At 61.2% G+C, this 228177-nt stretch carries 213 protein-coding genes, 2 tRNA genes and 1 pseudogene (1 of these 216 only partly in view); 93 read left to right on the top strand and 123 right to left on the bottom strand.

Going from position 1 to position 228177, the window contains the following annotated elements:
• The 4 genes from cysW to miaB form a co-directional block, all read right to left on the bottom strand.
• Positions 1–566 carry the 5' portion of a sulfate ABC transporter permease subunit CysW gene (gene cysW / locus K8B33_RS06025; RefSeq protein ID WP_223424416.1) on the bottom strand. It extends 298 nt beyond the left edge of the window, so only the first 566 of its 864 coding nucleotides appear in the window; it begins with the start codon at positions 564–566; the stop codon falls past the left edge of the window.
• 3 nt (positions 567–569) lie between these two features.
• Positions 570–1418 (bottom strand): sulfate ABC transporter permease subunit CysT, encoded by an 849-nt coding sequence (gene cysT / locus K8B33_RS06020; protein ID WP_396020964.1) that lies wholly within the window; start codon positions 1416–1418, stop codon positions 570–572.
• 55 nt (positions 1419–1473) lie between these two features.
• Complete coding sequence (cysP, locus tag K8B33_RS06015; RefSeq protein ID WP_263284575.1) at positions 1474–2463, bottom strand: thiosulfate ABC transporter substrate-binding protein CysP; 990 nt, start codon at positions 2461–2463, stop codon at positions 1474–1476.
• Between the two features lie 166 nt (positions 2464–2629).
• Positions 2630–3982, bottom strand: coding sequence for a tRNA (N6-isopentenyl adenosine(37)-C2)-methylthiotransferase MiaB (gene miaB, locus K8B33_RS06010; protein WP_223424410.1), 1353 nt, complete (start codon positions 3980–3982; stop codon positions 2630–2632).
• Between the two features lie 248 nt (positions 3983–4230).
• Here miaB and K8B33_RS06005 point away from each other — a divergent pair, with 248 nt between their 5' ends.
• Genes K8B33_RS06005 through K8B33_RS05995 form a run of 3 tightly spaced genes read left to right on the top strand, consistent with a single transcriptional unit; the run spans position 4231 to position 6348 of the window.
• The gene (locus K8B33_RS06005) at positions 4231–4821 is read left to right on the top strand and encodes an SCO family protein (protein ID WP_223424408.1); all 591 of its coding nucleotides are present in this window, start codon (positions 4231–4233) and stop codon (positions 4819–4821) included.
• Positions 4799–5275, top strand: a complete 477-nt coding sequence (locus K8B33_RS06000; protein WP_223424406.1) for a copper chaperone PCu(A)C — start codon at positions 4799–4801, stop codon at positions 5273–5275. Before K8B33_RS06005 ends, K8B33_RS06000 begins: the two co-directional genes overlap by 23 nt.
• Before the next feature lie 56 nt (positions 5276–5331).
• Positions 5332–6348 carry an endonuclease/exonuclease/phosphatase family protein gene (locus tag K8B33_RS05995; RefSeq protein WP_223424404.1) on the top strand — a complete coding sequence of 339 codons (1017 nt, stop codon included), beginning with the start codon at positions 5332–5334 and terminating at the stop codon, positions 6346–6348.
• A gap of 134 nt (positions 6349–6482) precedes the next feature.
• Here K8B33_RS05995 and K8B33_RS05990 read toward each other — a convergent pair whose 3' ends face one another.
• From K8B33_RS05990 to K8B33_RS05980, 3 genes are all read right to left on the bottom strand, one after another.
• The gene (locus K8B33_RS05990; protein WP_223424401.1) at positions 6483–7151 is read right to left on the bottom strand and encodes a TorF family putative porin; all 669 of its coding nucleotides are present in this window, start codon (positions 7149–7151) and stop codon (positions 6483–6485) included.
• Between the two features lie 267 nt (positions 7152–7418).
• Positions 7419–7898, bottom strand: a complete 480-nt coding sequence (locus tag K8B33_RS05985; RefSeq protein ID WP_223424399.1) for a hypothetical protein — start codon at positions 7896–7898, stop codon at positions 7419–7421.
• A 108-nt stretch (positions 7899–8006) separates the two neighbouring features.
• Positions 8007–9050 (bottom strand): M14 family zinc carboxypeptidase, encoded by a 1044-nt coding sequence (locus tag K8B33_RS05980; RefSeq protein ID WP_223424397.1) that lies wholly within the window; start codon positions 9048–9050, stop codon positions 8007–8009.
• 176 nt (positions 9051–9226) lie between these two features.
• Between K8B33_RS05980 and K8B33_RS05975 the strand changes: the two genes are divergently transcribed.
• On the top strand, positions 9227–9979 hold the full coding sequence (locus K8B33_RS05975; protein WP_223424395.1) for a YiiX/YebB-like N1pC/P60 family cysteine hydrolase: 753 nt from the start codon (positions 9227–9229) through the stop codon (positions 9977–9979).
• Here the strand turns inward: K8B33_RS05975 and K8B33_RS05970 are convergent.
• Positions 9894–10370, bottom strand: coding sequence for a methyltransferase family protein (locus K8B33_RS05970; RefSeq protein ID WP_223424393.1), 477 nt, complete (start codon positions 10368–10370; stop codon positions 9894–9896). The two genes, K8B33_RS05975 and K8B33_RS05970, sit on opposite strands and share 86 nt — an antisense overlap.
• Before the next feature lie 284 nt (positions 10371–10654).
• Here K8B33_RS05970 and K8B33_RS05965 point away from each other — a divergent pair, with 284 nt between their 5' ends.
• Positions 10655–12148, top strand: a complete 1494-nt coding sequence (locus K8B33_RS05965) for a PhoH family protein (RefSeq protein ID WP_223424390.1) — start codon at positions 10655–10657, stop codon at positions 12146–12148.
• A gap of 71 nt (positions 12149–12219) precedes the next feature.
• Here K8B33_RS05965 and rhlB read toward each other — a convergent pair whose 3' ends face one another.
• The 5 genes from rhlB to K8B33_RS05940 form a co-directional block, all read right to left on the bottom strand.
• Positions 12220–13539 (bottom strand): ATP-dependent RNA helicase RhlB, encoded by a 1320-nt coding sequence (gene rhlB / locus K8B33_RS05960; protein WP_223424388.1) that lies wholly within the window; start codon positions 13537–13539, stop codon positions 12220–12222.
• Between the two features lie 64 nt (positions 13540–13603).
• The gene (locus tag K8B33_RS05955; RefSeq protein WP_223424386.1) at positions 13604–14206 is read right to left on the bottom strand and encodes a DUF938 domain-containing protein; all 603 of its coding nucleotides are present in this window, start codon (positions 14204–14206) and stop codon (positions 13604–13606) included.
• Entirely contained in the window at positions 14203–15045 is an 843-nt protein-coding gene (locus tag K8B33_RS05950; protein ID WP_223424384.1) for an SDR family NAD(P)-dependent oxidoreductase, read from the bottom strand. The genes K8B33_RS05955 and K8B33_RS05950 overlap by 4 nt, the downstream gene beginning before the upstream one ends.
• A 251-nt stretch (positions 15046–15296) precedes the next feature.
• Entirely contained in the window at positions 15297–16049 is a 753-nt protein-coding gene (locus K8B33_RS05945) for an START domain-containing protein (RefSeq protein ID WP_223424381.1), read from the bottom strand.
• Positions 16050–16137: 88 nt separating this feature from the next.
• Complete coding sequence (locus K8B33_RS05940) at positions 16138–17910, bottom strand: putative bifunctional diguanylate cyclase/phosphodiesterase (protein ID WP_223424379.1); 1773 nt, start codon at positions 17908–17910, stop codon at positions 16138–16140.
• A gap of 217 nt (positions 17911–18127) precedes the next feature.
• Here K8B33_RS05940 and K8B33_RS05935 point away from each other — a divergent pair, with 217 nt between their 5' ends.
• On the top strand, positions 18128–19303 hold the full coding sequence (locus K8B33_RS05935; protein WP_223424377.1) for a sialidase family protein: 1176 nt from the start codon (positions 18128–18130) through the stop codon (positions 19301–19303).
• The gene (locus K8B33_RS05930; RefSeq protein ID WP_223424373.1) at positions 19300–19962 is read left to right on the top strand and encodes a hypothetical protein; all 663 of its coding nucleotides are present in this window, start codon (positions 19300–19302) and stop codon (positions 19960–19962) included. The genes K8B33_RS05935 and K8B33_RS05930 overlap by 4 nt, the downstream gene beginning before the upstream one ends.
• 11 nt (positions 19963–19973) lie before the next feature.
• On the opposite strand, the gene K8B33_RS16200 is transcribed toward K8B33_RS05930, so the two are convergent.
• The gene (locus K8B33_RS16200; RefSeq protein WP_317846196.1) at positions 19974–20645 is read right to left on the bottom strand and encodes a cold-shock protein; all 672 of its coding nucleotides are present in this window, start codon (positions 20643–20645) and stop codon (positions 19974–19976) included.
• Positions 20646–20745: 100 nt separating this feature from the next.
• Here K8B33_RS16200 and K8B33_RS05920 point away from each other — a divergent pair.
• The 3 genes and pseudogenes from K8B33_RS05920 to K8B33_RS05910 form a co-directional block, all read left to right on the top strand.
• A pseudogene (locus K8B33_RS05920) lies at positions 20746–21828 on the top strand (GNAT family N-acetyltransferase); the annotation flags it as partial.
• A gap of 733 nt (positions 21829–22561) precedes the next feature.
• On the top strand, positions 22562–23848 hold the full coding sequence (locus K8B33_RS05915; RefSeq protein ID WP_223424369.1) for an SAM-dependent methyltransferase: 1287 nt from the start codon (positions 22562–22564) through the stop codon (positions 23846–23848).
• Between the two features lie 22 nt (positions 23849–23870).
• A complete protein-coding gene (locus K8B33_RS05910; protein WP_223424367.1) occupies positions 23871–25022 on the top strand; it encodes an NAD(P)/FAD-dependent oxidoreductase in 1152 nt (383 codons plus the stop codon).
• A 27-nt stretch (positions 25023–25049) separates the two neighbouring features.
• Here K8B33_RS05910 and K8B33_RS05905 read toward each other — a convergent pair whose 3' ends face one another.
• From K8B33_RS05905 to K8B33_RS05870, 7 genes are all read right to left on the bottom strand, one after another.
• The gene (locus tag K8B33_RS05905; protein WP_223424365.1) at positions 25050–25421 is read right to left on the bottom strand and encodes a hypothetical protein; all 372 of its coding nucleotides are present in this window, start codon (positions 25419–25421) and stop codon (positions 25050–25052) included.
• Positions 25422–25540: 119 nt separating this feature from the next.
• Positions 25541–27520, bottom strand: coding sequence for a M48 family metallopeptidase (locus K8B33_RS05900; protein ID WP_223424363.1), 1980 nt, complete (start codon positions 27518–27520; stop codon positions 25541–25543).
• A gap of 6 nt (positions 27521–27526) precedes the next feature.
• Positions 27527–28117: a LemA family protein gene (locus K8B33_RS05895; RefSeq protein WP_223424361.1), complete on the bottom strand. Its 591-nt coding sequence runs from the start codon at positions 28115–28117 to the stop codon at positions 27527–27529.
• 149 nt (positions 28118–28266) lie between these two features.
• Positions 28267–29163, bottom strand: coding sequence for a heme o synthase (gene cyoE, locus K8B33_RS05890; protein WP_223424359.1), 897 nt, complete (start codon positions 29161–29163; stop codon positions 28267–28269).
• Positions 29156–30199, bottom strand: coding sequence for a COX15/CtaA family protein (locus K8B33_RS05880; RefSeq protein WP_263284496.1), 1044 nt, complete (start codon positions 30197–30199; stop codon positions 29156–29158). The genes cyoE and K8B33_RS05880 overlap by 8 nt, the downstream gene beginning before the upstream one ends.
• A 5-nt stretch (positions 30200–30204) precedes the next feature.
• A complete protein-coding gene (locus K8B33_RS05875; RefSeq protein WP_223424357.1) occupies positions 30205–30819 on the bottom strand; it encodes an SCO family protein in 615 nt (204 codons plus the stop codon).
• 31 nt (positions 30820–30850) lie between these two features.
• Positions 30851–31594, bottom strand: coding sequence for an SURF1 family protein (locus K8B33_RS05870; protein ID WP_223424355.1), 744 nt, complete (start codon positions 31592–31594; stop codon positions 30851–30853).
• 49 nt (positions 31595–31643) lie between these two features.
• Here K8B33_RS05870 and K8B33_RS05865 point away from each other — a divergent pair, with 49 nt between their 5' ends.
• Entirely contained in the window at positions 31644–31907 is a 264-nt protein-coding gene (locus K8B33_RS05865; RefSeq protein WP_223424353.1) for a twin transmembrane helix small protein, read from the top strand.
• Positions 31908–32135: 228 nt separating this feature from the next.
• Here the strand turns inward: K8B33_RS05865 and K8B33_RS05860 are convergent, their stop codons facing one another.
• The 4 genes from K8B33_RS05860 to coxB form a co-directional block, all read right to left on the bottom strand.
• Positions 32136–33023: a cytochrome c oxidase subunit 3 gene (locus K8B33_RS05860; protein ID WP_223424351.1), complete on the bottom strand. Its 888-nt coding sequence runs from the start codon at positions 33021–33023 to the stop codon at positions 32136–32138.
• 24 nt (positions 33024–33047) lie between these two features.
• Complete coding sequence (locus K8B33_RS05855; RefSeq protein WP_223424349.1) at positions 33048–33626, bottom strand: cytochrome c oxidase assembly protein; 579 nt, start codon at positions 33624–33626, stop codon at positions 33048–33050.
• Positions 33627–33717: 91 nt separating this feature from the next.
• Positions 33718–35304 carry a cytochrome c oxidase subunit I gene (gene ctaD, locus K8B33_RS05850; RefSeq protein ID WP_223424348.1) on the bottom strand — a complete coding sequence of 529 codons (1587 nt, stop codon included), beginning with the start codon at positions 35302–35304 and terminating at the stop codon, positions 33718–33720.
• 14 nt (positions 35305–35318) lie between these two features.
• On the bottom strand, positions 35319–36533 hold the full coding sequence (gene coxB, locus K8B33_RS05845; RefSeq protein WP_223424346.1) for a cytochrome c oxidase subunit II: 1215 nt from the start codon (positions 36531–36533) through the stop codon (positions 35319–35321).
• Between the two features lie 436 nt (positions 36534–36969).
• Between coxB and K8B33_RS05840 the strand changes: the two genes are divergently transcribed.
• Positions 36970–37323, top strand: coding sequence for a DUF1820 family protein (locus K8B33_RS05840; protein ID WP_223424344.1), 354 nt, complete (start codon positions 36970–36972; stop codon positions 37321–37323).
• Here K8B33_RS05840 and K8B33_RS05835 read toward each other — a convergent pair whose 3' ends face one another.
• The 3 genes from K8B33_RS05835 to K8B33_RS05825 form a co-directional block, all read right to left on the bottom strand.
• Entirely contained in the window at positions 37324–37743 is a 420-nt protein-coding gene (locus tag K8B33_RS05835; protein ID WP_223424342.1) for a hypothetical protein, read from the bottom strand. It lies immediately after the preceding gene.
• A gap of 143 nt (positions 37744–37886) precedes the next feature.
• Positions 37887–38342, bottom strand: a complete 456-nt coding sequence (locus K8B33_RS05830) for a hypothetical protein (protein ID WP_223424340.1) — start codon at positions 38340–38342, stop codon at positions 37887–37889.
• A 121-nt stretch (positions 38343–38463) separates the two neighbouring features.
• Complete coding sequence (locus tag K8B33_RS05825) at positions 38464–39108, bottom strand: TetR/AcrR family transcriptional regulator (protein ID WP_223424338.1); 645 nt, start codon at positions 39106–39108, stop codon at positions 38464–38466.
• Positions 39109–39292: 184 nt separating this feature from the next.
• On the opposite strand from K8B33_RS05825, the gene K8B33_RS05820 reads away from it, so the two are divergent.
• Together K8B33_RS05820 and K8B33_RS05815 are read left to right on the top strand one after the other, a co-directional pair.
• Positions 39293–40171, top strand: coding sequence for an SDR family oxidoreductase (locus K8B33_RS05820; RefSeq protein ID WP_223424336.1), 879 nt, complete (start codon positions 39293–39295; stop codon positions 40169–40171).
• Positions 40171–41052, top strand: coding sequence for a fatty acid desaturase (locus tag K8B33_RS05815; RefSeq protein WP_223424334.1), 882 nt, complete (start codon positions 40171–40173; stop codon positions 41050–41052). Before K8B33_RS05820 ends, K8B33_RS05815 begins: the two co-directional genes overlap by 1 nt.
• 69 nt (positions 41053–41121) lie before the next feature.
• On the opposite strand, the gene K8B33_RS05810 is transcribed toward K8B33_RS05815, so the two are convergent.
• Positions 41122–41198 (bottom strand) — tRNA-Met (locus K8B33_RS05810).
• A gap of 99 nt (positions 41199–41297) precedes the next feature.
• On the bottom strand, positions 41298–42389 hold the full coding sequence (ychF, locus tag K8B33_RS05805; protein ID WP_223424332.1) for a redox-regulated ATPase YchF: 1092 nt from the start codon (positions 42387–42389) through the stop codon (positions 41298–41300).
• A 226-nt stretch (positions 42390–42615) separates the two neighbouring features.
• Between ychF and K8B33_RS05800 the strand changes: the two genes are divergently transcribed.
• Entirely contained in the window at positions 42616–43374 is a 759-nt protein-coding gene (locus tag K8B33_RS05800; protein ID WP_223424330.1) for a glutathione S-transferase family protein, read from the top strand.
• Here the strand turns inward: K8B33_RS05800 and pth are convergent.
• The 7 genes from pth to K8B33_RS05765 all read right to left on the bottom strand — a co-directional run bounded on the left by pth (position 43361) and on the right by K8B33_RS05765 (position 49130).
• Entirely contained in the window at positions 43361–43951 is a 591-nt protein-coding gene (gene pth / locus K8B33_RS05795) for an aminoacyl-tRNA hydrolase (protein ID WP_223424328.1), read from the bottom strand. The two genes, K8B33_RS05800 and pth, sit on opposite strands and share 14 nt — an antisense overlap.
• Before the next feature lie 11 nt (positions 43952–43962).
• The gene (locus K8B33_RS05790; protein WP_223424326.1) at positions 43963–44601 is read right to left on the bottom strand and encodes a 50S ribosomal protein L25/general stress protein Ctc; all 639 of its coding nucleotides are present in this window, start codon (positions 44599–44601) and stop codon (positions 43963–43965) included.
• A gap of 139 nt (positions 44602–44740) precedes the next feature.
• Positions 44741–45700, bottom strand: coding sequence for a ribose-phosphate pyrophosphokinase (locus K8B33_RS05785; protein WP_223424324.1), 960 nt, complete (start codon positions 45698–45700; stop codon positions 44741–44743).
• Positions 45701–45831: 131 nt separating this feature from the next.
• Positions 45832–45907: transfer RNA gene (locus K8B33_RS05780), tRNA-Gln, on the bottom strand.
• Between the two features lie 39 nt (positions 45908–45946).
• Positions 45947–46816, bottom strand: coding sequence for a 4-(cytidine 5'-diphospho)-2-C-methyl-D-erythritol kinase (gene ispE / locus K8B33_RS05775; RefSeq protein WP_223424322.1), 870 nt, complete (start codon positions 46814–46816; stop codon positions 45947–45949).
• The gene (lolB, locus tag K8B33_RS05770) at positions 46813–47388 is read right to left on the bottom strand and encodes a lipoprotein insertase outer membrane protein LolB (RefSeq protein ID WP_223424319.1); all 576 of its coding nucleotides are present in this window, start codon (positions 47386–47388) and stop codon (positions 46813–46815) included. The genes ispE and lolB overlap by 4 nt, the downstream gene beginning before the upstream one ends.
• Positions 47385–49130, bottom strand: a complete 1746-nt coding sequence (locus K8B33_RS05765) for a tetratricopeptide repeat protein (protein WP_223424317.1) — start codon at positions 49128–49130, stop codon at positions 47385–47387. Before K8B33_RS05765 ends, lolB begins: the two co-directional genes overlap by 4 nt.
• A gap of 164 nt (positions 49131–49294) precedes the next feature.
• Between K8B33_RS05765 and hemA the strand changes: the two genes are divergently transcribed.
• Genes hemA through K8B33_RS05745 form a run of 4 tightly spaced genes read left to right on the top strand, consistent with a single transcriptional unit; the run spans position 49295 to position 53244 of the window.
• Positions 49295–50575: a glutamyl-tRNA reductase gene (hemA, locus tag K8B33_RS05760; protein WP_223424507.1), complete on the top strand. Its 1281-nt coding sequence runs from the start codon at positions 49295–49297 to the stop codon at positions 50573–50575.
• Entirely contained in the window at positions 50572–51660 is a 1089-nt protein-coding gene (gene prfA / locus K8B33_RS05755) for a peptide chain release factor 1 (RefSeq protein WP_223424315.1), read from the top strand. The genes hemA and prfA overlap by 4 nt, the downstream gene beginning before the upstream one ends.
• Positions 51660–52514, top strand: a complete 855-nt coding sequence (gene prmC / locus K8B33_RS05750; RefSeq protein WP_223424313.1) for a peptide chain release factor N(5)-glutamine methyltransferase — start codon at positions 51660–51662, stop codon at positions 52512–52514. Before prfA ends, prmC begins: the two co-directional genes overlap by 1 nt.
• Positions 52504–53244, top strand: coding sequence for a HesA/MoeB/ThiF family protein (locus K8B33_RS05745; protein WP_223424310.1), 741 nt, complete (start codon positions 52504–52506; stop codon positions 53242–53244). The genes prmC and K8B33_RS05745 overlap by 11 nt, the downstream gene beginning before the upstream one ends.
• A 23-nt stretch (positions 53245–53267) precedes the next feature.
• Here the strand turns inward: K8B33_RS05745 and K8B33_RS05740 are convergent, their stop codons facing one another.
• The gene (locus tag K8B33_RS05740; protein ID WP_223424308.1) at positions 53268–54203 is read right to left on the bottom strand and encodes an RpnC/YadD family protein; all 936 of its coding nucleotides are present in this window, start codon (positions 54201–54203) and stop codon (positions 53268–53270) included.
• Positions 54204–54390: 187 nt separating this feature from the next.
• Between K8B33_RS05740 and K8B33_RS05735 the strand changes: the two genes are divergently transcribed.
• Positions 54391–54717, top strand: coding sequence for a hypothetical protein (locus K8B33_RS05735; RefSeq protein ID WP_223424305.1), 327 nt, complete (start codon positions 54391–54393; stop codon positions 54715–54717).
• Positions 54718–54725: 8 nt separating this feature from the next.
• Here the strand turns inward: K8B33_RS05735 and K8B33_RS05730 are convergent, their stop codons facing one another.
• Positions 54726–56345, bottom strand: coding sequence for an ABC-F family ATP-binding cassette domain-containing protein (locus K8B33_RS05730; RefSeq protein ID WP_223424303.1), 1620 nt, complete (start codon positions 56343–56345; stop codon positions 54726–54728).
• A gap of 256 nt (positions 56346–56601) precedes the next feature.
• Between K8B33_RS05730 and K8B33_RS05725 the strand changes: the two genes are divergently transcribed.
• Entirely contained in the window at positions 56602–57042 is a 441-nt protein-coding gene (locus K8B33_RS05725; RefSeq protein WP_223424301.1) for a VOC family protein, read from the top strand.
• 61 nt (positions 57043–57103) lie between these two features.
• Here K8B33_RS05725 and K8B33_RS05720 read toward each other — a convergent pair whose 3' ends face one another.
• Positions 57104–57985 carry a MaoC/PaaZ C-terminal domain-containing protein gene (locus K8B33_RS05720; protein WP_223424299.1) on the bottom strand — a complete coding sequence of 294 codons (882 nt, stop codon included), beginning with the start codon at positions 57983–57985 and terminating at the stop codon, positions 57104–57106.
• Between the two features lie 72 nt (positions 57986–58057).
• Between K8B33_RS05720 and K8B33_RS05715 the strand changes: the two genes are divergently transcribed.
• Positions 58058–58948, top strand: coding sequence for a hypothetical protein (locus K8B33_RS05715; protein WP_223424297.1), 891 nt, complete (start codon positions 58058–58060; stop codon positions 58946–58948).
• On the top strand, positions 58945–60087 hold the full coding sequence (locus tag K8B33_RS05710) for a hypothetical protein (RefSeq protein WP_223424295.1): 1143 nt from the start codon (positions 58945–58947) through the stop codon (positions 60085–60087). The genes K8B33_RS05715 and K8B33_RS05710 overlap by 4 nt, the downstream gene beginning before the upstream one ends.
• Positions 60088–60099: 12 nt before the next feature.
• On the opposite strand, the gene K8B33_RS05705 is transcribed toward K8B33_RS05710, so the two are convergent.
• Complete coding sequence (locus K8B33_RS05705) at positions 60100–60747, bottom strand: TetR family transcriptional regulator (protein ID WP_223424293.1); 648 nt, start codon at positions 60745–60747, stop codon at positions 60100–60102.
• Between the two features lie 198 nt (positions 60748–60945).
• Here K8B33_RS05705 and K8B33_RS05700 point away from each other — a divergent pair, with 198 nt between their 5' ends.
• From K8B33_RS05700 to K8B33_RS05690, 3 genes are all read left to right on the top strand, one after another.
• Complete coding sequence (locus tag K8B33_RS05700; RefSeq protein WP_223424291.1) at positions 60946–62022, top strand: ferredoxin reductase; 1077 nt, start codon at positions 60946–60948, stop codon at positions 62020–62022.
• A 29-nt stretch (positions 62023–62051) separates the two neighbouring features.
• A complete protein-coding gene (locus tag K8B33_RS05695) occupies positions 62052–63170 on the top strand; it encodes a fatty acid desaturase family protein (protein WP_223424290.1) in 1119 nt (372 codons plus the stop codon).
• 182 nt (positions 63171–63352) lie between these two features.
• Positions 63353–64354: an AraC family transcriptional regulator gene (locus K8B33_RS05690; protein ID WP_223424288.1), complete on the top strand. Its 1002-nt coding sequence runs from the start codon at positions 63353–63355 to the stop codon at positions 64352–64354.
• Between the two features lie 62 nt (positions 64355–64416).
• Here the strand turns inward: K8B33_RS05690 and K8B33_RS05685 are convergent, their stop codons facing one another.
• Positions 64417–65835 (bottom strand): 3-oxoacyl-ACP reductase, encoded by a 1419-nt coding sequence (locus K8B33_RS05685; RefSeq protein ID WP_223424287.1) that lies wholly within the window; start codon positions 65833–65835, stop codon positions 64417–64419.
• Between the two features lie 312 nt (positions 65836–66147).
• On the opposite strand from K8B33_RS05685, the gene K8B33_RS05680 reads away from it, so the two are divergent.
• The gene (locus K8B33_RS05680; RefSeq protein WP_223424285.1) at positions 66148–67434 is read left to right on the top strand and encodes an acetyl-CoA C-acetyltransferase; all 1287 of its coding nucleotides are present in this window, start codon (positions 66148–66150) and stop codon (positions 67432–67434) included.
• 112 nt (positions 67435–67546) lie between these two features.
• Here K8B33_RS05680 and K8B33_RS05675 read toward each other — a convergent pair whose 3' ends face one another.
• Entirely contained in the window at positions 67547–69151 is a 1605-nt protein-coding gene (locus tag K8B33_RS05675; protein WP_223424283.1) for an SLC13 family permease, read from the bottom strand.
• A 13-nt stretch (positions 69152–69164) separates the two neighbouring features.
• Positions 69165–69824 (bottom strand): hypothetical protein, encoded by a 660-nt coding sequence (locus K8B33_RS05670; protein ID WP_223424281.1) that lies wholly within the window; start codon positions 69822–69824, stop codon positions 69165–69167.
• A 235-nt stretch (positions 69825–70059) separates the two neighbouring features.
• On the opposite strand from K8B33_RS05670, the gene K8B33_RS05665 reads away from it, so the two are divergent.
• Positions 70060–71550: an OprO/OprP family phosphate-selective porin gene (locus K8B33_RS05665; protein ID WP_223424279.1), complete on the top strand. Its 1491-nt coding sequence runs from the start codon at positions 70060–70062 to the stop codon at positions 71548–71550.
• A 121-nt stretch (positions 71551–71671) separates the two neighbouring features.
• Here the strand turns inward: K8B33_RS05665 and K8B33_RS05660 are convergent, their stop codons facing one another.
• Complete coding sequence (locus K8B33_RS05660) at positions 71672–72283, bottom strand: TetR/AcrR family transcriptional regulator (protein WP_223424277.1); 612 nt, start codon at positions 72281–72283, stop codon at positions 71672–71674.
• 124 nt (positions 72284–72407) lie between these two features.
• On the opposite strand from K8B33_RS05660, the gene K8B33_RS05655 reads away from it, so the two are divergent.
• Entirely contained in the window at positions 72408–74441 is a 2034-nt protein-coding gene (locus K8B33_RS05655) for an NADPH-dependent 2,4-dienoyl-CoA reductase (RefSeq protein WP_223424275.1), read from the top strand.
• A gap of 69 nt (positions 74442–74510) precedes the next feature.
• Here the strand turns inward: K8B33_RS05655 and K8B33_RS05650 are convergent, their stop codons facing one another.
• The 10 genes from K8B33_RS05650 to K8B33_RS05605 all read right to left on the bottom strand — a co-directional run bounded on the left by K8B33_RS05650 (position 74511) and on the right by K8B33_RS05605 (position 84980).
• The gene (locus K8B33_RS05650) at positions 74511–74828 is read right to left on the bottom strand and encodes a hypothetical protein (protein WP_223424273.1); all 318 of its coding nucleotides are present in this window, start codon (positions 74826–74828) and stop codon (positions 74511–74513) included.
• 182 nt (positions 74829–75010) lie between these two features.
• Entirely contained in the window at positions 75011–75421 is a 411-nt protein-coding gene (locus K8B33_RS05645; RefSeq protein WP_223424271.1) for an MliC family protein, read from the bottom strand.
• A gap of 178 nt (positions 75422–75599) precedes the next feature.
• The gene (locus tag K8B33_RS05640) at positions 75600–76808 is read right to left on the bottom strand and encodes an acyl-CoA dehydrogenase family protein (RefSeq protein WP_223424269.1); all 1209 of its coding nucleotides are present in this window, start codon (positions 76806–76808) and stop codon (positions 75600–75602) included.
• A 19-nt stretch (positions 76809–76827) separates the two neighbouring features.
• The gene (locus K8B33_RS05635; protein WP_223424267.1) at positions 76828–78135 is read right to left on the bottom strand and encodes an acyl-CoA dehydrogenase family protein; all 1308 of its coding nucleotides are present in this window, start codon (positions 78133–78135) and stop codon (positions 76828–76830) included.
• Positions 78136–78337: 202 nt separating this feature from the next.
• Complete coding sequence (locus K8B33_RS05630; protein WP_223424265.1) at positions 78338–79909, bottom strand: Ig-like domain-containing protein; 1572 nt, start codon at positions 79907–79909, stop codon at positions 78338–78340.
• A 26-nt stretch (positions 79910–79935) separates the two neighbouring features.
• A complete protein-coding gene (locus K8B33_RS05625; RefSeq protein ID WP_223424263.1) occupies positions 79936–81006 on the bottom strand; it encodes an OmpA family protein in 1071 nt (356 codons plus the stop codon).
• A 571-nt stretch (positions 81007–81577) separates the two neighbouring features.
• Positions 81578–82747 (bottom strand): OmpA family protein, encoded by a 1170-nt coding sequence (locus K8B33_RS05620; RefSeq protein ID WP_223424261.1) that lies wholly within the window; start codon positions 82745–82747, stop codon positions 81578–81580.
• Between the two features lie 181 nt (positions 82748–82928).
• Positions 82929–83726, bottom strand: coding sequence for a GGDEF domain-containing protein (locus K8B33_RS05615; RefSeq protein ID WP_223424259.1), 798 nt, complete (start codon positions 83724–83726; stop codon positions 82929–82931).
• 94 nt (positions 83727–83820) lie between these two features.
• A complete protein-coding gene (locus K8B33_RS05610) occupies positions 83821–84405 on the bottom strand; it encodes a chalcone isomerase family protein (RefSeq protein ID WP_223424256.1) in 585 nt (194 codons plus the stop codon).
• Positions 84402–84980 (bottom strand): nuclear transport factor 2 family protein, encoded by a 579-nt coding sequence (locus tag K8B33_RS05605; RefSeq protein WP_223424254.1) that lies wholly within the window; start codon positions 84978–84980, stop codon positions 84402–84404. The genes K8B33_RS05610 and K8B33_RS05605 overlap by 4 nt, the downstream gene beginning before the upstream one ends.
• A gap of 155 nt (positions 84981–85135) precedes the next feature.
• On the opposite strand from K8B33_RS05605, the gene K8B33_RS05600 reads away from it, so the two are divergent.
• The 4 genes from K8B33_RS05600 to K8B33_RS05585 all read left to right on the top strand — a co-directional run bounded on the left by K8B33_RS05600 (position 85136) and on the right by K8B33_RS05585 (position 88916).
• Entirely contained in the window at positions 85136–85720 is a 585-nt protein-coding gene (locus K8B33_RS05600; protein WP_223424252.1) for a DUF2878 domain-containing protein, read from the top strand.
• Complete coding sequence (locus K8B33_RS05595; protein WP_223424249.1) at positions 85698–86534, top strand: DUF1295 domain-containing protein; 837 nt, start codon at positions 85698–85700, stop codon at positions 86532–86534. Before K8B33_RS05600 ends, K8B33_RS05595 begins: the two co-directional genes overlap by 23 nt.
• A complete protein-coding gene (locus tag K8B33_RS05590) occupies positions 86515–87546 on the top strand; it encodes an SAM-dependent methyltransferase (RefSeq protein ID WP_223424247.1) in 1032 nt (343 codons plus the stop codon). Before K8B33_RS05595 ends, K8B33_RS05590 begins: the two co-directional genes overlap by 20 nt.
• A 71-nt stretch (positions 87547–87617) precedes the next feature.
• Complete coding sequence (locus K8B33_RS05585) at positions 87618–88916, top strand: sensor histidine kinase (protein WP_223424245.1); 1299 nt, start codon at positions 87618–87620, stop codon at positions 88914–88916.
• 88 nt (positions 88917–89004) lie between these two features.
• Here K8B33_RS05585 and K8B33_RS05580 read toward each other — a convergent pair whose 3' ends face one another.
• Positions 89005–89703 carry a response regulator transcription factor gene (locus K8B33_RS05580; protein WP_223424243.1) on the bottom strand — a complete coding sequence of 233 codons (699 nt, stop codon included), beginning with the start codon at positions 89701–89703 and terminating at the stop codon, positions 89005–89007.
• 226 nt (positions 89704–89929) lie between these two features.
• Here K8B33_RS05580 and K8B33_RS05575 point away from each other — a divergent pair, with 226 nt between their 5' ends.
• The 8 genes from K8B33_RS05575 to K8B33_RS05540 all read left to right on the top strand — a co-directional run bounded on the left by K8B33_RS05575 (position 89930) and on the right by K8B33_RS05540 (position 100878).
• A complete protein-coding gene (locus K8B33_RS05575) occupies positions 89930–92080 on the top strand; it encodes a TonB-dependent receptor family protein (RefSeq protein WP_223424240.1) in 2151 nt (716 codons plus the stop codon).
• An 18-nt stretch (positions 92081–92098) separates the two neighbouring features.
• Positions 92099–93592, top strand: coding sequence for a PepSY domain-containing protein (locus K8B33_RS05570; RefSeq protein ID WP_223424238.1), 1494 nt, complete (start codon positions 92099–92101; stop codon positions 93590–93592).
• A 94-nt stretch (positions 93593–93686) separates the two neighbouring features.
• Positions 93687–95702, top strand: a complete 2016-nt coding sequence (locus K8B33_RS05565) for a TonB-dependent receptor plug domain-containing protein (RefSeq protein ID WP_223424235.1) — start codon at positions 93687–93689, stop codon at positions 95700–95702.
• 39 nt (positions 95703–95741) lie between these two features.
• Positions 95742–96959 carry an HmuY family protein gene (locus K8B33_RS05560; protein WP_223424233.1) on the top strand — a complete coding sequence of 406 codons (1218 nt, stop codon included), beginning with the start codon at positions 95742–95744 and terminating at the stop codon, positions 96957–96959.
• 4 nt (positions 96960–96963) lie between these two features.
• Positions 96964–98058: a hemin-degrading factor gene (locus tag K8B33_RS05555; RefSeq protein WP_223424231.1), complete on the top strand. Its 1095-nt coding sequence runs from the start codon at positions 96964–96966 to the stop codon at positions 98056–98058.
• Positions 98059–98069: 11 nt separating this feature from the next.
• On the top strand, positions 98070–99002 hold the full coding sequence (locus tag K8B33_RS05550; protein WP_223424229.1) for a heme/hemin ABC transporter substrate-binding protein: 933 nt from the start codon (positions 98070–98072) through the stop codon (positions 99000–99002).
• Positions 98990–100015 (top strand): FecCD family ABC transporter permease, encoded by a 1026-nt coding sequence (locus K8B33_RS05545; protein WP_223424226.1) that lies wholly within the window; start codon positions 98990–98992, stop codon positions 100013–100015. Before K8B33_RS05550 ends, K8B33_RS05545 begins: the two co-directional genes overlap by 13 nt.
• 14 nt (positions 100016–100029) lie before the next feature.
• The gene (locus K8B33_RS05540) at positions 100030–100878 is read left to right on the top strand and encodes a heme ABC transporter ATP-binding protein (RefSeq protein ID WP_223424223.1); all 849 of its coding nucleotides are present in this window, start codon (positions 100030–100032) and stop codon (positions 100876–100878) included.
• 21 nt (positions 100879–100899) lie between these two features.
• On the opposite strand, the gene K8B33_RS05535 is transcribed toward K8B33_RS05540, so the two are convergent.
• Entirely contained in the window at positions 100900–102363 is a 1464-nt protein-coding gene (locus K8B33_RS05535) for an alanine/glycine:cation symporter family protein (RefSeq protein WP_223424221.1), read from the bottom strand.
• A 72-nt stretch (positions 102364–102435) separates the two neighbouring features.
• Complete coding sequence (locus K8B33_RS05530; RefSeq protein WP_223424219.1) at positions 102436–102885, bottom strand: YaiI/YqxD family protein; 450 nt, start codon at positions 102883–102885, stop codon at positions 102436–102438.
• 330 nt (positions 102886–103215) lie between these two features.
• On the opposite strand from K8B33_RS05530, the gene K8B33_RS05525 reads away from it, so the two are divergent.
• A complete protein-coding gene (locus tag K8B33_RS05525; protein WP_223424217.1) occupies positions 103216–104982 on the top strand; it encodes a DEAD/DEAH box helicase in 1767 nt (588 codons plus the stop codon).
• A 103-nt stretch (positions 104983–105085) separates the two neighbouring features.
• Here the strand turns inward: K8B33_RS05525 and K8B33_RS05520 are convergent, their stop codons facing one another.
• From K8B33_RS05520 to K8B33_RS05500, 5 genes are all read right to left on the bottom strand, one after another.
• Positions 105086–107491, bottom strand: coding sequence for a fatty acid cis/trans isomerase (locus K8B33_RS05520; protein ID WP_223424214.1), 2406 nt, complete (start codon positions 107489–107491; stop codon positions 105086–105088).
• A gap of 144 nt (positions 107492–107635) precedes the next feature.
• Positions 107636–108061, bottom strand: coding sequence for a DUF3429 domain-containing protein (locus tag K8B33_RS05515; protein ID WP_223424212.1), 426 nt, complete (start codon positions 108059–108061; stop codon positions 107636–107638).
• Positions 108058–108633, bottom strand: coding sequence for a BLUF domain-containing protein (locus K8B33_RS05510; protein ID WP_223424210.1), 576 nt, complete (start codon positions 108631–108633; stop codon positions 108058–108060). The genes K8B33_RS05515 and K8B33_RS05510 overlap by 4 nt, the downstream gene beginning before the upstream one ends.
• 87 nt (positions 108634–108720) lie before the next feature.
• Positions 108721–109326, bottom strand: coding sequence for a hypothetical protein (locus K8B33_RS05505; protein ID WP_223424208.1), 606 nt, complete (start codon positions 109324–109326; stop codon positions 108721–108723).
• A 292-nt stretch (positions 109327–109618) separates the two neighbouring features.
• The gene (locus tag K8B33_RS05500) at positions 109619–110107 is read right to left on the bottom strand and encodes a DUF1643 domain-containing protein (RefSeq protein WP_223424205.1); all 489 of its coding nucleotides are present in this window, start codon (positions 110105–110107) and stop codon (positions 109619–109621) included.
• 171 nt (positions 110108–110278) lie between these two features.
• On the opposite strand from K8B33_RS05500, the gene K8B33_RS05495 reads away from it, so the two are divergent.
• Positions 110279–110995, top strand: a complete 717-nt coding sequence (locus K8B33_RS05495; protein WP_223424203.1) for a nitroreductase — start codon at positions 110279–110281, stop codon at positions 110993–110995.
• Between the two features lie 108 nt (positions 110996–111103).
• A complete protein-coding gene (locus tag K8B33_RS05490) occupies positions 111104–111319 on the top strand; it encodes a dodecin (protein ID WP_223424201.1) in 216 nt (71 codons plus the stop codon).
• A gap of 1 nt (position 111320) precedes the next feature.
• On the opposite strand, the gene K8B33_RS05485 is transcribed toward K8B33_RS05490, so the two are convergent.
• The 3 genes from K8B33_RS05485 to K8B33_RS05475 form a co-directional block, all read right to left on the bottom strand.
• Positions 111321–113054, bottom strand: coding sequence for an ABC1 kinase family protein (locus tag K8B33_RS05485; RefSeq protein ID WP_223424199.1), 1734 nt, complete (start codon positions 113052–113054; stop codon positions 111321–111323).
• A gap of 128 nt (positions 113055–113182) precedes the next feature.
• Entirely contained in the window at positions 113183–113710 is a 528-nt protein-coding gene (locus K8B33_RS05480; protein ID WP_223424197.1) for a hypothetical protein, read from the bottom strand.
• Between the two features lie 63 nt (positions 113711–113773).
• Positions 113774–114058: a DUF427 domain-containing protein gene (locus tag K8B33_RS05475; RefSeq protein WP_223424194.1), complete on the bottom strand. Its 285-nt coding sequence runs from the start codon at positions 114056–114058 to the stop codon at positions 113774–113776.
• A 218-nt stretch (positions 114059–114276) separates the two neighbouring features.
• Here K8B33_RS05475 and K8B33_RS05470 point away from each other — a divergent pair, with 218 nt between their 5' ends.
• Positions 114277–114678: an acyl-CoA thioesterase gene (locus tag K8B33_RS05470; RefSeq protein WP_223424192.1), complete on the top strand. Its 402-nt coding sequence runs from the start codon at positions 114277–114279 to the stop codon at positions 114676–114678.
• Between the two features lie 112 nt (positions 114679–114790).
• Positions 114791–115399, top strand: coding sequence for a chalcone isomerase family protein (locus K8B33_RS05465; RefSeq protein WP_223424190.1), 609 nt, complete (start codon positions 114791–114793; stop codon positions 115397–115399).
• A gap of 40 nt (positions 115400–115439) precedes the next feature.
• On the opposite strand, the gene K8B33_RS05460 is transcribed toward K8B33_RS05465, so the two are convergent.
• The 3 genes from K8B33_RS05460 to K8B33_RS05450 all read right to left on the bottom strand — a co-directional run bounded on the left by K8B33_RS05460 (position 115440) and on the right by K8B33_RS05450 (position 117444).
• The gene (locus K8B33_RS05460; protein ID WP_223424188.1) at positions 115440–116051 is read right to left on the bottom strand and encodes a hypothetical protein; all 612 of its coding nucleotides are present in this window, start codon (positions 116049–116051) and stop codon (positions 115440–115442) included.
• Between the two features lie 141 nt (positions 116052–116192).
• On the bottom strand, positions 116193–116510 hold the full coding sequence (locus K8B33_RS05455) for a DUF3301 domain-containing protein (RefSeq protein ID WP_223424186.1): 318 nt from the start codon (positions 116508–116510) through the stop codon (positions 116193–116195).
• Between the two features lie 19 nt (positions 116511–116529).
• Positions 116530–117444 carry a LysR family transcriptional regulator gene (locus tag K8B33_RS05450; protein ID WP_223424183.1) on the bottom strand — a complete coding sequence of 305 codons (915 nt, stop codon included), beginning with the start codon at positions 117442–117444 and terminating at the stop codon, positions 116530–116532.
• A gap of 479 nt (positions 117445–117923) precedes the next feature.
• Here K8B33_RS05450 and K8B33_RS05445 point away from each other — a divergent pair, with 479 nt between their 5' ends.
• Together K8B33_RS05445 and K8B33_RS05440 are read left to right on the top strand one after the other, a co-directional pair.
• Positions 117924–119231 carry an OmpP1/FadL family transporter gene (locus K8B33_RS05445; protein WP_223424181.1) on the top strand — a complete coding sequence of 436 codons (1308 nt, stop codon included), beginning with the start codon at positions 117924–117926 and terminating at the stop codon, positions 119229–119231.
• A gap of 22 nt (positions 119232–119253) precedes the next feature.
• A complete protein-coding gene (locus K8B33_RS05440) occupies positions 119254–122883 on the top strand; it encodes an Ig-like domain-containing protein (protein ID WP_223424179.1) in 3630 nt (1209 codons plus the stop codon).
• Positions 122884–124329: 1446 nt separating this feature from the next.
• Here the strand turns inward: K8B33_RS05440 and K8B33_RS05435 are convergent.
• The 3 genes from K8B33_RS05435 to K8B33_RS05425 form a co-directional block, all read right to left on the bottom strand.
• Positions 124330–125025: a hypothetical protein gene (locus K8B33_RS05435; protein ID WP_223424177.1), complete on the bottom strand. Its 696-nt coding sequence runs from the start codon at positions 125023–125025 to the stop codon at positions 124330–124332.
• A gap of 314 nt (positions 125026–125339) precedes the next feature.
• Complete coding sequence (locus K8B33_RS05430) at positions 125340–126089, bottom strand: DsbC family protein (protein ID WP_223424175.1); 750 nt, start codon at positions 126087–126089, stop codon at positions 125340–125342.
• Positions 126090–126116: 27 nt separating this feature from the next.
• Positions 126117–126827 carry an FKBP-type peptidyl-prolyl cis-trans isomerase N-terminal domain-containing protein gene (locus K8B33_RS05425; RefSeq protein ID WP_223424173.1) on the bottom strand — a complete coding sequence of 237 codons (711 nt, stop codon included), beginning with the start codon at positions 126825–126827 and terminating at the stop codon, positions 126117–126119.
• A gap of 223 nt (positions 126828–127050) precedes the next feature.
• Between K8B33_RS05425 and K8B33_RS05420 the strand changes: the two genes are divergently transcribed.
• A complete protein-coding gene (locus K8B33_RS05420; RefSeq protein ID WP_223424171.1) occupies positions 127051–127935 on the top strand; it encodes a type II secretion system protein N in 885 nt (294 codons plus the stop codon).
• A 19-nt stretch (positions 127936–127954) separates the two neighbouring features.
• Here the strand turns inward: K8B33_RS05420 and K8B33_RS05415 are convergent, their stop codons facing one another.
• The gene (locus tag K8B33_RS05415) at positions 127955–128614 is read right to left on the bottom strand and encodes a transposase (RefSeq protein WP_223424169.1); all 660 of its coding nucleotides are present in this window, start codon (positions 128612–128614) and stop codon (positions 127955–127957) included.
• A 770-nt stretch (positions 128615–129384) separates the two neighbouring features.
• On the opposite strand from K8B33_RS05415, the gene K8B33_RS05410 reads away from it, so the two are divergent.
• Both K8B33_RS05410 and K8B33_RS05405 read left to right on the top strand, forming a co-directional pair.
• Positions 129385–129645 carry a type II toxin-antitoxin system RelE family toxin gene (locus K8B33_RS05410; protein WP_223424166.1) on the top strand — a complete coding sequence of 87 codons (261 nt, stop codon included), beginning with the start codon at positions 129385–129387 and terminating at the stop codon, positions 129643–129645.
• Positions 129629–129988 carry a helix-turn-helix domain-containing protein gene (locus K8B33_RS05405; protein ID WP_223424164.1) on the top strand — a complete coding sequence of 120 codons (360 nt, stop codon included), beginning with the start codon at positions 129629–129631 and terminating at the stop codon, positions 129986–129988. The genes K8B33_RS05410 and K8B33_RS05405 overlap by 17 nt, the downstream gene beginning before the upstream one ends.
• A 398-nt stretch (positions 129989–130386) precedes the next feature.
• Here K8B33_RS05405 and K8B33_RS05400 read toward each other — a convergent pair whose 3' ends face one another.
• The 5 genes from K8B33_RS05400 to K8B33_RS05380 form a co-directional block, all read right to left on the bottom strand.
• The gene (locus K8B33_RS05400; protein WP_223424162.1) at positions 130387–130881 is read right to left on the bottom strand and encodes a hypothetical protein; all 495 of its coding nucleotides are present in this window, start codon (positions 130879–130881) and stop codon (positions 130387–130389) included.
• A gap of 250 nt (positions 130882–131131) precedes the next feature.
• Positions 131132–131476, bottom strand: a complete 345-nt coding sequence (locus tag K8B33_RS05395; RefSeq protein WP_223424160.1) for a helix-turn-helix domain-containing protein — start codon at positions 131474–131476, stop codon at positions 131132–131134.
• 150 nt (positions 131477–131626) lie between these two features.
• Positions 131627–131974 carry a hypothetical protein gene (locus K8B33_RS05390; RefSeq protein ID WP_223424158.1) on the bottom strand — a complete coding sequence of 116 codons (348 nt, stop codon included), beginning with the start codon at positions 131972–131974 and terminating at the stop codon, positions 131627–131629.
• A gap of 12 nt (positions 131975–131986) precedes the next feature.
• Entirely contained in the window at positions 131987–132925 is a 939-nt protein-coding gene (locus K8B33_RS05385) for a hypothetical protein (protein WP_223424155.1), read from the bottom strand.
• A gap of 128 nt (positions 132926–133053) precedes the next feature.
• On the bottom strand, positions 133054–134310 hold the full coding sequence (locus K8B33_RS05380) for an NADH:flavin oxidoreductase/NADH oxidase family protein (protein WP_223424153.1): 1257 nt from the start codon (positions 134308–134310) through the stop codon (positions 133054–133056).
• A 185-nt stretch (positions 134311–134495) separates the two neighbouring features.
• On the opposite strand from K8B33_RS05380, the gene K8B33_RS05375 reads away from it, so the two are divergent.
• Positions 134496–134825 (top strand): ArsR/SmtB family transcription factor, encoded by a 330-nt coding sequence (locus K8B33_RS05375; RefSeq protein WP_223424150.1) that lies wholly within the window; start codon positions 134496–134498, stop codon positions 134823–134825.
• A gap of 9 nt (positions 134826–134834) precedes the next feature.
• On the opposite strand, the gene K8B33_RS05370 is transcribed toward K8B33_RS05375, so the two are convergent.
• Positions 134835–135557 carry a hypothetical protein gene (locus K8B33_RS05370; protein WP_223424148.1) on the bottom strand — a complete coding sequence of 241 codons (723 nt, stop codon included), beginning with the start codon at positions 135555–135557 and terminating at the stop codon, positions 134835–134837.
• A gap of 403 nt (positions 135558–135960) precedes the next feature.
• Here K8B33_RS05370 and K8B33_RS05365 point away from each other — a divergent pair, with 403 nt between their 5' ends.
• From K8B33_RS05365 to K8B33_RS05355, 3 genes are all read left to right on the top strand, one after another.
• Positions 135961–136860: a LysR substrate-binding domain-containing protein gene (locus tag K8B33_RS05365; RefSeq protein ID WP_223424146.1), complete on the top strand. Its 900-nt coding sequence runs from the start codon at positions 135961–135963 to the stop codon at positions 136858–136860.
• A gap of 97 nt (positions 136861–136957) precedes the next feature.
• Positions 136958–138100, top strand: a complete 1143-nt coding sequence (locus K8B33_RS05360; protein WP_223424143.1) for an efflux RND transporter periplasmic adaptor subunit — start codon at positions 136958–136960, stop codon at positions 138098–138100.
• Positions 138100–141174, top strand: a complete 3075-nt coding sequence (locus tag K8B33_RS05355; protein ID WP_223424141.1) for an efflux RND transporter permease subunit — start codon at positions 138100–138102, stop codon at positions 141172–141174. The genes K8B33_RS05360 and K8B33_RS05355 overlap by 1 nt, the downstream gene beginning before the upstream one ends.
• Before the next feature lie 151 nt (positions 141175–141325).
• Here K8B33_RS05355 and K8B33_RS05350 read toward each other — a convergent pair whose 3' ends face one another.
• Positions 141326–142828, bottom strand: a complete 1503-nt coding sequence (locus K8B33_RS05350) for a purple acid phosphatase family protein (protein WP_223424138.1) — start codon at positions 142826–142828, stop codon at positions 141326–141328.
• 358 nt (positions 142829–143186) lie between these two features.
• Between K8B33_RS05350 and K8B33_RS05345 the strand changes: the two genes are divergently transcribed.
• A complete protein-coding gene (locus K8B33_RS05345) occupies positions 143187–144737 on the top strand; it encodes an MFS transporter (RefSeq protein ID WP_223424136.1) in 1551 nt (516 codons plus the stop codon).
• A 175-nt stretch (positions 144738–144912) separates the two neighbouring features.
• Here K8B33_RS05345 and K8B33_RS05340 read toward each other — a convergent pair whose 3' ends face one another.
• The 3 genes from K8B33_RS05340 to K8B33_RS05330 are packed head-to-tail and all read right to left on the bottom strand — an operon-like array spanning position 144913 to position 146812.
• Positions 144913–145545 (bottom strand): YdcF family protein, encoded by a 633-nt coding sequence (locus K8B33_RS05340; protein WP_223424134.1) that lies wholly within the window; start codon positions 145543–145545, stop codon positions 144913–144915.
• Between the two features lie 33 nt (positions 145546–145578).
• A complete protein-coding gene (locus K8B33_RS05335) occupies positions 145579–146019 on the bottom strand; it encodes a hypothetical protein (RefSeq protein ID WP_223424132.1) in 441 nt (146 codons plus the stop codon).
• Complete coding sequence (locus K8B33_RS05330) at positions 146006–146812, bottom strand: SDR family NAD(P)-dependent oxidoreductase (protein WP_223424130.1); 807 nt, start codon at positions 146810–146812, stop codon at positions 146006–146008. The genes K8B33_RS05335 and K8B33_RS05330 overlap by 14 nt, the downstream gene beginning before the upstream one ends.
• 185 nt (positions 146813–146997) lie before the next feature.
• Here K8B33_RS05330 and K8B33_RS05325 point away from each other — a divergent pair, with 185 nt between their 5' ends.
• A complete protein-coding gene (locus tag K8B33_RS05325; protein ID WP_223424127.1) occupies positions 146998–147915 on the top strand; it encodes a glutathione S-transferase family protein in 918 nt (305 codons plus the stop codon).
• Here K8B33_RS05325 and K8B33_RS05320 read toward each other — a convergent pair.
• The gene (locus tag K8B33_RS05320) at positions 147909–148256 is read right to left on the bottom strand and encodes a hypothetical protein (RefSeq protein WP_223424125.1); all 348 of its coding nucleotides are present in this window, start codon (positions 148254–148256) and stop codon (positions 147909–147911) included. The genes K8B33_RS05325 and K8B33_RS05320 overlap by 7 nt on opposite strands.
• Before the next feature lie 246 nt (positions 148257–148502).
• On the opposite strand from K8B33_RS05320, the gene K8B33_RS05315 reads away from it, so the two are divergent.
• Positions 148503–148967 carry an ion channel gene (locus tag K8B33_RS05315; RefSeq protein ID WP_223424123.1) on the top strand — a complete coding sequence of 155 codons (465 nt, stop codon included), beginning with the start codon at positions 148503–148505 and terminating at the stop codon, positions 148965–148967.
• Positions 148968–148993: 26 nt separating this feature from the next.
• Here K8B33_RS05315 and K8B33_RS05310 read toward each other — a convergent pair whose 3' ends face one another.
• A complete protein-coding gene (locus tag K8B33_RS05310; protein ID WP_223424121.1) occupies positions 148994–149590 on the bottom strand; it encodes a DUF1415 domain-containing protein in 597 nt (198 codons plus the stop codon).
• Positions 149591–149604: 14 nt separating this feature from the next.
• Complete coding sequence (locus tag K8B33_RS05305; protein WP_223424118.1) at positions 149605–150081, bottom strand: MOSC domain-containing protein; 477 nt, start codon at positions 150079–150081, stop codon at positions 149605–149607.
• Positions 150082–150237: 156 nt separating this feature from the next.
• On the opposite strand from K8B33_RS05305, the gene dbpA reads away from it, so the two are divergent.
• The 15 genes from dbpA to K8B33_RS05230 all read left to right on the top strand — a co-directional run bounded on the left by dbpA (position 150238) and on the right by K8B33_RS05230 (position 166003).
• On the top strand, positions 150238–151620 hold the full coding sequence (gene dbpA, locus K8B33_RS05300) for an ATP-dependent RNA helicase DbpA (RefSeq protein ID WP_223424116.1): 1383 nt from the start codon (positions 150238–150240) through the stop codon (positions 151618–151620).
• A gap of 74 nt (positions 151621–151694) precedes the next feature.
• Positions 151695–152402, top strand: a complete 708-nt coding sequence (locus tag K8B33_RS05295; protein WP_223424115.1) for a class I SAM-dependent methyltransferase — start codon at positions 151695–151697, stop codon at positions 152400–152402.
• A 5-nt stretch (positions 152403–152407) separates the two neighbouring features.
• Positions 152408–152872, top strand: a complete 465-nt coding sequence (locus tag K8B33_RS05290) for an AAC(3)-I family aminoglycoside N-acetyltransferase (RefSeq protein ID WP_223424113.1) — start codon at positions 152408–152410, stop codon at positions 152870–152872.
• A gap of 150 nt (positions 152873–153022) precedes the next feature.
• Positions 153023–154144 carry a hypothetical protein gene (locus K8B33_RS05285; protein ID WP_223424111.1) on the top strand — a complete coding sequence of 374 codons (1122 nt, stop codon included), beginning with the start codon at positions 153023–153025 and terminating at the stop codon, positions 154142–154144.
• A gap of 61 nt (positions 154145–154205) precedes the next feature.
• Complete coding sequence (locus K8B33_RS05280; RefSeq protein WP_223424109.1) at positions 154206–155234, top strand: AraC family transcriptional regulator; 1029 nt, start codon at positions 154206–154208, stop codon at positions 155232–155234.
• A 96-nt stretch (positions 155235–155330) separates the two neighbouring features.
• The gene (locus tag K8B33_RS05275) at positions 155331–156599 is read left to right on the top strand and encodes a fibronectin type III domain-containing protein (protein WP_223424107.1); all 1269 of its coding nucleotides are present in this window, start codon (positions 155331–155333) and stop codon (positions 156597–156599) included.
• Positions 156600–156736: 137 nt separating this feature from the next.
• Positions 156737–157045 (top strand): helix-turn-helix domain-containing protein, encoded by a 309-nt coding sequence (locus K8B33_RS05270; RefSeq protein WP_223424105.1) that lies wholly within the window; start codon positions 156737–156739, stop codon positions 157043–157045.
• Positions 157042–158307, top strand: coding sequence for a type II toxin-antitoxin system HipA family toxin (locus tag K8B33_RS05265; RefSeq protein WP_223424102.1), 1266 nt, complete (start codon positions 157042–157044; stop codon positions 158305–158307). Before K8B33_RS05270 ends, K8B33_RS05265 begins: the two co-directional genes overlap by 4 nt.
• A gap of 194 nt (positions 158308–158501) precedes the next feature.
• Positions 158502–160235 carry a DUF1566 domain-containing protein gene (locus K8B33_RS05260; RefSeq protein ID WP_223424100.1) on the top strand — a complete coding sequence of 578 codons (1734 nt, stop codon included), beginning with the start codon at positions 158502–158504 and terminating at the stop codon, positions 160233–160235.
• Positions 160236–160329: 94 nt separating this feature from the next.
• A complete protein-coding gene (locus K8B33_RS05255) occupies positions 160330–161481 on the top strand; it encodes an alkane 1-monooxygenase (protein ID WP_223424098.1) in 1152 nt (383 codons plus the stop codon).
• Positions 161482–161919: 438 nt separating this feature from the next.
• On the top strand, positions 161920–162228 hold the full coding sequence (locus K8B33_RS05250) for a hypothetical protein (protein WP_223424096.1): 309 nt from the start codon (positions 161920–161922) through the stop codon (positions 162226–162228).
• A gap of 120 nt (positions 162229–162348) precedes the next feature.
• Positions 162349–163233 carry an SMODS domain-containing nucleotidyltransferase gene (locus K8B33_RS05245; RefSeq protein ID WP_223424094.1) on the top strand — a complete coding sequence of 295 codons (885 nt, stop codon included), beginning with the start codon at positions 162349–162351 and terminating at the stop codon, positions 163231–163233.
• Positions 163226–163996 (top strand): hypothetical protein, encoded by a 771-nt coding sequence (locus tag K8B33_RS05240; protein ID WP_223424092.1) that lies wholly within the window; start codon positions 163226–163228, stop codon positions 163994–163996. Before K8B33_RS05245 ends, K8B33_RS05240 begins: the two co-directional genes overlap by 8 nt.
• 119 nt (positions 163997–164115) lie before the next feature.
• Positions 164116–165489, top strand: coding sequence for a Fic family protein (locus tag K8B33_RS05235; RefSeq protein WP_223424090.1), 1374 nt, complete (start codon positions 164116–164118; stop codon positions 165487–165489).
• A 127-nt stretch (positions 165490–165616) separates the two neighbouring features.
• Positions 165617–166003 carry a hypothetical protein gene (locus K8B33_RS05230; RefSeq protein WP_223424088.1) on the top strand — a complete coding sequence of 129 codons (387 nt, stop codon included), beginning with the start codon at positions 165617–165619 and terminating at the stop codon, positions 166001–166003.
• A 408-nt stretch (positions 166004–166411) separates the two neighbouring features.
• On the opposite strand, the gene fadA is transcribed toward K8B33_RS05230, so the two are convergent.
• The 3 genes from fadA to K8B33_RS05215 form a co-directional block, all read right to left on the bottom strand.
• Positions 166412–167587 (bottom strand): acetyl-CoA C-acyltransferase FadA, encoded by a 1176-nt coding sequence (gene fadA / locus K8B33_RS05225; protein WP_223424086.1) that lies wholly within the window; start codon positions 167585–167587, stop codon positions 166412–166414.
• Between the two features lie 23 nt (positions 167588–167610).
• On the bottom strand, positions 167611–169761 hold the full coding sequence (gene fadB / locus K8B33_RS05220) for a fatty acid oxidation complex subunit alpha FadB (protein WP_223424083.1): 2151 nt from the start codon (positions 169759–169761) through the stop codon (positions 167611–167613).
• 272 nt (positions 169762–170033) lie between these two features.
• Positions 170034–170981: an alpha/beta hydrolase gene (locus tag K8B33_RS05215; RefSeq protein ID WP_223424081.1), complete on the bottom strand. Its 948-nt coding sequence runs from the start codon at positions 170979–170981 to the stop codon at positions 170034–170036.
• 92 nt (positions 170982–171073) lie between these two features.
• On the opposite strand from K8B33_RS05215, the gene K8B33_RS05210 reads away from it, so the two are divergent.
• The gene (locus K8B33_RS05210) at positions 171074–171697 is read left to right on the top strand and encodes a TetR/AcrR family transcriptional regulator (RefSeq protein WP_223424078.1); all 624 of its coding nucleotides are present in this window, start codon (positions 171074–171076) and stop codon (positions 171695–171697) included.
• Between the two features lie 266 nt (positions 171698–171963).
• Here K8B33_RS05210 and K8B33_RS05205 read toward each other — a convergent pair whose 3' ends face one another.
• Genes K8B33_RS05205 through K8B33_RS05195 form a run of 3 tightly spaced genes read right to left on the bottom strand, consistent with a single transcriptional unit; the run spans position 171964 to position 177084 of the window.
• Complete coding sequence (locus tag K8B33_RS05205; protein ID WP_223424076.1) at positions 171964–174159, bottom strand: hypothetical protein; 2196 nt, start codon at positions 174157–174159, stop codon at positions 171964–171966.
• Positions 174156–175559, bottom strand: a complete 1404-nt coding sequence (locus K8B33_RS05200) for a hypothetical protein (protein ID WP_223424074.1) — start codon at positions 175557–175559, stop codon at positions 174156–174158. The genes K8B33_RS05205 and K8B33_RS05200 overlap by 4 nt, the downstream gene beginning before the upstream one ends.
• A gap of 55 nt (positions 175560–175614) precedes the next feature.
• Positions 175615–177084, bottom strand: a complete 1470-nt coding sequence (locus K8B33_RS05195; RefSeq protein ID WP_223424072.1) for a hypothetical protein — start codon at positions 177082–177084, stop codon at positions 175615–175617.
• Between the two features lie 200 nt (positions 177085–177284).
• On the opposite strand from K8B33_RS05195, the gene K8B33_RS05190 reads away from it, so the two are divergent.
• The 4 genes from K8B33_RS05190 (at position 177285) to recJ (ending at position 182658) form a co-directional block, all read left to right on the top strand.
• Positions 177285–178025, top strand: a complete 741-nt coding sequence (locus K8B33_RS05190) for a helix-turn-helix transcriptional regulator (protein WP_223424069.1) — start codon at positions 177285–177287, stop codon at positions 178023–178025.
• A 154-nt stretch (positions 178026–178179) separates the two neighbouring features.
• Positions 178180–178857, top strand: a complete 678-nt coding sequence (locus tag K8B33_RS05185; protein ID WP_223424067.1) for a response regulator transcription factor — start codon at positions 178180–178182, stop codon at positions 178855–178857.
• Positions 178857–180848 carry a sensor histidine kinase gene (locus K8B33_RS05180; RefSeq protein WP_223424064.1) on the top strand — a complete coding sequence of 664 codons (1992 nt, stop codon included), beginning with the start codon at positions 178857–178859 and terminating at the stop codon, positions 180846–180848. The genes K8B33_RS05185 and K8B33_RS05180 overlap by 1 nt, the downstream gene beginning before the upstream one ends.
• Before the next feature lie 91 nt (positions 180849–180939).
• Positions 180940–182658 carry a single-stranded-DNA-specific exonuclease RecJ gene (gene recJ / locus K8B33_RS05175; RefSeq protein ID WP_223424062.1) on the top strand — a complete coding sequence of 573 codons (1719 nt, stop codon included), beginning with the start codon at positions 180940–180942 and terminating at the stop codon, positions 182656–182658.
• A 16-nt stretch (positions 182659–182674) separates the two neighbouring features.
• Here the strand turns inward: recJ and K8B33_RS05170 are convergent, their stop codons facing one another.
• From K8B33_RS05170 to K8B33_RS05115, 12 genes are read right to left on the bottom strand one after another with little or no spacing between them, the layout of a single operon-like run.
• Positions 182675–184468, bottom strand: coding sequence for a complex I subunit 5 family protein (locus tag K8B33_RS05170; protein ID WP_223424060.1), 1794 nt, complete (start codon positions 184466–184468; stop codon positions 182675–182677).
• On the bottom strand, positions 184465–185967 hold the full coding sequence (locus K8B33_RS05165; protein WP_223424057.1) for a complex I subunit 5 family protein: 1503 nt from the start codon (positions 185965–185967) through the stop codon (positions 184465–184467). Before K8B33_RS05165 ends, K8B33_RS05170 begins: the two co-directional genes overlap by 4 nt.
• Positions 185964–187490, bottom strand: a complete 1527-nt coding sequence (locus K8B33_RS05160; protein WP_223424055.1) for a complex I subunit 5 family protein — start codon at positions 187488–187490, stop codon at positions 185964–185966. The genes K8B33_RS05165 and K8B33_RS05160 overlap by 4 nt, the downstream gene beginning before the upstream one ends.
• Positions 187487–187798, bottom strand: a complete 312-nt coding sequence (locus K8B33_RS05155; protein ID WP_223424053.1) for a hypothetical protein — start codon at positions 187796–187798, stop codon at positions 187487–187489. Before K8B33_RS05155 ends, K8B33_RS05160 begins: the two co-directional genes overlap by 4 nt.
• Positions 187795–188055, bottom strand: a complete 261-nt coding sequence (locus K8B33_RS05150; protein WP_223424051.1) for a hypothetical protein — start codon at positions 188053–188055, stop codon at positions 187795–187797. Before K8B33_RS05150 ends, K8B33_RS05155 begins: the two co-directional genes overlap by 4 nt.
• A gap of 39 nt (positions 188056–188094) precedes the next feature.
• Entirely contained in the window at positions 188095–188550 is a 456-nt protein-coding gene (mnhG, locus tag K8B33_RS05145; RefSeq protein ID WP_223424049.1) for a monovalent cation/H(+) antiporter subunit G, read from the bottom strand.
• Positions 188540–188815, bottom strand: coding sequence for a monovalent cation/H+ antiporter complex subunit F (locus K8B33_RS05140; protein WP_223424047.1), 276 nt, complete (start codon positions 188813–188815; stop codon positions 188540–188542). Before K8B33_RS05140 ends, mnhG begins: the two co-directional genes overlap by 11 nt.
• Positions 188812–189285, bottom strand: coding sequence for a Na+/H+ antiporter subunit E (locus K8B33_RS05135; protein WP_223424045.1), 474 nt, complete (start codon positions 189283–189285; stop codon positions 188812–188814). Before K8B33_RS05135 ends, K8B33_RS05140 begins: the two co-directional genes overlap by 4 nt.
• Positions 189282–190790 carry a Na+/H+ antiporter subunit D gene (locus K8B33_RS05130; RefSeq protein ID WP_223424043.1) on the bottom strand — a complete coding sequence of 503 codons (1509 nt, stop codon included), beginning with the start codon at positions 190788–190790 and terminating at the stop codon, positions 189282–189284. The genes K8B33_RS05135 and K8B33_RS05130 overlap by 4 nt, the downstream gene beginning before the upstream one ends.
• Positions 190790–191137: a Na+/H+ antiporter subunit C gene (locus K8B33_RS05125; RefSeq protein ID WP_223424041.1), complete on the bottom strand. Its 348-nt coding sequence runs from the start codon at positions 191135–191137 to the stop codon at positions 190790–190792. The genes K8B33_RS05130 and K8B33_RS05125 overlap by 1 nt, the downstream gene beginning before the upstream one ends.
• 25 nt (positions 191138–191162) lie before the next feature.
• Positions 191163–191582 (bottom strand): Na+/H+ antiporter subunit B, encoded by a 420-nt coding sequence (locus K8B33_RS05120; RefSeq protein WP_223424506.1) that lies wholly within the window; start codon positions 191580–191582, stop codon positions 191163–191165.
• Positions 191583–191587: 5 nt separating this feature from the next.
• Positions 191588–193909, bottom strand: a complete 2322-nt coding sequence (locus K8B33_RS05115; protein WP_223424039.1) for a putative monovalent cation/H+ antiporter subunit A — start codon at positions 193907–193909, stop codon at positions 191588–191590.
• A gap of 426 nt (positions 193910–194335) precedes the next feature.
• Here K8B33_RS05115 and K8B33_RS05110 point away from each other — a divergent pair, with 426 nt between their 5' ends.
• From K8B33_RS05110 to K8B33_RS05080, 7 genes are all read left to right on the top strand, one after another.
• Positions 194336–197125 (top strand): monovalent cation/H+ antiporter subunit A, encoded by a 2790-nt coding sequence (locus K8B33_RS05110; RefSeq protein ID WP_223424037.1) that lies wholly within the window; start codon positions 194336–194338, stop codon positions 197123–197125.
• Positions 197125–197547, top strand: a complete 423-nt coding sequence (locus K8B33_RS05105; RefSeq protein WP_317846193.1) for a Na+/H+ antiporter subunit C — start codon at positions 197125–197127, stop codon at positions 197545–197547. Before K8B33_RS05110 ends, K8B33_RS05105 begins: the two co-directional genes overlap by 1 nt.
• Positions 197544–199058: a monovalent cation/H+ antiporter subunit D gene (locus K8B33_RS05100; RefSeq protein WP_223424035.1), complete on the top strand. Its 1515-nt coding sequence runs from the start codon at positions 197544–197546 to the stop codon at positions 199056–199058. Before K8B33_RS05105 ends, K8B33_RS05100 begins: the two co-directional genes overlap by 4 nt.
• Positions 199058–199549, top strand: coding sequence for a Na+/H+ antiporter subunit E (locus K8B33_RS05095; protein WP_223424033.1), 492 nt, complete (start codon positions 199058–199060; stop codon positions 199547–199549). Before K8B33_RS05100 ends, K8B33_RS05095 begins: the two co-directional genes overlap by 1 nt.
• Complete coding sequence (locus tag K8B33_RS05090) at positions 199546–199815, top strand: K+/H+ antiporter subunit F (protein ID WP_223424031.1); 270 nt, start codon at positions 199546–199548, stop codon at positions 199813–199815. The genes K8B33_RS05095 and K8B33_RS05090 overlap by 4 nt, the downstream gene beginning before the upstream one ends.
• Positions 199812–200144: a Na+/H+ antiporter subunit G gene (locus tag K8B33_RS05085; RefSeq protein ID WP_223424029.1), complete on the top strand. Its 333-nt coding sequence runs from the start codon at positions 199812–199814 to the stop codon at positions 200142–200144. The genes K8B33_RS05090 and K8B33_RS05085 overlap by 4 nt, the downstream gene beginning before the upstream one ends.
• A 143-nt stretch (positions 200145–200287) precedes the next feature.
• Positions 200288–200896 carry an outer membrane beta-barrel protein gene (locus K8B33_RS05080; protein WP_223424027.1) on the top strand — a complete coding sequence of 203 codons (609 nt, stop codon included), beginning with the start codon at positions 200288–200290 and terminating at the stop codon, positions 200894–200896.
• Between the two features lie 409 nt (positions 200897–201305).
• On the opposite strand, the gene K8B33_RS05075 is transcribed toward K8B33_RS05080, so the two are convergent.
• From K8B33_RS05075 to arsC, 9 genes are read right to left on the bottom strand one after another with little or no spacing between them, the layout of a single operon-like run.
• A complete protein-coding gene (locus K8B33_RS05075; protein WP_223424025.1) occupies positions 201306–202655 on the bottom strand; it encodes a DUF58 domain-containing protein in 1350 nt (449 codons plus the stop codon).
• Positions 202652–203737, bottom strand: a complete 1086-nt coding sequence (locus K8B33_RS05070; RefSeq protein ID WP_223424023.1) for an AAA family ATPase — start codon at positions 203735–203737, stop codon at positions 202652–202654. The genes K8B33_RS05075 and K8B33_RS05070 overlap by 4 nt, the downstream gene beginning before the upstream one ends.
• Positions 203734–205149, bottom strand: coding sequence for a DUF4350 domain-containing protein (locus K8B33_RS05065; protein ID WP_223424020.1), 1416 nt, complete (start codon positions 205147–205149; stop codon positions 203734–203736). The genes K8B33_RS05070 and K8B33_RS05065 overlap by 4 nt, the downstream gene beginning before the upstream one ends.
• Entirely contained in the window at positions 205146–206708 is a 1563-nt protein-coding gene (locus K8B33_RS05060) for a DUF4129 domain-containing protein (protein WP_223424019.1), read from the bottom strand. Before K8B33_RS05060 ends, K8B33_RS05065 begins: the two co-directional genes overlap by 4 nt.
• Complete coding sequence (locus K8B33_RS05055; RefSeq protein WP_223424016.1) at positions 206695–207774, bottom strand: stage II sporulation protein M; 1080 nt, start codon at positions 207772–207774, stop codon at positions 206695–206697. Before K8B33_RS05055 ends, K8B33_RS05060 begins: the two co-directional genes overlap by 14 nt.
• The gene (locus K8B33_RS05050) at positions 207771–208460 is read right to left on the bottom strand and encodes an RDD family protein (RefSeq protein ID WP_223424014.1); all 690 of its coding nucleotides are present in this window, start codon (positions 208458–208460) and stop codon (positions 207771–207773) included. Before K8B33_RS05050 ends, K8B33_RS05055 begins: the two co-directional genes overlap by 4 nt.
• Positions 208461–208517: 57 nt before the next feature.
• On the bottom strand, positions 208518–208871 hold the full coding sequence (locus K8B33_RS05045) for a DUF2069 domain-containing protein (RefSeq protein ID WP_223424012.1): 354 nt from the start codon (positions 208869–208871) through the stop codon (positions 208518–208520).
• On the bottom strand, positions 208868–209500 hold the full coding sequence (gene wrbA / locus K8B33_RS05040; RefSeq protein WP_223424010.1) for an NAD(P)H:quinone oxidoreductase: 633 nt from the start codon (positions 209498–209500) through the stop codon (positions 208868–208870). The genes K8B33_RS05045 and wrbA overlap by 4 nt, the downstream gene beginning before the upstream one ends.
• Positions 209501–209506: 6 nt before the next feature.
• Positions 209507–209860: an arsenate reductase (glutaredoxin) gene (arsC, locus tag K8B33_RS05035; RefSeq protein WP_223424008.1), complete on the bottom strand. Its 354-nt coding sequence runs from the start codon at positions 209858–209860 to the stop codon at positions 209507–209509.
• 98 nt (positions 209861–209958) lie between these two features.
• On the opposite strand from arsC, the gene K8B33_RS05030 reads away from it, so the two are divergent.
• Together K8B33_RS05030 and K8B33_RS05025 are read left to right on the top strand one after the other, a co-directional pair.
• The gene (locus tag K8B33_RS05030) at positions 209959–211302 is read left to right on the top strand and encodes a YihY family inner membrane protein (RefSeq protein ID WP_223424006.1); all 1344 of its coding nucleotides are present in this window, start codon (positions 209959–209961) and stop codon (positions 211300–211302) included.
• 43 nt (positions 211303–211345) lie between these two features.
• Positions 211346–212230: an alpha/beta fold hydrolase gene (locus K8B33_RS05025; protein ID WP_317846192.1), complete on the top strand. Its 885-nt coding sequence runs from the start codon at positions 211346–211348 to the stop codon at positions 212228–212230.
• Positions 212231–212274: 44 nt separating this feature from the next.
• On the opposite strand, the gene K8B33_RS05020 is transcribed toward K8B33_RS05025, so the two are convergent.
• The gene (locus K8B33_RS05020; RefSeq protein ID WP_223424004.1) at positions 212275–212556 is read right to left on the bottom strand and encodes a peptidylprolyl isomerase; all 282 of its coding nucleotides are present in this window, start codon (positions 212554–212556) and stop codon (positions 212275–212277) included.
• Between the two features lie 143 nt (positions 212557–212699).
• On the opposite strand from K8B33_RS05020, the gene K8B33_RS05015 reads away from it, so the two are divergent.
• From K8B33_RS05015 to K8B33_RS05005, 3 genes are all read left to right on the top strand, one after another.
• Positions 212700–212984, top strand: a complete 285-nt coding sequence (locus K8B33_RS05015) for an acylphosphatase (protein WP_223424001.1) — start codon at positions 212700–212702, stop codon at positions 212982–212984.
• A gap of 107 nt (positions 212985–213091) precedes the next feature.
• Positions 213092–214612 carry a fumarate hydratase gene (locus K8B33_RS05010; RefSeq protein WP_223423999.1) on the top strand — a complete coding sequence of 507 codons (1521 nt, stop codon included), beginning with the start codon at positions 213092–213094 and terminating at the stop codon, positions 214610–214612.
• Positions 214613–214703: 91 nt separating this feature from the next.
• Entirely contained in the window at positions 214704–215552 is an 849-nt protein-coding gene (locus K8B33_RS05005) for a hypothetical protein (RefSeq protein ID WP_223423997.1), read from the top strand.
• Positions 215553–215575: 23 nt separating this feature from the next.
• On the opposite strand, the gene K8B33_RS05000 is transcribed toward K8B33_RS05005, so the two are convergent.
• The 5 genes from K8B33_RS05000 to K8B33_RS04980 all read right to left on the bottom strand — a co-directional run bounded on the left by K8B33_RS05000 (position 215576) and on the right by K8B33_RS04980 (position 220963).
• Positions 215576–216301 (bottom strand): gamma-glutamyl-gamma-aminobutyrate hydrolase family protein, encoded by a 726-nt coding sequence (locus tag K8B33_RS05000; RefSeq protein ID WP_223423995.1) that lies wholly within the window; start codon positions 216299–216301, stop codon positions 215576–215578.
• A complete protein-coding gene (locus tag K8B33_RS04995) occupies positions 216274–217278 on the bottom strand; it encodes an amidoligase family protein (protein WP_223423993.1) in 1005 nt (334 codons plus the stop codon). The genes K8B33_RS05000 and K8B33_RS04995 overlap by 28 nt, the downstream gene beginning before the upstream one ends.
• 122 nt (positions 217279–217400) lie before the next feature.
• The gene (recQ, locus tag K8B33_RS04990; RefSeq protein WP_223423991.1) at positions 217401–219236 is read right to left on the bottom strand and encodes a DNA helicase RecQ; all 1836 of its coding nucleotides are present in this window, start codon (positions 219234–219236) and stop codon (positions 217401–217403) included.
• Positions 219237–219340: 104 nt separating this feature from the next.
• Positions 219341–220063 carry a hypothetical protein gene (locus K8B33_RS04985; RefSeq protein WP_223423989.1) on the bottom strand — a complete coding sequence of 241 codons (723 nt, stop codon included), beginning with the start codon at positions 220061–220063 and terminating at the stop codon, positions 219341–219343.
• An 18-nt stretch (positions 220064–220081) separates the two neighbouring features.
• Positions 220082–220963: a metal-dependent hydrolase gene (locus tag K8B33_RS04980; RefSeq protein ID WP_223423987.1), complete on the bottom strand. Its 882-nt coding sequence runs from the start codon at positions 220961–220963 to the stop codon at positions 220082–220084.
• Between the two features lie 150 nt (positions 220964–221113).
• On the opposite strand from K8B33_RS04980, the gene K8B33_RS04975 reads away from it, so the two are divergent.
• Complete coding sequence (locus K8B33_RS04975; protein WP_223423985.1) at positions 221114–222148, top strand: AraC family transcriptional regulator; 1035 nt, start codon at positions 221114–221116, stop codon at positions 222146–222148.
• 74 nt (positions 222149–222222) lie between these two features.
• Here the strand turns inward: K8B33_RS04975 and K8B33_RS04970 are convergent, their stop codons facing one another.
• From K8B33_RS04970 to K8B33_RS04960, 3 genes are all read right to left on the bottom strand, one after another.
• A complete protein-coding gene (locus K8B33_RS04970) occupies positions 222223–222888 on the bottom strand; it encodes a hypothetical protein (protein ID WP_223423982.1) in 666 nt (221 codons plus the stop codon).
• A gap of 80 nt (positions 222889–222968) precedes the next feature.
• A complete protein-coding gene (locus tag K8B33_RS04965) occupies positions 222969–223658 on the bottom strand; it encodes a hypothetical protein (RefSeq protein WP_223423980.1) in 690 nt (229 codons plus the stop codon).
• Positions 223659–223776: 118 nt separating this feature from the next.
• Complete coding sequence (locus tag K8B33_RS04960) at positions 223777–225813, bottom strand: hypothetical protein (protein WP_223423978.1); 2037 nt, start codon at positions 225811–225813, stop codon at positions 223777–223779.
• Between the two features lie 211 nt (positions 225814–226024).
• On the opposite strand from K8B33_RS04960, the gene K8B33_RS04955 reads away from it, so the two are divergent.
• Positions 226025–226198 carry a DUF6435 family protein gene (locus tag K8B33_RS04955; protein WP_111656105.1) on the top strand — a complete coding sequence of 58 codons (174 nt, stop codon included), beginning with the start codon at positions 226025–226027 and terminating at the stop codon, positions 226196–226198.
• A 105-nt stretch (positions 226199–226303) separates the two neighbouring features.
• Positions 226304–226678: a DUF6746 family protein gene (locus K8B33_RS04950; protein WP_211315738.1), complete on the top strand. Its 375-nt coding sequence runs from the start codon at positions 226304–226306 to the stop codon at positions 226676–226678.
• A 74-nt stretch (positions 226679–226752) separates the two neighbouring features.
• On the opposite strand, the gene mltF is transcribed toward K8B33_RS04950, so the two are convergent.
• Entirely contained in the window at positions 226753–228132 is a 1380-nt protein-coding gene (mltF, locus tag K8B33_RS04945) for a membrane-bound lytic murein transglycosylase MltF (protein ID WP_223423976.1), read from the bottom strand.
• Between the last annotated feature and the right edge of the window lie 45 nt (positions 228133–228177).

The following is a 228177-nucleotide window of genomic DNA, read 5'->3' as shown; positions in this document are numbered from 1 at the left end:
ATGTTCGGCAGTGTGACGTACAGGAAGGTTTTGAAGCCGCTGGCGCCCAGCAGCAGGGCGGCCTCTTCTTCGTCGCTGCCCTGGCTTTCCATCAGGGGAATCAGCACGCGCGCCACATAAGGACAGGTCACGAAGATGGTCACCATGACAATGCCCGGCCAGGCAAACATCAATTGAATGTCATGATCATACAGCCAACCGCCCAGGCGGCTTTCGATGCCATAGATCACCAGATAGCAGAGGCCGGCGACCACGGGCGACATGGCAAAGGGGATATCGATCAGCGTGGTCAGAAATTTGCGGCCACGGAATTCATAGCGGGTGACACACCAGGCCAACAGCACCCCGAACACCAGATTGACGGGGACGGTGATCAGCGCGGCCAGCACGGTCAGCCAGATGGCATGGCGCATGTCGCTGTCGGCCAGATTCAGCGCGACCATCTCCCAGCCTGCGCCCAGCGCCTTGCTGAAAATCAGCACCAGCGGCAGCACCAGCAGCAACACGGTCAGGGCGAGGGCCAGCAGTACCAGGGACCACTGCAACAGGGAACGGGGTGTCTGCATGGTTCAGCCTCCCCGCAGTCGTTTCAGGTAACGCCCCTGCAGCAGTTGCACAGCAAACAGCAACAGCAGGGAGGTCAACAGGACAACGGACGCAATGGCGGTGGCGGCCGGGAAATCATATTCCTGAATGCGCACGAAGATCATCAGTGAGGTGACTTCGGTTTCAAACGGAATATTGCCGGCAATAAAGATGACCGCACCGAACTCGCCGAGACTGCGAATGAAGGCCAGAGTAGTGCCGGTGATCAGCGCCGGTCGCAGTTGCGGCAGCACCACATACCAGAACGCCTTGGGGGTGCTGGCGCCAAGCGTGTGGGCCGCTTCTTCATATTCCGGGCCGATGTCTTCCAGCACCGGCTGCAATGCACGCACCACAAACGGCAGGCTGGTAAAACTCATGGCAATGACAATGCCGGGGAAGGCGTAGGCGATCTGGATACCGGCCATGTCGAACCAGCGGCCCAGCCAGCCGTTGCTGGCAAACAGGGTGGTCAGGGTGATGCCGGCCACGGCGGTGGGCAGGGCAAACGGCAGATCCACCAGGGCGTCCATCAGGCGTCGCCCGGGGAAGCGGTAACGCACCAGCACCCAGGCCAGCAACAGGCCGAGAAACCCATTGATGAGGGAGGCCCAGAAGGCGGCGGCCAGAGTGATCTTGTAGGTAGCGACGACCCGTGAGTTGGTGATGATGCTCCAGTACTCGGCACCGGACATGTCGCTGGTGTACAGCAACAGGCCGGAGAGCGGCAGCAGTATCACCAGCGACACAAACAAGACGCTCAGCCCGAAGCTGAGCGTAAAGCCCGGCAGCACCGGGTGGCGGGTGAAGAAAATCCGTGCTGCCAAACTCAGACTCCAGGGGCTGGGGCTTTCGGCTTCAGGCTTCAGGTACAAACAGTGGCGTCAATCAGCGACCGCGTGCCTGCAACTGATCAAGAATACCGTTGCGGCCAAAGTGCGCTTCCTGCACCTGATCCCAGGGGCCGATGATATCTTCCACGCGCAGCAGATCAACGGGGGGGAACAGGTCAGCTGTCGCGGCGACAACCTCTTCATGGTGTACGCGGTAGTTGAACTCGGCCAGCAGCGTCTGGATCGGCTTGCTGTAGAGATAATCCAGATACGCGTTGGCGAGTGTGGCAGTGCCCTGGGCGTTGGCCACACGATCCACCACCGCCACCGGGAATTCCGCCATGATGCTCACTGGCGGCACCACCACTTCGTAGTCGCCATCGCCGTATTCCTTGCGGATGTTGTTCACTTCCGATTCGAAACTGATCAGCACATCGCCGATGTTTCGTTCGGCAAAGGTCACGGTAGCGCCACGGCCGCCGGTATCGAAAACCGCGACGTTGCTGAGGAAGGTGCTGACGAACTCGCGCACCTTGTCTTCATCACCGTCGAAGGTCTGGTGGGCAAACAGCCAGGCGGCCAGATAGGTGTAGCGGCCGTTGCCGGAGGTCTTGGGGTTGGGGAACACGATACGCACGTCTTTGCGCACCAGGTCATCCCAGCTGGTGATGTTTTTCGGGTTCCCCTTGCGCACCAGGAAGGCGGTGGTGCTGTAGTAGGGGGAACTGTTGTTGGGGAAGCGCGCTTGCCAGTCCTCAGCCACAAAGCCGCGTTGCTGCAGGGCGTTGATGTCGGTCACCTGATTGAAGGTCACCAGATCCGCCCGCAGACCCTGCATGATGGCTTGCGCCTGACGCGAGGTGCCGGCATGGGACTGGTTGATGGTGATCTGTTCGCCGGTTTCTTCCTGCCAGTGGGCCTGGAATTTCGGGTTGATGGCGGCAAACAGTTCCCGGGCTATGTCGTAGGACACATTCAACAGGGATTGCTGCGCCTGGGCCGCGCCGCTCAATGACAGTGCAGTAGCCGCTGTGGCGACGGTCATGAGCTTGAGCAAGGGTTTGAACACGGTGGTACTCCTGTCAGGTGCTGCCGGGTTGCCGAATGCGGGCCACATTAACAACCGGGGGTCAGAACCTGAAATACTGAAAAGCTGTTTTCATATGCTTTTCAGGCATAACAGGCATAACATAAGAAGTGCCGTTTTCAGTTCAGCCCGGCACCCTGATGTCATCGGCCACGACATCCGTGCCCAGCAACGAGTTGGCATAGGCCTGGGCAATATGCACCGTCGCGAACTGGCCAATCAGATCCAGATCATCGCTGCGGAAATTGACGATGCGGTTGTTCTCGGTGCGGCCTTTCAACTGACCCGGGTCCTTCTTGGAGAACCCGTCCACCAGAATGCGTTGGCGACTGCCCACCATGCGCCGGCTGATGGCATCCGCCTGCTGTTGAATACGATGCTGCAGCAAGGCCAGGCGCTGCTTCTTCACGGCCATGTCCACATCATCCGGCAGGTCCGCCGCCGGCGTGCCGGGGCGGGCGCTGTAGATAAAGCTGTAACTGGCGTCGAAACCGACATCCTGGATCAGCTTCATGGTGGCATCGAAGTCCGCATCGGTTTCCCCGGGGAAGCCGATAATGAAGTCCGACGACAGGGAAATATCCGGGCGAATACGCCGTAACCGGCGAATCTTCGACTTGTATTCCAGCGCCGTGTGATTGCGCTTCATCATGGCCAGAATGCGATCCGAGCCGGACTGCACCGGCAGGTGGAGATGGCTGACCAGCTCCGGCACCTCGGCATAGATGTCGATCAGGCTGTCGGAGAATTCCACCGGGTGACTGGTGGTGTAACGAATCCGGTCGATGCCGTCGATATCCCGCACCAGCAGGATCAGGTCCGCCAGATCCAGGGTTTCACCGTTGCTGCCTGCGCCACGGTAGGCGTTGACGTTCTGGCCCAGCAGATTGACCTCGCGCACGCCCTGTTCTGCCAGATGACGAATTTCGTTCAGCACCGGCGCGACCGGGCGGCTGACTTCCTCGCCCCGGGTATAGGGCACCACACAGAAAGTGCAGTATTTGGAGCAGCCTTCCATGATCGACACGAAGGCGCTGGGGCCGTCCACGCTGGGTTCCGGCAAGCGGTCGAACTTCTCGATCTCCGGGAAGCTGACGTCCATGGCCAGGCCCTTGCTCTGACCGGCCTGGGTGATCAGCGCGGGCAAGCGGTGCAGGGTCTGGGGACCGAAGATCACATCGACATAGGGCGCACGCTCGCGAATGGCATCGCCTTCCTGGCTGGCGACACAACCGCCCACCGCGATCACCATGTCCGGCTTCTTGTCTTTCAGACGCTTCCAGCGGCCGAGCTGGTGGAACACCTTGTCCTGCGCTTTTTCGCGGATGGAGCAGGTGTTGAGCAGCAACACATCTGCCTCGTCGGCATTGTCGGTGCGGACCAGCCCGTGGCTTTGCTCAAGCAGATCCACCATGCGCGAGGAATCATACTCGTTCATCTGACAGCCGTGGGTCTGTATAAACAGCTTGCGTGACATGGCGTTCCGGTCGTTGTGTGTAGGGTGAGTGGCGCGAGTGGTGCGAAAGGCCAGCAATTATACCCCTCAGCCGCCATCAGATGCCATGCGGGTCGATGCCCGGGGCGGCGCCTGCGACAATATGCCCCATTGGCGCCCGGCGGCGCTGGCGGTATGGTAGGCGCCGACAGCGAGCGGCGCTGAACGGCGCCCCTGTCCGGTGCGCTGCCCCCGGTTCCCCGAATGGAGAGCCCACAGGAGAGACAGATATGAAAAAGCTCGTGCTTATGGCGGTTGCTGTGATGCTGATACTGGCGGCGGTCGTGGCCTGGGAAACGACCCGTGAGCCTGCCCGTGAGCCGCTGCCGGTGAATACCCGTATGGGCGGTGATTTCACCATGACCGACCAGCAGGGTGACGCCTTCCACAGTGATGCGCTCAAGGGACAGGTGGTGCTGCTGTTCTTCGGCTTCACCCATTGCCCGGACATCTGCCCGGCGACGATGGCGCGCATGGCCCAGTTGTACAAGAACCTGGAAGAAGCCGGTCATGCGGACGACGTGCAGATGGTGTTCATCACCTTCGATCCGGAGCGCGATACGCCGGAGCATCTGAGCCAGTACCTGACCTGGTTCCATGAAGACATCATCGGCCTGACCGGCAGTGAAGAGCAGGTGGAGCAGGTGGCGAAGCAGTTCGGCGTGGTCTACATGCCGGTGGGCGAGGACAGCCAGGGCGGTGTGGAATTTGCCCACAGTGATTTTGTCTATCTGCTGGACCGGGAAAGCCGGGTGCGCAAGCTCTACCCGGTGGATGCCGACCTGAAGGAGATGCAGGATGATCTGCGCACCTTGCTTTGATCGCTTGCGGGCGCTGGGCCCGTTACTGCTCATGGGCCTGGCGATGCTGGCGATGCTGGCGCCGCTGAGCCATGCCGGCGAGATTGACGAGCCCGAGCTGTTTATCGATGACATGTGGCTGCGTGCCGTGCCGCCGGTGAGCAGCAACACGGCGGGCTATTTCAGCGTTACCAACACCAGCGACGAGCCAGTCACCCTGCTGGGTTTCAGCACCGATATTGCGGCCGCCGGTGAGCTGCATACCATGGCACCGCAGGATGACGGCACCCGGCGCATGCAGCGCCTGCGTGATGTGCCGGTGCCCGCCGGGGAAACCGTACACTTCGCGCCGGGTGGCCATCACCTGATGCTGTTCCGCCTGGTACGTCCCCTGGAAGAAGGGGAGCAGGTCGAGTTGTGCCTCGAGTTCGACGTCACGGCACCATACTGCTTGCCCTTCGAAGTGCGGCGCTGACACAGCGCCGCGTCCGGGGTAGATTCGTGGGGCACTGACTGCCGCGAGCTGCCCCCATGTCTGATCCACATTCCGCCGCACCGCCTCTTAGTTGTCGCTCGCCATCTTATCGCTCGTCATTTGCCCGATACCTGCTGGCGCTCTGGCTGCTGCTGGCTGCCCAGAGTCTGTTCGCGTCCTGCCCGGTGGTGGACACCGTGCGCGCACTGCCGGCGCCGGCGCAGGGCGAGTTGCTGGTGGCCAGTCAGAACCTCTGGAACCTGATGGCACCGGGCCCGCAGGGGCGCAATCGACCGACCCCCGAGGGGCTGTCCGCGCGGCTGGATGCGTTGGCCGCCTACGTACTGGACGTGCTGTCGGCGCCACACATCCTGGCCGTGCAGGAAGTGGAATCCCTCGCGCTGCTGGAAGCGCTTGCTGAGCGAATCAGTGCGTCGGGCGGTCCGCAATATCAGGCCTGGTTGCTATCGGGCCATGACCCCTCCGGTATCGATGTCGGCATGCTGGCCCGTGCCCCGGTTTCGGGTGTGACGGTGCGGCAGGTGTTTCAGGGCGAGCGTAACCTGGGGCACTGGTTGTTCCATCGCCCGCCACTGCATGTGACGGTGGAGGCGCCCTTTGCCCTGGAACTGCTGATCGTACATAACCGCAGCGGCCACGGGCTGGACGACGCCCGTCGCAGTCGCCAGGTCAAGGCGCGCCGTCTGGCGCAGGCCAAAGCCCTGCGCGGCTGGGCGCTGGCGCGCATCAGTGAAGGCGTGCCGTTGATGCTGATCGGTGATTTCAACACGGCGCCAGACGCTGGCGACTACGGCGAACCTTTCGAATACCTGAATCGTCCGCCGCTGCACAGCCACTGGTCAGCGGTGCCGCAACCGGATCGCTTTACTTACATACACCGTTGCCAACGTCAGGCGATTGATCATGCGTTTCTATCCCCACGCCTGCAGGCTCGCCTGCAACGTGCTGCCGTCACACGCGGCAATGCCGGACGTTTCCGTACGCTGCATGACCAAGGCGGTACACAGGTAGTGTCGGATCACGACGGGATCGGGGTTTATCTCAAGCGATAGAACGCGGAAGGAAGAGACAAGAATCGGCCCCGCAGGACGAGCTGCTTGCAGGTAACAGCGAGGACCAGGGAGATGTCCTGCGGGGCCGAAAGAGTGGGCTCTCGAGAGAGAGCCCGGTCTGACATGGTGCTTGATCAGAAGGTGAAGCTGTAGCCGACAACGAACTGGGTTTCTTTGCTGTAGGTGTCGGAAGTGTCTTCATCTACGATCTGGGACAGCGTGAATACCAGGCCGTCATACACTTCGTAGCTCAGGTCTACGTGGGTGTAGTTGGCTTCGCTTTCATCAAAATCGGCATAACCTACCAGCACGCCGAACTTGTCGTAGCTGTAGCTCAGTGTGAAGTAGTTGTTTTTGTTTTTGTCACCGCTGTTGTTGCCGGTGTCGCCAACGCCGATGTAAGCCTCGAAGCCGAAGTCCATGTAGCCCAGACCCAGGTAAGCTTCGGTGAAGTTGGCGCGAGATGCGCGATCTGCGGGCGCCTGGCGTTCTGTGCCGCCGTCGCTGTAGCGGTAGTCGATCACGCCGATATCGTAGGAGAAATCACCGGCCTCGCCAGCGAAACCGGCGTACAGGTCGTATTCGATACCGAAGCTTTCAGAGCTGGTCCACACACCAGCATAGAGGCCGGAGTCATGTTCGTAATCCAGGGAGCCTGAAACAGTGCCGCCGGAGAACAGTTGCTGACCGCGCCACAGGTATTGACTGGCAATGTCCAGAGTTGCACTGACTTCTGCTACAGCAGCCGTCGGTGCGGCGAAGCCGGCGCCTGCTACAGCGGCGGCGATCAAAGTCTTTTTCATTACGCTTTTGGTTTTCATCCGATACAACCCTCTTGGTCCGTTGTCTGTTCATAGCTGAGCGCCGACGGCATGTCCGCCGACAGCTGCACGAAGTAAAGCACAGACCGTGCCAGTATTTAAATTTTATGAAAAACAGAAGGTTAGTGAGGTGCGAACAGAGTGATATCAGAAGGGGTTGCACCGATTTGGCGCAATGCCCCATGTTGGGGCATGGTGCCTGCCGGGGCCCGAAAACCGGGCGTCCGGGCAGATTTCATGCCTTTATCGTCAGCAATTCCAGGGCACGGCAATCGCGCCCTCAACAGGCGCACCGGCGCCATCGGTGATATCGAGGCCGCATTGGTTGCCCTGCAGCGTGAAGTGCACCGTATAGGTGCTTCCTGCCACGGGCTCGAACTGTGCTGCCTGTCGGCAACTGAAATCCGTGGTGCCCCGGCTGCGCTGCGAATGTCTGACGCCGACACGCACCGGGCGGTTGGCGGGCACCGCTGTGACGACGCTTTCTGCCTTGCGCAGTGTCTTGTTTATCTCGTCGAACATTTCACTGTCGAATGGCTTCTGTGACAGCGCCATGCGGGTGGATTGGAATCGGCCTGCTTCATTACAGACCATGGGCTGTCCTGAAACGTTATTGCTGGTGAAGGTGATCGTGGCTGTGTCTGCCTCACCGGCGGCCTGATAGTGGCTGCAGGCAGCAAGGAGTAGCGCGCTGCATAGCGCGCCAGTGAGACCGAAGATTCTGTGCATGCCGGGGACTCCGCAGTGAGTAGTGCACACGTGGTGTGCGCGTCATGAACGGAGTCTAGCAATCAGGACGGCGCGAGGCACCTTCTCTCGCATGCTCTCGCAGTTGTATTAATCCTGCAGGAACCAGCTGTCGATGGCCTGCTGCATCAGTGCGGGGCGGTGTCGCGGCAGGGGCATCCAGTTCTGCCAGCAATCCACGGCGCTCAACAGAAAATCGAACAAGGGCAGATGCTGACGCAGTACCCGGTGATGCCGGTGGGCGATGACCGGATTGAAGTAACCGAAAAAATCCAGCATCTGCTTCGGGTTCTTGCGCACCCACAACCAGGAGCCCATTTCCAGCGTGAACGGCAGAAACGTATTGTCGGGATACGTGTCTTGGGCTTCGTCGTAGAGAAAATCCCACAGGTCCCCGTGGGTGGTGTAGTTCACCGATTGCGGTTCGATGATGTAGGGATGGTGGTAGGGGTAGGTGTTCTCATACAGCTGCTTTAATGCATACACCTCGGCGATATGCCGGATCGGTTTGTGGCTGCGTGCATAGCAGCACCAGAGCCGGTCGCGGCGGCCAAAGCCGCTGTGGCAATCCACGCTCAGGGCAAAAGGCGCCTTGAGCATGCGCTCGCGGACAGCACGCACCACGGCCTGTGCTTCCGGCTCCATGGGGGCGCCACGTTTGCCGCGATACCAGGGCAGGTGTCGGCTGATGCGGTGGCCGCCGACCAGAAACGGCACCTTGCCCATGGCATCGATGGGCGCATTGCGCATCAGGTCGACGCCATTGGGGTTGCAGCGTGTGTGATTCCAGATGCCGCCGGGATTGATCATGGGCATGATGACGATGCGCACCCGCTCGAGCCGCCGTGCCAGCTGATCGTCCCAGTCGAGGCGGTGCACCAGGGTGTGCAGCCAGGACAACAGCACCTGGCTGCCGATGCGCTCCACGCCATGCACGCCACCAAAGAAGCCGATTACCGGCACCTTGTCTGAACGGCTGCCGATCTCGATCACGCGCACCGGCAACAGGGTGCCGTGCATGTCCACTTTCAGCACCGTTTCATGACGCAACCAGCGCGCACCCTGATCCAGAAGCCGTTCCAGTTCGACCTCTTCTGGCAGGTGACGTTGCAGTTGAAACAGACGGTCTTCCATGGCGGGCACATCAGGGGAAAGATGGCCAGTATGCGGCAGCAGGGTGACAGGCAGGTGACAAGCGGGTAATAGCCGCGGTCGGTGAGGATTCACGTTGCGGTGACCAAAGTGTCACGGCAGCGTCACGGCGGCTTTCTAACCTCACCTGCATGATGCCCAGCAGAGCGAGCTTGCCTGTGATCAGGTTGCTGCCGCAACGCCCGCCCCTCTCCCGCGCCCGGTTGACTGACCTGGCCGACCAGTTCCGTACCGGCGACCTGCTGTTGTTCTCCGGCCGCAGTCTGCCCAGCGATACCATTCGTCTGTTTACGCGCAGTCACTGGAGCCATGTGGCGCTGGTGGTGTGCCTGCCGGAATACGATGAGCCGCTGGTGCTGGAGGCCACTGCAATGGGGGAGGGGCTGGATGTACGCACCGGTGAGCGCGTGCCCGGGGTGGCGCTGGTGCCGTTGCGCGACAAGATCGAAAGCTACCGGGGTGATGTTGCCTGGCGCCAGCGTCGCGGGGCGCCGCTCAGTGAGGCACGGCAGCGTATGGTGGCAAGGCTGGTGCGGGAATTGAGCCACCGGCCCTACAAGAACTATGTGCTGACACTGGCCCGGGATCTGTGCACCGGGTTTCAGCTGCGGCCGGACTTTTCCGGTGTCTTCTGCAGTGAACTGGTGGCGGAAATCTATCGTCGGCTGGGCTGGTTGCCCCGGCGCGAGCGGCCCAGCCGTTTCGTGCCGGGGCATTTCGGTTCTGCCCAGCTGACGCTGCTGGAAGGCGAGATGGCGGCGCCGGTGCTGCTGCGCGCGGCTGACGGTGCGCTGGTCGCTGACGGCGCGCCGGGCGTATCGCCCGCTACAGCCAGCGCCTTACCTTGTCCCGGTAGGCCTGCCATGCCGGGCCGAACTGGCGCGCATGGAACGCTTCCTCTGCTGCAATGACATGGCGGTCCATGACAAACACGACAATGCCCAGCGCCACCAGCATCCCCGGGCTGGAAAGGCTCAGTGCCGTCGCCGCATGCAGCAATGCAAAGCTGAGGTAGATCGGGTTGCGGGTGAAGCGAAACGGACCGCTGGTAATAAGATGGCTGGCCGCCCGATGCGGCATGACGGTGGTGCGATGACGCATGAACAACAGCAATGTCCAGACCAGCAGGATCAGCGCCGGTACCGTCAATACCAGTGCGGCGGGCCCGAACAGGTGGCCGTATTCCCGCGTCAGGGGCAGCTGCCAGCCAAACACCTGGTCGACAGAGTAGCCGATGAGCAGACCGCCAAGATGCAGCAGCGGCGGTGGCGTCATGACCTGGGGGTGATCGTTGGCGGGCACGGCGTTGTCCTGTTTTATGAGTCGGTTGTGGGGTGGCGATGCCGCCTACCTTAAACCAAATTGTTTTTTGCGCAATGCCGTTTTATTCCGGTCCGCAAGTGTTGTGTGCAACCGATAACCGGGGTATGTTTGGGGCAACTCCTGCCTTTGTGGGGGTGATCGCGATCAAGCAATACCAATTCCGATCCGCCGAAAATGCACTCAGAATCCGGCGGTAGGGGGTCGCGTCACTCCAGCTTCCGTCTGCCGCTGTTTATCACTCGCCTGGTCCCAGGGGGATACACATGGAAGAGCGTGCGGCAGCAGTACATTCCGTCAAGATTGCCAGCAGCAAGAAACACCCGCCACATCTGTCGTCCAGCCTTCAGGACGATCATTCACAAAGTGCCTCGGGCACCCAGGAAAAGGTCTACGTTCTCGATACCAATGTGTTGATTCATGATCCGAATTCGCTGTTGAGTTTTGAAGAGCATCGGGTGGTTGTGCCGATGACGGTGCTGGAAGAACTGGACCGTCTGAAATCCGGCAAGTCGCATATTGCAGCAGATTGCCGCGCTGCCATTCGTCTGATCGACAAGGTGCTGGGCCCGGCGTCGCCGGACCAGGTGGATGCCGGTGTGCCGATTCCCCGTGGGCCAGACAGCCATGAGGGCGTGCTGTCGGTGCTGATGCCGCGCCCCCGGGGTGAGGAGACCGGTTATCTGCCGGAGCATCTCAACGACAATCGCATCATCAATGATATTGCCGCCATGAAGTCCCGCGATCCGGCACGGCGTTACGTGCTGGTGACCAAGGACATCAACATGCGTCTGAAGTCACGGGCCTGCGGTATCGATTCCGAGGATTATCACAACGACCAACTGGTGTCGGATATCCGTCAGTTGACTCGCGGTTATTTCGAACTGGAAGGTTCTTTCTGGGACCGCATTACCCAGGTGGAAACAGAGCAGCATGGCGCAGAAACCCTGCACCGGATTTCCCATGGTTTGCTGGTCAGTGAAGTGCTTGGCGAAGAGGTGTATCCGAACCAGTTCATTATTGATGAGCAAGGTTTCGTCGGCCGGGTATTGCGTGTGGAGCAGGGCGTGGTGACATTGCGCCATATGCCGCAGGAGCAATTGATGGATCAGCAGGCCTGGGGGCTTCAGCCGATCAATATCCACCAGGCCATCGCGCTGAACCTGCTGCTGGACCCGGATGTGCATCTGGTGACGCTGACCGGCGCGGCGGGTTCCGGCAAGACCATTCTTGCGCTGGCGGCGGCGATTGAAATGACCATCGAGCACCGCCGTTACAACAAGATCATTGCCACGCGCTCCACGCCACCACTGGCGGAAGAGCACGGTTTCCTGCCGGGTACCGAGGAAGAAAAGATGGACCCCTGGCTGGGTGCGATCAATGACAATATCGAAGCGCTGCACCTGAACGATGAAAACCCCGGTGGCAGCATCAATTATGTGAAGGAGCGTGCCAACATCCAGTTCAAGGCGCTGAATTACATCCGTGGTCGCAGCTTCCAGAAGTCTCTGATCCTGATCGATGAAAGCCAGAATCTGACGCCGCATCAGATGAAGGCCATCGTGACGCGGGCGGGGGAGGGCAGCAAAGTGGTGTGCCTGGGTAACCTGTCGCAGATCGACACGCCCTACCTGAGCCCGACCAGTTCCGGCCTGACGTATATGACGGAGCGCTTCAAGGGGTTTGCCTACGGGGGGTCGATCCAGCTCAACGGTGTGCCGCGTTCGGTGCTGGCGGAATACGCCGAAACCCATCTCTGATTAAAAGGAATGGATTAAAAGCAATGGATTGAAGGCCATGCGCCGGGGCGAGACGCCCCGGCGCATCAGGATCAGGAATCCTGACCGGATGCCTGCTGCGCTGCACGCTGGTCGCGCTCGGTCTGTTCATCGCGCTGGCGTTGCTGGTCCTTGAGCTCCCGTTCCGGTGCCGGCCGTTCCTTGAGCAGCTCCTCGGGCGGGTATTCACATTCCAGTTTCATGCCGATGGCTTTTTCCAGCTCGGGCAGCAGAAAGGCATCGTCCTCGCAGGCAAAGCTGACCGAGGTGCCGGTGGCGCCAGCGCGGCCGGTGCGGCCAATGCGGTGCACGTAGTCTTCCGGGTCTTCCGGCAGGTTGTAGTTCACCACATGGGAAATACCGTCGATATGGATGCCCCGGCCCGCCACATCGGTGGCGATCAGGACGCGCACCTTGCCATTGCGGAAGCGCTCCAGGGTTTTCATGCGCTGGGTCTGCGGCACATCGCCGGAGATCATGGCGGCATTCATGCCTTTTTTCTGCAGTCGCTCGCACAGGCGCCGGGTAATGTCGCGGCGGTTGGCGAACACCATCACCTTGTCCAGATCCTGTTGCGAAATCAGGTTGTACAGCAGGGCAAATTTCTGCGAGGTCTCGGTGATATAGACTTTCTGGTCGACGGTATCCGTGGTGACCTGGGTCGGTTCGATTTCCACCACTTCGGGGGTCTCGGTCCAGCGCTGTGCGAGGGCCATGACGTCCTGATTGAAGGTGGCGGAGAACAACAGCGTCTGCCGATATTGCGAGGTAGGCGTATGCCGCACAATGCGTTTGACGTCGGGGATGAAGCCCATGTCCAGCATACGGTCCGCTTCATCCAGCACCAGCACTTCCACGCGATCAAGCCACAGGTCGCGGCGGGTGCAGAAGTCCAGCAGCCGGCCGGGCGTGGCCACCAGAATATCGATCAATGAGCTTTGCAGGCGTTCCTGCTGGCGATTGAAATTCATGCCGCCGACGACGCTCATGACGCGCAGATCGGTGTGCTTGCACAGACCACGGGCATCCTTTTCGATCTGCATGGCGAGTTCGCGCGTGGGCGCCACGATCAGCGCGCGAGGTTCGCCCGCGTAGCGTTTTACCTCGATCGGGTGCTTGAGCAAGTCGTTGATGATGGTGATCAGAAAGGCGGCGGTCTTGCCGGTGCCGGTCTGGGCGCGGCCAATGGCATCGGCGCCGGCCAGCGTGTGCGTTAGCACCTGAGCCTGAATCGGCGTGGCGTACTGAAAACCCTGATCGGCAATGCCGCGCATCAGTGCCGGCGCGAGATCAAAATCGTGGAAGCGGGTTTCGCCATCTTTGGGTTCGACCTGGAACTGATCCAGGCTCCAGCTCTTATCGCTGTTCGACATAATGCTCTACTGTCCTGTTCTGAAGGCCGTCATTGTAGAAAAAATGCACAGGCAAGGGGAACCTTTATTGTTCTGCTGTACGCCGAAAGACCAATGTCCGGTTGTTGGCGGGCATGGCCTGATCGTCTGCGAGTGTCATGCCGGCGGCGTTCATGGCCGCACAGACCCATTCGATATCGCGGATAGCAGAGGCCGGATGCTGGTGTCGCAGCCAGTCATTGAACCGGGCATTGCTCTCTGACGTGAAGCGCCCATCGTAGTTGAAGGGGCCATACACCACAAACAGACCGCCCGTTGGCAGGCGCTTGCCCGCGTGCTGTATGGCGCGGGCGACGTCGTCCTGCGCAAGGATGTGGAAGGTATTGACGGTGAGCAGGTAATCGCAGGCCAGTGCAGGCCAGGGCTGTGCCATGTCCAGCACCAGCGGGTCTGCCACATTGACGGGGCGATTGTCGGCCAGCCAGGCATGAATGCCGGGCAAGCGCTCCGGCAGATCAGAAGGCTGCCAGTGAATATGGGGCAGGAAGTGCGGCATCCACGCCGCGTGCTGGCCGGTACCGCTGCCGAGTTCCAGCAGTGTACCGGGGGCCTTGAGATGCTGTTGCAGCACCTCGAGGATCGGCCCCCGGTTATTGTCGCAGGCCTGGGAAAAAGGCTTGTCGATCATCCCTGGCGTTTGCGCATCATTTTCTGGCCGCCGATGACCAGCTTCTGGTACATGGTCGGCATGGAGCGCTGCATGGTGTCGATGGCGTAGGCATCGCTGCCGATCAGCACACGGCGTTTGTTGTTGCGCACGCCGTTGATGATGGTGCGCGCTGCCGCTTCCGGTGTGGTGCGGAACAGCTTCTCGAACTCCTTGCGGGCGGTTTCCGAATCGGCGCCGGTGATGTGCGAGACGTCATTCATGCGCGCGTTACGGGCGATGTTGGTCTTGATGCCGCCGGGATGCACCGTGGTGCAGGAGACATTGCCGCCGTCGAGTTCCAGCTCCATGCGCAGGGATTCAGTGAAGCCCTTTACGGCGAACTTGGCGGCGTTGTAGGCCGATTGCGTCGGAATGCCGATCAGGCCGAATACGCTGGAAATGTTGACGATATGCCCCTGGTCCGCCTGTTTGAGATACGGCAGGAAAGCCTTGGTGCCATGCACGACGCCCCAGAAGTTGATCCCCATCAGCCAGTCGAAATCTTCGTAGCTCATGTCTTCCACCGTGGCACCCAGCGCCACACCGGCATTGTTGATGACCAGGTTGACGCTGCCGAAGTGGGCGAATACCTGATCCGCATAGGCGTGAAACGCGGCGCGGTCGGCAACGTCCAGGACCTGGCTGTGCACGTCATGGCCTGCGGCGCGCAGGGCGTCAGCCACCTGCTCCAGCCCTTCGGCGTTGACGTCGGAAATGGCCAGCTTGCAGCCTGCGGCGGCCAGTTGTTCGGCCAGGCACTTGCCGATGCCAGATGCGGCGCCGGTAATCACGGCGACCCGGTTATCCAATACCTTCATGCAACGTCTCCTGAGGGGCGATTTATTCGGTTATCAAACTTATGCGGATATCAAACAATGTCCGGGCGCAGTGTAGCCGGGCATTGCGAGCAAAGTGGGCCAATTCTGACATGGATCGGTGTCAGAGTTGACCGATCAGGTTGGCTGCGCTGCCCCGCGCTGCCGCCGCCGGGCAAATCCGCCTGTATCCGGGAGCGCAATGCGCCCGTCATGACGGCGTGCGCACGGGGGATCGAAGGGGCTAGGCCGTGTCAGGGCGTGTCGTCCTCCTCAGCGGGCCTGCCGGGGCCGGAGAGATCCAGATAGTCGTAGTATTTGCCGTGATACTCCGGGCGCAGCACCATGCGGCGCAGCCGATCCAGCGTGAAATACGGCGCATCTCGCAACAGGATGTTGGCCAGCCAGGCGGGAATATAGCCGCCGGGGTCCAGAATCAGCTGGTAGGTGAATTCCACCTGATCATTGTCCAGAAAGCGTGCCGCGAGAATGCCGGACATCTCCGGGAAGCGCACATAGCGATCGTTCTCCGGTAGCAGTTCCGGCCGTCCTTGCAGGTAGACGGTCACACCGTGTTGGGGGAACGCGGGGTCCTGTACCACATCGGCCTGCAATACCGCTTCCCGGTTGGCCAGTGGCCAGGGCAGGTGTGTGGTGAAGCGCAGATAACGCAGCAGCGGGGAGTCGCGGGCAAACTCTTCCGCGCCGTCCACGAAATGCAGCCAGCGGGGGTAGTTGCCGTAGTCCTCCAGCACGGCGGCCAGGGCGTACTGGTCTTTCAGAGTGATATGGGTGACACCGCGGAAGGTTTTCAGTCGTGAGTCATCCCGGTGTCGCATGTAGACCCGGATGTCGTTGCGATCACTGACCAGGCGCCAGGTGTCGTCCAGCTCTTCCATGGGATCTGCAGCGGTAGCCGGCCCCCAGTACAGCAACAGAAGCAATAGCCCCCACAGCGGCGGAGCGGGTGCCCGGCCGCGCAAGCCAGGGGGTGATCGGTATGCCATGTCAAACTCCTTGAAAGGCTTTCTTGCCAACAACGCCGGGGCTGATGCGTGCTCGCCAGGCGATGTCGGGCCTCCTTGGGCGCATCCTTCATCGCGCCCTGCGGAGAGATAACTGGACATCACCGGGGACGGGACCTCCCGCTGGCGCGGCCGGTTTGCCTATATGGTAGCCCTGAGCGTAGTCCACTCCCAGACCGTTGAGCAGTGCAAGCACCCGGTCGTTCTCGACAAATTCGGCCACAGTCTGCAAACGAAAGGCGCGGGCCACATCGACGAGGGCCCGGATGAGCACGCGGTGCTCATCGCTTTCATCCAGCTGACGGATGAAGGAGCCGTCGATCTTGACGAAATCCACCGGCAGTTTCTTCAGGTAATACAGGGAAGAGAAGCCGACACCGAAATCATCCAGGGCAAAACGGCAGCCCAGCGCGCGCAGATCCTGCATCACGTCGATGGTGGTATGGACATCCGCCAGTGCAGCGGTCTCGGTAATCTCGAAAATCAGTTCCCCGGGGGCGATGCCACAGGTCTGCATGACATGCCGCACATGCGGGACCAGGCGCGGGTTGTGGCAGGACAGCCCGGAGAGGTTGATGGCCAGCGGCGGCCGTTCACCCGGCGGGCCCTGTTTCGCCAGCAACTCGCAGCCCCGGGCGATGATACGCTCGTCAAGCCGTTGAATCATGCCGCCCTGCTCAGCGGTGCTGATCAGTTCCTGGGTGTCCAGCCAGCCCCCGTCATCGTCGGCGACCCGCAGCAGCGCTTCGTTGTGACTGATGCGCTGACTCTGAATATGCATGATCGGCTGGAAGTGCAGCGTGATGCTGTCGCCTGCAAGCAGTGCCCGGACCCGTTTCTCCCAGAGCATACGTTCCTGAATTCTTGCCCGGTGCAGCTCGTCACCATCAAACACATGCCAGGCGTTGCGGCCAATGGCCTTGGCCTGATACATGGCGATATCCGCATTGGCGAGCAGGGTTTCCATGCTGCGCCCGTGTTGCGGATAGTGGCTGATGCCGATGCTGGTGGTGACTGGCAGATGGGAGCTGCCGTCTTTCATGGCCTGCTCGTTGAGGGTGTTGCAGCAGCGTTTCGCGGTTGCCAGGACAAACTCGGCGTCATTGCTGGCCAGCAGGATGGCGAACTCATCACCGCCCAGGCGGGCAATGACATCCGTTGGTCTCAGGCAGGCGCTCAACAGCAGGGAAACGCGTTGCAGCAAGCGATCCCCCTGCTGATGACCGTTGAGGTCGTTGACGTCGCGAAACTGATCGAGATCGAGCAATAACAAGCTGAACCCGGGCGACTCGCCGGACTCGGCCGCGTCCAGCCAGCGCCGGCCTTCCTCGATGAAGCGCCGTCGGTTGAACAGGCCGGTCAGGGGATCATGGCTGGCCAGCCAGCCGATGTGCGCTTCCGCAATACGCTGGTCGGAGACGTCCAGACCGATGGAGACGATGCGTTGTTTGCGTCCGGCGCCGGACTGCCAGAGTGTGTGCCACCAGGACATCAACAGTGCATCGCCATCGGGACGTGCCAGGGGGCTTTCGTGACGGAGTGAGTGCACGCGTCCGGCGGCCACATCTTCGAGTTGCCGGGCCAGTGTCGCAGGCGGGTCATCCAGCAGGCTGGCGAAGGTGCGCCGCCGAAGCTGGCGGGCGGGTTGGCCCCACAGCCAGCGGCCGTAACGATTGACAGACAACAACCGGCCTTTGGCGTCCTGCGTCAGCACGACGATGTCGGCGGTGTCCTGCAGTGCCCGGCTCAGGCCTTCCTGGTCGGCAAGGCGCCGCGCAATACGCAAAAGCTGGTGATCGCCGCCCGGCGCGGTGCCGGCGGCCAATTTCAGATTGGCAGACACGTGTAATACCCCGCAGTGTTTTTATGTGTTATGAAGCGGGCCTGCGCCGCCGTGTGGCGGGCAATTTGTTGAACCAGTTCAAACTATCAGTGAGAGGTGCATTGCACAAGAGCCCGTTTTACTGATCCGCCACGACAACCCGATCACGTACCAGACGTCACTGTACGCAGGCCATGAGGTGTACCATGGCACGCTGCAAGTAATACAGGATCACATCATGCAAGAGCCTCAAGTGCCTGATTCTGCCAACGGGATCGGGCAGTCTGTCCGCCACTTTTTTCAGCGAAAGGGCTTGCACCTCGGGATCGGCGCGCTGCTGGTGCTGGGTTATTACGCCAGTCTGCCCGGCCACCTGTGGCAAGCGTCCCCCGCGTATCAGATCGCACCGGTGCCGCAGCGGGCTGCCTCGGCGGCGCCAACTGACGGCGCCGTCGCCGTACCATTGCCCTTGTCCGTACGAGACGGGCACTCGCCATCCTGGGTGAACCTGACGGCAGGGCGCTTGCAGGCGTTCTGGCAGGACCAGGGTGCGCTGCACACCGCCGTTTACACCCCGGCAGGAGGCGAGCAAGAGCACGGGCACTGGAGCGACGTGGAAACGCTGCCCGCGCATGTCCACGGTGGCAGCGAGGGGCTGGCCCGCGGGGTAGTGCTGGTGAGCGACGGGAACGATCAACTCAATATCTATTCTGTGCAGGGCGGGGCGACAGCCGCGCTGACACTGGCGGTGCAGGACGGCACGCAGTGGCACATGCACACCGGGCCGCTGTTGAGTCCGCTGCCCGGTCAGAGGGTCAGCCTGGCAGGCCCGGTGGCCCGGAAAACCGATGGCAGCCTGGCCATGCTGGCGCGGCGCGGTGAGCGGTTGGTCTGGCTGCGCGTGTCGGCGGAGCAGGGCAGACCTTACATTGCTGGCCAGCAGCGCCTGCCCGATGAGCAGAATGCCGGCACAGCGATACTGCTGGCCAACAGCGGCGACAGCGCGCTGCAATGGCTGACCCCGGCGGCGCAGCCCGGCCCTCTGCTCTGGTCCGGCACGGCGGACCGGGGCGAGCGCTGGTCTGTGCCACAGCCACTGACAGCGGCCGGCGCCGTGGCCCCGGGCAACAGTCTCGCGACGCTGCGTCTTGCGGCAGGAGACTGGGGTCTGGCAGTCGTCAGTGAGGGCGGCGCCGTGCAGTGGTATCGGGGGCAGGATGCGGGCCAGCGCTGGAGTACGCCGGTGACGCTGTCAGATCGTGGCGGCCAGTGCCGCCGACCTGATGGCGAGCCCACCGGGGCGCCGGCGCTGACGCTGGCCGCTGATGGCATGGTGCATCTGCTGTATGCCGATGCGGGTTGCCGGTTACGACACCAGATATTCAGCGCGGCCTGGACGGGAGAGTCATCATGATGACGTTGCATCTGTGGGTCAGCCTGGTGCTGGCAACCCTCGTTTATGCGGCACTGGCGAGCGCCTTGCTCGCTGTCCTGTTTCCAGCACAGACGCCGGCCTCGCGATGGTCGGTGGTGGCTGTTGTCGCAGCAGTTGTGGCGGCCTTGATGGCCTTGCCGGGGCAGACCGCAGCTCTGGCGGCCTGGGCAGGATTCGGGCGTTTCAGCATGACCAGTGGTCTGCTGGCGTTGTTGTACCTGCTGCACCCGCTGTTCCTGTCCCGGCCGGGCTGGCGACACATGGCGCTGCCTGACGGGCAGCGGCGCATGCTGATCTTCGGTGTGATCGTGGCGGGTCTGGTGTTGTATCCCGCCGCCCTGGGGATGGCCTTGCCGGGTACGGCGACGATGGATATCCAGGGCAGTGGCTTTGGCGATTTTCGGCTCGCCACCATCTTGCTTTGTCTGGGGCTGGCGCTGTGGGTGCTGCGCGCCTATCACCTTTGCCTGCTGCTTGTTGCCGCCCAATGCGCGTTCGCCCTGCAGCTGTTACCGTCAGGCAATCTCTGGGATTACCTGATTGATCCCTGGTTGTGGCTGGGAGGCATGCTGACAGTGGTTGTTGCCCTGGTCAGGCCGGGCAAGGCTGCCGGGCCTGTTCCGTCTTCCCGGGCGTGAGCCCTTCGCCATCAATCTTCGACGTAGACATCCCGGGCCTGTTCGCCCCGGTCTGTATCGTGGACCTCGAAGCTGACCCGGGCTCCCTGGCGCAGGGTGCGGCGGCCGCCGTTCTGCAGTGCGCGAAAATGCACAAAGATCTCGCGGCCGTCATCGCTCTGGATAAAGCCGAAGCCCTTGTTCGGATTGAACCACTTGATTTCACCCTGCAGGCTGCCCTGGACTGCCTTCGGCGCTTTATTCTTCGGCGCTTTATCGCTATGCCGGGTCGCCTTGACCGCAGGCAAGCGGCCGGGGCCAGACAGTTGGCGCTTCAGCGCACCGGCGCCGGTGATCAGCAGCGGCAGGGCAAACACGGCGACGGGCAGCAGCATCCAGCACGCCGGGCCGGCCAGCAGTGTGGCGCCATGGCTGGCAGCGAAGCCGATCAGGAACAGCAACACCAGGCTGTGGAGCACGGCGCGCAGTGGGCTGGCGCGCAGGCAAACTGCGGTAATGGCAGCGGCCAGCAGCAGCCCTGCACCCGCCTGGCGCGCCAGAACCGGGACCATCGCGTTGCTGTCTTGCTGCGGGTGCCAGAGGCTGAAAAGGCTGCCGGGAAAAAATGCCAGAGCGAGACCACACAGGCCGAACAGCACGGCAAAGAACAGATAAAAAGGAGTCAGAAATCGCACATCTTGCATAACAGTTGACGTCACCTTGCTAGTGATTACATATAGTCGAAGTCGCGCATTGTAACCAAGCCGGACAAGATTTGAACGCCGGCATCAATATTCATGGGAATTCATGGCCCTTTACCCCTTTCTACGCACTGCCTATCTGGACGCTCTGGCGGATACCGGTGCCACCGGGCGGGCCGCTGGCTGGCACGACCTCTCTCCCGGCAATGCCGCAGATGGCTGGATGCCGCTGTATGCCAAGGACAATCCCTGGGGTGAGTATGTGTTTGACCACCAATGGGCCCATGCCTACCAGCGTTACGGGCTCGCCTATTATCCCAAACTGGTTACCGCCATACCTTATACGCCCGTGCCTGGCCCACGCTGGTCCCTGCCGGCTGGCGTGGACCCGGCGGACTGGTTGTGGCCGCGGATTCAGGCGCAGTTGCAGGAGACGGGCGCGTCCGGTTGGCATCTGTTGTTTCCCGATACAGCAGCCCGTGAGGCGCTGAGTGAGTTGCCGCTGATCTCCCGGCAGGCCTGTCATTTCCGCTGGTTCAATCGCAACTATGCGAATTTTGATGCGTTTCTTGATGCGCTGGTATCACGCAAACGAAAGGGCTTGCGCCGCGAGCGTCGCCGCATCAGCGAGCAACACCTGCGCACGGCGCGTGCCTGCGGCAGCGCTATTCCGGAGCCCTGGTGGGATGCGTTCTACGCCTGTTATGCCAGTACCTACCTCAAGCGTGGTCAGGCGCCTTATCTGAGCCAGCAGTTTTTTCGTCTGCTGGCGGCACGTATGCCCGAGCAGTTGATGATGAGTGTCGCGTTTGATGAGCGCGACCCGGCGACGGCGGGCACCGATATCCCCGTTGCAGCGGCGCTCTATCTGTTCGATGACCGTCGCCTCTACGGGCGTTACTGGGGCGCTTTGCGGGACTATGACGCCCTGCATTTTGAGCTCTGTTATTACCAGGGCATCGAATTCAGCATCGAGCAGGGTCTAGATGAGTTCGACCCCGGCGTCCAGGGCGAGCACAAGCTGCTGCGCGGTTTCGAGCCCGTCATCACCTGGTCTCTCCACCATCTGGTGGACCCGCGATTCCAGGACGCCATCGGTGATTTCTGCCACCGCGAGGCGGCTGCCGTCGCCGCCTATCGCGAAGAAGCCCTGACCCTGCTGCCCTTCCGTGCCGGCCATCTGTGACGTTCAGTGCGTTTCCATTCTTTGTTGGTTGGGTGGTTGTGGCCCTCGGGGGGCGGGAAAGGTTTTCAGGACACGCCGTGGACCCCCTCCGGGTCCGGCCCGCCATCACAGATGCCGTGCGTTCGACTGCGCGCGACGCATGCGTCGCAACACGCTTGTCTCACCCCTGGGGGCTTGGTTTCGGCATCCTGCCTCAAACAGTCCTGAAAACCTTTCCCGCCCCCCGAGGGCCGTCACGCCCAGCCCGGTTAACTGGCTGGAAGCCAACTAGCGGTTTTGTTCCTCCAGAAAGTTGGTATAGACACCGAGCTCGGAATTTCCTGCCAGCGTTGAGCCGGGGCACTCCCTGAAGGGACCTCTTTGGCCATGGATGGCCAAAGCGCGAGCGCCCAGGGACGGCTTGAGCGGTCCCGGAAGGGAGTGCCCCGGCTCAACGCGTACTTGATGGAGGGTGACCCACCTGCTGGAAACCAGCCTGTTTTCAGGTTCGTCAATTCGTGAGGAGACCTTCCAGAGCCCGACCTGCGCCAAACAGGGCCGGTGTTTTCTCGTTGCGGGTTTCCGCTATACTCGGGTGACGCATCCGGGCAGTGGCCGTCCCGGACGGCCGTGGTGCGTGGTGAAACTTTCGACATGGAATTGTGGGAGGTGAACTGTGCCGCGCGACACTGCAAGTATAGCGCCCCGTCGTCAATCCCGGGCAGCTGCAAGCCCGGAGTCCCGTCCGCCCGCGTTGACATCAACGCCGGCCTGGCCCCCTGAACGGCGCCTGCTCGCCTGGCTGCACCGCATGGCCGGTGCTCCCGCCATACGGCTGCAACTCTGGGATGGATCAGTTACCGGGCCCGACCAGGCGCCGTACACCGTGACCATCGCGGATCGCGGTGCGCTGTATCAACTCCTGCGCAGCCCCAATATCGCTTTTGGTGACCTGTATGCCAGTGGCCGCATTACGGTCAGTGGGGCACTGGACGCGTTTCTGATACAGCTGTATCCCGCCTTGGCAAAGGGCGCGGCATCACGACCTGGCTGGCTCGCCAGATTGTGGCGAGACCCTGATCGGCAGGGTGCCAGTGAGCAGGATGCCCGGCTCAATATTCATCATCACTACGATCTCGGTAACGACTTTTATCGCCTGTGGCTGGACAGCGCCGCCATGCAATATACCTGTGCCTACTACGAGGAGACGGATTACTCCCTGGAGCAGGCACAGCTTTCCAAACTGGAGCATGTCTGCCGCAAGCTCTGTCTCAAGCCGGGGCAGACGGTGATCGAGGCCGGCTGTGGTTGGGGCGGGCTGGCCCGTTATATGGCGCGCCATTACGGTGTGCGAGTGAAGGCATTCAATATTTCGCCGGAACAGATTCGCTGGGCGCGGGAGCGGGCTCAGGAGGAGGGGTTGGCGGACCGGGTGGAGTATATCGAGGACGACTATCGGAATATCGGCCGTAACATCGGGCACAGTACCAGCATGAGCACTCGCGCCATGACGCGCTGTGATGCCTTCGTGTCGGTGGGCATGCTCGAGCATGTGGGGCCAGCCAATTATGCCTCTCTGGGGCAGGCCATCAACCGCGTGCTCAAGCCGGAAGGCATCGGGCTGATTCATACCATCGGCCGCAATCGCGCGGCACCGGTCAACGGCTGGATTGAGAAGCGCATATTCCCTGGCTGCCATGTGCCGGGGCCGGTAGAACTGATGCAATTGTTCGAGGAGAGCGATCTTTCGGTGCTGGATATGGAGAACCTGCGCCTGCATTACGCACGCACGCTGCGTCACTGGCGAGAGCGTTTTCTGTCGCACCGGCAGCAGGTGAGCGCCGAGTACGACGAGACGTTTGTGCGCGCCTGGGATCTGTATCTGGCCGGGTCAGTGGCCGGTTTTACCACGGGCACCATGCAGCTGTTCCAGGTGGTGTTTGCCCCGGCGGCATCCAACCGGATACCGCAAAACCGCCGCCATATGTACCGTCACAGTGCGCTCGCCAGTGGCGCTAACGCCGTCGAGGCAAAGCCATGATGCGGGGGGGGGGGTAGAGTCCATGTCTGATGCGACGACGGATCCGGTGCACTATGACCTGATCATTGTAGGGGGCGGTCCGGCGGGCAGCACGTTGGCTACAGTGCTGGCGGAGCGTGGCTGGCGGGTGCTGATTCTCGACAAGGCGGCGTTTCCCCGTGACAAGACCTGCGCCGGTTGGGTTACCCCGGAAGTACTGACCACTCTGGGTATTACATCCGAAGCGTACGCCCGTGACGGTCGTGTGCTGCAGCCGATCCACCGCTTCAGTATCGGCCTGATGGGGCAGGCGCCCTGCGTCAACGATCATGGCGGCGCACCGGTCAGTTACGGTATCCGCCGGTGCGAGTTCGATCATTACCTGCTGGCGCGGGCTTCCGTGGAGAAGGTGCTCGGCGAGAGCGTGAATGATCTGACACACGAGCACGGCGAGTGGTGTGTGAACGGCCGCTATCAGGCGCCCTGGCTGGTAGGGGCTGGTGGGCACTTTTGTCCGGTGGCGCGGCTGCTTGGCGATGGGCCGGGCAAGCACGAACTGGCGGTGACGGCAAAAGAGGTGGAGTTTCGCCTGCAGCCCGAGCAGGTGGCTGCTTGCGCGGTGGCGGGAGATTGCCCTGAGTTATGGTTCTGCCGGGATCTCAAGGGCTATGCCTGGGTGTTCCGCAAAGGGGACTACCTGAATATCGGGCTGGGCCGGGAGGACAATCATCGGCTGACAGAGCACCTCGGCGAGTTCGTGGCCATGATGCAGCGTACCGGGCGTCTTCCTGAATCCTTGCCCGAGCGCTACAAGGGGCACGCCTATCTGCTCTACGGGCACGCCCGGCGGCCGTTGGTGGCGCCGGGCGTTTGCCTGATCGGTGATGCGGCGGGGCTGGCCTATACCCAGAGTGGCGAGGGTATCCGGCCCGCCGTGGAGTCAGCGCTGCTGGCGGCCAGTGCGCTGGAGGAGGCGTCGCCAGGCACGACACTGTACGGCTATGAAGCGGCGGTGCGGAAACGCTTTGGTGTACGCGGTGACGAGAAGCGTGCACCGGTGCCCTTGCCGGATTGGGTCAGGGACACGCTGGTCGGGCCGCTCATGCGTAGCCACTGGTTTACCCGCAAGGTGGTGACGGAGCGCTGGTTTCTGCACCGTCAGGTGCCGGCGATGCAGCGCGAGAAAGCGGGGTGATGAGGGCAGGGCGGTAAGCCGCCCGTCTCAGGCGGCCTGACCGCGCTGATTGTCGAAGTAGACCAGCGCCATGGTAATCAGATCACGGACATCGCTGTTCGGGTGAGCAGGGTCTTTGGGGCCGAGCTGATCGGTCACGTCTTCGAAATCACCGGATGCGCGATCACTCAGGTCAACAAAGTACTCGTAGACGCGGCGATTCTGAGAGACCAGTGTGCCGGAAAAGACGTCATTGTCGAATAACCCGATACACGGGAATACTGCCTGACTGATGTCCACGCCCTGTTCTTGCAGCCACTCCAGCAGGTCAGCGTGTGCTGTCTCATTGCGGCGTACTGCGTGTGTGGCCTCGGCTACCGCATCCCATGCGTTCTGCTCGCTGGCTTTGTGAAATTCCATTGGTGTCGCTCCCTTTTCCGACCGTACTCAGTTTGACAGCTTCAACAATAAGCGAAATAAGACAATTGCCACAAAAAATGTAAGCCTGGGCTTACATGTCGGTGAACGATCGTTCTCTTCTATGCTTCGGGTGCCGGGGTGAAGAGCGGTGGCATCGGGCAATCCAGAAGGGTGCACACGGCCCGTAGCAGTTCTGCTTCAGCGACCTGGACCCTGTTGTCGGCCAGCACGGCGTCTGCGCAGGCATCCACCAGCCCGGCTTTCAGCAAGGGCGTCAGCCCGGCCAGTTCTGTCAGTGCCGGCGTCAGTCGGTCCAGTGTGCAAGCCTCAATGGCCAGCAGTGGCGTGCCTGGCGGCAGCAGCACGCCGGTAATGCGGCGGAACAGGGCTTGCGCCGCCTCGCCACGCTGGCCGCCGACATAGATCATCATCGACAAGAGTACCTGCATGGCCGGTGCCACAGCGCGGTAGCTGCGATGGCGAACGGGCTGGTTGCGACCGGCCTTCGCGCCGAGATGATCGCGCAGCAGGTGTAGCAGAACGAACTCGAACAGGGTCATACGCCGGTCGGCATGGATCAGTGTGGTCAGCCGCTGCAGCATGGCATCGCGGGTCGCCTGATCACCTTGCTTGAGGGTCGGGATGGCCAGATCGATCAACGGCAATCGCAGTCGCGTGCCCAGTGACTGCACGACGGGCACCAGTGCGGCCACCGCGTCGCGCGCTTGCGGTGTCAGATCCAGCGCGGGCAGCAGGTCTTCCGGGGTGCTCTGGCTGACGCTGATGGCCAGCGCATACATCAGTTGTTCGGCGCCGGGCCTGTCATGGAGTTGGTCTCGCAGCCCCAGTGGCACCGACTCGAGGATACGGCTGGCGTAACCCATGTGGGCGGGGGTGACGGTGCCGACCTGCTGTGATGCGCCGTGCTGTGATTGCGGTGCCCGCCCTGCGTGCAGCGCAGTGCCGGCGAGCGCTGTGGCGCCGCCGAACAGTGCCGCGCCGCTGGCGGCCGCCAGCCCTTCGGTAGCGCCGGGTTGCGTGGCAGCGGCGGTGTCGCTGGCGAGCTGTTGCCGGGCTCTGTTGCGTGCCCGCGCCACCCACTCCGGGCCGATGGCACTCAGCCGCTCGTCCATCTCCGGGTGCGTGGCCAGCAAGCGCCGCATATTGAAGGACACCGTGTCGGCGAAGCACATGTGGCTCATGTCTTCTGCCTGAGTGCTGGTCAGCAGTGAGCCCTGGCCATTGCGTATCTTGATCAGCGCACCGGCAATACCTGCCGGGTTGCGGGTGAACTGCACTGACGACGCATCCGCCAGCAGTTCGCGCTGACGGGAGATGGCCGCTTTGATCAGCCGCCCGAAAAACAGGCCGATGTAACCGATGGCGACCAGTGCCATACCCAGTCCTATGGCGGCGGCAATGCCGCCAGCGGCGTTGCGGCTGTTGTTGGTGCGCACCATCACGCCACGCCGGTGGGTGCTGCGCAGCATCAGCTCGCCGACCTTGCCGACGGCAAGAATACCCGCCAGTACCGCCATCAGGCGCAGGTTGAGGCGCATGTCGGCGTTGAAGATATGGCTGAATTCGTGGGCGATGACGCCTTGCAACTCGTCCCGGTTGAGCTGTTCCAACGCCCCCTGGGTCACCATGATGGTGCTTTCGGTGGGGCGGAAGCCGGCGGCAAAGGCATTGATGGTGGTTTCCTCGCCGAGCACAAAAAGCTGCGGCACGGGGATGCCTGACGCGATGGCCATTTCTTCCACCACATTGATCAGCCGCCGCTCGTGAACATCCTTGCTGGCGGGATCAATCCGGCGGGCGCCCAGCATGTCAGCCAGCGCCGGGCCGCCGCCGCGCAGACGCCAGAATTTGATCAGGCTGCCGCCGAGGATAATGCCGAGTGTGAGCAGAGCGGCCCAGATGGCGCCGGGTGAGAGCAGCCATTCCCCCAGGGGATAGGTGCCGTCAGTCAGCCAGAACAGACCCAGATACAGGACCAGGTTCACTGCCAGGGCTGTGGCCAGCACTGCCGCGACGAAATAGACAGTCAGCAGGCTGGTACGTCGCCGGGCCCGCGCCTGCTGCGCAAAGAAATTCATCGGCTATCAAAAGCTGACGCTGGGCGCCCGCCGGGCCTCCGGTGTTTCTATCTGCAGCAGCTCTGCGTATTTGAAGCTGCCAAACAGGCCGGCGATGAAGTTGTTCGGGAACTGCTCGCGGTAGGTGTTGTATTCCATCACGGCGTCATTGAACGCCTGGCGGGCAAAACCGATGCGGTTCTCGGTGGAGGTCAGCTCTTCCATCAGCTGACTCATGGTCTGGTTGGCTTTCAGATCAGGGTAGTTTTCCGACAGGGCGAAGAAGTTGGCAAGGGAGCCGGAGAGCATGCTCTCTGCCTTGCCGAGCGCGCCCATGGCGCTCGCATTGTCCGGGTTGGCCTTGGCGGCCTGGCGGGCATTGACGGCCTGGTTGCGGGCCTCGGTGACCTGGGTCAGCGTCTCGCGCTCATGGGTCATATAGGCCCGCGCGGTTTCCACCAGATTGGGGACCAGATCATGGCGGCGCTGCAGCTGCACATCAATCTGGGCGAAGCCGTTCTTGAAGCGGTTCTTGAGTGCTATCAAACGGTTATAGATAGCAATGATGAAGACCACCAGTGCTGCCAGGATGACAAGAAAGATCAGTGTGCCACTCATGATTCGCCCCCGTATCTGCTATGCGTTCCCGAATGCCTGTTGTTATAAGCGTCAGTGTTATGTGAGCAAGATTAACGCAAGCAGGGGCAGGTGCACAGTGGCGTGTGTAGCAAAAACGGGGACCCGGAACCCGGGGTCGTCACCGGCAATCAGCTGCCGGTGACCACGCCCAGCGGGAAATAATGATCCACCAGCAGCGCACCGAAGAGTACGAACAGATAGGTGATCGAGTAACCGAAGGTTTTCATCGGGGTGCGCGGGTCATCGCCAAAGCGCAATTGCATGGCATGAAACAGGAACACCGCACCGAGCACCACGGCGGTGACCAGATAGATCAGGCCACTCATGCCGGTCAGGTAGGGCAGCAGCGAGGTGATCACCAGCAAGACCGTGTAGTAGAGCACGCTGCTGCGCGTAAACGGGATGCCGTGGGTGACCGGCAGCATCGGGATTTCTGCCTTGGCGTACTCATCCCGGCGGTGAATGGCCAGCGCCCAGAAGTGCGGCGGCGTCCAGACAAAAATGATCAGCACCAGCAGCCAGGCATAGGGGTGCAACTCGCCAGCAACGGCGGTCCAGCCCAGCAACGGCGGTATCGCACCGGCGAGCCCGCCGATCACAATGTTCTGCGGCGTGGCTCGCTTCAGATAGAGCGTATAGATAAAGGCATAGCCCACAAATCCGAACAGCGTCAGCAGGGCGGTCAGACGGTTGACCAGCTGATCCAGCACCAGCATCGAAATCAGTGCCAGGACGACGGCAAACGCGATCGCCGAGCGGGTATTGATGCGCCCGGTGACAATCGGGCGCTTGTCGGTCCGCGCCATCATGGCATCGATTTTCTGATCCATGATCTGGTTGATGGCGGCTGACGCCATCATCGCCAGCGTCAGTCCGATGAAGGCAGGGATCAACACCCCCAGCGGCACCATGCCGGGCGGGTCAGTGGCCAGGAACATGCCGGCGATGGCCGTTACCATCAGCAACAGCACTACGCCGGGTTTGGTCAGGGCCAGGTAATCACGCCAGCCCGCCGCTTCAGGCATCTGTTTGTCTCCGTTCCGGTTGTATATTCAATGCCCGCAGGAACAATACCAGCGTGACCAGGAGCACGACCGCGCCAAAGTTATGCGCTACCGCCACCTTCAACGGTACGTGGAAAATGATGTTACTGACACCCAGCGCAAATTGCGCCAGCAAAACACCGCCGATGGTCAGGCCAAAGCGGCGGAAGAGCGTGCAGCGGGCGCGTGCCAGTATCTTGATGGCCAGCAGGCCCACCACCAGCAGTGTAGCGATGGCGCCGAAGCGGTGCATCACATGGATGGTGGTGCGGGCATCACTGGCGAGCACCCCAAACTCGTAGTCCTCGCCATCATGTTCGTGGCCGAAGAATGTGAAGGCATCACCGAAATTCAGGTGCGTGGTCCAGCCACTCTCGCAAATCGGCAGTTCGGTGCAGACCACGGCGGCGTAGTTGGCGGTGGTCCAGCCCCCCAGCGCGCTTTGCAGCATGACCACGCCCAGTGCGGCAATGGCCAGTGGTTTCAGCGTCCGCACATCGCAATCATTGCGAAAACTTGGCCAGTTGTAGAGTCGTGCCGTATGCCAGCACAACAGGATCATGGTGGAAAAACCGCCCATCAGATGCAGCATGACGATGGTGGGCTGTAGCCCCATGGTCACGGTCCATTTGCCCAGAATGCCCTGGCAGATCACCAGCACCAGCAAGGCCGTGGGCAGCAGCACGCCTTGCCCCGTTTTTTTGCGGTTGAGCCAGGCCATGGTGGTGAGCGCCAGAATCATGATGCCCAGGAAGCCTGCGAAGTAGCGATGCACCATCTCCGGCACTGTCTTGAAGGCGTCACGGTAGGTGCCGGGTTGATGCACATTGGTTTCGCTCACATAGGAATGCGCCTTGCGCACATCCATGTGGCCATAACAGCCTGGCCAGTCCGGACAGCCGAGCCCGGCGTCCGTCAGGCGCGTCCAGGCGCCCAGAATGATGACACCCGCGACCAGTATTACCGAAGCCACGGCGAGACGGCGTTGCCAGATCAACGAACGATTCACAGTCGACATGAAGGTTACCCTATCAGTGAGCCTTTCAGGGTGCGCTTGAGATCATCACGAATATTGTCGGCCTCGAGCAGCGTGGCATCCGGATCCGCATGGGTGGGGTACCACATGAAAATCATGCCGTCGGGGCTGATCAGAAAAATGTGATGACTGGCGCTGTCAGTACTGCTTTCCATCGCGGGGAGTAGCAGGGTGTCGGCCAGGTCGCGATCGACGCTGACTTCCACCATGCCAGGCACATTCTCGTCCAGGAATGTGCGTAAAGTGTTATCCGGTTCGGCCGTATGCATGATCACGCGTCTGACGCGGGAGGCATCCCGGTCGAGAGATCGCTGCAACTGACGAATCAGATAGAACAAACCATTCTTGCAGGCCGCATCGCAGGTGCCGTCGGCCATGTATGCCAGTGTCCATTTGCCGGCCATGTCGTCACTGCGGTACGGCGTGCCATCTGCCTGGGTGAAGCCGAGATCGTCCACGCTGACGTGGGGGACGATCAGTGTCCCTTTATTCAGGCGCGGCATCTCGTCAGGGTTGATCAGAAAGCGGCCCGCCAGAAAAAAAGCGATGAACACACCGATGATCAGCCCGAGGATCAGAAAATTCTTGCTGCGTTCCTGCATGGGTCAACTCAATTCTGGTCTGCAAAAAAGCTCAATCTGCCTCGCGTCGGCGCAGGCTGATAGCGATGAAGAACACCACGACGGCGCCGGCCAGGGCAAACCACTGCACGGCATAGGCGTGGTGCCGCTCCGGACCCATGACAGGGTCATGCCAGATGCGGGGTAGCTGCTCCCCGGTCTCCAGCGCAAAGCCCGGGTCCACCCGGATTTCGAAGGGCGCCAATTCTACCCCAAGAAGCGCGGAAAGTGCGTCCATTTCGACTTTTTGCACGCGCAACGGCCAAGTCACGGCAGACAGGTCGTCATCAGCGAGAACAAAGGTGCGCGGGCTATAGATATAGCTTCGCCCATTAACCGTCACCATCCCGTCGTCGTTGTCGGCGGGGAGGGGCGGGATATCGGGTAAAACCGCGCGGTCACGACCTCTGGGCAGCCAGCCACGATTGACCAGGAGCCACTGGCCGTTCTCGCTGCGCAACGGCGTGAGCAGGTGATAGCCGGCAATGCCTTCCAGAGTGCGGTTATCCAGCAGTATGTGGCGGCTGTTATCGGGCACGCCGCGCAGGGTGACGGGGTAGTTGCCTGCTTCGTCCTTCACCAGCAGTTCGGGCAGGTTCAGGTACCCTGCGTCGGCGCGTGTCTCGAAGTCGCGTGCCAGCGTGCGTTTCTCATCCGCGCGGGACAACTGCCAGACTGCGGCTTGCAGGCACACTGCCGCCACGACCAGGGTGGCCAGAAAACCCATCCAACTGGGGCGAAACTCACGTGCAGGCATAACGTCCGGGCCTTAGAATAGGGCGCTCATTGTACACAAGGTGCGCGTTATGTGGTGGTTAAAGCTCCTGATCCTGTTGTTGTTCGCGGCGGCGGTGGTTTCTCTGTTCCGTGGACTGGGTGCGCTGATGCGCAGTGATGCCCGGGGCAAGGACAGTGGTACGGCGCGGGCGCTGACCTGGCGGGTGATTTTCTCTGTGGCGGTCTTCGGCTTGATGATGCTGTCAGCCTGGATGGGGTGGCTGGAGCCCCACGACGTCAACCCGACCCTCCGCGATGGCGTGCCCATCGAGCAATCTACCCCTGCGCCTTGATGGGTGTTTTCCATTCTTTGCTGGTTTGGTGGTTATGGCCCTCGGGGGGCGGGAAAGGTTTTCAGGACACGCCGTAAACCCATCCCTGGGGGCTTGTGTTCGACATCCTTGTCTCACACAGTCCTGAAAATACATCCCCGCCCCCCCCCGCTAATACGCATGGACCATAAACAAAAAAGGCGCCTCCGAAGGGCGCCTTTCTCGATGGTGCTGTGTGTGGCTTGCGTCTTACAGCCAGTACACCGTGATGAACAGGAATAGCCAGACCACGTCCACGAAGTGCCAGTACCAGGCCGCAGCTTCCCAGGCGAAGTTGTTGCCATCCATGTGGTGGCGCTTCAATACCCGGAAGAACGTCACGATCAGGAACAGACTGCCGATGACAACGTGGATACCGTGGAACCCGGTCATCAGGAAGAACAGGGAACCGTAGATACCGGATTCCAGTGTCAGACCCAGATCCCGGTAAGCGTGCACATACTCATAAGCCTGAACGCCGGTGAAGATCAGCGCCAGGATGATGGTGGCGCCCTGTGCCCACAGCACCTTGGCGCGGTCGCCGGCGATCAGCGCGTGGTGCGCGATGGACAGTGTCACCGAACTGGTCAGCAGGATCGCCGTGTTGATCATCGGCAGGCCCCACGCGCCCATGGCCTGGGTCGTGCGGCCGTCAGGGGCGGTGGTGACCGGCCACATGGCCTGGAAGTCTGGCCACAGCAGCTCGTGGGTCATGGCACCGATGCCTTCACCGCCCAGCCAGGGGACGATCAGCCAGCGGGCATAGAACATGGCGCCGAAGAAGGCGCCGAAGAACATCACCTCGGAGAAGATGAACCACAGCATGCCCTGGCGGTAGGAACGGTCCATCTGGTCACTGTGCAGACCGCCGATGGATTCCTTGATGGTGTCACGCCACCACATGAACATGACGCCGATCATCCACAGCACGCCGATAGCGAGGATGATACCGCCCATGGAGCCATCATTGGCCACTTTGCTGGTGCTCTGCTGGATGTAGTTCCCGCCGCCGATAGCGATCAGGAAAAGACCCACTGAGCCCAGCAGCGGCCAGGGGCTGCTGTCGGGCACATAGTAGCTGGTTGTTTTCTCTGACATGCCTGAGTCTCCTGAAACCTGTTTTTAGCGCGTCTGGCGAGCGGCAACTCCGCCGACACTCGTCCTTTCTGTAATGTCATAAAGCGTGTAGGACAGGGTGATGGTATTGACGCTTTTCGGTATCGCCGGATCCAGATAGAAGATCATCGGCATGACTTCTTCGCCATTGGCCATCAGTGGCTGCTGGTCAAAACAGAAGCACTGCGTCTTCTTGAAATGACTGGCGGCCTGGCCAGGCACCAGTGACGGGATTGCCTGGCCCACCATGTCCTCGCCGGTACGGTTGCGCACACGGAAGTTGACTGCCTTGATCTCACCGGGGTGGACGCGCACGCTGCGCTCCATCGGTTCGAAATCCCAGGGCATGTCTTTTGCTGCGCGGGTCACGAACTGCACCAGCACGGTCCGGTCCTCGTCTTTGGTCATGTCCTCGGGCACATCCACAATGGCAACACTGTTGGTGCGGCCGTTGATGCCCAGGGCTTCGCAAATGACGTCGTAGAGGGGAACCAGTGCGTAGGCAAAGCCAAACATGCACACGCAGACTACCAGCAGCTTTGCTACGGAAAGTCGGGTGCGTCGTTTGAGCGGTTCATCAGCCATGCTGCCCTCCTGAAAAACGGCGGCGCTGTTGCGCCGGTCCGACCCGGACTGCCGAGGCAGTCCGGGTCGTCGCTAGTACGTGTGCTTCAGCTTATTTCACAACCGGCGGTGTGTCGAAGGTGTGGAAGGGTGCCGGGGACGGAACAGTCCACTCCAGGCCTTCCGCGCCTTCCCATACTTCGTCGGTGGCCTTCTCGCCTTTCTTCAGGAAGCAGGCCTTGATCAGTACCCACAGCAGGAACAGCTGGGAGATACCGAACCAGAAGGCGCCGATGCTGATCCACCAGTTGTAGTCGGCGAATTGCAGGGCGTAATCAGAATAACGCCGTGGCATGCCCGCCAGACCGACGAAGTGCATCGGGAAGAACAGCAGGTTCACGGAGATCAGCGAGCTCCAGAAGTGTACTTCACCCCAGAACTTGTCATACATCACGCCGCTCCACTTCGGCAGCCAGTAGTAGACGGCAGCAAACATGGAGAAGATCGCGCCGGATACCAGTACATAGTGGAAATGTGCCACAACGAAGTAGGAGTCGTGGTACTGGAAGTCAGCCGGGGTGATCGACAGCATCAGACCGGACAGGCCGCCAATCGTGAACAGGATGACGAAGGCCAGGGCCCACTTCATCGGCAGTTCGAAGGTCAGCGAGCCGCGCCACATGGTGGCAACCCAGTTGAAGACTTTTACGCCTGTGGGTACGGAAATCAGCATGGTCATGTACATGAAGAACAGCATCCCCGCCAGCGGCATGCCCACCGTGAACATGTGGTGCGCCCACACGACGAAGGACAGCAGTGCGATAGACGCTGTTGCATAGACCATGGAGGCGTAACCGAACAGCGGCTTGCGGGCGAAGGTCGGGATGATCGCGGAGACCACGCCGAACGCCGGCAGGATCATGATGTACACCTCGGGGTGCCCGAAGAACCAGAAAATATGCTGGAACAGGACCGGGTCACCGCCACCGGCGGCATCAAAGAAGCTGGTGCCGAAGTGGCGATCGGTCAGCATCATGGTGACTGCACCAGCCAGTACGGGCATGACGGCAATCAGCAGGAAAGCAGTGATCAGCCAGGTCCAGACGAACAGCGGCATCTTCATCATGGTCATGCCGGGCGCGCGCATGTTCATGACCGTCACGATGACGTTGATCGCGCCCATGATGGAGGAGATACCCATCAGGTGGACGGAAAGAATGAAGAAGTCTGTAGAAGCCGGGCCGTAGGTGGTGGACAGTGGTGCATAGAAGGTCCAGCCGAAGTTCGGTGCTGGCGGGTTACCGGGGCCGAAGGCGCTCATCAGCACGGAGCCGATCAGGATCGAGAAGGCCGCGGGCAGGATCCAGAAGGACCAGTTGTTCATCCGCGGCAGCGCCATGTCCGGCGCGCCGATCATCAGCGGGATCATCCAGTTGGCCAGGCCCACAAAGGCGGGCATCACGGCACCGAATACCATGATCAGGCCGTGTGTGGTGGTCATCTGGTTGAAGAAGTCCGGATCCACAACCTGCATGCCGGGGTACATCAGCTCGGCGCGGATAACCATGGCCAGCAGGCCGCCAACCAGGAACATGGCAAAGCTGAACCAGAGGTACAGGCTGCCGATGTCCTTGTGGTTGGTACTCAGTAGCCAGCGGCGCCAGCCGGTCGGGGCGTGATGTTCGTGATGGTCTGCCATTATGCTCCCCTCCGTCACTTCTGCACGTCGTCAGGTTGAATGAGATCGCCAGTTTCATTACCGAAAGCGTTACGCTGGTAGGTAATGACGGCGGCTATTTCTTTCGGTGACAACTGCGCACGGAAGGCGGGCATGGCGCCGCGACCCTGAAGCAGGATGTCGATGTTGTCTTGCAGGCGATCCGGATTGGTCATGTAATCCGTGCCCTGGAAGCTCAGGCCGATACCGCCCTGGCCCTGGGCGCCGTGACACATGGCGCAAGCGCGGTCATAGATGGGCTTGCCTTGCTCCATGGCGTCGTCAAGGCTGGCGAACGGTGTCATGTCCGGGCCTTCCGCTGCAGCTTCCTGTTCTTCAGCCAGCCAGGCCGCAAAGTCTTCCTGCGATTTGACCACTACCTCGATGGGCATGAAGGCGTGCAGGCGACCACACAGCTCCGCGCATTGGCCGCGCAGCGTCATGCCGATGGCTGACTCGGGGATCTCGGTCCAGGACTCGTTGACGAAACCGGGGATAGCATCTTTCTTGAAGCCGAAGTCCGGCACCCAGAAGGAGTGGATGACGTCGTCAGCGGTGATCAGGAAGCGGATTTTCTGCCCGGCGGGGAGGACCAGGGGCTTGTCCACTTCGATCATGTAGTTGAAGGCGTTCTCTGGCGTCAGGGGCTCACGCTCGACACCCACCTGCTCCTGGGCTGTGCCCACCGGGAACAGACCGCCGGAGAGAATCGGGCGCTGCCAGACTTCCGGGGGGGTGGCCAGATCACTGAAGAAGCCGACATTGATATTGTTGTCGCCTTCGTAATCCAGGTACTCGTAGTGCCAGCGCCACTGGGAGCCGGTGACCTTGACGGTCAGCGCTGAGTCGGAGGTGTCCTCCATATTGATCAGCACACGGGTAGCCGGGATCGCCATGCCGATCAGGATAAAGAAGGGGATGACGGTCCATACCACTTCCAGTACCACGTTTTCATGGAATTTGGCCGGTACCGGATTCTTTTCCTTACGGTGGGCAAATACTGACCACATGATCAGTGCGAACACGATGACGCCTATAAGGGTCACGATGCCGAGAATGATCATATGCAGGTGGTAGACGTCCTGGCTGACTGCCGTGACCCCCGGGCGCATATTGAGATCAGATCGTTCGGTCCAGTCAGCTGCTGCTACACCACTGATCATCAGTGTTGTGAGCAGGGCGGCTGCACGATGGAACAGTGTAGACTGCATTGCGTAGGCTCCCTGTTTTCCCCAGCGACTGCCTGGGCGGGCAGACGCGTGTTATCGCCGTAGGTGCGGCACCTGGAAAGCGTTTCAGGATGATGCGCGTGAAGACGTTGCCGGGCTCTTGCAAGGAAGCCCTTACCCGTCGGCGCCATTATGATCAGGGGATGATCATTTTTGCGCCAATTTACGAAAAGTTTCGCCAGATCAAGCGGCTAGCGCGTCGCTGAACAGACCGAAACACTTCGGGGTGCGGCAAATTGCCCCACGGTGCATTGTGGGCGCTAACTCTAGTCATTCAGATAGGCAAAGTCCAGCCAAAGTGCAGGGTTTTCAGCCATTTGTCCCGCGTGTGAAGGGCCGCACGCGGCGCGGTGAAGCCGTCGGCGAATATGCTATCCTTGGCGCCCCCCGGCATACCGTCCCGAGCAGGCCACAGCAGATGTCTACCCCACGCCAGATCTATAAAGTCATCTTCCACAACCTGGGCCAGATCTATGAGGTCTACGCCACCAACATCTATCAGAGCGATCTTCACGGCTTTATCGAGGTGGAGGAATTCCTGTTTGGTGAGCGCTCACAGATGGTGGTGGACCCCTCGGAAGAGCGCCTGAAGAATGAATTTGCCGGCGTGCAGCGGTCGTTCATCCCCATGCATGCGGTGATCCGTATCGACGAAGTGGAAAAGGAGGGGGTGGGCAAGATCATGGAAGCGGGGCAGAGTGGCAATATTCACGCGTTTCCCCTGCCCTCGGTGCCACCGGGGATGCCGCCGGGGCCGAAGACGGGGCGCTGATCAGGCGATTGGCCGCCAGCGCTCCGGTGTCAGCACGTCCACCAGTACCCAGCTGTCCACCACCAGCCGCATGACACAGCCATCCAGATACACATCCCGGGTGCCCTGTGGCGGTGTGCTCAGCGCCGCGGCAAGGCGCAGGGGCACATGGCGCGCCTGCTGCAGCAGGGAGGCGGGGACCGGCTGACGGCAGCGCACCTGCTGAAGCCAGGTCGGGAGCTGGAAGGGCGTGGCCAGATAAATCCGCAAGGCGCTGGCGTCCGCCGCACTGAACGCCATCAACCGGAAACCCTCGGCCAGTACGGCCTCACGCAGTGCCGCCGGAGGAACAGTGCTTTCCGATGCGCCCTGCTCCGCTATGGTGTCGGAAATAGTGCCGGAAATGGCGCTTCCGGGGGCTCTGTGATGGGTCCTGTCCATGTCCCTGTGCCTTTTGCGGGTGTTGAGCCCATTATGAACCAGCACCCGCTCTCAGGTTCCCCGTGTCACGGGCCAAATGCCGGAAATGAGCACTCTGTCGTGAAAGTGGTGAGGGCGAGTTGGCGTTATCCGGCAAGGCCGGATCAGACCTGCAGTGTCACAGTGTCGATGACCACCCGCGTGTCCCGTGTCAGCCGCACCGCCTGATGGCCGATCAGCAGATCCTGTGTGTCCGTCGCCGGGGCGGCCAGTCTGTTGCGAATGTCAGCGGGCAGAGTGCGAGCATTGCGGAGCGCGTCAAAGTCGAGCGTGTCGCCGGCACTCAGCGCGGCAGCGTCGGCGAGTGTGTTGCCCAAGGCAGTGCTGCTCAAGGCAGTGCTACCGGCATCCGTCGCGCCGGCCTGACGAAAATGACTGCGCAACAGGGCGCGATCGCTGGCGCTGTACCCCCGAGAGGGTTGGCGCTCTCCCTCGCTGCTTTGCTGCATGTGGATCTGGGTGCTGCCGCCGTCACCGCGTTTGGTGTCGGCCACGACAGGCTGGCCGAGCCAGGCCATGGCCGTGATGGCAAGGAGACTGTTGCGTGCCAGCTTTTTCATGGGGATGTCCGTTTGCCAGTTCAGTGATGGGTGCCCGGTTCAGTGAGTGATGCGGGGGGCAGGCATAACGCTGGGACCCCTGCGGCGCCGGCAAGGTTCCCGGGTGCGAGTGATGTCGCCCTCAAAGCGCGCTGTCGTCTCGCTGCAGGGGCTCCGTTTTCAAGACAGCCCCGGATTCAAAGAAAGGCGCATAAAGCAGCACCATATTGTCGACCAACTCCGCGTCGCTGATCATCGAATGTGGCTCTGAGAGATGGCGGGCAATCAGGGTAAAGGCGCTCTTGCTGACGATATACAGCCGTGTCTGAAGGTTTTCCATGGGGTAGCTGCGGAAGTGGTGCATGAAATAGGTTGTGGCAACCGTCTGCAGATGGTTTTCCAGCTGCACGATGCCCTGACTGCTGAAGAAGAACTTGGGATGTTGTGCCAGCTCCAGCAGTACCGGATTGGTGCGCGCCAGCCCCAGCCCCAGAGACAGGGCGCCGCGCAGCAGGGCGCTGGGGCTGGCTTCGAACATGTTGATGCTTTTGAAATAGTCCGTTGCCATCGCGACCATCTGGCTGGCGTGGTGCCGCAGTAGCTCCTCCACCAGGTCTTCCTTGTTCTCGAAATACTGGTACAGGGACGCGATATCCACGCCCGCAGACTCGGCGATATGGTTGGTGGTGGCAAATTCCAGCCCGCGTGCTTCTATGACCCGCCCGGTGGCCTCGACCAGGCTTTGGACCAGTGCCCTTGAGCGCTGCTGGCGTGGTTGTTTTCTCATAGGTCTCTCTTGGGTAGGTCTCTTTTGGGGCGCTTTCATGGCGTGGCGGCCGTGGCGTGCCAGCCGGGCTAATGCCAGTTGAATATCAGTATATACTGACAATATGGTGAAACCAAGCGCGTGCTTGGTAGGTCTGTCCCTGTGGGTCTGTCGGCTCGCGCTCCGACTTATGAGGAGACTGCCCATGGCGCCGCAAACCCGCGATGCAAAAACCGTAATGATCACCGGCTGTTCGTCCGGCATCGGGTTGGCCACCGCCCGATACTTTCAACAGCAGGGCTGGAACGTCATTGCCACATTCCGCAATCCGGAAAAGCGAAACGACCTTCACATACTGCCGCGCGTGCTGTGCCTCCGCCTGGATGTGACCGATCACGACTCGATTCATGCAGCGGTGGCGCAAGGCATCGCACACTTTGGCGCGATCGACGTCATGATCAATAATGCGGGTTATGCACTGATGGGCGCGTTTGAAACGCTGGATGTTGAACAGATCCAGCGCCAGTTCGCCACCAACGTCCATGGGCTGATGGAAGGTTGTCGGGCCATTCTGCCCCACTTCCGTGCTCGGGGGGCGGGTCATATCGTCAATATCGCCAGCATGGTCGGGCGTATTCCGCTGCCGCTCTATAGCGTCTACAACGCCAGCAAACACGCCGTGGAAGGCTTTACCGAAGGGCTGACCTATGAACTCGAGCCACTGAATATTCGCGTCAAGCTGGTGGAGCCGGGCGCCGTTAACACCGATTTTTTTGGTCGCTCTTCCGATCGTGAGAACCGCACCGGCGTGACTGCCTACGAAGACTATTCTGTCGAGCAGCTTGCTGTCATGGACCGCACCGGCCCCGGTGGTTCCCGCAGCGAGGATGCTGCCCGGGTCATTTTTCGCGCCGCCAATGATCAGGGTCGCCGCCTGCGTTTTCAGGTCGGTCTTGATGCGAAAATGTTGTTCCTTTCCCGCGCACTGATGCCAAACAGTCTGTTCAGATGGGTGATTCGCCTTTCGCTCACCAAAGCCGCGATGAACAGTGTTGGCCGTCTGCTTTACAGGGAGGCTCGCTGATGCACGCCAAGCAGGAGATGGACGGCCTTCGGGCACTTTCGGCGCTGCGTCTGACGCCCGTCGTGGCCTGGCCCACCGTGGCCATCCTGATCATTGCCTACGCATTGATTTTTGCCTCGTGGGCGCTGGTATTGACGGATGTCTGGCCGGTATGGCTTGGCGCAATCGTGAATGCGGTGACCGGCTATACCCTGTTTACTCCGGCCCACGAAGCAATCCATCGATGCGCCGCCCGCAATGGCAAACTCAATGACTTTATTCTGGCGGCCGCCACCTTTCTGGCGTTGCCCTTTGGCAAAGGCAAACTGTTTCGTTTGCTGCACATGCAGCATCACCGCTTTACCAACGAAGAGCGCGACCCGGACCTGTGGATGGCCGGCAGCCTGAAAACCATGCCGCTGTGGGGATTCTGGCCGTTTATCTATCTGGCCCGCTATCTGCGTAACCCGGATCTCTTGCCCAGCGTGTCCAGGCGTGAAATCTATCGCGAAATCGCTATTGGCGTGCTGGTGTTTGCGGCGCTGATTTACTGGCAGCCTTACTACATGTTGATGCTGTGGCTGATCCCGACCTACTTTGCCTTTTCCCTGATGTGTCTGGTGTTCATGGTGCTGCCTCATTATCCGCACACCGGGCGGCAGGACACCGACCCGAATACGACGGCATTGATGCGGATGGGGCAGGAGTGGTGGCTCACGCCGGTGCTGATGTGCCAGAACTATCATCTGGTGCATCACCTTTATCCCACCATTCCGTTTTATCGCTACGGCAAGGCCTGGCGTGCACGCCTGGATTACCACATGGTGCATTCGGGCAGCGTTATTGTCGGGCCCTTTGGCCTGGGACCAGAAGAGGGCCGTGCCGAGTCAGGCGGATCCTGACGCAATAGCGCATTGGCCTGGCGCAGTACGCGCCTGGATACATCAAGGGGTTGGCAAGGGAGGAGAAGATGGTGGCTACGGGTGGACTTGAACCACCGACCCCAGCATTATGAGTGCTGTGCTCTAACCAGCTGAGCTACGTAGCCTTTTTGAAGAGCGCGAATTTTCCGGCAGGGGCTGCGTGGTGTCAATAGCTGAAGCCCCTGAATCCCCGACAATTCCTGCCTGTGCCGCAAATAGCGGCCTCAGACGTTGAAGCGGAAGTGCACCACGTCGCCGTCTTTCAGAATGTAATCCTTGCCTTCCAGGCGCCATTTTCCGGCATCCTTGGCGCCGGCTTCGCCGTTGCAGGCGATGAAATCGTCATAGCTGATGACCTCGGCGCGGATAAAGCCTTTCTCGAAATCGGTGTGGATCACACCAGCGCCCTTGGGGGCGGTGGCGCCGCGGGGGATGGTCCAGGCGCGGACCTCCTTGACCCCGGCGGTGAAGTAGGTGTGCAGCCCGAGCAGGTTGTAGCCTGAGCGAATGACGCGGTTCAGGCCCGGCTCTTCCATGCCCATGTCGGCCATGAACTCGGCCTTCTCGTCCTCATCCAGCTCGGCAATCTCGGATTCGATCTTGGCGCAGATAGCAACGATGCTGGCGTTCTCGCTGGCAGCCAGTTCGCTGACCGCATCCAGCAAGGGATTATCGCTGAAGCCGTCTTCGGTGACGTTGGCGATATACATGGTCGGTTTGAGCGTGAGCAGGTTGTAGGAGCGGATGCGCTTGTGCTCATCGTCGGTCAGTTCGACGCTGCGGGCCGGCAGGCCCTCGCTCAGGGCTGGCAGCAGCTTGTCCAGCACCTTGACCAGTTCGGCGGCGTCCTTGTCCTGGCCCTTGGCGGCCTTGCTGGCACGCAGCAGCGCCTTTTCCACGGCGTCCAGATCGGCCAGCGCCAGTTCGGTGTTGATCACCGAGATATCGTCCAGGGGAGACACTTTACCGGCGACATGCACGATGTTGTCGTCATCGAAGCAGCGCACCACGTGGGCGATGGCGTCGGTTTCACGGATATTGGCGAGGAACTTGTTGCCCAGGCCCTCACCTTGCGAGGCGCCGGCGACCAGCCCGGCGATGTCCACGAACTCCATGGAGGTCGGGACGACGCGTTCAGGTTTGACGATGGCTGCCAGGGCGTCCTGGCGCGGGTCCGGCACCGGCACGACGCCAGTGTTGGGCTCGATGGTGCAGAAGGGGAAGTTCTGGGCCTCAATGCCGGCTTTGGTCAGTGCATTGAACAGCGTGGACTTGCCGACATTCGGCAGACCGACGATACCGCATTTGAAACCCATGAGATTCTGCTCCCGTTTGCAAGGGGCGCCATGCTACTGAAAGTCGCCGGGAATCGCCACTTGATTGATGGTCGGTGGTGGGCGGGATTTGCCGGGCTGTCCGGGGCAGGTTCCGGGCAAGTCCCGGACAAGTTGGCTTTTGTGACAATTGGCCGTGGCGCCCACGCCGTGGCGTGGCCCATGCGGGCTTTTAGACTGTCGTCATCGAATCAGGAGACAGCCAGTCATGGCAGAGCATCGTGTGCTGTATCAGTTCCCCATTTCCCACTATTGCGAGAAAGCCCGCTGGATGCTGGATCGCAAGGGGCTGGCCTATCGTGAGCACAATCTGCTGCCGGGGCCGCACCGGTTGTTTACCCGCCCCCGCTCAGGCGTGAATACGGTGCCGGTGTTGCGTGACGGCAAACGGCTGGTGGGAGATTCCACGCGGATTGCCTACTACCTGGAAAAATACTACCCGGATGCGCCGCTGCTGCCGGATGCGCCGGAGGCGCGCCAGCAGGTGATTGAGCTGGAGCAGCAGTTCGACCGTTACGGCGCCCACGTGCGGCGCTGGCTATACGGGCAATTGCTCGGCCGCAGCGACGTGATGAAGGTTTTCTACGCGCCGTATCGACTGCCTGCCCTGGTGCAGCGGGCGCTTGGGGCCGTGACGGAGAAGGGGATTGCGCGGATGTACCGGATCAGCCCGGAGCCCGTGGCCTATTCCTGGCAGCGGCTGCAGGAAGGGCTGGCGCTGATCGAGTCACGCATCAAGGGCGACCCGGACAGGTATCTTGTCGGGGAACGGCTGACGCTGGCGGACATCGCTGCAGCATCGCTTTACGCGCCGTTGCTGGTGCCAGGAGGGACGCCCTGGGAGGCGCTGAGCGAGGACAGGATGCCGGCGCTGCTGCGCGAGCAGATGACGTCGTTACGTGCTCGCCCTGCGGGGCAGTGGGTAATGCGTCGTTATACCAAAGACAGGGGGCTCAGGGCGCCTTGAAGCCATTGAGGCTGTTCATCGCCTGATCAATCTCACCGCGCACCAGTTCTCCGGTGTAGCGCAGCGCTTCGTCGATGGCGCGCTCAATGCGTTCGCGGTCGGCAGAAGAGGGCTTGCCCAGGACATGGGGTGTTACCAGGTCGGCGCTGCCGGGGTGGCTGATGCCAACGCGCAGCCGCACAAAATCCCGTTGATTGCCGTGTTTGCTGATGATGTCCCGCAGGCCGTTATGGCCGCCGTGGCCGCCGCCTTTTTTCAGGCGAATGACGCCGGGGGGCAGGTCCAGCTCGTCATGGGCAACCAGCATCTGGGTCACGGGAATACGGAAGAAGTTCGCCAGCGCCGCTGTTGCCTGGCCGCTGCGATTCATGAAGGTGGTGGGGATCAGCAGGCGCACGGTGTCGCCTTGCCAGGTAAAGCTGCCGGTGAGGCCGAAATACTTCTTGTCCTCGGAAAGCGAAACGCCCTGGCTACGAGCCAGGGCGTCCACATACCAGGCGCCGGCATTGTGGCGGGTGTCCGCATACTGGTTGCCTGGATTGCCCAGGCCAATGATCAGTCTGATCGGGTCCGCCACAATACTGCCTGTCAGTCTTCTTTCGGTTCTTCTTCGGCGTCGTCTTCAGCTTCATCTGCCGTCGTGCCTTTCGGCATGTGCACGGAGGCGACCGGCAGGTTGTGCTCTTCGCCGTGGGTCAGCGCCAGCAGTTCAACGCCTTTCGGCAGCGCCAGATCGGACAGGTGAACAACCTGGTCCAGTGCCACGTTGGTCATGTCGACCTCGATGAACTCCGGCAGGTTCTGCGGCAGACAGCTGACTTCCACTTCGGAAGCGCTGTGGGTGATCTTGCCGCCCTGCTGCTTGACGCCGGCGCACTTGTCTTCATTGGTGAAGTGCAAGGGAACCTGCATGGTGATCTTGTGGGTTTTGTCGACGCGCAGGAAATCACAATGCATCGGCGTGCCTTTGGCCGGGTGGCGCTGCAGGTCACGCAGTACCGCCTGTTGCTTCTTGCCGTCAACACTGAGGGTCAGGATGTGGCTGTAAAACGCTTCGTTTTCCAGTGCCTTGACCAGTTCGCGCAGTTCCACAGTAATCATCTGCGGGGCAGATTTGCCACCGTAAATGATACCCGGGATGCGGGCCTCCAGACGACGCAGGCGGCGGCTCGCACCTTTCCCTACATCGCTGCGGTCCTCTGCGTTAAGCAGAAACTCATTGCTCATGAGTGTATCTCCGTTATGTCCCGGGCGGGTCCTGCGACCAGACCACGCCGGGAGGTTCAGTAAAATGGGCGCGCATTATGTAACGCCGGCGCGGGAAAAGCCAGTGCCCGGCATGCCGGGCACTGCAGGGGAGAGGCGATCAGACCAGGCCGAGACGGTCGAACATGGCCGACAGGGATTCCTCGTTATTCACCCGGCGGATGGTTTCCGCCAGCATCGGGGCCAGTGACAGCACCCGGATGCGGCCGCAATCGCGGGCCGCGGCAGACAGCGGGATGGTGTCGGTAACGATCAACTGATCCAGCTCGGAATCCTTGATGTTGGCAATAGCAGCGCCAGACAGCACCGGGTGGGTACAGTAGGCCACCACCTGGGTCGCGCCGTGCTCTTTCAGGGCCTTGGCCGCTTTGCACAGCGTCCCTGCGGTATCCACCATGTCATCCACCAGCACACAGCTGCGGCCTTCCACTTCACCGATGATGTGCATGACCTGGGATTCGTTGGCCTTCGGGCGGCGCTTGTCGATGATGGCCAGGTCGGCATCGTTGAGCTGCTTGGCCAATGCCCGGGCACGCACCACGCCACCGACGTCCGGGGACACGACCATCATGTCCTCGTAGTTCTGGCGTTCGATGTCGGCCACGATCAGCGGTGTGGCGTAGACGTTGTCCACCGGAATATCGAAGAAGCCCTGAATCTGGTCGGCGTGCAGGTCCACGGTCACCACGCGATCCACGCCGACGGCGGTGATCATGTCGGCCACTACCTTGGCGGTGATCGGCACGCGGGCGGAGCGCACCCGGCGATCCTGGCGGGCGTAACCGAAGTAGGGGATGACAGCGGTGATCCGGCCTGCGGAAGAGCGCCGCAGGGCGTCCGCCATGACCAGGATTTCCATCAGGTTGTTGTTGGTGGGGTTGCAAGTGGACTGGACGATGAAAACGTCCTTGCCGCGCACGTTCTCATGGATGTCGATGGCGACTTCGCCGTCACTGAAAGTGCCGACATCGGCAGCGCCCAGCGGAATATTCAGCTGGCGCACCATGGCCTGGGCGAGTTCGGGATTGGCGTTTCCGGTAAAGACGACGAGTTTGGACACTGGCGCTCCCCGAGGATCGTGTCAGTTGAAACGAAGACAACGCAGGGAGTGACGCTGATGCAGGTAGCGGCGGGCCGGCGCTGTCGTGTCCTGAAGATGCCCGCTGTGGTGCCGGACATCCTCAATGAAAGTGGCTGGGGTACCAGGACTCGAACCTGGGAATGACGGGATCAAAACCCGCTGCCTTACCAACTTGGCTATACCCCAACGCAAACTTTTGTCATGGCGAAGCAGGGTTTGCCTTGCTCAGTGTGCCGGGAGGTGTACTCCCAATGCCTGATGCAGAGGCGAAACAGCGCAGCTTCGCGCGACGAAACCTGTCCAGCGCGGTGGCAATCCCGCAAGCAATGTTGCGGCGGACTGCCGGTCGGTAACCGGGGCGAAAACACAGGCGCCGGTTCCGGTCAGATGGCTTTCGCCAACTTCCTTCTCAAGCCATGTCATTGCCTGGTCGACAGCCGAAAAAAGCTGACGCACAACCGGTTCGCAATCGTTGTGAAAAGCGCGGCGGGTGGCTGGCTCGAGAAAGGCCGCTACTGTACTGACGGGGGTATTCCTTGTCAATTCCCGGTGATTGAAAATTTGTGCGGTGGCGACAGGCACGCCGGGATGCACAACCAGGTAATCCTGCGGCGGCAGTGCCACGGCGGTGAGCTGCTCTCCGATGCCTTCAGCAAAGGCGCTGTGGCCGCGCACAAACACCGGCACATCGGCACCCAGCTGCACACCCAGTTGCGCCAGCTCATCCAGTGAACAGCCCAGCGCCCAGAGATGGTTCAGGCCCAGCAGGGTTGTGGCCGCATCGCTGGAGCCGCCGCCGACACCGCCGCCGGCGGGCAGGTGTTTGTGCAGCCGGATATGCGCCCCCTGACGGCAACCGGTGTGCTGCTGCAACAGCGAGGCGGCACGCCAGACCAGATTGTCCTGCTGTGGCCCCGGCACGTCGGGGGCTGCCAGCGTCAGCGTGTCAGCCGGGCTGAACTCGAGCACGTCACCGGCATCCAGCAGGGTGAACAGGGTTTGCAGTGTGTGGTAGCCGTCCGGCCTGCGTCCGGTGATATGCAGGAACAGATTGAGCTTGGCCGGTGCGGGCAGGGTCAGTGGTGCCGACGTCACGGCTTCGGCGTCCAGCGCTGGATGATCAGGGTAAAGCTGTCGCCGTTGAGATTGGCGCGCACGCGATGCGGCAAGGCCAGCCCGGCAACCTCCTGATGGCGGTCGAAGCGCAGTGACCAGCCCAGCTGCTCCAGGGTGGCCATGCGCCCGGCCTCATCGAAGCCCGGTTCGGCGGCGGCCCAGGGCCAGGGCAGGCCGCGCACCCAGTAATACAGGGCGTCCACCGGGATCAGCAGGCCGGTCAGGTGCCAGGCCAGCTCCGCCGGCGAGCCTGCGCTCATCTGTTCGCGGCCGGTATCCAGCGTGGCCAGTTGGTCATCCCAGACCAGTTCCGCGCTGCCGAATCCCAGTGGGCCAGAGAAGTGAATGCGTCCGCCTTCCTGGCGCTGACGCCAGTCCAGGCTGGCATTACCGCCATCAGCGGCGGTGCGGTAGCCGAGCCGGCCGCTGATATCCCAGTGCTTCAGGTCTTCGGCCCGGTCGAAATCGTCCATATCCAGCACCTGGCGTGTCTGGCAGGCACTGAGTAGCAGTGTGATGATCAGCAGGGCCGCTGCGTTGCGCAGGCTCATGCATCATTCTCCAGCAGCCGCTCCATCACGCGGGGCACGTGCCGCCCCTCGGGCTCGCGTTGCAGCGAGTCGGCCCAGATTCTGCGTGCTTCAGCTTCGTAGCCCAGGCTCCAGAGCACTTCACCCAGGTGCGCGGCAATTTCGTCATCCGGGTACAGGGTGTAGGCCTGCTCCAGGTAGATCAGGGCCTCTTCCGGCCGGCCCAGGTTGAAAAGCACCCAGCCCATGCTGTCCATGATGGCGGGATTGTCCGGGCGCTGTTCCAGGGCCCGCTCGATATAGCCCAGGGCTTCTTCGTGGCGTTCAGTGCGGTCGGTGAGGGTGTACCCCAGGGCGTTGAGCGCATCGGGATCATCCGGGCGCAGCGTCAGGATGCGGCGCAGATCGGCTTCAGTGCGGTCCAGTTTGTCCAGGCGCTCGCTGGCCAGCGCCCTGGCGTAGAGCAGTTCAATGCTGTCTGGCAGTTCGTGGAGACCTTCATCCAGCAGTTGCAGCGCGGCCTCGGGGTTTTCCTCTGTGAGCATTTCTGCTTCGGCAGCGTAAAGCAGCGGCAACTGTGCCGGGTAATGATCACGCAGGTCTGCCATCAGGGCTTGCCGGTTGGCGGTGTCACCCGTCTTTTGATACAGGCGCGCCGCCTGCACCCGTGCGCGCAGGGCCATGTCCGGGGCGCGGATGGCCAGATAGTGGCCGATGGCGATCTCGGTCTCGCCGTCGGTTTCTGCGGCCTGTGCCAGATAGCCGTGGATTTCGTCCTCCCGGTAACCTTCCTCTACCAGTTGCTGCAGCACGCCGATGGCGCGTGCGCGGGCACCGTGTTCCATGCCATACAGCGCCAGTGACAGGCGCAGATCCTGGTCATCCGGGTGTTGCTGCGAGAGGGTTTCAAGCTGGCGAAAGGCTTCCTCCTCATCGCCGGCCTCCAGGAGCAGGCGGACATAGAGCACGCGCACACGGCGCGTCTCGGGATATTGTCGCACCAGCCGGCGCATATGCCGCCGGGCCTCGTCAGGGCGGCCCAACTCGGCCAGCAGGCGGCCTTTCAACAATAATGCGTCCTCATGCCGGGGCTGCCGGCGCAGGGCTTCGTCGTTGGCGTCGAGAGCGGCTTCCAGCTGCTCCTCCAGTTTCAGGTGCAGGGCGCGGGCGTACCACAGTGCGGCCTGGTCCGGATAGCGCTCTGTGAGCTGGGCCAGCGCGGCCAGCAGCTGGGTATTGCCGGCCTGATCCAGATTGCGGGCCTGCGTAACAAGCCGGACCAGTGCCGCTTCCGGGTTGGTGGCCAGAAGCTTGTCGATATAACCGGCTGCGGCATCGGCATTGCCGAGGCTGACGTGGGACAGCGCGGCAATTTCCATGGCGGTGGTGTCATCCGGTGCCATGGTCAGCCAGTGCTCTGACATTTCCAGTGCCAGCGCGGGATCTTCCATATAGGCTGCCAGTCGCGCCGCCTGGCCGGCGACCTCCGGGCTGCGGGTGCGCCGGGCGGTTTGCGTGTAGTAGGCCAGGCTGACGTCCAGCTGACGCCGCTGTGCGGCCAGCTCAGCCAGCATGAGATCCGCAATGACGGTCGTGTCATAGGGTGCCGTTGCGCGGGGCGCAGCGGGGGGCTTCGTCACCTCGGCGGGCGGCGGGGCGGGCGTCCGGCTGGCACAGCCGCCCAGCAGCGCGGCGAGCAGCAGCACGGGCAGGGCTGCGGTAATCAGGCGATTGGTGCAGAGTGTGAAGCGCATCTTGGGCATTGCGGTATCGTGTCCGCTGGCGAATTGAGGGCCAATCATGGCACACAGGGCCTTTACTGCCCACTGTGCCGGTTGGCGTTATAGTGGCTATGACATTGTTTCAAGGGGATAAATCCCGCAAAATGCGCGACCCAGACAGCGGCAGCACTGCGGGCATACCGGGCATGAAGCTATTCGCCACAGGCGTCAACCATACTACCGCGGAGCTGGGCCTGCGTGAGCGGCTCACCTTTCCCGAGGCGCAGATACCTGCTGCCCTGGACGATCTGCGGCGCCTTCCCGGTGTGCGGGAGGTGGCGCTGTTGTCCACCTGCAACCGTACCGAGATCTACTGCCTCGCTGAGGAATCCGGTGACGCAACCTCACCGGACCTGGCGCATTGGCTGTCACGTTGGCACGGGCTGGATGAAAAGCGTCTGCGCGATGTGCTTTATCTGCACCAGGATGATCAGGCGTTGCGGCACATGATGCGCGTGGCTGGCGGGCTGGATTCACTGGTGTTGGGCGAGCCGCAGATTCTGGGCCAGATGCGTGACGCCTATGCCCGCGCCCACGAGAACGGCGCACTCAACGCCAGCCTGGCGCGTACCTTCCAGCAAGTCTTCAGCGTGGCCAAACGCATTCGCACCGACACGGGCATCGGTGCGCACCCGGTCTCTGTGGCCTATGCCGCCGTCTCGTTTGCCCGGCATATCTTTGCGGACCTGCGCACCAGCCGTGCCCTGTTGATTGGCGCGGGCGAAATGATTGAACTGGTGGCGCGTCACTTGCGTGATCAGCAGGTGGCGGAAATCACGATTGCCAATCGCACGCTGCAGCGGGCCGGTGAGCTGGCCCGGGAGGTCGGCGGTCGCGCCGTGACGCTGGAAGAATTGCCCGTGGTGCTGGAAAAAACGGATATCGTGATTTCCTGCACCGCCAGCCCGGTGCCGGTCATGGGCAAGGGCATGGTAGAGCGGGCGCTGAAAAAGCGCCGCCACAAACCGATTTTCATGGTCGATATCGCGGTGCCCCGGGACATTGAACCCGAGGTGGGCACACTGCAGGATATCTATCTCTATACCGTTGATGATCTGCACGAAGCCATCGAGGAAAACGTGCGGCAGCGCCAGGACGCGGCCCGCGATGCAGAGCAGATCATTGATCAGGCCATCGCCCGTTACGCCCGTGAGCAGCGCGAGCTGACCGCCGTGGATACGCTGCGCGGCTATCGGCAACAGGTGATCAGCCTGGGGGAAGAGGAGTTGATCAAGGCATTGTCACAACTGGAAGCAGGGGGGGACCCGGCGGATGTGATGCGTCGTTTCCAGCATGCGCTGTTGAACAAGGTGATGCATCAACCCAGCGTGCAATTGCGTCGCTTTGCGGCGGAAAACCGGACAGAATCTCTGGCCATTGCGCGGGAACTGCTGCTCAGGGATGACATGTCCGGGGACGACCGATGAAAGACAGCCTGAAAACAAAACTGCAACGTCTGTGCGAGCGCCACGAAGAGCTCTCCGGATTGCTATCGGATGCCGACATCATCGCGCAGCAAAACCGCTTTCGTGAATTGTCTCGTGAATATTCAGAGCTCGAAGATGTCGTGCGGTGCTTCGGCGAATACCGCGATACCCTCGAGACCCTGGCTGAAGCACAGGCAATGCAACAGGACAGCGACCGGGACATGCGTGAGATGGGCGCCGAAGAGGCCCGCGCCGCGCAGCAACGTTGCGAGGCGCTTGAAGCCGAGTTGCAGCGTCTCATGCTGCCCCGTGATCCCCGCGACAGCTGCAATGTGTTTCTGGAAATCCGGGCGGGTACCGGCGGTGATGAAGCGGCACTGTTTTCCGGCGATCTGTTGCGCATGTACAGCCGCTACGCCGACAGCCAGCGCTGGCGGGTGGAGCAGGTCAGCGCCCACGAGGGCGAGCAGGGCGGCTACAAGGAAGTGATCTGCCGGGTCAGCGGTGAAGGCGTTTACTCGCAGCTGAAATTCGAATCCGGCGCCCACCGCGTGCAACGTGTACCGGCAACAGAGTCCCAGGGGCGTATTCATACCTCGGCCTGCACGGTTGCGGTCATGGCGGAAGCCGAGCAGATGGCTGAAGTCGTCATCCGTAACGAGGATCTGCGCGTGGATACCTACCGCTCCTCCGGCGCGGGCGGCCAGCACGTCAATACCACGGATTCCGCCGTGCGCCTGACGCACCTGCCCACCGGCATCGTGGTGGAATGCCAGGACGAGCGCAGCCAGCACAAGAACAAGGCGAAAGCCATGTCACTGCTGCAAGCCCGTATCTACGACGGCATGCAGCAGAAGCGCGATCAGGAAATGGCCGCGACGCGGAAATCCCTGGTGGGTTCCGGCGACCGTTCCGAGCGCATCCGTACCTATAACTTTCCCCAGGGTCGTATTACCGACCATCGTATCAATCTGACCCTCTACAAGCTGGCAGAGGTGATGGCGGGTGACCTCGGCGAATTGATCGGCGCACTGCGGGCCGAGCATCAGGCCGAACAACTGGCGGCCCTGGCAGAGCAAAGCTGATGGCCAGCATCAGCGAGCTGTTGCGCGCCGCCCGCCAGCGCCTGGAGGGCTACTCGCCTACGGCGGATGTGGATGCGCGGGTGTTGATGGCGCATTGTCTGAACAAGCCCTCCAGTTTTCTGTTTACCTGGCCGGAACATCAGCCCACCGAGGCAGAGGCGCGCCAGTTTCAGCAATGGATTGCGCGCCGTGTGGACGGCGAGCCGGTGGCCTACCTGATTGGTCGTCGCGAGTTTTACGGGCATGAATTTCTGGTGTCGCCGGACACACTGATCCCCCGCCCGGACACGGAGTTGCTGGTGGATATGGTGCTCAGTCACCTGGATGGCAACGCGCCACTGCGCATTGCCGACCTGGGCACCGGCACCGGTGCCGTGGCCGTCAGCCTGGCGCTTGCCCGGCCCGACTGGACATTGCTGGCCGTGGATATGGATGCGGCCATCATGGATCTGGCGGAGCGCAACTGCCACCGCCTGGGCGCTCACAATGTGCAACTGCTGCAGTCCAACTGGTGCGAGCAACTCAGCGGCCACTTCGATGCCATTGTCAGCAACCCTCCCTATGTTGCAGAGGATGATCCGCACCTGGAGCAGGGCGATGTGCGATTCGAACCCACAACCGCGCTGGCGTCCGGGCCGGACGGGCTGGAAGATATTCGTCTGATCATCACCCAGGCCGTGCCACGGCTGGTCCCGGGTGGTCTGCTGGCGTTTGAGCACGGCTATGACCAGGGCGAGGCCGTGCGTGCATTGCTGGAGGCGGGGGGGCTGACAGCCGTGGCCAGCCACCGGGATATGGCCGGTCACGAGCGAGTGACACTCGGTTTCAGGCCAGGAGCGGATCATGCTCACTGACGATCAGCTCCTGCGTTACAGCCGCCAGATCCTGCTGCCTGAATTTGACGTGGCAGGGCAGGCGGCGGCAGCGGCGGCCCGCGTGCTGGTGATCGGTGCCGGCGGGCTGGGCTGCCCGGCCGCGCTGTATCTGGCGGGCGCCGGGGTGGGTGAATTGATCCTGGTCGACCCGGACATGGTGGACAGCAGCAATCTGCATCGGCAGATCGCTTACCGTGAGGCGGATGTGGGGCAGCCCAAGGCGCGCGCGTTGGCGGCCACGCTGCGGGCGCTCAACAGCGACGTGCGCGTCCATGAGCATGTGCTGGCGGCGGATGGCAACTGGCTGGCGTCGCAGGTGCCGGGCGTGACCCTGGTGCTGGATTGCAGCGATAACTTTGCCACGCGGGAATCCGTCAACCGGGCCTGCCATGCTGCTGGTGTGCCGCTGATCTCCGGCGCAGCAATTCGGCAGGAAGGTCAGCTGGCGGTATTCGATTTCCGTCAACCGGATAGCCCGTGTTACGGCTGTCTTTATGGTGACGGAGAGGGGCCGGATACACTGTGCAGTGAGTCCGGCATTCTGGGCCCGGTGGTTGGCACTGTGGGCACGCTTCAGGCCCATCTCGCATTACGTTTGCTGAGTGGTGCCGATGTGGGCGGCGTACTGCATCTCTTCGATGGCGCGACAATGAGCTGGCGCCAACTCCGCTTGCGTCGCGATCCTGGGTGCCGGGTGTGTGGCGGCTGATATGCGGCAGTGTGTTTGATTGCTCAATAGCGCTTTGCGTCTTCCTCACGCAGCGCCTGAATTTCCGCTTCGGATAGCCCTGTGAGATCAGCGATGGTGGCGTCATCCATCGGGGTCTTGCGGACCAGATTCAGAGCGGTGGCCAGCCGGGCCTCTCGCTGGCCTTGCTCCAGGCCCTTTTCCAAGCCCTTTTCCATGCCCTGTTCCAGGCCTTCCTGAAGGCCCTTTTCTTTTCCGATAGCCTCGTAACGTTCCACGAATCCTGTCATGGTCGCCGCCTCCTTCTGATAAATTTGCTCAAAAAGCATACGCTCATTATTGTCAATCCTGGCGTAGATGTCGATGAACCCCAGATACTTGGCCTGCTTGTCCGGGTTGCCCTCCAGGCTCTCCAGCCCTCGCACAGCGCTGGCGTAGATGGCCAGTTTCAGCTCCGGCGGCCAGCGCATATTGGGCAAGTTCAACCTGGCCACCAGATTGGGACTTTCCATGTGGTGCTCACCGGGCAGCTCAGGTAGCACGCAGCGAATATACCGGAATTGCAAATAGCTGAAGAACTCGTTGCCGAGCACGATCCTGTCCGGCACTTTGCGTGGCCGCTTGAGAAAGATCACCACGGGTACTACTCGATCAGTGTGGAACAGCTCTGCCAGAGACAGGCTGTAGCGGGCCAGTTTGTGAACCGAGAAGCTGCTCGGATCTGTGTGATGTTCAACCACGAACAACAATGCCTCGCGGTGCCCATCGGGCCACTCCAGCAGCAACGGAATATCGAGCTCGAGAAAACGATCACTCAGCCGATCCTTGAGCTGTTCTTCCCGAATCGGCGTGAAGGTCACTTCCTCGCCCAAGTGGGCGGCTTCGTCCGGTGCAAAGAGTTCCAGTGCCTGGCGGGGATAATCAAGAATCAGATTCTTGAAATTCTGGTCATGGCTGTCGGGCATCGCATTATCATCCATGATTCTTGCGAGGCGATGAGGATGCCTGTTGAGCCATGCCTCTGTCTGTCAGCGAATGCCGCCGGATGCTGTAGGAAAACACCGCACCTTCCCGAGAGCCTGGCGTTGGTGCCGCCCTGACGCCGGGTTATGCTGTGCGGAACAGATGTTTTGCTGAACCACAGCGCTTCAAGCGGGGAAATTTGCCATGCCAGCCTGGATTCCGATCCTCAAGGTATCACTGCCTTACATTACCCAGATCGTGTCGACGGCGATTCCCGCCTTCACCTACCGCAGTGCGAGCGGCAAAGTGGATCCGGTTGTCGCGCAGCAGATCGAAGAACTGCAGACGGCGGCGACCACCAACGCAGAATCTGTGCATGTGCTGGCCGAAAAACTCCAGCTCACCATCGAGGGCGTCGATGAGGCCGCCCAGCGCCTGCAAAAGGAACTGGTCAGAATGAAGCTGCTGCTGGCCGGCGCGACGACGGTCGCCGTGTTGGCACTGGTCGTGGCGGCAATCAGTCTGATGTAGTGTTGCTGTCATAGCGGTTCCAGATGCCAGCCTTGAGGGGTTGCCAGCAAACGGTCTGTCAGCGCCAGGTTGTCCAGAAACCTGTCATCGTGAGATACCACCACCAGCGTGCCCGGGTAGCGCTGCAACATGGCTTCCAGCGCCTCTACCGAGGGCAGATCAAGGTGGTTGTTCGGTTCATCCAGCAACAGCAGTTGCGGGGGAGAATCGGCGTAGAGTATGCAGGCCAGTGCGCCCTTCAAACGTTCACCACCACTGAGTAATCCGCTGGGCGTCGCTATCTTCTGCGCGTCCAGCCCCAGTTGCGCCAGCCGCATGCGCAGATCCCCTTCGGTTGCCGTGCGGCGGGCCAGTTGCAGTTGTTCCAGTACCGTTTTTTCCGGGTCAAGGTTGCCCAGGCGCTGGTCAAGGCCGGCACGTTCGGCGGTCACCTTGCAGGTGCCGGACAAAGGGGAGATCCGGCCAGCCAGCACCCGCAGCAGGGTAGACTTGCCACAACCGTTCGGGCCGACCACGCCGATACGTTGCCGCCCGCTCAGGGCCAGGGTGATATGACGGGTGGCACCGGGCACAAACGGTAGCGTTACCCGATCCAGGTCTACCGTGCGGCGCTTATCCATTGCGTTGTGCCTGGCGGGTATGTCATGCAGGGTGATGCCCGGCGCTTGTTCAACGTGTTCTGCTGCTGCTTGCACGCGCTGATCCTGTTGCGCGCGACGGGCGGCCTGTTTCTGGCGCAGTGCGCCCGCGGATGACTCGCTGCGTTCTTTCTGGCGATCCAGCAGCACTTTGGCCTGATTGGCTTTCTTGCCATGCCGGTGGCCGCGTGCCTGTCGCCGCGCCTGGCGTTCATCCTGTTTGCGCAGCGCCTGTTCCTCGCGTTGGCGCTCTAGCTTGCGTTGACTGAGTTGCTCAAGGGCGCTTTGCCTTTCATGCGCCCTGGCGCGGGCATAAAAGGTGTAGTTGCCGCCGTAGCTGCGCAGCCCCTGTGAGGACAGTGCCACGATGCGCTCCATGGCATGCAGCAGTTGCCGGTCATGACTGACCACAATCAGCCCGTGCGGCCAGCGCTGCAGTTGCTCGATCAGCGCCTGCCGATTCGGGCGGTCGAGGTGGTTGCTGGGCTCATCAAGAATCAGAAAATCTGCACCGGAGAGCAGGGCGCCAGTCAATGCGACACGCATGGCCTCACCGCCGCTTAATGTGCGCGCCGGTGTGCCTGCTTCGAGATGGCCCAGATCATTGCGCTCGAGCGCCTGGTGAAGTCGTTGGTGCATGTCCCAACGGCCGTCCACGGCGTCGAAATCCGCCGCCGCGGTGCTGCCGGCATCAATGCGTGCCAATGCATCCAGTGTGTGTTTCACGCCCGCCAGACCAGCGACAGTGGCGCCATCGTCATACGCCACTTGCTGGGCGAGGTAATGCACGCTGCCGGAGCACAGGCATTGCCCGGTGGTGGGCGGCAACAGCCCGGCCAGAATGCGAGCCAACACGGTCTTGCCCGCGCCATTGCGTCCAACCAGCCCCGTGGGGCGCATATCGAACTGTTCGTGGAGGTCAGAGAAAAGCGCCGTGCCGTCCGGCAGAACGTGAGACACACCCTTTAGTGTGAGGTAAGTATTCGTCATGCTTTTTTCCAGAGATGCCAGGGGCGCCCCCTGAGGGTGGGAGCCGGTGGAAACTGGCCGTTTTGACAACAACGGCGGCATCAATGGCGCATTGGACGAATACCTCTTTATGAGAAAGCCTGTTACGAGAAAGCCTGTGTAAATAGTGTACAAGTGCCTCTGCGGATCGACAATCCCTCGCACTATTGCTTACACCATGCATGTCGATCCAGCGCCCGCCGGGACGACCAGGGGGACACTGACACAGGAGCTCCCCATGAAAAGCGTCAACCCGTACCTCAATTTCCGCGGTAATACCCTCGAGGCCTTTACCTTCTACGCATCGGTATTTGGCACTGAAATTCAGGACAAAGTGCATTACCGGGACTTTCCCGACAACGCCATGGGCGTTGATGAAGCAGATCTGGACAAGCTGGCCCATATCGCCCTGCCGCTGGGCTCAGGCACCTTGCTGATGGCGACAGATGTGGTGGGGGCTTATGCCGAGGATTTCACGGTGGGCAACAATGTCTTCATCACGCTGGAGACTGACAGCGCCAGCGAAGCAACACAGCTGTTCGATGCGCTGGTCCAAGCGGGGACGCCGGCCATGCCGTTGCAACGTACGGATTGGGCGGAGTCATACGGCATCTGTATTGATCAGTTTGGTGTGCAGTGGATGATCATGTACACCGGTGACGTGGTCGCAGGCTGCTGAGCATTCCGGTCACCCGCCACGCCAGCGTTGCGGCGGGTGACCGATCTGCCAGTTTGGTGTGTCAGATCTCGCGAATTTCACCATTGAGGTGGGGTTTGATGCCGTCCGCTGCCAGCAGGCGGAAATCCAGACCCTGACCCTCCGCCGCGCTTTGCACGAACTTCACTTTTGCCGGAATGAACATCGGCAGTTTGAACTGGACATCCACCGTGAACGGGCCTTGCGGCAGCTGCGCATTGACCTCTGCCAGGCAGCGTGCCTTTGACCACATGCCATGGACGATCTGGCGTTTGAAGCCAAACAGCTTGGCGGTCAGCGGATAAAGGTGGATGGGGTTACGGTCACCGGACACGGCGCCGTATTTGCGGCCGGTATCACCGGGCACCTTCCATTCGGTGAAATCGGTGGCTGCTGTGGCCTCGGCATTCTTGCGCGCCTTGTCGTTGCCTGCGTCTTTACCGGTGCCGCCACCACGGCGGAACATGATGGATTCACTCTCCCAGACCAGCTCCCCGGCTGTGCTGATGTGGGTCAGGATGGAAAACTCATAGCCTTTTTCCACCTGACGCAACTCACCGAAACGGCACTCCACATCCAGTTGCTCGCGTTCGTTGATGCGGCGGTATTGGGTGATGCGATTGCGCACATGCACCAGCCCCATGGCGGCAAACGGGAACTGTTTGTCCAGAATCAGGCTCATGAACAGCGGGTGCGCATGCAGGTGCGGGTAGGTGACCGGTAGGTAACCGTCCGCGCTGAAGCCGCAGACTTTGCGATAGGTGGCCAGATGTTTCGGGTCCAGCACGATATCGTTGAGGCGTACACCGATGGCGGGCAACTGCGGGGTTTTACCCGGCTTGACGCCCGCACGGATGACGGCCTTGGCAAAAAGGGGCAGCATGGCAGGTGCGTTGCGCAGTTCACGGATGTCGGTGGCGCTCATTGTTGCGTCCTTCAAATGCAGAAAGTGAATTCACAGGCAGGCAAGTATAGGCAGCGAAGCGGGGGCGGTGGATTGGCCGAAGTGACGAAAGACCAGACAACAGCGGTGACGACGGGGGTGACGACAGGTGTGGCGACAGGCCGCCCTGCTGATCACCATGCCTGGCTCAACAGCCTGCTGTGGCTGCTGCCCGTCATGGCCCTGCTGCTGGGATTGAATATCGCCGGGCGCGACGCGACGTTGCCCTGGCTGCTGCTGTGCTGGTTGCTGATCAGCCTGGTGATGCTGGCAGGCCTCTGGCGGCGTGCCCTGAGCCGCCGCAGAGCCTTTCTGAGCGCCTATCTGCACCCCGGCAGCCGCTGGCGCTGGCGCCTGCGTGGCGGTCCGGTGATGGCCCTGCGGTTATGGCTGCAGTCCGCCGTGCTGGCGCTGGTGCTGCTGGTGGCGGTGGTCCGCCTGCAACAGGACCTGTTGTGGTGGCTGCTCGGCGCCAGCCTGCTGGTGCTGGTGGGCCTGCACCGCCTGCTGCAGCGGGGCCTGCGCCCGCATATCGCACCGCTGTATCTGCCCGAACTGAGCTGGCGGCTGACACTGGCCGCTCAGTTCATGCTGATGTTTGCAGCGCTGGCATGGCTGGCCCTGTTCGGGGATTACCCGGATTTTTCCGACGCCTCGCTGTCGCAGGCGCTGTGGCACGAAATGGCGCGCGAGCGCGCCGCCAGCCCCTGGCTTGAGGCGCTGTTGCAAGTGGCGGCGGGCAAGGATGCGCTGGTGTGGTGGCTGGGCCAGCAGCTGTTGCCTGGCGTGGGCAGCCCGCTGCTACGGCTGGGCGCCTGGTTACTGCTGCTTGCGGCAGAGGGCCTGTTTGTCTGGGCCTGGCTGGTGTTTGCCGCCGGCGCCGCTTCCTTGTCCAGCGCGCCGTTGCCGGCCTTTCCTCGTGATGTTGCAGGATGGACTCCATGATGCCTGACGCGGCAGTCCCCTCGGTGCAAAGGTCCTCAGCGCAAAGACCCTCGGCGCACCGTTTTCCGGTGCTGCGGCTGTTGTGCCTGCTGATCGGCATTGCCGCGCTGTGCGTGGCCCTGCTGCACCGCGCGCAGTGGCAGAGCAGTGGCGGAACCCGGGACGTGGTGGTGAGAGTAGGGGATGCGCACTATCAGATCAGTGAAAGCCAGGCGCAGACACTGGCACTGTTGTCGGCGTTGCGTTTCAGTGAGGGGGAAGAGCAGGCGCGGGAGATCGTCAATGCGCATATCGAGCAGGGCCTGGCGCGGCTGTTCGAGGATCTTCAGCGGCGTCTGCCCGCGTTTGCTGACTGGTACTACTCCCTGGGTGGTGAATACGCGCGGCTGTCGATGCTGGTGCTGGAGAAAGCCAGCCTGGCTGACGAGGGCTATGTGGCGCGCAAGGCAGAGGAACTGATCTTTGATGCGGCCGATTTTTCCGGGCGCCTGGATATCCTGCGTCATCAAGCCGATGCCCGCCTCTTGCGCCAGGCGCGCAGCACACGGGATAGCTGGCTGACCGAAATGCTGGCGCTGCTGGAGCAAGACCGTATGCCGGTGGCGCCCCTGCCCCAAAGCCAGCCGCTGGCGCTGGATGCGTTGCTGGATCAGTTGACCGGCTACGGCAGCCCCGAGTTTGTGGCGCGCTTGTCGGTGAGCAGTGCGGCGGCCGTGGGTGTCGCGGTGGGGCCGATGGTCTGGCGCGCCGCCAGCCGCCGGGCAGCGGCAACCTCAGGGCGCGCCGTGGCAGCGCGTGGCGCGGGGCGGGGCGCGGCCCGAGCGGGCACTGCAGCAGCGGGCGGCGCGACCCTGTGTGCGCCCAGCGGCCCCGGGGCGCTGGCCTGTGCTCTGGTTGCCGGGGCAGCGGGTTGGCTGGCCACCGATTGGGCGCTGCTGCGTCTGGACGAGGCGCTTAACCGGGAGCAATTGCTGGCAGCCCTGCAACAGAGCCTGGATGAGATGGAGGAAGAAATGACTCGCAGCCTGCTGGCGGCTTATGACCGGGTGCTCACTGAACAGTACGGCGCCATGCAGACTGACATCCAGCGTACGTTCAGCCCGCTGCAGGCAAGCCGTCCGCCGCAGGGGGCACGCTGATTCTCCGTACGACTACTTGCTGCGCCAGCTGGCGGCGCCGAGAAAAATCAGGCGCAGCTGTTTTTCCGCCATGCGCGCCAGAAACAACTCTTCCGCCACATCTTCCGCCGGGATATCCAGCACCTGCTCGGTCAGGGACGTCATATTGTTGACCATCAGCGAGGCCATCATCTGCAAATCCTCGGCGCTGGTCTTGGCCAGCAGCGGGATGCGCGACAGATCGGTGGCCAGTTCGCTTGTGAACAGTCGTATTTCCTGGCGAATGGCATTGCGGATCGACTGACTGCCGCTGAAGCGCTCCTTGGCGACGAACTGAAAATGCCGGGTATTGGTGCGTACATAGCGGATATAGGTCTGCACCGAGCTGTTGATGGCCTGCTTGTGCGGCACACCGGCAGCACGCACGTCCCGCATCAACTGACGCAGGGTGCGGAAGGATTCATCCACCAGCGCCAGCCCCAGCGCATCCATATCCGGGAAGTGACGATAGAAGGCGGTGGGGACAACACCGGCTTTCCGGGCGACCAGTCGTAGCGACAACGCTGTGAAATTATCTTTCTTTTCAACAAGTTCCAGCGCTGCGTCCAGCAGTGCTCGGCGCGTGCGTCCGCGTCGCGGGTCGCGGCGGGTCTCTGCCGTCTGCTCCACTTTCCGGTCCATGTAGTGTCCGTTTTCAGCCTCATTGTGTGCACGGCATTGTCTCCTGTACGCGTGCGGATGGAAAGCGTATCGCGGTGTTCACTTTCCAAGATGTTGATAAATATGATAATTACATTATTTTGTGTACAGGTGTTGACATGATGGGGGTGTCCAAAATAAAGTGCACGCATGTTCACATATGAACCCGGAGACACTCCTATGAGCAGCGTGACCTGGAAACTGCTGAATAACCCTATTACCCGCGCCCTGGCGTCGCCGTTGTCGGTGGACGACTACCTGAGCCAGTTCAACCCGCTCTGGTCCGTCGGGGAAGTGCGTGGTCGCATTGAGCGGGTCGAGCGCGAAACGGCTGACGCGGTCACCCTGCATATCAGCCCTAACAGCCACTGGGCAGGCCACGTTGCCGGCCAGCACCTGGTGCTCGGCGTGGAAATCGAAGGCGTGCGCCACAGCCGCTGCTTCTCCATTTCTTCTGCGCCCGGCGATACCGGCATCACGGTAACCGTGAAGCGCAACGGCGATGGCCTGGTCAGCAACTATCTGGTGGACCGCGCCCAGGTGGGTGAGGTGCTGTTTCTGAGCCAGGCGCGCGGCGAGTTCCTGCTGCCTGACGGCAACGCGCCGTTGCTGATGATCAGCGGCGGCAGCGGTATCACGCCGTTGATGGCGATGCTGCGCGAGCTGGTGCACCAGGGCCGCGAAGCGGATGTTGTCTTCCTGCACTACAGCAACAGCTATGCCGACACGATTTTCCATGGCGAGCTGCGGGCGCTGGCTGACCGGTTTGACTGGCTGAACCTGAAACTGGTGATCAGCAACGGCGCCGCAGTAGAAGGCGACCATCAGGGTCTGTTCAGTGCAGAACAGTTGCTTGAGCTGGTACCCGATGTGGCCGAGCGCGTGGCACTGCTGTGTGGGCCGCCGCCATTGATGGACCGCGTCAATGACGCCTTTATTGCCCAGGGCCGCGACAAGCCTGCCCAGGAGCAGTTCCAGGTGCGCCTCACGGCCGCCGCTGGCGAAGGCCGGGTGAGCTTTTCCCGCAGTGGCCTGGAGGCCGCCGGCGATGCCGCGCCCAACCTGCTGGAACTGGCCGAACAACAGGGTCTGAATCCACCCCACGGATGCCGTATGGGCATCTGTCAGGGTTGTAAATGCCGCATCACCCAGGGCCAGGTGCGCGATTTGCGCAACGGCGAAGTGCGTGATGTCCAGGACGAAGAAATTCAGCTGTGCGTGCACACCGCCGCCGGCGCCGTCAGCGTTGAACTCTGACACACACCGACTACTCAAGGAGACGACTCATGAATGCAGCCGTTCAGAACCTTACCGCAAACACGACGCCCAGCCGCGGCTGGCGCCACCTCAGTGCCGAGCAGGTAGAAGCCTTCGGCGCCGAGCTTGAAGCCATTCGCGAAGAAGTGATGAACTCGCTGGGCGAGCGCGACGTCAAATACATCCGTCGCATCCTCAAGACCCAGCGATACTCCGAGATCGCCGGTCGTACCCTGTTGTTTGCCGGCTTTTTGCCGCCGGCCTGGATTGCCGGTACTGCGCTGCTGTCACTCTCCAAGATCCTCGAGAACATGGAGATCGGCCACAACGTCATGCACGGGCAGTGGGACTGGCTGAAAGATCCGGCGCTGAACTCCAGCACCTATGACTGGGACAATACCTGCCCGGCGGAACAGTGGAAGCACTCGCACAACTATATGCACCACACCTTTACCAACATTGTGGGCAAAGACCGCGATGTGGGCTACGGCATCATGCGCATGTCTGACGACCAGCCCTGGAAGCCCCAATATCTGTTCCAGCCGTTCTACAACTGGATTCTGGCCAGCTTCTTTCAATGGGGTGTAGCCCTGCACGATGTGGAATTCGAACGCATCGGTCGTGGCAAGAGCCTGGCGGAAGCGACGACGCAGCTGAAGCAGATCTGGAAAAAGGCGCGCAAGCAGGTGTTCAAGGACTACCTGTTGTTCCCGGCGCTTGCCGGCCCCGGTTTCCTGTTCACGCTGGCGGGTAATGCGACGGCCAATCTGGTGCGCAACCTCTGGTCCTACATGGTGATCTTCTGCGGCCACTTTACCGAGGGCGTCGAGATGTTCTCCGAGGAAGAGGTCAAGGACGAGACCCGGTCCCAGTGGTACCTGCGCCAGTTGCTGGGTTCCAGCAACCTGGAAGGCGGCCGGGCGTTTCATATTCTGACCGGCCACCTCAGCCATCAGATCGAGCATCACCTGTTCCCGGATATGCCCGCGCACCGGTATGCCGAAATTGGCCCGCGCGTGCAGGCGATCTGTGAACGCTACAACCTGCCTTACAACACCGGGACCCTGCCGCGCCAGTTCGCGACGGTGCTCAAGCGCATCAACCGTCTGGCCCTGCCGGGGCGTCGTCGTCAGGCTGCTGCAGCCTGATGCTGACCAACGCCGGTGCCACACGGGGTTGCACCAGGCGCCACATGTCGCCCCTGGCGTCAGTAGCGCACACGGAGTAGGGCAGCCACAAAGCCGGAACCGGGCGTCTGCCCGGTTCCGGGGTCCGGCCTTGCTGTGCTAACCTGCCTACTGTTGATGCATTGCGTGGATAACAAAGCAGGATGGCAGAACTTACCGATTCAGGCGTATTACTGCGCATGGCATACAAGGGCATGCAGGCTGCGGGCATTGATGCTGATGCGGTGCTACAGAAAGTGGGCCTGAATGCCGCCGTGATGCGTCAGCCCGACCTGCGTACCCCCCATGACGCCCAGGAGTGGTTCTGGCAGGCCGCCGAAGAAGTGTCCGGCGACCCCCATGTCGGTCTGCATCTCGGTGCGCACATTCCCATCTTCAAGGGTCAGGTGCTCGAGTATCTCTTCCTCAGCAGCCCGACGTTCGGCGAAGGGCTCAAGCGCGCGCTCAATTACCAGCGTCTGTTATCGGATGCCGCCAAGGGCGAGCTCGAAGAGGATGACGACACCGTACTGCTCAAGCAGATGTTCTGGAGCCGTCGCCTGCACCATTTCAATGAATGCGGCATGGTCGGCGTGATCAAGTTCTTCCGCTTTGTCACCGACGGTGCCTTCGAGCCCTTGCAGATCAGTTTCAAACATTCGGCGCATGCGGACGAGCAGGAGTACCAGCGCGTTTTCGGTTGCCCGATACTGTTTGATCAGCCCTACACCGGATTACGATTTGCCCGGGAAGTAATGACGTTGCCGTCGGCGCACCATGAGCCTGAGTTGTTGCGCTTGCACGAACAGCTGGCTATCGAGCAGGTGGCGCGTCTGGAAAAGCAGGATCTGGTGGCACAGGTCAATCGTCTGATCGCCGAATTGCTGGAATCGGGTCACGCGAATCTGGAAGATGTGGCGGCCCGTCTCGGGATCAAACCGCGTCAACTGCGCACTCGGCTGGCAGATGCGGGCACCAACTTCAATCAGCTGGTGGCGGATTACCGGTGTCGGCTGGCCAAGCGATTGCTGGGGGGCACCGAAGAGTCCATCGACGAAATCGTTTATCTCACCGGCTTCTCTGAGCCAAGCACCTTCTACCGTGCATTCAAGCGTTGGGTCGGCATGACACCGATCGAATACCGCAAAGCCAAAAGCGACGATTGATCCGCGCTGACGCAAAAAAAAACGGGCCGAAGCCCGTTTTTTTGTGCCTGAAAAATGCGTAATCAGGCGCCGATCAGACTCTGGCCGCAGACGCGCACCACGTTGCCGCTGATGCCCTGTGAAGCGGGGCTGGAGAAGAACGAGATCGTCTCTGCCACGTCCACCGGCTGACCGCCCTGGTTCATGGAGTTCATGCGGCGGCCCGCTTCGCGAATCGCGAAAGGAATGGCGGCGGTCATCTGTGTTTCGATAAAGCCCGGCGCCACCGCGTTGATGGTGATGTTGCGCTCGGCCAGTTGCGGCACCATGCCCTGCACCATGCCGATGACGGCCGCTTTGGAGGTGGCGTAGTTGGTCTGGCCCATGTTGCCGGCGATGCCGGAAATAGAGCTGACACAGACGATACGGCCGCCGTCATTGAGGGTCTTGTCATCCAGCAGTTGCTGGTTGATGCGCTCTTCCGAGCCGATGTTGATGTCGATCACCATGTCCCAGAACTTGTCCGGCATGCCAGCCAGGGTCTTGTCCCGGGTCACACCGGCGTTGTGGACGATGATGTCCAGCCCGCCCTGGGCTTTTGCTGCATCACTGATCTGTTTGGGGGCATCTGCCGCGGTGATATCTGCCTCCAGGGCGATACCGCCGATACGGTCTGCTACCTGCTTCAGGTCTTCCGCCATGGGCGGGATGTCCAGCACGATAACCTTGGCGCCGTCACGCGCCAGGACGTTGGCGATGGCGGCGCCGATGCCGCGTGCCGCGCCGGTGACCAGCGCGGTCTTGCCCGCCAGTGGCTGCTGCCAGTTGAAGCTGGCGGCCTGGAAATCGCCGCTGCCGACGTGAACCTGCTGCCCGGACACATACGCTGCCTTCGGCGAGAGGAAGAACTGCAGCGGGCTGGCCAGTTGGCTCTCCGCGCCGTCATCCACATACACCAGGTTGGCGATGGCGCCTTTCTTCACTTCCTTGCCGAGGCTCTTCACCAGACCGACCAGGCCGCGCTGGGCAATGCGTTGCGCCAGATCGGCTTTCTGCGGGGTGCGACCGATCACAACGATACGGCCACACTTGTCCAGTTTGCGAATCACCGGGTTGAAGAAGTCCCAGATGGCGCGCAGTTCTGCAGTGTTGCGAATGCCGGTAGCATCGAACACCAGCGCCTTGAATTTTTCGCCGTCTTCGCGATCCGGCGTGTAACCGGTGACAGTCTCACCGGCGGCTGCGGCTGCCGCATTGATTTCGGCTTCCGCTGCGGCACCGCTGAGCGTTACCACGCTGGCCTGAGGGGCGGTTTTCAGGGTCGCCAGCACGGCGGCGGCTGCCTGGCTGCCGGCGGCGGCACCCACCAGGACCTTGCCTTTGACGAAGGACACTTCGCCCGGCTCGTGGCGCTCGAGCGTCACCGGAATCGGCAGATTCATCGCACTGAAGACTTTTTTGCCCACTGCGGAGTTGGCAATGGCCTGATAGACGTCGCTCATGATTCTCACCTTATATATGTCAGTGACGGTAAACAGTATGTCGATGCGGGGCATGGGGCACTGTACGGCGCCATAACACGCGCTGATGCCGCGCAAGATAGCACAGACGGGGATGTCTGAGGGGCGCTAATCCTCGCCCGCAGCAGCCGTCCGGGCCGCGAAAGGCGCTATTGAATCACCCCCGGGGGCTGCGGGTATTGACCGGTGACGGTGGCGTGATCGGCGATGCAGCCAATGAGCGCTGGCGCCATGCCGCTAGACTGCCGCTCACGTTTTGTTTAGCTTGACGCTTTGATTATCGGAGACAACACGATGCTGGCAGGAAAAAGTGTACGCAAGGTGGCCATTATTGGCGGCAACCGGATTCCCTTTGCGCGGAGCAATACCGCCTATTTCGGTGCGTCCAATCAGGAAATGCTCACCGCCGCCCTGCAGGGGCTGGTGCAGCGCTTCAACCTGAAAGGCGAGCGCCTGGGTGAAGTGGCTGCCGGCGCGGTCATGAAGCACTCCCGCGATTTCAATCTGGTGCGGGAATCCGTACTGGATTCCGGCCTGTCGCCGGAAACCCCGGCCTATGACCTCCAGCAAGCCTGCGGCACCGGTCTGGAAGCCGCCATCCTGGTGGCCAACAAGATCGCCCTGGGTCAGATCGACGCCGGCATCGCCGGTGGCGTGGATACCACCTCTGACGCACCACTGGGCGTCAACGATGAGAAGCGCAAGGTGTTCATGGCCCTGAACAAGGCCAAGACCACGGGCGAAAAAGCCAAGCTGGCCGTGAAGCTGCTGAACCCGAAATGGTTCCTGCCAGACATCCCCAAGAACGCAGAGCCGCGTACTGGCCTGTCCATGGGCGATCATGCTGCAGTGACCGCCAAAGAGTGGAACATTCCCCGGGAAGAGCAGGACCGTCTGGCGCTGGCTTCACACCAGAATCTGTCCCGCTCCTACGACGAAGGTTGGCAGAAAGACCTGATCACGCCGTTCAAGGGGCTGGAACAGGACAACAACATGCGCGGCAACTCGACCTTTGAGAAGCTGTCCACCCTGAAGCCGGTCTTCGGTGGTGCTGAAGGCACCATGACAGCCGCCAACTCCACCCCACTGACGGACGGCGCTTCTGCCGTGCTGCTCGCGTCTGAAGAGTGGGCGCAGGAGCGTGGTCTGCCGGTGTTGGCTTACCTGACGCTGGGTGAAGCAGCGTCTGTGGACTTCGTGCAGAAGAAAGAAGGCCTGTTGATGGCGCCGGCCTACGCCGTACCGCGCATGCTCGACAAGGTGGGCCTGACTCTGCAGGACTTCGATTTCTACGAAATCCATGAAGCCTTTGCCTCCCAGGTACTGTCCACACTGGCGGCGTGGGAAGATCCCACGTTCTGCAAAGAGCGCCTGGGCCGCGACAAGCCCCTGGGTGCCATTGACCGCAGCAAGCTGAACGTCAAGGGCAGCTCACTGGCCGCAGGCCACCCGTTCGCTGCCACCGGCGGTCGTATCGTGGCCAACGCTGCCAAGCTGCTGAACGAGAAAGGCAGTGGCCGTTGCCTGATCTCCGTCTGCGCCGCAGGCGGTCAGGGCGTGGTGGCCATCCTCGAAAAGTAAGCCGGCAGTCCGGTCGGTGCGCTTCGCCGTGCTCAGCACACCCTACACCGCCCCGTAGGGTGTGCTGAGCGCAGCGAATCGGACTGGCGCACCAGCGCACCGCCGCCGCCCCCTAAAACAACCCGAACACCCCATCCGGCGTAATGCCCAGAAACCGGAACCAGGTCTCCCCCAGCACCACAATAGATACCCAGCCCGCCAGCATCATGATGATCCCGTAACGGAAGCCGTCGCCCAGACTGTAGTGGTCCGTCTCATACAGCAGTGCCGCCGGCTTGCTGTTGAATGGCAGCACATAAACATGCTCGATCAGAAAGGCCACCGGCAGCGCCAGACTGATGACGCTGTAGCCCAGTGTCTCGGCAGCGCCAATGGCAATGGGCACGAACAGCATGGCACGCATGGTTTTGGCCTGGGACACCAGCGCGCTGAGCGCCATGATTGCGGTCAGCAGCAGATAGACCGCCCAGAAGGGCGTATTGCTGTCGATCCCGGCGTAGCCAAAAAAAGCACCAACGCTGATTTCCGGTAACCCGGTCTGGGCAAACCCGGCACCCAGGCAATAGGCACCTGCGGAAAACAGCATCAGGTGCCAGGGGATATCCACATCATTCCACTCGACAATGCCGATGCGCGGCAGTAGCGCCACAATACCGCCCAGCAGGGCGACGGCTGTTGCGCTGATGCCGTGCCAGCGGTCGGTGATCCAGAGCACCAGAATGGCCAGAAACAACACTGCGGCCCGTACCTCGGTCCACGACAATTTCCCCATCTTCTCGTACTCGGCCTGTAATCGTTCCAGCCCTCCGGCGACCTGGGGAATGCGCTCCTCGGGCGCCAGCGGGAAGAACACACGGGAGCCGAGGATGTAGCCCAGCAGCATCAGACCGACCATGGTCGGCAACATGGCAATCATCCAGTCACTAAAATAGACACTGCCGGATATCGCACCACTGATCAGTGCCACGGCCAGCAGGTTCGCCCCGGAGCCGGTCATGAAGGCGCCCGCGCCGAGGTTGATGCAAAGCAGGTTCTGCAGAACGATATTGCGGCCGAAGTTGTTCTTGCCATCGCCCGGTCGGGCGCCGTACATCGCAGCGATGACCATGAACACGGGTAACAGAATGGCGGCTTTGGCCGTGGTGGCCGATATGAAGGCGGACATGACCGTATTGATGACGATAAAGCTCAGAAACACCCCGGATGCCCGGTGCCCGAACCGCAGCACCAGCCAGACCGCAAAGCGCCGCGCCAGTCCGGTCTTGACCAGCATGCTGGCGAGAATAAAAGACATGATGTTGAGCCACATCACCGGGTGGCCCAGCTGCGCGTAGGCTTCGCGCTCGCTTAGAATGCCGGTCGCGATCAGCCCGAAAATGACAATCAGGGAGACCAGATAATTGGGCAACGCCGCAGTGGTCCAGAGAATCATGGCGGCGGCGAAGACCGCCAGCATCAACTGATTATTGCGGATCAGGTCGGTGAGCCCGATTTCAGCAAGACGTGCTGCGGCGGCGCCCGATACGGTGGTCGGGTCCAGATTGAGCAGAAAGCCCGGCATCCAGACATAGCCGAGCACGACGAAGGCCAGCACAGCCAGCGGGATACCCAGCCGGGCGAGCCACAGCTCAATGCCAGAGCGCGCACGTCGCGGCAGACGGTCGATGCGATAATGGTCCATTTCCAGTGGATCAAAATCAGGGCGCTGTGTACTCATTCGGGTTGAATACTCATCTGAGCAGCGGTGCTTGCGGCACCAGCCCCATGGTTTCGCGCAATGCCGTGACGTAGCTGCGATTGCGCCAGGCATCCAGACCGATGAGCGCGGCGGCTTCTTTCACCTGATCCGGATGTACGGACTCAATGCAAAGGGATTGCAGGCTGGCGCCATTGATCTCCAGCTCTACCAGTTCCCCCATGCACTTGTTCTGGTTATCAGTCTGGTCCTCGCCGGGTCGCTCGCCCAGCGCATAACGCATGCGCTTTTTTTGCAATGCCACAGCGATCATGTCCGGAAAACGATAAAAAAAACGGGTGTTGAGGTCATGCTCGTCAAGCAATGCCGGCCCGGTTTCCATCGTCAGGCCGGCGGTGGCAATGCGGAGAGGCACAAGCACCTGTGCCTGAAACGTGTCGGCAGATACCGGCAGAGTGGCTGAGCCCGCAGGTGCCCACTGTTCAAGTTCGCCGAGTGTCTGCACAAGCGCCTTGGTCTGCAGTTTGCCCGCGCGGATCTTGATGTTCAGATTCGTATTGTGACGGGAAATCAGATACCACTCCTGGCTCACTTTCATATCCATGAAGCGCCCGTACTCGAGCAGGCGGTATTCGAGCGCGCCAAAGTGTTTTGCAAACGCCCGCCATTCGAAGCGGTTCCCGGTGTCTGCCATGATGTTGTCCCCGCCCAGCTGACTGCCCACTCTGTCCATGGCCCATTGTCTACGCCGACGAGAAGGCCGCGCTTGATCTGCATCAAAGAACAGGGAGTGCTGTTTGTTGATCTGCATCAATAGTTGCCGGTGCGGTGCCCGCCTTTATTGATCTGGCTCAAGCTGGGAGAGGGGAGACGTATGCGCTAATGGAGACCGCGTTTCGTGCGCACCGCATACCGGAGGAGGGTTTCCCATGAAAATAAGGACAAGGTTGATATCAGGTTTGCTGCTGATGGCGTCGGCAATACCGGTTACTGCACTTGCAGATACCACCGATGATCTGATCAGAACGCTGCTGGAAAAAGGCATTCTCAGTGACGCTGAGGCCGCGTCGTTGCGCGCCGAGCCGCCGGTGGTGGATCGCCATCCCGGCATGAATTACGAACCGACCACGCGCATTGAAGACGAACTTACACGGACGCGCGTGAACAAATTCCGGGTAGAAAGCGCAGATGGCGCACATCGCTTCGGCGTACGCGGCCGGGTGATGTTCGATCACGCGCGCTTGCAGGACCCGTACAAAACCACGGATGACGACCGTCTTGATCGCGGTGATCTTGGCCGATCCGGCACTATCATCCGCCGCGCGCGGCTGGCCTTGCTGGGCCTCGCCTATGATCGATGGGAGTGGCAGATGGAGGTGGATTTTCGTGACCCGGATACCTACGGTATTGAAGAGGGTGACGATATAGAAGGCATTCGGTTCGCCAACACCTATGTCGCCTACCTGTTTGATGAGGGGCGCCTGGCCTTCGGTTACTTCAAGGAGCCGTTCAGTCTGGAGAGTTCCACCAGCTCCCGCCGTATCTCGTTCATTGAGCGCGCCTCGCCTGTCGATGCCTATCGTCCTGACAGGCAGCTCGGCGTGATGTATGAAACCTTGCGGCCTGAATGGTATGCGGCCCTCGGCCTGTTTGGGACAGATGTGTCCCGACGCCGGGACGTCAATGAGGGCTGGTCGGTGGCGGGTCGCAGTTCCTTTGCGCCCTATGTTGATGTCAACAGAGGCATCTGGAGTCACCTCGGCGTGTCAGCGAACTACCGCAGTAATTCCTATGTGCATGAGAAGAGTCGTGGTCGTGACAGGGACTATGACAGCGTCCGCATGCGCAGCCGGTTGGGTACGCGTGCCATTGATGGGCGGGTTATCGGGCGGCGTGATTTCGAGGATGTGAAGTACTTTACGACCTATGCACTCGAAGCGGCTTACGGCGTGGGGGCACTGTCTTTCCAGGGTGAATATCTGGTGCAGGATCTGCGCCGGGACGCCAACGCGCACGGCTTCACCGGTGACCCGGCCACTGATCCCCTGTCGTTGTCCAACGGTGGCTACTATGTGCAGAGCAGCTACTTTCTGACTGGTGAGCGGCGTAACTATCGGGCGTTCAGCGGTGATTTCGGCCAGACCCGTGTGTTGCAGCCGGTCAATCAGGGCGGCTTTGGTGCGCTGGAGTTGTTGGCCCGCTATGCCTATGCCGACCATACGGATCACCATGATGCGCGTGGTGCCCAGGAACTGGATCATTACACCCTGGGTGTGAACTGGTATCCCGTGGACGACATCGTGGTGAAGTTCAACGCCATGTATGTTGATGCCTCCACGTCCAGCCGCGACCTGCCGGTGGGCGAGACCAAAGACTGGACCAGCATGGTGTACGCATTGCGCATCCAGTTCGAATTCTGAGCTGGTGCCCCGGTGCGCCAGTCCGATTCGCTGCGCTCAGCACACCCTGCATCGCTCCCGTAGGGTGTGCTTCGCAAAGCGAAGCGCACCACACCCGCAGATACCGCGCGCGCCCTTATCCCTAACGCAACACCGCCAACATCAACCGCACCGCTTCCTCACTGACTTCTTCCATATCCTGACGATCCACATAGATGCCGTCGTTGAGCAATTTGCACAGCCCGTGCAGCGTTGCCCAACTGGCCTGCGCCAGCCGTAACGGTTTGCTGCCTTCCGGTAGCGTCCCGTTCTGAAACAGCCCTGCAATCCGGTCGGCATAGTGTCGAAAGGCGGCGAACGCTGTGTCGCGCAGGGCGTCGGTGGGCTCGCCGCTTTTCCACAGGGGGCGCCCGAACATGAGTTCGTAACGCTCCGGGTGATCGGTGGCAAAGCGCAGATAATCCCGGACAAAATCACGTAGCCCCTCAGCGGGATCGTTGCCGGTGCCAAGGCGCGCGTTGTCAATCATGGCTTTCAGATCGCGGAAGCCTTCCTCCGCCAGGGCGCTGAGCAGGGCATTCTTGTCGCGGAAGTGGTGATAGGGCGCCATGCGGGAGACGCCGGTGCGCTCCGCCAGTTTGCGCAGGCTCATGCCGCCGATGCCGTCTTCACGCAGCAGCTGGTCTGCCTCGCGCAGCAGCGCGGCGCGCAGATCGCCGTGGTGGTAGCCAGGCTTGTCCTGGTGGGTGGCCATAGTGCATCCCTTTGAGTCTTGACACCGTCAAGATAGCCTCTTATCTTGACGATGTCCAGATGGTCGGCGCAGGCCGATTGATCTATTACCGAACCGATGTACTGCTGAACCGATGAGGTCCGCCATGAGCGCTGCCGCCAATACCGTAAGTTCCCCCTATCCGCATATGCTGGCCCCCCTGGATCTGGGTTTTACCACCCTGAAGAACCGGGTGGTGATGGGCTCCATGCACACCGGGCTGGAAGATCGCATCTGGCATCGGCGCAAGCTGGCGGAATACTTTGCAGAGCGGGCGCGGGGGGGCGTCGGCCTGATCATCACAGGCGGCTTCAACCCCAATCGCAAGGGCTGGTTCTACCCGTTCTCCGGCGCCATGCTCAATAATGCGGATGCGCTGACCCATCGTGTGGTCACCCGCGAAGTGCACAAGGCGGGCGGCAAGATCTGCCTGCAGCTTCTGCATGCCGGGCGTTACAGCTATCACCCTCTGTCCCGGTCAGCCTCTGCGATCAAGTCACCGATCAACCCCTTCAAACCCAAAGCCATGTCCACCCGTGAAGTGAGACAGACGGTGAAAGATTTTGCCCGGGCCGCCAGGCTGGCAAAACGCGCCGGCTACGATGGCGTCGAGATCATGGGCAGCGAAGGCTACCTGATCAATCAGTTCACCGCGCCGCGCACCAACAAGCGCACGGATGAGTACGGTGGCAGTGCAGAAAATCGCCGCCGTTTTCCGGTGGAAATCGTTGAGGCAACCCGCAAGGCCTGTGGCGATGATTTCATTATCGTGTTTCGTATGTCGGTGATGGAGCTGGTGCCGGACGGGGCGACACAGGACGAGATTCTGGCGTTGGCGCGCGCACTGGAGCAGGCCGGTGTGACCCTGATCAACAGCGGCGTTGGCTGGCATGAGGCACGCGTGCCCACGATTGTCACCTCGGTGCCGCGTGCTGCCTTTGCTGAAGCAACACGCCGGGTCAAGGAGGTGGTCAGTATCCCGGTGATTGCCTCCAACCGCATCAACACGCCGGACGTCGCCGAGCAGATCATCGCCGGCGGCCAGGCGGATATGGTGTCCATGGCGCGACCGATGCTGGCGGATGCGCATTTCGTCAACAAGGCCGCGGAAAATCGCGCCGACGAAATCAACACCTGCATCGCCTGCAACCAGGCGTGTCTGGACCACACGTTTGAATTGAAACGCGCCTCCTGCCTGGTCAATCCGCAGGCCTGTTACGAGACCGAGCTGGTGTATCTCAAAACGCGCAACCCGAAGAAGGTTGCGGTGGTCGGGGCCGGCCCGGCGGGCTTGTCGGCCGCGACGGTGGCAGCGGAGCGTGGCCATGATGTCACGCTGTTTGATGCGTCGGATCGCATTGGCGGCCAGTTCAATATGGCTGCACGAATTCCGGGCAAGGAAGAGTTCTGGGAAACGATTCGTTATTTCGGCAAGCGTATCGAGCAGACGGGCGTAAAGCTGAAACTGGGTCACCGGGTTGCACCGGGAGAACTGGAAGCTGCAGGTTTTGATGAAGTGATCGTGGCGACCGGCGTGACGCCGCGGCGTCCTGCCATTGAGGGCATCGACCATCCGATGGTGCTCTCATACGTCGATGTGCTACTGGGCAAGGTCACGGTGGGGGCGCGGGTGGCGCTGATCGGCGCAGGGGGCATCGGTTTTGATGTGGGCGAGTTTCTGGCGCACGACCATGGCGCACCGCAGCCGCAACCTCTGGACGAATGGGCGCGAGAATGGGGTGTGGATTTTCTCAGCGACGCGCCGGGCAATCTGGCGCAAGCCCAGCCGGTGCCGTCTGCCCGCAAGATATATCTGTTGCAACGCAAGGCCAGCGCGCTGGGCAAAAACCTCGGCAAGACCTCTGGCTGGGTTCACCGCGCCACCCTGAAGATGAAAGGTGTGGAGATGATCGGCGGTGCCACCTATGAGCGCATTGATGACAAGGGGCTTTACATCAGCATCGGCGGTGAAGAGCAATTGCTGGAAGTGGATAACGTGGTTATCTGCGCCGGGCAGGAATCACTGCGCGAACTGCGTGAGCGCGACAGCTACCACCTGATCGGCGGTGCCAGTCTTGCGGCGGAGCTGGATGCGAAGCGGGCCATTCGTGAAGGTGCCGAGGTGGCTGCGAAGCTGTAGCAAACGGATCACAGGGCCAGGGATGGCCCGGTTAATTCATTTCAGTACCTGATTAGTGCCGGCACCTGATTAATTACAGTACTGGCCGTAACGCCCCAGCGCACGGTGCGAAGAACGGTCGATCATATCAACCCAGACGGTGATTTCCTGCTGGTCGCGACGGTTGGTGAAATCGGCAAATTCGCGCACTTGCAGAGCGCTCTCGCTGTCGACCCGGTCACCCGGGCGAGGCGCCTCGCCACGAATCAGTTTCAGCAGTGCCTGGCTGCCGCCACCGAGATTGACCATGATATAGCCGCACTCTTGCTGGCTGAGAATCACGGTGCCGCCGCTGGCAGCCTGTGCTGCACCGGTCAGCATCATCAGCCCTGTCAGAGCGCTTGTCATGCCTGTGATCACCGCTCTCATGAGAACCCCCCTCACCCTGTCGTCCTTTTTTTGGCTGGGCGTAAGCATACACAAGCAGGCGCCGCCACGGGTGGTCATTTGTGACCATTTTGTGGCGAATTGGCGCATCTTCACAGGCGCGTCGGCCAATCGTTGAGGTCAGGCGGGCGGCGGTGCCCGCGTTATCGTGCCAGTTGCAGGCAGATCCGGGCATCGTCGCCAGCGCTGAGCATGGCTTCCTGCTCTCTGGCATGCCACGACACATCCTTGTTGCTGTACCGTGCCCCCGAGCCGGAGGGTTCCTGCATCAACACGTGCGATTCATTCGCCAGGGTCAGCGTGGCGCTGTCGCCGCCATATTCGACGGTCACAACCAGATCATTCGTGCAGTGATAGCGGATTCGGTTCAGTGGATCGGTGGTCGTATTCTGTCTCAGTGTCGGTGTTTCGGCCGGCGGCAGTATCACGGGCGTCGACACAGCCGGTGCTTGCCGTGCACTGCTGTCATCGCAGCCGCTGGCCATGAATAGCGAGGCGGAGAGCAGGGCGGACAGACTCAATAGTCGTATGCAGGGGGCAGGCATCTTGCGCATGGGGGAGTCTCCGGCTGTCCTTGTCAGAGACTGATTATGCGTCGATTGGTGTGCGTTGTGCCAGATGAGCGCCCTGAAGTCAGGCGATAGTATCAGAGCCGGGCAGCAACAGGATGCGCGGCCCGTGAAGGCCGGGCACTCTGTTGCGCGGGCACCTTGTTGTGTCAGCGCTGCACCGTTATTTCAGTTCGCGGGAGCTGAGCCCCAGCAGGCGGCGAGCGATGATCAGCAGCTGGATCTGTTGCGTGCCTTCAAAGATATCGAGAATTTTCGAATCCCGCGCCCATTTCTCCAGCAACTCGTGCTCGGTGTAACCCAGGGTGCCGCACAACTCCACACAGCGCAGGGTGATGTAGTTGCCGACGCGCCCCGCCTTGGCTTTCGAGATGGACGCTTCGACCGAGTTGGCAATGCGGTTGTCGGCCATCCAGGCGGCTTTCACCGTCAGCAGATAGGCGGCCTCCCATTCGGCTTCCATGGTGTACAGCTCGGCTTCTACCGCGCTCACGTTGCCAATGGGCTTTTCGTAATCCAGGTTGACGTGCCCGGCCAGCAGTTCGCGGGTGCGGTCCAGTGCCGCCTTGGCGCAACCCAGTGCGAAACAGGCCACCAGCGGTCGCGTATTGTCGAAAGTTTCCATCACTCCGGCAAAGCCCTTGGCGACATCGACTTCCGGGTTGCCGAGCAGGTTTTCCTTCGGCACGCGACAATCATTGAAATTGATCGCTGCCGTATCGGACGCGCGAATGCCGAGCTTCTTCTCCAGGCGCGCCAGCTCCATGCCCGGTGTGCCCCATTCCACGACGAAGGACTTGATCGCTGCGCGGCCCAGGGCCGGATCGAGTGAGGCCCAGACGACCACACAGTCCGCCCGCTCGCCGGAGGTTACATAGATCTTTTCGCCGTTAAGCACATAGTGGTCGCCATCTTCCTTCGCGGTGGTGCGAATCGCGGCAGAGTCAGAGCCGGCGCCGGGCTCGGTGATGGCCATCGCGGCCCACTTGCCCTTGAAGCGCTGCAATTGCTCGTCGTTGGCGACAGCCGCAATGGCGGCATTGCCAAGACCTTGCCGGGGCATGGACAGCAACAGGCCCACATCGCCGTAGCACAGCTCCAGTGCGCCCAGGCAGGTGGTCATGTTGGCGCCATTCTTGACGCCGGTGGCGGTGTCCTTGCTGCGTCCCTTGCCGGTCTGGCTGGCGCCGGCGCTGGAGGCAGGATCACCGTCGTTCATACCGTCGAGTACCGAGGCGAGCATATCCAGCTCTTTCGGGTATTCATGCTCGGCACGGTCATACTTGCGTGAGATGGGCCGGAATACACTCAGGGCAACCTGATGCGCATTGTTAACCAGCGGTCTGATTTTTTTCGGCAGATCGAAATTCATTGTCGTGCTCCTCCGCTGATCAAAGATGCAGGCCGCTGAACATGACACCCACGGCCCGGAGGTCGCGGTACCAGCGTTCAACAGGGTATTCATGGGTGAAGCCGTGGCCGCCGAGCAGCTGCACGCCATCGGTGCCGATCTTCATGGCCTTTTCCTTGCACAGCGTGCGCGCGATATGCGCTTCGCGTTTGAAGTCCTTGCCCTGTTCGGCGCGGCTTACCGCACGCCAGACCAGCATGCGCATGGCATCCACTTCGATCGCCATGTCAGCAATCAGGAATGCCACAGCCTGGCGATAGCTGATGGGTTCGCCAAATGCCTTGCGCTCGTTGCAGTAGGGCACAACGTAATCCAGCACCGCCTGGCAGTTGCCTACCGCCAGGGCGCACCAGGCGAGGGTGCCCAGATCAATGAAGGCACGATAATCAAAGTCATCGGCGCCGAGACGTTGTGCAGCGGATACCGTGACATTTTCCAGAATCAGCGGCCGCTGGCCGCTGGCACGCACGCCCATGGCGGGGTCTTCACCCGCGCTGAGTCCCTCGGTGCCGCCTTCCACGATGAATACGGCGGGGCCGTCTTCGGTCTGGGCGGCTACCAGAAACAGTTCGGCCTCGGCCGCCAGCGGCACCATGGCCTTGGTGCCGTTGAGCACATAGTTGTCACCGTTGCGCACGGCTGTGGTGCTCAGGTTCATGGGATCGAACATCAGCTGCGCTTCGGTGACGGCGATGGCGGCCTTGGGGGGCGCTTCGCCCGCAAAAGCCGGCAGGTAACGCGCTTGCTGGTCCGCTGAGCCCCATTGGGTCAGCGCATTGGCCACGCCCATGGGCGATAGAATGGCTACAGCCTGACCCATGTCTCCCCAGCCGAGATCCTCGGCGACAAGCATGGTGGTGACCGGCGATCTTTCACTGGCGGCGCCGCCCAGCGATTCCGGTACGGCAAAGAAATTCAGGCCCAGCTCCAGCGCTGCGGCCAGCGTCTCATCGCTGGTGCGCTGCGCCGCATCGGCCTCTTCGCCGCGGGGGCGTAGTACTTCCTGCGCAAAGCCCTTGACTGAATCACGGATCATCTGCTGTTCGTCCGTGATGTTCAGGTCAAACAGATCGGTAGTGTGTCCCGGCGCGGTCAGGCGCTCTGGCTTATCCAGCTTTTTGCTGTTGCCGAATGTGCGTGCAGACGTAGTGATGACACGAAACCCGGTGCGCGTGAGTGAATAGGCGACGCGCTCGATCAATCGACGCAGTCCGAGGCGGTCGAGCAGGTTGGAACTGGCCATTTTGTTCAGCCCGGTCAGGGCGTAGCCAACGGCATCTTTGGCCATATCGGAATCCCTCGTTATGCGGAAGAAGTGGGGATTGATTATGCGCTGGCGTTAACAGCTCACAATGACTTCCTCGCCGGACGAGGCTGGCCGTAAGGCAACTGCGACACAAAAAAAAGGCGCCTCTGAGGGAAGAGGCGCCTGGAAGCCGCATAATGTATGCGGGAGTCAAACTCAGTTATTCATACTTTCACATCTGCGATCAGTTGCTGCACAGCAAGCGGATGGCGCAGAGAATTTCAGACAAGGGGTCCAGGACCGGATCCAGTGCGTCCACGAGGCCGCCGCTGAGATCAATCAGGTTGCCGGTTGACAGATCCAGGATGTTGACAGCCAGCAGGTTGCCGACATCAGCATCCAGTAGCGCACCGTTGAGCAAGCTGGCCTGGACCAGCGCCTCGACACCAAAGTTGGCGAACAGCTCGTTGAGCACGGGCACCTGATCCAGGCCGCCTTGCAACTCACCCAGCACCATGTTCAGTGCGTCTTCCAGTGGGCCAGGCAGCACGCCCAGGCCGTTGGGCTCAAGGATGTCCAGGTTGATACCCAGGAAGCCGCCCTCGCCAATCAGTGCTTCTGCCAGCAGGCCCGGGATCTGCTCCGGGTCGCCGCCGGTGAAGGCATCTGCCAGCTCCTGCAGTGCCAGCGGATCCAGTGCGATATCCAGCGCCAGGGTGCAGTTTTCACCCGGCGTGGAGGGATCACAGATAGCGATCAATGTGTCTTCGAACTGCACACCGTCGAAGCCATCCAGGCCGCCTTCCGGAATGCCGGGCACCAGGGGCAGTTTGATGATCAGCAGGTTGTCGAGGCTGCCAGTGCCGCCTTCACCGTCGCTGAGCTCCAGGTTGCCGAGCAGGGTGTCACCGATAGTGTTCAGCAGGTCGCCCAGCCCCGGGATCTGGCTGATCAGTTCGTCGTTCAGCAGGACAACCACACCGCCGGTGCGGAACTCGCTGTTGAACGGTGCTTCCAGGGAGTTGCCGGCCAGGTCGCGGATGTTGGTCGTGATGGCCACATCATAGTTTTCCTGCATGACCAGAGGCGCGTCTGGCTGGAAGGTCGCGACTTCAGCGTTCACATCAAAGGTACCGGTGATCACCTGACCATTGTCGCGACGGGTGACGGTAACGGTGCTGTCGTTGACCGTGGCGGGCAGTACCGGCTCGTTGAAGGTGATAATGATGGACGCGCTGGTGGACACGAGCGTTGCGCCGTCAGCCGGGTTGATGGCCTCCACGCGTGGCTGCTCATTGTCAACTTCACCGCCGGTGGCGAAGGTACGGTCGCCGGCTTCGCCTTCCGCAAGGAACTTCGTCGGCAGCGGATCCACACACTCTGCAGCACGGAGTTCCGGACCGATGGTCAGCGTGTGCAGCGTGTTTGCCGCCAGGTTCATCTCCGGCGTCAACGTTACGGTGCGCCCGTTAATGGTGTAGGTGACCGGTACCGGTGCGCCGTTGGCGGTGATGAACAGCGTAGTTTCGTTGACCGAGTCTGCCGCGACCGGCTCATTGAAACGTACCACCGGGGAAATGTTCTGGGGTACGCCGGTGGCGCCGTCTGCGGGCACGATGCCATCCAGTTCAAACAACTGTGTCGGATCTTCGCAGAAGGTTTCGTCGCGCGGATCTTCACCGTTGTTGCCACCACTCCCGTCCGGCAGATCAATGCGCGGATCGCCGGGACGGTTGCTGCCGCCGCAGGCGGCGAGACTGGTGGCTACCAGGCCTACCATGACCAGTTGAAGCCATTTTGCATGTTTCGTTTTCATGATCGTTCTCCAATAAATTCCGGTAATCAGCGACGCTTCATTTCTTCACGAGTGGCCTGTACGACGGCTTCAACACGACGGTTGCGAGCGCGGCCTTCCTCGGTGCTGTTGTCGGCGATTGGTTGTGTCAGGCCCATGCCTGAGGTGCGGATGCGACTGGAATCAATGTTGAACTCTGAAATCAGCACGCGCATGACAGCGTCAGCCCGGCTCAGAGACAGATTCTGGTTATACGAGGCGCTGCCGGTGCTGTCGGTATGACCTTCCAGCAGGACTTCGCTGTCCGGGTATTGCACCAGGACCTCGGCAAGCTGGCCGATCTCCTCGAAGAACGCAGGTTTCACGGTGGTGCTGTCCAGATCAAACTCGACGTACAGCGTGATGTTGACGCTCTCGGTCAGCATGATCGGGCAGCCGACATCGTCCACCAGGGCGCCGGCCGGCGTGTCCGGGCACTGATCCAGATGGTCGGGTACGCCATCACCGTCGCTATCCATCCAGATTTCTGAACGGGGTGTTGCGACCGGTGCGGCGGCATAGCGTTTGCCGAACAGGAAATCCAGGGCAACAAACGGCTGCGTGTCGATGAATCCGTCTTCGAGTTCGACCAGAGCGCGCAGGCCACCGTCGAGCATGAAACGGGTACCCAGCAGGCGCTGCAGACCGCCTTCCAGCACGATAGCGTCTTCGCGCTTTGTGCCGAAGCCGTCGACCTTCAATCGGTGGTAGCCATAGCCGGCACCGCCGTAGGGGACAAAACCTGCCAGCGACATTTCGTGCCAGTGCGCCCGGCCGGTGAGCGAGATCAGCCTGCTATCGACGTCGATATCGGTCTGCCGTGTTTCAGTGTCGCCCTCGCCATACTGGAGCTGTGCGGAGAAACGCGGATTGAAGCGGTAGCCGGCATGGATGGCGTACTGCCAGAAGTTGTGGATGTTATCGAGGTTGTCGCGTCCTTTGCCTGTATCGAAGTGTGAACCCTGAACCCCGACATACCCGAATGATTCCGGCCACCGCTGATCAGCCTGGGCGCTCGCTGCGCTCAGCAACAGTGCCAGACCGCCGATGATGGCGGACTGTGAAATAAAAGCTTTCATGGTGTAACCCCTCTTGATGACTCCCAAAAACCGCAATGCGCAACCGGGGCAGACCGGTTCGCGAAGTAATGATGATGGATAGCCGGCTCAAAAGGGGCGAGGTGGCCTCGAAGGTGGCTGGTCGTGCGGCGGCGGCTTGGCAATCTTTGCCGGGTGGTTTGGAAAAAGTCATTAAATTCAGTGGGTTGGGATTGGTGTGCTGGTGCTGTTGGTGTCTGGTGGCAGGCAAGCTATGTAGTACTTTTGTCAAATCGTGTGTGTGAGCTTTGCGTGAGCGGTGGGGTGAATACCTGCGGTTTACAATAATCGGAGCCGCCGGTGAGAGGATCAGGCGCTCTATCGGAGTGTCAGGGGTATTTGTGTAGCGGAGTGTAATGCGGCGGAAAAGATTTGATACACCTGCCAGTGTAAGATAATGCTTACAAGATTAATGGCGAATATCTTACAAAGAGCGTGGTGGATAACTTACATTCCTGTTGCGCCCCTGCCGGTGGCTGAGGCGGAAGCGGTCGCGAAAATGAAAAAGGCGCCCTCCAGGGCGCCTTTTCATTTCCCGTGGGGAAAACCGCACTTATTCGTACACAGCGTCTCGCGCCGTGGCTCTGAGGATGGCCTCAACCCGGCGATTCTGTGCCCGGCCCTCAGCCGTACTGTTGTCGGCAATCGGTTCCCCCGGGCCCTTGCCCTCGGTGTCAATGCGTGCCGGATCAACGTCGTAGTGCGCGACCAGGGCTTCCTTGACCGCCTCTGCCCGTTGGGCTGAGAGCTGCTGGTTGTAGGCGACGGCGCCGGTGCTGTCGGTGTGTCCTTCCAGCAGCAGCCTGGCATCCGGGTACTGACGCATCAGATGTGCGATCAGGCCGAGTTCCTGAATGGATGCCTCACGCAGCACCGCCCGGTTCAGCTCGAACTCCACATACAGGGTCTCGCGGACATCCCGTTCCAGATACACCTGACAACCCTGCTCATCGACCATGGCGCCGGCAGGGGTGCCCGGGCATTGGTCAAGGTAATCGGGTACACCGTCGCCATCACTGTCCAAGGGGCAGCCCCGTTCGTCTACCGCCACATTCGGCGGGGTGTTCGGGCAATCATCACGGTAATCCGGCACGCCATCCCCGTCGCTGTCGACGGTGCGTGGATCAACCGGCGGTGCGGGGGCGGGCGCCGGTGCGGGCTGGCGTTGACCCATAACGAAATTCAGAGCTGCGTAGATTTCGCCTTCCAATGCATTACGTGAGGCTGCGCGCATCGGCCGGGCGCCCAGATCCAGGATCCAGTGCTCTGACAGACGGCGCTGGGCCCCGAACTCGATACCGATCAGTTCCTGTTCGTGGCGGACATTGCTGCCCTGACGGTCAAAACGGATCTGGCCAGCGGCAAGGCCCGCATAAGGTTCGAAGCCGACCAGTGACGTGTCATGGAAATGATGACGGACGGACAACAACGCGACGCCAGCATAGATGCGCGGTCCGGGCCTGCCCTTGACGACATTGTTGCGTTCCCACCAGACCTGAGCAGACCAGTTTTCGTTGAAGCGCGCGCCCGCCTGTATACCCGGCAGGGTGACTTCTTTGACAGATATCTTGTCGGTATCAAACCAGTACTGGCTGATATGGCCGCCCACATAGCCATAGTGATCGGGGATCTCGTGCGCAGACGCGTGGGTGGCAACGAGCGTCAGCGTAAATGCCATGGCAAGCAGGCGTTTTCCGGTAAGTATAAGGGAGTGGTGTGTCATGGATTCCTTCCTGACTGGTGAAGAGAGTGCAATACGCGCCGTCGGGGGAATGTACATCGGATACAGTGGGCACGTATGCGGGCTGGTCGAGGTTTTCGTGGCAAAATGGTAGGTCCTTTGCCCGGGAGACGCAACGCTGATAGCCCGATGATGTGACGGCTCAGGCAGTTTTCAGTGTGTGCTACGCAGGTGTTTGCGTATCCGTAGCCCCCGGTAGCGGCCCTTGCTTGCGGGAATTGTACAACGCGTAATCTGCGTCGTTGAGCAGGGCCTGCATGGTGCGACTACTGGTGTCCGTGGATGCGACACCGACGCTGGCGCCGAGGGTAATTTGCTGCACATCGCCCTGTACCGATTGCCGGGCCAGCCGCTCGCGCAAGTTGTCACTGATGCGCAGGGCATCACGTAGCCCAGTGTGGGGTAACACCAGAATGAACTGAGCGCCTTCGAAGCGGCCGAACAGATCGCTTTCGCGGATTTGCGCCCGAACCTCCCGCGCCAACAGTTGCATTGCCTTGTCGGAGGCGTGCCGCCCGAGTTGATCTATGATGTCCCGATTGTTCTGCAAATCAATCAGCAATACGGACACCGGATAATCATGACGGCTGCTGAGCGCCAGTTCCCGCTCCAGCATATTGAGCATATAAGGGCGGTTGTACAGGCCGGTGAGATGGTCGTGCCGCGCCAACTGCTGCAGGTAGCTGTTGTGCCGGATCAGGGCGGCATTGATGCAGCTGACGGGATAGATGACGGCGGGCATGATCAGCAGCGGAATAAGCACGGACAGGCCGATAGCAAAGAGCCAGTTGCGCTCCCCGGTGGCGAGAATGCTGATGACCGTCACGACAACGGAGACCAGGAGTACCAGCAGTGTCAGTTGTGTGGCGCGGGTAATACCGCGCAGGCGATCCTGGCTGGTGACTTCAGGCTCCATGTCCTGCAGGTTTTGCTCATCAAGCGACTGATTCCAGAATCCCATCGTATCCCCGGCTCGGCGCGCAGCGTTTTGCTTTTATACCGTCTGATGTCGAACAGTCTAGCGCAGCCATGCACCGTACCGGTAGGGGGTAGGCTCACTGGCCGAGCAGATCCCGTTTGAGCCGGTCATTGTACGGATCGTTGCCGAACCAGATGTTCAGATAGTGAAGGGCGAACTCGTCGCCGCTCTCCGTGGCCAGCGGCTCTCCGTTCAGGCTCAGCAACAGTCGGCCGTCCGGCGCATAGTCCAGTTGATAGGTGTCACCGTCCCCGATATCCCGGTAATGGGCATTGAAGGCCTTGATGCGGGGCTGTAGTGCGGCGAATACCTCGGGCTCGGCGTTCCGCTTGATCATGGTCTCTGCGGCCTCCGCGAAAGCATCTCCCGGGACGTCGCGGCGATAGGAGAACTGCAAGCGCAGCGGGGCTTTCAACGGCAGAGCGTTGCGTGCGCAATCGTCCAGCGACAAGCGTGCTTCGCCGACGCGGATAAAGCGCAGGGCGCGAACGTCACCGCGCGTGCAGGCCTGCATGTCGGGCGCGTCGGCCCCGAAAAAGGATGCCGGGTCTGGCAGGTCGTCGGCCACAGCGGCATGGCTCAGGGCAAGTACTGCAACGGCCGACAGTATGATAGTGCCCAGGGCGGAGCCTGTTTGTGAGCGGATAACGGAATAAGTCATAAACGTCCTCGCACCCAGCGCACCATGCCGCCCAGCACCGGAATATGCTCATACAAGCCCTGGCTGCTGTCCCAGAAATCCTGGTGCAGCGTGATTTGCCCGGCGTCATTAAAGCGCAGATGCGTCATGCCGATGGTGCGGCTGTCCACGTTGCGCCCGGTGACCGTGAACCGCGTGCGCATGGTCCAGCGTACATAGACATCGCCGTTGTCCTGGACCCAGCTCAGCACCTCAACGTCCACCTCGTCCACCGCATCGCCGGTGCTGACCAGATACTCGGCCAGCCGGGTGCCGGATGTAGCGGTGTGCAGTGTGTCGTTAAAGAACAACTGATCGGCATAGGCGGCACGGGCCCGATCGCCGACATCATCATGGGTCAGGTGTGTAAAAACAGCCACGAAGCGTTCCACGCCAGCCGCGATGTCGGTATCTGTGCTGGCGGGGAAGCGCTCAAGCGCCGCCATATACTGGTCTGTAAAGTTCGGTCCGCGCTCGCGACCCGCGCAGGCACTGGTGCCCAGCGATATGGCCAGGAGCAACAAGAGAAAGCGAATGACACCGGGGGATGAGTTCATGTGGCAATGGTTGTCCTCCAGCGGTGAACCGCCTGTGAAGGGCCTGCGGCGACCGCGTCGCGGCGGCTTCACAGCCCATTCATGACAGCACGATTATGCTTGAATCCTGCTCGTATGCGTCGCGCTGCGAGCCCACTCCTCACGCGATGACACTTATGAACGTCCTCCGAAATCTGAAGATGCCACCTGCTGCGATAGTGGGGAATTTTGTCTTCTTCCAGGTGCTGTGGTTTGCCGCCATTCTGGGCGCAGCACGTGGTGTGATCTGGCCGGTACTGCTGGTGCTGGCGATGCTGGTGGGGTGGGCGCTGGCGCACGAGCGCAATGTCCGTCAGGAAGTACGGATGCTGATGGCCGGGCTCGTCGTCGGTGCCATTGCTGAACTGGTCTGGCTGAATGCAGGCGTCATCAGCTATCGGACTGCCTGGAGCGCCCATTTCGCACCGATCTGGATATTGGCGCTGTGGGCGGGCTTTGCAGTCAGCTTCAATTACAGCCTGGGCTGGTTGAAAGGGCGGCCGTTTGTTGCGGCGGCTTTTGGTGGCTTTGGCAGTGCGGGGTCCGTGGTTGGCGGGGTGCGTCTGGGCGCCGCCGAGGCACCCGAGGGCTTGCTGTTGCTGGCCATTTGTTATGGTGTTCTCTGGAGCCTGATCGTGCCAATGTTGGCCTGGTGGGCGCAGCGTGGAGCGCCCGCGCAGAGGGTAGAAGGGAGGCGTCATGGATCTCGCTCAATTGCCTGAGATTGCAACCGACGGCATGGCCTGGCACCTGCTCATCATCAGCGCTGCAGGGCTGGCGCTGGTGTGCCTGCTCGGCTGGTGGGTGCAATGCCGCACCCTCAATGCGGCGCATGCTGATGTCATCTGGGCCTACGGTGTCGGTGCGGCGTCCCTGTTGTATCTGCTGCTGGGTAGCGGACCCGTGTTGCTGAGGCTGGTAACGGCGTGCCTTATCGGATTCTGGTCGTTGCGTCTGGGCACCCACATCCTGCGGCGCGTGATTGCCGAGGGCGGGCACGAGGAAGGCCGCTACGCGGCGATGCGCGAATCCCTGGGCGAGCGCATCAATACATTCCACCTGTTCTTCTTCCTGGGCCAGGGTGTGCTGGCGTGGCTGTTTGCGCTGCCGGCATGGGTTATCGCGCACCACGCCGGTGAGGTTTCGGTTGTCTGGCTGGTAGCGGGTGTACTGGTTGGCGTTGTCGCACTGGCGGGAGAAAGGGCCGCCGACAAGCAGCTTGATCGCTTCCGGCGTGATCCGGCCAACCGCGGCACGACCTGTCGCGAAGGGCTCTGGCGCTACTCGCGCCACCCCAACTATTTCTTCGAATGGTTGCACTGGTTCAGCTATCCGCTGCTCGCCGTCGGTGCGGCCTATGCCGGGTGGCTATGGCTGGCGCCCCTGTTCATGTTTCTGTTCCTCTGGTTTGTGACCGGGATTCCCTATACCGAGAAGCAGGCCCTGAAAAGCCGCGGTGATGATTACCGCGAATATCAACGCACAACCAGTGCCTTCATTCCCTGGAGACCACGTCATGGTCATTCAACTCGCTGAACGCCGCCTGCTGCCGGACAGCATGATCCGCCTCGGTATCCGTAAACTGCTCGGCCAGCGACTGCGGGATGAAAAGGCCGAAAATCCGGAACTGGTAGAGCGCCGCAAGCTGGCATTGATGGAACGACTGTCCGCCGGCCCGGTGGCAGAACAGCAACAGGCTGCCAACGATCAACATTACGAGGTGCCTGCTGCGTTCTATCTCAAAGCACTCGGGCCTCACCTGAAATATTCCAGCTGCATCTGGGACAGCGCCACCACCGATCTTGCCCAGGCAGAGCGCGCCATGCTGACACTGACCTGCGAGCGAGCGGCACTGGCCCCCGGCCAGCGCGTGCTGGAGTTGGGGTGCGGTTGGGGCTCGCTGTCGTTGTGGATGGCAGAGCATTATCCCGACAGCCAGATTACCTCGGTGTCCAACTCCGCCTCCCAGAAAGCCTTTATCGACGGCCGCGCGCGGGACAAGGGACTCACCAACCTGACGGTAATTACCGCTGACGCCGCGACCTTTGCGCCGGAGGGCCAGTTCGATCGCGTCGTCTCCGTGGAAATGTTCGAACACATGCGCAATCACCGCGAGCTGATGCACCGCGTACACGACTGGCTGGTGCCCGGCGGCAAGTTGTTCGTGCATATTTTCTGCCACAACGATGTTTTCTATCCGTTCGACACGGAAGGCGAGAAGAACTGGATGGGGCGCATGTTTTTCACTGGCGGCGTGATGCCATCCTTCGATCTGCTGGAGCGCTGCCAGGACAAGCTGACGCTGGACGAAAAATGGCGCGTCAACGGCACCCACTACTCCAGAACACTGGAAGCCTGGCTGGACAACACAGATCGTGATGAGAAGACCATCATGCCAATTCTCGCCGAGACCTACGGCAAGGCAGAAGCGAAGCTGTGGCTGCAGCGCTGGCGCATGTTTTTCATGGCCTGCTCCGAGCTTTTCGCTTATCGTGGCGGTGAAGAGTGGTTTGTTGGTCATTACCGCTTCAGCCGGCCCGACGCGTGACAGGTCGCGTGTTGCGACGTCGGGCGTCGCCACTCTCCTTCGCACTGGATGTTCTGATCTGAGGAAAGGTCATGGCCGATCGCCGCTCTGGCGTGCAGCACCGTCTTACCCGCGTTTACCTGTTGCAGGTCGTGCTGATCAGTCTCGCCACGGTATTCGGTGTCATGGCTACGGCCAAGATTATTGAGCACGTGCTGGTCAAGCAGGCGCTCAAGCGTGAAGCGGAGCACTTCTGGGCCCTCTACGATACCGATCCAGAATTTTCGCGCCCGGATACCCGGCACATGCTGGGGCTGCTGACGCAGCCGGATGGCACCGGCGATCGCATACCGGAGAGCTTCCAGTCCCTGGCGCCGGGGTATCATCGTGTCGATCTGGCCGGCGACCGACCGATAGTTTTTGTCGAGGATTATGCCGGCGCCCGCCTTTATCTGATATTCGATGAACGCCGCGTTGCTGCCCTGGCGCTGGTATTCGGCGTGCTGCCCCTGACCGGCGTGCTGCTGGTCATCTATTTGATGTCGTTTATCACCTGGCGAAAATCACGGCAGTTGATGTCGCCGCTGGTGCAACTGGCGGAAATGCTGCGGGGTGCGCCGATTACAGATCCCCGTGCCGCGCGTCCCGAATTTGATCTGATCGAAACCGAAGCTGATTCCGAGGTGGCCGTGCTGGTTGCGGCGCTGGAAGCCTATGCCGATCGGCTACTGGATTTCGTCGAGCGCGAACGTCAGTTTACCCGCGACGCCAGCCACGAACTGCGCACGCCGCTGGCGGTGATCCGCGCCAATCTTGAGCTGCTCGGCGCCCGTTTCCCCGATGTGCCATCGGTGCAGCGCATTGAAGACACGGTGGGCGATATGGAAGCGTTGATTGCCACGCTGTTGCTGTTGGCGCGCAGCGAACATCGCCAATTGCCGGAAGAGCGCCTGATCGTCAATGATCTGGTGTTGAATATGGTCGAACGTTTGCAGCCGCTGTCTGCCAGCAAGAACGTGGCGTTGCGTTCTGAGCAGCGCAGCATGCTCAAGCTGACGGCGCCGGAGCAGGTGTTGTCCATCGTCATTACCAACCTGGTCCGCAATGCGATCAACTACACCAACTCCGGGTCGGTGGAGGTCATCGTGGGCAAGAACGATGTCATCGTGCGTGACACGGGACCGGGCATTAATCCTGACGATCTGGAGCGGTTATTACAGCCGTTTGAGCGTGGGGTGGGGTCCAAGGAAGGCGGGCACGGTCTGGGGCTGGCTATCGTGCAGCGGCTGTGTGAGCGTTTCAAATGGAAGTTGGAAGTTGCCAGCGAAGTGGGGCACGGCACGCAGGTGCGTATTTCATTCCCTGCCTGGCAGACCTGGTCGAAGTTTTAGCCTGTCTGGTTAGCATTAATCCGAGATCAACAAAAAAGGCGAGCACGTGGCTCGCCTTTTCTGTTTTGCGCGGTAGGTGCTGCGGGTGTCAGGCAGGCTGACGGATGCAGAAGCCGACGCCGGGCATGGTTTCCAGCAGGTGCACATCGAACGGTTTGTCCACCGCCTTGCGCAGGTTGTACAGATGGCTGCGCAGTGCATCGGAGTCCGGCACCAGATCGCCCCACAGTTCCTGCTCCAGCTGCTCGCGGCTTACCACCTTCGGCGTTTCCCGCATCAGAATGCGCAGAATGCGGAACGCGGTCGGTGACAGTTTCAACACCTGACCGTCGCGGCGGACTTCCTGGCGCGCCGGGTCCAGTTCCAGATCAGCCACCGCCAGAATGTGCGGGGCCACTTCGCGGCGCTCGCGCCGTACCAGTGCCTGAATGCGGGCAGACAGCTCGGGCAAGGCGAAGGGCTTGATGAGATAGTCGTCGCCGCCGCGGGAGAAACCTTCGAGTTTGTCGTCCAGCTGATCGCGTGCGGTCAGAAAGATCACCGGCGTATCCAGCGTCAGATCGTTGCGCAGATACTGGCACAACGAGTAGCCATCTTCGCCGGGCAACATGATGTCCAGCAGAATCAGATCGTAGTGGTGTTCGCGCAGCAGCTCCCGCGCCAGGCCGCCGTCGCCGGCATAATCAGCGGAAGCGCCCAGCTCTTCCAGGTATTCAACCACGGTCTGGGCCAGTTGGCGGTGGTCTTCCACCAGCAGTATTGCGAGTTTTTCCAGTGGTCGGGTCATGGCAGCCTGTTCCTTTATCTCTGATGTGATCCGTTATAGATATCACTATCGTCCTGATGACCGCGTCAAGGCAACATCAAGGCCGCGACCGTACGTCGGCTGGCTGCGACAATACGCCACATTGTTCGACCGACACCTTCCCGGAATACTGTACGCCGTTTTCCGGAGCCCCCACATGACCTGTATCAAGCGATTTGCGCATCCAGATGCCCTCCGGGCAAGCGTATTGGCTCCTGTATGGGCTGGTCTGCTGGGGGCTGCGGCCCTGATGGGGGCATCGGCATCCCATGCCGATCATGCCCCCGGAGAGGCGCGTGAGGCGGCGCAGGGTGCCCGACTGGAGCGGGTCGAGGTGCGGACTGAGGCGGCAGACACGAGCCTTTCAGCCACCGCAGCTGACAAACTCGAGCCCTTTTTCCGTGCTTCCCGCGCTCAGGCGCTGCTGGACGGGGAGCAGTGGCGGGAGGGCCATGCGGCCAGCCAGGAGGATCTGTTCAAGCGCGTGCCGGGTGTCTGGGTCACCAATCAGAATGGCGGTGACGATGTAAGGCTGGCGATTCGGGGTTCGGGAATTTCCAGCAACAGCTTCGGGCGGGGGGTGCGCTCTTATCAGGATGGTGTGCCGCTGGGCAGCCTGGACGGCGGCACCACTAATCAGCTGCTCGACCTGCTGGCCTATGATCATGCCGAGATTTATCGCGGGCCGGCCGGCCTGGCGTTGGGGGCGGCGACCACGGGTGGGGTGATCAACTATGCCAGCCGCACCGGTCGCAACACGCCCGGATGGCTGCTGCGCAGCGAAGCAGGCAGCTTTGGCTACCGGCGTAACCAGATTGCCCACGGTGGTGCCGCCGGGGACGTCGATCACTTCGTCAGCCTCAATCACAGCTATCTCGACGGCTTCCGTGACCAGTCGCGGCAGAACGCGCTGCGCTTCAACAGTAATGTCGGCTTTCGGTTGCGCGACGATATCGAGAATCGCACGTACCTGTTTCTCACTGATGCGCAGTTGCAACTGCCGGGCGCGATCCCGCTGGATCAACTGAACCGTGATACCCGCCGCGATGCGGCAGCCTTCAACCGCCAGTATGATGCCGACCGCAACTGGCAAGATGCCCGCTTTGCCAATCGCACGCTGTGGCAGATTGATGCGCAGCGCAGCCTGACCACCAGCTTTTTTCTGAACCGGGGACGGCTGGATCATTTGCCAACGCCGTTTGTGGGCATTATCGACAATCGCGTCGAGAGCCATGGCTTGAGTGTGGATTACAACGCCACCGACAGCGCTGGCCATTCGCTGGTTGCCGGCGTGCGGGCAGGGCAGGGCAGTGACGATCTGGCGCGCTTCCAGCAAACCACCGACGGCCAGCGCAAGGGCAATCAGACCTTTGATGCGCGCTTGCGCACGCTGCAATTCGAGGCCTATGCCGAGCGCGGCTGGCAGGTCAGCCCGCGCTGGCGCGTCAACCTGGGTGCCCAGGCGCTGCACTCGCGGCGGGTGTTCGATGATTTTCAGCGCGACGTGCCACCGCCGTGCCCGGACTGCGCGCCATTCCCTCAGCCGTCAGCGGACCCCGACGACAACAGCTATACCGTGACCTATCGCGGTGTCTCGCCCAAGCTGGGCGCCACGTTTGAATGGGTGCCGGGGCAGATGGCCTTTGTGCAACTGGCGCGCAGTATCGAAGGCCCGTCTTCCTCCGAGCTGGGCAACAACCCGGAACCCGCCGCTCTGGATCAGCAGGATGCCGTCACTGCCGAGATCGGTACGCGCGGCGTGCTGGAGTGGGGTTACTGGGACCTGGTGCTTTATCAGACGCGCATTGATAACGAAATTCTGAACCTGGATCTGGATGGCGCCTCGGGCACGTTTAATGCGCGCGGCGAGACGCGCCGCTACGGCGTGGAATTCGGCGGTGGCGTGCATCTTGCGGATAGCCTGTTGCGCGGCGGCGATAGTGTGATGCTGACAGCCGTATACAACTGGTCCGACTTCCGCTTTGATGACGACCCGGATTTCGGCAACAGCCGCCTGCCCACCATTCCGCAGCATACGGTGTTTGCCAGCCTGCGCTACAGCACGGTGGACGGTGTGGTGATTGCGCCGAACATGCGCTACGTCAGCGATTATGATCTGACCTACAGCAACGATGGCGGGCGTTTGTGGCGGGCACCGTCGCACACGTTGTGGGGGCTGACGGTCAGCAAGGCATTCGCCAACGGGCTGCGCCTGTTTGTCGACGGCCATAACCTGACCGATGAAGTCTATGTCGCCACAGGCTCGCCCACGGTGGCGGCGAATCCGATGAGCAGCGCGGCGGCCATCACGCCTGGCGCGCCCCGCGCCTGGTACGCGGGCGTCGAATACCGTTATTGAGTGAACCAACTGTAATTAATGAAACAGGACATCCAGACCATGCTGCCCTTGCTGTACCGCTGGCACCGCCGGCTCGCCCTGATTGTTGCGCTGCCCGTGGCGTTGTGGGTGATCAGCGGCCTGACCCACCCGCTGATGGCACATGTCTGGACGCCGGACGTGCGCTGGCAGCAGGTTGCTCTGCCAGCGCTGCCGGATGCGCAGTCGGTGATACCGCCACAGCGTCTGCTGGAACGGCATGGCTATACCGCAGTGGATCAGATCAATCTGGTTTACGTGGCCGGGCGCCCGCAATGGCAAGTGGCGGTCTACGGTGAAGCGCAGGCCAATGATCGCTGGCGCGAGGCGCGGCCTCCGGCCAACGTGGCCATCAGCTACTACGATGCCGTCAACGGCATGCCTATCGTGGGCGGCGCGCGCCTGCACGCGATGGCCTTGTCGCGGATTCTTCTGGGCGATGGGCAGGCACAGATCACCGATGTGACACGCCTGGATGATTTCGATCTGCAGTACCGTTTCGTCAATCGCATGCTGCCGGTGCATCGGGTCAGCTTTGATCGCGCCGACGGCATCCAGTTGTACATCGATGTGCTCGGCCAGCGTCTGGCCACGGCGGACAACACCTGGCGCCGCATCGGCCTGTGGACCTTCGCCCAGTTCCATAACTGGCATTTTCTTGGCGAGCGCCATCATCCGCTGCGCCTGGTGGTGATCACGGTACTGATCGGCCTCACCTTTGTCGTGGGGGTCGGCGGGCTCTTGTTGTATGCCCTGCAATGGCGCAAACGCCGCGGGCGCGAAGGACGGGGCGGGGCTCACCGCTGGCATCGTCGTCTCGGGCTGGTCATGGCGCTGGCCATGCTCGGCTTTGCCAGCAGCGGTCTGCATGTGGTGCTCGGCCAGTACCAGAGCGAGGACCATCTGGCCTGGCGCGCCGATACCCGCATGGCCGTCGACGAACTGGCCTTCAACCCCCTGGAAGCGGTCACCCCGCGCACTGTAGGTCTGTCCCAGGCACGCCTGGACGGCGAGCCCATGTGGCAACTGCGCGAGGCCACACCGGAAGGTGATGTGATTCACTACCGCCACGCCATCACCGGCGCGGTGGTGGAGGAGGGCGACCAGGCCTATGCCCTGGAGCTGGCCGCGCGCTGGTTTGGCGAATCAGGCCAGGCCATGCCGCCGGTCGCTTTTACTCGCGCCCTGCCGGATTTCGCCATGGACTATGTCTCGGTCTACAAACGCCTGCCGGTGCAACGCATCGCCCTGCGCGACGGTCCCGTCAGCGTGCTCTTCCTGGAAACCCACACCGGTCATGTGGCCCACCTCACCACCCCTGAAGGCCGCTTGCGCAGCCAGCATTTCATGCACCTGCACAAATTCCACTTCCTCGGCAAACTGGGCCTCAGCGCCCCTGCCCGGGATCTGGTCATCAGCGTTGTGGTGCTGCTTATCCTCGCCCTCGTGGTGCTGGGCACCAGCCTCGTCCTGCGTCCGCGCAAGAAGCGCTGATACTGATCTAATGCAAATGATTCCTATTGACATGTAATTTCTGCGGCTTCACTATTGAGAATAGTTATCAATAGCGATAAGAAGCTGTGCTGTCATGAAGTTCTTTCAACACCCGTATTGGCTGTCGGGCGCCATGCTTGCCGCGCTGGTTGTGCCCGTGGCGACCTATGCCACCGAAACGGCGTGGCTGGATCAGGTGGTCATCACCGGCACCCGCACCGAGCGCAGTGTGATCGACGCGCCCGTGCGCACGGAAGTGGTCACTCGCCAGGAACTGGAGCGCACCCACGCCCGTTCGTTGAAAGAAGCGCTGGAAAATGTCGCCGGGCTGCAGCTGCGCGAGATTCACGGCAAGGCCGGGTATGAAGTCTCCCTGCAAGGCCTGAGCGGCGAGCAGGTGCTGGTACTGGTGGACGGCCTGCGTATTTCGGCCAGCACCGGCTCCACCGTGGATGTCAGCCAACTCGCGCTGACCGAAGTCGAGCGCATCGAGATCGTCAAGGGCGCCACCTCGGCGCAATACGGCAGCGCCGCCATGGGCGGTGTCATCAATGTCATTACCCGCGATGTGACACCGGGCTTCAGTGGCGAGATTCAGGGGGATGTGGGCAGCTACGGCAGCCAGAACCCGTCCGGTAACCGCATTGATGCAGCACGCCGCCATGCCCGCGCCCGGGTGGACACCGGCACCGAGACCTTGCGCTTGCGGCTGGCGGCTGACCGTCTGGAGAGCGACGGTATCACCCCGGTGCCTGGCGGTTGGGCACGCCCCTCGGATGAAGTGGACCGGCAACAGTACGACGCGCGGCTGGAATGGCATCCCTCGCCCGACGGGCGCTTCTATCTGCAAGGCGGACGGTTTACTGAAGACGGCATCAGCCGCGCGTCGGAACAGTTGCCCGGCGGCGTCTTGCTCAACACCAGCAAGACCGAAGCGGTCATTCGCGACCGTTATGTGGCGGGCGGGCGCTGGGCCTGGCCGGGCGGCTTCGCGGTGCAGCTCAATGGCGTGCACGAGCAGTTCAGCGACGACACCCTGAAATATTCCCCCACCGGTCCCTTTGACGACCGCTATGCAGAGATGGACCTGTCCCAGCTTTCGCTGCAAGTGGACAGCCGCTATTACGACGGCATGGATGGCGCTCTGGGCTACAGCTTCCAGATGGGCGGCGACCTGCACCACGAAAGCCTGCGCCAGACCAAGGACGGTGTGTCCGAGCTGGACGGCACGGATCGCGTCAGCCGCCGCAGCGACGAAATCTTTCGCCAGGACACGTTTTTTATTGGCGACGCTCTGGAGCTGGTGCTGGGTGTGCGCCACCAGTACGACAGCGACTTCGGCAGCCATGTCGCCGGTAACGCCGGCGCCCGCTGGCACCTGTGGCGCGGCAGTGACTGGCGCACCACCGCGCGGCTGGGCTGGGGGCAGGGCTACCGCGTGCCCAACCTGAAAGAGCGCTTCTATCTGTTCGATCACAGCCAGCTCGGCTATGTGGTGATCGGCAATCCCGATCTGCAACCGGAGCGCTCGCAGAGCTGGCAATTGGGCACCACTTTTTCCTGGCGCGAGCAATGGGTGCTGGAACTGGGCGTGTTTCATAACGCCCTGCGCAACCTGATTCAGATCGATGCGGATACCGACCCGGTGCCGGGCGGCACTGTGCAGGAGTACCAGTACGACAACGTCGCCCGTGCTATGACACGCGGCGCCGAAGTCGGACTGGACTGGGCCATCGCGCCGCGCCTGAGCCTGCATCTCAACCACACCCATATGCAGACCGAAGACCGCGACAGCGGTCAGCGTCTGACGCGCCGCCCCCGGGATATCAGCCGCGCGGGCATCAATCTGGGCGTCACGGAAACCACCGAACTGACCCTGCGCGGCCGCTACCAGAGTGACGAACTGGCCACCAGCGCCGGGGCGCGCTCGCCAGCCTGGCGCGCACTGGATATCAGTCTGACGCATCAGGCGACGCCAGCACTGAGTGTGCTGGCGGGCGTCGACAACCTGTTTGACACACAACGCGACTTTACCGACCCGGCGGATTTTTCACCGATCGTCGGGCGTTTTATTTATCTCGGCGCGCGTTATCAATTTGGCCAGCGCTGAAGAAGGTGCGGCCTGCAACACAACCGGAGGGAGATCACCATGCAAGACAGAAGAACATTTTCGCACTGGCGTGTGTCGCTGATGGGCGCCGCCGTGATGGCACTGGCTGCCTGCGGCGGCTCATCAGGCAGCAGCACACCGCCGGGTAACGGCGGCGGCGATGAGCAGCCGGATGTCCAGGCGCGCAGCTACGACGCCAGCAGTTATACCGACTGGGTGCATGTGAATCTGGAAAGCGGCGACACCGTGGCCGAAGACGGCGACTGGCACATCGCGCTGCGTCGCACCGAACTGCGTCTGAATGGCGGCGATTCCGGCCCGGGCAATACGGCCGGTGCGCTGGTGGCGGCGCAGGATGATTTCTATGACGGCGACGGCGAGCCGAACAGCAGCGTATTTCTGAATGCCACGCCGGATTCCGAGCTGACTCCCTTGCTGGAAGATTATCCGGCCCCGGCCACTAATGCCTGGATCGTGGACCGCCTCTCCAGTGCTTTCGGCGGCATGAACGACTGGTATCTGTATCAGCACAGCGCACCGCAGTGTGATGCGGGTGCCGGCCTGATTGTGGCCAACCCGGACAAGGGCTGGTTGCTGAAATCCGGTGAAGGCAACAGCTATGCCCGCGTCCGCGCCACCGATATCGTTTTCTGCACCCGCGATGGCAATGGCGTGGAAACCTTTACCTTCGAATTTGATGTGCAGGTGCCGGATTCGGACCAGTTCACCACCGAGGCCACCTTTACCGGCACCTTGCCGCCGGCGGGCGGCGAAGTCTGCTTCGATTTCAACGCTGACGAGATTGTGGATTGCACCGGCAACGCCTGGGATATCAAGGCCGGTTTTTCTGGCATGAACTTCTTCCTGCGCAGCAATAGCGGCGACAGCGGCGACGGCGCCGGTGGCGTATTCGGCCCGCATGACTGGGCGGACCTGGCCACCTGGCAGAGCGCGACCATCGACCCCGACAGCGGCGAGCCGATTCCGGCACAGCTTTATGCCGCCGACAGCAGCAGCGGCATCTTCGCGCAGCAAAGCTGGTACGCCTACAACCTGCAGGGCAACCACCGCCTGTGGCCGAACTACCGCGTCTACCGCATTGATACCGATCGCAATGACGACGACGCACCGCAATTCCAGTTGCAGGTCACCGGCTACTACAGCGAAGGCGGTGCCAGTGGCCACCCGCGCCTGCGCTGGCGGCAGCTTGATCTTGACGAAACCCAGGACCATACCCAGGACCATACCCAGGAGTAGCCCCATGACGCACACAGCGACTCAAGAAACAACCCAGGCAACAGCAACCCGTGCGTCAGAACAACGTGACGCCCTGCAGTCGGCGTGGCGCGCGCTGCGCGAGACACAGCCCCGGCTGCGCATCCGCAATGCGGCGGCAATGCTCGGCGTCAGTGAGCTGGAACTGCTGCTGACCGAACCGGAAGACGTGGTGATACGGCTGCAACCGGCGTTTACGGAAATCTATCCGTCCCTGTCGTTGCTCGGTCGCATCATGACGCTGGCGCGCAACGATGAAGTCGTGCACGAAACCACCGGCCAGATGAGCAAGTTCAGTGTCATGGAAGGCGGCCGCATGGGGTTGTGCCTGGGCGAAATCGACCTGCGCGTGTTTTTCTCGCACTGGGGCCATGCCTGTGCCGTAACGGAAGCCGGGCCGAAAGGCCCGCGCCACAGCCTGCAAATGTTCGATCACAGCGGCCAGGCCGTGCACAAGGTGTACGCCACCGGGGAAACGGACATGGCGGCCTGGGCAGCACTGGTGGCGCGTTTTCGTGCGGCGGATGCGGATCAGCGCCCGGCGCTGGCGCTGCAACCCGCGCCCGTCTTCCACCGCAAGCCGTCATTGCCCGATCCGCAGCCATTGCGCGACGAATGGGCGGCCATCACCGATGTGCATCAATTCCACGACATGCTGCGACGCCACGGGCTGGATCGTCTGACGGCGCTGCAGCAGGTGGGCGAGCCCTGGGCGCGCCCGGTGGCCCAGGGCAGCATCGAAAGTGTGCTCAACAGTGTTGCGGAAATCGGCACGCCAATCATGGCGTTTGTCGGCAATCGCGGCATCGTGCAGATCTATACCGGGCGCGTGCATCGGCTGTTGTCCACGGGCGAATGGTTCAACGTGCTCGATCCACATTTCAATCTGCATATGCGCACCGGCGAGATGACACAGGTGTGGGTGGTGCGGCGGCCTTCCGAAGACGGCGACATCACCTCACTTGATGCCTTCAATGCAGATGGCGAACTGGTGCTCAGCCTGTTCGGTGAGCGCAAGCCGGGCAAAGCCGAACTGCCTGCCTGGCGCGACCTGCTGGCGCAGATTGAGACAGCGTCGTGACTAGTGAGGCTATGAGTGACGCCATCAGTGACACCATCAGTGACATTATGAAAAGCCGCCCCGCGAAGCGCACGGTCGTCGCTGTGCGGGTTCCTTTGTTACTGGCCTGCCTGCTGCTGGCGCCACCGGCGCTGGCGCAGCGCCTGGTGGTCGCCGGCGGTGCGGTGACGGAAATGGTTTACGCCCTGGGGGCGCAAGATCAATTGATCGCTGTGGACGACACCAGTGTCTGGCCGCCCGCCGCGCGCGCCCTGCCGAAAATCGGTTATGTGCGCGAGCTGCCGGTGGAAGGGATCGTCTCGTTGCGCCCGGACAAGGTACTGGTGTCGGCGGACGAAGCGGGCCCCGCACGTACCCTGCGTCAGCTTGAGCGGGTCACGACGGTCGTGCCCATTACAGCGACCAACTCACCGGAGGGTGTGCTGGCCCGGGCACAGCAGGTGGCGAAAGAAACCGGCCGCGTCGAAGCAGGTGCGGCCCTGGTGGCGGAACTGCAAGCGGCCTTTGCGCGCATCAACGAACGCTTGCCGTTGGCGCAGCCGCCCCGGGTGTTGTGCCTGCTGTCTGCAGGGGGGCACGGCGTGCGCCTGGCCGGCCAGGACACCAAGGCACAGGCGCTGCTGGACAGCCTGGGGTTGCCCAACGCGGTCCGCGACCAGCGTGGTTACCGGCCCCTGAGCAGCGAGGCGTTGCTGGCGCTGGCCCCTGATATGGTGATCATCGCAGAAGCCCGGCCAGGGGAATTCCGTGCCGACGACTGGCCTGCACTGGCCATGACGCCTGCCGGGCGCGCGGGCCGCATTCTGGTGGCCGACAGCATGTTGCTGCTGGGCTTCGGCCCGCGCTTGCCGGAAGCCATGACGCAGGTGCTGGATGTGGCCAGCGGGGCAGGCGAGGCCGACGTCGAGATTGAGCGTGAAGGTGGTATGGCGTGGTCCCGATAACCGGACGACTGCCGGTGCGCCCGACGTTTGCGGTGTTGTTGGCGTTGTTGTTGCTCGGCGCCTTGCTGGCATTGCGCACCGGCCCCATGCCACTGACCACGGCGGATGTCTGGCAGGGATTGTTTGCCACGGACGCCGAAGCCACCGTGCAACTGGTGGTGCGCGAACTGCGCCTGCCGCGCCTGCTGCTGGCGATGCTGGTTGGCGCAGCACTGGCGGTGGCCGGAGCGCTGCTGCAGGGCCTGTTTCGCAATCCGCTGGCGGACCCCGGGCTGATCGGTATTTCCAGTGGCGCCGCATTGGGCGCGGTCAGTGTCATTGTGCTGGGCGAGCGCCTGTTTGCGCGCTGGGATATGGCGGTGCCGGGGCTGGCCTTGCCATTGGCGGCCTTTGCCTGCGCCTTGCTGACCACGGCGGTGATCTGGCGCATTGGCAGTCGCCAGGGCGTGACCCATGTGGCCATGCTGCTGCTCGCCGGGATCGCCATCAATGCCATCGCCATGGCCGGGGTGGGCGTGCTCACCTTCGTTGCCGATGACGGTCAGTTGCGCACCCTGACGTTCTGGACCATGGGCAGCCTGGCGCAGGCCGACTGGCGAGACCTGCGTCTGGTGGCGCCCTGGATACTGCTGGTGCTGCTGGCCATGCCGGCGCTGGCGCGCGCCCTGAATGCGGTGCTGCTGGGCGAATCCGTAGCGATGCATCTGGGCCATGACGTGGACAGGCTGAAGCGGCGCATCGTCGTGATGTGTGCCCTGGCCGTGGGTGCCGCCGTGTCGGTGTCCGGGTTGATCGGCTTTGTCGGATTGGTGGCACCGCATCTGGTGCGCCTGACCCTGGGCGTGGATCACCGCATGCTGCTGCCCGCATCAGCGTTACTGGGCGCCGTGTTGCTGGTGCTGGCGGATACCGCCGCACGGCTGATCGTCGCCCCGGCAGAATTTCCCATCGGCCTGATGATGGCGCTGATTGGGGGGCCTTTTTTTCTGGCGCTGTTGATGCGCCGCTTCTGATGAGCGTCTGACCTATGAATAATGCGTCGACAACACGCCTGCCCAACCCCGTGCTTCAGGCGCGCGACATCTCGCTGGTGCGCAATGGCCAGCGCTTGCTCAACAACGTTTCCCTGCGCGTACACGCTGGCGAGCGCGTTATGCTGCTGGGGCCCAACGGTGCGGGCAAGTCGACGCTGCTGCGCGTGCTGTCGGGCGAATGGGCGGCGCAATCCGGTGACATTCGCCTGTGCGGAGAGCCCCTGGCGGCGTTGCCGCTTGCCGTGCTGGCACGTCGCCGCGCCGTCATGCCACAACAGGTGACGCTGAGTTTTCCGATGCTGGCGGAAGAGGTTGTGGCACAGGGGCTGCCGGGCCGAGAGGCCGGCAACAGTGCGCACCCGTCCGTGGCCCCGCAGATGGCCTGGTGCGATGTCGGCCATCTGGCCGGGCGGTTGTACACCAGCTTGTCCGGCGGTGAGCAGCAGCGCGTGCAACTGGCGCGCGTGCTGGTGCAACTGCGGGCCATGTCCGGCGAGCGACTATTGCTGCTGGACGAAGCCACCTCGGCGCTGGACCCGGCGCAACAATATCGCTTGATGTCGCAACTGGCCGCGCTGGCTCAGCAGGAAAACACCGCACTGATCATGGCGTGCCACGACCTGTCCCTGGCTGCGGCCTATGGCAGCCGCATTCTGTTGCTGGCAGATGGCGAATGCGTCGCCGACGGGCCGCCGGAAAGTGTGCTGACAAAAGATAATCTGGCATCCGTATATGGCCTGGATGCGTGCCTGGATACACGCGGCCCACTGATGCAGGTGCGTGTCCATGGAGTCTGTCCATCGCGTCATGCTTCGCGCGATGCGTCGCGCGCTTCCGCGTAGCCCATCAGCACTTCCGTGTGTTCAACGTGTGTTGAACCGGCGGAAATAGCTTCTGGCCGCTGCGTTGACGTGAGGCGCCAATAACAGCGAGGCAACCATGGTGGGGATTGCCATCACCGCATACATGCCGTCGATCAGCCCCAGCACCATATCCAGCGATACCACGCTGCCAATCAAAATCAGTGCGCCATAAAACCAGATGTAATGATGCTGATGTTCGGCGCCCAGCAAAAAGCCCAGACACTTGCTGCCGTAGTACCAGAACGTCATTACCGTGCTCAGGCTCAGCAGCGTCACCATGAGCGCCAGCAGCGGCCCACCCAGGACCGGCATCACCGATGAAAAGGCATCCAGCGTCAACGACACGCCCTTGCTGTCCGTATCCACCCAGGCGCCGGTGACAATCACCACCAGCGCCGTGCAGGTGCAGATCAGCAGCGTATCAATCACCGGCCCGAGCATCGCCACCAGCCCCTCGCGCACCGGCTCCCGCGTGCGCGCAGCACCATGTGCCATGACCTCGGTGCCGATACCGGCCTCATTGGAAAACGCGCCGCGCCGCACGCCCTCCATGACCACCGCGCCCAGAATACCCCCGGCGACCGCCTGCCCGCTGAAGGCATCCGTAAAAATCAGCGCGAAAGCGGCGGGAATGGCAGACACATGCTGGCTGAGTACCGTCACGGTCATGCCCATATAGAGCAGCACCATGGCGGGCACCAGCCGCGAGGTGACCAGGCCGACCCGTTGAATACGCCCGGCTACCACCACCCAGACCAGCGCCAGAATCACTACGCCGCTGAACAGATCAAAACGAAAACTGTTGTCGGCGCTGACCCAGCCCGCTGGTTCCGCCACCACTTCCCGGAGCGTCTGTACCAGCTGATTGACCTGAAACACCGGCAAGGTGCCAACCAACCCGGCCACGGCAAACAGGGTTGCCAGCGGCCACCAGCCTTTGCCCAGCCCCTCACGCACCACATACATGGGCCCGCCCTGCAAGGCACCGGCACTGTCGCGGCCGCGATACATGATCGCCAGGCTGCAGGTATAGAACTTGGTGGCAACGCCGACCACGGCCGTCACCCACATCCAGAACACCGCGCCGGGGCCACCGGCGGTAATCGCCACCGCCACCCCGGCAATATTGCCCAGCCCGAGCGTGCCGGACAGGGCGGTGCTCAGGGCACGAAAGTGGGAGATGTCGCCTGCATCCTTTTCCGCATCATCGGGATCATCATGTTTGCCACGCAGGATGCCCAGCGCATGGCCGAAGTGGCGATAGGGCAGCAGTCGGGAATAGATCAGAAAGAAGATGCCGCCGCCCACCAGTAGCAGCACCAGCGGCGGGCCCCACATGAAAGTCGCGAAGCTGCTCAGTGCCGCTTCAATCCGGTCATGCAGCTGCATCAGCGTTGTGGCAGCCTCAGTGCTGGCTTCGGTGTCGGTTTGCGCACCGGCTTGCGTATCAACAGTCCCATCCATGGGCAATAACCCTACCACTCCCTGCGCCGGTTTTCTCTTGGTGTGGTTGAGCGGGTTACGTCCTTCCTCGAACTAACGCGCCTGAGTAATCCAGCGATCCAGCGCGTTGGCGAAAGTCTGCTTGTCTTTGCCGTCCATGGGCGGCGGCCCGCCACTGGCCAGCCCGGCACCGCGCATTTCCTCCATGAAGTTGCGCATCGTCAGACGCTGACTGATGTTGTCCGGCGTATAAAGCTCACCGCGCGGATTCAGCGCCGCCGCCCCGACCTCAATGGTGCGAGCCGCCAGCGGGATGTCCGCGGTGATGACCAGATCCCCGGCAGCTACCTGTTCGGCAATGTAGTCATCGGCCTCATCAAAGCCCCCGGGCACCTGAATGGCCCGGATCAGATTGCCCGGCGGCGTGCGCTGTGGCTGGTTGGCCACCAGGATCATCGGCATCTGGACCCGCTGAGCGGCGCGGAACAGCACCTCGCGGATCATGTTGGGACAGGCGTCGGCATCAACCCAGATTGTCGGCATGGCAGTTCTTCGTATCGCAGGGGTAGGGGCCATGATGCACTACCACTGGCGCTTCTGCGAAGGGTCATGTACACTGCGCGCGCTTTGATGGCAGATACCACTGCGCAGCCATACACAGTTTCCGAGCGCAGACAGCCTGCCCCGTGTCAGTTCGCTGACATCGTGCCCCGTCCTGGCCCATTCCCCTATCCTCGTGATACGGCTCGGGCTTCTTACGGGAAGCCTGGTGAGAAGATTCCGACCCCATGCACTGCGTGCAGGTTTGTTGGATGAAATCTTTATATTTTGCACAACAGCGCATGGCGCGAGCCTGACTGCGCAAGGTGAATCATGTCTGATCAAACCGCTATCCCGGCGTTCGACGCTCTGGGTCTCGATACCGTTGTCCTCAAGGCCATCGGTGAAATGGGTTATACAACCCCGTCTTCCATTCAGGAAGCCATTATCCCGCTGATCATGGGCGGCCGCGATGTTATCGGCCAGGCTCAGACCGGCACCGGCAAGACAGCGGCATTTGCCTTGCCGCTGATTTCCCGTTTCGGCAACACCCAGGCGCAGGCGGTACAGGTGCTGGTGCTCGCACCGACCCGTGAACTGGCGCTGCAGGTAACCGAATCCTTTGAAAACTACGGCAAACACGCCAGCAACCTGCGCGTGATTTCGCTGTGTGGTGGCATGGACTACCGGCCCCAGAACAAGGCACTGCGTGATGGCGTGCAGATCGTAGTCGGCACCCCCGGCCGCGTTGTCGACCATCTCAAGCGCGGCACCCTGCGTCTGGACACCTTGCAGTGTCTGGTGCTGGATGAAGCCGACGAAATGCTGCGCATGGGCTTTATTGATGACGTGGAATGGGTCATGGAACAGACGCCGAAGGCCTGTCAGGTCGCGTTGCTGTCTGCCACCATGCCGCCGCCGATTCGCAAGCTGGCCCAGCGCTTTCTGAAAGATCCGCAGGAAATTACCGTGTCCACCAAGACGGCCACGGTGGCGCTGATCAAACAGCGTTACCTGTTCATCAATCAGCGCGACAAACTGGATGCGCTGGTACGGGTTCTGGAAACAGAAACCTTTGAAGGGGTGATTCTGTTTGCCCGCACCAAGGAAAGCACGGTCGAGCTGGCCGAGTTCCTGCGCAACGCCGGTTTCCGCGCTACCGCCCTCAATGGCGATATGGCACAGGCCCAGCGCGAACAGGTGGTCGAGCAGATCAAGAACGGCCGCATCGACATTCTGGTTGCCACCGATGTGGTCGCCCGGGGTCTGGATGTGCCGCGTATTTCCATGGTGTTGAACTACGACATTCCGTTCGATGGCGAAACCTACGTGCACCGGATTGGCCGTACCGGCCGTGCGGGCCGCGAAGGCGATGCCATCCTGTTCGTGACGCCGCGTGAAAAACGCATGCTGATGAGCATCGAACGCCTGACCCGCCAGAAAGTCACGGAAATGACGCTGCCTAACGCTGCTGCGATCAACGCTGCGCGTCAGCGCAAGTTCATTGCACGTCTGACTGACGCCATGACGGCGGGCGAGAAAGACGGCAAGGCAGAAAAATTCCGCGAACTGATGGAGCTCTGCCACAAGGAAACCGGCGCCGAAATGGTGGATATCGCTGCAGCACTGGCACGTATCAGCCAGGGCGACGCGCCGCTGTTTGCTGACGACAAGCCGGCACCGGTAGTGCGTCTGAAGCGCCCTGAGCGTGACAGCCGTGAGCCGCGTGGCCGTAGCAATGACAGCCGTGGCCGCGAGGCACGTGCCGGTGGCCGCGAAGATCGCGCACCGCGTGCGCCACGCGCGCCAACCACGCCGGATGCGGGCATGGTGCGTTATCGCATCGAAGTGGGCCGCACCCACGGGGTCAAGCCCGCCAATATCGTGGGCGCCATTGCCAATGAAGCCAAGCTGACCAGTGGCAATATTGGCCGCATTGATATCTTCCCGGAACACAGCACCGTGGACCTGCCGGAATCCATGCCGTCCTCTGCCCTGACGCACCTGAAAAAGGTTTGGGTAGCGGGTCAGCAGATGAATATCCGCCAGGACGGTCCGGCAGCAGCGCGGGCGCCGAAAGCCCGCCGCGCTAATGGCTGATTGCGCGGTAGCTGACGTAGCACGTAAGACAAGTACGTAAAGCAGTACAAAAAAAGGCGCCCTAGGGCGCCTTTTTCATGTCTGCCGTCTGAGCACGCCTGCGTTACAGGTTCTCGAAGCGGTTGATATCGAAGATCCCCGCCTGAATGGGCTGATGCTCGGCCTGCCATGCCGTGAAGTCATGCAGGATATCCCAGAAGTCCGGGTGTGTTCTGCGCACGCCCCAGTGCGCCACGACGCCCCGGAAATCCTCTTCGCTTTCTGCGGCACCCAGATGGCGGCTGAATTGCTCCACCTCATTGGCGGCTACATCGAACATGAAGTTCGGGTAACTGCCCATGATGCCGGGGTAAACCACCAGGTAATCCCGATCCGGCTCATAACGCCGTTCTTCGCCAAGCATGAAGGCGACATTCGTGTGCGCGCGGTTGCGCACCAGCGAGTACACCGTGCGCTCGCCGTCTTCACCGGTCACCCGCAGGAAACTGACATCCGGAAGATGCTTGATGCCCGGCATGTGACTGGCGCGCACAGCCGCCAGATGCGACAACGCAAGATCGGTCTGCATGATCCATGCGGGTTGATCGCGCCGCCCGCAGTCGTCCTTGTTGCAGCGATTCAGCCGGTCTTCCGCCATGACGTTGATGTCGGAAAAATGTTCCAGCAAGCGCACACCCAGTTCCTGCTTCGCGGCACCACTTTGAAAGGATTCTGCCGAGGGCGTCTTGTCATCCAGTGGCGCATAGGTGACATGCGTCTTCAGCTTGCCGCTGCCACGATACCAGTCATCCCGTTCCGCCCGTCGTACATCCGGGGGCAGCAAGCGCAGGAAATTATATTCCGAACCGTTGCGGATCAGATCAAAATACAGCCGCGTCTGCACCTGATGTGCCGCGTTGCCGAATACATTGAAATTGACCACCAGCTCATAATAAGTGCGTTCAAACAGCGGGTAATCCATCCACCAGATGGTTTGCGGCACCGGCCCGATCAGGCCCCGCTCCACGGTGGCGCTGTCATGGTGGCGGAAAATGCTCAACAGCGCGTTGGTGTTTTCGCCGTCACCATCCCAGATATGCGCGACCGACGCGCCGTCAGGATGTGCTTCGCGGTAGGCATCGGTGCGCAACGCCTGGTAGGTGTTGCGCTTCTTCAGGTATTCGTGCCAGTGCTTGCCTGCGGCGAGTAGATTGTCATCCTGCCCGGGCATCCCCAGTAGCGGCGCCACCAGGTTGTAGTAAGCACCGTCGGTAATGAACAGATCGTCCTCCGGGTCCTGGAACAGGGCCCAGAAATGATCCCGTATCACATCTGTGGCGATCTGCCCCCGGCAAACCGGGCCGCGAATAAAGGTGCGAGTAAAATACTCGGCATGGTCCAGCATGAACTGGTACCGCGCCCGTGCCGGTATGGCTGCGAAGGTGACAAACGGATTGGCGCGCTCTGCGTAGCCATAACCCGGCAGGGTGTCCATGGGCCAGTCTTCGGCAAAGAACAACGATTCGATACGCGCCATCATCGCGTCACCCACCGGCAGTACGATATGCCGCTTGTGCACAATGCTGCCGGAGACCGGTCGCAGGCGATAATAAACGGGGCCGTCCGGCGGATCGTTGGGCCGCGCTGTGGCAATCGGCACGATAGCTTCGCCAGGCGGTGTAGCCGAGCGGATCATCTCGAAGAACCGGGGGGCAGCGTCTTGCGCGGTGTCGCTGTGCAAATCCTCAAAATACAGATGCGCCAGGAACATATGCTCGAACAGCCAGCGTGATACCAGCTGCGCGCGCTTGTTGTCCCGATTGAGGAATGCTTCCCACTCATCAATAACCGCTTGTTCGTCCCCGCTGATGTCTGTCGATGTATCCGGCACCTGTGCGCCCTGATTCAACCATCCGGCAATCAGCGAGAACTCTTTATTGGTCAGGCCCGTGACGGCCAGCGGCATGCCCTCCTGCGGATGCTTTTTGGCATAGCGCTCGAAATCTTCGCTGGCCTCGCAGCTGTTCTGGCGTGTGATACCGAGCTCAATGTTGTCGGGTAAACGGGTGTTGGGCGGCAGCGGGCGTTGCTTGCCCAGCGCCACCATGTTGTACAGCAGCGCGCGATGATCCTCTCCACCCTCCAGCACCGAATGGAAGCCCAGTGCGCGCCAGGCGTCTTCGCCCTCCGCATCAATGCCGAGGCGTGTCGGTGTCTGGGCTCTGGTGCGTGTGCCGTTGTAGGCTTCTTCCGCATGGCCACCACGAACCAGGCCCTCAGCGGTTTCCAGTTTCAGTTGGCAGGGCGCGTCATAGCAGCTGTGGCAGCTCAGGCATTTGCTTTCCAGAATCGGACGTATGTCGTCATGGAAAGACACGTCCCGGCTGACGGGAGCGGGCAGGGGGACCGGTTCCGGTGCGCGCGCGCCGGGGTCTGAGCAAGCGGCGAGTGCGAAAAGCAGGGCTGTGAGCCAGGCAAGGCGCCCGTTTATACGTGCTGCTGCGTGTCGGAGCAGGGTTCTGAAATCCATGACATGTCGCTCCCGCTGTCGTCTGTCCTTTGAATTATGCGGTTCATCCTAAGCGGAAGACTTTGCAGGGGCCATGTATCAGCGCTGTATTAGACGAAATTTTGCGCTGTTTTATACCGTCACAGCCGATCAGATCACATCACTTCACATCACGCCAAGCCAGCCGATCATCAACGCGAGCACGGCGCCAGCCGTCAGCTTGTCGCGCAGATTGCGGTACCAGGGCGGCAGAATGGTTTCAAACAGCGTCTGGTCCAGCGTCCAGGCCAGCACCAGCCCGGCAGCCACCAGTGGCAGCCCCAACGCGGGCGGCGCCAGCAGCATCGGCGTGGCCATCGCCACAGGCATGATGCTCCAGATGATGCCGCCCGGCGTCATACGCTCATCCGCGATACCAAAACCGAAATGAATGGCGCCGACAAAACAGAAAATCAGTGCGCCGTAGGCCAGCAGCACCTCCCCCGGCCAGTGGAGCGCCGGCCAGGTCCAGATGATCAACGTCAGTGTCACAAATGGAATCAGCCCGGCATAGCCGAGCCGATGAATCCAGTGGTGGGTCAAGGCAATCACAGCCACTCCATGGTCATCGCCAGATTGATGCAGGAGACGGCTAGCGCCAGCGTCGCAATGGCAAGGGCCAGATAGGTGAGCCCCATGAAGTCGTGCGCCTCCCCCGGTGGCGGTGCGGCACTGTTCAGGCGACCCAGTGTCGGATCGCTGATGCGCTGCAGTAGCGCCAGCATTTCTGCCACCTGGTCTTCGTTGAACCGGTAAGGATCAAAATGATCAAAACCGAACGCCTTGACCGTCATCATGACTTCGCGGGCGGCCGGCACATACTTCATGGACCATTCATTGAAGGTGCGCACCTCGATATTCCGCACGCTCAGCACGCGCACGTCCTTGTGCCGGGAATCGGCGCTGATGCGCGTGAACAGTGACTCCACCGCCTCGCGCTCACCTTCAATGCACTGGAAGAAGTTGCCATCGCCGTAGAACAGCACGCCCACCAGGCCTTGCCGGGGGTTGTTCTGACGGGATTTCAACAGAATGCGCGCAACATGCGGCTCAACACCGTTTTCTCGCGGACCGGCCTCGAACGTTGCCCTGCTTATATAGACGATCTGAATCAGTTCGCTCATGGCCCCACCCAATTTGCATCCATTCGTTATGGAAACATTGGGTGGGGCAGGGGAGCGTGAATGTGAAGGGTTGGTGTCCGGCCAGGATCAGGGCGTTTCGTCCTCATCGCCCTCGTCTTCTTCATCGTCTGCGGTGCTGCCATCCCAGCAGGATGTGCGGCTGTTGCTGACACGCCAGCAGCCACTCACCGTGACCAGCTGCGGATTGTCATCAATCGGCGGGCCATTGAAGCTGCTTCTTTCCTCAAACGTCAGCTGGAAATTGGCATCTTCCACAGAGTCAAAATTGACGTAGCCACTGACGGCTCTGAAAATTCTCTCGTGATCATCATGGGTGAGACAGTTGGAGTTGCTGCCATCGGACTGCATCTGGTAATTGCTGAGCAGACGGAACGTGGGCTGGCTCCCGCTGGAGGCGGTCACTGTACCGGTGATGTTGGATGGTGCCCGGAACAGCAGCGTCCATTTCGAATGTGTGTTTGAACTGTCGAGATCATAGACGGCCACCTGATACCAGAAATCTTCATTGGTATTGCAGCGCGCACCGCCGAACCCATTGACCTCATCGTCCAGATCAATCGTGTCTGGATCGGGTGACAACATATAGCCGGTCAGGAAGCTGCGGTTGTCGTCTGAGCCACCACACGCCGTCAGCATGGCGGCGGATAACAGTATTGTTGTCAGATAACGCATCTCAAAAACCCCAAAAAATGAATACCCCGGATTCTGGGCTGGTCTGTAGCGACATTCAATCATCCATCACAGCACAAAAGCGGAAACCCGTCGCATATCCGCTATCCGACCCTGCACGTCACGAACCCTATTCAATATCTGCCGCCCGTAGGGTGTGCTGAGCCTTGGCGAAGCGCACCGGTAGCCCGAGTTCACTGCCCAAACCCTGGTAGTAGCTGCAAGTGTTCATGGTGCGCTGGTGCGCCAGTCCGATTCGCCAAGGCTCAGCACACCCTACGGGGGCTACGGGGGGTTATCGCCAGGGTTGGGGGCGGAGGGTTTTGGGGAGGTAGAGGGGGTGGGCGGGTTCGCCTGAGGTGTTCAGGCGCAGGATATGGCAGTCCGGCAACATGCGCCGCACGCGGGCGGCGCGGTCCAGGTGCAGGCCGTGGTTGCCCCAGCCGGCGACGACCACTTCCGCGTTGGCGGCCAGGCGTCGCAGCCAGTAGTTGTTGCGCGGGCCCACCGGATCGGCGGCGCCCTTGAGGTCTTCCGGGTAGGTCGCCCGCCAGGCAAACAGGTTGGCCACACACAGCCCGTCATAGCCCCAGTCCCGGGCAAAGCCGATGCAGCGCCGGATGGTCGGGTCATCCTGCAGATGGTCTGCCGTGGAGGGGTTCAGGCCGATGATCAAGGCGTAACGGCTCGCTTCCGGCGGTGTGGCGGCGGCGTCATCGCCCCACCAGCGCCACAGGGCATAGCGGTACTGACGGCAACGGGAAAATCGGGCATCACGTTTCATGGCGCGCATCTTACCCGTGCCACCGGGCCAAGTGCCAGCCAGGGCCCCGCCGAGCAAAGGCGCTCAAGGGGGTGATATTTCCGGTCAGTGTGTATCCCCGCAGAAAGCGCTAGTGTCCGGTGCTTATAAACAAGCCACACAAACAGCCACGCAAGCAAGCGAGAACAGACCATGGAATTCAGTGATGTGCTGCAGCAGCGTCGTAGTATTCGTGCATTCAGCGACACCCCGGTATCTGAGGAGGTGATTGATGCGCTACTGACCCAGGCGCTGGAATCGCCCAGCTGGTCGAACACGCAGCCTTATAAAGTGGCGGTGGCCCGGGGCGCACAAGTGGACACCCTGCGCCAGGCACTGAGTGAGCGGTTCGCCCGGGTGTCGACCTTGCAGCGTGCGCCAGCCTGGAAAAAACTGGCAGCGGCGGTGCGCGGTGGTGTGCTGCCGGATGGCGATTTCAAACCGATTCTGAAATACCCCAGCGATCTGCAACCGCGCCGCGTGGCCACCGGCCATGGTCTGTATAACCTGCTGGGCATCGAACGCGGCGACCATGCCGCCCGCGATGCACAAATGGCGCGCAACTTTTCGTTTTTTGATGCGCCGGTTGCGCTGTTTATCTTTGCCCACAAGGGCCTGGGTGCCTATTCAGCGCTGGATGCGGGCATTTTCCTGCAAAGCCTGATGCTGGCCGCTACCGATCAGGGGTTGGGCACCTGCGCCCAGGGCGCCCTTGCGTTGTGGCGCTCACCGGTGGCGGCAGAATTCGATATTCCGGCGGACTACCAATTGCTCTGCGGTGTTTCACTGGGATACCCGGCAGACGATGTGGTTAACAGCTATCGCCCTGAGCGCCGCTCCCTGGCGGATCTCAAGGTGCCGTCTCGGTAAACGCGCTGGTGAAAGCCCAGGCAAAGGTAATAGGACGTAAAGCGCGGTTGATAGCCCGAGGGGTGAGGATCAGACTGGTAAACACTGTAGCGCATCCGGGAGAGTGTCATGACTGATCATCACACCTACAAGAAAATCGAAGTTGTGGGTTCCTCAAAGAAAAGCATCGAGGATGCCATCAACAACGCGCTGGCCGAGTGCGCCAAATCCGTCAAGATGATGGAATGGTTCGAAGTGACGGAAACCCGAGGCCATATCGAGAACGGCAAAGTCGGCCACTATCAGGTCGGCCTGAAAGTCGGCTTCCGCATCGAAAACAGCTGAGTCAGGCGCCCGCACTGCCCGCTGCCGGGCGCCGCAGCGCGCGCCAGCCGCGAGTCAGCAAACCGGCTGGCGTCTCTGTGGCCAGCATATCGCTGCGGCGTGCCGTGACAGTGTCAGCGTCATCCGTGGCCATCAGATAGGGCAGCAGGCAGCGCGCCAGATCCAGCTTCGGCTGATAGTGCATGAACAGCCCACTCAACGATCCGAACACCCGCGCCAGCAGAATGAAATCCGCCGGCAAGGTGTCCACCGGATCGGCGTTGGCCTGATGCAGCAGATCCCGGGCCCGGCTCATCAATTCCTCCGGCGTAGGCCACAAGGCGCCATCCTGACCGCGTAATGCGGCATCCCGGAACTGGGTCAGCAGGGCATCGGCGAACGCCAGCAGCGTGGCCGGCTCGCCACTGCGGGTGGCAAAACCAAGACGGTCCAGTTCCTGCGCAATCGTGTCACTATCGCCGACGATCGCCGCTTGTAGCACCCGGAAATAACGCTGGCGCCGCTCGTCGGTGAACACCGCCGTGCAACCGAAATCCAGCAGCACCAGATCACCGTCGTCGCTGACCATCAGATTGCCGGGGTGCGGATCGGCCTGGAACATGCCCAGCCGCAGCACCTGCTTGAGATACACATCCAGCAACCGCCCGAGCAGGCTTTCTACCGTGGCGTTGTCGCCGGCCTGGTGGGCTTCCTCCAGTACCGTGGTGAATTTGCGGCCATGGATGAATTCGCTGGTCATCACATGCGCGCTGCACAGCTCTTTCACTGGCGCGGGAACGTGGACCCCCGGCATGTCTTTCAGTGCCTGATTCATCTGTGCCGTGATGCGGGTTTCGCCCGCGTAATCCAGCTCCTCGCGCACGCTGCGCTCGATCTCGCCGACAATGGTGCTCATGTCCGTGGGCGGCAACAGGCTGCTGACGCTGTCCATGAAAATCCCCAGCAGCGTCAGATCCAGCTCGATGATGTCGCTGAGCCCCGGGCGCTGCACCTTGACGGCCACCTCGCGCCCATCGTGCAACCGGGCCCGGTGAACCTGGCCGATGCTGGCACAGGCCAGCGGCGTTTCGTCGAACTCGGCAAACAGGGTGGCCAGCGGCGCGCCCAGATCGGCTTCGATCACAGCGCGAATTTGCGCCGGCGCTTCCGGCATGGCCTGGTCCTGCAATACCGCAAGCTCTTCGACCCAGGCCGCAGGCAACAGGTCTGGCCGCGTGGACAACAACTGGCCGATCTTCAGAAAGGCACCGCCCTGGGCCAATGAGGTATCCCGGAATCGTCGTGCATTGCGCCGATGCAGCTCATGCAGTGCGGCGTCCCGGCGCCCGGCGCTGATAAAGGCACTGCGCGTGCCCCAGAAGCGGTAGCTGGTGGCCACCCGCGTGAGCATCCAGCCGGTGATTGTCAGGCGCTTGAGGCGCGCGGGCCAGCGCTTGGCTTCGTTGGAAAAGTTCTGGTATTCCGTGGCCATATCGCTGGCGCCGGACTCGACCAGGCGCCAGCCCTCGCGGGCCTGCTCGGCCAGAGCCCGGCCCTGCCAGGCCGCCTTTTCCAGCGTCTTGATGCTGGCATCAAGAATCGTCAGCCAGGCGCGCAGGCCGCCGTCGGTGCTGCGGGCATCGGCGAAATCGTGCAGCGCCTGCCAGCGAGACGTTTTGTCTCCTGCTGGGGCGGATGTCGCGATAGCGCCCGTCGTCACTGCGTTTGCCTGTTCCGTTGAGTCAGCCTGACGCATGGTGTTGTCCTCTTCTATCCCGGAAAAATGTGCCCCGGAAAAATGAGCCCGGAGAAATGTCATATTTTGTAGTACAAATCAGGGTAAAAAAACGGCGCTCGACGAGAGCGCCTGTTTTCAATGCGTGATTACAAGGTCGTGATGCAGTCACCACACAGCCAGACGGCCGGTGCGCCGGGAATACTGCTCAGGCCCCGGAAGGCACGCTGCCCGCGCTTGAGCGCGACGCCGCACTGCACACAGTGATCGGCGCGGTTGATGATCACGTCCTGCCAGGCATCCACCGCCTCCAGCAGGGCAGCAGCTTCGTCGCCCCCCTGGGCAGCGGGGACCCGCGGCGAGGCGGCCTCACTCGTGCTGCCACTCATACTGCCAGGGGCGCGCTCGCCCCGGGCAGACGCCGCGAGCCGCTTGGCATCCCGCGTCACATTGCCCACCAGGCTGGCGGAATCGGCGACGATGTTGTCCACCAGGTTGAAGGTGTCTTCCAGCACATGACGGATCAGGTGGGACACGCTGACGCGCTCGCGCTCGGCGGCGTCTTTCAATGTCGTTTCCAGGTCCCGGGGCACCCGGGTCTGGATCACACGATCCTTGCGTTCCGCGTCTTCCGAGGGCTTGCGGCCCCGGCGACCTGTCTTGCTGCTGTCCGCCATGACGGTTTCCACGTAGACAATGAGTGGGCTGGCAATTGATGTAGTACAAAATACTACAGCGGGTCAGCTGATCACGTCAACGCACAATTCGAAACCGATATGATCGGCCAGAATGGCCATTTCCCCTTGGGGGGCGACCACCAGCCAGGCCGCATTCTGCTCCTGCGGACCGTCTGGCGACTGCAGATGGTAGTAGCACAGCTCGCCGGCGACGGGATGCTGCCCCCGCTGCGGGCTGTCGCCCAGATAGGCCTGGTCCACGCACTCGCATGGAAAGTAGTGGTGCCCACCGAGCACGATAGTGCGTTCGCTCTGGGCAATAACATGCCCCTGCCAGATGGCTTTCATGGTGCTCCCCCGGAAAAGGGCAGGCGGCACAGGGTCCGGACTGCCTGTTTGATTGCCTGATAATAGTTGAATCAAATTCAAAAAATAGGATGTGCATCAGAATACCGGAAATCGATGCCGCTGGAATCGGGATTTCGGCCCAGATGGAACGCCACAGACAGGTATACTCGTGCGTCCCATTGCCAACCGGCAGCCCACTGCCAGATACAGGAGTCCGGATGCACAGCCTGATACTTGTTCCCCGTTTCTACGAAACCGATGCCTTTGGCCACATCAACAACACCGTTGTGGCCGGCTGGTTCGAAACCGGGCGCGCCACCGTGTTCGAGGTGTTTGCCGAGCCCGACGACGCAAAGAAAATGCCGTTGATCCTGGCACGTATCGAAGTGGATTTCGTCGCCCAGATCTACTACGGCACGAATGTCGAGATACGCACCTGGATTGATAGCATCGGCAACAGTTCTTTTCATGTCTGTCAGGAAGCCTGGCAGAGCGGCGCTTGCGTCGCCCGAGGCAGAGCGGTGCAGGTGTATTTTGACCATGCTACCCAGCGCTCGGCACCGCTTCCGCAGGACAAGCGCGAGAAACTGGAAGGGCTTGCCCTGAAAAGTGGCCAGTAAAAGGCGGGCTGTAAAACACTGCGGACTGTAAAACACTGAAAGTACTGGGCCGGGCGCCACCGACGGCGGAACATGCGGGCGGCGGTTCCGGTCCCAAAGGGATAGCAAAAGAGTGGCCACCAAGGAGATTGCCGTGCATCGCATCGTTGTACCCCAGCCCCGTCAGCGCACTCATGGCCTGCAGCGCCTGTGCTTTATCGTGATGCTGCTGGTTGGCAGCATGGCCACTGCTGCGACACTGCCGGAAACAATCACGGTCGACGACATCACGCTGACACTTAACGGCGAGGGCCAGCGTAACAAGTACCTCATGAATGTCTATGTTGCGGGCCTTTACCTGCAATCCCGGGAACAGGATGCCGAGGAAATCATCCGGCGCGACGAGGTGCAGGCGGTACAGCTGACCATCACCTCGTCGCGGGTGACGCAAAAACGCTTCATGGATTCCATCGAAGACGGCTTTCGCAAATCCGCCGGCGACGACTACCCGGACTACGCGCCCTTTCTTGCCGAATTGCGTGAAGACATGGCGGACATTGACATAAAAGACGGCGACGTTTTTCGTTTTATCTATCGCCCGGATGAGGGCACCCGTTTCCTGCGCAACGACGAGACCCTGCGGGTAATCGAAGGCCTGGATTTCAAACAGGTGCTGTTCGGCATCTATCTGGGCAAAGACCCCGTTCAGGATTCCCTCAAGCGCGATATGCTCGGGCGCTGATACAGGCCATACAGGCACGGTCAGCGCCCGCCCGGCTATGTCAGCGCCGTAAAAACGTATACAGCGTGTCAGGTTCCTGAACCATCGGCTCGGCGGCCAGCGGGTGATCGCTATCCGTGTTGCCAGCCTGCTTCATCATCGCCTCCACGAAGATGCGCCACACCGGTACAGGTACACCGGGGTAGGGCGCCACCGTGACATCCATGCCGATCTCGCGGGTGCCGAAATAATGCCTGGAAAGCAGAATGTCGAGCCCGTCATCCTCCAGCGGGTGCGGCTCGCTGAATATGGGCAAAGACCATTTGGCGGCCTGATACAGCACCGTACCCATGACCGAGCCTTCCTTGCTGTTGGCGCCTTGGCCGGCACCGCCGCCGTCGCGGCCGCTGAGCACTGAGCCGGTGACACTCAGCAGGGCATTGATACAGGGCGTCACAACGCTGCAGATCGCTTCGGTAATGGGTTCCAGCGCACTGCGTGGCATGTGCAGGATGACAAACGGGTAGTGGTAATTGATGCGGCGATTGCCGGGATAAACCATGGTGTAGGGGACGGACGGGGTGGCGGTAATGCCGAGCCGGGAACACAGCTGATCGGCATCGATGGCTGCAGCGCGGGTTGAAACACTGGCGGGTAGGACCAGCCTCTTCATGGTGACCTCCTTGTGCGTATGTCGTAGTGACGTTTTACGTTGCGATCGCATCCTGCGTCGCAAGCTGTGGCTAGATTACGGCACTGCACGGGGCCTTGTCACGGGGCTCAGGTCTCAAAACGGTTCATGTTTCAAATCGGCTCATGTTTCAAACCGGTGGGGCGGCAACATGATCTTCGCCAGCCGCAGACCCAGCATGGTGGTGTCGCCGCGATAGCGCTCGCCCCCGGTTACCGTGAATTCGAACTGATAAACCCGGCGCATGCACAAGCGCCCGTTGTCGTCCCGCGCCGGACGCGCACGATGCAGTGCGACCGACTGGTCCAGCAGCACCAGCCCTTCACGCTCGCAGCGTTGCCGCGTGGCGATAAGTGCGCGCTCACGTACCCCTTGGCCCCGCCAGATCAGCGCGCCGGTGGCAAACGCCATCGCCAGTAACAGAAGTTGAAAAAGAGTCATGCCATAGCATACCGCATACTCAGGCTGGCGGCTGCGGCTCGCGCCCGCCCGGCAGCAACCGGCTCTCGGCAAACCGCACAAACTGCCGCGTGCGCGCCGGCAACGATTTGCGGCTGCCATACACCATGTAATAGTCCAGGTTTGGCAGCGTGTACTCCGGCAGCAGCTGCACCAGCCGCCCGGCGCGGATATCGGCTTTGGTCTGCTCATTATTCAGCACCGCGATACCCATGCCCTGCATGACCCAGCTGTACAGCACATCAATACTGTTGGTAAACATATTGCCCTTGACGTGTGTAGTGCGAGTGCGGTTTGCCGTGCGCAGCGGCCAGGTTTCCTTGAACGCCCCTTCGCAATCCAGCACCAGGCATTGATGATGCCGCAGCTGCGACGCATCAGTGATTGGCCCGGCTGCCGCCAGATACTCGGGCGTGGCGCAAAGGTAGCAGGGGTTATCAAACAACTTCTTGGCCACCAGGTTGGAATCCGAGGGCCGGCCCAGCACCACCGCCACATCACACCCGTCGCGCACGAAATCCACATGCCGGTCATCAAACTGCATTTCGATTGTTACTTTCGGGTACATGTCACCAAACTCGGCGACCACACTTTCGAACACCCGCCGCTTGAGGCTGGTGCTGATCACCAGCCGCAGCGTGCCGATCGCCATCTGGCCGTAGCGATGCACCGTTGTTACCGCATCATCCAGTTCATCGAAAATACCGGCGAGGCGTTGATACAAACGGTAACCCACCTCTGTCATGCGATTGGAGCGCGGGCTGCGATGTAACAGCTGCGTGCCGATGTCAGCCTCCAGGCGGTCCATGCGTTTTTTGACAGAGGCAGGGGCCATATTGATACGTCGCGCAGCGCCGGCGATGGTGCCTTCCTTGACGATAGCGACAAACACATCCAGATCAGTAATGCGGTTCATGAGAAATTCCCTTTTTTCTGGCGGCAGCCTGTAAAAGCTGCCTTTCCGGTCGGTTAAGGGTCCCCGTAGACGCCTGAAAATTCAGGCTTCATAAAAACAATGATGGCACTTTGACATCACTTTTTGGTGCCGTCTTTTAACTATAACTTTCAACTTTTATTAAATAATCCCATATCTCCGATGGGTATATGATGCTGTAGTCGCTCGTGCATTTCTTATAGCACATATTCAAAAGGTGTCGATATATTCCAATATACTCCATCCGATAAGTGGTCCCCGTAACCCCAAATATGATCAATGCAGGTTTTCCTTTTTTTGCGTTTTAGTTTGCTTGCCGAGTTACTAGTCTGTGATGGACCTCGCAGGCTTACCGAAAAAAACATGTGCGTGGCTTGGCAGGTATTGGCTGTGACATCTGCGCTACAGCGTTGTCGCACAAATTTTCTTCGCGAATAAGAAATCTACAGGAGATTCACGACATGGGGATATCACGATTTGGCGGTGCCCTGTTGGGTGCCGGTGCGCTACTTTCCCTGAGCGCCGGAGCCTCAGCGGCCATGAGCAACTCGGCATCTGCCTACGGCATTCTGCCCAGCGACATTGCATCGGCCCAGGCGTTGTCACTGTTCGGTAGTCAGGCGTCCGCGGTGTTCTACAACCCCGCCGCATTGACCAACGATTCCCGTAGCGAGCTCACGGGTGCAGTCTTCCACGCCGAGCACGACCTGAAGTCCAACGGCAACACCATCATGAATACCCCGTCGCAACAGTTACAGTTGGGCCTGAAAACGGATCTCAGCTCGATGAGCACCATCGATCACCCCATGTTTCTGGCGGTGATGCTGGGTGCCGAGAAATACACCCAGGAGCTGATGGCCTTTTCGTCCGAGACATCCGAGGATGGTCAGTATCTCCGCTACGGCCGCCAGCCCCTGTTCTTTACAATAGGTGTGGGCACGAATATCTGGCGCGGTATTGATTTCGGTGTTTCTTTCCGTCTGATGTTGCATGCTGATGCAACACTTGATACGCGTTCAACACTGGCTGGCGACACCAGCCACGAAAGCCTGACCGTATCCGCCAAGCCGGTGCTGCGCTCGATCTTCGGCCTGAACGTCAACTGGGGTGAGACCTTCTGCGGCCGGGCCGATTGCTGGGCTGACAAGCTGGAAATGTCTCTGGCTTACAGATCCTCTGCAGATGCGCGTACCAAGGTTGATTCGAACGTTACGGTACCCGGCACCATCCCTGCACCGGGCCTTAACCTGAATATTTCCACCATCGATGGCTACCACCCTGAAACCACCGCCCTCGGCTTCCTGTACGACTTCGGGCGCACCCGCCTGGGTGTCACGGCAGAATATCAGGCATGGTCGCACCTGCAGCATTCCTTGCGTAATGACACCATCAACGGGGCTGGCAATCTGCGCCTCCAGGACACCGTGATCCCGCGAGTGGGCGTTGATGTCGCCCTGAATGACCACCTGACCTTTACCAGCGGTGTGGCCTATGAGGAGAGCCCGCTGCTCAGCACGCGCAATCCTGATGTGAACTATCTGGATGCAGACCGTTGGGTAGTTGGCCTGGGCCTGGCTGCAGAGATACCGCCGCTGCCGTTCATGGCGTATCCGGTTCGCCTGGACTTCGGTTACCAGTATCACCACATTGAAAAACGTACCTTCCAGCTTGAATCGAGCCACCCCAACACACCGCCTGGCGTGCACGGCACTGCTGAAACCAAGGGCGATGTACAGGTGTTTGGCGGCTCAATGACACTGAAATTCTGATGGCAGGTATCGGAGAATGACAATGAAACGACTGATAACGATAGCGTGCCTTGCGGCACTCGCAGGCTGCGCCGGTGATACCGACGATGCCGCGAAAGCGCAGCAGGAGCAACGCGAACAATGGGAGGCTCAGAACCAGAGCCTGATATACGCCTTCCCGGATGAAGGACAAACCGAAGTGCCGGTGCCATCACCGGTGGTGCTGCGTTTTTCAAGCCCTGTGATGGAAACAGCGCCTGTGATCACGCTGCAGGAAGTCGGCGGTGACCCCGTGACGGGCCTTGACCTGGAATGGGTGGATAACAAGCGCGGCATGATCATCACACCGGACAGCAATCTCAAGCCGATGACCGATTACGTCGTGCAGATTCCGGCCATCGAGCTGGAGAAAGGCATTGCTCCCGCCAGAACCATCGCTTTCAGCACCCGGGCACTGTTTGAGGGGCCGCGCAGCCAGGTGGGCGGGGAAACCTTTGAGATCACCCGGATGATCCCGGATGGCGAGCAGTACCAGATCATGGACTTCTCCAGCTTCCGCCTGCAGTTCAGCCAGCCGCTGGACCGCGGTACCGTGAAGTATGGCAATAGCGCCGAGTCCACCGTGCAGCTGATGGGCCCGAACGGCCTGGTAGATGCGCACCTGCTGGTCAGCGGCCGTTATATGACCATCGACCCGAAATCGGAACTGACGCCCGGTGCAGACTATGCACTGAATATCACCACTGGCCTGGCCAGTATCTATGGTGACACCCTGCCAGGCGGCGGCTTCGGCAACCCGGGCGGCACGCTGGCGGTCAGCTTCCCGATCACGCCACAGAATACCGGTGCGCCGGGCACGGGCGAACGTGTCTCCATGGTGCAGGATGTAGCCGATACCGGCGAGACATCGCCCCTGACGGGCATGCCGATCAATCTGGTGCCGATGGCCTCCGTGCTGCTGGGTGAGGACACCGCAACCCAGGCCAGCGGCACGCTGGCGGCGGAGCTGGCCTTTGCGCCTCACTTCCCCGATGAAACCCCCTTCCGCGTCAAGCGCGGTTCGCTGATTGAAGGTGCCTCCATTGATGTGCGTATCGGTGGCGAAGTCCCGGCAGGCTTTGATTCAGGCGACGTACGCATCGAGTTTCTGTCGGACGCCGTCGGCTATCTGTTGCCAAGCCCCTACAGCAATCTGGATGACGTACCGCGCCAGGTTCGTCTGTTCATGGATGTTTCCGTATCCACGGCTACACCCAGCGCCAACGGCGCCATTACGCAAAATATGCTGCATATCGAACTGGTAGGTACGGCCATCGTGGAAGAGGGCCAAATGGTGATCAACGCCGTAGGCGTGGTAGAGCCCAATGTGCTCGGCAGCGAGCGTGCCAAAGGCCTGCTCAGCTTCTATATGAAAGCGTTTGAAGATCAGGATAACCCGCCGGTGGTCATTGGCCACAGCACGTCACCGGTACTGCAAAGCTGGACCCTGGGCACCAACGCCCTGACCGGCGAAAACAAGGCCCTGCAGGCCAAGCCGGGCGACCCGCTGATCTTCAACTTCGATCAGGCCCTGGACCCCGAGAGCGTAGCGGGCAATGTGCGCCTGTTCCACAACAACGCTCCGATGGACATCGAGTACTTTGCCGATGGTGCAGCACTGGTGGTCAAGCCGGCGGCGGTACGCGAGGAAAGCAATGAAGGCACCACCATTACTCGCCCCGGCTTCCAGCTGAGCCCGGCCGATGCACCCAACATCTACCGTGTGGAAGTGGATGGCGCTACCAACCTGGCGGGGGATATGGCGGTTGATTTGCCGTTGGTTGAGGAGTTTGAACTGGCGACTATTGTGCCGGACTATGATTTGACCAGTCCTGAGTTGGCGCCAGATTTTACGACATCAGTGCTCTGGCGCGATCGCCGGGAGACTCCCCATTCTCCGGTTATTCTGGCCGCCTATCCAGGCTTCCCATGCGCCCTGCAAGAGGAATTTATTGAAGCGGGCGGGTATACCGGGCTGTTTGATGGAACGACAGATATTGGGCAGACCTACCGTGATTTGGCCGGGGGCGTGGCGGGAATGTGTGCCGGCGGCGCACCGGAAATCACCGACGGCTTGGAGAGAGACAATCGTGCCGCAGATGACCGGGTGCCGGTGATGGATATGCCCGCCAACCGACCGATTATTATCGCCTTCGGTAAGGAAATTGATACGTCTACTATAGTTTTGGGGGAAACACTCGTGGTGGAGCGTATCGATGAAAACGAGCAGCCGCTAGGCAACGTGGCCGGAACGGTAGAAATCTCAGATATGACACTATACTTCCGCCCAACGGATCCTTGGCAGGAAGGCGAGCTGTACCGGTACACACTGAAGTCCTCCGGTTGGGCGATTTGTCGATCGTCAGGGAGCAACCCCACGCATCGCTTGGTGGCGAATGATGCAACGGAAATTGAACCATGTGTAACATCAATTCTGGCAGACCACCGTACATTTCAGTGTGGGGTGGATGCGGTATGCGATACCGAAGGGTTGCCTGTGCGTACTATGCCATTAGGCATTAATACAATGAGGAAATTGAGTAGCCCGAGCGCGAGCGCCATCAGGCATTACAGATGGGGTGTCCAAGGTCCTTCTGCCACTTCAGGTGGACCGGATATGACGCACTTCTTCCGAGGCACAACGCCGAGCGATCATGTCTTGCAGGTTCTGCGAACACAGCCGGTTGCAGATACCAACAGAAACTTCATCAGTGAGCGTTCCAATATCGGTGCTGGAGATCTGGATGCGATGCTTGCAATCAGGGATGTCGGCGCTATGTTTGGGCTGGGTTCAGAATCTTGGGATATTATATCATCAGGAGAATTCGACTATCCTGTCGAGGAATATGGTCCTGAGGGCCCACTAGAAGCTGGAAGCACAGGCCTTTACCCTGCATATGACCCGGACGGTCGGGCACCCGCGAAGAACAGCGTAAAAGTACTATCTCGCTTCGATTCCCAAGGGACAGGATTTGACCTGAGCGGGGCGAACGTAGGGTGCAGCCATGATTCTGACGTCGAATTCGACCCTGCTGTGGGATTCAGCAGTGAGATTCGCGAGCCCTTCGAGTGCCCCGAGAACAAGTTCAGCTATCTTATGTCGGCCGTGATTGCAGAAGTTACCGACGAAGTGACTGCGCAGGGCGTTAAAGTCAAGCTGTGGCCGTCTGTTGTGATGGGTACTTCACTTGATCTCTTTATCCGAACCGATTTTCTCGGTGCTTTCGATTACATGGCTGGCACTCTCTCAGGTGCGCAGATCTTGCGTATGCGTTACTCGGGCGACCATGGGAATGAGGCGATCACTGGATGGATATCTGAGCAGGATCAACGTGCAGTAATGCGCTCTGACATGGAGCTTTACATGGATGCGCCATATGCATCTGAGTGGGCACCCATCAATAATCCTATTAATCTGATATCATATCCTATCCAGATGAGTCTGGAAGGCGAAGTAAACTTTTTTGATGACGGCAGGATGGAAGTCGAGCAGTACAATATCAACTTGATAAACCTTGATGCTGAATTATGGACATCTACGGGGGCGGGCGCTGGGGAGAAATCAGGGTATATTGATCTATTTATTCCGGAGTATGGAAGCCGCATAAATATGATATCTGAGCCGATAAAGTAGATTGTTCATGATAAAATAAATGTTATTTTTAGAAGGGCTCTTTGTGAGCCCTTTTTTTATGGGGCTGAGTGCTCCAGAGCCAGGGAGCCCCCTGTAAGCTTGCTGTGACTAACAAAGTGAAGCGCAACCGAATTAGGATTGCCAGTCATTGGCGGAAGTGTGGAGAATAAGCCGCGAGTGGATGAAGAAGAATCGGATGGAAGGCATGACCTTTATATGTCCATGGTGAAGCCGTATGTATACGGCGATTGTGCGGCGGAGGTGTGTGTTTTGCTTGAGGCGTTCTTGTTTTGTATCCGAAGGAGGATGCATGGAGTAGAGGAGGAGGAGGTCAGCAGAGGCCGTAGTGGTTGCTATGGCGGAATGAAGGGCCAAAAAATGCACTTTTGGTGAGAACGACTTCGCCACACAGCAGAGCTGGAAGTGGTCTACCTTGGTTGGCTGAGTGTGCCGCCTCTCTCATTGCCTCAACTTTCCGAACAGTCCTGTGCGGACATGTTCTCCGGCTGGTATGGTAGCGGGTAAGTCAAGAAATGCCCGGCATGTATCCTGGTTAAATATTGGATCGTGCCGGGAGCTGAAAATCAGTAAATAGATAATGAAGTGGCATTGGTAAGGGTTGAGACGCCGGTGAAGTGGCAGCCTTGGTTGTTCTCCATGCAGTCGAAGACGTTGGAGTCAAAACTTAGGTTTGCTCCTACGCCGGATGTGAAGATCATATCATGCATGTGACCATCAGTGATCCTCGGGATGAAAAACACAGTCATATCTATATTTCCAATATTAAAGGCCAGCGAGGATGAGCTGTGACTGTACGGTATGAAGCTATCGCAATCGTCTATGAATGGGCAATGAGTGGAGATGGAGGGATCCTTTGCATACCATGGGAAGCCGCCCATTTCGATGGTGGCACAAGGGAAGCCGCCAGTGACGGAAGATGAATTTATCTGTATGCCTATTCGCCATTCGTCATTCGCATCTTGACACTTTTTGACTTTGCCGCGCAATGTTAGCGTGCAGTCTAGGTCTAGGCCACTGCAGCTCCATTCCCATGGGCCGGCGAATTCGAAGTCCTCGCCGGTAGTTGGCAGCCCGTACCAGGTGTCAGCCCCTCCACCAGTGCCATTGACGTGATATGTGTTGCCACTTACCTCTGTTTCAATGCAAGGTGCGGTGGAACCGCCGCTGGCACTGCACGGACCAGCATCCCAACCCGATGCTATTAAGGATAGCGACCAGACAGTGGCGCCTAGGAATGTAGATGCAACGAATCCTGTCCTCATCGTAATCTCTCCTTTGGTAAAAGATTTGAGGATTTCTTTAATATGAAATAGGAAATAAAGGCATCCAATAAAAAGCCCCGCATAACGGGGCAGGAAAGGGAAGGCGTCCAGCGCTTGACTGAATGGAACATGGTAGCGCTGGACGCAGAGATACCCTTTATTATCAGTGGATATCGAGCGAGGTAGCGTTGGTAAGGGTAAGAACGCCCTCTACGCTGCAGCCAAGATCGTTCTCGTCGCAGTCATAGAATTGCGAGTTGAAAGCGAAGTTGGCGCCGGCGCCCGGAGTGAATACAACACCATGTACGTGCCCGTCTCTGACACGTGGAATAAAGAGAACTGTGATATCAATTTCTCCGAAATTCGCAGTGTAGTCAGACGCATTGGGGTCATAAGGAATAAAGTTGTCGCAGGTGTCCGTGAAGGGGCAGTGAGAGGTAATGGTGGGATCCTTGGCGAGCCACTCGAAGTTGCCGAGAACGACAGTGCCACACGGGAAACCGCCAGATACGTTGGATGAGTTCACCTGCACGCCGATGCGCCAGGCGCCACTGGAATCTTGACACTTCTTCACTTTCCCGCCTAGGGTCAAAGTACAGTCTAGATCCAGGGAGCCGCAGCCCAGCTCTGTCGGACCGCTGAACTGGAAGTCAGCACCGGTGGTGGGCAGGCCCTTCCATACATCTGCATACGCACCGCTACCGTTGAAGTGATAAGTGTTGCCACCTACTACCGCTTCGATACAAGGCGCCGGGCCGCCGGGAGATGGGCACGGGCCCGTATCCCAAGCCATTGCCATGCTGGAAAGCGACCATGCCGCGATGCCCAAAAGCGTTGAAATTGCGAGTTTAATCTTCATGATTACAATCTCCGTAATTGTTTATATGATTGGGTGTTGCAGAATTAACGTAGCAAGAATTTTGTCTTTGTTCCGCTGTTCAAAAGGGTTTTGTTTTGTTGTTTATTTCATTCCCTTTTCATTCAGTGTCTTAACGAATTTCTTAAGCATTAATATGGCAAAGTGCCACTATTAAAATATGCTTCGAATGCAGACGGAGAGATAGAATTTCAGTGCGGACTATGCGTTTTCTGTAAGGTGTAGCGCTATGGAAGCGTATGTTCTTCAGATATAGATCAGCCTGCATGTCAACGTGACCATGCAGGCCAGGGGCTTCAGTTCTTGATGCCAGCCGTGCTGGCGATACTTGCAATAACCTCATCGGGGGTCATGTGGCCGCCTAGGCTTCTGCCATCCTGGCTATATACCGAGGGAGTGCCCCGTACGCCCAGAGATTGCGCCATGCTGTATTGATCGGCGATGGGTGCTCGACAAGGCATTATCTGCTGCGTAAGGGCGTTGCCGGCCTTGACTTCAGTGATGGCGGCCTGTGGGTTCTCGGCGCACCAGACTCTGGCCATGGTGTCGGCGACAGGGGTGGTGATCCCAGAGCGCGGCAATGCCAAGTAGTTCACGGTGATACCCCGCTCATTGAGTTCATCCATATTGGCGTGGAATCGCTTGCAAAACCCACAGCTAACATCTGTGAAAACAAAGATTTCATGTTTTTCCTCCCCGGTGGCAGGGAAAGTAATCAGGGTGCCGGGGTCGAGCTCCTGAAACATCCGGGCTCTTTCCTGCTTCACCCTTTCTTCAGTGAGATCGACTAGCGAATCATCCGAGAAAGCAAGTAGCCTCCCAGAGAAGATATGCTCGCCGCCCGGCGACGCGTAGAGGTACTCACCGTTACTGAGCCTTATTTCTTTTACGCCGTGGACCTGGCTGTCGGTGACGCTATCCACGCTTAGGCCGGGGTTGGTGATTGAGAGTGCTTTTACCACCCGGTCACGAAGATCGGCGGTGGCCAGGCTGGGCAGTACAAGTGCGATGAGTAGTATATTGATGATACAACGATATGGTTTCATGGGTGCGCCCCCTAATAATGGTGGTTATCAGCTGTTGTCGATGACTTCAATCAGTTCGAGTTCGTAGATCATGGTTGACTGCGGTAGGACTTCGTCGCCTCGGCCATGCTCGCCGAATGCCAGTTCGGGTGGCAGAAAGACACGCCATTTCTCACCCTCTTTCATCCGCGTGAGGGCCTCCTGCCAACCGGGAAGGGCCATGCCCATGCGCACGAGCATGCCGTCTCCCTGGGCCAGGCTGCTCTCGATAACGGTGCCATCATGCAGGGTGCCAAAAAAATGGACGCGTACGGCGTCGCGCGCCCCAGGGGTGGCGCCGTTGGCTGAGCTAGTCAGGCGTTCGTACTGCAGGCCACTTGGCAAGACTTCGATATCTGGACGTTGCTTGTTTTGTTCCAGAAAAGCCTGGCCGGCGGCTGCGTTACGGGTGATCTCAAGTTCTTTCTCCTCTTCTTGTCGTTGGGTGATTTCTGTCTGGTAGGCCTGGGAGGCCGCTCTGGCAGCCTCGTGATCCAGTAGCATCTCATTGCCTTCCAGTTCGTCACGCAATGCCTGTAGGAACAGGCTTGTATCGAGGTGATTCTCCGTCAAGTGACCTCCGACCTGTTGTCCGAGAAACATGCCGACGGCATAAGAGGCTTTTTGCTGGTTGGTTTCAAGCTCGGTGGTTTCTGCGGGGTTATGGCTGCATCCCGCCAGAAGAACGAAAGGCAGGGCTCCCAGGATAAAATATTTCATGTCTTCTCCTAGTTTTTCTATCCAGTATTGTTTTCGGGTCTAATGAGCTGCCAGAAAAGAGAACTCTAATCGCGTGATATCACTTTGATATCATTTTTTGTTGCTGTCATCATGTTCTGGCTCTGCTCTCTGTTGGTTAGGTATATTGCGATAAAGTTTCTTGAAATCATGTTGGATCATATACATTTTTTATCATCTGTAAAATTAAGGGGATGAAGGCAAAATGCCATCATTAGTGATTTTTTCGTTTAATTGGTGGGCTATTTCTGAGGGCGTGAGTATGGCCAGTACGATGATTAAATATATATGTATGTTTCTACTGGTTTTATTTTTTTTGTGTATTATTTTCTTATACATGGAAGATGGAGATGGCACGAATAATGCGAGTGATGAGCGGCAGTCTCATGCATTGATACCGGAAGTGCCCGCTGACTTTGGTGTACTCCCGGGGCCGGAGGTACGATATGCGTCCTCATCTGCAACGAAGGCTTCTGAGACGCCGCAGCTTGTCGAAGAGTTGGAAGATGATACGCGCAAGCTGCTGGCCGTTTTCCACGCTTATAGCAGCTTGGCGTCTGCTGTCATCCTGACGGAGGGGCATGGTGCGAACCGATATCGGGTTGGCGAGGCGTTGCCCGGCGGTGGTGCGCTCTTAGCTATATATCCGGGCAAGGTTCTGATCGGGGAGGGCGAAAGGCGTGTAACACTTCGCATAGCCTTAATGGCGCCGGGAGAGCAAACACAATCGGTAAGCACCGGAAAGAATGATGTGGAAGAGAGAAGGAATGATGGACCAAGGATGGCTTGGCAGGTGGGGCATATGCTTAGTACGCTCGATCTACGACCGATAAGCGACGACTCTCCGGAAGGCTATCTCTTCGGCGATGGCCTTCCAGAGGTCTGGAGGGAAGAGTTCGGCGTTGAGCCGGGTGACGTTATTCTGGCGGTCAATGGCTATCCTGTCGGAGAATACAGCAGCAATTACCTTGTGTGGCTCTCTTTTAAGGACACGCATCGAGCGAGCGTGCTGGTCCGGAAGCAGGACGGTGCGGAATTCACTATTTATTATCCTGAGGACGTAAAAGGTGTCAGCTTGCCTCGCCGCTGATGGAGGCGCCCGGCATGAGCTAGGTTCCTGTTTTCCTCTCTCTCAATTTCTCGTCGATGAGCGCTTCAAATGACTTTGATCCGGTCAGGCCGCCGCTGGCCAGGGCGCTTTCGATATGGCGGATCTCATCCACGTTGAGCCCGCTTGCGAGGTACTGCCGGTAGTTTGCAATGCGCTCCTTTCTCTCCTGGCCCAGTGCAGCATAATCCGGATGATCATCGAGCCAGTCAGTGTCGGATTTCCCGACCCGCATGCGGTAGCTGCTGTAGGGATACTGATGCGGTGCACGAGCTAGCCCTGCCAGCGCTGGCAGGCGTTCGATGTAGTGCATGGTGGTGAGAAACCATTGCCCGGGCTGAACCGGGCTTGATCTGAACCGGCGCTCCCAGGGTGATTCGCCCTCACACAGCCGGACGCCACGTGTTACGCGGCAAGACAGCGCCTTCACAAATTGCGAGAGCGCGTCGGCCTCAGCGGTTGGCGTGACGAGCAGATGTATCCTGTCCGGCAGCAGCGCCCAGGCGTGTATGTTGACGGGGTTATTTTCCCGCAGCGTGTATAAATGACCAATGCAGCGGATATAGTCTGCGCGGCGGCGCAGAAGCTGCATCTTGTTTGCCGTCTTCCTGACGATATGATGAGGAACGCCAGAGACGAGCAATCTATCTCTTTCAGACATGCTTTCCCCCACACGGGTTGTCCAGATAAAACACATAAGGAATACTGTTTTTTATGTCTTTGTATTATTCGAAACACCAGGCTGGATAAGCTCGTTCGAAATGCGCTTCGTGCACTGGATCTTTCTCTGTTATCTGATGCTCTACAGTACGCCGTAGTGCGCCAAAGACCAGAGCAATAAAAGGAAATCTTATTTTTACGATAATTAGTAGTCGGGCGAGTATGTCCAGGAGATGGGCGATTTTAGTGAAACTATTTTTTCTGAGGTTAAAGTAAAGGAAAGGTTATATTTACTAAATATTATGCTGGCATAATGCCATTACTTTCAGTGCACAATAATAAAAATCCTGTACGCGTTCTCTTACAGAAAAATAGGATATTCGCCATATCGCCGCTGGAGCACTTCTTGCGAGCATACTCCCCACGGGCGCCGGTCAAGGATTGACGCGTCGGCATCCCTAGGCCGGCACGGCGCCCGTACTTCCCCAGGATCAATACAGCCACAGGCATCAGTTAGCGAATGCCGTAGCCCCTGACCGCCAATGCACTTCAAGGAGGAGGTCATGGCCAGGCACCTTCGCAGGTTTCTCTGGAATCACTCCCTACAAGCACTGCATTGGATGCTGCACTCGAAGAGTGTGGTGGGCCGACAGGCCCGGATGCGGGCCAACGGTTCTGTTGCGGCAGGGCTCCCCAGTTGCATATTAGCAAATATTGTTGAAGTCTAATAATTTGGCCTGTATTATAAGATAACTGCGCAAGGGATGGCAGATGTATAGTATTGATTGGACGAAAACAGCTATCAAGCAACTAAGAAAAGTTCAGCCGGAGAGACAACGCAAGGCGATTCTTGTTGCGGTGGAGGGACTGGATAGTTGCCCAACCAACGCTGCGAACGTCAAGGCACTAAAGGGGCATGAGGTGGGCTACCGTCTGCGGGTTGGTAGCTACCGGGTGCTGTTCGATCTGGATGACGGTGTACGGATCATTACGGTTCAAGAGGTGAAAAAGCGAGATGAGCGGACCTACTGAAGTCGCAAAAGGCAGGGCACAGATTATCTGCGACACAAGTGGCAACCCACTGTATGCCGTGGTGCCGTTCGATGAATATCAGGCGCTGGTTGATGCTGATAGTCGCGTTACTATTCCGCATGAGGTCGTGGCTCTGATGATTGAAAAAAATATCAGCCCCATGGCTGCATGGCGCAAGCATCGCGGGCTTTCCCAGGCGCAATTGGCCGACAAGCTGGGGGTTACCCAGGGCGCTGTGGCGCAGGCTGAAAAGAGAGGTAACAAACCCCACATTGAAACTTTGCGCTCCTGGGCAAAGGTGCTTGGCTGTGACGTGGCGCAGTTGACGGAGTTGGCGGATTAGGATGAACGAAAGGGAATAAAAGGGTCAGGCTTCCCAATTCTCACAGCGTCTCGCGCCAGTCAGTCTGCCTTGCCGGGATGGCAAACACGGATGAATCGGGCGCTGCATCTCTTCCTGGAGGAGCATAACCCAGCTGATTTATAGGCTGCGAATACTGTTTGCTTTTCGCGAAGCGTCATAGTTTGGCTTCATGTTCTCGCAACGCATGAATTTCCGCTTCGGGTAGCCCTGTTAGGTCAGCAATAGTGGCATTGTGCATTTGCCTCCCTCTGGTACCGTTGCTCAGAAAGTATACGCTCATTATCGTCGAGCCGGGCATTGCGTCATCATCCATGATCGTTGCGATACGGATGATGACGCGATGAACTCGGCGTGTCTGTCAGCCGGTCTCGTTTTCCTCAGAAGATATTCACGTCCCCCATCGGATGGGGCTGACTCCGGAATCGCCCGTTCGCCACACAAGGCCCGTTCGAGATATGGATCTCGATATACGAGGGGTCAGTGAAGTTGCCCACGCCATTGCCAAAGAAGGCGTTGAAGATATACGGCCCCGGACAGACAGGGCTGGTGGGCAGATACAACGGCTCACCGCCAGCCGGGTAGTTGATCGGCGCCGGGTCGACAAAGGTGGGCGGGACAGATGGCGCTACGGTATTGGCGATAATGCCTATGGTGGCCGGCATCGGCACAAGCATTGGGCAGGGCGGCGGGCCGCTCAGCGCTATGGCAAGGTGATACAGAGACACACCGGTGTGTAGCGGGAAGCTGCCGGGCGGGTCGTAATCCACGTGGGTGTGCAGGTGCACATGACAGGTGGCGGGCGCAAAGCCGGGAACGATCAGCGTCAGCGGACCATCAAAGTCCGTCACAAAGGGCAGCATGCCGGGCGGCATCGGTGCACCCCGTTGTCGCGAATGTCAGCAGCCAGTGCCTTGCCGGCACACAGGACTAGCAGTGTGAGTGCAGCCAGGCGCAGTAGCCTGTAAGTCATGGGGTTGCTCATGGTCATCTCCTTATGGTTGTTTGCCCCCGGCGGTTATATCCAGACGATACGCCTGGAAGAGGGGAGAGCTGCACATCCATTAAGGAAAAATGAGGTTTCCCGTTTTGAGTATCTGGCCGTCACACACGGCTGATGGGTGATCAGTACTTCCTGAGCGCACGGGCCAGGTCGATGAGGATGGCACGCTTGCTCTTGTCCAGCTCCCGGAGGTGGCGTTGCAGGCGCACCAGGTCGGCGCGCCAGGGCTCATTGGGTAGCGGTTTTCCCGGCGCGGTGGGTTGGCTGGCTTCCAGTATCAGGTAAAGGTCGGATACCTTGGTGTCGAGCGCTGCCGCGAGTTGCGCGAGCAAGGTGATAGACGGCTGCTGCAGACCTCGCTCGATACGAGAAAGGTTGCTGGCATCCGTGCCGGCCCGGAAGGCGACGTCTTCCAGGGTCTCAAAGCGGTTCTCCCGCTGACGTCTGAGTATCGTTCCAATTTTCATCCCCGGATTGTGCAAAGTGATTCAAGACCGCGCCATGCGCCACAGTTCATATTGGTATAATGATTGTTGCGTTATACGCAAATGCGATGGCGAAGGCAAAGTATCATGCGGGAAAGCCGCAGAAAAACGACGGATGGTAGCTGCCTCTCGTCAGATGTTTCCGAACAGTGCGTGGAATTCTTCTTCTGAAAGGAGTGCCCGGTAGGCCCGCAAAAAGCGTCTGGAGAGCCAGTTCAGGCGAAGGTTCATCAAGCGGTGGGAAATAGCAAACGCCATACTGCGGAGAAGGCTGCCCTGATAGCGTTGGTGGACTTGCCACAGGGCGTCCCGGCGCTCGTTCGGGAAGTGGATGCCGAGACGATGGTCGATGAGCAGATCCAGTTCCTGCCTTGCAAGGGCGCGTTGCCGGTCAGGCGGCGGTGACGGCGGCACATCGTGGTAGAGCGCCACGATGTGCCGTTCGTACTCCTGTCGGGTGAGCAGCGGGCCGTGATTCACCTGCAGGCTCCGCTAGATTTTCCCGTATACGCCTTGCACCACTTTTTCGCCATACAGCTTCCGTAATATATCAGGATCGGCCAGCACCAGGTGTTCGTCGCGGCTGACCTCCATCAGTTGTTTGTAACGACGCTCTGGCAATATGTTGGCGATATCCTTCTGGAAGGCAAGCGTTATGTCATTGAAACACCGAATGAACTCCACCTGTTCTGCTGGTGTGAGCTTCTTTTGCTCCCGTTCCTGTGTCAGATGGGTGTGGTTCAGCTCCAGCCGCTGTTTTGCATGCAGCAGGTAATGCCGCTCTTTCTCGTTGACGTTGCCTAGCCGGAAGGCAATCTCGCGGTCGAACAGCGTCATGGCAAAGTTCATCTCGTCGACGGGGCCGTTGTCCTTGCGAAAATGCCGGTCATAAGCCTGCTTGACGCTGCGAATGAAGCGTATTTCTTGCAGTGAGGGTTTTTTGAACCAGGACCCGGATGAGCCAGATGAGCCTGAGGACCCTGAAGAACCGGATGAACCAGACGATGAATCTGACGATCCTGAATCCGTTGCGCCGACACAGGCGGCCAGCTCGCCGCTGACGCCGGCATGTTTGTCGAAGGGCGAACGGCATGGCCCGAAACGGACCTTGCCATAGGTGCCAAAGGTCAGCGATGACAGGGCGTAACCCCGCGCTCCGCTGACCAATATACCGGCCGGGTAGAGAATACGATTGGCGGCCTGATGGCAGACGCCGTTGACGAGGTAACAGCGGATACCCGCCTTCTCGTCAGAACCGGCGATGCGGTCCGCTCTGCGTGTACTGCCTGTGCCTGAGTTGAAGGCGCTGCCGCCGGTGCTGCCGCCCCAGCAGCCCCAGGCTTTACCGTTGTTGCCGCATCGCACATAGGTGTGGTCGGCGGCGTTGGCCATCAGAATAGTCGGGTATTTCATTGCTACGAGCGTACCCATGATATATCTCCCTGGGTGAGTGAATTACTCCATTTTCTGGATGCTCGTAGCTAGCCTACCTCGCAGGAAAGGGGCGGTGAAATAATGGCACTTTGCCATTATTTGTTGGGTCGTTAATCAGCCGCTGTTCAGCCGCTATTGGCGCGCAGCTTCATGCGTTTGGTCCTGGAAGAACGAATCCCCACCATCACCAGGCTGCGGACAAATGCACCGAGCACGCTCTCGTTCTTGCGGGGTTCTTTGCCTTTGCCCATGCGGTGCAGCTGGCGGGCAAACCACACCACCTCCATCATCGCCATATCATCAATGGCCTTGATGCCGGTGCGGCGGGGCTCCACCACGCTGTGCACAGATTCTCCGTTCAGGATGCGCCGTGGCAGGTCCGGTTCGAGTGCCAGAGGGCGGGCCACGCCAACGATATCGGTGGCGCCGCTGTCGACGGCGGCCGCCATGCCCTCGGAGGTGCGGAAGCCACCGGTGACCATCAGCGGAATGCTGATGCGGGCACGAATCTTCTCGGCGTAATCGAGGAAGTAGGCCTCGCGTTTCTGCGTGCTTTCGCGAATACCTTGCCCTGCCATCTTCGGGCTTTCATAGGTGCCGCCGGATATTTCCAGCAGATCCAGCCCTTCATTGGCCAGGGTTTCTGCGACGGTCATGGACTCTTCTTCGGTGAAGCCGCCACGCTGAAAGTCCGCAGAATTGAGTTTGATGCTGATCGGGTAAGCCGGGCCGACTGCCGCGCGAATGGCGCGATAGATTTCCAGCGGGAAGCGCATGCGGTTTTCCAGTGAGCCGCCCCAGCGGTCGGTGCGCTGATTGTGGTGGCCGGAAAGAAACTGGCTGACCAGATAGCCGTGGGCGCCATGGATCTGCACGCCGGTAAAGCCGGCGGCCTTGACGATGCTGGCGGTGCGCGCAAAGCGCTGGATGATGTCGAGGATCTCCGCTTCGGTCAGCGCGCGCGGTTTCTTGAAGTGGGGGCTCAGCGCCTTGCCGAAGGGAATGGCGGACGGGCTCAGCGTGTCGCCGGTGGCCAGCATTTTCGGGATCTGTTTGCCGGGGTGATTCAATTGCACCCACAGCTGGTTGCCGGCGTGGGTGCCGGCGCGGGCCCATTCGCGCAGCATCGGCATGTCGCGCTCGTCTTCGACCACCACGTTATGGGGTTCGCCCAGTTGGCGTTGATCCACCATGATATTGCCGGTGATCACCAGCCCGGTGCCGCCCTCCGCCCAGCGCTTGTACAGCCGCACCAGTTCGCGGGTGGCGTGGTTATCAATGGTGCCCAGGGTTTCACTCATGGCGGATTTGCCAAAGCGGTTTGGCAGGGTCACGCCGCAGGGCAGGGTCAGGGGCTGGCCGAGGGTGGTGGCGAAGGTCATGGGTCACGTTCCGTAGCAGAGGGTGGTAAGGGGGCCGCAGGCCCATTGCCGGGCGAGCAGCGCCGCGTTACGATAACTTCGATAGCTATCAAACAATGGAATCACGCTATTCAAATGTTCGATGTCCGTCAAACTGTTTTGGCGGTGCCGGCATGATTTGGCCTGATATGACCTGTGGAGGCCTCATGAACAAAGACAGCGACATGCTGGCTAAAGCCTTCCGATCTTTGGCCAACCCCAATCGCCTGAAGATCTATCAGGCGTTTGCGCGCAGTTGGGATGAAGGGCGGCAGACGTCGGTGGATGAGGTGCCGGCAGGGTGCCTGCTGGCGGAGGCGATCAAACGGCTGAATATCGGCGCGCCCACGGTGTCGCACCATATCCGCGAATTGGTCGATGCGGGGCTGATAACGACTCACCGTCAGGGGCGGCAGTTGTTCTGCGCGATCGAACCCGATATGCGTGAACAACTGCGCCGGTTCTTTACTGGTGCCGAGGTGACACCGGATCAGTGAACTCCCGCGTCAGCGAATGTCCGGCAGGCTGCCCCAGGCGCCGACAGTAATGCGCTGCTCTTCCTTGATCGGGGTACACGGCACGCACTGCATGGTGAAGTCGTTCGGTGAGACAAACAGTAGCCCGCGTGCCATATGCTCGGTCGCCGTGTGGGCGGCGCGGTAGTCTCGCTCAGCGCCAGGCATGCCGCCCGTGCAATTGCCGGTGGTGATGCACGTCATGTGGCCGCCGATATTCTGCGCACATTCCTGCATGCGTGACTCGACATTGCGCAGACACGCGGCGCGCTGATCCTCCATCAGCAGTGCCGCACCCATGGCAATGTTGCGCCGCGCTCCCAGCGCCCGACGCAGTGCCTGGTCGGGTTTCAGGCTGCATCGGGTGCGTTCCAGGAAGGCCTCCATGTGCGCGGTAAAGCCGTGCCAGTGCAGGCGCGAGCACAGAATCAGCCCGTCTGCCTGTTGCAACTCACCACGCATGAACGTATCCAGCCCGTCACGTACGCGGCAGCACCGATCGCCGATACGCTCAAGATCATTGCGGCAATTGCAGCAGCGGGCGACCGGGTCGGGAATGAACTGGTCAATAAAGCGTATGTTGGCATAGCAGCCCACCGAAATGGCGCCGCGCAAGGCGGCGCGTGCGAAACCCATGATGAGCGCGTCATGGCGGCTTCCGGAAACAAGCACGAGTATCTTGCGCGCATTGGCGCGGTATTGTTGTGTCGTCATTTTTCACAACCCCATATTTTTTGCGTTTTGTTTCTGGTGCCCCGTGATGTCACGGTGACATTATTTTTTTAAAGAGAAACAATTGCTATGGTAGGTGGCGTCACTGGAGCGCAAGAAGGCCCGGCGCATCACCGACAGTCATTCTGTCTTTGATAAGAAGGAGGCACAACGAAGTTTAATTTGGCGTGATGAAATTAAACTTCACTATAAGATGATGTTCGTAAGCTTGCGCCGTAACTTCCCCGGGTTACGGCGTTTTTTTTGCATTTTCTCTATGTTTTTGAAAGGTATGATTTCTTTTATTTTGCTTTCGATAAGATTAAAGCATGATGTCTGAATGCCACTATTCTTCGGGGACGTCAGTGCTGCTATCGTCGGGTGGGTTCTGTGTGGGAAGAATAGTATGTTTGCTGCATTTCCGGTCGCGGCGCTGCGCGCTTATGAAGCGCTGGCGCGCACGCTCAATGCGAAAGAAGCGGGGAGTGAGTTGGGGGTAACGCCGTCGGCGATTTACCACCAGGTACGTCAGGTGGAAGAGTGGCTCGGTGTGCCGCTTTTTCTCCGTAAGCATCGCGGCATGGAGTTGAGCGACGCCGGGCAGCGCTTCTATGGTGTGCTTCACAGTGCCTTCCTTGATATTGCGGTTTGCGTCAGCGAGATCAGCCCGGCGCCGCAACCCTCCAGTGTGCGCATTTCTGTGCCGCCGGCATTTGCCGAGTTCTGGCTGGTGCCGCGTCTCGATACCTTTCAGCGCCGCCATCCTGAGGTGGCGTTGCGCCTGGAAACCGTGGTCGAGCCGCCGGACCTGAACCGGGAGGCACATATCGATGTGCTGATCTGTGACATTGACCGGGACGCTGCGGGATTGGTGAGACACGCGGAACTGACAGAAGACATCGGCGTGTATGGCAGCCCGTCGCAGGTGGCGCGCGCATCCTATGTGCCGTCGGCGTTGTTGGCGCTGCCCGGGCAGGCGAGCGCGCAAGACGCGTCGGGCTGGTACGCCTGGATTGCGGCAGCGCGAGAAACCTGGCTGGAGGACGGGGTAGCGTGGCGCGAGTACCCCCTCCAGACTCTGGCGATACAGGCGGCAATCGCCGGGCAGGGGCTGATTCTGGCGAGCACAGCGTTGGTGTCAGACAGCGTAGCCCAGGGGCGATTGATGCCCTATCGGCCCGATGTGACGCTGGCGGGTAAAGGCTATACATCACTGACATTGCCAGGGCGTGAACGGCATCCTCCTGCGCGGATGTTTCTGGATTGGCTGTCGGAAGCGTTTACGGCACCTCGGCAGGGTCGTTAGGCTGGCGCATACATTCGGTGAGCGGTCGTACCATGGTGCGAGACGTCCCTTTTTCCTATAGTGTCGCCTCACGCTTTCGATATCAGGTTTGCTCCCCATGCGCTTGCGTTCCCCGTCCCGCTCCGTTCAGGTTGCCATCGTGCTTGGCGTGCTGCTTCTTATATGGTTGCTTTCTGGTGAACGGCAGTCATTTCGTGATCAGGTGCCGGAGGCTGACACGGAAACAGAACGCGCCGCCACACTGAGCCGGGTGGAAGTGCGTGATCAGACGGCTGAGCAGTATCAGGCGCGTGTCCGCGCTCAGGGGCAGCTGCTGCCCTGGCGGGAATTGGCGCTGCGCGCACGGACCGCGGGGCAGGTGGACAAGCTGCTGGTGCGTGAAGGCGCCAGGGTCAATCGTAATGCAGTGATTCTGGAGCTGGATCAGGAAGACCTTCCCGCACGGCTGGCCCGCACGGAGGCAGAGCTTGCCGCGCAGCGGGCCGAGCTTGCCGGCGCAGAGCGCCTGCAGGGGCGCGGTCTGAGTTCGGAGAGCGAGCTGCTGCGCTTGCGCAGTACTCTGGCGCAGGCGGAGGCAGAGCACGCTGCGCTGCGTCAGCAGATGACGCATACCCGCCCGCGCGCGCCGTTTGCCGGGGTGATCAATCGGCTGGTGGTAGAAGAGGGTGACTTTTTGCAGGTTGGCGAGGTGTATGCCGATCTGGTGGAAGACCAGCGGCTCAAGGCCAGCGCCTGGGTCAGCCAACGGGACATCACGGATGTTGCCCCCGGGTTGCCGGTGCAAGTGACCTTGCTGGACGGGGAAGTGCTCGACGGTGAGGTGATCTTCGTGGCCAGCCGTGCCGATGAAAGTACCCGCAGTTACCGCGTTGACGTTGAGGTTGCCAATCCGGCGCAGCGGCGCCTGGCGGGCGCGAGCGCGACGCTGGACATCGCCTTGCCTGAACGGCCCGCGCATCGCCTCTCTCCGGCGCTGCTGGTGCTGGATGATGACGGCAAGCTGGCGGTGCGGCACCTGGATGACGACGACCGGGTGCTGCTCACGCGGGTGCGCCTGCTCAGCGCCACCAGCCGGGCCGCCTGGGTCAGCGGGCTGCCCGAGCATGTGCGGTTGATCACCGTCGGGGGCGGTTTTGTCGCCGAGGGCGACCAGGTGGATCCGCGGCAAGAGGCCGAAGAAGAGACCAAAGAAGCACCTCCGAGCACGCCAGGGGAAGGTCAGACCGGTGAGCTGTCCTGATGCGTACACTGATTCTGGCGGCGATGAATCGCTCACGCACGACGCTGCTATTGCTGCTGTTTCTGTTGATCGGCGGCGCCGCAGCGTGGCAGATGATTCCCAAGGAATCCAACCCGGATGTCACGACCCCCTGGGTCTATGTGGTGCTGACCCTGGAAGGCGTCAGCCCGGAAGATGGCGAGCGCCTGCTGGTGCGGCCCATGGAGCAGGAACTGCGCGCCATTCAGGGTGTGCGCAAGATGACGGCCCAGGCGTCGGAGGGCTATGCCTCGATCACGCTGGAATTTGATGCCGGCTTTGATCCGCGCCGCGCCCTGGCCGACGTGCGTGACCGGGTGGATATCGCCCGCGCCAAGATTCCGGATGAAGCCGAAGAGCCACGCGTGCGGGAAGTGAATGTTGCCCAGTTCCCGGTATTGTCCATCGGCCTGTCCGGTCCCCTGTCTCAGCCTGAACTGGTGATGATTGCACGCGAACTGCGTGAGGCCATCGAGGGCGTGCCTGATGTGCTGGAAGTGGATATCGGCGGGGAGCGAGAGGACCTGCTGGAAATTGTTGTCGATCCGCTGGTCCTGCAAAGCTACGGCATCAATTTCGACACACTGTTCAGCCTGATTTCCCGCAACAATCGCCTGGTGGCAGCAGGCAGCCTGGATACCGGCGCCGGCCGTCTGGCATTGAAAGTTCCCGGTGTGATTGAAGAGCTCGAGGACGTGTTGTCGATGCCGGTGAAGGTAGATGGCGACCGTGTGGTGACCTTTGGCGATGTGGCCAATATTCGCCGCACCTTCAAGGACCCGATGGGCTATGCCCGCATCAACGACCAGCCCGCTGTCGTGCTGGAAGTTTCCAAGCGCGCGGGCGCCAACATTATCCATACCATCGATGCGGTGAAGGCATTGCTGGAAGAGGCCCGGCCGATGCTGCCGGAAGATCTTCAGATTGATCTGATCATGGATCAGTCCGCCGACGTGAATGATGTGCTCTCCGAATTGCTCAATAATGTCACCACGGCCGTGGTGCTGGTGTTGATCGTGATTCTGGGCGCCATGGGTGTGCGTTCCGCCATGATGGTGGGGCTGACCATTCCCGGTGCGTTTCTGACTGGCATCCTGATGATCTGGGCAGTGGGTTATACCGCCAATATCGTGGTGCTGTTTTCGCTGATTCTGGTCGCCGGCATGTTGGTGGATGGCGCCATCGTTGTGGCCGAACTGGCGGACCGCAATCTGCGCGAAGGGCAGTCGCCGGATGATGCCTGGGCCAACGCCGCCATCCGCATGGCCTGGCCCATCATCGCGGCGACGGCCACAACGCTGGCTGTATTTGTGCCGCTGCTGTTCTGGCCCGGCATGGTCGGTGAGTTCATGAAGTATCTGCCCGCCACGGTGATCCTGTGCCTGATCGCCTCGCTGCTGATGGCGCTGGTGTTTTTGCCCACGCTGGGCAAAGTGCTCAGCCGCCGCCACCCGCCGGGCGAGCCGCTGATCACTGAGGGCGGGCGGGCGTATCGCCGCGCGCTGAGCGGGCTATTGAAAGTCCCCGGGCTGACACTGCTGGCGGCGCTGCTGCTGATCATGCTGGTGTATCTGGCTTACGGCCGTTTCAATCATGGTGTGGAATTTTTCCCGGCAGTGGAACCGGATTCAGCCCAGCTGCTGGTGCGCGCACGCGGCGATCTGTCTGTGGAAGAAAAAGACGCCATCGTGCGTACCGTGGAGCGGCGCCTGGGCGGACTGACGGAAGTCCGCGCGCTATATGCCCGCTCTTTCGCCGCGGCCTCCAGCCAGCAGGGCTCGGATGTGATTGGCGTCTTGCAGTTTCAGTTGATTGATTGGCACCAGCGTCGCCCGGCCCGTGCGATTCTGGATGACATGCAGGCGCGTGTGGATGACATGCCTGGCGTGGTGCTGGAATTCCAGGAGCGGGAGCAGGGCCCGGCGGCGGGCAAGCCGGTGCAGCTGGAAATAAGCGCACGCGATCCGGCGCTGGCGGATGAAGCGGTAGCGCAAATCCGTGCAGAAATGGTGCGGCTGGGTGGCTTCAGCGGGATCGAGGACAACCGCAGCTTGCCGGGAGTGGAATGGCGTTTGCGCGTGGACCGCGAAGAAGCTGCGCGTTTCGAGGCGGATGTCACCAGCATTGGCAGCGCGGTGCAGATGATTACCACCGGTTTGCTTTTGGCGACCTATCGCCCCGTGGATGCTATTGATGAAGTGGATATTCGCGTACGCATGCCCGATGCATGGCGCAATCTTGATCAGTTGCAGCGGCTGACCCTCAACACCAATCGCGGCCAGGTGCCCCTCAGCCAGTTCGTGCAGCTAGAACCGGCGCCGAAGGTCGGGACCCTGCATCGTGTGGATGGACGCCGTGCGGTAACCCTGCGGGCAGAACTGGCGCCGGGGCATCAGCTGGACGAACGGCTGCGCGCGTTACGTCCGGTGCTGGATGACTTGCCGGAGGGCGTTATGCTGTCGATGGCGGGCGAGCAGATGGACCAGCAGGAAACGGGGGAGTTCCTGGTGGCGGCATTCTTTGTGGCGATCTTCATGATGCTGATTATTCTGGTGACCCAGTTCAACAGCATTTTTCAGGCCATGCTGGTGTTGTCCGCGATTGTATTTTCCACGGCCGGCATTCTTATCGGCTTGCTGGTGAACAGCCAGCCATTTGGTGTGGTGATGGTGGGCATGGGCATCATCGCGCTTGCCGGTATTGTGGTGAACAACAATATCGTCTTGATCGATACGTATAATGAAATGCGAGGGCAGGGCATGACGCCTGCGGAAGCGGCGCTGGAAGCCGGTTCATTGCGTCTGCGCCCCGTGCTGCTCACCGCCGGTACGACGGTGCTGGGGCTGATGCCCATGGTGCTCGGCATCAACGTCAATCTGTTTGAGCCCAGCCTGGGGTTCAGCGCACCATCGACCCAGTGGTGGGCACAGCTGTCCAGCGCCATCGCCGGCGGCCTCGCATTTGCCTCGGCACTGACGTTGCTATTGACGCCGTGCATGTTGTTGCTGGGCGCGAAAGTGGGTGACTTTTTTCGTAAGGAATTCGGGGCGGAGTAAGGCCTAGGCTGGTGGTGCGCTGGTGCGCTGGTGCGCTTCGCTGCGCTCAGCACACCCTACGGCAGCCCTGAGCAAACGTAGGGTGTGCTGAGCGAAGCGCACCGCACCGCACCGCACCGCGCATCCCGCACCCACCCTCCCTATCACCCCATCACCCACAATGCTCAAACGCCAACCGATTCCGCATCCGCGTGTGATGCACAATCATCGGAAAATTGCGCAACAACACCTCCGGGTCACGCGGTGGCAATGCACATTGTTCACACGCCGCCAGACTACGCCGCTCGATACTGAACGTATCCCGCACCGAGAACGGCTCTACCACCGTCTGTAACGCATCACCTTCATCACCGACTGGCGCTGCGCCATGGAACGCGCCGGTAATCTTGCCCGGCGACACTTCATAGGTGGCCAATCCCAATCCGATAAACTGAAATGCGGACCACCGCTGCGGTGCTTCATCGAACAGCCGCACCGATTGCCCGCCGGTGCCCACCATCACCTGCATATAACCCACGGGCGTATTGCCGCCATAGGCCATCTTTTGCGAACGCTGGTACACATGGTCATGCCCCACCAGCAGCAGATCCACCCCATAGCGCAGCAGAATATCTTCCTCCAGCGCCACCAGGGTAAAGTTCGCCGGGCTGCGGCCCAGCTGATCCGTCCAGATCGGGTAGTGCTGCATCACCGCGATAAAGTCAATCTCACCGCGCAATCGCGCCAGGGCGGCGGCCGCCAGATCGATCTCCATATTCACCAGCTCTTCCGCCAGCGAAAAATCCTCGATCAATGCGCCCGCACTGCTGACCAGAAAATGCACACGGTTCATGCGGAAAGAATAAAAGGTACTGCCTTCGTTGTTGCCCACCACCGACAGGCGCGGGTCCGGATGCGTCAGGCGGCTCTTGAACGCCTGGCCAGACTGACGCCCGCCACCGTCCTTGGCTTCGTGATTACCCGGCGCCGCCATGGTGATGGTGGATGCCAGCAACGGCTCCACTTCACTGAACCACTGATCCCACACCGGCTGGTTGCCATCGGCATAGGACAGGTCGCCAGCCAGTAGCAGCAAATCTGTGGGATGCTTCAGCGCTTCTTCGGTGACACGGTGCGCGCGACCACTGACGCCGTGATCACCAAAGTGCATGAACCGCCAGGTGTCCTGCGGCACCGGGTCCAGCCAGAAAGTACGCGACCAGCCGCCCTGATCCGAGCCAACGCGGTAGCGGATGGGCCGCTCCGGGTCCAGGCCACGCAGCGTCACCCGGTGCGTCTGCGCATTGACCCCGAAGGTGCGTTCCACGGTGCCGGTGGTGCCGCGAGGGAAGGGGCGCCGTGCATCCTCCGCATCGCTCAGACGTGCCACCGGTTGATCGAAGACCACCATGGACTGCGGCGCATTCAGGCCGTCGGTAAACCAGGTGAGTGTGCGGGTGGTGTGCGGATCTTCCAGCACACTGGCATGCACGCCGCGCGGCGCATGGCTGTCACTGGACGGTGTCCCGGGCGTGCCCGGTGTGACCGGCTGCGGTGTGGTACCGTTGCCCGCCGAACCGCCGCCTCCGCAGGCACTGGTCCCCGCCGCCAGTGTCGCACCGGCCAGCCCTTGCAGCAGCGTGCGCCGTGTGGAAGAAACCTTGCTGTCAGCCATTGTCACCGCCTCTCGTATACTGAAAGGCGACAGGGTCACCATGCATTATGTCAGTCGAGTGACGCGGAGGGCGATGGCAACAAAATACGGACAGAGATTGGACACAGTGTTACGCCTTTGTCGAAAATGCGGTTCCTTGAGCGATGATAGGGCGTTGGTGTCAGGCGCTGGTGCGTTGGTGCGCTTCGCTGTGCTCAGCACACCCTACGGCAGCCCTGAGCAAACGTAGGGTGTGCTGAGCACAGCGAATCGGACTGGCGCACCAGCGCACCGCCTCCCAACTTAAAAGAACGCCCCCTTGACCTAAAGCAAGGTTCAGGTCCCAAACTCCACCCCGACCCCTTGCAGGAGCACCACAATGACAACCACTCCACGCCCCGCCGGCAAACGCGAATGGTGGGGCCTGGCGGTCCTGGTACTGCCCACACTGCTGCTGGCCCTGGACATGACCGTGCTGCATCTGGCCGTGCCGCACCTGAGCGCCGACCTGAAACCCACCAGCGCCCAGCTGCTGTGGATACTGGATATCTACGGCTTCATGATTGCCGGCTTTCTGATCACCATGGGCACCCTGGGGGACCGCATCGGCCGCCGCAAGCTGCTGTTGACCGGCGCCGTTGCCTTCGCTATCGCCTCGGTGCTGGCGGCGTTCTCCACCACTGCCGAAATGCTGATCGTCACCCGCGCATTGTTGGGTGTGGCCGGCGCGACGCTGATGCCGTCCACCCTGTCCCTGATCCGCAACATGTTTGAGGTGGACCGCGAGCGCACCGTGGCCATTACCGTATGGATGACCGGCTTTATTGTCGGCAGCGCCCTCGGCCCGCTGGTGGGCGGCGCATTGCTGGAGTTTTTCTGGTGGGGCTCGGTGTTCCTGCTGGGCGTGCCGGTCATGCTGCTGTTGCTGCTGGCAGGCCCCTTCCTGTTGCCGGAATTCCGTGATGAATATACGGCCAAGCTCGATTTCACCAGTTCACTGATGTCCATCGGCACGTTTCTCGGCGTGATTTACGGCCTCAAGGACATGGCCCGCAACGGCGTCAGCCTGACAGCCCTGGTGGTGATTTTCCTCGGGCTGTTGATTGGCTATCTGTTTATCCGGCGGCAACGCCGCTTGCTTGTGCCCATGTTCGACATGGCGCTGTTTATGAACCGCGCCTTTACGACCTCGGTGATTGCCCTGATGCTGACCATTCTTGCGATCTCCGGTGCCTGGCTGATGGTGTTCCAGTACCTGCAGGGCGTGCTCGGTCTGTCGCCGTTCCGCGCCGGGCTGGTGATGGTGCCCGCCACGCTGGTGCAGGTGTGCGGTTCATTGTTTGTGCCCTGGTTGGCGCGGCGCGTCAAACCGGGCGTGCTGGTCAGCAGTGGCCTGCTGGTGTCCGCCGTCGGCTGTGCGCTGATGGCCCAGGCTAACGGGATGGATACCCTCGGCTTCCTGATCGCGGGCACCATCGTATTGGGCATCGGCGTGATGCCGATGGTCATCCTCGGCACCGATCTGGTGGTCAGCTCCGCGCCGCCCGCCAAAGCCGGTGCTGCCGCTGCCACCTCGGAAACCGCCAGCGAACTCGGCATGGCACTCGGTATCGCCGTTATCGGCAGCATCGGCGCCGCCGTCTACCGCCTGCGCCTCGCTGACGCCTTGCCCAAAGACCTGCCCGCCGATCTGAGCATGGTCGCCCTGGACACACTGGGCGGCGCCCTGAATATCGCCGAAGAACTCGGCGGCGCCCAGGGCGAAGCCATACTGCTCGCGGCCCGTAACGCCTTCAGCCTGGCGTTGCATACCAATGCGTGGATCGGTGCAGCGATTGTGGCGGGCACAGCGGTGTTTACGGCGCTGTTTTTGAAACACTTGCCAGCCCAGAAGCCGGAGGAGCCGGAAGCAGACGAAGCCGTGGCCTGAGAGGCGGTGTGATGGTGCGGGTATGGTGCGCTTCGCTGCGCTCAGCACACCCTACGGCGGGTAGGATGTACGTAGGGTGTGCTGAGCGCAGCGAAGCGCACCATCGCACCATCGCACCATCGCACCACCCCAACCCTGCCAGGTAATCCCGAAATGCTTCGAGAAGGCAACGCTTTCAGCCGGAACGGCTATGCGGCAACGAAAAAAAACGCCACACCGCCCGAAACTGCTGCCCCCAATAATAATACGCCTCCGAAAACATAAACCCCGACCGCGTCCGCCAACTCCTGAACAACGTCGTGGGGGTAGGCGAGGGGTGCGCATCAAGCCCTTGTTGCCGGGCAATGACGATTGCGCGGCGCATATGTAACGGGTCGCTCACAATCAGCACGCGGCCTATGTTGTGTGCGGTGATGATTTTCCGCGCGTGAATCAGGTTTTCTTCCGTTACCGTCGATATTTCCTCAACGAGGATGTCCGCCGCGGGCACGCCGGCAGTGATGGCGTAGTCGCGTGCTGCGGCAGCTTCCGATAGGGATTTGCCCGGGCCGATGCCGCCGGTGAAGATCAGCGTATTCACGATGCCCTGTTGATACAGCCACACCCCGTGGTTGATGCGTTCGCGAAAGACGGGAGAGGGCTGGTCGCCCCATACGGCGGCGCCGAGGACTACTGCTGCATCGGAGGGCGCATCGTCGTATTCATCGGCATAGAGATAGATGCTGACGACAAGGCTGCTGTACCAGGCCAGTGGCACGATAATCAGAACGGCAATCAGTGCTGTCCAGGCGCGGCGTGTTCTTGTCATATCGGCAAATTTCCTTTTATGCCCGGGCGCTTTTCACAACCCCAGAATTACCCCATAAAACAACACCAGAAACCCGCCAATCTCCCCGGCGATCAAGGCCCACATAAACGCCACCATCAACCCACCCGGCAAGGCGCCTTTGCCCAGCCGGTGCGGTTTGCGCAGCTGGTTGTCGGTATCGGCCAGCCAGCCGTGCAGCACATAGGACAAGACCGCAGCAGCAAAGAAGACGATCTGCACGGCCACCGCTATGGTGTTGACGGTCTCCGACAACACGCTCAACTGCGCGAACTTCGCCAGTAACAGGCAGGCAAAGGCATACAGCAGGGCAGTGCGGTGGGCAATGTTCACATAGGGATGCGCTTCCGCAGATTCACGGGTGTGGATTTGCTGGTATTTCCAGACGCCGGTGAGCAGGCCGACAAGGAAGAAGCTGCCAGCGGCGAGGATGGCGAGGGTTTCAGCGGCTTGCATCGGGGCGGGCCTCCACGCTGACCAGCATGCTGCGCTCCAGTAACCAGCCGCGCAGGCGGCGGGGGAGCAGGTTGGTGTAAATGGCGAATTTGTTCAGCAGGCCTGGCACATACACCACCTTGCCGGCGTACATGGCGTTGATGCAGCGGCGCACGACTTCCGGTGAGGTCATGATGCCGGTCTGCTTTTTCACGTTCTGTCCGGCGCTGTCCAGGAAGGGGGTCATTACAACGCCGGGACAGGCGGCGGTCACACTGATGGGGCTGTCGCGCAGTTCGTAATCCAGCACTTCGGAGAAAAAGCGCACGTAACCTTTAGTGCCAGAGTAGGCGGCGTAGCGGGGCGTGGGCAGGATGCCCGCCAGGGAGGCGACGTTCATCAGATAGCTGCGTTGCCCGTGGGCGCGGGCGTGCTGCAAAAAGCCGTGGCTGAGGGTAGTCAGGGCGGTGACATTCAGGTCGATGTCGCGTTGCACACCCGCCAGATCCTGGTCGGCAAAGGCAGCCCAGAAGCCGGTGCCGGCATTATTGACCAGCACGGTCAGCGTATCGCCGCCGGCGGCCAGCACTGTGTCGACCTGCGCCATCAGGCCGTTCAATGCCGTGCGGTCGGACAGGTCACAGGCGAGGGGCGTGGCTGTGATGCCATGCGCATCGGCCAGGCTGCTGGCCAGGGCCTCGAGCTGGGCCTGGCGGCGGGCGACCAGAATCAGGTTGAGGCCACGCTCGGCAAGCTGTTTGGCGATGTCTTCGCCGAGGCCGCTGGACGCGCCGGTAATCAGTGCTGTGGTCATGCGGATGTCTCTCCGGAAAAACACCACTATACGCAAGCTGCGCGGGAGGTTAAGAGGGCAGGTGCTGATTGGCGCGTCCTGCACCCTCAGCAGCGCCCTGCACCCGACCTTCACTTGACCTTTACGATGCGCTTTCACAGAGGCGCGCGTATGATGCAGATTCATTTTTATCGCCGGAGCCCACCATGCCAGACCTGATCCTGCATCATTACGCCATGTCCCCCTTTGCAGAAAAGGTCCGCGCGATGCTGGGCTACGCTGATCTGTCCTGGAGCAGTGTGCTGCATCCGACACAGCCGCCGCGCAAGATGCTGGCGCCGCTGGCCGGGGAGTACCGCAAGATCCCGGTGGCGCAGATTGGTGCCGATGTGTTCTGTGACACGCGCCTGATCACCCGGGAAATCGCGCGCTTGTCCGGCCAGCCGCGTCTGGCGCTGGCTGGCTGTGATGACAAGGTGGCGGAATTTGTCAGCAAGGCGGATCTGGAAATCTTTCTGGCCTGTGTCATCACGGCGAGTGGGCCGAAGCTGCTCTTCCGTTTCTGGCGCAGCACCTCAACGCTGACGGTGATCCGCTTCCTGCGTGACCGTATCCAGATGGGCCGTACGGCAACAGTACGGGCGGCGTCGCCGAAGCGGGCGCCGGGCGTGGTGACGGCGCATCTGGCAGATCTGGAAGCCCGCCTGGCGAACCAATCCTTCCTGTTCGGCGAGACGCCATGTGTCGCTGATTTCAGCGCCTGGCACGGGGTCTGGTTTATTCGCGAGGCGGCGGGCAGCAGCATGATTGCGCCCTACGCCAAGGTGAATGCCTGGATGGATCGCATGAAAGCCTTCGGCCACGGCGCCAGCCAGCCGATGAAAGCCAAGGCGGCCTGGGCGGCGGCACGGGATGCCGCGCCGCGGGAACTGCCGCAGAGCGAGGACTCACCCCTGCTGGGAAAGGCGGTCACTGTGACGCCATCCGATTATGGCCAGGTGCCGGTCAGTGGCACGCTGGTGGCGCAGTTGGCCGACAGCTGGGTGCTGGCCCGCGAGCATGCCGCCACGGGCACGGTGCATGTGCACCTGCCACGTGACGGCTTCGCGTTGGCGGCTCAGTAGCGCTGACCTTGGCAATCTACGCTGTAGCTGTCGCGACTTGTACGCGCCTGCTGCAGCTCGATCTTGCCGTAGGGCGGCAGGCGCCGCTGATAAGCATTCCCGCTGAAGTTGATGTGGCAGTCCATGCCGACGTCTACGGTGTTGTTGATGGTCAGGTACGCGGTGTTGCAGATGCCTTCGTAGTAGACATTGATGTGTTCACCGCTTGAGGAGTCTGTGCTGTCATACCATTGGCACACGGGCTGATACCCGGGCGAGCCCATGTTGGCGTCGTCCAGCCCCGAGGCGATATAGCTCCAGTCCTGAGCAGTGCACCCGCTGAGCGTGGCTATCACCAGCATAAACCCCATCCATGCAGCTATCCCCGATAATGTTTTCATGTGCTTCCCCGCGCTTGTGTTTCCCCGTGTCAGTACCGCCTTCTTCAGTACCGCCTTTTGTGGTCTCACCCACTTGGAGGGACTGCCGCCCGATTCTCGACAGGCAAAGGCGGCGATACGCCGTCGCCGGAACCGCCGCTTGGCATGGCGCTGCACTGCCCGCACAATGATTTCTCAACGCGCTTCATTCAGGGAGTTCTGGCGCCAATGCTGTTCTGGGAAGCACCCGAGTTTATCGTCGTGGCCGTGACAGCGATTGCCGTGGGCACCGTCATAGTCTTCCACTATGAAGTCATCAACCGCATCAACGGCTGGTGCCGGGTGCGTCAGCGCCAGACGGCCCACGATATCCGCCATCGGCCGACGGTCCTTGTTGTCATGTTTGCCTTGTTGTTTGCCCATGTCGCCGAGATCTGGCTGTTTGGCGCCAGCTACTGGCTGCTGTTGAGCATGGAGGGGTACGGCAGTATCAATGGCTATCCGGAGGTGGATCTGCTGGATGCGGTGTACTTCTCTGCCGCGACCTACACCACGGTGGGGTGGGGGGATCTGGCCGCTGCGGGCCATATCCGTTTTCTGGCGGGTACCGAAGCGCTGGTGGGCTTCATGATGATCACCTGGTCGGCGTCGTTCAGCTATCTGATCATGGCCAGAACCTGGGGCGCAGACTGAGCCTGCGCCTCAAGTTTGATCCCGCATCAGGCATCAGAGACGGCGGCCTGCCGGCACTCCTCCAGCAAGGCCGCCAGCGCGGGCTGGCCCATGGCATTCATGGCCGCGATATTGCGATCCGGTATCTGCTCCGGGTCGGGGTGGCTGTCCACGGCCTGTTCCAGGCTGTCTTCGCGCAGCAGGTGCAGGGCGGGCCAGGGCGAGCGGTTGGTGTAGTTCTCCGCATCATCGGCGCCTGTGCCGTCAAACTGGTAGTCCGGATGGAAGCTGGCGATCTGGAACTGCCCCTCCCAGCCAAACCGGTCCAGCAGCCCTTCCGCAAGATCCAGAAAATCATTGTAGTCGGCGAAGTCGCCCAGCATTTCCGATATGGCAATGACGGTGGTTTCGATCTCGCTGGCCGGCTTGCTTTCGAGCAGCGACAGCTCCGCATGCAGGTCTTCCAGCAGTGCCGCCGTGTTATGCGCATTGCTGACGGTGATGCGCACCTGATTATTTTCCAGCGGCTTGCGGGCGAAGGGGCACAGGTTCAGCCCGACCACCACGCGCGTGATCCAGGTCTGCATCTGAGCGGCAATGATCGTGTGCGAGGGGGCCTCGCGGGTGGGCGTGGTATCGGTCATGTCAGCGTATCCATTCAAGGTGCGTGCGAGGTAACAGCGTCACCGACGCGAATCACGCCGGTGTTGAGAATTTCTGCACGCAGGCCGCCATGGCCCATCAATGCCTGGATCACCCGGGTCGGGTTTAGCCCGGGCTGTTGCAACAGCTTGCCGATAACACTGCAGGGTTCGCACAGCTCGATGCCGCGCAGCCGCACCGTGCCCACCTGGAACTCGCGGCCTTCCAGCGCATTGAGCGCCACGCCACGGGTCAGCAGATTGCGGCGCAGGGCCGACGGCAGCACTGCCAGGCCATGGGCCTGATTGAACGCCTCGACCGCTTCCTGTTCGATCAGTGTGATCTGATTGGCCGGGGAGTTGTTCCGGCGATAGTGACGGTCGCCAACAATGCCGCAGCCCATGCGCACCTGCACGGCGTCATGCGCGCTGACCGGGCCGCGTGATGCGGCGGCGGTGTAGATGGCCACGATATCGGCCGCGACAGAAGACATGCCTGGCTCCTTCAATGCGGGGGCTTTGCGGCTCCCGGCGCCGCACAGTGTAGGCCAGGTCAGGCGCCAGCGCGACGTCTCATGCACGCGGGTTAACCTGCGCGGCGCCGGTGCGCGGTGTTACACTGGCGCTCTTTTCATCAAGCAGGCTTTCTTGTGACCGATACCGCGTTTTCCTCCCTGCCGTTGGCGGCCCCCATGCTGGCCAATATCGCCTCCCTGGGCTTCACCGAGATGACACCGATCCAGGCGCAGAGCCTACCGCTGATTCTCAAAGGGCAGGACGTGATTGCCCAGGCCAAGACCGGCAGTGGCAAAACCGCCGCCTTCGGTTTGGGCCTGCTGCATCCGCTCAATCCCCGCTACTTCGGCTGCCAGGCACTGGTGCTGTGCCCGACCCGCGAGCTGGCGGATCAGGTAGCCAAGGATCTGCGCCGGCTGGCGCGCGGCGCGGACAACATCAAGATTCTGACCCTGTGCGGCGGCGTGCCCATCGGCCCGCAAGTCGGCTCGCTGGAGCATGGCGCCCAGGTGATTGTCGGCACGCCCGGGCGGGTGCAGAAGCATCTGCTCAAGGGCACGCTCACACTGGATGGCCTGAACACGCTGGTGCTGGATGAAGCGGACCGCATGCTGGACATGGGCTTCTACGACAGCATCGCCGAGATCATTCAGCAAACTCCCGCGCGTCGGCAGACACTTTTGTTTTCGGCCACCTATCCGTCCGGGATCAAGCAGCTGGCCACCACCTTCATGCGCGACCCGGCGCAGATCAAGGTGGCATCACAGCACGACCCGGTGCAGATCGAACAACGGTTTTATGAAGTCGCGCCGGAAGGGCGCCTGGATGCCGTGGTGCGGGTGCTCTACAGCCTCCGGCCGACCTCCTGCGTCGCCTTCTGTTTTACCCGGCAGCAATGCCAGGAAGTGGCCGATCACCTCAACGCCAAGGGCATTTCCGCGATGGCGCTGAATGGCGATCTGGAACAGCGCGACCGCGATCAGGTGCTGGGCATGTTTGCCAACCGCAGCCTGTCGGTACTGGTAGCCACGGATGTCGCAGCACGCGGGCTGGATATCGACGCACTGGATCTGGTCATCAATGTCGAACTGGGCCGCGACCCGGAGACCCACATCCACCGTATCGGCCGCACCGGCCGCGCCGGCGAAAGCGGCATCGCCGTCAGCCTGGTGGCCCCGCCGGAAGCCCGCCGCGCCCTGGCCATCGAAGCGCAGCAAGGCACGCCGCTGAACTGGCAGCCGCTGGACAGCGTCACACCCCACGCGGATCGCAGCCCGCTGATCGCTCCCATGGTCACCCTGTGCATCGGCGCCGGGCGCAAACAGAAGCTGCGCCCCGGTGACATCCTCGGCGCGCTGACTGGCGAAGCGGGGATTCCCGGTAGCGAGGTAGGCAAGATCGCTATCTTCGACCAACAGGCCTATGTGGCCGTCGCCCGCGACCTGGCGGATCAGGCCCTGAAACGGCTGACCAGCGGGCGTATCAAGGGCAAGTCATTGCGGGTGAGAATGCTCTGACGGTACGCGTATCCATTGACCGTGGTTGTAGCAGGTGAAAATAATGGCACCTGCCATAACACACGGGAAATCAGATGCACCAAGATGACATCAAGGCGCTTTTTGACCAGCAGGCCGCCAGTTACGACACACAGTGGGCAAAAACAGCCCCGATTCGACACTGTTTGCACCTGCTTCTGGGATCGTTGTTTGCCGAGTTGCCCGCGGATGCACGCATCCTCTGTGTCGGCGTGGGAACGGGAGACGAGCTGCTTTACCTCGCAGCGCAGCATCCCGGGTGGCGTTTTACGGCTGTAGAGCCATCTGGCGCGATGCTTGATATCTGCCGCAAAAGAGCAGAAAGCGAGGGTGTCGCGGCGCGCTGTATTTTTCACGAAGGCTATCTTGATTCGCTTCCCGAGACCGCACTGCATCAGGCGGCAACATGCTTTCTCGTCTCTCAGTTCATCCTGGACCACAGTGAGCGCGCGGCGTTTTTCCAGGGTATTGCAGCAAGGCTTGAGCCGGGTGCGGTGCTGGCCAGTGCCGATCTGGCGTCTGATGTGGCCTCGCCGGAATATGACGTACTGCTGCGCGCCTGGATGAGCATGATGTCTGCGGCCGACATTTCACCGGAAGCGATAGAGCGTATGCGGAACGCTTATGCCAATGATGTGGGTGTCCTGCCTCCGGCCAGGATTGCGTCTATCATCAAGGCCGGTGGCTTTGAGCTGCCTGTGCTGTTCTTTCAGGCGGGATTGATTCATGCATGGCTTTCACGGCGCGCAAGCGAGGGGGAATGACACAAATGGCCAATAATTCCCGTATACATGTACTCACCCCGGATGATCTGCCGTTGATGCGCAAACTGCTGCGGACTTTCGGCGAGGCCTTTGGCGACCTGGACACCTATACCGCGCGGTATGCGGGCGACGATTACCTCAAGGATCTGCTTGCCAGGGATTATTTTGTGGCGCTGGTGGCCATGCACGGCGACGAGGTGGCTGGCGGGATCGCCGCGTACGAACTGAAAAAATTCGAGCAGGCCCGCAGTGAGTTCTATATCTACGATCTGGCTGTCGCAGCGCAACACCGCCGGCAGGGTATTGCCACTGCCTTGATCGAGCGGCTGCAGCAGATTGCGGCTGAACGCGGGGCGTACGTGATCTTTGTCCAGGCGGATACGGGACCAGAAGATGCGGCAGCTATTGCGCTGTACGACAAGCTGGGACAGCGCGAATCGGTGCTGCATTTTGATATCCCGGTGAAGTGAGCCCGTTACCGCAAACCGGATGATCTGCCTGCCTTCAACAAGGCACTGATCAGCGCGCTGGCTACCTGATGCCTCCCACCCGGTGACCCCGTTTGGGTGATACCCGCCTCACCCTCCTGCTCGGTAGACTGCCGTCGGGAGGAACACTTCATGAAACGAATCGATTGCAAACGGGTGAGTGTGCCGGTGGCGATGCTACTCGCGCTGGCTGGGTGTGGTGGGTCATCTGGCGGTGGTGGTGGTAGCGCCGACACGCTGGGGGTGGTAACGGACGACAATGCCACAGAGATTGCTCTGGCCGCGTATCGCAATCTGCTCGTCATCCCGTTGTTGCCACAGCAGATGGATCAGCTCGCGGAGCGGATTGTCCTGAGTGAAACAGGCACGGAGACCGGCTCTTTTCCTTGCGAAATCAGCGGCCAGGTAGAGCGCCGCGTATTGACGTCTGATCGCTATGATGAGCGTCTCAGCGCAGACGCCTGCCGATTCGAGACTGACGACTTCGACACCACAGCGCAGTTCACACTGGAGCGAGGCTTTGATCGTGACTGGCCGGAGTTCGCGCTGGCGTTCCCGCCGGGCCCATGGATGGAGGCCGAAGGGGAGCAGGACCATCATGCGCTGACCGCGCCGATGATTCTCCATGAACTGCGGTTTAGCGACGATCTGGAGTTCGACACAGAGCTCAGGGGGAGCATCACGCGCCGTTTTGGCGTGGTGGCACCGGACGTCTATCCCGCCGAGGGCGAGGATTACCGTTTCCGCTGGGAATATGAAGCGCGCGACGTACGCCTCTCGCAGGCCACCACTGAGGCCGGTGAGGATGAGCCAAGCCAGCAAACAAGGATTGATCTGGGGCGCCATGCCCGCGTGGTGGCGAACAAGGTGTTCGATATCGAGGATAACGGCAGCCTGACGCTGACGACCCGGGCAGCACAGATCGCTATCGAAGGGCGCATTCGTATCGGCGAGGCCGGATTATTTGATATCAAGGGGCCGGAGCTTGGTTTCGATCTGTCGCCAGGCACGCCGCCCTCCTTTGATACGGCACGCCTGCAGCCGGATTTTCTCGGGCTGGGGAGTATATTCGGCGTGCGTTGCCCGAGTATCGGCGTGATTGACGTGACCGGTGCCGATAATACCGGGATGCGCATCGTGTTCACCGCTGGCGCGTCGCAAGCCGTGTTTGCGCAAGTGTTCACTACCGAGGCCACACGCACGCTGCGGTTTGCCTCCTGCAGCGACTTTCTGGATATGGACCCCATGGATTGAACGGTCCATGCGGGGGCCCATTCGGCGGGCGCCCATTCGGGGAATCGGGTACCCTGCGGACATGTTCCCGTTGATTGACACGGCGAGCCTGTCCCCGGGGGACCAGTTCGCTTTTTATGAAGCTGCCTTACAGGCGCGCCTCGCGCCGTTCCGGCTGGACCGGCGCGGTGCGGCGAACGCGCCCTTTGTGGCGCGCTTGCGAGCGCGATCCCTGGCTGGCATGGATCTGGTGCACGGGCAGGGCGGCGCCCACGCCATCGGCCAGAATCGTGCCTGTGGCGCCGCCAACCCCTATCGCTACGGCCTGGTGATGGCCTTGCACGGCTGCGTTGCTGTGCAAACACTGGCGGGGCGCACCGATGTCATCGCCCCCGGCACACTGATTCTCACCGACAACCATCATTTGCCCGGCGCCTTGTCTTTCCCGCGCCGCATGAACGTGCTGACCCTGCAGGTGCCCGCCGGGCGTTTACCGCCGCAAGCGACAGCGCGCCTCGCGGCCGGGCCCGTGCTGTTTAATCCTGCACAGCGTCACCCTGCGGCGCCCCATGCTCGCCTGTTGGCCCGTTTCATGGCGGGCTTGCCGCGTCTGTCCATCCAACAGCACTCTCAACGGCATTCTCAACAGCACTCTCAACAGCGCTCTGTGCAGAGTCAGACCGAAGAGGCCGCGCACGCTGATCAACTCAGCGGCCTGCTGACCCTCGCCTTGCGCGAACAGGGCATTGTCGGCGAGGCGCCGCTGACCCACGGCGATATGGATCAGGTCTATGCCCGCGCCGCCGACATGCTCATGGCCCGGCGCCTGCACTGCGCCAACCTGACCCCCGCGCGGCTGGCCGCCGAGCTGGGCATCTCCGAACGCCACCTGTTCCGCGTGCTGACGGATACCGGGCAACGCTTTGGCCCCAGGCTGCGCCAGCAGCGCCTGGCTGCAGCGGCAGCCGACCTGGCTGATCCGTTGCAGGCACACCGCAGTGTGCTCGATATCGCCGTGGCACAAGGCTTCGTCAACCAGAGTCACTTCTCCCGCGCCTTCCGCGAAACCTATGGCTGCGCCCCCGGTGTCTGGCGGCGGCGGACAGACTAGCCCGTTTGGGGCATGGCCGCTCACCCGTACGCCTCGATAGGGTGGTTGCGATTTCATTAAAAGCCATGCAGCACACAACGGAGAGGCTGACGAGACATGGAATACCTCAATTACACGTCCCGCCTTCAGGCGGGCATCCTTCAGGTGGGCATAGTGTCTGCATTGTGCGTGGCGGGCCTGAGCGCCTGCGGCGGTTCATCATCATCCGGGGGCGGCGGGTTGCCTGCACCGCAGGGGCTGTCTGCCGAGGCCGGTAATGCCAGCCTGGTGCTGGACTGGTCTGACGTGGAGGACGCAACGGCCTACAACATTTACTACGCCACAGATCCTGATGTCGACATCGACAATCCCGGCAGCGGTAGCGGCAACTGGGACTGGATCAGCGATGTCACACCGCCCCACACCGTGGACACGCTGGATAACGGCGTGCCCTATTATCTGGTTGTCACCGCGACGGATAACAGCCGCGAAAGCGCGCCCAGCAATGAAATTACCGCCACCCCGCGTGCGGGTGTCAGTGGGCGGGATATCAAGACGCAAGGGCGCATTATTGGCGCACAGAGTTACGAGCACTCCGTCCTGGCACCGTTCTGTGAAGAAGGCAAAGTAGCCGCTGGCGGCGGCTTCCGGATTATCAGCAGCCCCACCAGCCAGAACGAAGATGCACCGGTGCAGATTCACTCTTCTTTCCCGACATCCACCGGCGCTGCCAGTAACCGCACTTACTCCTGGAACGGGCGAGCCTTCAATGACAAGAGCCCGGCTGACGGCTCCGTGATGCTGCAAAGTCAAGTCATCTGCATTGATGAACCCGATGACTTTGAATATATCCGCAACACCGGCCTGACGCTTGACGCGGGGACAAGTGATGTCTTCGGCGGCGAATGTACACAAGGCAACACGGTTATCACCGGCGGTGCATTGCTGGGCGGTGTAAACAGTGATGATCCGGGTATCCGGTTGTCCTACTCACAGCGCGACGAGGATACGGGGGCCGGTTGGTCCACCAAGCTGCATAATGTCAGTGCGGATGACCATACCAACCTCAGCGCAAATACAGTCTGTGCGGCACCGCTGCGCGGTTTCTCGGTGGAAACATCCCACGACGTCCGCCCCGAGGGCTTCGTCCCGGCAGGCAGCTTTGGCGAACGCACCGTGCGCTGCGATGCCGGCCAGGTGGTGCTCCACGGTGGCCTCCACCGCTCGGGCGACGCCGAGAGCCAGTCCACGGATCTGGTGCTGCAACAGAGCCACTCCGGCATTGATGCGCAGGATCGCCACACCTGGCGAGTAAAGGTCTTCAACAGCGCAGCAGAACCCCGCCCGATGGGTGCCTTTGCGGTGTGTGCTGACAGTGATGACTGAGTAACAGGGGGTGCGCGTTGCTGCTCTCGGGCGAGCGCACCACCAATCTCACACTAAAAGCATCTCATAAGTTGTAAATATCCCTTAAAGCATCCAGTATGATGCTTTAAGGAAAAAAGAAACTTATGAGGTGCTTTGTGAGTGCTCTGCTGTCACAAATGAAGGCCAAACGTAAGGCCATGGGCTTTCGGCAGGAGGACATGGCGACGCGTGTCGGGATGAGCCGGCAGCAGTATCAGAGGCTCGAGCAGAAGGGGAATCCCCGGCTCGACACGCTGGAGCTGATGGCCAAGGGGCTGCAATCGGAGCTGGTACTGATTCCCAGAGAAAAGCTCGGCCTGGTTCGGCAGCTGCTTGGCGCAAATACGCACGACGCAGTGGGCGTTGCGGAAGATTCACCCCTTTATGATGATCCCTGGCGCGACATCCTCGGGGATGTCGAATGAGCGGCGCGCGGGCAGAAGCACGGGTTCTGAAACTCACACTGCACGACGAGCTGGTCGGCTATCTGACAGGCTTCGGCAACGGGCAGAATATACTGGTGTTTGATCAGGCGTACCGGTCAAACCCGGCCCGGCCCACCTTCAGCCTGGTGACACACCCGAACTTCCCGAACGCGGGGAAGCTGCTGGCCGAACCCTGGGTTAAAAAGCAGCGGCTCCACCCTGTTCTGTCCAACTTGCTACCAGAAGGGGCGCTGAAAGAGTTTGTGGCGGGGAGCCTCAAGATTCATCCCGATAACGAATTTCCGATGTTTGCCTGGCTGGGTGAAGATTTGCCGGGCGCCATCGTGGCGCAGGTGGTGGAGCCTGATGATATCCCGGCTGAGTTGCTGGGTGCTTTCGGGAGCCCCAGGCCAGTGCGCTTCAAGCGCCCCTCCGGCGCCCGAAAATTTTCACTGGCCGGCGTACAGATGAAGTTTTCCATGAAAGCCAAAGACGGAAGGTTCAATCTGGCGTCTCCGGGCGAACTGGGCGACTGGATCATCAAAACACCCTCAACCACACACCGCTACGTGCCGCAAAACGAATTCACCGCGATGAGCCTGGCCCGTTCCGTCGGTATCGATGTGCCCGAGATCAGGCTGGTTGAGCTCGATGATCTGGAGAGCCTTCCCGACATCAGCTTACCTGCAGAGACGCAGGCCTTCGCCATTCGGCGCTTCGACCGGGAAGGCGGCAACCGTGTCCATATGGAAGACTTCGCCCAGATACTGGTGAAGTACCCCCATGAGAAGTACGGCGCGGCCAACTACGAGCAAATCGGCAAGGTGATCTACGCGTATTCCGGAGACCCTCTGAGGGACATTCAGGAGTACGCAAAGCGACTGCTGGTTAATATCCTCCTGGGCAATGGTGATGCGCACCTGAAGAACTGGAGCATGCTCTACAAAGACAGATTCACTCCTGGCTTGTCACCGGCCTATGACATCGTGACAACCTGCGCTTATATCGAAGACGAACATGAAACAGCGCTCAATCTCGCCAAAACGAAATCGTGGCGCGTGATCGACTATGCTCATTTTGAGCGCTGGGCAAAACAGGTGGGCGTGCCGTGGCGTGCTGTCAGGCCGCAACTGGCCGACGTGCTTGATCGCGCGCGTGCGACCTGGCGCGATCAGCTGAAGGACCTCCCGATGCACGACCCGCACAAGCGCGTGCTCACGCGCCACTGGGCTTCCCTGACGGAAGACTTTCGCATCAGTTAGCGTCATAAATAGCACCACCCCACCATGTCAGTCTGAGCACAATCCCCCCATTTCCCATCCATTAGAGTGTTTGCGTCGGCGCCCACCGCGGCGGCCTTGTCAGGCCCGTGGGGAAAGCCCTCCTTGGGGAAGGAGCGAGGCGCCGACACCTTTTCGGTTGTGAATAAATCAGAGTCAAAAACAAGGTGGGGTCCATGACAACAAGACGTTTTGCCGTAACGTGGCTGCTTGCTGCGCTGTTTCTTGCTGCCGGCTGCGGAGGCAGTAGCAGTTCCACGCCCAGCTACACACTGCTGTACCTGGCTGCCGACGACGGCGACGTACAAGGCCCTGCCGAGCAGACCGTACGACGCGGTGATGATGGCGCGCCCGTCACTGCGGTGGCGGACCCGGGCTACCGCTTTACCGAATGGTCCGACGGCAACACCGACGCCACGCGCCAGGACATGGCCGTTGAGACCGACATCGAGGTGACCGCCCACTTCGCTGCAATGACGATGCCCACCGATCTTGAGGCCGACGCCCTGGGCTACGACGGGCAGGCGCACCTTGACTGGGCCCCCGTGCCGCAGGGCGCCAGCTATCACATCTATGTCGCCAGCGAGCCCATTCACGACATCGCCGACATTGGTACACTCGCCGATCACAACCGTCACACCGTGGACGCACCGCCCGCCCATGTGCGCGGCTTGCAGAACGGCCGCGAATATTATTTTGTGGTCACCCACGTTGACGGCGACAACGAAAGCCTGCCCGGCAACCAGGCCAGCGCCACGCCTTTCTTTGCCCCGGTGGGCGGATTGCCCGGCACCGGCGTGCCCGCCTGCACCGCCGACGGCGAACGCGACCTGCCATGCCCGGTGGCCGATTTCCCCGGCCAGGACGCCGAATTCGGCCGCATGGCCGCAGCACTGGACGGCACCCTGTTAAAAAGCGGCGACGGTCCGGACGCCTTCGACTTCAGCCGCATCTGCCACAACGGCGATGCCGCCGGGCAGGGCGATTGCCCACCCGAACCCGCCCTGGGCCCCGCCGCCGATCAATGGGGTTGCACCCGCGACAACGTCACCGGCCTGCTCTGGGAAGCGAAGATCAATCACAGCGGCGCCTTGCGCCACCAGGGCAACACCTACACCTGGCATGACCCCGACACCGCCACCAACGGCGGCGATGCCGGCGCGATCGATGGCGGCGACTGCAGCGGCAGTGCCTGCGACACCGCAGCCTTTGCGGCCGCCGTCAATCAGGAGGGCCTGTGCGGCCAACAGAACTGGCGCCTGCCGTCCATGCACGAACTGCACGCCATTCAGGCGCGCACACCGCAACCTGCAGGCGGCAGCCCACTGCCCGGCGAGCACTTCCCCAATGTGCCCCGCAGCGCCCTGTGGAGCGCCACCTCATCCGCCGCCACGCCGTCCCGCGCCTGGCTTTTGTCGTTCCTGTCCAGCACCACCTATGACCGGGACAAAGACGGCGCCCGCGCCGTGATGCTGGTCAGCGGCCAGGCCGTAGACGGCCCCCTGGACGAAGCTGTGTTTACCGTCTCCGACGACACCGCGCTGCACCAACGCACCGGCCAGCAATGGCGCCGCTGCGCCGCCGGGCAAACCTTCGACAACGGCGACTGCGTCGGCACCCCGGAGATCCTTACCTGGCAGGCCGCTCTGGCCTACGCCGACAGCGTCGACGGCTGGCGCCTGCCGAACATCCAGGAACTGTTCTCCATCATCGACAAACAACGCGCCAACCCGGCCCTGGACACGAGCGTCTTCCGCAGCGGCTTGAGCAACGGCGCATTCTGGAGCTCGACCCCTGACCTCGGCAGCAGCAACTCCGCCTGGGTAGTGGGTATTCGCAGCGGACAGACCAACCGCTACAGCACGACCAGTGATACGCAGCGTTATGTGGTGTTGGTGAGGGAGGAGTAGGGCTGTCGCCCGTTGATGTAGATCAATACATCAACAACCGTGACATTGTTCAATGGTATCGAATTGATCCCATTGACCGGTCCGGAGACAGACCATGCTTGAGAATATCGACCCCAACACCATGATGCGCATCAAGAAGTGGGGCTTCCTGCTGTTCTGGCTGGCAGTCCTGCCCGTACTGCCGCTGGCGGCCTATATGGGCCGCGAGTCCGGCACCCAGGACTACTGGGCCTGGCTGATCTACTTCACCGTGTTTGGCATTGTCCCGGTGCTCGACTACATCGTCGGCAAAGACCCGAGCAACCCGGACGAACACACCGACGTGCCTGCCATGACCCGGGAGCGCCTCTACCGCGTGTTCCCGTTTATTCTGGGGTCGGTCTGGCTGGCGGTGCTGTATTTCGCCGGGCATATCTTTGCCACCAACGACTACTCCCTGCTGGGCCAGGCCGGCTGGATTCTCTCGATCGGCACCCTGGGCGGCGCTATCGGCATCGTGCTGGCTCATGAGCTGGTCCACAAAGACGCGAAAATCGAGAGCGGCTTCGGCGGCCTGCTGCTCGCCAGCGTCTGCTATGCCGGCTTCAAGGTGGAGCATATTCGTGGCCACCATGTGTTTGTGGCCACCCCGAACGACGGCGCCTCCGCCAAATTCAACCAGAGCGTCTGGCACTTCCTGCCGCGGGCCCTGGCGCACAACTTCCTCACCGCCTGGCAACTGGAAGCCCAGCGCCTCAAGCGCCAAGGCAAACACCCCGTAAGCGTGCACAACGAACTGATCTGGTGGTACGCCATCAGCGGCCTGTTCGCACTGTCGTTCTTCCTGCTCTGGGGCTGGCAGGGCGCCGTCTTCTTCCTGCTGGTGGGCCTGGTGGCCGGCAGCACCCTGGAAGTGATCAACTACGTCGAACACTACGGCCTGCACCGCCGCATACTGGACAACGGCAAGTACGAACGCGTCACCCCGGCACACAGCTGGAACTCCAACTACTTCCTCACCAACCTGGCCCTGTTCCAGCTGCAACGCCACAGCGACCACCACGCCTACGGCAAACGTCGCTACCAGGTACTGCGCCACTACGAAGACAGCCCGCAACTGCCCGGCGGCTACGCCGCCATGTATGTGCTGGCCCTGATCCCACCCCTGTGGAAGAAGGTGATGAACCCCCGCGTAGAGGCCTACTACCAGGGCGAAATGGACCAACTGTTCCGCGAGCGGCCGAGAATCAACAATATCGTTGCCTGAACGCCGGCAACCCCATACCGCTGTATGGGGTTGCCATCACATTTCCGGCGGGGCAGTATCAGGACAGGGTTACTGGCATGCCGGACAAGCGCCCGATAGAGGTGCTGCCGCAACGCTAACAATACGTTGGAAAATAATGATGCTCGCTACGCATGGGATGATGTGTGGGATGTCGGGTAGGGCGGTAGCGTGTCTGGGGTTCTGATCTCGCTTCTCAGAATTGTGCGCAAGCATGCAGCAGGGCCATCGTGGTCTGGACAGTACTATTGAAATGGGGAAAGAAGAAGTCACGCGAATGGGGTGTGAATTTGGAGCGCCCTCTCTAACCTGTTGATTTTTTGTGCCTATTTCTAATTATGCAAATTTATAAATTGTGATAGGCCGCAGGCGTCGTTATTGGATATGTGTGCCGGCGTCCTAATACCTGTTAAATGACATATGAAAGACGATATCTCACAAAAAGCATCTTCAGCATATCAGGCCATGGCCCTAATAAGAGAACAGGCCATGGAGGAGGCGTTATTGGAGAAAAGAGCTAGGCAGTCATCCATTAAATTGGAGTCTCTTCTGAACGAGCAGACAGGTCTTTTGCGAGAGGCAAACGAGCGCGCTGCCGCGATGGAAATGCGAGCCAAGGAGTCAGGATGTGAAGCACGAAAAGCTAAACGGCAAGCGATTCTGGCAAATGCAATTGCGATAGTCGCTTTGGCTTTCACGGCTGCCCAATACTTTTTGGGCGGCCAGTAAGCATTTAACAATCGGCTGTTATCGCCCCTTCGGGGCTGGGACGGCCTTTCCGCCGCTTCGCGGCTACAAGTCCGCCCTAAAGCTGGGCGTTAGAATTTAAGTCATACCAAGGGGGAATTTGTGCCTTCTCGTAGCGTAAATAAAGGTTTCAGGGACTTTCATCGTGCCTTGACTCCACGATCGTATGAATCGGGCGGAGCGACTTCTCATAAGGCATCAATTACCAGTCGCCTTGAAGCTTATTATAACTTAAAACAAATGTTCTATTCGGGATCTGCAAATAACGGAACTAGTATATCGGGTTTTAGTGACGTTGATTTTTTTGCATCGATCCCGCGTGAAAATCTAAATGATAACTCTTCTGTTTCCTTGCGTAAAATAAAGGAATGCTTGCAGGGTAGGTTTCGCAACACAAGAATATTCGTGGATTCGCCGGCTGTGGTTTTGGATTTCGGGTCGGGGTCCTGGGATACAGCTGAGGTTATTCCTGCGGATTTTTTATATCAAACAGACGAGGGGATAAATGTTTACGACATCCCTGACGGTAGTAATGGCTGGATAAAGTCCAGCCCTAGAGCCCACACCTCCTACGTGACGGAGCAAAATAATAGGCTTGATAAAAAGCTTAAGCCTTTAATAAGGTTCATTAAAGCATGGAAGTACTACAATGATGTTCCTGTATCATCTTTTTATCTCGAGCTCAGGGTCACTAAGTTAATGGAAGCTGAGTCATCGATACTCTATGAAATTGACGTAAACTCAGTTCTGAGAAAATTGTATGACTGTGATTTGGCGCCAATAAGGGACCCCAAAGGAATCTCCGGACTTATATCCCCGTGTAAAAGTGCTGCACACAAGGAAACGGCTCTATCTAAGTTGCGAACCGCTAAAATTCGTTCTAAAAAAGCGCGGGACGCTGAAAGCTCCGGTGATATTAGAGAAGCGTTTGGATGGTGGGATAAAGTATTCTCTGGACGATTTCCGGGCTATTATTACTATGACTGAATCAGACGATCGAATTGATGAGCTGGATAAGTACTATAATCCGGTAAAAAACTTGGATTATATCTCGAACACCCTCTTTTATATCGGCGCTATACTGTCGATAGCCATACCGCTTCTGACAGAAGATCAGGAATTCTTATCTTCATTGGTTCCTGCCCTCTTTCTTGTGGTGGTGGTTTTGCATGCGTTTTCAGTTAGCGCGAACTCATACTATTTTATACCGTTTGCTGAGCGACAGAGAAGGAAACAACTTCTCTCAAATGCGCTCTCAATCCCTCTGACTGATGAGGAAACCAATAAATACTACAATAACAAATTAGATCCCAATATTTTTAAATTGGGGGCTAACGTAATGGAAAATGCATTCTTTGGAAAGCATATATGCGAACGGATGCTTGTTGTAGAAAGAGTAAAAATATTTGGCTATCTTGCGGTTTGGCTTTTTGTCACTATCTACAGAGGAAGTGATTTAGGGTTGGTTTTGGCTGTATCGCAAATATTGTTTGCTAGTGAGATTCTATTTAAATGGGTAAAGTTGGAGATTCTGAGGGTTAGAAATGAGCGCGTATATGAAGCTCTGTATTCTCTATACCTTCATAATTCTGGTAATACTTTGGTTGAAGCGGGAATATTAGATTCATTTGCCGAGTATGAAGCTGCAAAAGCTAGTGCCGCAGTAAAGCTTTCGACAAAGGTTTTCAATAATATGAACCGAGAATTAACACAGAGATGGGAAAGAGTTAGGTCAAAGTTAAACGTTTGAAAATTCTAAAAAATGCGTCAACGGGACCGTTTTGTTCTGCTGTCGCTCCACAAGCCGGCCCGTTACGCCAGCGTTAGCTTATAAGTGAATTTTTAGCCTCTCAAAAGGATAAACCACAGATGAACATTTTTGAGGACGTTGTAGATATAGAGCGGCTTCGGCCGCAAGGGGTAACCCGAGATTACATTGAGGAGGTTGAAGAAAGCGTTAAGGAAATTGATTCCCAACGTCCACTGCCTTCGCATATTACTCAAAAGCTCCAAGAAGAGATTCTTTTTGATAGAGTTCACGCATCTGCTGTCATAGAGGGAAACAAGCTTTCTAGGCGTGAAACAATTGTTGTTCTTAGCTCTGGGATACTCGAAGCTGGCTCAAGAAAGGATCAGCAGGAAGTAATTAACCTAGCCGATGCCTGCGTTTACCTTCAAGAGTGCCTAGACAACAACATTGAGTTGAGTGCTCAGTTAATAAAAGAGCTTCACCAGAAACTTTTAACGAATATAGATGATAAAAATGCTGGGCGATTTAGGGACCAGGATGTCGCTATCTCTGGCGCAAAAGCCAGCCCCCCTTCCCATCTTGACGTTCCGAGCTTAATTCAAAGTATTGTAAGTTTGGAAAAAACCTCCGATGTTCATCCGATTCAAAAGGCTGCATGGCTACATTGGGCAGTCGCAAGGATTCATCCATTTGTAGACGGCAATGGTCGTATGGCTAGGCTTTTGCAGGACTATGTTCTCTTGAAAAGCCGCTATGTGCCGGCTTCAGTACAGCCTGAGGATCGAGAGAGAAATTACTATGAGGCATTAGAGAGAACCGATCTCGGGGACGGGGAGGAGCTTCTGGAAATAGTCGCCAAGAATGTGCTTAGGATGTCACAAAGATATTTATCAATTATTAGGGATGAGAAATCTAGGTCATCCTGGATAAAAGGTATTGCTAAGGCTGCATCGGAAAAAGTTCGTCAAACAGATCATCGCACATTCCTTGTTGCACAAAAAGCATTTGATTCCTTAAAGCTTGAGTTTTCAAATGTCTGTGCAGAGCTCAATGTTGAAATGTCAGAAATATTTATCGGATTCAAGGACTACGGAAGTATAAGTTTTGAAAAATATAAAGAATTGAAAACTAAGGGCCGAGCGTCCCAGACGTGGTTTTTTGGGTTGCGTTTCGCGTATGGTGATATAGATCAAAGATTTATTTTTTGGTTTGGAACTCACCATAAATCGGCTGATGATTATAGAAGCTTTGAAGATCGAGAAATCTGTCTGCTTATATCAATGCAAGATAGTGCGGGTAGTAATAAAAAGCTTGACGACTACGAGTCTGAAGATCGCATTACATTGCGGGAGCTCATCCTGGATGGTCGAGAGTTCTCCAGAAGGAGATATAATCCGGTATCTAAAGGTGATGAGTGGGATTCAGGGGTCACACCAGCTGATATTGTGAAAGATTTTATCACTGAAGTCCTTGGTAAAATGGGGTTGGTGTAAGCTAATAAGCGCTTCCAGATTGACGCCAAAACCTACGCGTTTTTGTGTTACTCGCTGCGCTCGAATAATAGCACAAAATCGCTCCGGCTTCGGCGCAGATGAAGCGGGCGTTATGCATAGGGAGCCCATGAACCAGGATCAGAAAGAGCGTTACATTCGGTGGCAGAATTACCGCATCACACAGTTGTCATTCTCGATCAACTTGTTCCTTGGGTTTGCGGTTGCGTCATTAGCCTATGCCATCAACCTAAAGCTGGGGGGGGATGCCTATAAGGCGGTGCCTCTAGATTGTGTAATTATTTTGTGGTCGGCTTCGGCGGCGTTCGGCTGTGCTGCAACTGTATCGCGGCTCCTTGATTACCGCTACACGGCGAAGAAGATCAAGGACGGAGGTGGCTTCAATACTTTCATGGCAAAATGGAGCGGCCCGGTTACGTGGGGCTGTTTTTGGCTACAAATCTTAGTTTATACAGTTGGTGCGTACTTGTTCATCCAGGGGGTTGCAAATGCATAACAAGTTGCAGCAGTTCGCGCCTACGGTGCCGGATGCTCGTTCCTCGCGCCGCTGTGCAAAGGGTCATCTGGCAAGCCGCTGCCCCCAATACCCCGGTTTACGGCGATAATGAGCTAATGCCACGACCGTTCTTTTTTTCTGATATTCAATAACAATCAGTGAAAAAAGAAATCGGTGCAAGATAAGCTTCCTGGCCCCGAATCGGGCGGCGAAGCCTGTTACTGAAGTGAGGGGTGGGTTGGGTTCCGCCAAGAGTTGTGAGGCATGCTCAAACGCCTCTAACTCCCTATTCGTGCTCTTGCTCTCGACAGCACCTCGCCCAGTGCAGTAAGGCGGCCTTTGCGGCAACCCACAAAAAAGCCCGGCATAGCCGGGCTTTTTCCGTTCTGATCTTACAGGCTCAAACCATCAAACCCGCTCAATCACCGTAGCAATCCCCTGACCCAGACCAATACACATGGTCGCCAGGCCAAGCGTGCCACCTTTCCATTCCATCACGTTGAGCAGCGTGCCGGTAATGCGTGCACCGGAGCAGCCCAGCGGGTGGCCCAGGGCAATGGCGCCGCCGTTCAGGTTGACCTTTTCTTCCATCTTGTCGAGCAGCTTCAGGTCTTTGGCCACCGGCAGAGACTGGGCGGCGAAGGCTTCGTTCAGCTCGACGTAGTCGATGTCGTCCATGGTCACACCGGCGCGGGCCAGGGCTTTCTGGGTGGCCGGTACCGGGCCGTAGCCCATGATGGCGGCGTCGCAGCCGGCCACGGCCATGGCGCGGATCTTGGCGCGTGGTGTCAGGCCCAGGGCCTGGGCACGTTCTGCGCTCATCACCAGCAGTGCGGAGGCACCGTCGGACAGGGCGGAGGAGGTGCCGGCGGTGACGGTGCCGTTACGTGGGTCGAACACGGGCTTCAGGCTCTGCAGGCCTTCGAGGGTGGTGTCCTTGCGGATCACTTCGTCGATTTCGCACAGTACCTTGAAGCCGTTGGCGTCGTGGCCTTCCATCGGCACGATTTCGTTGCTCCAGCGGCCTTCGATGGTGGCTTCCCAGGCTTTCTTGTGGGAGCGCACGCCGAACTCGTCCTGCTGCTGGCGGGTGATGCCGTGCATGCGGCCGAGCATTTCGGCGGTCAGGCCCATCATGTTGGAGGCCTTGGCGACGTACTTGGAGGCTTCCGGGTTGATATCTACGCCGTGGTCCATGGCAACGTGGCCCATGTGTTCCACGCCGCCGACTACAAACACGTCGCCGTTGCCGGTCATGATGGACTGGGCAGCGATGTGCAGGGCCTGCATGGAGGAGCCGCACAGACGGTTGATGGTCTGGGCTGCCACGGTGCGCGGCATGTCCGCCAGGATGGCGATGTTACGGGCGATGTTCATGCCCTGTTCTTTGGTCTGGTTCACGCAGCCCCAGATCACGTCTTCGGTTTCGGCCGTATTCCATTTCGGGTTACGGGCCTTGAGGGCGTTGATCAGGTTGGCAGAAATCTTTTCTGCGCGAACGTGGCGGAACTGGCCGTTGCGGGATTTACCCATGGGGCTACGGACAGCATCTACAATTACTACGTCTCTTGGATTCAGACTCATTTCTCTCTCTCCTGTGTCCGTGCTTAGCCGAAGAAGCTCTGGCCTTTGGCGGCCATGTCTTTCAGCAGTTGCGGCGCTTCGTAAATGCCACCCAGGTGTGCGTACTTGTCGCACAGTGCAACGAATTCTTTTGCACCGATGGAATCAATGTAGCGCAGCGGGCCGCCACGGAACGGGGGGAAACCGACGCCGTAGATCATGGCCATATCGGCCTCGGCAGCGGTGCCAACGATATTGTCTTCCAGGCAGCGCACGATCTCGGTGCACATCGGGATCATCATGCGGGCAATCACTTCGTCCGCGTCAAATTCCTTGCGCTCCGCAACGTGCGGCTTGATCAGGTCGTAAGTGGTGTCGTCCACGACCTTCTTGGGTTTGCCTTTCTTGTCTTCTTCGTACTTGTAGAAGCCGACGCCGTTCTTCTGGCCGTAGCGCTCGTTTTCAAACATGACGGTGGAGACGTCCTTGAAATCGTACTGCATGCGCTCGGGGAAGCCTTCAGCCATCACCTGGGCGGCGTGTACGCCGGTGTCGATACCGACCACGTCCATCAGGTAGGCGGGGCCCATGGGCCAGCCGAACTTCTCCATCACTTTGTCCACGGCCTGGAAGTCGGCGCCGTCACGCATCAGCATGCCGAAGCCGCCGAAGTAGGGGAACAGCACACGGTTGACCAGGAAGCCGGGGCAGTCGTTGACCACGATCGGGTTCTTGCCGATCTTCTGGGCGTATTTGACCAGGGTGGCAACGGTGGTGTCAGAGGTCTTTTCACCGCGGATCACTTCCACCAGCGGCATCATGCTCACCGGGTTGAAGAAGTGCATGCCGGCAAAGTTTTCCGGCTTCTTCAGGGCGGTGGCGAGGCTGGTGATGGAGATAGTAGAGGTGTTGGAGGCCAGGATAGCGCCGTCCTTCAGTTTGCCTTCTGCTTCTGCCAGTACGGATTGTTTGATCTTGGCGTTCTCGACCACGGCTTCTACCACCACGTCGACATTGTCGAAGTCGCCGTAGTTCAGGGTCGGGCGGATCATGGACAGGGTCTTGCCCATTTTGGCGGCGTCCATTTTCTTGCGGTCGACGCGCTTGGCCAGCAGTTTGGTGGCTTCGTTCATGCCCAGGTCCAGCGCTTTGTCGGCGATGTCCTTCATGATGATGGGCGTGCCTTTGAAGGCGCTCTGGTAGGCGATGCCGCCGCCCATGATGCCTGCGCCCAGTACGGCGGCCTGGTTCAGATCACCGGCGCCTGCTTTCACGAATTTGCCGTTGGTCTTTTTCACGGCCTGGTCAGCCAGGAACAGGCCGACCAGTGCGGTGGCTTGCGGGGTTTTGGCGACTTTGGCGAAGCCTTTGGCTTCGGCTTCCAGGGCCTTGTCGCGGGTCATGGTGGCGTGTTGCTGCATGACGTTGACGGCGGCCATGGGGGCCGGGTAGTTCTTGCCAGCCTGCTGGGCAACGAAAGCGCCAGAGGTCTGGAAGGCCATCATGTTTTCCATGGCGGGCAGGGTCAGGGCAACCAGCTTTTCGTTGCGCTTGGCCATGTGATCGATCTTGCCGGCCAGGCACTCTTTCACCAGGTTGATGGCGGCGTCGCGCAGTACGGCGGGCTCGACCACGGCATCCACAACGCCATCCTTGATGGCTTTGTCGGCGCGGTGCTGGCCGCCAGCGGCGATCCACTCAACGGCGTTGTCCACACCGATCAGGCGCGGCATGCGCACGGTGCCGCCGAAGCCGGGGAACAGGCCCAGCTTCACTTCCGGCAGGCCAACCTGGGCCTGGCTGCTCATGACGCGGAAGTCGCAGGTCAGTGCCATTTCCAGGCCGCCGCCGAGGGCGATGCCGTTGATGGCGCACACAGTGGGGACAGGCAGATCTTCAAAGGCGGTGAACACCTGGTTGGCCTTGATGCACCAGCCAGCGATCTCTTCTTCGGTCTGTTTGAACATGTCGGTGAATTCGGTGATGTCCGCACCGACGATGAACACCTCTTTGCCGGAGGTGACGATGACACCTTTGACCTTGCTGTCGGCTTTCAGGGCGTCTACCGCCTTGCCGAGATCTTCCATGGTGTCGCGGTTGAATTTGTTCACGGACTCGCCCTGAAGATCGAACTTCAGTTCGGCGATACCGTCGTCCAGCAGCTGGGCACTGACGGCCTTGCCTGAGTAGATCATGTTGATGCTCTCCACGTGGTGTCGAGGGGCCGGGCCGGGCACATGCTCGCCTGGCCTCCCCGTTGAATCGAAAAGCGCACTGATGAACCCCAACAGGGGGTTCCAGAACGGTAATTCATGTGAGTGTTTGCTCACATTTCGGCGCGTGCTGCGGGTGCCGAATACATACCGGGGCAACAAGTATAGGGAAGGGCGGGGCGACTTTGACCCCCCTCGGGTTGGTTTTTGTGACTGCGGGGTTCTAGGCGGTCACGCGATGGCGTTCCAGGCGGTCACAGCGTGGCGGCCGTATAACGCTGGTACAGCCGCTGCAGGGTGTCATACATCTGTGTGATGCCGGGCTCTTCCACCGGGAAATGCCCGGCGCGTGCCAGTACAACATACTCCTTTTCAGCGGCGATGCGATCGAAGAAGGGCAGGCTCATGCCGGCGGGGGTCCAGTGGTCGTCGCCGGGATGGATCAGGGTGACCGGCACGGCATGAAAAGCCTCGGGTGCGACTTCAGGTTGCGAGAACAGAAAGCTGCTGAGAAACCCCAGCGCTACGCGCCCGCCGCCGCCCCGGGCATCGGTACTGCACAGCCGGGACAGGTGGGGGTGGTTGGCGATGCGGGTCATGGGCACCAGCCAGCGCAGCGGTACGCGCAAACGGCGCAGGCGCGGGCCGAGCCGCCGCATCAGCGGGCGCAACAGCCGCAGGCTGGTGGCGCCGCCCCAGCGGGATAGCGCGGGCCAGGTGACGGGGTCAGCCGGATTCAGCAGGCAGGTGGCCACCAGATGCGTGACAGACGGGGCGCCCGCCCGGGCAATGGCGGAATAGCCCAGCAGGCCGCCCATGCTGGCGCCCACAACGATCAGGGGCCGGGGATCAGCGGCGGTTTCGGCGCGCAGCAGGTCAGCCACGCAATCCACCCAGTCCGAATAGCGCACGGCGGCGGGATCAGGCACGCGGGTCTGGCCGTAGCCGGGCAGATCCGGCGCCAGCACGTCGTAGCCGATGTCGGCGGCCAGCGCGGCGGCGGGCCACAGGGCACCGGAGTGACCGCCGCCACCATGCAGGATCAGCATCCTCACCGGGGCCTCCGGGTTGGGCGCTCGGGCGATATGCAGCGTCATGTCCCGCCAGGGCCACCAGGTCGCCTGGGGTTTGGCGCTGGCGCGCGCTTGCCAGTGTGGTGGCAGGCAGGCGGTGTAGTTGCTGTGATTATAAGGCTGGGGCATCGGTCGCTCCGGATTGACGGGGGTGGCGGCGTTCGTGATTATGTGAGTAATCCTCACATTTATCCGGGGCCACCACTACTCGCATTCCGCCTATGTCATCCAATGCCAGCCACTCGCGGGCAACGCCGCGTAAAAAGCCCCGCCAGCGCCGTTCTCAGGCCACCTGGGAGGCCATCCTCGATGCTGCAGCTCAGGTTTTCGGGCAGCAGGGCTATGCGGCCACCACCAACACGGTGGCGGAACGCGCCGGGGTGTCCATCGGTTCGCTGTATCAGTATTTCCCCAACAAGGATGCGTTGCTGATGGCGCTGGCGGAGCGTCATATCAGTGAGGCGGGGCTGGTATTGCAGGAGACCTTTGCCGGTTTGCTGCGCGATGAACCGGATCTGCCGGAGACCCTTCAGCGCCTCATCCACACCACCGTCGCCCTGCACGAGCAGGACCCGGCCATGCATCGGCTGCTGTTTGATCAGACGCCACGCACGCCCGATGCGGTGGCGAGGTTTCGGCAACTCGAGAGCCTGTTGGCAGCGGCAGTAGCGCAGCAGTTGGTGCGCCTGGGGGTTGGCGGCCCGCATCCGCAAGCGCGGGCCTTGTTGCTGGTACAGGGACTTGAAGCGCAGATACACGGGGCGGTGTTGGCGCCGCCTGAAGGGGTGGGTCGTGAGGCGTTGGTGGGTGAGGTGCAGGCGTTGTGGTTGAAGGCGTTGTCTTGAATGGCCTTGGGTTTTCCATTCTGGTTGCGTTGGTGGTTATGGCCCTCGGGGGGCGGGGATGTATTTTCAGGACCCGCCGTAAATACGTCCCTGTAGTCTTGTGTTCGGCATCCATGCCTCACACAGTCCTGAAAATACATCCCCGCCCCCCGAGGGCCGTCACGTGCAGCCCAGTCAAAAAGCTGGAAGCCAACGGGTGGCCTTGTTCTTTCTGAAAGGGCGTAAACCTCCTGGCCCTGGTTGGCCGTAAGTAGCGTCGACTAATGTCACCGCGGCGTCACCTCCAGTGAAAACCCCGCCGCTGCCGGATCGGGACCAGGCGGAATCTGCTCGACGGGCAACGTATCGCGGAAGCTGGCGACCAACCGGATGCGATAGCTGCGGCCCGGTTCCATCGGCAGCGGCAAGGCGATGCCATCGTGGACGGCATAAACATGATCGAAGACCTGATAAAGGATGCTGGTGGTTTCGTCGATCAGTTGCACGCGCACGGTGTCCATGTCCGGGTTGATGGCCGTCAGCACATAGTCGCTGTTGAGCGCTGTGATGTCGGTGTAGGCATAGAACAGGTTGTCGGTGGGGCGGTCGGTCCAGACGACGCGTTCCGGTGGCAGGGGCGTGCCGCCCAGGCGCACGGTGTAGTCATAGGTCAGATTCTCGTGGCCCGGGATGTCGGCGAAGGCTTGCCGGGGCTGGAAAGCCAGGCGACGAATTTCCAGTTGGTAGCGGCTGTCGGGTTGCAGGCCGGTCAGGTCGATGGCGGCGTTGCGGTCCTCAAGCGTGGTGGTGAGGGTCTGTATCAGGGTGCGGTTATCCACGTCGGGGCGGCTGAAGATGTTGATTTCAATCTCGTCGCGGGTGAATTCGGAATCCAGCACCAGTTGATGCCGGGTGGCGTTATAGCGGGTGATAAAGCTGTAGTAGGCCACGTCTGAGCCGGCGCCGCCGTTCTGGCCGGGCAGGGTCCAGATGAAAGTGCCGTCTTCGATCAGTTGTGGTGGTTCATTTTCCCGCACCAGCCTGACGGGCTCGTGGGACACCAGTGGGGTGACGCCGATGGCGTGGATCACGGCGGGGTTGTTGGCGCAGTCGCGCTGCACAAACACGGTGTACTCCTCCTGGGGGACCAGCACGACATCCACGCTGATGGTGTTGTTGCCCAGCCGGGCGCCGAGGACGTCGTTGCCCCGGGCGACGCTCAGCGAACTTTCGGTGAAGGTGCACAGCGGGGATTCCAGCGACGTCTGCTGGCCGGAGGAGACGCGATAGCTGCCCGACTGGCTGACGCGCAGGGGCACAGCGATTTCGCGGCGTGCGGAGTCGGGTGACTGCAGCAGGAACAGGCCGCTGTCGGAGAAGCGATTGGTGGCGCACAGGTTGGATGCGCCGCACTGGTTTATTTCGCGCACACGGCCCCAGGCACCGGGCCCTTCGAACAGGGCGCCGGCGGGCGCCCGTTCAAAGTTATCGAGCAGAAACTGCCGTGCCTTGGTGAAGTTGACTTCGGTCATCTTGCGGCTGACATCGCGCAGCAGTTCGCCGTCGGTGTTGGCGGTGGTGATGTCGCCGCGATTGCCGAAGCCGTTGACCATGGTGGTGTATTGGCCGCCGGTGATACCGGCTTCCATAAAGGCGACGGAATACAGCAGCAGCAATTGGTTGTCGTAGGTTTCGGCGGTCAGGATTTCGCCGGCGGGTTGTTCGTTAAGCAGGGCCAGCGGGCACGGCAGGGCCGAGCAAGAGGCCAGCATGTTGAGCCGTTCCGGTGGGCGGGCGATGCCGAAAGTGCTTTCCATTTCCTGCAGGGCGGCGGCGCGGGCGGCGGCGAAGCTGAGGTTCGGCTGATTGTCCAGCAGGGTGCGCACCCGTTGATGCAGGAAGCGGGTCAGCACATTCAGATTGCCTTCGATACGGCCGTTGATGATCGGCGCCATCATGCGCAGGGCATAGCCGTTGTTGGCGACATATTGCCCGGTGCTTTCGTTGAAGTAGTCGCCGCTGACCAGTACTTCGGTCCAGCCGGTGGTGCCGAATTCGCCTGCCGGTGGCGCCACGAGGAAGCGGCCAAGATCATCCACTTCGCCGGTCAAGGCGGGCACGTCGAAGTCGACGCGACCGCGGTCGTTGAGGGCGCGCACGGTAACCTGGGTGCCTTGTTGCAGCGGGCCTTTCTGGGCGTAGCCGAACAGGAAGGAGCGCTGCCAGGACAGGCCGGTATCAGGCTCGGGCGGGTCTTCCGGGTCGACCGGATCTTCGGGATCAACGGGATCAACGGGATCTTCCGGGTCCACAGGGTCAACGGGATCAACCGGGTCTTCAGGATCAATCGGATCTTCCGGGTCGACAGGGTTTTCGATATCCGGGTCGGTGTCGGGCGGCGGTGGAGTATTGCTGTCACCCCCGCAGCCGTGCAGCAAACCGGCAGCCATCAGCAGCAGGAGCAGTGCGGTATAGCGCTTCATGGTGCGCACCCCGCGATGATGGCAGCCGGGCAAAGCTCTGCCAGGCTGATGCTGTTCAGTGTGGTCGTGACGTCACGCAGGGAGACGATGGCGCGGCCGTTGGCGTTGCCCGCCAGGCCATTGACCTGAAGCACCTGCGCCGGGTCGTCACTGACGGTGCCGCGCTGGCTCCAGCCGGATGACGGCGTAAAGCGGCTGGCGCGCAGGGTGGTGCTGCCCACACCGCCGTCCTCGGGGGCATCGCCCCACAGGGCCAGCGCGCTCCGGGCGCCGACGGCGGTGAGCCGGAAACCGATATTGCCCGGGTTGTTGGCACCGGGAATGCTGACCATGGGACGCCAGTTACTGCTGCCCGGCGGCAGGCGGCGGCTGACCAGATAGCGGGGTGCCTCGTTGGACAGGCTGTGGTCCCAGACAAGAAGGGCACTGCCGTCGGCGGACATCACCAGTTCACTTTGCACCAGGGCGCCGTAGTAGGGCAGGGGGTCACCGTCGACCGTGGACATCGGGACAGGCGCTTGCCAGGCTCCGGTGGCATTACGCTGTTGCCCATAGAGGAATTGCGGTTGCTCAAAGAGGGTGTCGGCTAAGCGGAGATAGTTCAGTACGCTACCCTGGCCAGCGCGATGAGCCAGTCCTTGCAGGCGCAGCGTGTCACCGGCAGCCAGTGGTGTGTCGAGTTCCACGGGTGATGTGCTGCCCTGTATGTCATGCAGGGTGGTGCTGTACAGCCGGGTGATATCCGTGCCGCCCTCATTGGCGATGCTGGTCCATACCAGCAGCCAGTTGTCATCTTCTTCAGCCACAATGCGTGTGCCTTGCGGCTGGCCTGCGGGGTTGCTGATGTCCTCGCGATCCACATCGGTGCCGCTGTTGCCAGCCAGGGTATAGACGTACAGCGACAGGTCGCCAGAGCTGGCGTCCGCGCATAGGAAGCCGGCGTCGCCGGCGCTGTTCAGGGCCATCTCGCAGGAGGCATTGTTGGCAATGGTGATGCGCGGTCCCCAGGTGCCGGTGCCCGTGTTGAAACGGCGCAGATAGTTGATGTGGGTGCCGCTGGTGCTGAAGGAAACGCTGACGTTGCCGTGGGTATCATGCTGCACCTCATTGAGGAAGGCGTCGGCGTCGTTGAACAGCACAGTGGTGTTGTCGGTGACCGGGCCGACACGTCGCGCCAGGATATCCCGATCATTGCTGGCATTGCGCTGGCTGAACGCGACGGTGGCAATGTCGTTGTCGTCCATGACAATGCGCGAGTTGGTCTGGGCCAACCCACTGACGCTGGCCGGGGTGGTGGGGCTCCATTGCGGTGCGGGGGCGGCACTGCTGCCGCCACCACCGCCGCCGCAGGCGGCGAGACAGGCGGAGGTCAGCACGGCGGTGGCAAGATGTCGTTTCATGATCGTATGTCCATGGCAAAGCCCGGCGGTGCCGGGCTGATTCTGAAAGAGGGTGTTAATCGCATACTGTCGCGCTACCGCCGGGGCAGCGCTCGGCGAATAGCACGCTGCTGGCGCCGCCGGGGCCGCCCAGCCAGGTCACCAGCAGATTGCTGTTGCCGCGTTTGACGAGTGCGGGCTCGCTGGAAACCCGGGCATCCCGCTCTACGCGTTCGGGCGCGTTCCAGCCTGATCCGTCAAGAAAATACGAGGACCACAGGTTCAGTTCGTTGTCGGGCTGGGCGTCTTCGATTTCCTGCCACACCACATAGACTCTTGAGTTCTGAGTGATGGCATCGAAGTCCACACTGCTGGCGGCGCGTTCTGCGTTGTACGCAAAGGTGGGGGCTGCCAGGCTGGGTGAGGCCGCGGCGGTAAAGCGGCGCAGGACCAGCCCTTCGCGTGCATCCAGATCATTGAAATTGATGCGATACCAGATGGCGTTGAACTGGCTGTCCGGTGTGGTCACCAGGCGGGTGCGCACATTGGGCAGGGGGCCGAGGTGGTTGTCTTCCAGGGGGACGATGCTGGACAGGGTGCCATTGTTCAGTCGCACGCGTGCCTTGAGCGTGGTGGTCAGGGTATTCAGTGCGTAGCTGTTGTAGGCGACGGCGGCATCACCGTTGGCCAGCACGGCCAGCGACGGCAGGGTATTGAGGAGGGTGCTTGCCGTGCCGGGGGCGATATCGATGATGCTGGACGTGGCCGGAGTCGTGGCCGCGTTGATACGTGCCAGCTGGATGCTGGAATTGAGCGGGCTCTGGGTGGCGTCGCCGTAGGCGAGCAGCCAGGTATTGTTGCCGGCGTGCGCGAGATCGGCCGGTGTCAGGGTGCGCGTGGCCGCGACGCTGATCAGCTGCAGCGGGGTGGACCAGGTGTTATTGCCCGCGTTGTAGCTGACAAAATGCAGGCTGCGCTCGTCGATGCTGAAGGCCACGGCGATCTGCCCGGCATCGTTGATGGCAATCAGTGGGGCGCTGGCGCTGCCGCTGAGACCTTCCAGGACCACGGGGCCCAGCCAGACGCCAGTGCCGGCATCGAAGCGGTTGGCATAGATGCTCAACTCGCTGTTATGCACGTCGCGCCAGGTGACGGTGACATTGCCCAGGCTGTCGACCACGGCACTGGGGTTGCTGGCGGCATTGGCGCTGCCGCTGACTTTTTCCGTGCTATCGACGGGGGTGTCGCTGTCCAGGCTGACGCGACGGGCGAAAATTTCATTTTCACCGCCGTTGTTCTGAACCCAGAAAAAGGTGGTGGCGTCCGGGCCGATCACGGCGGTGGCATCGCGCTGTGAATTGACCGACGCGCTGATCAGGGCGGCGGGCGTCCAGTTCAGGGTGCCGTCCGGGGGCGGGTTGCCACCGCTACTGCTGCCACCGCCGCCGCAGGCGGTGAGGGCAAGTGCGGCAAAAAGTGTAGCAAGCGCGGCCAGGCCGTTAGGCCAGGCGCCAGAAATAAAGCGAGAACGCAGCAAGTTATTCATGTCAGGTGTCCACAATCCATGAGATGGGGGTGGACGAAGTGTAGGTGGATGCGATGCGCGGCCTTGTCCCGCATTCCCGGGACATCTGCGCGTGAATATGTGTATGGGCGCACAGTCACGGCGGTTTATGTTGCCATCCGCGCCAAAGCCTTTCTTAATACGACTGTGGATTTCCATAGGCCGGTAAAGAAGACATCGTCATGGAACGCATGTTGGAGCGGTTAAACGAGGCATTGCCCGAGTGCGACACCGCAGACGCAGTCTGGGCAGTGGGCATGCGTGTCTTCGCGGCGCTGGGGTTTGATCGGGTACTGTATCTGGACAAGCAGGCAGCCAGCCAGGGAGAGGGCGGCGCGCCCGATGCCGTCACGGTGCTGTCCAGTTTCTCCTTCGCCTGGGTCACGCACTACCAGAACAGCGGTTACGCGTTGGATGATCCCTTCCCCCGTTATTGCGCCACCACCTATCAGCCCCGCCGCACCGGCATCGACCATCTGGCCGAGCATCAGTATCTGGAAGAGCGGGAGCGCCGCATCATCGAAGAGAGCGGGGATGATGGCTTTCGTTCCGGCGTGTCCTGCACAACACGTTTGATGGGGCCCGCTGGTTTCAGTGCCTGGAATCTCGGTTCGACGTTGCCCCGGCAAGACGTCGACAAGCTGCTGTTACGCTACGGTGATCAGCTGCGCCTGTCGGCGTTTTGTGTGCATGATCGCCTGAGCCAGTTTCCGGTCATGGCGGCGCCGTCGCTGAGTGGTCGCGAGCGCCAGTGCCTGGAGCGGTTGTGTGCCGGGCAGCGTGTCAAACAGATCGCCTGGGCGCTGTCGCTGGCAGAAGTGACCGTGGAGCTGCATATCGCCAACGCGCGCCGCAAGCTGGGGGCGCGCACGCGAGAAGAAGCCGTGGCGCGCGCTCTGCGCTGGCGGCTGATCGAGCCCTGAGTTTTGCCACCCTGGCAACTATAGATTTCCACAGGTGCGCCGATTCCCCGTAAAGACTTCAATGTTGTCGTGCGGCATGCCTGAAAAAAGCTGTCCCGCGAATTGGGGACACGGGTGCGTATCCGCGCGCCGTCGTCGCGCCTACCATGCAGGGATGGATATCTCATTGGGCATTATCGTTGTTGAAGACGACCCGCGGATGCGTGAGCGCTTCGAGGCCACCCTGACCTCGCCGGCCGCCCGCAGTGCCGGTGTGACGGTATTGGCCTGGGCGGCCACAGCGGCGGAAGCTTTGCGCCAGCTCGCCCGCCATACGCCGGATGTGGTGCTGGTGGATCTGGGCCTGCCGGATGCCAGCGGTATTACGGTTATTCAGGAGGCACGCCGCCGCCATCCCGCCTGCGACATCATGGTAATCAGTATCTTCGCGGATCAGCGCAACGTGCTCGCCAGTATCGAAGCGGGCGCCACGGGGTATCTGCTCAAGGATGATACGGACGAAGATTACGTCGCACGTATTCTCGAACTCCGGGCAGGGGGTTCACCGATCACGCCGATCATTGCCCGCCAGCTTTTGCTGAAACTGCAACCGACGGTGCCACCGTCAAGCGGTACAGCCGATCCGGCGGCGGCGTCGCTGTTGTCGCCGCGGGAATCGGAAGTGCTCAATCTGCTGGCGCGCGGTTTTGCCTATCAGGAAATCGCTCAGTTGTTGGGCGTGTCGCCGCACACCATCGGTACCTATGTGAAGCGCATCTACGAGAAGCTGCAGGTGCGTTCGCGGGGTGAGGCGATTTACGAGGCCCAGTGCATGGGGCTGCTGGCGCCCTGATGACGGCCTCGGTGCAACGCGCTGAAAGCGCTGAAGCCGTTCTGTCGCCGTGGCGACGTCTCCTGCATGCCGCCGCCTGGAGTCTTACCGGCGTGGCATTGGTGGGTGGTGTCTTCCTCGCTGTGTCACTGCTCTACCCGGTGTTGCTCAGTGAGCCGCCGGAGGACCCCCGCATCACCGCCTACAATGCCGCTGAGTGGCAGATGACCACTGAGCCGGGCGCGCCCGTTGATGCCAGCGCCTGGCAAAAAATAGCCCTGCCCGATTACCAGGCGGCCGAGCGTGTCGAGAGCCCGCGTTTTGGTTTGCAGCCGTTGTCTCGTCCCACCCACTACCACTGGTATCGCTTTACCGTGCAGCGCCCGGAGGGCATGCAGGGCTGGGCCTTGTATATGCCGCGCTTCGAAGACCGGGCGCTGGTGCTGGTCAATGGCGTTGAAGTGCAGCGGACTTTTTTGCCGGACATTATTCAGCATGGCTGGAACGTGCCTTTGTGGGTCGTGACGCCGCCGATGGTGTGGCAAGACGGCGACAATGAAATATTGATCAGGCTGGACTCGCCCTATATCGGCGTGGTGCTGGTCTCTCGCTTGTTTGTCGGGCCGCCGGAATTATTGCAGCCGGTGTATCGGCGCGCCTACGCACTGCGCATCAACACGGCGCAGATCAGTGCCTGGATGCTGGCCGGGCTGGGTGTGTTTGCGCTGGGCATCTGGGCCATGCATCGCACTGACAATGCGCTGCATCTGCTGCTGGGGTTGTGTGCGCTGGCTTTCGCGGCGCGGCAACTGCATTACTTTGTTGACCAGCCGGTTATCTCGCTGGCGTTTCATTGGTGGCTGGCGGTGTGTTCGCTCGCCTGGGCCATTCTGTTTCTGTTTCTGTTTGCCTGCCGCTTCTATGCGTTTCGCTACAACTGGTTCCAGAAGCTGCTGGTGTTCGGCACGGTGCTGGTGTCGTTGCTCATACTGCCTGGCGTCGGCTTCGATGCTTACAGTACCGCCGGGCTGGTTTATACGATGCTGGCGCCGCTGGGCATCGGTATCGGTGTGGTATTGATCCAGCGTGCCTGGCAGCAACCGGGCATCGCGCCGCTGCTGATGGCTATTGGTTTTACCCTGGTCGTGGCACTGGGGGTGTATGACTTTGCCCTGATGATGCGCCTGATCTCCATCGAGATGCCGTATCTGTTGCCCATTGGTGCCGCGTTGTTGTTGCTGTGTTTTTCCATGGCGCTGGCGTCGCGCTATGTGGAATCGCTACGCGAAGTCGAGAGCCTGAACACCTCCCTTGAAGCCCGCGTGCTTGAACGCCAGGCCGCCCTGGAAGAAACCTTTGAGCAACTGCGCAAGCTGAACGAAGAACAAACCCTGGCCGAAGAGCGCCAGCGCTTGATGCGGGAAATTCATGACGGCATTGGCGCCAATCTGGTCGCGACACTGGCTTCCGTCGGGCAGGAAGCCGGTAGTGCCTGGGCAGGCAATGCCCTGCGTCGCGCGATTGCCGATCTGAAGCTGACGATTGATTCACTGGAGCCGGTGGAGGGTGACCTGCTCAGTTTGCTGGGCAATCTGCGCTACCGGCTGGCACCGCAGTTGCGCCAGGCCGGCATTCACATTGACTGGCAGGTGGAGCCGGTGCCGCCGTTGCAATGGTTGCGCGCACCGCAAGCGTTGCATGTGTTGCGCATCCTGCAGGAAGCGTTCAGCAATGTGTTGCAACACGCCGGGGCCACACAGGTCACCGTCACCACCGGGCCGGGGTACGACGAGCGCAGCGGGCAGCCGGGCATCTGGATCAGCATCGAGGACAACGGCACCGGCCTTGTCGTGCCCGCAGGGGATGACGATACCGCGCCGCGCAGCGGCAAGGGGATGGCCAACATGCGCTACCGCGCTGATGCCCTGGGCGGTTACCTGACCGTTGCCCCGGTGACCGGCGGCACCCGGGTGCGGCTCTGGCTGCCCGGTGAACCACTCGCCCCGGCATAACAGGTATACTGCGCGCAATTGTCCCGGGCGCGCTGTCGTATTGCATACAGCGTCATCCGTGCCGCTCCGCTGATGTAAGGGTTCTCGCCGTATGCTGCCTCAGATTCGCCGCCGCACCGTGGCGTCCGTGCCTGACTGGCCGGGTATTCCGCCGCTGCTGGCACGCATTCTTGCTGGCCGGGGTGTCAGCGCGCCCGCGCAGACCGATTTGTCTCTCAAGCAATTACCCCCACCGGACACCTTGCCGGGTATAGCCGATGCGGTGGACTTGCTGTTGGCCCTGCGCGAACGCGCGGGCCGTATCCTGATTGTCGGGGATTACGACGCGGACGGGGCCACGGCGACGTCGCTGATGTTGCGCGGGCTGCCCATGCTGGGCTTCGAGATGCCCGGCTTTCTGGTGCCGGATCGTTTCGTGTTCGGTTATGGCCTGTCGCCCGCCATTGTCGATCTGGCAGTGGCGCAGGGCGCGCCGGATCTGATTATTACCGTGGATAACGGCATTGCCAGTGTCGACGGGGTGGCGGCGGCGCGGGCGGCCGGGATTGCCGTGGTGATTACCGATCATCACTTGCCGGGTGCTGAATTGCCGGCGGCGGATGCCATCGTCAATCCGCGCCTGCAAGCAGATGGCGCGGGCCACAATCTGGCTGGCGTGGGCGTGGCGTTTTATCTGCTGCTGGCCCTGCGCGCCGCCTTGCGAGACAAAGGTGATGAAGCTGGCAAGGCGCCGCTGGCGGACCTGCTGGATCTGGTGGCGTTGGGCACGGTGGCCGACGTGGTGCCGCTGGACCAGGTCAATCGCGCGCTGGTGGAGCAGGGCTTGCGACGCATTCGTGCCGGGCAGTGTGTGCCGGGCATTACCGCATTGCTGGAAGTCGGGCGGCGTGATCCGGCACGCGCCGTGGCGGCGGATCTGGGCTTTGCCGTGGGGCCGCGATTGAATGCGGCGGGGCGTCTGGACGATATGGCGCTGGGCATCAATTGCCTGCTGTGCGACGACGCCGAGCGGGCCCTGACCCTGGCCACCGAACTGGACACCATCAATCGTGAACGCCGTGGCATCGAACAGGGCATGCGGGATGCGGCCATGGCCTATGTGCATGCCCTGCGCGAGCGCAGCAGCATCTTGCCGAAGGCCTTGTGCCTGCATGACGCGCTCTGGCACGAAGGGGTGGTGGGTATTCTCGCGTCGCGGGTCAAGGAGGCCACCCATCGCCCGGTGGTGGCCTTTGCCCCGGCCCAGGAGGCCGGGTTGCTGAAAGGCTCCGGCCGTTCGATTCCCGGTTTGCATCTGCGTGATGTGCTGGATCGAGTGGCCACGGCCAATCCGGGATTGCTGCATCGCTTTGGCGGCCATGCGATGGCGGCGGGCATGACGCTGGCGACGGAACGCCTGGATGATTTCACCCGCGCCTTCGCGCAGGCGGTGGACGAGATGGCGGAGCCGGGGCTGTTCGACGAAGTGCTGGAAACCGACGGCGCGCTGGCGGACGACGAGTTGCATATTCGCCATGCGGAGCTGCTCAGCCATGCGTTCCCCTGGGGGCAGGGCTTCCCGGCGCCGAGTTTTGATGGCGAGTTCGAGGTGATCGAGCACCGCATTGTTGGCGAGCGGCATCTGAAGCTGACGTTGGGGTTGCCGGCGACGGGCGGCATTATCGACGGGATTCATTTCAATGTGGATCTGGCGACGCTGCCAAAACCGTTGCGGCGCGTGCGCGGTGTCTACCGCCTGGAAGTGAATGTCTGGCAGGGCCGCCGTAGCCCGCAATTGATCTTCCAGCATCTGGAAGGGCTGGCCCGCTGATACGAAGGGTGGGCGTTCAGGTCAGCCCGGCAAGCAGGGCGATGCCAACCGCCAGCACCACGAACAGCGCCCCGGTCTGCCCGACAATACGCTGATCCAGGCGTGCGACCCACGCGCCGATGCGGGCCAGCCAGCGACCTTCCCACTGCACCACATCTTCCCAGCGCCATGCGGGTCGTCGTTGCCAGCGGCGCATCAGCCATGCCGCCGCGCGTTCCGCCGGGACTATCAGATCGCCGGCCGGGATGGCCGGGGATGACAGCCGTCCCCGTGCCGCAAGACCGAGGGCGACGCCGCCCAGCACCAGCCCTGCCGCCACTGGCCAGAGCAGTTGCACCGCATTGGCGGCGCCGGGCCAGCGTTGCCCCGCCACGTCGGCGGTCAGCCATGGCAAGCCGATGAGGCTGGCGAGTATGGCCAGCATGGTGAGCACGGTAAGCGACACAGCTGGCGGGGGGCTGTCAGTCTGCTGCGCTGTCTGCCGCAGGCAATACATGAAACGCACCATCAACAGGGTTGTGCCGATGGCGGCCACGCCGAGGAGCAGGATCAGCCCCGGATAGCTGGCGTCATACAGGGCGCCTTTCATGGCCACCTTGGCGGCGGCGCCCGTGGTCAACGGCAGCCCCGCCAGGCTCAGGGCGGGCAGCCACAGCCACAGGCGCGCGCGGCCCTGCAAGCCGCTGACGCCGAGGAACAGGGCGCCTTTGGCGAGGCCATGATGCAGGGTATAGAGCAGCACCACTGGTGCCAGCGCCGGCCACAGTGCCGGTTGCATCAGCCCGGCGGCGAGCATGCTGGTGATGATGCCCATCTGGCTGATGCTGGAGTAGGCCAGCACCGCTTTCGGCTCGCGCTGGGTGATGCCGATCAGGGCGCCGCCAATGGCGGCCACCAGCGCGCCGGTCATGGCCAGTTCGGCCCAGGGCAGGGCCGTGATGCCCAGCGGCAGTACCAGCACCCAGCCCAGCAGCCCGGCCTTGATCATGGCGCCACTGAGCACGGCGCTGGCGGGGGTGGGCGCCACCGGGTGAGCCAGCGGCAGCCACATGTGCAGCAACGCCAGCCCGGCCTTGATGCCGAAGCCGGCCCACAGCAGTGCGGCAATACCATCGCCCCAGGCGTGATCGGCAATGGCCGGTGGCAGCGCCTGCAACGCGGGCGAGGTGGCGGCGCTGGCGGCCAGCACCAACCCGCTGAGAATCAGCATTTCGCCGGGCACCGCCATGATCAGGTAGAGGCGCCCGGCGCGGCGCGCCCGGTCGCTGCCGCTGTGCACCACCAGGCCGTAACCGGCGAAGGTCATCAGGGCAAAGAAACTGTAGAAGCCGGCGATATCCCGGCACAGGATCAAGCCCAGATTGCCGGTCAGGGCCAGCAGCCAGCACAGCCAGAAGCCGGTGTTGGGCTGTGCGGGGGCAGCGCGTGTCGCGCTGTAGCGGCTGGCGTAGAGCCCACTGATCAGCCACAACAGGGCGGTCATGCCCAGTAGCCCCCGGCTGAGATCATCCAGCACCCAGAGATTGCCCAGCAGCACCGGCTCGACCACCAGATGGGGCTCACTGTGAGCGAAAAAGGCGATCAGCAGCGCGGGCAAGGGCGCCAGGGCGGTCAACCAGATCAGCACGGCGGAAGGCGTGCCGTCGGGTTTGCGTTGGGCTGATTCGCCATGCGTCGCCGTGCTGTTGCGGTAGCTGTTACGGTAGCCCTGTATGCACCACAGGCCGGCCAGCAGCAGCGGCGTTAGCGGTGCCAGGATCAGTAACCAGCCTGCGTTCATAGCCAGTACGTTCATAGCCAGCCCGTTCATAACAAGTACTCCCGCGCTGCGACCAACTGGGCCCAGGACAGCGGGCTGAACGGCATACCGGCGAGCACCCCGGCGCCGATGATGGTCAGCGCGGTGGCCACCGTGGGCCACAGCAACCAGCCACTGGTTTCAAAGCGCTGGCTGAGTTGTTGTTCTTTTGGCCAGCCCTCGGCACGCCGGGGCCGGAACCACAGGCGGTGAACAATGGGCAAAAAGTAGGCCGCATTGAGCAGGCTGCTGGCCACCAGCACCCACAGCGCCCAGGTCATACCGGCATTGACCGCACCGACGCCGAGAAACCATTTACTGATAAAACCGGCCAGTGGCGGCGCGCCGATCATGCCGAAGGCGCCCAGCGTAAAGGCGGCGCTGGTCAGCGGCATGCGCTTGCCAGCGCCATCCAGATCCTTGATGTCATGGATGCCCAGCGTCTCGGCATAATTGCCGGCACAGAAAAACAGGGTGATCTTCATGAAGCCCTGATGCAGCAGATGGACCAGCGCACCAATGGTGCCGATGGGCCCGAACAGGCTGATGCCCAGCACGATGTAGGACACCTGGCTGATGGTGGAATAGGCCAGCCGTTTTTTCAGTTCGCTCTGCGCCAGCGCACGCATCGACGCATAAAGAATGGTGATGGCAGCCATCATGCCCAGTGGCCAGAGCAGGTTCAGGCTGGCGGCGAACTCGATGCCATACAGGTCATACACCACGCGAATGATGCCGAAGGCCCCTGCCTTGACCACCGCCACGGCATGCAGCAGTGCGCTCACCGGTGCCGGTGCCACCATAGCGAGGGGGAGCCAGCCATGCAGCGGCACCATGGCAGCCTTGACCGCCAGGCCCACGATCAGCACGGCAAAGATCAGCGAAAACTGGCCGTGCAGCGCCAGCGGCATATCGCGCAGCACGCCCCCCTCGCGGAAGTCCACATCGCCCACCAGCCCGTGCAGCCACAGCACACCGCCGAGCAACACGGCACCGCCGGTCAGGGTATACATCAGATAGGTGCGCCCGGCGGCGAGGGCTTTCTCGGTGCCGCGATGCACCACCAGTGGCCAGGTGGAGAGCGTCAGCAATTCATAGAACAGCAAGAACGTGAACAGGTTGCCGGCCAGGGCAATGCCCATGGTGCTGGTGACGCAAAGGCTGAAAAAGCCGAAGAAGCGGCTGCGGTTGGGCGAATTTTCCAGATAACCGATGGCGTACAACGTGGTGAACAACCACAGCACCGATGACAGCCCGGCGAAGAACATGGCCATGCCGTCCGCGCGCAACACGAAATCGACGCCGGGCAGTAGCGTATAACGCGCCTCGAACGTCATACCCTCTTCAACGCCGATGACCATGACCCCCACCAGCAGGATCTTGATCACGGCGCCGACCAGGTTGAGCAGGCCGCGCGTGATATGGCGATTTTCCGGCAGGCAGAAGATCACCAGCGCCGTGACCAGCGAACTGAGCAATACCAGTACCGGCATCCAGCTGGTCCAGCTCATGGCGCAATCCCCCCGCCGGGCAAGGTGATCAGCGACAGCAGGGGAATTGCCATCAGGCCCAGCAGCAATGTCATCAGCGCGAGCAGGAAGGCGGTCATCTTTTCCACCCGCGATGGATGCTGGAACACATCCTGCTCCGGCCCCTCACGAAATGCCTGGCGCAGCAGGCGCAGGATATAGGTGGCACTGAGCAGGCCGCCGGCCAGCAACACCACCAGCCAGATCACCTGGCCACTGCCGATGGCGCCAGACGCCAACAGCCACTTGGCCACGAACCCGGCACTGGGCGGCATGCCCATCAGGCTGACGCCGGCCAGGCCGAGGGTGAGCAATGTCAGTGGCAGGTGGCGGCCGGTGCCGGTGAGCTGATCAATACGGTCGCTGCCGGTGGCGGTGACCAGATGTCCGGCGGTCATGAACAGCGCCGCCTTGGCGAGGCCGTGGGCGACCATCTGGTAAAGGATGCCTTGCAGCACCAGTTGTTGCAGCGCGGCGTCGCCCTGCAGCAGCAGGGGAAAGCCCACCAGCAGGTAGCCGGTCTGGGCAATGGTGGACCAGGCGATCAGCAGCTTCAGGCGGGTCTGTTGCAACGCCATGATGCTGCCCCAGAGGATGGCCACCGCCCCCAGAGCGCCGACCAGCAGGGGCAGGGCGGTGTCGGCGAACGCCGGCCCGAAAGCCAGCCAGTGGCGCAGCATCACGAAGACCGATGCCTTGATCACCAGCGCGGCGTGCAGGACGCTGACCGGCAGCAGTGCGCTGGCATGGGCCGCAGGCAGCCAGCCGTGCAGGGGGAAGACGGCGGCCTTCAATGCCAGCCCGGCGAGCATCAGCCCGAAGCCGGCGGCGGTGGCGCCGTTGGCGCTGACCTGCCCGGCCAGCGTGGCCAGCTCGAGTGTGCCGTAGTGCCCGAACAACAGCCCGGCGCCCACCAGATAGGCCAGCGAGCCGAGCAGGGTGGCGAACAGATAGCGCAGCGCAGCGTCCACGGCGCCGGGTGTGTTGTTCAGGCCGATCATGGCGACGGCGAGCAGGCCCAGCGCCTCGACACCGATATACAGCGTCAGCAAGTCGGCGCCGAGCCAGATCAGATTCAGTGTGGCCATCAGCAGCCAGGCCAGGGGCCAGAAGGCGGCGGGCGCCGACGGCCGGGACGCGGCGTCGGGGCGCAGGCCCGTGTGTACCAGGGTGGCGGTGCCGATCCAGGTGGTCAGCAGGGCCATGATCAGTGCCGGGCCGTCAGTCAGCAGGGTCCAGACCAGCGTGGGCCCCACGAGGGGGGCAAACGTGATCCGGGTGGTGGTCTCATTGACACCGCCCTCCACACCGCCGAGCCAGAGCCATAACGTCAGGGCATTCCAGCACAGGAGCAGCAGGCCCTGGCCCCAGGGCAGCAGGGCGGGGAAGTGTGTACGGGAGCGGTTCAGCCCTGTGCTGACCAGGGCAGCCAGCAGTGGCAGCAGAATCAGCCAGACATGGGGCCAGATATACGGAGTGTGGAGGGCCGCGGACACGCCGGTCATGATCCCGGATCTGCGTCGGTGTGTGCGGCACGGTGCAGCGCAAGTTGCCGGGCGCGGCGCAGCAGCCACAGGGCCAGTAGCGTGGCCGCCAGACCCACCAGCATGCCGGTAAAGACCAGCAGGGCAGGCACGATACTTTTATCGCCACTTGCATCAGCACCCGCGAGCGCAAGCACCAGCAGCAAGGCGCCACTGCCAGTGATGTGGAAAGCCAGTAAGCGGCGCAGCAGATCGGGGGTAAGCAGAAAACCGGTCAGGCCGATCAGCACCAGGCCGCTGCCGGCGACCAGCCATACTGACGACATCATGAGGCAGGGCCCGCCGCGTCAGTGCGCTGCCGGTTCAGCCAGCGCGTGCTGCGGTGGCACAGCAGGCCGATCAGGCCGGTGCCGATGATCAACTCGGCGAGGCCCAGCAAACCCAGGCCCATATGCCACCAGCTCAATGCCAGCAGCGCGAAAAAAACCTGCAACAGCGTAATCGCGCTGCCGATGCGCGGATGCAGCAGGCAACCGGCTGCGCTCAGCCAGAGCAGGACTGCCAACAACCAGGCCAATGCTGTCATGGAGCCCTCCCGGGTGTCAGACGCTGGCCAATGCCCATTTCAGGGCTCTTTTTTGTCCGTGTCCGTGTTAGCGGCAGGCGCTTCGCTTGTCTCCGCCGTGGCTTTCGGCTTGTAGCGCGGGGGCGAATCCAGCGTGTGATTGTCGCGATCATACTTGCCCTTGAGTTCGTCACGCACGATCCGTGACCACATCGGCGTGCCGGTGAAATAACCGGCGCGGGCGATGACGTGGGCGGCCACGGGTGAGGTCAGCATAACGAACAAGGTAATGGCGACTGCGCGGGTGGTCACGCCCGCCTCGCCGAAATGCAGGGCGACCGCGACCATGATGACACCGGAGCCCAGCGCACCGGCCTTGGTGGTGGCATGCATGCGCATCAGCAAATCGGGCATGCGCAGGGCGCCCAGCCCGGCCAGCAGCATGAACAGCGCGCCCACCAGCATGAAAAACGCAGTGGCCAGCTCCAGACCGAAAGTGACGTAATCAGTCGTCATCGTGCAGGCCCCCTTTTTCCAGGTAGCGAGCGAAGCCGACGGCGGCCAGGAAGGCGGTCAGTGCCAGCACCAGGGCCACATCCAGGAAGGCGCTGTGGCCGGACTTGATCGAATAGAGGCCGATAAAGGCCACGCTCAACAGGGCCATCAATTCCAGCATCACGACCCGGTCCGGCAGTGTCGGGCCGAGCACCAGCCGGATGAAGGTCACTATCAGTGCGATGCACATGATCACGAAACTGATCCACAGGACGACATCAATCATCGCAGTAACTCCAGCAGCCGTGACTCGAAATACTTGATCTGCGCCCGCGCCTGCTCGGGATCATCCAGATACATCATGTGCACGTACAGCACCCGCCGGTCGGTGGACACGTCCAGGCTCAGGCTGCCCGGCGTCAGGGAAATCAGGTTGGCCAGCAGCGTGATTTCACCATCGGTGCTGGCATCCAGCGGCACGGCAATCACGCCGGGGCGCATATAGTCTGTAGGGGTCAGCACATCGTAGGCGACGCGCAGATTCGACACCACCAGTTCGCGCAGGAAGAAAAATACAAAGCGCACGACTCTGGGCACCTTGCGGATATAGCCGGAAAAACGCGGCACATCGCGCAGTGTGACACCCAGCAGCAGATAACCCAGCAAAAAACCGACAGCCATGCCCGAGCCGGTGAAGTTGCCGGTCATGCCAACCCAGATCAGCGCCAGCATGATGTTCCAGGTCAGGCCGTTCATGGTGTCACCCCCAGCACCGCCTCGATATAGCCCGCGGGGTCAAGCAACTGCTCGGCGGCCATTTGCGCGATCAGGAACAACGGCTCCATGGCCAGGCCCATGGCGATGGTCAGCAGCGCCAGACCAATCACCGTGGCATACATGATGCGCGTGCCGCCATGGTATTTGCGCGGCGGTTTGATATGGCAGACTTCCTGTTCTTTCCAGAAGACCTCGGCCCAGATCTTGACCATGGAATACAGGGTCATGAAGCCGACCGCCAGCGCGGTGGCCACCAGCCACCAGGCGTGGGCCTCGACGCCCGCGCGGATGACCAGAAACTTGGCGAAGAACCCGGACAGTGGCGGCAGGCCCGCCAGCGAGAAGGCGCAGATCAGGAACATCAGCGCCAGCATCGGGTATTGCCGATAGACGCCGCCCAGCTCTTTCAGCTCATAGCTGCCCTTGAAGCGATAGACCAGCCCGCTGATCAAAAACAGCCCGGACTTGGCTACGATGTTGTGGGCGATAAAGTAGATGCCCCCGGCGATGGCCAGCGGCGAATACAGCGCCAGCCCCATCAGCATATAGCCGATCTGGCTGACGATATGGAAGGACAGGATACGCCGGAACTCGAACTGGGCCGCTGCGCCGAGCACCCCGGTGACCATGGTCAGCCCGGCAATCCAGATCAGCAGTGACTGGGCAAACGTGTCCTCGAACGGGAAGATCACAGTGAACACCCGGAACAGGGCATAGACCCCGACCTTGGTCAGCAAGCCGGCAAACAACGCGGACACCGCGACCCGGGGCGTGTGATAGGACGCCGGTAGCCAGAAGAACAGGGGGAACGCCGCTGCCTTGATGCCGAACGCCACCAGGAACAGCATGGCGACCACGCTGATCATGGCATCGTCTTCCAGCTGACCGATCTTGTAGCCCAGGTCCGCCATGTTCAGCGTGCCGGTGAGGCCGTAGAGCAGGCCGATGGCCGACAGCAGAATGGCCGAGGAGACCAGGTTCAGGGCCACGTATTTGATCGCACCTTCCATCTGCGCCCGTTCGCCGCCCAGGATCAGCAGGGCGAAGGAGGCCACCAGCATGACCTCGAACCAGACGTAGAGGTTGAACATGTCGCCCGTCAGGAAGGCGCCGTTGACGCCCGCCAGCAGCAAGTGCATCAACGGGTAAAAGCCGAAGTGCTCATGCCGTTTGCTGACTGAGCCCAGCGCATAAAACGCGGTGGTGACGGCGCTGATGCCGGTCATGAACACCATGGACGCGGCGAGCATGTCGGAGACCAGCACAATCCCGAACGGCGCCTGCCAGCCGCCCATGTGCATGACGATGATGCCGTGCTGCCAGACTTCCGCCACCAGCATGCCGGAGAGCACCAGCAACGCCGTAGTGCCGAGCACGCCGATGATCCGCTGGGCCTTGCGCGAGCGCCAGTAGATCAGTGACAGCGCGCCACTGAGCAGGGGAATGATGATTGGCAGCGCCAGCAATGCAGTGGTGTGGCCCATCAGGTATCTGTGTCCTTCATCTGGTCCATGTCGTCCGCCTTCACGACTTCATAGGCGCGGTGGATCAGTACTACGGCAAAGGCCAGTACCCCGAAGCCGATCACGATGGCCGTCAGGATCAATGCCTGGGCCAGCGGGTCGGCGACAACGCCGTCCGGTTGCAGCGCGCCGAGGGGAATCAGCGGCGGCGCTTCACGGGTCATGCCGGCAGAGGTAAAGATCAACAGGTTGGCGGCATTGGACAGCAGCACCAGGCCGATCACCAGCTTGACGATGGAGCGGCGCATGATCATGTAGATGGCGGCGGCGTACAGTCCGCCCACCAGAAATGCCATCAGTGTTCCCATGGATGCCTCCCGGTTGTGGCCACATTCATTCTTCGGCCTCCGCCAGTGACAGCACGATGGCGAGCACAGACCCCACCACCACCGCATAGACCCCGATATCGAACAGCAGCGGGGTGCCGACCTTGGTCTCGCCAAGCAGCGGCAACGTCATTTCGACCCATTGGGAGGTGAAGAACGGATCGCCCATGAATACCGCAGGGATACCGGACAGGGTGGCCAGGGTCAGGCCCCAGCCGAGCAGATCCCGCGGGTCGATATGCAGCAGCCGACGGGTGGCGGCAATATCGGTAAAAAACAGGTGCAGACACACGGCGGCCGAGGCGACCAGGCCAGCAATAAAACCGCCGCCGGGCTCGTCGTGGCCGCGCAGCAGCAGGAATACCGAAAAGATCAGCAGCAGCGGCAGCAGGAAATAACCGGTGGTGCGCAGCACCAGTGACATCATGTTGTTCACAGGTCTTTGTCCTCCGCACGGAACCGGATCATGGCCAGCACGCCGGTGGCGGCCAGCGCCAGTACAAAGATCTCACCCAGGGTATCCAGGGTGCGGAAGTCCACCAGAATCACGTTGACGATATTGCGGCCGTAGGCGGAAGGCGCGCTCTCGGCAATGAAGTAGCTGGAGATACTGTCGAAATACTGGGTGCCGTTCACGCTCAGCAGCAACAGCGTCATGGTGGCACCGACGATGACCGCCAGCCCGGCGTCACGCAGGCGCAGGTGGGTGGGCGACAGCTTGATGAAGCCCGGCAGACGGAACAGCACCAGCACCAGCAGAATCACGGTGAGGGTTTCCACCAGTACCTGGGTAATGGAGAGATCCGGTGCGCTGAACAGCAGATACAGCAGCGCCACGGTAAAGCCGATGGCACCGAGGGCGGCCACCGCGCTCAGTCTTGAAGAGGTAATGGCCGCCATCAAGACCGCCGCGCCAAGCACCCCGGCAACCACGACCTCATAGAAGCGCAGGTCGCTGACATCGATCAGCAGGTTGATGCTGTCGCGGTAGGTCCACATCTGGCTGAGCACCAGCGCCACCATGCTGCCCAGCACGATCATCAGGTAGTAACGCAGATAACCGGTCTGCAGCATGCGCGTCTGCCAGGCGGAAACATGGGTAATGGCGACCATGGCGCGCTCATACCACTGTTCCGGGCCGACTTTGGCCAGCAGATCGGTGAAGCGGGTGGCACGGCGGAAGCCCCGCCACACCGCAAACAGCAACAGGCCGGCAACCAGGCTGACGGCGCTGATCAGCAGCGGCAGGTTAAAGCCATGCCAGAGTGAAAGGTTTTTTTCGACCGGCGCGCCGTGGACGGCGGTGATGGCGGAGCCGAGCAGCCACTGTTGTACCAGCGGCGCGGACAACCCCAGCACCAGACTCAAGCTGGCCAGCACCACTGGCCCGGCCAGCATGGCAGGGGGGGCTTCGTGGGGCGTCACCTTGGTCTCGGCCAGGCGGCCATACCAGGGCCGGATGCCGACGATGGCGGCGACGGTGACGCCGAGAATGGCGGAGGCGACGGCCAGCGTGGACAGCACGGCGCTGAACAGGGGCGCGTCCAGTACCGCTTCCAGCATCAGTTCCTTGGCGACAAAGCCGAACAGCGGAATGATGCCGCCCAGCGACAGTGCGGCGACGCCGGCAAACAGCGCTGTTACCGGCATGGCGCTGCGGAAGCCGCCGGTATGCATAAAATCCTTGCTGCCGGTGCTGTGGCCGATGATCCCGGCGACCAGGAACAGCGCGCCTTTATACAGGGAGTGCGCCAGCAGGAAGGCCATGGCGGCGGTGATGGCTGTAGGCGTGCCGATGCCGATCAGCATGGTCAACGTGCCCAGCGCCATGACGGTGGAGTAGGCCAGCACTTTCTTGATGCCGGTGCTGCGCACGGCCAGAAATACACCGATGAACATGGTGAAGGCGCCCACCAGGCCGAGAATCATCGTCCACAGTTCCGTGCCGCCGAGCCCGGGGTTCAAGCGGGCCAGCAGGTAAACGCCGGCCTTGACCATGGTGGCCGAGTGCAGGTACGCCGAGACCGGGGTTGGCGCCGCCATGGCATTGGGCAACCAGAAGTGAAACGGGAACTGGGCGGATTTCGAGAAGGCGCCGATCACGATCAGGATCAGCATGGGCGCATACAGCGCATGATCGTGCAGCAGCTCGCGCTGGCTCAGCAACTCGGACAATTCATAGCTGCCCCCGGCCATGCCGAGCATGACGAAACCGGCCAGCAAGGCCAGCCCGCCGCCCATGGTGACGAACAACCCCTGGCGGGCGGACAGCCGCGACGGCTTGTCCTCGTGGCTGAAGCCCACCAGCAGGTAGGAGGTGATGCTGGTCAGCTCCCAGAACACGAACAGGCTGATCAGGTTATCCGAGAGCACCAGGCCCAGCATGGAGGCCATGAAGCTCAGCAGCAGCACGTATAACCGCGCCTGATCCTTGTGGCCTTCCAGATAGCGCCCGGCGTAGGCAATGATGAAGAAGCCGATGCCCGAGATCAGCAGGGCAAACAGGAGGGACAGCCCATCAAGCCGGAACGACAGGCTGATGCCCAGGCTGGGAATCCAGGTCCAGCTGTTGAGGATCACCTCGCCATTGAGCCCGACACTGCGCAGGTGGCTGGCGAACCACAGGAACAGCACCGCCGGCAACATGGCCAGGACCCAGCCCGCCCCGTAGTAGGACTTTGCCAGCGGTCGCGCACCGTGCACGACGGGGGCGATGCAGGCGAACAGGAAACCCGATAAAACGGCAAGCAGCATAGGATCAGATTCCGAGCATCAGCAACAGGCTGACAGTCTCACTCCTTGATTGGCATCGTTGACCGGGGCTCGCCACGCGGCATCAGGCGTGGGCCCCGTCACAGCGCGGGCGAATCGGCGCCGCGTCCACGGCAACCGAAGCGACATGCTACCCAAAAGTCTAATCTGTTGGCAAACCTTGTTGGTGTGCCTAAGTGCAGGAAATAGCTTGTTTTTTCAGAAACTATATTGATGTCGGACAAGGTTTCCGTGCGTGCGGCGTTTTGTCCCTTGCGCTGGATTGTTCGCGTGGCATACTGCGCGACGTCGGGGCGGCAATGAGCTACTCAATATAAGACGGCGTGCGCACGTCGCGCCCGACAACAAGGCAGACGGCCGGATATCCACCGCTGGGGCCCGTCGCCGGACATAAGCCACCGGGAAAGAATGTTGAACATCCTCTGGATTCTGTTACTGCCCCTGCTGGGCGCCTGCCTGCCGCTGATGGCTGCCCGGCTCGGGCGCGCCTGGTGTGCCGGCCTGACCGTCATGCCGGTATTGATCGCGCTGGCCCTGCTGCTGGGCACCATGCCGGCGGTGCTTGCGGGCCAGGTGTTGCAATGCGAGCTGCCCTGGCTCGGCCAGCTGGGCCTGGCGCTGGCGTTGCGTGTGGACGGCCTGTCCTGGCTGTTTGCCCTGCTGATTCTCGGCATCGGCGTGCTGGTGATTCTGTACGCCCATTATTATCTGGATAAACGCGACAGTGGCGGGCGCTTCTTTGCGCTGTTGCTGCTGTTCATGGGCGCCATGCTGGGTGTGGTGCTGTCGGACAACCTGCTGTTGCTGGTGTTGTTCTGGGAGCTGACCAGCATCAGTTCCTTCCTGTTGATCGGTTACTGGTATCAGGATTCCGGCGCGCGCAAGGGCGCGCGTATGGCGCTGGCGGTCACCGGTGCTGGCGGCCTGGCGCTGCTGGCGGGCATGCTGCTGCTGGGGCATATCGTCGGCAGTTACGCGCTGGGCGATGTGCTGGCGGCCGGGGACCAGATTCGGGCCCACGCGTTGTATCCGCTGGTGCTGGTGCTGGTGCTGCTGGGGGCCTTTACCAAGTCGGCGCAGTTCCCGTTCCATTTCTGGCTGCCCCACGCCATGTCCGCACCGACGCCGGTGTCGGCGTATCTGCATTCCGCCACCATGGTCAAGGCGGGTGTTTTCCTGCTGGCGCGCTTTCATCCGGCCCTGGCGGGCACCGAGATGTGGGGCCTGCTGGTCACCGGGGTGGGGCTGGCGACCTTGCTGCTGGGTGCCATGACCGCCATGTTCCGCCACGATCTGAAAGGGCTGCTGGCGTTTTCCACCATCAGCCATCTGGGCCTGATCACACTGTTGTTCGGCCTGAATACCCCCATGGCGACGGTGGCGGCGCTGTTCCATATCGTCAACCACGCCACCTTCAAGGCGTCGCTGTTCATGGCGGCGGGCATCATTGATCACGAAACCGGCACGCGGGACATGCGCCTGCTCGGCGGGCTGCGTCGCTATCTGCCGTACACGGCAGTGCTGGCGACTATCGCCGCCGGGGCCATGGCCGGGGTGCCGTTGCTGAATGGCTTCCTGAGCAAGGAAATGTTCTTCGCCGAAACGGTGCAGGCGCGGGTGTTCGGCACCTGGCATCTGCTGGTGCCGATCGTTGCGGTGATTGCCAGTGGTTTCTCCGTTGCTTACTCGTTGCGCTTTATCCGCGATGTGTTTTTCCGTGCCACGCCAAGTTGGCTGGCAAAGAAAGCACCGCATGAGCCGGCCCGTTACATGCGTGTGCCGGTGGAAATTCTGGTGGTGCTGTGTCTGGCGGTAGGCATGCTGCCGATGTTCATGGTGGGCGGTCTGCTGTCGGTGGCGGCAACCGCGACCCTGGGTGAGCCGGCACCGGCCTTTGATCTGGTGATCTGGCATGGCTTTGATACGGCGCTGCAAATGAGTCTGGTGGCGCTGGTGCTGGGTCTGGTGATCTATCATTTCCGCCGGCGTCTGCATGCCTGGCATGAGCGGCTGCCGCTGCAGGATATCCGCTTTGTTTTCGAAGCCGCGATTCAGGGGCTGGGGCGTATTGGTGGCCGTGTTGCCAACGGCGTCGTGAACGGCTCCTTGCAGCGTTATATGTTGTTGTTGCTGTTGATGGCGTTCTTGCTCCCGGCCTCGGCGTTGTGGGCCTGGCCGCACTGGACCGGCAGCCGGGCGTTGATGCCGGTTGATCCGGTGACGGCGGTCGGCGCCTTCATCCTGTGTGCATCGGCCATCGGCACGGTCATGACACATCATTACCGCCTGGCGGCACTGGTCCAGTTGTCGGCGGTGGGGCTGATGGTGGCGCTGGCGTTTGCCCGCTTCTCGGCGCCCGATCTGGCGCTGACCCAGATCTCGGTGGAAATCGTCACCATCGTGTTCCTGATGCTGGCGCTGTACTTCCTGCCGCAGTACGCCGGGAATCGTTCCAGCCGTGGGCGTCTGATCCGCGATGCGGGTATTGCCGGCATTGTTGGCGCGGGCGTTGCGGCACTGGCCTGGGCGGTGATGACGCGGCCGCTGGAAAGCATTTCCGGTTTCTTCCTGGAACAGAGCGTGCCCGGCGGTGGCGGCACCAATGTGGTGAACGTGATTCTGGTGGATTTCCGCGGTTTCGATACGTTCGGCGAAATCACGGTACTGGCGCTGGCCGCCATTGGTATTTATTCCCTGCTCGACGGGCTGCGTATCGACGCGCCGGGGCGGCCACGCGGTGAGTTGATCAACCCGCACCCGATGATCATGACGGTCGTGTCGCGCCCCATGTTGCCCATCGCGCTGGCGGTCGCGCTGTATATCTTCCTGCGCGGCCATAATTTGCCGGGCGGGGGCTTCATTGCCGGGTTGATCACGGCGGTGGCGTTGATCCTGCAATTTGTCGGCAATGGCGTGAACTGGACGCAGGAGCGTTTGCACATGCGCTATCACCCGGTGCTGGCCAGCGGCCTGTTGCTGGCGTTGGCCACCGGTGTGGGCAGCTGGGTGTTCGGTTATCCGTTCCTGACCTCGGCGCATACCCATGTGCATGTGCCGTTGATCGGTGACGTCGAGCTGGCCACCGCCATGCTGTTTGATCTGGGGGTGTATCTGGTCGTGGTGTCGGCGACGCTGCTGATCATCGGCAAGCTCGGCAGCATCAGCGCCGTGCCCAAATCCACGGAGGCCAGTCACTGATGGAATTGTTGATGGCCGTGAGTATCGGCGTACTGACTGCTTGCGGTATTTATCTGATGCTGCGCGCGCGGACCTTCCCGGTGGTCATGGGGCTGATGATGCTGGGTTATGCGGTGAACCTGTTTCTGTTTTCCATGGGGCGTCTGGCAACGGAAGCCCCGGCGGTGATTGGCCGTGCCGAGACACATGCCGACCCGCTGCCCCAGGCGCTGGTGTTGACCGCCATCGTGATCGGTTTTGCCATGACCGCGTATGTGGTGATTCTGATCATTCGTGGCCGCAAGACGCTGGAGCACGATTACGTGGATGACCGCGTCAACGAGCGTGATCATGGCGTGGCGGAGCAGGGCCTGTCCAAGCGTGCGGTGGCGATGCCGGAGACGCCGGCCTCGGCTGAAGCAGACGGGGAGCCGCGCCCATGAGCTCTCATCTGCTGATCCTGCCCGTGTTGTTGCCCTTGCTGGCCGGTGCCGTGTTGCTGTTGTTCAGTGGCGCACGGCTGGCCTGGAAACGCCCGATCAATCTGGCGGCCTGTGTGGCCCTGCTGGTGGTGGCGGTGCTGTTGCTGTTACGTGCAACGGAGGGCGGCGCCCAGGTGTATGTACTGGGCGACTGGGTGGCGCCGTTCGGCATCGTGCTGGTGCTGGATCGTCTCAGTGCGCTGATGCTGGTGATCACGGCGGTGCTGGCCATTCCTGTCACCCTGGCCATGAGTGCCGGAACCGATCGCACCGGGCAGAATTTTCATGGCCTGCTGCAATTTCAGTTGATGGGCCTCAATGGCGCCTTCCTGACCGGTGACCTGTTCAACCTGTTCGTGTTTTTTGAAATCCTGCTGATCGCCTCGTATGCATTGCTGGTGTTCGGCGGTGGGCGCGCCCGTGTAGCGGCGTCCATGCATTACGTGATTCTGAATCTGTTCGGCTCGGCCCTGTTCATCATTGCCGTGGGCTTGTTGTATGGCGTCACCGGCACGCTGAACATGGCGGATATGGCCGTGCGTATCGCGGCTCTGCCCGCAGAAGATGTGGCACTGGTGCGGGCTGCCGGGTTGCTGTTGCTGGTGGTGTTTGCGCTCAAGGCCGCGCTGTTGCCGCTGGGCATGTGGTTGCCGGCGGCCTATGCCTCCGCCGCCGCACCCATCGCAGCGCTGTTTGCGATCATGTCCAAGGTTGGTCTGTACGCCATCTTCCGGGTGCACGGCTTGCTGTTTGGTGACATGGCCGGGCCTCTCGCCGGCTTGGGCCAGTCGCTGGTCTGGTGGCTGGCGCTGGCGACCATGCTGCTGGGTATTCTGGGCGTGTTGGGTGCGCGGGATCTGCGCACGCTGCTGGCCTGGCAAGTCATCGTGTCGGTGGGCACGCTGCTGGCGGGCTGGTCCCTGGGCACACCCGAAGCCTGGACCGCCGCGCTGTTTTATATGGTGCACAGCACCTGGATGACCGCCGCACTGTTTCTGATTGCCGGCGTGGTTGTGGCACGGCGTGGCGAAGCGCGCGACAGCTTCATGGTTGACGCACGGATTGCCTCACCGGTCGTTGGCCTGGCTTTTCTCGCTGGCGCGGTGGCGCTGGCAGGCATACCGCCGCTGTCCGGTTTTGTCGGCAAGGCGCTGCTGTTACAGGCGGCGGGCTTCAGCGGCGACATGACGATATTCTGGGTGCTGATGCTGTGTTCCGGTCTGGCCGGGCTGCTCGCATTCAGCCGGGCAGGGACCTCCCTGTTCTGGCGTGGCCCGGTCGCCGAGGTCGCGGCAGAGCAACCGCCCATGCCACTGATGCCTGCACTGCTATTGCTGGTGCTGAGCGTTTTACTGGTGGCTGGCGGTGGGCCAATACTGGATTACCTGGCGGCGACGGCGGATGCCATGTTGCAGCCGGCGGACATGATTCGCGCCGTGCTCGGCGATCGTTATCTTCCCGGAGGTGCCTGATGCGCGCCCGTAGCTGGTTGCCCCATCCCACCCTGACGCTGGTCCTGTTTCTGATCTGGCTGCTGTTGATGAACAGCATCACGCCCGGTGCCATGGTGCTCGGCGCGCTGCTGGCGTGGTCCTTGCCGACCCTGACCCGCGCCTTCTGGCCGGAAGTGCCTCAAGTCAATAACAGCTGGAAAATGCTGGGTTTCATTCTGCTGGTACTGGGCGATATCGTGCATGCCAATCTGGTGGCGTTCCGCCTGATCCTTGGCCCGACGCGCAAACTGCACCCGGCGTGGATCGAAATGCCGATTGATCTGCACGACAAGTTTGCCGTGACGATTCTGGCCAGCACCATTTCCCTGACACCGGGCACCGTGACGGTGGAAGTCGGGCGCGGGCACACCAAGCTGCTGATCCATGCCCTCAATGCAGAAGATCCGGCAGCCCTGGTGGCTCACCTGAAACAACGCTACGAAACGCCGATCAGGGAGATATTCGAATGATCGAGATGGTGATTCCTGTTGCCCTGGGGATGATGTCCCTGGCGTTGTTGCTGAACCTGTTCCGCCTGCTGCGTGGCCCGGAAATTACCGACCGCATCCTGGCGCTGGATACCATGTACATCAATTCCATCGCCTTGATCGTGTTGTACGGTATTCAGCAGGGCTCCGACCTGGTCTTCGAAGCCGCCATGCTGATCGCCGTCATGGGCTTCCTCGGCACCGTCGCCGTCGCCAAGTATCTGTTGCGGGGAGACATAATTGAATGAACATCGTCATCGAAGCCATCATCGCCATCCTGCTGCTTGCGGGCGCCGCCTTTGCCCTGGTCGGCTCCATCGGCCTGGCACGCCTGCCGGACTTTTTTCAGCGCCTGCACGGGCCCACTAAAGCAACCACCCTCGGTGTCGGCTGCACCGTGCTCGCCTCGGCATTCTTTTTCTCCTCGACCCAGGACGGCCTCAGCCTGCACGAAATACTGATCGTCGTATTTCTGTTCATCACTGCACCGGTCAGCGCCCACACCGTCGCCCGCGCCGCCCTGCATCGTCACGTCAAAACCACCGAACGCACCCAGGGCGAACCCTGGCGGCATTGAGCCTTCCGGTAAAATTTATTTAATTCCGCACCGGATCGGTATGCTTGTTGCCCCATCCCGCGTACAACTCGCTGTATAGATGCGCGACTGCGCACCCTGATGCTGATCAGTGCGGGAGAATAACGATGCAAGGATTCATGACGATGCGGGGCAAATCATGGTTTGCTGGTGCCTTGCTGGCGATAACCGCCGCCACCCCTGTCGTTGCAGATACCGACACCTCTTCACGCTTCTACGTGGGCTTCGGCGTCCAGGATCTGCGTGGCTTCCGCGACGATGGCCTGTATGACGGCCTCACCCTGAATCGTGAAGATGACCGGGGCGGCATGCTCTACGCTGGCGTGGAAGTACTGCCATGGCTTGCATTTGAAACCACCATCCGCGACCTCGGCGAATACCGCGCCGACGGCGCCAAACAGGAATTCGGCGCCCTCACCGTCGATGCCCTGTTCCTGACACCCCCCATCGCCGGCCTCAGCGCCTACGGCGTCCTCGGCATGGCCGGCGTCGCCAGCGACATCCGCTTGCCCGACACCCGCCGCGACAGCAGCGACGCGGGAGTCCACGTCGGCGTCGGCGCCCAATGGCTGATTCCCAACACCCCTGTCGGCGTACGCGCGTCCGTCTCCCGCATCTACGCCGACGCCGAAATCTACCGCGGCGTTGACATCGGCGGCCAACCCTTCGCCGACAGCCAGGACTACCGCTTCCGCTTCACCACCGCCCAGGTCGGTGTTCACTATCGCTTCTAGTTGGGAGCGTTTTCGCTAGTGGGTCACCCTCCATCAAGTACGCGTTGAGCCGGGGTATGCCCTTCCGGGACCGCTCAAGCCATCCCTGGGCGCTCGCGCTTTGGCCATCCATGGCCAAAGAGGTCCCTCCAGGGCATACCCCGGCTCAACGCTGGCAGGAGATTCGAAGTTCGGTAGCTGTCATCGACTTTCTGGAGGAACAAAACCGCTAGTTGGCTTCCAGATTGTCGACCGGGCTGAGCGTGACGGCCCTCGGGGGGCGGGAAAGGTTTTCAGGACTGTTTGAGGCAGGATGCCGAAACCAAGCCCCCAGGGATGGGTTTACGGCGTGTCCTGAAAACCTTTCCCGCCCCCCGAGGGCCACAACCCCCAAACCAACAAAGAATAGAAAAAACCCACAAACAAGACACTAAAGCCGCCCAGCCCGCCGCAACGCCTGATAAGCCTGATTCAATCGCTGAGGCAACGCCTCCGGCGTGCCCTGACTGACCACCACCCCCGCATGCCGCAACCGCCCATGCAACGCATCCCGATCCCGCTGATACAACGCATCCGCCGCCACCCGCAACGCATCGTCCGCACTGTCGATATCGCACCGCTGCAACGCCACCTGATCCGGCAACTGAATATCCCCGATCATGATGCGGCAACGCCCCCGCAACAAACGCACCGCATCGAGCAGATCCTCACAATCATCCGGCTGCAACCGCGTGATCAACACCACCAGCGCCTGCCGGCGCCAGCGTTGCAACAATGCCGTGGCGGCGCTGCTGTAGTCGCTGGTCTGGCCCTCGGTTACGGCGGTGAGGGCGCCGGGCTGCAGTGGATAAACCTGATGGAGCAGATGGTGTAGCGCACTGCGGTTGCGCAGCGGCGGCACCCACAGCGGCTCGGGGTTCGAGAACAGCATCAGGCCCGGGCGGTCACCCTCATCCAGCGCGCTGGCGGACAGCAGCAGGGCGGCGTCCAGCGCATGATCAAACAGCGTGCGCTGGCCCACCGGGGTTGCCAGCCGCTGGCCGCCGTCCAGCAGCATGATGATGTGGCGGTTCTGCTCGTCGCGGTATTCGCGGCTGATCAGTTCACCGCGCCGGGCTGTGGCGCGCCAGTCGATCTGCCGCATGGTGTCGCCGGGGCGATATTCGCGCAGCTGGTGGAATTCCTGGCCGTCACCGGCCTGGCGTTTCACTTGTCGGCCCTGGCGTTGCGGCGGGGTGTTGCTCTGCGCCAGCGGGGCATTGCGCAGCCAGGAAAAGTCCGGATAGACCGGCACATCGACGGGGGCGCCGATGCGTCGGCGCAGTTGCCACAGGCGCCAGGGGCTGGGGCACCAGAGTTCGACGGCGCCGAAATGAGCCCGGCCGCGTCGGCTGGGGCGATAGGGATAGTCCACCAGCGTCAGCGCCTGGTCGGCGCGGCGCAACACCAGTGGCAGGCCGGTGTGGCTGTCATCGGCGGGGTGCTGGTCGCTGAGCAGGCATTCATCGGGCAGGGTGGCGCTGTTGAAGCGCAGCTGCACGGTGCCGGGCAGGCCGGCGGAAAATGCGGCGGGCAAGCGGCGGCTGCCTTCGGGCGGCGGTTGCCGCCAGGCGCGCCAGGCGTCCACGGCGGCAGTCACCAGCAGCAGGGCGGCAAGCAGTGACCAGAGCAGCAGGGCGCTGCTGCGCCAGGCGGGCAGTTGCGCGCCCAGCACGATCAGGCCTGCGGCCAGCAATGCCAGTATGACTACCGCCTGGAACAGCCGTTTCTCAGGAATCATTGGCGCGGCGCCGGGACCTGTTCCAGCAGCCGGCTCAGCAGGTCTTCCATCTGCACGCCTTCGATTTCGGCGTCGGCGCTCAGGCACAGGCGGTGGCGCAGTACCGGGCGGGCGACGGCCTTGATGTCATCCGGCACCACGAAGTCGCGGCCTTCCATCAAGGCATGGGCGCGGGCGGCGCGAGTCAGCGCGATGCTGGCGCGGGGGCTGGCGCCACGGGACAGGCCGGCGTAGTCCCGCGTTTCGCGCACCAGGCGCACGGCGTAGTCGAGGACGGCGGCGTCCAGGGTGATCTGCCGGGCGGCGTCCTGCATGGCGAGTACGCCGTCGCGGTCGGTGATGGCGCTGAGGCTGCTGACATCCAGGGCATCGCCGATGGTGCCGTCGAGCACCATGCGCACCAGGCGGTTTTCATCATCGATGCCGGGGTAGTCGATCAGGACCTTGAACAGGAAGCGATCCAGTTCGGCTTCCGGCAGCGGGTAGGTGCCTTCCTGATCAATGGGGTTCTGGGTGGCCAGCACCATGAATGGCGCAGGCAGATGAAACGCCTTGCCCTCGATGGTGATCTGTTGCTCCTGCATGACTTCCAGCAGCGCGGCCTGGGTTTTGGCCGGGGCGCGGTTGATTTCATCGGCCAGCAGCAGTTGGGTAAAGGCGGGCCCTTTGCGAATGCGGAAGCTTTCGCTTTTGGGGTCGTAAATGGCGTGGCCGGTAATGTCGGTGGGCATCAGGTCCGGTGTGAACTGGATGCGCGCGGCGTCCAGTGCCAGGCAGCGGGACAGTGCGCGCACCAGCAACGTCTTGCCCAGCCCGGGCACCCCTTCGATCAGCACATGGCCACTGGTGACCAGGGCGACGAGGATATCGCGCACCACCTGATGCTGGCCGACCAGGACCTGGTTGAGGCTGCTTTCGATGCGCCGGGCGGTGTCGCCGGCAGCGACAACAGCCGTGCTTGCGGTGTCCGCTGGCGGGTGGTCGGCGGCCTGACTATTGTCGGCTGTCTGGTCGCTTGTCTGGTCGCGTGGCTGATCGTTAGTCTGGCCCGTTGTGGTAAGAGTGTCGTGTATCTCGCTCATAGGCAGCGCCTCAGTGTGTGCAGCGTCTCAATGTCGCTTAACAAGGTGTCGTGTTTGAAGGTGTCGTGTTTGATTGACTCACTGGCCGCTGCGCCGTGCGGGCGAGTGCCGGGGTGTTCGTTGAGGGCGCGGGCGATGCGCTCTGCGGGCAGGCCGCTGAGTCTGGCAGCGGCCGCCACTTGTGCTGCCTCATCGTCGCCATGGTGGCGCAGCCGTAACCGGACTTGTTCGCGCAAGCCTGCCACCAGCGTTGCCTGTTGGCCAGTGCGCCACAGCAGTCGGCCGCTGGCCAGCAGGTGGTCGAGGAAATCACCGGGCCGGGTGCCCGCATCCTCCAGCAAGGCGCCCCGGCGGGGCAGATGGCGCCAGATGAACAGCACCAGCAACAGTGCCAGCGTGAGTATCAGGGGCGCGGCGGTTCGCCATAGCCAGTGATGCAGCGGCGGCAGGGTCAGGCCCTGGACGAACCAGACCTGGCGACTTTCCGCGCTGAGATGATCCAGCATCCAGGCGTGGTCCAGATAATGCAGTTGCGTGTTGTGCCAGGGTGCAAGGTCCGTCACCACGGTAATGCGACCGGCGCCGTATTCCAGCTGGATCAGCTGCGTGCCGGCGGCGTTGCCGGCCACGCCGGTCAGCACAGGCGCAGTAGACAGCGTCATCCCGTTGATCGGCGTGTCGTCGTGATCGACGCGCAGCAGATCCGCGTGGCGCAGGTCGATACGCGCATCGAAGCCCACGCGTCGCGGTGTGTTGTCGTGGGGTTGCGTCGTATCGCGCGGATAGACCGGCGTGTCGTAAAGGGTGCGCCGGCGGCCACACATGGCGCGTTCGCATTCGCTGCCACGGTCTTCGCCCGCGTACAGGCAGAAGCGGTGGAACAAGCCTTCCATGCCGAGCAGCTGGTCCGCGAAGGGGCCCGGGTCGTCGCCGGTGACGGCCACATCACTGCGCGCGACAACAATGCCCAGCGGCGAGAGCAGAGGGTCATGATGGTCGTCCGACGCAAGATTGCGGGACGGGGTGTGAGACAGGTCGCGGGACAGGTCGGGGGCGGGCCCGCTGGCCACCACCAACTGGCCGCCGTCGGCGACCCAACCGCGCAGCGCGCTGGCACGCCCTTCGTCCAGACCACTGCGCGCCTGATCCAGAATCAGCAGTGTATCGGTGGGGGGCAGGGGAAACAGCGTGGCGTTGCCGTGCAGCGTGCGCGCCGGGCGGCCACGCTGATGCAGCAGGATGCCAGCGGCGTAGAAGGGGTTGCTGAGCACCTTGGCCGGTGGCGCATCGTGCTGCACATAGCTGTAGCGTTCGCAACGGCTGAGCAGCAGGGCCGTCATCAGTATCAGCGTGATGCCCAGCAGTACGCCGGGGAGCAGCCCACGCCCGCGGGTGTCCGTCGTGGCCGTCATGCGGGCCTCCCGGTGTCGTCACCCGTGTCGCGTGAGAACCACCGTGCTGTCAGTGCGGCCACTTCCTCGTGGCTGACCGGCCGGTGGCCCCAGGCGGTGCGCAGCCAGACTGGCGTCAGCGCCGAGAGAAAATCCACCCCCCGGTCGTTGCCATGTTGCCGCCGCAGCAGGGTCAGCAGTTCGCCTTCGGTGGCACCCTCTGGCAACACAATCGCCAGCCGCAGGTGCAGGTCCCGGACGTTCAGGCGATACAGCAGGCTCAGGGCCAGCCGGTAATCGCCAGCAGCCAGTGCCGCGTGCACGGCGCTGGCGGGATCGTCCGGCAGGCTTTCCCGGGCGATATCCAGCCCCGCGATGCGGGTGTTGGCCGGTGCGGTGCCGCGCCCCGGCGTCGTGCGGTTGTTGAGCAGATGTCGCCCGGACCAGAGCAGCCACACCACCACAACGAGCGCCAGTGTCCACAGCAGGATGCGCAAGCCGTCACTGAGCCAGGGCAGGTGCAGGCTGCCGTCGCTGCGCTCGCTCTGTCGGTCGCCAAACAGCCACTGGAGCAGGCGGCTCAGCAGGTCGCCGTCGCGCTCATCGTTCGGACGCAGGCGCCAGGTGCGGTGTGTGCTCATTGGCATCAGGTCATCGCCAGCGAGGATCTGAATGGCTTCCTCACGCAGCGTATCGGCCTCGGCGGGCGCGCCAATGGCGGCATGCGGCGCAGCCCCGGCATGCAGGGCATCGCTCCAGGGCAGCGCGACAAGCACCAGCAGCAACAGTGTAGCAGTGCTGCCGGCGCGGGCCTTGTTGTGTCGGCTGCGGCGCTGGCGAATGGCACGCAGGCCCTGCTCCAGATCCCAGCCTTCCAGCCAGGTGCGTTTGTTCAGGTACAGGGCGAAACCGCTGCTGACATACAAGGGTTGCGTCAGCGTCATGGCGAGATACCAGCAGGCAAACATCCAGCCGGCGCCGCGCACCTCCTCGCCTGTGAGCCAGTGGATCAGGCTCAGATCGAACTGCCACGGCATCAGCACATACAGCAGCGACAGCAGTGCAAACAGGACAAACTGCTCCACATGCAGCAGCAGCACGGTCAGCGTGCCTGCGTGTTGGTGCGGCTCGGCATGCAGCACGTCCATGCGGCGTTGCAGGCTGTCCCGCGCCGGGCGCTCCAGCTGATATACCGGTGCATTGAAGCTGCGCGATGGGCTCAGGCGTCGCCAGGTGAGGCTGCTGAACAGATACGGCCGGGCATAGGCAGGAAAATCCCGCAGCAATTGCCGCAGCGTTGGCGGGTTGCCGAACAGTGCGCGGGCATTGAATTCCAGCAGCGGTCTTTCCCATACCGGCTTGAGCCACCAGAACAACAGACCGGCCCAGAACAGATTGCCGCCGCACAGCAACAGGATCAGTGCCATGGCGGGCAGGGTGGTGAGCAGCCAGAGCGTCACCAGCGGCCGCCACCAGTGGCGAAACAGCTGCGTGCCCAGGTCCATGGCCTGCCAGGCATTGCGCGGTGCCATGCGTGCCTGGATGCGCGCCTGGCGGGATGGCTGTTCAGCGTGGGACATCGTCATCCCCCGTGGCGGTGCGGCCGGCGAAGAGCAGATACACGGTGAGCAAGGCCCAGCAGAGGCCGCCAACCAGATACTTGGTCTGTGCTGGCAGATCCCGGGGCGACCAGAAGGCCTCGATAAAGGCGGCCAGTATCAGCAACAGGAAGACGCCGTAAATCACCGGCAGCCCGCTGCGGGCGGCGGCGCGCAGGGCGGCGAGGCGGGTCAGTTGCCCCGGGGACAGCAAGGCGGCGCCCAGGCGCAGACCGGCACCGCCGGCGAGGATGATCGCGGTGATCTCCGGTGCGCCATGGGCAATCACAAAGGTGAACAAGGGCTCCCCGGCGCCCACGTTGGTCAGATGACCGGCGACAGCGCCAAAGAAGCCGCCATTGAAAATCATGATGAACAGCGCGCCGACACCAAAGAACAGGCCGCCGGCAAAGCTGCGGAACGCCACGCTGATATTGTTGTAGATGTAGTAGCCGAACATCATCACATCATCATCGCTGCCGCGCCCGTCGCTGAGACGCGTATCACTGGCGTACATGGCTTCGATGTTGGCAATCATCTCGCCGCTGAGCACGCTGTGAACGCGCTCGGGCTGTACCGCCAGCAAGCCCCAGATCAGCGCCATGGCGAGAATAAAGCTCATGGCACTGGCGACATGCCAGCGCCACTGGCTGCGCACGGCGCGGGGAAAATCGGCGCGCAAGAATTCGCTGAGGCGCGGCAGCAGCGGTGGACGGTGCTGATAAAGCTGGCGATGCCCGCGCAATACCAGCGCATTGAGCCGATTGACCAGATTCGGGCTATAGCCGCGCTGGCGTGCCAGCGCCAGGTGGTGGCACAGCCGCCGGTAGTCGGCGGGAAAGTCTCCGAGAGAGTCCCTGAGAGAGTCCCTGAGAGAGTCCCCGGACTCCTCCGATGTTGTGCTTGAAGGCGCGTCCGTCACTGCGTCTGCCACACGTGTGGCGCGGCGGCGCCAGCGACGGCGCGGCGGTTGCTCCAGTTGCGTCAGGGTCCGGGTCAGGGCGTCCCAGAAGGGCGCGTAGCGCGTTTCGAATTGCTGCTGCTTCACGGCGCCTTTCCTTCTGCCGGGCCCTGTACTGAGCCTTGTGCTGCGCCTTGCATGTACAGCGCAACGTGACGCAGGCGTTGCGCTGCGGCGTCAGGCGGGAGTTCCGGGAAGGCCAGTTGGGCCAGCTCCGCGCGGCGGCCGGAGGAGAGCTGCGGGCTGCGTTCGAGAAAATTCAGCAGCAGCTGACGGTCGCTGATGGTCACGGCCCAGTCCGGCGCTAACGGGGTATCGCCGTTGTGCGGGGTGCTGTCCGGCGGCGGTGTAACATGCACCACCAGGGTGCCGGCGGCCAGATCGCCCAGGCGGCGGAAACGACGGTCGATCAGCATGGTGATCAGACCGGCCAGATAAAAGGTGGGAAACAGGTCGGCGGTGCGCAGCAGATTGCGTATCAGGCTGGCGTTCAGGTCCACCGGTGTGGCGTCTTCTTTGACGACGGTCAGATGCAGTGCTTTTTTGCCCGGCGTCTGACCATGGCGCAGGACTTCAAAAAGAATGGGGTAGCCCCATTCGAGCAGAAAAAAAAGAATCAGCAGCAGGCCCATGCCCACGCCGCCCAGAGGGCCGAGAAAAAGGGCTGCGACCAGATACACGACCAGCCGAATGCAGAAATCGATCAGATACGCCACAGCGCGGGGGATCGGCCCGGCCAGTGTCAGCACCAGAGGCACCCCTTCGGGTGTCACTATGTATTGCCGGTCATCAATCACAACGCCCCCCCGTTGTAACGCCGTGGTTGTCTGTCAGCGGTCCAGGTCAGCCCGTCCCGCGCGGATTACCAGCATGGCGGTGATGAACAAGGCGACCAGTACGGTGACGCGAAAGGCGGCCAGGATGCCCATGGGAGGCGGATAGAATAGCTGGATCACATAGCCGCAGAAATAGAACATCAGCAGAAAACACAGCCAGGTCAGCAGCCGGGGGCTGCCGCTGACGACGCCATGGGCAAAGATCAGGATGGGCCCATAGACTACGATGGTCATGAAAATCTTTGCCAGCAGGGGCGCGTCCGGCGGCGCCAGCCACCAGAGTCCGCCGATTCCCAGCAACAGCAGCAGCGCATAGAAGAGGCGGGTCAGGTTCAGTAGCAACGTCATTCTCCAGATGTGGTGCCCAGCGTCAGGGCCAGTCGTGCCAGTCGTTCGCCCAGAGCGCGCGCCAGCGCGGTTTCATGGACGTCGGGGCGGGTCATGTTGTCGGTGCCGGCCATGTGGCTGGCACCATAGGGTGTGCCGCCGCCTGTGGTCTGCAGCAGGCCTTTCTCGCTGTAGGGAATACCGGTAATCAGCATGCCGTGATGCAGCAGCGGCAGCATCATCGACAGCAGCGTGCTTTCCTGGCCGCCATGCAGGCTGCTGGTGGAGGTAAAGACCGCCGCCGGTTTGCCGATCATGGCACCGGCCATCCACTGTTCGCTGGTCTGGTCGATGAAATACTTCAGCGGCGCGGCCATATTGCCGAAGCGCGTCGGTGAGCCCAGTGCCAGTGCGCTGCAGCCGGCAAAATCTGCCGCCGAGCAATAGGGGGCGCCGTTGTCCGGCACCGCCGATGCCGTGGCTTCACTCACCGGCGACACCGGCGGCACGGTGCGCAGCCGCGCGGGCACGCCGGCTTTTTCACAGCCATGGGCGATTTCTCTGGCCAGCTGCGCGATGCTGCCGGTGCGGCTGTAATAGAGCACCAGCACATAGCGTTCTGCGCGGGCGCTGTTTCTGCTATCCACCATGACGGTTCAGTCCAGCAGCGTCAGTACATTCTCGGGAGGCCGCCCGAAGACAGCCCGTTTGCCGTGCACGACGATGGGTCGTTCAATCAGCTTCGGGTATTGCACCATGGCATCTATGACGTCAGCCGCGCTACTGTCAGCCTGTAATCCTGCGCTGCGGTACTCCGCTTCCTTGTTGCGCACCATCTCCAGCGGGTGTGTCAGGCCCAGTTGTTGAACAAGACGCTTGAGTGTGGCGGCATCCGGCGGCGTTTGCAGATACAGTATCACGTCAGGGCTGATACCTTTTTCCTCAAGCAGCGCCAGTGTCTGGCGGGATTTCGAGCAGCGTGGATTATGATAGATCGTATATCCGGCCATGGTCCCTCTGCGTCAATGGCAATTGATGGTGGGGTAAATCAGGTGATGTGCCGGTATTCTAGTCCATCGGGTACAGTCGACGCACGGGTAACGGAAGTATGAGCGAATCACCAGCGAAGACGTTGCAGCAGCGTCTCCAGCAACGTCTGCCGGATCGTCTGCAGCAGCATTGGCAACGGGTGAGTGGGCGCGCGGAGGCGGCGGTGACCTTCGTGCGACTGCTGGCTGCGCAATTCAAAAAGGACGGCCTGCCACAAAGTGCGGCGGCGCTGACCTATACCACGCTGTTCGCCATCGTGCCGATACTGACCGTGACCTATTCGATTCTGGCAGCTATTCCGGCGTTGCAGGAGCGCGGTGATACGATCCAGTCCTGGGTGCTGGATTATTTTGTGCCGGATGCCAGCGCCCAGGTGCAAGAATATCTGGGCGAGTTTACCCGTCAGGCGACCAATCTTACCGTGATCGGTGCGGTATTTCTGTTTGTCACCTCCATCCTGCTGCTGCGTACCATCGAAAATGCCATGAATCGCATCTGGATGGTCAACCAGCGGCGGCGGGGGGTGACCAGCCTGCTGATGTACTGGGCGGTGTTGAGTCTTGGCCCGTTGTTGCTGGGCGCCGGGCTGGGCATCAGCTCCTATGTCACCTCCACGTCGTTCGTTACGGATACCGTGGCCCTTTTTGGTGGCATGCGCCTGTGGCTGGCGATCCTGCCCGTGCTGTTTACGACGGGCCTGCTGACATTGCTCTACGTGGTGGTGCCCAATTGTCATGTGCCGCTGCGGCAGGGGCTGCTGGGCGGCTTCATTGCGGCGGTGCTGTTCGAATTGGCGAAAGGCGGCTTTGCATTGTTCATCCGCTTTGCGCCCAGCTATGAGGTGGTTTACGGCGCATTTGCGGCGGTGCCCCTGTTCCTGTTGTGGATCTACGTGTCCTGGGTCATCGTGCTGGCGGGCGCGCAGCTGGTGCGGACCCAGGTTGTGTTTACCGAATATCGCCGCGATGCACCGCGTTTGCAGGCACTCTTGCGGGTGATCGAGGTGCTCTGGCACAAGCAGCAGCGTGGCCGTGTCTTGCGGCCCGCTGTGTTGCGCCGCACGTTGCAGGCGGCCGGGGCCACCCGCTGGGATGAGTTCCGCAACCTGCTGATTGATCTCGCTCTGGTGCGGCGCACCGACGAGGGCGGCTATGTGCTGACTCGCGATCTGCGCACGCTGAGCGTTGCCGATCTGGTGCAGATGACGCCCTGGCCCGCGGCAGTACAGCTGCAAACCGGCGCGCAGCAGACGCGCCCCTGGGAAGCGGTGCTGGAAAACCGCTGCCAGGCCGCGCGCGAGGGGCTTGCGGCACCACTGTCGCTGTCCCTGGAAGATCTGTTCCTGAGCGAAAAGGACGAAAGCGAACGCGAACAGCTGGTCAGCGTGCCGGACAAGGACTGAGGTGTCCGCCGGGGCGGATGTTCACAAAATCTGAGGGGTGTACGTGAAACAGGTTGAACTGGTCCATGATGCATTGCGCTTTCCGGCGCTCATGTCCGGTGATGGTGAGCCGGTCATTCTCCTGCACGGCTTCCCCGACAGTTACCAGAACTGGCAGCATCAGGTCAGTGCGCTGGCGGATGCCGGCTATCTTGCCGTGGCGCCTGCGTTGCGTGGCTACGCGCCCGGCTGCCAGCCCTCGGATGGTGATTATTCCCTGCGCGCGGCAGTGGATGATGTCTGTGCCTTTGCCAGTCAGCTCGGCGGCTGTGTGCATCTGGTAGGGCACGATTGGGGCGCGGTGGTGGGCTATCTTGCTGCGGCGCGTTCGCCGGAGCATTTCAGCTCGCTGACAACCCTGGCGATACCGCCGGTGCGGCGTCTGCCCGGGGCCTTGTTGCGGGTGCCCGAGCAGCTGCTGCTCAGCGCCTATATGGATTTCTTTCAGTTGCCGCTGGTGCCGGAGTGGACACTGGGCCGAAACGATCTGGCTGGCATTGAGTGGTTGTGGCGGCGCTGGTCACCGGACTGGGAGCCCGGCGAAGCGCTGGAACTGGCCAAACTGACCCTCAGCCAACCCGGCGTGATGCGCGCTGCACTCGGCTGGTACCGGCACCTGCCCAAGGTCTGGACCAGCGCCCATCGCGACGCCCGCACCTGGATGGCCAGCCCGATCACCGTGCCGACGCTGGTCATGGTCGGCCGCAAGGACGGCTGCATGAGCCCGCGCTTGCTGGACCACACGGTCAACGAACGGGACTTCCCGGCGGGCCTCCGCGTGGAGCAGATATCCGGCGCCGGGCACTTCCTGCATCTGGAGCGTCCCGGGCGCATCAATGATCTGCTGCTGAGCCACCTGGCGAGCAGCCCGAGTGCCTGTTCAGTCTAAGTTCAGTCAGTCTGAACGGCACTCGCGGTGCCCGAAGCGCTCTGTCAGTCCTGGCGGCTGGTGACTTCCAGCAGATGGTAGCCGAACTGGGTCTTCACCGGGCCTTGTACGGTGTTCACCGGTGCGCTGAAGACGACCTGATCGAATTCACGCACCATCTGGCCGGGGCCGAAGGAACCCAGGTTGCCGCCGTCGCGGCCTGACGGGCAGGAGGAATGTGCCTTTGCCAGTGCGGCGAAGTCTTCACCGGCCTCGATTTTTGCCTTCAGTTCATTACAGGCGCTTTCGCTGTCCACCAGAATATGCCGGGCTGATGCCTTGGCCATGCTTGTCTCCTTGCCCTGCGAGGGCATGTGTTGAGGGTTCTGTAAGGGTGTTGCAAGGGGTACTGCCAGGGTTGCTGCGGCATATTAACATCATTGCAGGCGACAATTATGCTGACAGGTATGCTGACAGCGGGAGAAGGCGCATGGCCGAGACAACACTGAAAGCCTGGCATGTTCGGGTGCAAGGCCGGGTGCAGGGTGTGTTCTATCGCGCCAGCACACAGCAGCAGGCGCATCAGCTGGGGCTGCGCGGTTGGGTGCGCAACTGTGATGACGGCAGCGTCGAGGCACTGTTGTGCGGCGAGCAGGCTGCGCTTGACGCGATGTTGGCCTGGATGGCGCAGGGCCCTGCGCGGGCGCGGGTCGATACGCTGCAGAAAGCACCCGCCGAGGTGCCGGACAACAACGACTTCGAGGTTCGAGCGTAAATTCGCGACTTGGCCTGCCCGCGTTCTCCCGGAAACAAGCAGCTGTCCTCCTGGCGCGCGCATCTCTGCTATAATGCGCGCCCCCGAGAACCCAGCTGGAGTGACCGATGACGGTGATTCGCCAGGACGATGTGATCCAGAGCGTGGCTGATGCCCTGCAGTACATCTCTTACTACCATCCGGTAGATTTCATTCAGGCCGTGCATGAAGCCTATGAGCGTGAGGAAAACCCCGCTGCCAAGGATGCCATGGCCCAGATTCTGGTGAACTCCCGCATGGCCGCCACCGGGCACCGTCCGATCTGTCAGGACACCGGGATCGTCACGGTATTCTGCAAAGTGGGCATGCAGGTCACGTTTGAAGGCGACTTGAGCCTGACTGACATGATCAACGAGGGCGTGCGCCGCGCCTACAACCATCCGGACAATGTGCTGCGCGCGTCTGTGCTGTCAGACCCGGATGGCAAGCGGGCCAACACCAAAGACAACACCCCGGCGGTGATTCACTATGACATCGTGCCGGGCAACACTGTGGATATTCAGGTCGCGGCCAAGGGCGGCGGCAGTGAAGCCAAGTCCAAGTTTGCCATGCTCAACCCGTCCGACTCGGTGGTGGACTGGGTGCTGGAGCAGGTGCCGAAGATGGGCGCCGGCTGGTGTCCGCCGGGCATGCTGGGCATCGGCATCGGCGGTACTGCCGAGAAGGCCATGGTGCTGGCGAAAGAATCTCTGATGGACCCGATCGACATCCATGAGCTTCAGGCCCGTGGCCCGCAGAACCGCGCCGAGGAATTGCGCCTGGAGCTGTTCGAGAAGGTCAACGCGCTGGGCATCGGTGCCCAGGGGCTGGGTGGCCTGACCACGGTGCTGGATGTGAAGGTGGTGGATTATCCCACCCATGCCGCCAACAAGCCGGTGGCTATCATTCCCAACTGTGCAGCCACCCGGCATGCGCATTTCGTGCTGGATGGCAGCGGCCCGGCCGACCTGAAGGCGCCGGACATCAATGCCTGGCCGGACATCGCCTGGGGCGATGATGGCCAGTCGAAGCGTGTCAATCTGGACGGCATTACCCCGGAAGAAGTGCGCACCTGGAAATCCGGTGACACCCTGCTGTTGTCCGGCAAGTTGCTGACCGGCCGGGATGCCGCGCACAAGCGCATGGTGGATATGCTGGCCAAGGGCGAGACGTTGCCGGTGGACTTCACCAATCGCTTTATCTACTACGTCGGCCCGGTAGACCCGGTGCGTGAAGAAGTCGTTGGCCCGGCGGGCCCCACCACCGCGACGCGGATGGATAAATTCACCCGCACCATGCTGGAACAGACCGGCCTGATCGGCATGGTCGGCAAGGCCGAGCGCGGGCAGACCGCCATTGACGCCATTCGCGACAACAAGGCGGTATACCTGATGGCGGTGGGCGGCGCGGCGTATCTGGTGTCCAAGGCCATTCGCGCTTCCCGGGTGGTGGCATTCGAAGACCTGGGTATGGAAGCCATCTATGAATTCGAGGTGGAAGACATGCCGGTGACCGTGGCGGTGGACAGTGAGGGCACTTCCGTTCACCGTACGGGTCCGAAGATATGGCAGGCGAAAATCGGCAAGATTCCGGTGACTGAGGAAGCCTGATCCGAGTTTTATTCCAACGACAATCGAGGCTGTTTTGTCGCAACGTCCGGATCGACTGCGTCATTTTTTTTGTGTTCTTTGCGCCGCGCGCATGTCACATGCGCGTGTGTGGACGCTGTTGCCTGCCTTGCTGATGGCGGGCTGCGCATCGCTGCCGCTGGAGATGGGCGGCTTTGGTGGCAGCACGGCGCCGCAGACGGTGGCGGGGTTGACCTATGAAGAGATACAGCAGCTCGGCGCGCTGCGCGGTACCTGTGCGCATTTGCAGGATATGCGGCGCCAGGGGCGTCGCGTTGACGCGACGGAAATGACAGAGCGGTTGCTACCGGCCTGTGAGCAGATGATCGAGAGCGCCCGTGAAAAGGCGCGGCAAGAGCGAGAAGAAGCCGAGCGACGTGAAATCGCCGTGTTCATGGCGCGGGAATGGGCGGTGGTGGAAGCACAGGTTGCCCAGCGCCGCAGTCGCGAACGGGAATGGCGCGAGGCGGAGCAACAGCGGCAGGAAGCGGAGCTGTTACGTGCGCAGCTGGCGCAGGCGGAAGAAAAGCAGGCCGAACGCCGCGCTGCCCTGGCGGAACGCATTCGCACAACGACGATTTACGACAAGTTGTCGGAATACGAAGACAAGCCTGTTGCTCACAGTATCGGCCAGCCGTCGCAGACCACATTGAAAACCTTCCTGGCGTGTGTCGAGCTGGCGTATCCCAACAAGGGATATCGCATTTCCCAGTCTGGCCGGACGCTGACCATTATCGCGCGAGAAGCTCAGTTGCCGCGGGGCGATCTGCCGATTGAAATGCGTTTCAATGAGAATCCGCAGTACTGGCGCATGACCTATCTCATGGTGGCCGACATTGAAGCGCGCCAGGATGCTGACCGGTTTGTGCTCTCACAGAATCTCGTGGCGCAAAGCTGTCCGCAGGAAGGCGGGTTATTCTGACGCTGGATTAGCGCCGCGCCAGATTAACGTCGCGTAAGATCCACTTTCCCTTGTGTCTTGCGGCGTCGCGCAGCCTCCACCAGGGCCCGGAACAGTTGTCGATGAGCCGGGTGGTAGAGCAGATACTCCGGGTGCCACTGTACGCCCAGCTGCCATTGTCCCGGCCCTTCGTTTTCGATGGCCTGGACAAAATGATCCGCATCCCGCGCTGCCACGCGCAAACCTTCCCCCAGTTCACGAATCGATTGGCTGTGCATGCGGTTGGCGCCCAGGCGTCGGCGGCGCAGTACCCGTGACAGGCGTGAACGCGGCACCAGACGCACGGGTTGTGCTGCAGTGATCAAACGTCGCGGGCGGGTGTGACGGCGCATGGGGGTAATGTTCTGATGCAGGTCGCCGCCGCGATGTACGTTGAGCAACTGGGCGCCACGACAGATGCCCATGACGGGCAGGCTGCGCTCGCGCGCCTCGTCCAGCAAGGCCAGCTCCAGCGTGTCGCGGCCCGGATTATAGGCAGCTTTCACCTGGGGCAATTGCTGATAATGGCGCGGGTGAACGTGATCGCCCCCGGCAATCACCAAGCCGTCGATCTGTCGCGCAGGGGGCGCGGGCGGCCGGTCCATACCAGGATGAAGATGCACGCTGTCTGCGCCCAGGGCGTGCAGTGCCAGGCGGATCAGGCGTATATCGAACAGGTGCCGTGTCGGGCCGGCAACGCCGATCAGGGGCTTGTCGGCGACATCAACCATTGTGCGCTTTCCTTTTCCCAGCGAGATAACAGCTTGTCCATATCCCGACGTTGGTGCGCCTGCCAGGCGTCGGCCATGGCCGCCAGGCGACTGTCATCGGCGGCCAGATCATCAATCAGTACCCAGTCATTCCAGACGTGTGCAAAGGACCAATCCGGGTTGTCGATGTCGCAATCCGGCAGCCGGTAGTGCAGCGTCGGTCGGGCCTTGATGCGGGGGTCGCCGATCTTGTCCTCAATCAGTGCGCCGCGCAGGTGGGCAAACAGCGGCATCATGTCCAGCGCCCGGTTACGGGTGGGGTTGTGCTGGATGTAATCAGCGATCAGCTGGTCGATGTCCGGCTGATAATCAGGGTCGTTGATGAGCAGGACATACTCATCCGGCCAGGGGCCAATATAGGTGGTGAACTTGCGGCTGATATCCACCTGCTGGCGCGCCTTCAGCCATGCATAGCTGAGGGAGAACGCGCGCATGTAGCCCAGCAGGGTGCGGGCATCCAGCGCGGGCAATTCCGGATTGAGTTGCAGGCCGAAGGCGTAGTGCAATGCGTGGCGGCTGCCTTTGGCGCCCAGTTCGCGCAGGTAAACGCACAGCGCTTCGATGTCGCCAAGGTCTGTGAAAGCGATTGGCGGGCCGACGATTTCCAGCGGCACGATTTTTTCTGCGGTAGCGTCCATCAACTCCAGGGCGGCATCGGCGACCTCGGCAAGCGTATCGGGCAGGGCGCCGGTGTCGATCTCGAAATCCTTGACCGGATCGGAATCGAGTTCCACTTTGAAGAGGCCGTAATCAGATTCGATGGCGTGAACGTAGCGGCTTTCCTCGGTGGCGTTGGCACTGAAGAAATCAGCAACATGTGACACAAGCGTGTCAAAGGGGAGGCCGGAGAGTTCGATTTCAACACCCACGCGCCGTGGCGTGCCGTCTTCTGTCTGCAGCCTTGTGGGCTGTTGCAGGGATGCATGCGTCTTTCCCAAGGAACAGTGCTCCTGGTTGATGGATCGGGTACGGGATAATGCATACAGGAAAGCACAGATGCGCGGGAAAATGAAATCCCGCGCCCGTGAACTTGTGTGAAATATGTGTTGCGAGGTGCGCACTACGCCCGGTATTCGTGCTCGCGAATCAGGTCAAGAAAGTCCGCCCCGAAGCGTTCCAGTTTTGTTTCGCCCACGCCGGTCACACTGAGCAGCTCGTTGTCCTTGAGCGGCCGACGTTCCACCATTTCCATCAGCGTTCGATCGTTGAAAATGACATAGGGCGGCACGCCATGCTCATCGGCGAGACGGCGGCGCAGATTGCGCAGCGCATCCCATAGTGGCTGGTCTTCCTCGGGCAACACCGGGGCTGACGCGCGAGCGCGTTTGGCAGGTGCCTCGCTGACATCCTTGCGCAGGGCGATGTCGCGTTCGCCGCGCAGTATGGGCCGGCAGGCATCCGTCAGATGCAGCGCGCCGAAGCCTTCCACGTCCACTTGCAACAGGCCGCGCGCCACCAGCTGGCGAAAAATACTGCGCCAGGTATTGGTGTCCAGATCGCTGCCGATGGCATAGGTGGACAGGTTCTGGTGGCCGAACTGACGAATTTTTTCGGTATCCGCACCGCGCAGCACATCCACCAGATGGTTGACGCCGAATCGCTGACCGGTGCGATAGACGCAGGACATGGCCTTGCGCACGGCGTCGGTGGCATCCCAGGTGGTGGGAGGATTCAGGCAGGCATCACAGTTGCCGCAATGCTCGGTGGAGTCCTCTCCGAAATAATGCAACAAGGCATGCCGTCGGCAGCTGGTGATTTCGCACAGCCCGAGCATGGCATCGAGCTTGTGGCGTTCACTGCGCTTGTGCATCTCGGAGCCGGTAGAGCCTTCCAGCATCTGCCGCAACTTGATGACATCCTCGACGCCATAGACCAGCCAGGCCGTGGCGGGCTCGCCGTCGCGGCCTGCGCGGCCGGTTTCCTGATAATACCCTTCCACACTTTTCGGCAGATCCAGATGCGCGACAAAGCGCACGTCGGGCTTGTCGATGCCCATGCCGAAGGCAATGGTGGCCACCATGATGATGCCGTCTTCACGCAGAAAACGTTGCTGGTTGCGGCGACGGGTCTCGGCAGGCAGGCCGGCGTGATAGGGCAGGGCATTGAACCCTTGCTGTTGTAACCAGGCGGCGGTGGTATCGACCTTGTTGCGAGACAGGCAATAGACGATGCCGGCATCACCGGGATGTTCGTTGCGCAGAAACCGCAGCAGTTGCTGCCGTGCATTCTGTTTCTGGGTGATGCGGTACTGGATATTCGGTCGGTCAAAGCTGCTGACGAAATGCTGCGCCTGTACCAGGTTCAGACGCTCGGCAATTTCCTGGCGGGTGCGCGGGTCTGCCGTGGCGGTCAGCGCTATGCGCGGCACATCCGGGAACTGGGCATGCAACAGCCCCAGTTGCAGATAGTCGGCGCGGAAATCGTGGCCCCACTGGGACACGCAGTGGGCCTCGTCGATGGCGAACAGCGCAATCGGGCAGCGATGCAGCAGATCAAGGGTGCGTGCCTGGGTCAGACGTTCCGGGGCCACGTAGAGCAGGTCGATGGTGCCGTCCAGCAGCGCCTGTTCCGTGGCCGCGACCTCGGCACCGGAGAGGGTCGAATTGAGAAAGCCGGCCCGGACACCCAGCTCATGCAGGGCATCGACCTGATCCTGCATCAGGGCGATCAGGGGGGAAATCACGATACCCGCGCCAGGACGTAACAGGGCGGGTAACTGATAGCACAGGGATTTGCCGCCGCCGGTGGGCATCAGTACCAGCGCGTCGTCGCCGGCCACCAGGGCATCGATGACGGCCTGCTGGTGGCCCCGGAAGCTGTGATAGCCGAAGACGCGTTCGAGTACAGCCAGTGGCGTGTCTGAGAGCGGTGTGCTTGTGAGTAGCGTGTCTGTCATGGGGCGCAAGTATACAGCCTTGGCTGCGGCTTGCCTGTAGGAGATGCGCCGGCTGCCATGTCAGCCGGCGCTTACACCGGCGCCGAAGTTGCGGGAGACGGGCGTCAGCGCTGGGGGCGGTGACTGATCAGGAAGCTGCTGAGATGGTTGCCGACAAGCGGGTACAGCGGCGGGGTGATCTGTTGCCCGAAGCGCACCAGCATGCGCTGGATCAGCGCGCGGATCATGGCGATGGCGCCATCCAGAGGCTTGCTGATGACAAAGTTGAAGTTCAGCAGGTTCTTGGGCTCTGTTGCCAGCGGCACCATCAGTTCCTCGACAATGCGGTTGAGCAGGGCAATGCCCTCGTCGAGATTCGTCGCGGTGCCGTGCTGCAGGGTCAGGATGATCTCTTCACCCCGGTGCGCCAGCGCTGGCGAGATCGGTAACTGCAACTGGTGGCTGTGCGCGGCGTCGGCCGGGGCCGGATGCACCAGGGCGTGAAAATGGCGAATCACCGGCGGCAGGCGACGGCTGGCAATGCGGCCACCGGCCCAGCCGACGTAGTGACGTGCCTTGTCTTTCACATCATCGGCAATGCGCCGGGCGTCCTGCAGGGCTTTCACGTCGTACTGTGTGCCGATGTCATCCAGCAGCGTGATCAGGGTGGTATCAATGATGTCGCAGTAGGCGTCCACCAGCAGATCAATGCCCTGCGCCTTGTCCTGATCGGTCAGCCGGCCATTGGCACGCAGCACCAGCGCATCCAGTTGTGCCGGGATGTGCGCGGCCAGCGGGGTGCGCACCGACGCGGTCATGGCGGCAGGGGGGAGGGTTTGGGGTGTCATATCAGCTCTCGTCTTGAGTTAATGCCTGGCCTTGAGCATGTGCTGCATGCTGCCGTCATTGCCGAACAGCTTCTGTTGCCATTCGGCTTCCAGTGCCCGGGTGTCATGTTTTGCGGGATGGAAATCCCGGCGGGCAAATAACGGCATCTTGCGCAGGATGCGGGTCACAAACCCGCGTCGTCCGAACAGGATGCCGGCGCCTCGTGCCAGATCACCCGGACGCCGCCAGGCGCGCTCCTTGATAATCAGATATCCCCAGCTGAAGGCGATTGCCGGAATCATGACAGTGGCCACCAGCGGGAACGCCAGGATACGTTCCCGGCGACGGTTACCGATCAGTTCATACACGTCGTAAGCGACGGATTTGTGTTCCAGTTCTTCCATGGCGTGCCAGAGCCACATTTGCAGCATGCGCGGCTCGGCGCGGCTGCGAAAGCGCTCGTCGGTCAGCAGTTGCTCGCCGAGCAGTGCGGTGAAGTGTTCCATGAAGGTCGTGCAGGCCAGTTGCTGACTGGGTGGCAGTTTTTCCAGCAGGCGCAGGGCCGTGGCCACGGCCAGTTCCGGGACGCGGGTGTTGATGCCCTGGGTTTGCAGCAGGTCATTCAGGCGCTCGTGTTCGCGGGCGTGGATCGCTTCCTGGCCAATAAAGCCGGCCACCTGGGCCTTCAGCACCGGGTCGGTGACCTGGTCGCGGTAATGCCGCACCGACTCCACAAAAAAGCGTTCGCCGGGCGGGAAGAAGCCGGACAGCACGGCCAGAAACAGGGTCATGGTGGCGTTGTCATCGTAGACGTAGCGGGGCGCGTCATCGGGCAGCGCAAAGTGCACCGGGCGCGGGGGGATACCGACGCTGGCGCCCCCCTTTGGCGGTTTTGGTGTGCTGGCGGATGTTCCGGTCATGTTACCTCCTCGCAAACCGTGACAGTCTGTGATGTCTGTGTTGATGCTTTTCTGATGGTACTTGTGTGGCAGAACGGCGGAAGGTTATCTTTCTCCATAAATCGGTCATTAGGGGCCGTCTATTAAGGGCCGTCTATAAAGGGACATGTATTGAACGAACACGCATCGGAACCCGCAGCAGGCGTACTGCTGGGCGAATATGCCGAGATGCTCTGTCAGTTCATGGGGCAGGCGCACCCCGTGTCGGCATTACTGGCGGGCACCGGCCTCAGTCGTGACCTGTTCAGCGAGCCGGGTTACCGCCTCAGCATGACCGCCACCCGGCGCCTGCTGCGCAATGCCCGGCAACTGGACCCTGCTCCGGATCTGGGCATGCGGCTGGGTCAGCCACTGAATTTCGGCAGCCATGGTTTTCTGGGTTATGCCGCGATTTCCAGCAGCACATTGGGGCAGGCGTTTGAACTGGCCGTGCGCTATATCCGTACCCGCGCCGGGCTGTTCGATATCCAGATGCTGCAGGACGGCGACATGACCGTGGTGCGCTTTGATGCGCGCCATGCGCTGGATGATTTGCTGCCGCTGGTGTGTGATGCGCTGGTGACCTCGATACTGAGTATCGGCGAGCAGATGTTCCGGGTGATACCGGCGCACCGGGTGCACCTGCTGTTGCCTTACGGCGAAGCACCGCACCACCAACGCTGGCGAGAGCACAGTGACTTTCAATTGCACTTCGGGCAGCTGCATTTGGGTGCCAGCGCGCTGGTGATCCGTTTCCCGGCGCAATGGATGGCGGCGCCGCTGGATACGGCGGACCCGCAGCTGGCCATGCTTGCCGCCGCCCGCTGTGAGGAAGAGTTACGCCTGGCCGGTGGCGCAGATGACGTGATTATTCAGGTGCGGCAGCTCGCCCGCCGTTTTCTGCGAGAGGACAACGCGCAGCAGTGTGTGGCAGATGCCATGCATATCAGCGTGCGTACGTTGCGCCGTCATCTGGCGCGCGCCAATACCACCTACAAGGCGTTGTCTGATGTGCTGCGTCATGAGCTGGCGGTGGATCTGTTGCGCGACAGGACGCGCTCGGTCGAGGATATTGCCAGCGAGCTGGGCTACAGCGATCCCTCCAATTTCGGCCGCGCTTTCCGGCGCTGGGCGGGTATGTCCCCGCGGCAGTTTCGTCAGCAGTAAGGCGAGGCGCCCGCTGAGCTCAGCGGGCGCCTGTTTCGCCGGGGACGGGGACCTGTCTCCTGCCGTGTATCGCGTTAGAAACTCCAGCGAACCCCGAGGCGGATCTCGTCCGTGTCCAGATCATCACCATCGGCATCCAGACGTTCAAAGCGGAAATCCAGCGCCACGGCGAACTGGGGCGTGGCGTGGTACAGGCCACGCACGGCGTAGCGCAACCCGTCGAGATCTACTTTGTTGCCGCCACCAAAATCGAAGCTGCCGTAGTCCACGAATCCTATGGCGGGGTTGATCTCGAGCTGGGGCAGCGGCATCCAGCGCAGCCCGGCGGTAATGCCGTAGCCTCCGGAGGTTTTGAAATCAGCGAGGATGAATTCTTCATAGGTCAGGGTGCCATAGGCGTCCAGACGGCTACCGTTATTCTGCATCAGCGGCAGATAGCCGCCGCCGCCGAAGGAGAAGGCGCCAAGGGTGGGGTCCGTCCCCCCTGAGACGTCGACCTCGGCGCTGGTGGCGCGGGCAGTAACAAAGAACTGCGGTGCGACCTCTGCCATGGCTTCCAGGCTGAAGCCGCGGTAATCAAGGTCGTCCGGGCCGGCACTGATCTCACCGTCAACGAGATAGTCCAGCTGGACAAAACTATAGCTGATATCCGCATGGGCTGTGCCGACATGCAGCAGCCCGACGGAGGCCAGCGCCAAGGTGACTGGGCGCCATGTATTGGTGTGGATAGGCTTCGTCATAGTGACATCCTCGTCAGGGCGCCAGCCTGTGGGGTCAGCTGGCGCATGGATCGTACGGGATCCAGTTGCACGGGATGTGCTCAATAGTGCCAGCGCACCCCGAGGCGGATCTCGTCAATGTCCAGATCATCGGCATCGGCATCCAGACGTTCAAAATGGAAACCCAGCCCTAAGGCCAGCGTGGTAGTGACGTGAAAGAGGCCGCGCACGCCATAGCGCAACCCGTCGACGTCCAGCTTGCCGCCACCGGTATCGAGGCTGCCATAGTCCACCATGGCCACCGACGGATTGATTTCAATCTGATGAGTCGGAAACCAGCGCAGCCCCGCGGTTATGCCGTAGCCGCCGGAGCTCTTGAACTCCGCCAGGGAAAATTCTTCATACGTGAGGGAGCCATACGCGTCGAGACGGCTGTCGTTGCCTTGCATCAGCGGCAGGTAGCCGCCGCCACCGAAAGAGAAAAAGTCCAGATTGACGCCGGGTGCCCCGGATAGCTCGACTTCGGCGCTGGTGGCACGTGCGGCAACAAAAAACTGCGGTACGACTTCCGCCATGACTTCTATGCCGAAGCCGCTGTAATCAAGATCGTCCGAGCCGCCACTGATCTCGGCATCAACGAGGTAGTCCAGCTGAACAAAATCATAACTGATATCCGCACGGGCTGTGCCGGCATGCAACAGCCCGGCGGCGGCCAGGGCCAGGGCGATCGGTCGCCATTGATCGGTGTAAGCAAGCAGGGACGGAGTGTGAACCAGAGTCTGGTTTGGCATGGAGAAATCCTTGTCAGAGTGAGCGTCGTAACCTCCTGCTATTGAAGACGCTGAAGCGGCCACGGCACAGGCCAGATTCCGGCCATTTCTGTACGATTTTTCGGCGTTGTTTCTGGTACTAAAGTTTCTGTTCGCGCTGCCACAGAGCGTGGCTCAAGCGGGTCAGCGCCTGGGCCAGATGGCGACGATAGCTGCGTTCGGACATCGACAGTGCCTCGGCGGCCAGTTGCTGGTTGGCGGCGGGGTGCAGATAGGTGCGCTGGAGAATCTTTTCGTGATGGCCGTTGCCGCCTTCCCGCGTGAGTTGTGTGCAGGTCTGTGCCAGCAGATTGCGCAAGGCTTCTGCCCGGCATGCCGGGTCGCAGCTCTGCTCGGCCGCGTGCGTGACCAGGCGGCTGCCCAGCAGGGGATTGCTGCGCAGCTTGTCCGGGGCATGATAGGCGCGCAACGCCTGCCTGACCGCTTCCTGAAATCCGTTCTGATCCAGCAGCGGCGGCGTATCCAGCTGGGCGGGTAGTGCGCGCAACCGTTCGTGCAGGCTGTGTATCCAGACCAGCGGCGGGATGGCCAGGCAATCATGCACGTACAGCTGGCGCTGGTGGCCGGCAATGTCCAGGCGCCCACCGGGCAGGGGTTGATGCCGCCCCTGTTCGGAAATTTTTTCCCAGGCGGGGTGCGCCGGTTGCAGGTGGAACATGTAGGCCAGGTTGCGGGTCGTCAGGGTGCGGAACAACAGGTAGGCACAGATGCGCGTCTGTACGGGGGAGATGGCCTGATATTCCTGTGCTGACATCCAGAAGCGGGTCAACAGCGCCGCATGGTGTGGCGGCAGGTCCGGTTGCGCCGCGAGAAAGTCCAGCACTGGCTGCAACACCGGATCAGTGCGCGCCGCGTCGGGATCGACGCGCGTCACATCCAGGCTGAACAGAAAGCCGACCAGTGACAGATTGCGATCGCGCACGGCCACCAGCCCCTCGGGCTGCTGGGCATGCCAGTGCTCCAGATGCTGGCGCGCCTCAGCGCCTTCATGGCGCTCCACCATGGCGCAGATCAGTGGCCAGTCCGCCTCGGTGGCGCGGTCGCAGTAGCACACCTGTTCCTGATCCAGGCGATAGGCCTGGCTGACCAGAAAGGTATCGCGCTGGATATAGAACAGATCCAGCGCGCACTGTTCGTGGTCGGTGAGCAGACCACTGGCAATCTGGCGAATGGTTTCACCGTAGGCGCGGGCAATCAGGGTCTCGTAACGTTGCGGATTGCGTTGCCGCAGATCGCTGATGATCGCATTGCGCACCAGATCGTGCGGCATCAGCCCACGCTCGCCCTGGCGAATAAACGATTGCCGTCGGAGCCAGTCGAACAGGGCGGGCGCGTCTTCGCGCTCGGTCATGGCAGCCAGCATGGGTTCGTTGAGCGCACGCACCAGCGCGGTGGCCTGTATCGCCAGACGCTGCGCGGGCACATCGATGTCGCGCAGCAGCCGTGAAATCAGTTGGGCTTGCAGGGGCTCCCGGGCGTCGTCCGTGAGTTGCAGATGCGGGTCCCGCAGCAGCAGATCGGCGGTCAGTGCCAGTGCCAGGGCATTGCCATGGGCCAGTTCGCGGGCACGATCATGCAGTGCCACGGGCAGCTGGCGCCGCAGCAGAAAATGTCGGGTTTCCTCGTCGTCAAAATCCGGCAGCGCTTCCGTGCGCATCAATTGCGCCCAGCCACAGTCGGCACACCATTCCGGCGAAGGCGGGTTGCGGCTGGCGATGACGGTACGGACATGGGTGGGCAAGGACGGCAGAAACTGATCACGCAACCAGCCTTCCAGCATGGCAATGCGCTCGAAGGTATCCAGTAGCAACACCGCTGGCTTGTCCTCATCGCCAGTGTTGAGCGGGCGCCGCAATGTCCGGTCCAGGTCGTCGGGTGTGCCGGGCAGGTTCTGCGCATCGAAATAGCAGGCCTGCACGCCCTGTTGCTGTGCCTGGCGCTGGTATTCGGCCAGCAACTGGCTTTTGCCCGTGCCGCCGGGCGCATAGATATACAACACGCGCAGTGCGCTGTCGGGCGCAATCAGCGTGTTGAAATGGTGCAGTTGTTTTTCGCGGCCCACAAACATGTGGGCGCGGGCGAGCTCCAGCTCTTCCCTGATCGTGCGTGGCACCATGGTCCTTGATCCCGTTCACCCTGAGGTACGTGGATATTCTTGCATGAATGCAAGTGGCCTGAGCAGTACCAGCGCACGTTGCCGAGCCTGCTACCGGCCATCCGCTGCGGCGGGATTTCACGGCGGTGGCACGCACTATCTGTTCCTATGGTGTGGTTTCCATTGAGCCCATCAATGGAATGCTCAGACGTCACCGCATCAGGAGCCGACAATGTTGGGATTTCTTCGTACTGATCCGAAAAAGAAGCTGCAGAAAGCCTATGAGGCAAAACTCCAGCAGGCGATGACGTTGCAGCGCAACGGCGACATTCGCGGTTATTCCCTGATGACCGAGGAAGCAGAGGCGATCTATGCCCGACTGAAAGCGCTGGAACAGACCGACTGAGCTGCGTCGTCTTGCCTTGCCTGGTGCGGCACCTTTCTAAACGGTAGTGATATGCATTATCATTATCGGAAGTGCCCATTCCGGGCCCGTTTGTGTGGAGGCACGATGAACAAGGTATGGGGTATGCGTGTGGTCGGTCTGGTGCTGTTGGTAGCCAGCCCGGCAGTGTTGGCAGACAGAGCCGATCACTTTGAAGGCAAGCCAGCGGATACGCTGGCGGACGCGGTGGCCAACATGTCCGAGTACAACAAGCAGCTGGCGGCGATTCTGGCGCAGGGTGCGCTCAGCCCGCAGGACATGCACAACGTACATCAGCTGACGTACACGCTGGAAAATGCGTTGGCGAAAATACGCGCTGAAGTGGTCGAGTTGGCTGATGTGCTCGAGGCGGTGCATGTGGCCTCGGAGACGGCGGACACCGACGCCGTATTGGAGTCTGGTGCTGTCTATCTGGATACTGCCCGGATTCTTGTGCCCTGACAGGGGGCCATTCTTTGTTGGCGTGGTGGTTGTGGCCCTCGCCCCCCGAGGGCCGTCACGCTAAGCCTGGTTAACTATTCAAAGCCGGTCGCAATCACATCCTGGTAGTTGCGAATACGTTGCACGTAATGCACGGGCTCGTAGCCCCGGGCGTAGCCGTAGCGAGTTTGCGGGTAGTAGCGCGGGTCGGCTTTCAGCGGCAGGACTTCGCGCATGTCTTCCCAGGAATCCGGGTTCTTGCCCAGGTTGCGGGCCAGCTGGCGGGCGTCCAGCAGGTGGCCGCGACCGATGTTGTAGCTGGCCAGGGCCAGGTAGGTGCGATCGGGTTCCGGGATGGTGTCGGGCAGGCGCGCGTGCAGGTCTGCAAGGTAGCGGGCGCCGCCGTCGATGGCCTGGGGTGGGTCAAGGCGGTCAACACCGAGGGATTCTGCGGTGCGTTGGGTCAGCATCATCAGCCCGCGTACGCCGGTGGCGGAGCGGGCTTCCGGGTCCCAGTGTGACTCCTGGTAGGCCAGGGATGCCAGCAGTTCGGCGGGCATGCCGGTGTTTTCCTCAGCGCGGGTGAAGTGGCGGCGGAAATTGGGCAGGCGGTCGCCCAGACGACGGTTCAGGGCACGCAGATCAACGAAGTCGAAGTCGCTGATATAGGCGTAGTAACGGCTTTCCATGGCGGCGATTGCGGCATCTCCGGCGCCGCTTTTCATCCAGCCGTGGGCGGTCGTGGCGAGGCTGTCATTGCCCTGTGGCAGATACCAGCCCAGATTCTGACCTTCTGACAGGTCAGCAATGATTTCCAGCGCAGGCCAGTACCGGCGGGTGACCTGCACGATGTTGGAATCGGCGACAGTGCAGTCGATGCGGCCGTTGGCCACCTGGGAGAGCAGGATTTCGGTGCTGTGACGGGTGCTCTCGGTAAAGGTGATGCTGCTGTCGGCTTCTTGCAGTGTTTTCAGTGTGTCGGCATAGCTTGAGCCGGCAGTGACGTGGGTGTTCAGTCGCGGCAGATCCGCAGCGCTGCGAGGAATGGGGCGGAGCTCGCGGTTGCAGACCAGTTGTTGTTTGATCTCTGTATGGGCCGGGCCTTGCACGAAGCGCGCGTCGCGGGCAGACCCGTGCGTGAGTCCCGCTGCAGCCAGGTGGACGGTGCCTTGCTCCAGGGCCTGCAGAACGTCTGCGGTGGAGTCCAGCATGAGCCATTCCACTTCCCAGTCATGATCCCGGGCAAAGGCGGAAACAAGATCGTACTCCGGGCCGATGGCGCGCTCGTGACGATCCAGGTAATAGGTCGTTGAACCGTTACGTGTGGCAACCTTGAGAACGCCATCTTCTTCCAGCGACGAGAGAGTGGCGGCTTCGCGCGGGGTGTCGCCGCAGGCGCTCAGTAACAATGCGGCAGCCGGGACAAACGAGGAGGTAACCGCCGAGGTAAGGGATAGATGCTGAAGAAATTTCATTATTTTCACCCGATCAGTATTTGAAACCAGACTACAGGTTTTTAC

This window comes from Alcanivorax limicola (assembly GCF_019931215.1).
GTDB lineage: Bacteria > Pseudomonadota > Gammaproteobacteria > Pseudomonadales > Alcanivoracaceae > Isoalcanivorax > Isoalcanivorax limicola.
The sequence above is the reverse complement of the archived record's forward strand: the minus strand, read 5'-3'. Positions and strand labels throughout refer to the sequence as shown.

Excerpts from the sequence above, each read along its gene's own strand:
- arsC (WP_223424008.1), bottom strand. The coding sequence starts at position 209,860 with ATGGCCGGATATACGATCTATCATAATCCACGCTGCTCGAAATCCCGC.
- prmC (WP_223424313.1), top strand. The coding sequence starts at position 51,660 with ATGGCCAGCATCAGCGAGCTGTTGCGCGCCGCCCGCCAGCGCCTGGAG.
- K8B33_RS05620 (WP_223424261.1), bottom strand. The coding sequence starts at position 82,747 with ATGACACACCACTCCCTTATACTTACCGGAAAACGCCTGCTTGCCATG.
- rhlB (WP_223424388.1), bottom strand. The coding sequence starts at position 13,539 with ATGTCGAACAGCGATAAGAGCTGGAGCCTGGATCAGTTCCAGGTCGAA.
- K8B33_RS05190 (WP_223424069.1), top strand. The coding sequence starts at position 177,285 with ATGGAACGCATGTTGGAGCGGTTAAACGAGGCATTGCCCGAGTGCGAC.
- prfA (WP_223424315.1), top strand. The coding sequence starts at position 50,572 with ATGAAAGACAGCCTGAAAACAAAACTGCAACGTCTGTGCGAGCGCCAC.
- K8B33_RS05555 (WP_223424231.1), top strand. The coding sequence starts at position 96,964 with ATGACGCACACAGCGACTCAAGAAACAACCCAGGCAACAGCAACCCGT.
- K8B33_RS05720 (WP_223424299.1), bottom strand. The coding sequence starts at position 57,985 with ATGAGCGCCACCGACATCCGTGAACTGCGCAACGCACCTGCCATGCTG.
- K8B33_RS05340 (WP_223424134.1), bottom strand. The coding sequence starts at position 145,545 with ATGACAAGAACACGCCGCGCCTGGACAGCACTGATTGCCGTTCTGATT.
- K8B33_RS05000 (WP_223423995.1), bottom strand. The coding sequence starts at position 216,301 with ATGGTTGATGTCGCCGACAAGCCCCTGATCGGCGTTGCCGGCCCGACA.
- K8B33_RS05265 (WP_223424102.1), top strand. The coding sequence starts at position 157,042 with ATGAGCGGCGCGCGGGCAGAAGCACGGGTTCTGAAACTCACACTGCAC.
- K8B33_RS05625 (WP_223424263.1), bottom strand. The coding sequence starts at position 81,006 with ATGAAAGCTTTTATTTCACAGTCCGCCATCATCGGCGGTCTGGCACTG.
- K8B33_RS05045 (WP_223424012.1), bottom strand. The coding sequence starts at position 208,871 with ATGACGTTGCTACTGAACCTGACCCGCCTCTTCTATGCGCTGCTGCTG.
- K8B33_RS05605 (WP_223424254.1), bottom strand. The coding sequence starts at position 84,980 with ATGAACTCATCCCCCGGTGTCATTCGCTTTCTCTTGTTGCTCCTGGCC.
- coxB (WP_223424346.1), bottom strand. The coding sequence starts at position 36,533 with ATGCAGTCTACACTGTTCCATCGTGCAGCCGCCCTGCTCACAACACTG.
- fadA (WP_223424086.1), bottom strand. The coding sequence starts at position 167,587 with ATGAGTCTGAATCCAAGAGACGTAGTAATTGTAGATGCTGTCCGTAGC.
- K8B33_RS04985 (WP_223423989.1), bottom strand. The coding sequence starts at position 220,063 with ATGACACCCCAAACCCTCCCCCCTGCCGCCATGACCGCGTCGGTGCGC.
- K8B33_RS05415 (WP_223424169.1), bottom strand. The coding sequence starts at position 128,614 with ATGTCTGAAAGAGATAGATTGCTCGTCTCTGGCGTTCCTCATCATATC.
- K8B33_RS05865 (WP_223424353.1), top strand. The coding sequence starts at position 31,644 with ATGTGGTGGTTAAAGCTCCTGATCCTGTTGTTGTTCGCGGCGGCGGTG.
- K8B33_RS16200 (WP_317846196.1), bottom strand. The coding sequence starts at position 20,645 with ATGCAAGATGTGCGATTTCTGACTCCTTTTTATCTGTTCTTTGCCGTG.
- K8B33_RS05900 (WP_223424363.1), bottom strand. The coding sequence starts at position 27,520 with ATGAATTTCTTTGCGCAGCAGGCGCGGGCCCGGCGACGTACCAGCCTG.
- K8B33_RS05700 (WP_223424291.1), top strand. The coding sequence starts at position 60,946 with ATGAGCAGCGTGACCTGGAAACTGCTGAATAACCCTATTACCCGCGCC.
- K8B33_RS06000 (WP_223424406.1), top strand. The coding sequence starts at position 4,799 with ATGATCTGCGCACCTTGCTTTGATCGCTTGCGGGCGCTGGGCCCGTTA.
- K8B33_RS05905 (WP_223424365.1), bottom strand. The coding sequence starts at position 25,421 with ATGGAATTTCACAAAGCCAGCGAGCAGAACGCATGGGATGCGGTAGCC.
- K8B33_RS05815 (WP_223424334.1), top strand. The coding sequence starts at position 40,171 with ATGCACGCCAAGCAGGAGATGGACGGCCTTCGGGCACTTTCGGCGCTG.
- K8B33_RS05495 (WP_223424203.1), top strand. The coding sequence starts at position 110,279 with ATGGAATTCAGTGATGTGCTGCAGCAGCGTCGTAGTATTCGTGCATTC.
- K8B33_RS05930 (WP_223424373.1), top strand. The coding sequence starts at position 19,300 with ATGATGACGTTGCATCTGTGGGTCAGCCTGGTGCTGGCAACCCTCGTT.
- K8B33_RS05630 (WP_223424265.1), bottom strand. The coding sequence starts at position 79,909 with ATGAAAACGAAACATGCAAAATGGCTTCAACTGGTCATGGTAGGCCTG.
- K8B33_RS05430 (WP_223424175.1), bottom strand. The coding sequence starts at position 126,089 with ATGAAACCATATCGTTGTATCATCAATATACTACTCATCGCACTTGTA.
- K8B33_RS05855 (WP_223424349.1), bottom strand. The coding sequence starts at position 33,626 with ATGGCTGATGAACCGCTCAAACGACGCACCCGACTTTCCGTAGCAAAG.
- K8B33_RS05315 (WP_223424123.1), top strand. The coding sequence starts at position 148,503 with ATGCTGTTCTGGGAAGCACCCGAGTTTATCGTCGTGGCCGTGACAGCG.
- K8B33_RS05840 (WP_223424344.1), top strand. The coding sequence starts at position 36,970 with ATGTCTACCCCACGCCAGATCTATAAAGTCATCTTCCACAACCTGGGC.
- K8B33_RS05965 (WP_223424390.1), top strand. The coding sequence starts at position 10,655 with ATGGAAGAGCGTGCGGCAGCAGTACATTCCGTCAAGATTGCCAGCAGC.
- K8B33_RS05660 (WP_223424277.1), bottom strand. The coding sequence starts at position 72,283 with ATGGCCACCCACCAGGACAAGCCTGGCTACCACCACGGCGATCTGCGC.
- mnhG (WP_223424049.1), bottom strand. The coding sequence starts at position 188,550 with ATGACGACTGATTACGTCACTTTCGGTCTGGAGCTGGCCACTGCGTTT.
- K8B33_RS04965 (WP_223423980.1), bottom strand. The coding sequence starts at position 223,658 with ATGCCAAACCAGACTCTGGTTCACACTCCGTCCCTGCTTGCTTACACC.
- K8B33_RS05615 (WP_223424259.1), bottom strand. The coding sequence starts at position 83,726 with ATGGGATTCTGGAATCAGTCGCTTGATGAGCAAAACCTGCAGGACATG.
- K8B33_RS05510 (WP_223424210.1), bottom strand. The coding sequence starts at position 108,633 with ATGAGCGAACTGATTCAGATCGTCTATATAAGCAGGGCAACGTTCGAG.
- K8B33_RS05005 (WP_223423997.1), top strand. The coding sequence starts at position 214,704 with ATGTCACATGCGCGTGTGTGGACGCTGTTGCCTGCCTTGCTGATGGCG.
- K8B33_RS05205 (WP_223424076.1), bottom strand. The coding sequence starts at position 174,159 with ATGAAGCGCTATACCGCACTGCTCCTGCTGCTGATGGCTGCCGGTTTG.
- K8B33_RS05400 (WP_223424162.1), bottom strand. The coding sequence starts at position 130,881 with ATGCCGCCCGGCATGCTGCCCTTTGTGACGGACTTTGATGGTCCGCTG.
- K8B33_RS05235 (WP_223424090.1), top strand. The coding sequence starts at position 164,116 with ATGAACATTTTTGAGGACGTTGTAGATATAGAGCGGCTTCGGCCGCAA.
- K8B33_RS05080 (WP_223424027.1), top strand. The coding sequence starts at position 200,288 with ATGCGGGGCAAATCATGGTTTGCTGGTGCCTTGCTGGCGATAACCGCC.
- K8B33_RS05275 (WP_223424107.1), top strand. The coding sequence starts at position 155,331 with ATGGAATACCTCAATTACACGTCCCGCCTTCAGGCGGGCATCCTTCAG.
- K8B33_RS05950 (WP_223424384.1), bottom strand. The coding sequence starts at position 15,045 with ATGAAGGTATTGGATAACCGGGTCGCCGTGATTACCGGCGCCGCATCT.
- K8B33_RS05210 (WP_223424078.1), top strand. The coding sequence starts at position 171,074 with ATGTCATCCAATGCCAGCCACTCGCGGGCAACGCCGCGTAAAAAGCCC.
- K8B33_RS05350 (WP_223424138.1), bottom strand. The coding sequence starts at position 142,828 with ATGGCTGACAGCAAGGTTTCTTCCACACGGCGCACGCTGCTGCAAGGG.
- K8B33_RS05680 (WP_223424285.1), top strand. The coding sequence starts at position 66,148 with ATGCTGGCAGGAAAAAGTGTACGCAAGGTGGCCATTATTGGCGGCAAC.
- K8B33_RS05745 (WP_223424310.1), top strand. The coding sequence starts at position 52,504 with ATGCTCACTGACGATCAGCTCCTGCGTTACAGCCGCCAGATCCTGCTG.
- K8B33_RS05945 (WP_223424381.1), bottom strand. The coding sequence starts at position 16,049 with ATGGCATACCGATCACCCCCTGGCTTGCGCGGCCGGGCACCCGCTCCG.
- K8B33_RS05260 (WP_223424100.1), top strand. The coding sequence starts at position 158,502 with ATGACAACAAGACGTTTTGCCGTAACGTGGCTGCTTGCTGCGCTGTTT.
- K8B33_RS05595 (WP_223424249.1), top strand. The coding sequence starts at position 85,698 with ATGGATCTCGCTCAATTGCCTGAGATTGCAACCGACGGCATGGCCTGG.
- K8B33_RS05540 (WP_223424223.1), top strand. The coding sequence starts at position 100,030 with ATGAATAATGCGTCGACAACACGCCTGCCCAACCCCGTGCTTCAGGCG.
- K8B33_RS05475 (WP_223424194.1), bottom strand. The coding sequence starts at position 114,058 with ATGAAAGCCATCTGGCAGGGGCATGTTATTGCCCAGAGCGAACGCACT.
- K8B33_RS05355 (WP_223424141.1), top strand. The coding sequence starts at position 138,100 with ATGCGTACACTGATTCTGGCGGCGATGAATCGCTCACGCACGACGCTG.
- K8B33_RS04980 (WP_223423987.1), bottom strand. The coding sequence starts at position 220,963 with ATGACCGGAACATCCGCCAGCACACCAAAACCGCCAAAGGGGGGCGCC.
- K8B33_RS05070 (WP_223424023.1), bottom strand. The coding sequence starts at position 203,737 with ATGAGCGAGATACACGACACTCTTACCACAACGGGCCAGACTAACGAT.
- K8B33_RS05590 (WP_223424247.1), top strand. The coding sequence starts at position 86,515 with ATGGTCATTCAACTCGCTGAACGCCGCCTGCTGCCGGACAGCATGATC.
- K8B33_RS05670 (WP_223424281.1), bottom strand. The coding sequence starts at position 69,824 with ATGGCAGACACCGGGAACCGCTTCGAATGGCGGGCGTTTGCAAAACAC.
- K8B33_RS05655 (WP_223424275.1), top strand. The coding sequence starts at position 72,408 with ATGAGCGCTGCCGCCAATACCGTAAGTTCCCCCTATCCGCATATGCTG.
- K8B33_RS05085 (WP_223424029.1), top strand. The coding sequence starts at position 199,812 with ATGAACATCGTCATCGAAGCCATCATCGCCATCCTGCTGCTTGCGGGC.
- recJ (WP_223424062.1), top strand. The coding sequence starts at position 180,940 with ATGCTGCCTCAGATTCGCCGCCGCACCGTGGCGTCCGTGCCTGACTGG.
- K8B33_RS05505 (WP_223424208.1), bottom strand. The coding sequence starts at position 109,326 with ATGCGTTATCTGACAACAATACTGTTATCCGCCGCCATGCTGACGGCG.
- lolB (WP_223424319.1), bottom strand. The coding sequence starts at position 47,388 with ATGAGCCTGCGCAACGCAGCGGCCCTGCTGATCATCACACTGCTACTC.
- K8B33_RS05730 (WP_223424303.1), bottom strand. The coding sequence starts at position 56,345 with ATGACGAATACTTACCTCACACTAAAGGGTGTGTCTCACGTTCTGCCG.
- K8B33_RS05435 (WP_223424177.1), bottom strand. The coding sequence starts at position 125,025 with ATGAAGATTAAACTCGCAATTTCAACGCTTTTGGGCATCGCGGCATGG.
- K8B33_RS05330 (WP_223424130.1), bottom strand. The coding sequence starts at position 146,812 with ATGACCACAGCACTGATTACCGGCGCGTCCAGCGGCCTCGGCGAAGAC.
- hemA (WP_223424507.1), top strand. The coding sequence starts at position 49,295 with ATGAAGCTATTCGCCACAGGCGTCAACCATACTACCGCGGAGCTGGGC.
- K8B33_RS06005 (WP_223424408.1), top strand. The coding sequence starts at position 4,231 with ATGAAAAAGCTCGTGCTTATGGCGGTTGCTGTGATGCTGATACTGGCG.
- K8B33_RS05585 (WP_223424245.1), top strand. The coding sequence starts at position 87,618 with ATGGCCGATCGCCGCTCTGGCGTGCAGCACCGTCTTACCCGCGTTTAC.
- K8B33_RS05325 (WP_223424127.1), top strand. The coding sequence starts at position 146,998 with ATGCCAGACCTGATCCTGCATCATTACGCCATGTCCCCCTTTGCAGAA.
- K8B33_RS05420 (WP_223424171.1), top strand. The coding sequence starts at position 127,051 with ATGCCATCATTAGTGATTTTTTCGTTTAATTGGTGGGCTATTTCTGAG.
- K8B33_RS05095 (WP_223424033.1), top strand. The coding sequence starts at position 199,058 with ATGCGCGCCCGTAGCTGGTTGCCCCATCCCACCCTGACGCTGGTCCTG.
- K8B33_RS05955 (WP_223424386.1), bottom strand. The coding sequence starts at position 14,206 with ATGATCGACAAGCCTTTTTCCCAGGCCTGCGACAATAACCGGGGGCCG.
- K8B33_RS05165 (WP_223424057.1), bottom strand. The coding sequence starts at position 185,967 with ATGAGCTGGACCAGCTGGATGCCGGTACTGGTATTGCTCAGTTCGCTG.
- K8B33_RS05800 (WP_223424330.1), top strand. The coding sequence starts at position 42,616 with ATGGCAGAGCATCGTGTGCTGTATCAGTTCCCCATTTCCCACTATTGC.
- K8B33_RS05015 (WP_223424001.1), top strand. The coding sequence starts at position 212,700 with ATGGCCGAGACAACACTGAAAGCCTGGCATGTTCGGGTGCAAGGCCGG.
- K8B33_RS05060 (WP_223424019.1), bottom strand. The coding sequence starts at position 206,708 with ATGTCCCACGCTGAACAGCCATCCCGCCAGGCGCGCATCCAGGCACGC.
- K8B33_RS05765 (WP_223424317.1), bottom strand. The coding sequence starts at position 49,130 with ATGCCCAAGATGCGCTTCACACTCTGCACCAATCGCCTGATTACCGCA.
- K8B33_RS05290 (WP_223424113.1), top strand. The coding sequence starts at position 152,408 with ATGGCCAATAATTCCCGTATACATGTACTCACCCCGGATGATCTGCCG.
- K8B33_RS05375 (WP_223424150.1), top strand. The coding sequence starts at position 134,496 with ATGAACAAAGACAGCGACATGCTGGCTAAAGCCTTCCGATCTTTGGCC.
- K8B33_RS05240 (WP_223424092.1), top strand. The coding sequence starts at position 163,226 with ATGACTGAATCAGACGATCGAATTGATGAGCTGGATAAGTACTATAAT.
- K8B33_RS04955 (WP_111656105.1), top strand. The coding sequence starts at position 226,025 with ATGTTGGGATTTCTTCGTACTGATCCGAAAAAGAAGCTGCAGAAAGCC.
- K8B33_RS05740 (WP_223424308.1), bottom strand. The coding sequence starts at position 54,203 with ATGGATGATAATGCGATGCCCGACAGCCATGACCAGAATTTCAAGAAT.
- K8B33_RS05150 (WP_223424051.1), bottom strand. The coding sequence starts at position 188,055 with ATGACAGCATTGGCCTGGTTGTTGGCAGTCCTGCTCTGGCTGAGCGCA.
- K8B33_RS05790 (WP_223424326.1), bottom strand. The coding sequence starts at position 44,601 with ATGAGCAATGAGTTTCTGCTTAACGCAGAGGACCGCAGCGATGTAGGG.
- K8B33_RS05030 (WP_223424006.1), top strand. The coding sequence starts at position 209,959 with ATGAGCGAATCACCAGCGAAGACGTTGCAGCAGCGTCTCCAGCAACGT.
- K8B33_RS05345 (WP_223424136.1), top strand. The coding sequence starts at position 143,187 with ATGACAACCACTCCACGCCCCGCCGGCAAACGCGAATGGTGGGGCCTG.
- cyoE (WP_223424359.1), bottom strand. The coding sequence starts at position 29,163 with ATGCCTGAAGCGGCGGGCTGGCGTGATTACCTGGCCCTGACCAAACCC.
- K8B33_RS05305 (WP_223424118.1), bottom strand. The coding sequence starts at position 150,081 with ATGTCTTCTGTCGCGGCCGATATCGTGGCCATCTACACCGCCGCCGCA.
- K8B33_RS05125 (WP_223424041.1), bottom strand. The coding sequence starts at position 191,137 with ATGGGAACACTGATGGCATTTCTGGTGGGCGGACTGTACGCCGCCGCC.
- fadB (WP_223424083.1), bottom strand. The coding sequence starts at position 169,761 with ATGATCTACTCAGGCAAGGCCGTCAGTGCCCAGCTGCTGGACGACGGT.
- K8B33_RS05520 (WP_223424214.1), bottom strand. The coding sequence starts at position 107,491 with ATGGATTTCAGAACCCTGCTCCGACACGCAGCAGCACGTATAAACGGG.
- K8B33_RS05140 (WP_223424047.1), bottom strand. The coding sequence starts at position 188,815 with ATGATTGATGTCGTCCTGTGGATCAGTTTCGTGATCATGTGCATCGCA.
- K8B33_RS05565 (WP_223424235.1), top strand. The coding sequence starts at position 93,687 with ATGAAGTTCTTTCAACACCCGTATTGGCTGTCGGGCGCCATGCTTGCC.
- K8B33_RS05570 (WP_223424238.1), top strand. The coding sequence starts at position 92,099 with ATGAAACAGGACATCCAGACCATGCTGCCCTTGCTGTACCGCTGGCAC.
- K8B33_RS05075 (WP_223424025.1), bottom strand. The coding sequence starts at position 202,655 with ATGATTCCTGAGAAACGGCTGTTCCAGGCGGTAGTCATACTGGCATTG.
- K8B33_RS05130 (WP_223424043.1), bottom strand. The coding sequence starts at position 190,790 with ATGGGCCACACCACTGCATTGCTGGCGCTGCCAATCATCATTCCCCTG.
- K8B33_RS05450 (WP_223424183.1), bottom strand. The coding sequence starts at position 117,444 with ATGAACCGCATTACTGATCTGGATGTGTTTGTCGCTATCGTCAAGGAA.
- K8B33_RS05155 (WP_223424053.1), bottom strand. The coding sequence starts at position 187,798 with ATGATGTCGTCAGTATGGCTGGTCGCCGGCAGCGGCCTGGTGCTGATC.
- K8B33_RS05255 (WP_223424098.1), top strand. The coding sequence starts at position 160,330 with ATGCTTGAGAATATCGACCCCAACACCATGATGCGCATCAAGAAGTGG.
- K8B33_RS05580 (WP_223424243.1), bottom strand. The coding sequence starts at position 89,703 with ATGACCCGACCACTGGAAAAACTCGCAATACTGCTGGTGGAAGACCAC.
- K8B33_RS05370 (WP_223424148.1), bottom strand. The coding sequence starts at position 135,557 with ATGACGACACAACAATACCGCGCCAATGCGCGCAAGATACTCGTGCTT.
- K8B33_RS05820 (WP_223424336.1), top strand. The coding sequence starts at position 39,293 with ATGGCGCCGCAAACCCGCGATGCAAAAACCGTAATGATCACCGGCTGT.
- K8B33_RS05020 (WP_223424004.1), bottom strand. The coding sequence starts at position 212,556 with ATGGCCAAGGCATCAGCCCGGCATATTCTGGTGGACAGCGAAAGCGCC.
- K8B33_RS05725 (WP_223424301.1), top strand. The coding sequence starts at position 56,602 with ATGAAAAGCGTCAACCCGTACCTCAATTTCCGCGGTAATACCCTCGAG.
- K8B33_RS05645 (WP_223424271.1), bottom strand. The coding sequence starts at position 75,421 with ATGCGCAAGATGCCTGCCCCCTGCATACGACTATTGAGTCTGTCCGCC.
- K8B33_RS05335 (WP_223424132.1), bottom strand. The coding sequence starts at position 146,019 with ATGCAAGCCGCTGAAACCCTCGCCATCCTCGCCGCTGGCAGCTTCTTC.
- K8B33_RS05675 (WP_223424283.1), bottom strand. The coding sequence starts at position 69,151 with ATGAGTACACAGCGCCCTGATTTTGATCCACTGGAAATGGACCATTAT.
- K8B33_RS05560 (WP_223424233.1), top strand. The coding sequence starts at position 95,742 with ATGCAAGACAGAAGAACATTTTCGCACTGGCGTGTGTCGCTGATGGGC.
- K8B33_RS05835 (WP_223424342.1), bottom strand. The coding sequence starts at position 37,743 with ATGGACAGGACCCATCACAGAGCCCCCGGAAGCGCCATTTCCGGCACT.
- K8B33_RS05600 (WP_223424252.1), top strand. The coding sequence starts at position 85,136 with ATGAACGTCCTCCGAAATCTGAAGATGCCACCTGCTGCGATAGTGGGG.
- K8B33_RS05640 (WP_223424269.1), bottom strand. The coding sequence starts at position 76,808 with ATGAATTTCGATCTGCCGAAAAAAATCAGACCGCTGGTTAACAATGCG.
- K8B33_RS05065 (WP_223424020.1), bottom strand. The coding sequence starts at position 205,149 with ATGACGGCCACGACGGACACCCGCGGGCGTGGGCTGCTCCCCGGCGTA.
- K8B33_RS05295 (WP_223424115.1), top strand. The coding sequence starts at position 151,695 with ATGCACCAAGATGACATCAAGGCGCTTTTTGACCAGCAGGCCGCCAGT.
- K8B33_RS05010 (WP_223423999.1), top strand. The coding sequence starts at position 213,092 with ATGACGGTGATTCGCCAGGACGATGTGATCCAGAGCGTGGCTGATGCC.
- K8B33_RS05100 (WP_223424035.1), top strand. The coding sequence starts at position 197,544 with ATGAGCTCTCATCTGCTGATCCTGCCCGTGTTGTTGCCCTTGCTGGCC.
- mltF (WP_223423976.1), bottom strand. The coding sequence starts at position 228,132 with ATGAAATTTCTTCAGCATCTATCCCTTACCTCGGCGGTTACCTCCTCG.
- K8B33_RS05385 (WP_223424155.1), bottom strand. The coding sequence starts at position 132,925 with ATGGGTACGCTCGTAGCAATGAAATACCCGACTATTCTGATGGCCAAC.
- K8B33_RS05485 (WP_223424199.1), bottom strand. The coding sequence starts at position 113,054 with ATGCGTCAGGCTGACTCAACGGAACAGGCAAACGCAGTGACGACGGGC.
- K8B33_RS05285 (WP_223424111.1), top strand. The coding sequence starts at position 153,023 with ATGAAACGAATCGATTGCAAACGGGTGAGTGTGCCGGTGGCGATGCTA.
- K8B33_RS05550 (WP_223424229.1), top strand. The coding sequence starts at position 98,070 with ATGAGTGACGCCATCAGTGACACCATCAGTGACATTATGAAAAGCCGC.
- K8B33_RS05200 (WP_223424074.1), bottom strand. The coding sequence starts at position 175,559 with ATGAAACGACATCTTGCCACCGCCGTGCTGACCTCCGCCTGTCTCGCC.
- K8B33_RS05310 (WP_223424121.1), bottom strand. The coding sequence starts at position 149,590 with ATGACCGATACCACGCCCACCCGCGAGGCCCCCTCGCACACGATCATT.
- K8B33_RS05195 (WP_223424072.1), bottom strand. The coding sequence starts at position 177,084 with ATGAATAACTTGCTGCGTTCTCGCTTTATTTCTGGCGCCTGGCCTAAC.
- K8B33_RS05525 (WP_223424217.1), top strand. The coding sequence starts at position 103,216 with ATGTCTGATCAAACCGCTATCCCGGCGTTCGACGCTCTGGGTCTCGAT.
- K8B33_RS05990 (WP_223424401.1), bottom strand. The coding sequence starts at position 7,151 with ATGAAAAAGACTTTGATCGCCGCCGCTGTAGCAGGCGCCGGCTTCGCC.
- K8B33_RS05860 (WP_223424351.1), bottom strand. The coding sequence starts at position 33,023 with ATGTCAGAGAAAACAACCAGCTACTATGTGCCCGACAGCAGCCCCTGG.
- K8B33_RS05895 (WP_223424361.1), bottom strand. The coding sequence starts at position 28,117 with ATGAGTGGCACACTGATCTTTCTTGTCATCCTGGCAGCACTGGTGGTC.
- K8B33_RS05995 (WP_223424404.1), top strand. The coding sequence starts at position 5,332 with ATGTCTGATCCACATTCCGCCGCACCGCCTCTTAGTTGTCGCTCGCCA.
- K8B33_RS05215 (WP_223424081.1), bottom strand. The coding sequence starts at position 170,981 with ATGCCCCAGCCTTATAATCACAGCAACTACACCGCCTGCCTGCCACCA.
- K8B33_RS05470 (WP_223424192.1), top strand. The coding sequence starts at position 114,277 with ATGCACAGCCTGATACTTGTTCCCCGTTTCTACGAAACCGATGCCTTT.
- K8B33_RS05460 (WP_223424188.1), bottom strand. The coding sequence starts at position 116,051 with ATGAAGAGGCTGGTCCTACCCGCCAGTGTTTCAACCCGCGCTGCAGCC.
- K8B33_RS05115 (WP_223424039.1), bottom strand. The coding sequence starts at position 193,909 with ATGCTGCTTGCCGTTTTATCGGGTTTCCTGTTCGCCTGCATCGCCCCC.
- K8B33_RS05320 (WP_223424125.1), bottom strand. The coding sequence starts at position 148,256 with ATGCTGGTGATAGCCACGCTCAGCGGGTGCACTGCTCAGGACTGGAGC.
- K8B33_RS05280 (WP_223424109.1), top strand. The coding sequence starts at position 154,206 with ATGTTCCCGTTGATTGACACGGCGAGCCTGTCCCCGGGGGACCAGTTC.
- K8B33_RS05735 (WP_223424305.1), top strand. The coding sequence starts at position 54,391 with ATGCCAGCCTGGATTCCGATCCTCAAGGTATCACTGCCTTACATTACC.
- K8B33_RS05830 (WP_223424340.1), bottom strand. The coding sequence starts at position 38,342 with ATGAAAAAGCTGGCACGCAACAGTCTCCTTGCCATCACGGCCATGGCC.
- K8B33_RS05635 (WP_223424267.1), bottom strand. The coding sequence starts at position 78,135 with ATGGCCAAAGATGCCGTTGGCTACGCCCTGACCGGGCTGAACAAAATG.
- K8B33_RS05870 (WP_223424355.1), bottom strand. The coding sequence starts at position 31,594 with ATGCCTGCACGTGAGTTTCGCCCCAGTTGGATGGGTTTTCTGGCCACC.
- K8B33_RS05425 (WP_223424173.1), bottom strand. The coding sequence starts at position 126,827 with ATGAAATATTTTATCCTGGGAGCCCTGCCTTTCGTTCTTCTGGCGGGA.
- K8B33_RS05365 (WP_223424146.1), top strand. The coding sequence starts at position 135,961 with ATGTTTGCTGCATTTCCGGTCGCGGCGCTGCGCGCTTATGAAGCGCTG.
- K8B33_RS05160 (WP_223424055.1), bottom strand. The coding sequence starts at position 187,490 with ATGACCGGCGTGTCCGCGGCCCTCCACACTCCGTATATCTGGCCCCAT.
- K8B33_RS05410 (WP_223424166.1), top strand. The coding sequence starts at position 129,385 with ATGTATAGTATTGATTGGACGAAAACAGCTATCAAGCAACTAAGAAAA.
- K8B33_RS05880 (WP_263284496.1), bottom strand. The coding sequence starts at position 30,199 with ATGTCGACTGTGAATCGTTCGTTGATCTGGCAACGCCGTCTCGCCGTG.
- recQ (WP_223423991.1), bottom strand. The coding sequence starts at position 219,236 with ATGACAGACACGCTACTCACAAGCACACCGCTCTCAGACACGCCACTG.
- cysP (WP_263284575.1), bottom strand. The coding sequence starts at position 2,463 with ATGACCGTCGCCACAGCGGCTACTGCACTGTCATTGAGCGGCGCGGCC.
- K8B33_RS05250 (WP_223424096.1), top strand. The coding sequence starts at position 161,920 with ATGAAAGACGATATCTCACAAAAAGCATCTTCAGCATATCAGGCCATG.
- K8B33_RS05440 (WP_223424179.1), top strand. The coding sequence starts at position 119,254 with ATGAAACGACTGATAACGATAGCGTGCCTTGCGGCACTCGCAGGCTGC.
- K8B33_RS05935 (WP_223424377.1), top strand. The coding sequence starts at position 18,128 with ATGCAAGAGCCTCAAGTGCCTGATTCTGCCAACGGGATCGGGCAGTCT.
- K8B33_RS05650 (WP_223424273.1), bottom strand. The coding sequence starts at position 74,828 with ATGACAAGCGCTCTGACAGGGCTGATGATGCTGACCGGTGCAGCACAG.
- K8B33_RS05230 (WP_223424088.1), top strand. The coding sequence starts at position 165,617 with ATGAACCAGGATCAGAAAGAGCGTTACATTCGGTGGCAGAATTACCGC.
- K8B33_RS05980 (WP_223424397.1), bottom strand. The coding sequence starts at position 9,050 with ATGGAAGACCGTCTGTTTCAACTGCAACGTCACCTGCCAGAAGAGGTC.
- K8B33_RS05705 (WP_223424293.1), bottom strand. The coding sequence starts at position 60,747 with ATGGACCGGAAAGTGGAGCAGACGGCAGAGACCCGCCGCGACCCGCGA.
- miaB (WP_223424410.1), bottom strand. The coding sequence starts at position 3,982 with ATGTCACGCAAGCTGTTTATACAGACCCACGGCTGTCAGATGAACGAG.
- K8B33_RS05610 (WP_223424256.1), bottom strand. The coding sequence starts at position 84,405 with ATGACTTATTCCGTTATCCGCTCACAAACAGGCTCCGCCCTGGGCACT.
- K8B33_RS05490 (WP_223424201.1), top strand. The coding sequence starts at position 111,104 with ATGACTGATCATCACACCTACAAGAAAATCGAAGTTGTGGGTTCCTCA.
- K8B33_RS04960 (WP_223423978.1), bottom strand. The coding sequence starts at position 225,813 with ATGGTGCCACGCACGATCAGGGAAGAGCTGGAGCTCGCCCGCGCCCAC.
- K8B33_RS05105 (WP_317846193.1), top strand. The coding sequence starts at position 197,125 with ATGGAATTGTTGATGGCCGTGAGTATCGGCGTACTGACTGCTTGCGGT.
- K8B33_RS05170 (WP_223424060.1), bottom strand. The coding sequence starts at position 184,468 with ATGAACGGGCTGGCTATGAACGTACTGGCTATGAACGCAGGCTGGTTA.
- K8B33_RS05685 (WP_223424287.1), bottom strand. The coding sequence starts at position 65,835 with ATGAGCGACGTCTATCAGGCCATTGCCAACTCCGCAGTGGGCAAAAAA.
- K8B33_RS05825 (WP_223424338.1), bottom strand. The coding sequence starts at position 39,108 with ATGAGAAAACAACCACGCCAGCAGCGCTCAAGGGCACTGGTCCAAAGC.
- K8B33_RS05135 (WP_223424045.1), bottom strand. The coding sequence starts at position 189,285 with ATGAACGGCCTGACCTGGAACATCATGCTGGCGCTGATCTGGGTTGGC.
- K8B33_RS05120 (WP_223424506.1), bottom strand. The coding sequence starts at position 191,582 with ATGATGTCACTGGTGCTGCGCACCACCGGTTATTTCCTGCTGCCGCTG.
- K8B33_RS05535 (WP_223424221.1), bottom strand. The coding sequence starts at position 102,363 with ATGGATGGGACTGTTGATACGCAAGCCGGTGCGCAAACCGACACCGAA.
- K8B33_RS05405 (WP_223424164.1), top strand. The coding sequence starts at position 129,629 with ATGAGCGGACCTACTGAAGTCGCAAAAGGCAGGGCACAGATTATCTGC.
- K8B33_RS05695 (WP_223424290.1), top strand. The coding sequence starts at position 62,052 with ATGAATGCAGCCGTTCAGAACCTTACCGCAAACACGACGCCCAGCCGC.
- K8B33_RS05110 (WP_223424037.1), top strand. The coding sequence starts at position 194,336 with ATGTTGAACATCCTCTGGATTCTGTTACTGCCCCTGCTGGGCGCCTGC.
- K8B33_RS05500 (WP_223424205.1), bottom strand. The coding sequence starts at position 110,107 with ATGAAACGTGATGCCCGATTTTCCCGTTGCCGTCAGTACCGCTATGCC.
- K8B33_RS05710 (WP_223424295.1), top strand. The coding sequence starts at position 58,945 with ATGATGCCTGACGCGGCAGTCCCCTCGGTGCAAAGGTCCTCAGCGCAA.
- ychF (WP_223424332.1), bottom strand. The coding sequence starts at position 42,389 with ATGGGTTTCAAATGCGGTATCGTCGGTCTGCCGAATGTCGGCAAGTCC.
- K8B33_RS05380 (WP_223424153.1), bottom strand. The coding sequence starts at position 134,310 with ATGACCTTCGCCACCACCCTCGGCCAGCCCCTGACCCTGCCCTGCGGC.
- K8B33_RS04970 (WP_223423982.1), bottom strand. The coding sequence starts at position 222,888 with ATGACGAAGCCTATCCACACCAATACATGGCGCCCAGTCACCTTGGCG.
- K8B33_RS05875 (WP_223424357.1), bottom strand. The coding sequence starts at position 30,819 with ATGCAGGAACGCAGCAAGAATTTTCTGATCCTCGGGCTGATCATCGGT.
- K8B33_RS05480 (WP_223424197.1), bottom strand. The coding sequence starts at position 113,710 with ATGGCGGACAGCAGCAAGACAGGTCGCCGGGGCCGCAAGCCCTCGGAA.
- ctaD (WP_223424348.1), bottom strand. The coding sequence starts at position 35,304 with ATGGCAGACCATCACGAACATCACGCCCCGACCGGCTGGCGCCGCTGG.
- wrbA (WP_223424010.1), bottom strand. The coding sequence starts at position 209,500 with ATGGTGGATAGCAGAAACAGCGCCCGCGCAGAACGCTATGTGCTGGTG.
- K8B33_RS05665 (WP_223424279.1), top strand. The coding sequence starts at position 70,060 with ATGAAAATAAGGACAAGGTTGATATCAGGTTTGCTGCTGATGGCGTCG.
- K8B33_RS05910 (WP_223424367.1), top strand. The coding sequence starts at position 23,871 with ATGTCTGATGCGACGACGGATCCGGTGCACTATGACCTGATCATTGTA.
- K8B33_RS05690 (WP_223424288.1), top strand. The coding sequence starts at position 63,353 with ATGGCAGAACTTACCGATTCAGGCGTATTACTGCGCATGGCATACAAG.
- K8B33_RS04950 (WP_211315738.1), top strand. The coding sequence starts at position 226,304 with ATGAACAAGGTATGGGGTATGCGTGTGGTCGGTCTGGTGCTGTTGGTA.
- K8B33_RS05360 (WP_223424143.1), top strand. The coding sequence starts at position 136,958 with ATGCGCTTGCGTTCCCCGTCCCGCTCCGTTCAGGTTGCCATCGTGCTT.
- K8B33_RS05395 (WP_223424160.1), bottom strand. The coding sequence starts at position 131,476 with ATGAAAATTGGAACGATACTCAGACGTCAGCGGGAGAACCGCTTTGAG.
- K8B33_RS05090 (WP_223424031.1), top strand. The coding sequence starts at position 199,546 with ATGATCGAGATGGTGATTCCTGTTGCCCTGGGGATGATGTCCCTGGCG.
- K8B33_RS05455 (WP_223424186.1), bottom strand. The coding sequence starts at position 116,510 with ATGACTCTTTTTCAACTTCTGTTACTGGCGATGGCGTTTGCCACCGGC.
- K8B33_RS05180 (WP_223424064.1), top strand. The coding sequence starts at position 178,857 with ATGACGGCCTCGGTGCAACGCGCTGAAAGCGCTGAAGCCGTTCTGTCG.
- K8B33_RS05185 (WP_223424067.1), top strand. The coding sequence starts at position 178,180 with ATGGATATCTCATTGGGCATTATCGTTGTTGAAGACGACCCGCGGATG.
- K8B33_RS05445 (WP_223424181.1), top strand. The coding sequence starts at position 117,924 with ATGGGGATATCACGATTTGGCGGTGCCCTGTTGGGTGCCGGTGCGCTA.
- K8B33_RS05530 (WP_223424219.1), bottom strand. The coding sequence starts at position 102,885 with ATGCCGACAATCTGGGTTGATGCCGACGCCTGTCCCAACATGATCCGC.
- K8B33_RS05985 (WP_223424399.1), bottom strand. The coding sequence starts at position 7,898 with ATGCACAGAATCTTCGGTCTCACTGGCGCGCTATGCAGCGCGCTACTC.